Below are 227,625 nucleotides of genomic sequence, written 5' to 3'. Positions count from 1 at the left end.
GAACACGTCGTGCACCGACACCACCGCCGCGTTGACGACCCCGCGGTCCGGGTCCTCCTCGTAGACGAGCCGGAAGATGATCCCCGAGGCGACCAGCGAGATCGCGAGCGGCATGAACATCACGAGCCGGAACGCCGTGGCCCATCGGATCTTCTCGGTGAGGACGGCGAGGATCAGCCCGATCGTGGTCACCAGCGTCGGGGCGACGAGGACCCAGATCACGCTGTTGCGCAGGGCGACGAGCGTGCGGTCGTCGGTGAACGCGGTGACGTAGTTCTCGACGCCGACGAACTCGGTGCCACGGGCGTCGAAGAAGCTCCGCACCAGCGAGTACGCCGTCGGGTAGACGAGGAAGACGATCACGAGCAGCAGCGCGGGCGTCAGGAACAGCGCGGCGATGCGAGGGCTGCCGCCCGACAGCGGGCCCGTCGGTTCGGCCGTCACGAGTCTCCCCGCTCGTAGGCGGCGGTGGCCTCGGCCTCGAGCTCGGCGAGGACCCGGTCGATCTGCGCCGGGTCGGCGAGGTGGTCCTGCATCGCCCGCCAGAAGCCGTCGCCACGGGTGGCGCCGAACGCGCTCGGCATCAGGTCGGACATGTCGAAGCGCAGGTTCTCGGCGCCCACCAGCTCCTCGGCGATCTGCCGGGTGCTGTCGTCGGGGTACTGCCCCAGCTCGACCTCCCGGTTCGGCGAGACGAACCCGCCTTGGGCCGCCCAGATCGACGCCGCCTCCGAGCCGGCCAGGAACTGCATGAGCGCCCGCGTGCCCGGCTCGTCGGTGAGGGCCACGAGCGTGTCGCCGCCGCTCACCACGGACGACACCGGCCCGATCCGCGGGAAGGGGAACACCCGCGCGTCGACGCCCACCGTGGCCGACGTGCTCTCCGCGATCACGCCCGCCACGAAGTCGGCCTCGAACACGATCGCGGCCTGCGGGTCCTCTCCGAACACGTCCACGACCGACTCGGTGAACTCGGTCTGCAGCGCGCTCGAGATCCCGCCGGGCAGGTACTCCGGCCGGAACACGCGGCCCAGCGTCTGCAGGGCCGTGCGCACCGACGGGTCGGTCCACGGGATCTCGTGGCGCGCGAGCCGGTCGTACATCGCTCCGCCCGCGGTCTGGAGGTAGACGTTCTCGAACCAGTCCGTGAGCGTCCAGCCGTCGGCGCCGCCGACCGAGAGCGGGGTGTCCCCGGTGTCGGACAGCTTCCGCAGCGTCTCGACGAACCCGTCCCACGTGCGCGGCGGCACGAAGCCCGGACCGAGCTGGCCGGCGTCGTACCAGATCGTCGACTTGTTCGCGGCCTTGAACACGAACCCGTACAGCCTGCCGTCGACGGTGCCCAGCTCCTTCCAGACCGGCGCGAACTGCGCGTCGATCACGGACTCGGTGCCGGGGTCCAGCGGCACGAGCGACCCGGCGCGGGCCAGCGTGCGCACCAGAGCGGGCTGGGCGATGCCCGCGACGTCCGGGGGCGAGCCGCCCGCCAGCCGCGTGGCGAGCACGGTGGGCACCTCGTCACCGCCCGAGACGTAGGTGACGGACGCGCCGGTGCGCCGCTCGAAGACGTCGAGCACCCGCTCGAACGCCGCCTGTTCCTCGTCCGACCACACGGCGAGGACCTCGATCGCCTGCCCCGACAGCGGGCCGGGGTGGACCGGCGCGGGGTGGGGGCCGCCGCAACCGGTCATGACGAGAGCAGCCGCGACCAGGCCCCACAGACAGCGCATCCGTCACCGCCGGATCGAGCGGCCGGTGTCGATGTCGAAGAAGTGCAGGCCCTCCGTGTCGACGCGCACCGTGATCGGCTGGCCCTCGAAGATGCGGACGCGCGGGCTGAACCGGCCGACGAGCAGGGCGCCGCCACCCGGTGCGCGTACGCGGCCGGACTCCCGGTCGAGTGTCTCGTGCTCCTCGCTGCGGGCCTGCTCGGCGTCGATCGGGAAGTGGACCATCACGTCCGCGCCCATCGCCTCCACCAGGTCCGCCACCGAGTCGAGCGTGCTGCCGTCGGGCCCGTCGACGAGCGCGGCGTCGTCCATGTCCTCGGGCCGGATGCCGAGCACGAGCCGCCGACCGGCATAGCCTGCGAGCGCGGGCCGCCTGCGCAGCACGATCTCCGGCACGGCGAGCCGGTGCCCGCCGAACGACACCGCGGCCCGGCCCGCGTCGTCCAGGTCGAAACCGGCGACCACCATGTTCATCGCGGGAGATCCGATGAAACCGGCCACGGACATGTCCACCGGCTCGTCGTAGAGCTGCTGCGGGGACGCGATCTGCTGCAGCACACCCGCGCGCATGACCGCGACCCGGTCGCCGAGCGTCATCGCCTCGGTCTGGTCGTGCGTGACGTAGACGGTGGTGACGCCCAGGTCGCGCTGGATCCGGGCGATCTGGGCGCGCATCTGCCCGCGGAGCTTCGCGTCGAGGTTCGACAGCGGTTCGTCCATGAGGAACGCGCGCGGCTCGCGCACGATCGCCCTGCCCATCGCCACCCGCTGCCGCTGGCCGCCGGACAGGTGGCGCGGCTTGCGCCGCAGGTGCTCGCCGAGCTCCAGCACCTCGGCCACCTCACGTACGCGGCGCTCGACGACGTCGCGCGGAGTCTTGCGGAGCGTGAGGCCGAACGCGATGTTGTCGAACACCGTGAGGTGCGGGTAGAGCGCGTAGGACTGGAACACCATCGCCACGTCCCGGTCGCGGGCCGGCACCGTGTTCACGACCTCGCCGTCGATGCGCACCTCGCCGTCGCTGATCTTCTCCAGCCCCGCGATCATCCGCAGCGCGGTGGTCTTTCCGCAGCCGGACGGGCCGACCACCACGAGGAACTCCCCGTCCATGACGTCGATCGACAGGTCGGTGACCGCGCGCGTGCCGTCGGGATAGACCTTGCTGACGCGCTCCAGCTCGATCCCCGCCACGATGCTCCCGTCGACGCCGCCGAGGTCGAATCGTAGGCAGGGGGTCGGTAGCAGGTGGTCTACGGTGCGTGCATGGCGCTGGTGTTGCTGGTCGAGGACGACCACGCCGTCCGGAGGGCGATGACGGAAGCGCTGCGCGACGCCGGGCACGTCGTGCAGCCGGTCGGCACCGCGCTCGACGCCCTCGGGACCGTCACCAAGAACGAGATCGACCTCGTCGTGCTGGACCTGGGCCTGCCCGACCTCGACGGGTACGAGGCGCTGCGGATGCTGCGCGGTGTCAGCGAGGTGCCGGTGATCATCGCCACGGCGCGCACCGATGAACCCACGATCGTGCGGCTGCTCAAGGAGGGCGCCGACGACTACATCACCAAGCCGTTCTCCAGTGAGGTCCTGACCGCCCGGGTCGGGGCCGTCCTGCGGCGGTCCAGGGTCGCAGCGCCGGACGACGAACCGATCAAGGTCTGCGACCTGGTCATCGACGAGGTCCGGCGGGAGGTGACCCTTGGCGGGAACCCCGTCGACCTCTCCCGCCGGCTGTTCGACCTGCTCGCCTACCTCGCGGCCCGGTGCGAGAAGGTCGTGTCGAAGGAGGATCTGGCCCGCGAGGTGTGGCACCAGCCCCGGCTGAACCTGGACCAGACCATCGACGTGCACGTGTCCTGGCTGCGGCGCAAGCTCGGTGAGACGGCGGCCGACCCGAGGTACCTGCACACGGTCCGCGGGGTGGGAGTCAAGCTGATCGACCCGTGCGCCACCTCGTCCTCCGCCTGATCCTCGCGACGGCCGCCGCCGCCGTCGCGGCCGTCACCGCCACGGCGCTGGTCGGGCACCTGCTCGACGAGCGCGACCGGTTGCGGGCCGCGTCCGAGGCCGACCTCGCGGCGCTCGTCGGCCTCGCCGAGGTCACCTCCGATCGCGAGGCCCTGCTGCGCGGGATCGGGCGCACGCCCGCGGGACGGGAGGGCAGGCTCGCCGTGCACGTCGCGGGTGCGACGGTCGGCTCGTCCCGGCTCGGCCCCGGGGCGGTCGCGCCGGCCGAGGTGGCGGTCGACGGCGGGACGGTGCTGGTCCGGCCCGCGGGCGCGGCCACCGTCGAGGTGTTCGTGCCCCACCTCGCGCCCGGGACGTCCGAGCTGGGGCTCGCCGCCCTGCTGGTGGGCGCGGGCGCGCTGGCCGCGGGTGCGGGCGCGGTCGTGGCGGCCCGCCGCGTGCGCCCGGTGGTCGCCGAACTGGCCGAGCTCACCGCGGATGCGGCCGCGATCGGGCACGACGACCCGCTACCGGCACCCCGTCCGACGACGGTGCCCGAGACCGCGGCACTCGCCACCGCGCTCGCCGCGCTGACCGCGCGCTTCGCCGAGGCCCGCAGTCGCGAGCGCAAGCTGGCCGCCGACCTCTCGCACCGACTGCGAACCCCGCTCACCGCGCTCGCCCTCGACGCCGGCGGGATCGGCGACGGTCCGGCCGCCGAGCGCGTGAAGCAGACCGTCGCCTCCCTGGAGAGCGACGTCGACGCGCTCATCCGGGCCGCCCCCAGCACCGAGGGGCCCGCCCGCTGCGACGTGGCGGAGGTCGTGCGGCGGCGGATGAGCTTCTGGTCGGCCCTCGCCCAGCACAGCGGCCGCTCGTGCACGGTCACCGCCGAGGCGCCCGCGGTGATCGCGCTCGCCGAGGACGACCTCGCCGCCGTCGTCGACGCGCTGCTCGGCAACGTCTTCCGCTACACCGCTGCCGGCACCGCGTTCGCCGTCACGGTGGTCCGCCACGCCGGGTGGGTCAGCCTCGTGGTGGACGACGCCGGCCTCGGCGTCGCCGACCCGGCCGGCGCGCTGAGCCGCGGGGTGAGCATGGGCGGGGGCACCGGCCTCGGCCTCGCCATCGCCCGCGACGCCGTGGAGGCGACCGGCGGCACGATCCACGTCGAGCGCGCGCGGGCGCTCGGCGGCGCCCGGATCCGGCTGCGCTTCACCGAGGCCCGGGATCAGTGACTCACGGCCTGCTCGACAGCCCGGCGGCCGATCAGACGTGGTCGACCGCCACCATCTCCGCACCCACCCCGATCGGGGTGGCGTCGAACCGATCGGCGAGGTGGGCCGCGATCGTGCGGAACGCGTCGTGGGTGGCGGGCCGGACGCGGTCCATGTCGATCTGCGCGCCGGTGGCCAGGTGCGGGTCGAACGGCACCTCGATCACCGCGCGGCAGCGCGCCTCGAAGTGGCGCCGCACCCGGTCGGTGTCGATGTGCCTGCTGGCCCGGTCGCACGTGAGCACGATCACCGAGTCGGCCACGCGCTCGGCGGGCCCGCGCACGAGGAGCCAGTCGAGCGTCTTGTTCAGCCGGCTCGCTCCGTCGGCGGTGGGAGACCCGACGATCACCAGGCTGTGCGCCAGCGCGAGCGTGCCCCCGACCGCCGAGTGCACGAGTCCGCTGCCGGAGTCGGTGATCACCACGTTGTAGAAGCGGCGCAGCACCTCGCTGACGCGCTCGTACTCGGCCCGGTCGAGCCCTTCGCTCATCGCCGGGTCCTGCTCCGACGCGAGCACCTGCAACCTGCCGGCGAGGCTCGTGAAGCGGGACACGTCGGCGAGGGACGTCAGGGAATCGATCTCCCCGAGCATGTCACGCACCGTCCGCGACGTGTCGCCGGTGAGCCGGTCGGCCAGGGTGCCCGCGTTCTGGCTGGCGTCGAGCGCCACCACGCGGTCGCCCCGGTGCTCGGCCAGCACCAGCCCGACGCACGCCGCCACCGTGGTCTTCCCGACGCCGCCGTTGATCGAGGTGATGGCGATCTGGTGGGCGCTGCCGAGCGGTCGGCGGATCCGCCGCACCTGGTCCCGGTACGCGTGCTCCTCGGGGCCCACGCCGGGGTTCAGCAGCCCGCGGCTGGCGGTGAACACCGCCCCGCGCCAGCCACCCTGCGGACGGTCGACCCGGCGACGGACGATCGTGTCGGCGGTGAGGTCCCCGGCATCGGGGATCTCAGCAGCCCCGAAGTGCCCGTGATCCGGATCTGCGTCCTCCGCGCTCACCAGTCAAACCCCCCGGCCCCGGCCGATCGCCGATGATCTCGGCACGGGATGCAGGCTACCGCGCGCAACTCGCACCGACGATCAGGCGGGCTCGACCTGGAACTCCGCGCCACTCGCGTCCGCCGTGCTCACCGAGATCCGATAGGCGCCGACCGTCTCGGTCGCCCCCGGCGCCACCGTCACGGGCGCCCCGTCCGCTGAGAAGGTCACCCCGGACGCGTCGATCGACTCGATCGCGATCATGGGCCCCTGCCTGCCGCAGGAGAAGGAGGTGCGGCCGTTCGTCGTGATCGTCCGCCCGCCCGCGCCGCGGCTCACGATGGACCCGTTCGTCGAGACCTTGATCTGGCAGGTCCCGGCGGCGGGCCGGCCCGATGAGCGCGACGGCGACGGTGACGCGCCCGCATCCGACGGGGCGTCGGATGCGGGGGACGCCTCGCCCGTGACGCTCGAGGAGCACCCCGCCGTCAGCAGCGCGACCGACGCCACGGCGACGAGCAGGCGCGCAGCCGCGCTCCGGGACTGCGTATACAAGATCTTCACACTGGGCATGGTGCCGTTGCCCCCTCGACGCTGCCACGCGGGTCCGGATCCATGCGGCGGGCGGCCAGTGTCCCGCTACTGACGGCGGGCGGGCGGCGGATTGCCGAAGTCGTCGGCGACGAGGGCGGTGAGCTCGAGGAAGGCGTCCGAGGTGGCCTGCCTGAGCTTGTCGAGCTCGATCCGGCCGCCAGTGGCCAGGTGCGGGTCGCGGGGCACCTGCACGACGGCCCGGCAGCGCGCCGCGAAGTGGGCCACGAGCCGCTCGCCGTCGATCTCCGGGCTCGTGCGGTCCTGCGACAGCACCACGACCGCCCGCTCGACCAGCTCGTGGTGCCCGTGCGCCACCAGCCAGTCCAGCGTCCTGCTGGCCCGGCTCGCGCCGTCGACCGTGTGCGACCCCACTATCACGAGGCCGTTCGCGAGCGCGAGCGTGCCGTCCATCGCCGAGTGCACCATGCCGGTGCCGGAGTCGGTGACGACCACGTTGTAGAAGCGGGACAGCACCGCGCACACGCGCTCGTACTCGGCCCGGTCGAAGGCCTCGCCCCGGGCGGGGTCCTGCTCGGAGGCGAGCACCTGGAGGCGGCCGGACAGTGTGGTGAACCGGGCGATGTCGCTCAGCGAGCCCACGTTGCCGAGCGAGTCGAGCAGGTCGCGGACGGTCGAGTCGGTGCGGCCGGTGAGCCGGTCGGCCAGGGTGCCTGCGTCCGGGTTGGCGTCGAGCGCCACGATCCGGTCGCCGCGGTGCTCGGCGAGCATCAGCCCCAGCATGGCCGTGACCGTGGTCTTGCCGACCCCGCCCTTCATCGACGCAACTGCGATCTGCCGCGGTCCCGGCAGCGGGCAGCGGATGCGCAGCGCCAGCTCCTGCCGGCGCTGCTCGGCAGGGCCGATGCCCGGGTTGACCATCCCGATGCTCGCGACGTGCACGGCACGCCGCCACCCCGAGCCGGGCCTGTCCGACCGCCTGCGCACGATCGTGTACTCGGTGAGCTCGGACGCGGTGTGGGACCGCGGGTCCACCGCCGGCCGGTCCGGCAGCAACGGCGGGACGACCTGTTCGGCGACCGGTGGCGCCACCTGCGCCACCTGCACCGGCTCTGCACGGAACGGCTCCGGCTGCGCCGGTTCGGCGGGTACGGGTTGGGTGGGCGCGGCCGGTTCGGTGGGCGCGGCCTGTGCGACCGGGGCGTCGGCGGGGGGCGGGTCGGGTGTCGGCGGGTTCTGCGGTGTCGGCTCCTGCCGGGCCGTGCCCCCGTCCGGCGGTGCAAACGATCGCTTCGGCATGCGCTACCCGTTCCCCCTGGTCCGACCGCGAACGTACCTATCTTGCCCGGGCGTCCCCCCGCCGGTTCGCGGGCCCGCTCACGCCCCCTCTTCGGCCTCCCTGTCGGCGAAGGCCTGTACGAGCTGGTTCTCGGCGTCACGCAGGTAGACGTCCAGCGCCTCGGCCGCGCCCGGCCCGTCACCGCGCTGGAGCTGCTCCAGGATCTGCCGGTTGCGCGCGAGGTAGGGCTCGTGGAAGCGCCGCGGGTCGGCCATGACGTGGAACACCAGCCGCAGCTCGGCCAGGATGCCGCTCATCAGCTCGTCGGAGCGCGGGCTGCCCGCGAGCGCCACGAGCGCCTGGTGGAACTTGATGTTGGCCGTGCCGAGGGCCTGCCACTCGCGGCTGCTCAGCGCCTCCTCCCCGTCGGCGACGGCGGCGGCGACGGCGTCGAGCCCCGGATGCGGGCCCGTGACGGTGCGGATCACGCCGCACTCGACGAACCGGCGCACCCGGTACAGGTCGACCAGGTCCTCGACCGTGAGCGTCCGCACGAACATGCCGCGGTTGAGCTCGTGGGTGAGCAGGCGTTCGTGCGACAGGAGCCGGAACGCCTCCCGCAGCGTGTTGCGGGAGACGCCGAGGGCGCTGCCGATGGCGTCTTCGGCGAGCCGGGTGCCGGGCGGGAAGTACCCCTCGATGATGCGCGTGCGCAGGATGGCTGCGACCCGCTCGGCTGTGCTCGTCCGCGACAGCAGGGCGCGGTCGGCGGCCAAGGCTTCCGTGGTCAACTCGCCTCCAGCGGTTCGGCAGAACATGGGGTTGTGCCTTTTGAAGGATCGTACAACAATCGAACGACAAACGTGGCTCGGCGTGATCGACCGAAGTCGGTTGATCACGCTGAGCGACTTCATCGGATCAAGGTCGACTCGACATCGTGTCGACACCCGATTGGCAGTACGCTGCCCCACGATCGGGTGAAGGCTCGCCGTGATTCACGGCAGCGCTGAGCTGTCCTTGGGGGGACGACATGACCGACGGGCCACAGCAGTGTGCCCTGCCCGGATGCGATGAGATCGTCGAGCAGCCGGAGGACGGGGGGCCACGGCGCCTGTACTGCTCGCCTGCTCACCGCGCGGCCGCACGCAAGATGCGCCATGCCGCTCGAATCGACGCAACCGCGCCGCAACCCGCGGCGGCGGACGTCACGCAGCCGATCGTGCAAGCACCGAAGGACCAGCCGTCCGAGCAGCCGCTCAGCGAGCAGCCCACCACCGAGCTGCCCTCCCCGCTCGGCCTGCCCCGTCAGGAGGAGCCCGAGCCGGCTCCGGTGCCAGAGCGCGAGTGGAGCCCGGCCGCGGCGTGGACGGTGGCTCCCCCCACGCTGCCGGCCGCGTCGTCCACGCGCACCGTCCGCACCATCACGTCCCAGCGCGTCAAGAAGCAGAAGCCGGCCCGCACCGCCGCCGACCGCAAGAACGCCGTCACCCAGATGCGGCGACGCGCCATCGCGAGCGTGGCCATCGCGAGCCTCGTGGCGGGTGGTGCCAGCTACTTCGTCAACGAGGGCATCATCCCCACCACGCCCACCCCGCTGCCCCCGCAGGCCGCGAACCAGCCGTCGATGGACGCTGACGTGTGGGTCGACAAGGCGGAGGTCGTGCTCGCGTCGCTGAGCAGCCAGCTCGACGCCGTAGCCCAGGCCGAGGCGACCTGGCTCGCCCTTCCCGCCCAGCGCCGCGCGCAGGAACCCGCGGCAGTACAGGCGCTCAAGGAGCGCAAGGCGCTGCTCGAGCAGCAGCGCGCCACCCTGATGTCCCAGCTCGAGGCGTTCAAGGCGTTGCCCGAACGCACCTCGGAGCTGACCTCGGCGCAGGCCCAGCTCGATGCCGTCGAGCGCACGCTCAACGAGAGCACCACCACCGCCGCCTCCCCGGACTACCAGGAGGCGCTGCGGCAGCTCGAGTCCCAGCGCGACATCCGCCGCCAGCAGCGTGACCACGCCGCCCAGGCGCTCACCGACCTGCGCAACGGCGTGGAGCAGGCGCTCAGCGCCCCCCTGCCGGCCGAGAAGGACGAGACGACCCCCATCGTCGAGCGGGTCAAGGCCGTCGCCGAGGGCCGCCCCGACCCGGCCGAGAAGGACGACGACCAGGAGCACAAGGCCGCCGACGACCAGGATCCCGCCGCCACCCAGCGCCGTGAGGACGACGACGAGGAGCGCGGCGACGTCGGCACCACCGCACCGCCCGACCCGGAGCGGCCGAACACCCCGGACATCCTCGCCGACGGTGGCGGCAACCCGGGCTCCGACAGCGGCTCGGACGAGGCGAACGGCGGCGACAAGCCCGACGGCCCCGTCCAGTCCGTCGCCAGCGCGCTGGGCAGTGCGCTCGGCCAGGGTGACACCACCAACCGCGACGAGAGCGCGAACAAGCGCGAGACCCGCGACAACGACGGCAGCGCCGACGGCACCAACGGCAGCACCAACGGCAACGCCGACGACAGCGCCGGCAACGACGACCGCGGCGACAACGGCGGCGGGCTCGGCAGCGTCGTGCGCGGTGTGACCGGCGGGCTGCTCGGCGGCGCCGACCGGGACGACGACAAGGACGACGACCGCGGCGAGAGCCGTGGCCGCAACGACGACCGCGACGACCGGGGCGACGACGACCGCGACGACCGCTCGGGCTGGTTGTCCGACCGTGGCGACCGCGACGACGACAACGACGACGACCGTTCGAGCTGGTTGTCCGACCGCGACGACCGCGACGACGACCGCGGCGATGACGACGACCGCAGCAGCCGGCGCGAGCGCGACGACGATGACGACGACGACGACCGCGGCGGACTCCGTGGCATCACCGACGGAATTCTCGGCGGCGACGATCGGGACGACGACCGCGACGACCGCGACAAGGACGACTCCGAAGAGCGCGCCGACGAGGACAACGACCGCAAGAAGCCCAGCGGCAAGGCCGAACGCGAGCGCAACCGCGACAAGGACCGCGACGACCGCGGCTCCGAAGAGCGCGCCGACGACGACAACGACCGCAAGAAGCCCAGCGGCAAGGCCGAACGCGAACGCAACCGCGACAAGGACCGCGACGACCGCGACGACCGCGACGACCGCGAGGAGCGCGGCGACAAGGACGACGACAAGGGCGACCGCGACGAGGACCGCGGCGACAAGGACGACGACAGGGGCGACCGGGGCGACTCCGACCGGGGCGACTCGGACGACGACAAGGGCGACTCCGACAAGGGCGACTCCGACAAGGGCGACTCCGACAAGGGCGACTCCGACAAGGGCGACTCCGACGACGGCGGGGACGACGACGGCGGCAAGTCCGACAAGGGGTCGGACGACGGCGACTCGGGCTCTGACGACGGCGACTCCGGCGGCGGGGACGACGACTGACCTTCCCGGCGACGCGCGAGCCCCGCTGCACCTGGTGCGGCGGGGCTCGTGTCGTTCGACCCTCTGACGGCTCGATCAATGCGAGCCGACCTTCGCGCCCGCGCTCGAGCGCGCTTGATCAGGCAGGCGGTGGGGTGGGCGGGCGGCCGCCGAAACCGTCGGCGAGCAGGGCCGCCAGGGCGAGAAAGGCGTCGTGGGTGGCCGGCCGCAGCCGCTCGAGCTCGATCCGGCTGCCGGAGGCGAGGTGCGGGTCGTGCGGGATCTCCACGACGCCGCGGCAGCGGTCCTCGAAGTGCCCGCGCACGCGCTTGGGGTCCACCTCGGAGCTCGTGCGGTCGCAGGAGAGCACGACGACGGCGTGGGCGACCTGAGCCTCGTAGCCGTGCGCCACGAGCCAGTCGAGGGTCTTGCTGGCCCGGCTGGCGCCGTCGACGGTGGGGGCACCGACCACCACGAGGCTGTCGGCCAGCGCGAGCGTGCCCTCCATCGCGGAGTGCACCAGGCCGGTGCCGGAGTCGGTGATGATGACGTTGTAGAAGCGGGTGAGCACGGAGCACACCCGCTCGTACCCCGCGCGGTCGAACGCTTCGCTCATCGCCGGGTCCTGCTCGGACGCGAGGACCTGCAGCCGGCCGGCGAGGCTCGTGTAGCGGGCCACGTCGGCGAGCGAGTACGCCGACTCGAGGTTCTCCAGCATGTGCCGCACGGTGACCGACGTGTCGCCGGTGAGCCGGTCGGCGAGCGTGCCCGCGTCCGGGTTGGCGTCCAGTGCGATCACCCGGTCGCCGCGGTGCTCCGCGAGCACGAGCCCGAGGCAGGCCGACACCGTGGTCTTGCCGACGCCACCCTTGATCGAACTCACGGCGATCTGGTGCGTGCCCGGGACCGGGCGGCGGATACGCCGCAGCCGGTCGCGGCGGGCCCGCTCGGGCGCACCGAGGCCCGGGTTCACCAGACCGCCGGTGAGGCGGTACAGCAGGCCGCGCCAGCCGTGTTCGGGGCGCTCACCGCGGAAGCGGACGATCGCGTCCTCGGTGAGCTCGCTTGATCTGCCCTCGAGGATCTCGCCGGTCTCGCTCACGCAACCTCCTCGCTGACGCTCGTCGGCCGCGTTCGCGACGCTGCTGTGTCGACCGGTTCGCTCGCGAGCTCGCTCACGTGGTGAAACGATCGGCCATCAGGGCGGCGAGCTCGTAGGCCGCGTCGCGGGTGGCCGGGCGCAGGTGGGCGAGCTCGACGCGACCGCCCGTGGCCAGGTGCGGATCGTGCGGGATCTCCACGACCGCCCGGCTGCGGGCCGCGAAGTGCTTGCGGATCCGCTCCTGGTCGACCTCGGCGCTCGTGCGGTCGCACGACAGCACCACGACGGCCTCGGTGGCGAGCGCGGAGTGGCCGTGGGCGAGCAGCCAGTCGAGGGTCTTGCTGGCCCGGCCCGCGCCGTCGACGGTGGGAGCGCCCACCACGATGAGGCTGTCGGCGAGCTTGAGCGTGCCCTCCATCGCCGAGTGCACGAGACCGGTGCCCGAGTCGGTGATGATGATGTTGAAGAAGCGGTCCAGCAACGCGCAGATCTGCTGGTACTCCTCGCGGCTGAACGCGTCGCTGGAGGCAGGGTCCTGCTCGGAGGCCAGCACCTGCAGCCGCCCGGCGAGGCTCGTGTAGCGCGAGACCTCGGTCCAGGAGTGGATCCGGTCGAGGTCGCGCAGCAGCTCCCGCACCGTGACCGAGGACTCCCCGGTGAGCCGGTCGGCGAGCGTGCCGGCATCGGGGTTGGCGTCGAGCACGATCACGCGGTCGCCCCGGTTCTCGGCCATGACGAGCCCGAGCAGGGTGGACACCGTGGTCTTGCCGACCCCGCCCTTGATGGAGCTCACCGCGATGCGGTGCGACTGGATCAGGGGCCGCCGGATCCGGTGCAGCAGGCCACGCCAGCGCACCTCGGCCGCGCTCGGGCCCGGGTTGATCACACCGCCGGTGGCCCGCAGCAACGCACGGCGCCACCCCATCGATGGCTCGTCGGGCCGGGCCCGGAGGATCGCATCGGCGTCGAGCGCCGTCGCGCTGCCGCCGGAGTCCTCCTGCGAAGGACCGAGCGGAGACGCGGACCCCGTCGAACTCACTGCACCCCCTGGATGTTCGGGTCCCCACTCGGTGTGCCGCAGCGATTGCGGTTCGAGCCGATGACCGTACCGCTCCCACCAGATCGAGGGGTCTGGTTCGACCCGACGGCGCACCACGGGGTGAGCGTAACGCGCGCGGTAGCCGACGTCCCCCGATGGTGATCGATCAGAAACCGGACGGGGACTCAGTCGATGAGATCCATGCCGGTACCGGAGGAGCGCCCGTTCAGGCCAACTCCGGCTGCGCCGTTCTGCGGAGCGCCGCGCCAGAGGTTGCTGCGGCCGCGAGTGATCGTGCGCAGCGCCTTGCCGAGGGCGTCCTCGAACTCGGCGAGCTTCGCGTCGACGTAGCCGTCGCACTCCTGGCGCAGCCGGTCGGCCTCGACCTCGGCGGAGTCGACGACCCGGGCCGCCTCGGCGTGCGCCGCGCGGACGACCTCGGTCTGCGACACCAGCCGCGCCTGCTCGGCCTGCCCGTCTGCGATGTACCGGTCGTGCGCCGCCCGGCCGGCGTGGGCGATCCGGTCGGCCTCCGCCTTGGCCCGGTCGGTCAGCTCGGTGAACTGGCGGCGCCCCTCGGCCACCGCGCGCTCGGCCTCGTGGCGGGCGCGGGCCACCGTCTGCTCGGCCTCGGCCCGCGCCTCGGCGACCAACCGCTCCGCCTCCGCACGCGCGTCCGACACGAGCTGCTCGGCCTCCGCCTGGGCGGTGCCGCGCGTCTGCTCGGCCTCCTGCGTGGCGTCGTCGACGATCTCGTCGCGGCGATCCAGGACGTCCTGTGCGTCGTCGAGCTCGCCCGGCAGCGCCTCGCGCACGTCGTCGAGCAGGTCGAGCACCTCACCGCGCGGCACGACGCAGTTGGAGGTCATCGGGACACCCCGAGCCTCCTCGACGACCGTGACCAGCGCGTCGAGCGATTCGAAGACCCGGTACACACTGCGCATCCTCTCACCGGCCTTCGCCCGAACCGCGTATTGCGCGTGGCCCGCGCGTGTCAAGTTCCGAACGAGTGATACGGGATGCTCGCTCGTGGGGCGTGGGCCTTCGGTGGCGCCGCGCATCGTGCGGGGCCGCCCCTCAGAGCTCAAGGGCGCCTACGGCGTCGCTCCGCGATCGCTACGCGACCCTTGACCTCCGAGCCTCTGCGACCCCTCCGGGCAGCACAACACGGGCAGGCCACGGGCCTGCCCTTCGGGCGCGCGGCACCACCGAAGGCGGTCCCACGGGAATGATCGAGGCGTCGGCGCCCCCACGGCGGAATCCGGCCGTGAACGCGCCGAAACACCGATCATGAGGCCCCCGCACCCTGATGATCGGCGATCTGGCGCACCCACGGCTGCCCGGCCCGCCGTGAGCGCACCGAATCGGCGACCTTCCCCCCGATGAGGACCAACCACAGCCGGACACCGGGGCCTGATCGGCGATCAAGGCGAAATGGTGGCTAGTTGATCTTCCAATGCCGCGACGTTAAGCCGGGGGGCTGATCGTCAAGGGTCTTGGTCGGTCGGGGTGTTGAGGGCGTAGGTGCTGGTGGCGACCCGGGTGAAGAAGCCGTGGCGGGTCCATTCGGCGAGTTGGGTGAGCAGGTTGCGGGGTGGGCGTCCGAGTGCGGTGGCCAGTTCGTGTCCGGTCCAGCCGCGGTGGGGGTCGGTGTTCATCAGGGCGATGACTTGGGTGCGGGTGGTGGGTGGTGGGGCCGGTTTGGTGGGTGGTGGGGCGGTCAGGGGTGGGGTCCGGATGGTGATGTCGATGGCGGTGATCGCGGTGGGGATGTCGGGGCGGGGGTCGGTGGGGTCGCGGTAGGCGTAGCGGGAGGTCCCGCATTTGACGGTGCGGGCGCTGTAGCGGGGGCGGCGGTCGGGCAGCAGGGTGGACAGGACGGCCTGGCCGATCTCGCCGATGTGGCCGGTTGGTCCGCAGATGCCGTGGGCTCCGGTGAGTTGGGTGCGGGCGGTTTCCAGGGCGGTGGTGAAGCAGGCCCGGTCTGGGTCGGTGCCGGGGCGGGTCTCGATGGCCTCGACCATGGCCATGCGCAGGAGTTGGTAGAGCGTGAGCAGGGCCCAGGTTTCTTGTTCCAGGCCGGGGCGGTCACCGGAGCGCAGGACGTGCCCGGCCAGCAGGGTGTGGCGCAGCGCCAGGTAGGCGGATTCGATCTCCCACCGTTCGTGGTAGAGCCGGATCAGCGCCTCGGCGGGGTAGCGGCGGTGGTCGGTCAGGGTGGTGATCAGCCGGTAGCGGTCACCGACCCGGCTGCCATCAGCACCGGACATCCTCAGGTGGGCATCGATGACCCGCAGTTGGCGTCCGCGCTGGCGCCTGCCGATGCGGGTCAGGTAGGAGCCGTCGGACAGATGCGCCAGCACACCCGGGACGCGGGTGGCTTTGGTGCGGACCAGCAGGTGCGCCCCGGTGGCGGCGGCCTCGTGCAGGAAGGCGTTGGTGTCGAAGGCCCGGTCGGCCAGCACCAGCATGCCCGGGCCCAGGTGCCCGAGCAGGCGCCGGGCCAGGGCGACCTCGCCGCCGCCGCGGTGGCGGGCCGAGCCGAGCGCGGCGCCGAGCAGGCCGCGGGTACCGGTCTCGACCAGGCCCATCAGCCGCAGCGTCGGGTAGCCGGCAAAGCCGGTCTTGTGCAGGATCCGGCCCAGCCAGGACCGGTTGCGGTCGGTGTCGGGGACCTTCAACGAGTGGCAGCCGTCGAAGGCGACCGTGCGGAGCCCGGCGAAACACACCCCCGGGGTGCGTGGCTGCCCGAGCGGCCCGGCCACCACCTCGAACAGGGCCTGCACCGGGGCCGGGCCCAACCGGCGCCGCAGATCCCGCAACGCCTTCTCCGACGGGCGCGCCACCGCCAGCCCGGCCAATCCGGCCAGCCCGCCGGTCAGCTTCGCCCACACCTGGGCGTAGCCCAACCGCGGGAACAACCCCAGCGCCAGCACGAAATACACCCCGACCCGCGAGGGCAGAACCCGCAGCCGCCGCTGCACCGTCCCGGTCTGCGCCAGCACGTCATCGACCAGCTCGAACGGCAGATACGGGGTCAACTCACCGAGATGACCCGGGGCGAACACGCCCGCGGCCACGGTGACGGTGCGGGTGAACGTGGTCGTGGCAGACTGCGCAGGCAACGGGACCTCAGGTAGACCGGGAAGATCGTGATGGGTTGCCCCGACCTACCAGAGGTCCCGTTACCTATCTCCCCGACACGCCGCCCCACAGCCTTGACTTGATCGTCTCACCCTTAACGTCGCGGCATTGGTTGATCTTCAACAGCGACCATCAGCCCTTGATCGCGGCCATCAGCCCTTGATCACGCCCGAGACCGCCTCCTGACGGCGCCGCGCGCCCACCGGGCAGGCCCCCGGCCTGCCCGCGTAGTGCTGCCCGGAGGGGCCGCAGAGGCTCGGAGGTCAAGGGTCGCGCAGCGATCGCGGAGCGACGCCGCAGAAGCTTCTATGTCAAGCGGTCGCTGGGAGTTGGCGGCGGTGGTCGGTGAGCAGGGCGTGGTAGACGACGTCGGCGAGGTGGCGTTTGAGGGCGCGCAGCGCCGCCTTGCCGGTGGCGTTGGGTCGGCGCTGGGTCCAGCGTTCGCGCCAGGCCCGCGCCTCGGGTTTGTGGCTGAGCTGGGCGATGACGATGCGATGCAGGCAGGCGTTGAGTTGCCGGTTGCCGCCGCGGTTGAGCCGCACCTGGGGCCGGTTACTACTCCAGACCGGGATCGGGGCGGCACCGGCGTGCATGGCAAACGCCGCCGCGGACCGGAACCGGGAGATCCCAGCAACCTCACCGATGATCTTCGCGGCGGTGACCACGTTGACCCCGACGATGGCCAGCAGGGTCGGGGCCAGCGGGACGACCAGCTCGCCCAGCTGCTTGTCCAACCGGCGGATCTGTTCGCGCAGCCGACGGATCTCGCCGACCAGCTCCAGCGCCAGGTCGCGGCGCACGCTCGCCGGCAGCGCCTCCAGCCCGGCGGTCAGCCGGTCCAGCTGACGGGCACTGTTCAACCGCCCGGCGCCGGGGTCCAGGTCGTGCAGGTGCCAGCGCAGCTGGTTGATCGTCTGGGTGCGCCACTTGACCAGCTGCTCGCGCCGGTCGGTCAGCAGCCGCAGATCAGCGGCCACCTCATCCAGGTGCGCGGCCGGCAAGTCCGGCTCGCGCAGCGCGGCGCGGGCGATGGCCAGCGCGTCGATCGAGTCGGACTTGCCGCGCGTGCGCGCGCTGGCCCGGCTCTGGGCCATCAGCTTGGGCGGCACCCACACCACGCTCGCGCCGTGCCCGATCAGGGTGCGCACCAGCCGCCCGGCCACCCCGCGGCCGTCCTCGACCGCCCACCGCCGGTCCGGCCCAAACCCGCCCGCCCACGCCCACAACCGCAACCACCCCTCCGGGGTGGAGGCGACCGTCACCTGGCCCAGCTTGCGCCCCACCTCGTCGACGGCGACCGCGGTGTGGGTCCGCTTGTGCGGATCGATCCCAATGACCACCATGAACGTCCGGGTGTCCTTCCTTCCAGATCAGGAGACAGGCATCCGGATCGGGTCGGCTGGTCGGACACACCTCAGTCGAGGGGATGGCGTCTAGCCCACGCTTCTATCAAGTCAGGCCAGCCGGCCCGAACCCTGACCACGCTCGACAGTTCTGCGGCAAGCCAACCAACGGTGGCAGCGCCCTTGAGAGTCACCACGTGATCAGGGCCGGACCCTAACCGCTGCCGATCAACAGCAGCAGCCCTCAGCCTGACACTGAGGCGCCCTTGACCTGGGAGGGGCCTGCTACTCGGAGGCCTGCTACTCGGAGGCCTGCTACTCGGAGGCCCGCCACCCGGAGGCCCGCCACTCGGAGGCCCGCCGCCCCCGAGGCCCGAGGCCAGGACACCCACCCGGGACGGGGCGCTACCCGCGCTCGGCGATCCGCTCCAGCAGCTGCCGGTGGACCGTCTCCGGCAGCAGGTGCGCGACGTCGCCTCCGTACGTCGCCACCTCCTTGACCAGCGAGCTCGACACGAACCCGTACTCCGGGCTCGTCGACATGAACAGCGTGTCGACCCCGGAGAGCCGCTGGTTCATCTGGGCCATCTGCAGCTCGTAGTCGAAGTCGGTGACCACCCGCAGGCCCTTGACGATCGCCTGGATCTCGTGGGCGCGGCAGTAGTCGACCAGCAGCCCGTGGAACGAGTCGACCCGGACGTTCGGGTACGGCGCGGTGATCTCGGCGAGCAGCGCCATGCGCTCGTCCACGCTGAACATGCCCTTCTTGGACTTGTTCACGAGCACGGCGACGACGACCTCGTCGAACAACGCCGCGGTGCGGCTGATGACGTCGAGGTGCCCGTTGGTGGGCGGGTCGAACGATCCTGGACAGACGGCGCGCGTCACGAGCGGGGACGCTACCGCTCCGGCTCGTGAACGGCCGTGTGCAGGGTCGTGTCGCCGTACCGGCGCTCCCGCCCGGCCCGCAGCGCGGGCGGCCACGGGAACGGCCCGTCGCGTCCGGCCCGCTCCACCACGACGACGGCGTCGGCGGCGAGCCAGCCGTGCGCCGCGGCGGCCGCGAGCCACCCCGCCACCTCCGTGGCAGGCACGTCGTAGGGCGGGTCGACGAGCACCACGTCGTACGCCCGCTCGGCGGGCGATGCGAGCACGGTGGCGGCCGGCGCCACCCGGACCTGCGCTCCCGCCAGCCCGAGCTCGGCGGTGTTGCGCCGCAGCACCCCTGCCGCCCGCCGGTCGGACTCGACGAAGAGCGCGTGCACCGCACCGCGCGACAGCGCCTCCAGCCCGAGCGCCCCTGAACCGGCGCAGAGGTCGAGCACCGCGGCGCCGCCGAGGCCGGGGTCGGCGTCGAGCGCCGAGAACAGCGCCTCCCGCACCCGGTCCGAGGTCGGCCGGGTGCCCTTGGGCGGCACGAGGATCCGGCGCCCGCCCGCGACACCCGCGATGATCCGGGTCATTCCAGGACCAGCAGCAGGTCACCGCCCTCGACCTGCTGCACCTTGCCGATCGCGAGCCGGCCGACCGTGCCGGCCTGGTGCGTGGTGATCGAGGCCTCCATCTTCATCGCCTCGATGGTGGCGACGGTCTGGCCGGCCTCCACCCGGTCGCCCTCGCCGACCTGCAGCGTCACGACGCCTGCGAACGGCGCGGCCACGTGCTTCGGATCGGAGCGGTCGGCCTTCTCCGCGGCCTTGACGTCGGTGGCGATCGACCTGTCCCGCACCGACACCGGCCGGAGCTGGCCGTTCAGCGTGGTGACCACGTTGCGGTAGCCGCGCTCGTCGGGCTCGGAGATCGCCTCCAGCTCGATGATCAGCGTGACGCCCTGCTCCAGGCGCGCGGTGTGCTCGACGTCGGGTTCGAGGCCGTAGAGGAAGTCCCTCGTCGAGAGCACCGACGTGTCGCCGTAGGCCTCGCGGTGGGCGAGGAACTCCGTGGTCGGCCCGGGGAACAGCAGCCGGTTCAGGGTGCCCCGGCGGTCGTCCTTCAGCGCGGCGCGGTCCTCGTCTGACAGCTCGGCGGGCTCGCGTTCCGCGGAACGCCCTTCGAGGGCCCGGCTGCGGAACGGCTCGGGCCAGCCTCCCGGCGGGTCGCCCAGCTCACCGCGCAGGAACCCGATCACCGAGTCGGGCACGTCGAACTGGGCCGGGTCGGCCTCGAAGTCCTTGGGCTCCACGCCTGCGCCGACGAGGTGCAGCGCGAGGTCGCCGACCACCTTGGACGACGGCGTGACCTTCACCAGCCTGCCGAGCATCCGGTCGGCGGCGGCGTAGCAGTCCTCGATCAGCTCGAACCGGTCGCCGAGCCCGAGCGCGATCGCCTGCTGGCGCAGGTTGGACAGCTGCCCGCCGGGGATCTCGTGGTGGTAGACCCGCCCGGTGGGAGAGGGCAGCGCCGCCTCGAACGGCGCGTACACCTTCCGCACGGCCTCCCAGTACGGCTCCAGGTCGCCGACCGCCTCCAGCGAGAGGCCGGTGGGGCGCTCGGTGTGGTCGGTGGCCGCGACCAGCGCCGACAGCGACGGCTGGCTCGTCGTGCCGGCCATGGACGCGACGGCCGCGTCGACGGCGTCCACGCCCGCGTCGATCGCCGTGACGAGCGTGGCGAGCTGGCCACCCGCCGTGTCGTGGGTGTGCAGGTGCACCGGCAGGTCGAACCGCTCCCGCAGCGCCGTGACGAGCGTGCGGGCCGCGGGCGGGCGCAGCAGCCCGGCCATGTCCTTGATCGCGAGGACGTGGGCGCCCGCCTCGACGATCTGCTCGGCGAGCCGCAGGTAGTAGTCGAGGGTGTAGAGCTTCTCCACCGGATCGGAGAGGTCGGCGGTGTAGCAGAGCGCCACCTCGGCCACCGCGGTGCCGGTGGCGCGCACGGCGTCGATGGCCGGGCGCATCTGCTCCACGTCGTTGAGCGCGTCGAAGATCCGGAAGATGTCCATCCCGGTGCGCGCGGCCTCCTCGACGAAGGCGTCCGTCACCTCCGTCGGGTACGGCGTGTAACCCACCGTGTTGCGCCCGCGCAGCAGCATCTGCGTGCAGATGTTCGGCACCGCTTCCCTGAGCGCGGCGAGCCGCTCCCACGGGTCCTCGGCGAGGAACCGCAGCGCCACGTCGTAGGTGGCGCCGCCCCAGCATTCGAGGGACAGCAGCTGCGGCGCCATCCGCGCCACGTGCGGCGCGACGGCGAGCAGGTCGCGGGTGCGCACCCGCGTGGCGAGCAGCGACTGGTGGGCGTCGCGGAACGTCGTGTCGCTGACCGGTACGGAGGTCTGCTCACGCAGCCACCGTGCGAACCCCTCGGGACCCCGCTCACGCAGCAGCTGGCGAGAACCGTCGGGAGCCGCGGCGTCGAGGTCGCAGCGGGGCAGCTTGTCCACCGGATCGACGACCTGCGGCCGCGGCCCGTTCGGCTTGTTGACGGTGACGTCGGCGAGGTAGTTCAGCACCCGCGTGCCGCGGTCGGCCGGCTTGCGCGCCGCGAGCAGCTGCGGGCGCTGGTCGATGAAGCTGGTGGTGACCCGGCCGTCCGCGAAGTCCGGGTCGTCGAGCACGGCCGCGAGGAACGGCAGGTTCGTCGACACACCCCGGATCCGGAACTCCGCGATCGCCCGCCGCGCCCGGCGCACGGCGTTCGGGAAGTCGTGGCCGTAGCAGGTGAGCTTCACCAGCATCGAGTCGAAGTGGGCGCTGACCTCGGCGCCGGTGTGCGTCGTGCCGCCGTCGAGCCGGACGCCGGGGCCGCCGGGCGAGCGGTAGGCGCTGATCGTGCCGGTGTCGGGCCGGAACCCGTTCTGCGGGTCCTCGGTGGTGACGCGGCACTGCAGGGCGGCGCCGTTCAGCGTGACGTCCTCCTGGTTCAGCCGCAGCTCGGGCAGCGTCATCCCGGACGCGATCCGCAGCTGGGCGATCACCAGGTCCCGGTCGGTGACCTGCTCGGTGACCGTGTGCTCCACCTGGATGCGCGGGTTCATCTCGATGAACACGTGGTTGCCGCGCTCGTCCAGCAGGAACTCGACGGTGCCCGCGTTGACGTAGCCGATGTGGCGGGCGAACGCGACGGCGTCGTTGCAGATCCGCTCGCGCAGCTCCGGGTCGAGGTTCGGCGCGGGCGCGATCTCGATCACCTTCTGGTGGCGCCGCTGCACCGAGCAGTCGCGCTCGTAGAGGTGCACGACGTTGCCGCGGCCGTCGGCGAGGATCTGCACCTCGATGTGGCGCGGGTTCACCACCGCCTGCTCGAGGAACACCGTGGCGTCACCGAACGCCGACTCGGCCTCCCGCATCGCGGCCTCGACCGCCTCGCGCAACGTGTGCGGCTCCTCGACGCGGCGCATCCCGCGCCCGCCCCCGCCGGCCACCGCCTTCACGAAGATCGGGAAGCCGATCTCCTCGGCCGCCGCGAGCAGGGTGTCGACGTCGTCGGACGGCTGGGACGAGCGCAGCACCGCCACGCCGGCCTCGCGGGCCGCCGCGACGGCGCGCGCCTTGTTGCCCGTGAGGTGCAGCACATCGGTGGGCGGGCCGACGAACGTGATGCCCTCCCGCTCGCACGCCTCGGCCAGGTCCGGGTTCTCCGACAGGAAGCCGTACCCGGGGTAGATCGCATCGGCCCCGGCCCGCTTCGCGGCCTTGATGATCTCTTCGACCGACAGGTAGGCCCGCACGGGGTGGCCCGGCTCGCCGATCTGGTAGGACTCGTCGGCCTTGGCCCGGTGCAGCGAGTTGCGGTCCTCGTACGGGAACACCGCCACCGTGGACACACCCAGCTCGTAGGCGGCCCGGAACGCGCGGATGGCGATCTCGCCGCGGTTCGCGACCAGTACCTTGCGGAACATCGCGTTCGTCACCAGGGAACCGTACCGTCGGGCACTCGATCGGACCCGTGCGAAGAATGCCACTCCTGCGGTACCAAGGAGGGGAAGTCGACCGAGCCGAGGGGTGCCGCATGCGTCCTGACCCGGCGGCCCCGCACGGCGCCGCGTTCGCCGAAGGCCGACGCCTGCGGGAGTCGGCCCAGCGCCGCAGGGCGCGGCACGAGGCCCGGATGGAGGCCCACCTGGCCCGCATCGAGATGCACAGAGCTCGCCACGTGCGCCGCATGGCCAGGCGCAGGGCCCACCGGCCACCCGTCGCCGTCGCGCTGGTGGTCCTGCTGGTCGGCACGGCGATCGCGGGTGGCACCGCGCTCACCATCGTCTCGGTCATCGCCATGGTGCTCGCCGTCGCGGCGGTCACGGGGCCGGCGCTGATCGTCGCAGGCACGGCGATCGCCATCACCCGCCGCGGCAGGCGCCGCCGCGCCGTCGCCGCCGGCACGGCGCCCATTCCGCGCCGGCCGGCCGCACCGCCGCGGCCCGAGGCCGTGTGGGCCAAGGCACGTGAACGCTTCACCGCGCTGCGGGCGGAGTACGCCGCGTTCGAGTGCGACCCGATGGAGGTGCTGCGCCGGCCCGCGCTCGCCGACGTGTCCGTGGCCAGCACGGCGCGGTTCGTCGACGCGTTCGCCGAGGCGCAGGCGCTGGAGACCGACTCGTTCCCGCCCGCAGCGCACGCCACGTCGTTCGTGTCGGCCGTCGACCGCGCCGAGCGGGCTTGGCGGGCCGCGGTCGACGCGGCCGACCGGATCCGGCTGTCCGGCCTGTCCCCCGCCGAGCGCGCCACCGTCGAGCGCGTGATCAAGCTCCTCACCACGGCCCGCGACTCCGACAGCGACCCCGAACGCCTCGCCGCGTACGCCCGCGCCCGCAGCGAGCTCGCCAAGCTCGACCACGCGGGCGTGATCCACCTGCCGCGCACCGCTGCGGCCGCCCTCGACGAGGCCGCCCGCGGGCAACTCCCGGCCTAGGGACGAGCAAGTCCGCGCGGCGTGCGCGGTCACGACGTCCGGCTAGAGCCTCATGAAGATGCGGATCGTCGTGCCCCGCTCGGAGCGGTGGATCCGCACGAGGTCGGTGAGGTGGTTCACCAGCAGCAGCCCGCGCCCGCGCGACTGCTCGGGAGGGGCCGGCCGTCGCCCTGCCAGTGGATCCTCCAGCCGACCGGAGTCGGATGCCTCACCCACGAGGTGCCCGTCCTCCACCCACACCCGCAACGCACATCGGCTGCGGGCGTGCTCGATGCTGTTGGTGACCAGCTCGTTCACGGCGAACTCGAAGTCGTCGGCCCGGTCCGGGTCCAGGCCCGCGCGCCGTGCCTCGGCCATCGCGAACGCCCTGGCCTGTGACAGCGTCCCGGCGTCGACGAGCAGCGTGGCCACCCCCGGCGGCGCGTGCAGGGCCTCGTTGTAGCCGGCCAGCACCTCGTCGGGCGCGTACCGGCCGCTGAAGCGCTGCCCGCCGGGCCCGATCAGGGTCGGGTGGGTGCGCTCGGCGTCGTCCAGCACGTCCCGGGACAGGCCGGCGACGTCGTACGGGCAGAGGATCTCGACGCTCCGGCCGGCGAACGCGTGATTGATCAACGCCTCGTGCTGGACGCAGGCCGGGTACTCCACCTCGGAGCGTCCCGGCCAGATCGGCTCGCCGATGATCCGCACGAACCCGGCGTCGCGGTGCTCGTCGGCGAACGCGAAGAGGACGCCCGGCAGGATCCGGCCGGGATTCCTTCCCGCCCGGGTCATGTCGATCAGCCTCACCTGGGTGGCGGAATCGCCCAGTCCGGCGCGCAGCGCCTCCAGGTTGGCGCCCGGCACGGCGACGGCCACCGGATCACCGGCCGCGAGGCCCGCCTCGATGAACGGCAGAGTGCCGGCGAGGTACTCGTCCATCCCGCGGTAGAACAGCGCCGGGTGCCGGAACTGCTGCTCGGGCTCGGCGGGCGACAGCGACGAGGCCAGCGCGCTCACGGCTGCTTCCTCTCGACGACCGGTAGGCCGGATACCCCGTCCGACCGGTACGAACCGCACCCTCGCATCGACACCACTCTAGGCATGGATGCGTGCCGCGGGACACCGGGAGTCCGTCGTCGGCGACCTGATGAGCCGTGGTCCCGACGTCGCGGTGGAGCGCGGCGTCAGACCTTGTCGAGGTAGGCGGCGCGCTCCTCGTCGCCCACGGTCTCGCCGACGAGGGCGGCCAGGCCGGGGTGGCGGCGCAGGCCGGGGTCGTCGGCCACGATGTGGCCTGCGTACACCTGCGCCTTGGAGATGACCTCCTCGTGGCGCAGGAGCGACAGCAGGCGCAAGCCCGAACGGCGGCCGGACTGCAGGGCGCCCAGCACGTCGCCCTCGCGGCGCAGCTCGAGGTCGAGGCGGGCGAGCTCGAAGCCGTCGGTGGTGCCTGCGACGGCGTCGAGGCGCTCGCGGGCGCTGGTGCCTGCGGGCATGTCGGTGACCAGCAGGCACACCCCCGGCGCCGACCCGCGCCCGACCCGGCCGCGCAGCTGGTGCAGCTGGGAGAGCCCGAACCGGTCGGCGTCCAGGATGATCATCCCGGTGGCGTTGGGCACGTCGACGCCGACCTCGATGACGGTGGTGGCGACCAGGACGTCGAGCTCGGCCCGCTCGAAGGCCCGCATCACGGCGTCCTTCTCGTCGGGCGGCAGCTTGCCGTGCAGCACGCCGATCCGCAGCCCGTGCAGGGCACCGTCGGCGAGCTTGGGTGCCACCTCCAGCACGGCGAGCGGCGGGCGCTTGGCCTGGCCGTCATCGGAGTCGGCCCCGATGTCCGGATCCTCCGTGTCGACGAGCTCCGGCTCGGCGTCGGCACCGCCCACCCGCGGGCAGACGACGTACACCTGGTGCCCGGCCGCGACCTCCTCGTGCACCCGCCGCCACACCCGTTCGAACCAGCTCGGCTTCTCCGCGAGCGGGACGACGGTGGTGGAGATCGGCGAACGGCCGCGGGGCAGCTCGCGCAGCGCCGAGACCTCCAGGTCGCCGTACACCGTCATCGCGACGGTGCGCGGGATCGGTGTGGCCGTCATGACCAGCATGTGCGGGGCCAGGTCGCCGCGGTTGCGCAGGGCGTCGCGCTGCTCCACCCCGAACCGGTGCTGCTCGTCGACCACGACGAGCCCGAGGTCGGCGAACCCCACGTGCTCCTGGATGAGCGCGTGGGTGCCGACGACGATGCCGGCCGCGCCGGACTGCGCGTCGAGCAGCGCCTTGCGGCGCGCCTTCGCACCCAGCGAGCCGGTGAGCAGGGTGATGCTGGTGGCCTGCTCGGACGCACCCAACTCACCTGCATTGGCGAGCGGACCGAGCAGCGCGCGCAGCGATCGGGCGTGCTGGGCGGCCAGCACCTCGGTGGGGGCGAGCAGCGCCGCCTGCCGGCCGCTGTCGACAACCTGCAGCATCGCCCGCAGGGCGACAACGGTCTTGCCTGCGCCGACGTCACCCTGCACGAGCCGGTTCATCGGGTGCTCGCGGGCCAGGTCGGCGGAGATCTCGGTGCCGACGGCGTGCTGCCCGGCGGTGAGCGCGAACGGCAGCTGGGCGTCGAACGCGTCGAGCAGCCCGCCCGGCTTCGGCGGGCAGGCGGCGGCCGGGCGCTGCGCGGTGTTGTGGCGGCGCAGCGCGAGCGCGAGCTGCACGCCCATGGCCTCGTCCCACACGAGACGGTGGCGGGCGGCGTGGATGTCGGCCTCGGACTCCGGCACGTGGATGCGCCGCAGCGCCCGCCCGAGCTCGGTGAGCTTCTCCCGGCCCTTCACCAGCTCCGGCAACGGGTCGGTGGGGTCGTCGAGCAGGTCGAGGACCTGCCGGACGCAGCGCGCCACCTGCTGCGAGGTGATCTTGCCGGAGGCCGGGTAGACCGACAGGAACGGGCGGATCTCGTCGGCCTCGTCGAGCGGCTCGAACTGCGGGTGGGTGAGCTGCAGCTTGTGGTTGAACACCCCGACCTTGCCGGAGAACACCGCACGCACACCCGGCTTGATGATGTGCTGCACCTTGTGGCCGTTGAAGAAGGTGCAGTCGATCGTGGCGCCCTTCTCGTCGCGGATGACGACGTTCAGCAGCTTGCCCCGCCGCGACCGCATGTCCCGCAGCACCGACTTCTCCACCTGTGCCACCAGCGTGGCCTGCTCGCCGATCTCCAGCCCGGCGATGTCGGTGAGCTTGCCGCGGTCGACGTAGCGGCGCGGGTAGTGGCGCACGAGCTCGCCGACGGTGGCGATGTCGAGCGACTCCAGCGCCGCAGCGGTGCGCTTGCCGACGAGCGGCTCCAGCGCGCTCGCCATGTCGATCCCGGTCATTCCACCCCCAGCACGAGCGGGTAGTCGGTCTGCCCGCCACGGTGCACGACGACGTCGACCTCGGGGTGGGTGCGGCGCAGGTCGGCCGCGAGCCCCACTCCCAGTGAGGGATCGGCGCCCTCGCCCAGCAGCACGGTGACGATCTCACCACCCGCGGTGAGCATGCGGTGAGCCAACCACAGCGCCCCGACAGCCAGGTCGGGGGCGATCAGCACGACCTCGCCGTCGGTGATCCCCAGCACCTCGCCCGGCTCGCACCGCCCCACCCACGTGAGCGCCTCGGACTCGGCGACGACCAGGCCTCCGGTGCGGGTTCCGGCCGCGGCCTCGGCCATCGCGACGACGTCGTCACCCGCACGGCGCTCCGGGTCGTGCACGGCGAGCGCGGACAGGCCCTGCAGCACCGACGCCGTGGGCAGCACGAGCACCTCCTGCCCGTCCCGGCGGGCCACGGCCGCGGCGCACTCGGCCACCGGAGCGAGCTCCGCGTCGTCGGGCAGCAGCACGACGTGCCGGGCACGGGTGCCGGCGAGCGCCGCCACGATCTCGCCCTCGTCCACACCGCGGGCCGGCTCGTGCTCCAGCACCACCGCGCCCGCCGACCGGGCCAGCTCCGCCACCTCCGGCCCGGTGACGATCATCAGGACCGCCCGCTCGCGCGCGAACCGGTCCGGCGCATCGGCCGGGGCGTCCTGGTCGGCGAACCGCACGACGGTGATCCGGTGCGGCCGGCCGGCGTCGATGCCGGCCTCGATCGCCGCGCCGATGTCGGTGCAGTGCACGTGGACGTTCCACAGTCCGTCGGCGTCGCAGGCCACCGCGACGCAGTCACCGATCGCGGTGAGCCGCGCACGCAGCTCGTCGACGCGCGCGTCGTCGGTGCCGTCCAGCAGGTACATGACCTCGTAGTCGTGCTCGTCCGACCCTGCCTCCCGCTCCGCCACCAGCACCTCCCGACCGCGCGCCACCGGGACGTGCGTCCGGGGCAGCTCACCCCCGCTCCGCCCGGTGACGAGGGCGGCGAGGGCGTCCAGCACGAGGTAGAGGCCCAGCCCTCCGGCATCCACCACCCCGGCCCGCGCCAGCTCCGGCAACTGCCCGGTGGTGGCCTGCACGGCCGCGCCTGCCGCCTCGGCAGCCGCGACCGCCACGTCGTCGAGCCGGTCGGAGCCCACCTCGGCGGCCGCGCCCGCCGCCGCGGCGAGCACGGACAGCACCGTGCCCTCCTTGGGCCGGCTCACCGCCGCGGTGGCGAGCCGGTGGGCCCGCTGCAATGCGTCGGCCAGCACGGCGCCCGCCGGTCGCTTGGCCGGCGCCACGGCCTCCGCGACCCCCCGCAGCACCTGGGAGAGGATCACCCCGGAGTTGCCGCGGGCCCCGACGAGCGCGCCACGCGCCAGCGCGGCCGCGACGACGGCCACCCCGCGGCCCGCCCCGTTCTCCCGCACGACCCGTCGCACGGCGTCGGCCGCCGCGCGCATGGTGAGCAGCAGGTTCGTGCCCGTGTCACCATCGGGCACCGGGAAGACGTTGATCCGGTCGATTTCAGCGCAATGCCGCTCGAGCGCGGTGGTTGCCGCCCGCGTCCAGCCCGTGAGCAGCGCGGTGTCGAGGGTCGGGGGCACGTGCGCGAGCCTAGGCCGTCTCTGGTGGGCCTGGGCCGCGCTCTTGGCGCCCAAGCCCATCGACCCAGACCCACCAGAAACGGCCCAGCGGTAGGGGCCGTGCACGACGCCGCGACGGCGCAGGTACTCTGGTTCTTCGCGACCGGGGCAACCCCGGCTTACCCTCACCGTCTACCCGAGGAGTGTCCGACGTGGCTGCCGTCTGTGACGTCTGTGGAAAGGGTCCGGGCTTCGGCATGTCCGTCTCGCACTCGCACCGCCGCACCCACCGCCGCTGGAACCCGAACATCCAGACCGTGCGCGCCAGCGCCGGTGGGGGCAACCGCCGCCGCCTCAACGTGTGCACCTCCTGCCTGAAGGCCGGCAAGGTCGCCCGCGCCTGAGCGCTCAGCACTGCACGAACGGCACTCTCGTCCGATAGCTCTGGACGAGGGTGCCGTTCGCGTTTGCGGCACCGCCTCGCGGAGCGAGCGGCCGTAATTCTGTCGGCCCGTTGACGGAAAAAATGGCCCCGGCTAGGCATATCCCATGTCGAGGAGGACCGGGCTCCACGCGCTCACGAGGAGCATGCACGAGAAGCGCGTGCTGACCGCGCTCCGCACCGGGGGCGCGATGAGCCGAGCCGCGCTCGCCGAGCGCGTCGGTCTCTCGCGCACGACCGTTTCCGAGATCACGGGCGACCTGCTGGCGAGGGGCGCGATCATCGTCGCCGAGACCGATGCCGCGGTGCGCGTCGGAAGCGGCAGGCCGGCCGAGCGGCTCTGCCTCGATCCGTCGTCGGGACAGTTCCTCGGCGTCGACTTCGGGCACCGGCGCGTGCAGGTCGCGGTGGCCGACGCCGCGCACGAGATCATCGCGGGTGGCGTCAGCCGCTACGCCGACGGCACGCCGTGGGACGAGCGGCTCGAGATCGCGTTCGCGCTGACCGAGCGGCTCGCCCGCGAGACGGGAACGCACCTCGGCGCCCTCCAGGCCGTCGGGATCGGCGTTCCCGGGCCCTACATCGGCAACCAGCCCGGCGTGCCCGAGATCAGCTGGAACCGCCGGCTCGCCCCCAAGGGCATCGACACGGCCTTCGCCGAGCGGTTCGGCGCCGCGGTGATCGTGGACAACAACACGCGGTTCGCGGCGCTGGCCGAAGCGATCTCGCACGAGACCGCCGTCAGCGACCTCGTCTACGTGCGGCTCTCGGACGGCGTCGGCGGCGGCCTCGTCGTCGCAGGCCGGCTCGTGACGGGCGGCCGCGGGTTCGCCGGTGAGCTCGGCCACGTCACGGCGGACCCGAACGGCACGAACTGCCGGTGCGGGAAGCGCGGGTGCCTCGAGACCGTCGCCTCCACCCCGGCGATCCTGCGCGCGTGCCGCGAGCGGGGCGCCGCCGTGGGGTCGCTCGACGACCTCGCGGAGAGGGTCGCCGGGCGCGACCCGGCGGTCGAGGCCGTGCTCCGCGATGTCGGCGCGACCCTCGGCCGGGTCCTCGGCGCGACGGCCATGGTGCTCAACCCCGACGAGGTCGTCATCGGCGGCGAGATCGTGCACGTCGCACCGGTGATCGTCGAGCAGGCGGCGGCCACGCTGCGCTTCGAGCTCTTCTCGATCCCCGCCTCCGAGCCGGTCGTGGTCCGGGCCGGGCAACTGCGCGACAGCGACGGGGCCGTCGGTGCGATCGCCGCGCTGTTCCACCAGTCGCCGCTGCTCGCCGGATACGCCGAAGCCACGACGCCGGCCGGTTCCGGGCCCAGCCACCGAAGGAGCACATCGTGACGTCCTCGCCCGTCGAGGCAGCGACCACGGCGGCGTCGGCCCCGCCGGCCGCTGCGGCGCCGGGAGCACCACACCGACGCAAGCTCTCCCGGCGCTCCACGCTCGTCCTGCTGAACGCGGTGTCCATCGTCGGCGGCATCGCCGGCTGGTGGCTCCTGGCCCTGAACGGCTTCCAGTTCCCGACGCCGCCCGAGGTCGTCGCGAAGGCCATCCAGCTCGCGGCCAACGGAACCCTGCAGGAGGACGTCCTCGCGAGCTTGGTCCGCGTGCTCGTGGGCTTCCTCATCGGCTCGGCCGCCGCGATCCCCGTCGGCTTCCTCATGGGGTGGTACACCGTGGCCCGCGGGCTCTTCGAGCCCTGGATCCAGTTCTTCCGCACGATCCCGCCGCTCGCGCTGCTGCCGCTCGTGCTGGTGCTGCTCGGCATCGGCGAGGTCCCGAAGGTGTTCGTCATCTTCCTCGCCGCGTTCCTGGCGTGCGTGATCTCGACCTACCAGGGCGTCGTGAGCGTGGACCGCACGCTCATCAACGCCGCGCGGGTCCTCGGCGCGAAGGACGCGACGATCTTCGCGAAGGTCGTCGTCCCCGCGTCGACGCCGTTCATCCTCGTCGGCATGCGGGTGGGCCTCGGGTCGGCGTGGGCCACCCTGGTGGCCGCCGAGCTGCTGGCCGCTCCCGCCGGTCTGGGCTACCGCATGCAGCAGGCCCAGCTCTACTACGACCTCGCGACGATCTTCGTCAGCATCGTCGTCATCGGCGTTCTCGGCCTGGTGATGGACCGGCTGCTGCTCCTCGCCGAGACCAGGCTCACCGGATGGCAGGAACGACGATGACCACGACGACCAGCGCGAAGATCTCCGTGCAGGAGGTCCGCAAGACCTTCCCCCTGAAGAACGAGGAGTTCGTCGCGCTCGACGGGGTCTCGCTCGACATCGCCGACAACGAGTTCGTCACCGTCGTCGGGCCGTCCGGGTGCGGCAAGTCGACGCTCATGAACATCCTCGCCGGGCTAGAGACCCCGACGTCGGGTCGCGCGCTCGTCGACGGCAAGGACGTCGTCGGCCCGGGTCCCGAGCGCGGCGTCATCTTCCAGCAGTACGCGCTCTTCCCCTGGCTCACCGTCCGGAAGAACGTCGAGTTCGGGCTGAAGGTCGCGGGCCTCGGCGCATCCGAGCGGCGCGAGCGCGCGGACTACTTCATCCGCATCGTCGGCCTCGAGCAGTTCGCCGACGCCCTGCCGAAGATGCTCTCGGGCGGGATGAAGCAGCGGTGCGCCATCGCGAGGGCGTACGCGGTGAACCCGTCGATCCTGCTCATGGACGAACCCTTCGGCGCGCTGGACGCGCTCACCCGCGTGACGTTGCAGGAGCAGCTGCTCGACACGTGGAGCCGGGAGAAGCGCACGGTCCTGTTCATCACCCACGACGTCGACGAGGCCGTCTTCCTCGCGAACCGCGTCGTCGTGATGGCGGCGCGGCCCGGCCGGATCTACGACGTGATCGACGTCGACCTGCCGTACCCGCGCACCGAGGAAGCCCGCCTGAGCCCGGAGTTCGCCCAGCTCCGCAACCGCGTGTGGCACTCGGTCTACCACCAGGCTCCCGGCATCGCCGCCGGACGTTGAGAGGAACGGCAATGCGGATCACCAGACGCTCCATGGGTGTCGCCGCGGCAGGCGCGGCCCTCGCCGTGCTCGCCGCCGGCTGCGCAGGCACGGACACCCCCGCAAGCCCGGACGGGGTGCAGCCCGTCGACGTCGCCTTCGGCTACATCCCCGACTTCAACGGCACGAGCCTGCTCGCGATCGCCGAGGACCAGGGGCTGTGGGTGAAGCACGGGGTGAACATCGCGACGACGTCGTTCACGAACGGGCCGCTGCAGATCCAGGCGCTCGGCACCGGCGACCTGGACTTCGGCTACATCGGCCCGGGCGCGATCTGGCTGCCGGCGTCCGGCCAGGCCAAGATCGTCGCCGTCAACACGCTCGGCCGGGCCGACCGCGTCGTCGCCCAGCCGGGCATCGGCTCGATCGCGGACCTGCGGGGCCGGACTGTCGCCGTCCCGGAGGGCACGTCCGGCGACATGATCCTCACGCTCGCGCTCCAGAAGGCCGGGATGACGAAAGCGGACGTGCAGCTCGTGGCGATGGAGCCTGCCGCGATCATCACCGCGCTGTCGTCGAAGCAGGTCGACGCCGCCGGCATCTGGTACCCGGCTCTGGCGACGGTGAAGCAGCGGGTGCCCGACCTCGTCGAGCTGGCGACGAACCAGGACTTCGAGGAGACCGTCGCGTTCCCGACGGCGTTCGTGGCGGGCAACGACGTCGTCGCGGGCGAGCCGGAGAAGGTGGAGCGCGTGCTCAAGGTGCTGCGGGAGGCGATCGCCTTCCGCGCCGCGAACCCGGCCGAGGCGGTCCGGCTCACCGCGGACTTCAACGCCCTCGACCCCGCCCAGGTGCAGGCCGACGCCGCCAACGTGCAGGTCCTATCCCTCGACGAGCTCGACCGGCTGACCCGGGACGGCACGATCAACACGTGGTTCGCCGGCCTGGGTGAGTACTTCGTCGGCGCGGGCAAGCTGCAGGCACCCGTGGACCCGGCGCAGTACTACACGGGCGACCTCTTCCTGCAGGCCAGCGAATGAGCTCGCGGAACATCCTCTTCCTGATGACCGACCAGCACCGGGTGGACACGCTCGGGGCCTACGGCAACCCGCACGCGCCCACGCCGGTGCTCGACGGGCTCGCCCGCTCGGGCACCCGGTTCGACCGCTGGTACACGCCGACCGCGATCTGCACACCGGCGCGCGCGAGCCTGCTCACCGGCCAGGCCCCGTTCCGGCACCAGGTGCTCGCGAACCACGAACGCAACGTGGGCTACCGCGAGGACCTGGCCGACGGGACGTTCACGTTCGTGGAGGCCCTCCGGGAGCGCGGCTACAACACCGGCCTCGTGGGCAAGTGGCACGCGGGCACGGACAAGAACGCCGCCTCCTTCGGATTCGACGGACCCGACCTGCCGGGCTGGCACAACCCCGTCGACAACGAGGACTACCTCGAGTACCTGCGGGAGCGCGGGCTCCCGCCGTACGAGATCAGCGACCGGATCCGGGGCACGCTGCCCAACGGCGGGCCGGGAAACCTCCTCGCCGCCCGGCTCCACCAGCCGGTGGAGGCAACGTTCGAGCACTACCTCGCCACCCGCACCATCGAGCTGCTGGAACGCTACGCTGCCGCCCCCGACACCCCGTTCTTCCTGGAGCTCAGCTTCTTCGGCCCGCACCTTCCGTACATCGTGCCCGACTCCTACTTCGACATGTTCGACCCCGAACTGGTCGAGCTGCCGAAGTCGATCGCGGAGACCTTCGAGGGCAAGCCGCCCGTGCAGCGCAACTACAGCGCCCACTGGACGTTCGACACCATGCCGATCGAGGTGACGCGCAAGCTCATCGCGGTGTACTGGGGTTACGTCTCGCTGATCGACGAGCAGATCGGTCGCGTGCTGGGCGCGCTCGAGCGGCTCGGGCTCGTCGACGGCACAGCGGTGTTCTTCACCTGCGACCACGGGGAGTTCACCGGCTCGCACCGGCTGCACGACAAGGGCCCCGCGATGTACGAGGACATCTACCGCACGCCCGGGATCGTGCGGATCCCCGGCGCACCCTCGGGTCAGGTGCGCAGCGAGTTCGTGAGCCTGCTCGACTGCACGGCGACGATCCTGGAGCTCGCCGGCATCGACCCGGCACCGGCCGTCGACTCACGCAGCCTCGTACCGCTTGTCGAGGGCCGCCAGGTGGAATGGGCTCCCGACATCGTCTGCGAGTTCCACGGGCACCACTTCCCGTACCCGCAGCGGATGCTGCGCGAGGACCGCTACAAGCTGGTGGTCAACCCGGACTCCACGAACGAGCTCTACGACCTCGAGAACGATCCGGACGAGCTGCTGAACGTCTACCACCACCCGGAGATGGCGCCGGTGCGGACGCGGCTGATGCGGCGCCTCTACGGTCAGCTGCGCGACCGCGGCGACAACTTCTACCACTGGATGACGACGATGTACGACGTCGGGGACGTCGACCACGACCCGACCCAGTCCGGCCTCGACGAGACGACGTACCGGTCCGCCGAGGACGAGGCGCACGTGGCCTGACGTGGGGGATGCCGCCCCGGCCCGGACGCGGTGACCAAGGACAGATGGTCGCTCCCGGAGATCGATGGCGACCATCTCCCCTTGATCGACTAGCCGTCGGTGTGCTCGATCCGCAGCGAGTACACGACGACCTCCCCCAGCGCGTCGGGATCGTCGCCGCGTTCCGGGTTGGACTGGGTGTAGGCGCCGACCTTCCAGTACCAGCTGCTCCCGCTGCGCTCGATCTCCGCGCGCTGCTCGCCGTCGTAGAAGACCGTGATGCGGCCGTCGGCGGCCACGATCCGCAGGTCGTACGGGGTTCCGAGCCGGTAGTCCTGATCGATGACGACCTGCTCCGCCCCGTCGGCGTACTGCGCCACGAGCGTGGAGCCCTCCAGCCGGATCTGCATCACGTCATCGCCGCCGTCGTGGATCTGGGTGGCCGACACCTCCGGCTTCACCGACGGCACCTTCGTGATCGCCTGCCTGCTCTCCAGCGTGTGCACGCCCTTCGTGTTCGACCAGGCCGCCTTCTCCTCCCCGCGCATCTCACGCAGCTCCGAGCGCGAGTACTTGCTGTTCTTCGTGGTCACACCGCCCGCGGGGGCGCGGAACACCACCCCGGTCCCGTCCGGGGTCAGGTCGAACCAGTCGCTGCGGTAGTCCAGCAGTTCGGGCTGGTCGATGGAGTCCGGGTCGCCCTCCGGGCCGACAGGCAGTGTGAGGAACCAGTTCGCGAGATCGAGGAGATCGCCCGGCTTCGTCGCGGCGCCCTGCGCGCGGGGCGGCTCGGCCTCGGGGATCACCGGCAGCGGGCACGACGGCGGCCCGGGGAGCGCCAGGCCGGGCGCGGCGGCCACGACGAGCGTGCACGGGTCGAGCGACGCACGGTGCGGCGCCGGGACGGGCTGGACGGTCAGCACGGCGGCCACGGCCACCGCAACGGGTGCGATCAGATCCGGCATCGCGACTACCCCCCGTGGCGGGGGCGGACGCGGAGCAGGGCGGCCTCGGGCATGGTTCTCCCGTCGGGGGTGCGCGCAGGATGGACCTGCGCAGGGGCGGGGGACGAGCGGATGGCCAGGCCGCTCGCGGCGACGACGGGTCGCGTCGTCGTGCAGATCGATCGTAAGAGCGGCTCCGCGTCGGCGGGCGGGATCGCGCCCAGCGTGCCCCGATGGGGGTGATTCCCACCCACGAGGGTGATCACCGGTCATTGGCTCGCCGCCACGGCCGGTGAGGGCCTCGACGTGCGAGGCACCGTGCACCGGGCCCTCCTCGTCCGACGCCGTTCAGCTCGCGAGGTCGTCGAGGTCACCCGACGGCAGCGCGATCCAGCCTTCCGTCACCGCGGCACCGCGGTCCCCGCTCTCGGGCTCCACGATCGCCCCGCAGGCTGCCGCCCGGGCGAGCAGCGCGGCCACGACGGCGTCGAAGACGTGGTCGCTGAGCCGGCAGGCTCGCTCGTGATCGCCGAGCTCCAGCCACGGCGCGGCCCGGAGCAGCGCGTCGACCAGCGCACCGAGTGCGCTGTGGTTCGCGCGTCCCTTGTACCGGTTGTGCGGCAGCCTCCACCGCTTCAACCCGGCGGCGGGATAGACCTCGACGATCAGGCCGCCGCCGTCCCGTCGGACGTCGTGTCCGCACCCTGCCAGCCGGCCCTGCAGCCGCGCGGCCCGGATGGCGGTGAGGCCGATGCGGTCGGTGGCAACGCTCAGGGGCGTCAGGCCGGTGACGGCGCGCACGTGTTCGTCGGTACGGCGGTAGGCCAGCGAGCGCCACTCCGGGACGGCCTCGGGCGCGAGCGCCCCGTGCGACCGGACGAACCGGACGAACGGCTCCGGCCATCCCAGCGGGCAGTCGATCCCGACCTTGTCCGCACGCGCCGACCACTTCAGCACCGCGTCGTCGTCAGCGGGGATCTCGACGTCGACCACCCGTGCGGTCCCGGCGTCCCAGTCCAGGACCGCGACCGCCGTGTGCTTCGCCTGGGCCGCGAGATCGACGCCGACCGTCCGCACGACGCTCAGGCTGCCGTCACGGCAGCTTCCAGTCGACCGGTTCCCCGCCCAGCTCCTCGAGCAGGGCGTTGGCCCGGCTGAAGGGGCGGGAGCCGAAGAAGCCGCGGTCGGCCGACATCGGGCTCGGGTGGGCCGACTCGATGCACGGCACGTCCTCGAGCAGGGGGGCGAGGTTGCGGGCGTCGCGACCCCAGAGGATCGCGACGAGCGGTTCGCCGTCCCGGGCCACGAGGGCGCGGATCGCCTGCTCGGTGACCTTCTCCCAGCCCTTGTCGCGGTGGGAGCCGGGGTTGCCCGGCTCGACGGTGAGGACCCTGTTGAGCAGCAGCACGCCCTGGTCGGCCCACGGCGTCAGGTCACCGGTCGACGGGGTGGGGTGCCCGAGGTCCTCGGTGTACTCGCGGAAGATGTTCGCGAGCGAGCGCGGCACGGGGCGCGTCTGCGGCGACACCGAGAACGACAGCCCGATCGCGTGCCCCGGCGTCGGGTACGGGTCCTGACCCACGATCAGCACCCGCACCCCGTCGAACGGCTGCTGGAACGCGCGCAGGACGTTGGCCCCTGCGGGCAGGTAGCGGCGGCCCGCGGCGAGCTCGGCGCGCAGGAACGCCCCCATGTCGGCGATCACCGGGGCCACCGGGGCCAGCGCCGCGGCCCATCCGGCCTCGACGACCTCCTCGAGCGGTCGAGCCGACATCAGGCGATCCTCCTCAGCTCGGCGCGGAACCTCTTGCCACGCCGGACGTAGCTCTGCACCGCGTGGTCGAAGTAGCCCTCGGGCACCTCGTGACCCTCCCGCACCCGCGCCGGAACCCCCATCGCCATGCGCCGGTCCGGGATCTCCGTCTTCGGCGAGACCACGGCCCCGGCCGCGACCACCGCACCGGCACCGACCCGGGCGCCGTTGAGCACGACCGAACCCGACGAGATGAGTGCGCGGTCGCCGATCACCGCGCCCTCGATGTGCACGTTGTGCCCGATGGTGACCTCGTTCCCGATGATCGTCGGCTCGTGCGGCGTGCAGTGGATGATCGACCCGTCCTGCACGCTGGTGCGCGTGCCCACCTCGATGCGGCCGTCGTCGCCCCGCAGCACGGCGGTGGGCCAGACCGATGCCTCCGGCCCGATAGTGACGTTGCCGATCACGACGGCGTCCGGGTGGACGTAGGCATCGGGATGGATGTCCGGTTCGACGTCGCCTAGTGCGTAGAGGGGCACCCGCGGGAGCCTAGCGATGGCTAGGACGAACGCTCCTCGGGCATCTTCCCGGCCAGCTCGTCGACGACCAGCAGCTCGGGGCTCACGCTGCCGCCGCGGTAGGCGGAGCGCCCGAGCAACTGTGCGATCACCGGTGCCGTGATCACCTGGAACAGCCCGACCAGCAGCAACGTCACCGCGCTCTCCAGTTCCACGCGCAGCGCGGTGCCGGCGAGGATCAGGAGCAACCCCAGCGTCTGGGGCTTGGTGGCGGCCTGCATGCGGCTCGGCAGGTCCGGCAGGCGCACCAGCCCGAGCCCTCCGAGCACGCACGAGAGGGCGCCCAGGAGCAGCAACACCGCGGACATCGCGTCGAGGATCACCGGTGCCCCTTCCGACGCTCGGCGAGCCGGGTCGCCGCGGCCGACCCGACGAACCCGATCAGCGCCACGGCGGCGAGCAGCGGGATGTTGGACCCGTCGCGGTAGATCGCGATGTACACCGCCGCCGCGGCCACGATCAGGATCACGAACACGTCGAGCGCCGCGATCCGGTCCAGGGTGTCCGGCCCGCGCAGCAACCGGACGAGCGTGAGCGCACCGGCGGCGCACAGCAGCGCCAGCACGACGACGAAGACGACCGTCACGACATCCTCCCCAGCAGGCGCTCCGCTTCCGCGTGTTCGTCCGGGGAGCCCAATGCGGCCAGCACCCGGCGCTGCATGTCCACCACGCGCCGCCGGGCCCGCTCCACCCCGGCGTGGTCGCGGGGGCCGAGCGCGTAGACGTACCAGACGTCGTGGGCGTGGTCGATCTGCAGCGCCATCGTGCCCGGGGAGAGCGAGATCGCGTTGGCCATGACGGTGACCACGAGGTCCGACGACGAGATCAGCGGCACCGCCATGATCGCTCCGCGGGCGCGGGGGCCACGGCGCAGCACCTGCCAGCTCACCTCGGCGCCGGACACGACGAGGTCCCAGAGCAGGAACAGGAGCAGCGTGAGCAGCCGGAGCGGGCGCACCGGCAGCCGGTCGATGGCCGGCGGCAGCCTGAACAGCGCGGTGACCAGCACCGCCACGAGTACGCCTCCCACGACCGACACCGGCGTGAAGGTGCCCCACAGCAGCACCCACACGAGGGTCAGCCACAGCACGGACGGCAGGCGGGCGCTCATGGCCCGTCCCCCAGCACGGCGGCGCGGTAAGGCCCGCGGTCGAGCAGGTCGACGCCGGCTCGCTCGGTCATGCCCGCGAGCGGTCCCGCGAAGGCCGCGATCGCGAGGCTCACCGCGATGAGCCCGGCCGTGGCCGCGTACATCGGCACGGACGTGCGGGCCGTGCCGACGAGCACCTCGTCGGTGGGGTCGGAGTCGGGGACCGGTGGCTGCGGCTCGCCCCAGAACACCCGCACCCACACCCGCACCAGCGCGTAGAGGGTGAGCAGGCTCGCGACGACCACCACGCCGGCCACCGCCTGCTCCGCGGGCCCGCTCCCCGCGCCGGCCTGCAGCAGCGCGAGCTTGGCGACGAACCCGGCCGTCGGCGGCACCCCGGCGAGGGTCAGTGCGGGGATGGCGAACAGGATCGCGAGGCCGGGCGAGGTGCGCAGCAACCCGCCCATCCGGTCGAGCGCGACGGTGCCGGTGCGGCGCGTGATGAGCCCGCTCACCAGGAAGAGCGTGGCGAGCACCGTGATGTGGTGCGCGGCGTACAGGGCCGCCCCGGAGACACCGGCGGCGTCGAACACCGCGAGCCCGTAGAGCAGGAACCCGATGTGGCTGACCAGCAGGAACGACAGCAGCCGGTTGAGGTCGTTCTGCGCGAGCGCACCCAGCACGCCCACGAGCATCGTGGCGACCGCCAGCACGAGCATGAGCGTCCACGGCTCCTCGCGCGGGAAGATCAGCGTCTGCGTGCGCAGCAGCGCGTAGAAGCTGACCTTCGTGAGCAGCCCCGCGAAGAGCGCCGCCACCGGGCCGGGCGCGTTCGGGTAGCTGTCGGGCAGCCAGAAGTGCAGCGGCACGATCGCCGCCTTGATCCCGAAGACGACCAGCAGCATCATCGCCAGCACCGTCTGCAGCCCGGGTGGCAGCTCCCCCACCCGGCCGGCGAGGTCGGCGAGGTTCACGGTGCCGGTGGCGGCGTAGACCATCGCCACGGCCGTGAGGAACAGCAGCGACGACAGCAGGCTCACCGTCACGTACGTCATGCCGGCCCGGATCCGGTTGGCGCCGGTGCGGCGGGTGATCAGCACGTAGGACGCGGTGAGCATCAGCTCGAACGCCACGAACAGCGTGAACAGGTCGCCGGTGAGGTACGCGAGCGAGACGCCGGCGCACAGCATCAGGTACATCGGGTGGAACGTGGTGCTGGCGGTGGCGCTGCCGTAGTCGGCGATGCGCTGGTCGATGGCGTAGACGAGCACGGCGAGGGTCACCAGCGTGGACACGAGCAGCAGCAGCGCCGAGAGCCGGTCGGCCACCAACGCGATCCCCACGGGCGCGGGCCAGCCGCCGAGCTCGGCGACGATGGGGCCCTGCTGGTCGGTGGCCACCAGCAACGCGCCCGCGAGCGCCGCGACGGCCGCGAGGACGACGATCCCGACGACGCGCTGCAGCGTGGCCGACCGGCTGCCCACGATCGAGAGAGCCGCGCCGAGCATCGGCAGCAACACGGGAAGGGTCAGGAGGTTGCTCACAGCCCCTCCCGCCTCGCCTCGGCCTCGACCTGGTCGTCGGTGCGCTCGGCGGGCGCGAGGGGATCCGCCTCGTCCTCCCCGTCGTCCTCCCCGTCGTCCTCCAGCGGCGCGGACGGCGTCTTCTGCCGCGCGATCCGCCGGTCCTCGACGTCGTCCTGCACCTCGTCGTGGCCGACCAGGACGTAGGAGCGGTAGCCGAGCGCGAGCAGGAACGTCGTGAGCGCGAACGTGATCACGATCGCGGTGAGGGCGAGCGCCTGCGGCAGCGGGTCGGTGAACTCCTCCGGCGACACCGCGCCGAGGATCGGCGCCCGGCCGGGCGGCCCGCCCGCCAGCTGGAGGAGCAGGTTGGTGCCGTGGCCCAGCACGACCACGCCGATCAGCACGCGCATGAGCGAGCGCGACAGCAGCAGCGTGAAGCCGGTGCCGTAGAGCACGCCGACGGTGCCGGCCATCACGAGGTTGACGGTCGTCATCGGGGCTCCCCCGCATCGCGCATGTCGCGCTCGATCCCGGCGCCGAGCGAGCGCAGCAGGTCCAGCACGACACCGACGATCAGCAGGTACACGCCGACGTCGAGGAACACGCTGGTCTGGGTCTCGACGTGCCCGATGAGCGGCACGTCGAGCGCGAGCTTCGTGGTGGCGAGCACCGGCGCGCCGACGACGGTGGGCGCCAGTGCGGTCAGCAGGGCGACGGCGAGTCCCAGCCCGATGAGCACCGGCGGGCGGACGCGCACGGCCGCGTCGCTGCCGCCCGCGATGTAGCGCAGGACGAACGCGAGGCCGGCCACCAACCCGGCCGCGAACCCGCCGCCGGGCCCGTAGTGCCCGACGAGCAGCAGGTACACCGAGAACACCAGGACCGTCGGGAACAGCGCCCGCGTGGTCATCTCCAGCAGCAGAGTGCGCTGTCGGTAGCCGCGGCAGTCGCCGGAGAGCATCCAGGCCTGCCGTGGCCGGTCCCACTCCTCGAAGGGCTTGTCGTCGGGGGGCGTCATCCGAGCACGTCCTCCTCGTGCTGGGGCGTGCTCTGGCCGCTCTCCACCGGCGCTCCGCGGCTGCGGCGGTCGTAACGGGTGGCCAGCACGAGGCTCGCGACCCCGGCCGCCGCGACGAACAGCACGCCGATCTCGCCGACGGTGTCCAATGCCCTGAAGTCGACGAGGATCGCGCTGATCACGTTGCTGGCACCGGCCTCGGGCGTCAGCCGGGCGAGCTCGGCGCTCGTGGTGGCCGGGCCGGTGCGTGCGGCGGACAGCACGAGCGCGAAGACCGCGACCGCGAACCCCGCGACGGCCCCGAGCATCGCCTTGGGCACGCGGATCCGCCGCGACGGGCGGGTCTCGGTGAAGTGCGCGGGCAGGCGGCGCAGCACGAACACGAACGCGACGAGGGAGAGCGTCTCGACGAGGAACTGGGCGAGTGCGAGGTCCGGCGCGCCGTCGACGATGAACAGGCCGCCGACGCCGTAGCCGATCACCCCGACGAGGAGGACGGCGGTGAACCGGCGCCGGGCCCGGGTGACGGCGAGCGCCGCGATCACCACCACGATCGCGAGCGGCACCTGGATCGCCTCGTGGTAGAGCGGCGCGGCGGTGGGCCACGCGCCCGCGATCACCATGGCCACGCCCGGGAGCAGCACGAACGTCACCAGGATCGTGGCCAGGTAGGCGGGCAGCGAGCCGATCTGCAGCCGTCCGGTGACACCGACCGCCACCCGGCCGATGCCCGCGATCGTCCTCTCGTAGGCGCGTTGGGCGTCGAGCGGGCTGCGGTCGGCGAGCGGGGCGAGCCGGTCCCGCGCCGCGTGCAGGGCGAGGCCGCCCGCCAGGGCGACCGCGGAGAACAGCAGCGGGACACCGAACCCGTGCCAGAGCGCGAGGTGGTAGGCCGGATCGCCGGGCAGCGCGGCGGCATAGCTCGCCGCCTCGGCGTCGACGACGGGCGTCGCGATCCCGAGCACCGGCCCCGCGGCCGCGCACAGCCACACCGGGATCGTCAGCGCCGGGCCGAGGCCGTGCGTCTCCGTGGCGTCCCGGCCGGGCTTCCGGGCGAACGCGCCCCACAGGAACCGCGCGCTGTAGGCCACCGTGAGCACCGAGCCGAGCAACAGCCCGGCCGCGACGGCCCAGTTCTCGACCGTGCCGTGCAGGAACGCCTCGAAGGCCGCCTCCTTGCCGACGAACCCGATCAGCGGTGGCAGCCCCGCCATCGATGCGGCCGCGAGCACCGCGGCGACCGCCAGGCCGGGCAGGGCGCGGCCGACGCCGGACAGCTCCCGCACGTCGCGCGTGCCCGTGGCGTGGTCGACCGCGCCGACGGTGAGGAACAGGGTGGCCTTGAACATGCCGTGCGCGAGCAGCATCGCGATGCCGGCCATCGCGGCCACCCGCCCACCCGCGCCGAACAGCACCATCAGGAACCCGAGCTGGCTCACCGTGCCGAACGCGAGCAGCCGCTTGAGGTCGGTGGCCGAGAGCGCGCGCCAGCCGCCGACGAGCATGGTGCCCACCCCGGCGACCAGCACCGGCACCGTCCAGACGGCGAGGTCGGAGAACGCGGGCGAGAGCCGTGCCACGAGGTAGACGCCCGCCTTCACCATCGACGCCGCGTGCAGGTACGCGCTCACCGGCGTGGGCGCCACCATCGCGGCGGGCAGCCACGGGTGGAACGGCAGCTGCGCCGACTTCGTGAACGCCCCGAGCAGGATCAGCAGCAGCGCCGCGGTGACCAGCCCGCCGCGGGGCGGGTCGGCGAGGATCTCCGAGATCCGGTACGTGCCCGCCGCCTCGCCCAGCAGCACGAAACCGAGCAGCATCGCCAGGCCGCCGAAGACCGTGACGAGCAGCGCCTGCACCGCCGCCCTGCGCTCCTCGCGCCGCTCGCCACCCTGCCCGACCAGCAGGAACGACGCGATCGACGTGAGCTCCCAGAACACGTAGAGCGTGAGCAGGTCGTCGGCGAGTACGAGGCCGAGCATCGCGCCCGCGAACGCCAGCAACAGCGCCGCAGAGCGGGTGGCGTCCGGGGAACCGGCACCGAAGTATCCGGTGCAGTAGGCGAGGATCACCGCGCCGATCCCCGAGACCAGCACGATCATCGCGAGCCCGAGCGCGTCGAGCCGGAACGACAGCTCCAGGCCGAGCGCGGGCGACCAGGCCGTGGTCTCGTCGAGGCCGCCGCCGAGAGCCGCACCCGCGTTCGCAAGCGCCCACAGCAGCGTGGCCGCGGGCAGCACGGCCGCCACGCCGAACGCCGCCCGGGTGCTGCGCGCCGACACCAGCGGCAGCAGGCCTGCGACCACGAGGTGCGCGGCCACGAGTGCGAGCACGCGGTCTCCTCCCGGTCGGCCACACCGAGACCCGCTCGGCGTCGTCGGTTCGCTGCGCAAGTTCCGCACAGCGTCGTCGGTTCGCTGCCCGAGCTCCGCGCAGCGATCTCTGTTCGCTGCGCCAGCTCCGTTCAGCGGACGGGCCAGGCGTGCCCTCGCGCAGGAGGTACCCGGAACGGCCCGATCGTCGTCCCCAGCCCCGCGAAAATATCCGGTGCACGCCGTCGAAGCGGACAAACCGGGCCGGGACCGCCGAGGACCACCCTACCGATCACCCCGGTCCACACCGCTCCGCCGGCCCGTGGGTCGTCTCACAGATGCGTCAGACCTGCAGCAGGAAGCGATCGAGCACCCGCGCGCCGAACTCCAGACCGCTGATCGGCACGCGCTCGTCCACGGCGTGCGCCATCGCCCGGTGGTCGTAGCCGTCCCCGTCCGGGGCAGGCCCCAGCGGCGCGAAGCCGTAGCACGGGATCCCGAGCGCCGAGAACGCCTTCGCGTCGGTGCCACCGCCGAGGCAGTACGGCACGACCACGGCGTGCGGGTCCCCCGCCTGCAGCGCGTCGGCCATCGCCGCGAACCACGGCGAGTCGAACGGCGCCTGCACCGGATCGGCCTGCACGACCACCTCGTGCCGCACCCGCGGGCCGAGCAGCTCGCGCAACGCCGCGTTCACCTCGTCCAGCCCGCCGGGCAGCACCCGGGTGTCCACCATCGCCTCGGCCACGGGCGGGATCACGTTCACGGCGCCGCCAGCGGCCAGCACGGTGGGCGTCATCGTGTGGCGCACCACCCCGGCCGCCAGCCGGCCGGCGTGGCCCACGCGCGCGATCGTCGCGTCCACGCCCGCCTCGGAGTCCAGCTCAGCGGGCACGCCCAACGCCTCCGCCGTGCGCACCAGGTACTCGCGGACGGTCGGCGTGAGCCGCACCGGGAACCGGTGCGCGGCCACCCGGGCCAGCGCTTCGACCAGCGCGACGACGGCGTTGTCCGGGTTCGGCCGCGAGCCGTGCCCGCCCCGGCCCGTCGCGGTGAGCCGCAGGTGCAGGGTGCCGCGCTCGGCGGTGCCGACCGGGTAGAACCGCACCCCGCCCGCCGGGTGCGGGAACCCGCCACCCTCACCGATGGCGGCCGCGCACCCGTCGAACAGCGCCCGGTGCTCGCGCACCAGCCACTCGGCCCCGTAGGCGCCCCCGGTCTCCTCGTCGGCGACGAACGCGACCACCACGTCCCGCCGCGGACGCACCCCGCGGGCCCGCCACGACCGCAGCACCGCCAGCACGCTCGCGCAGGCGTCCTTCATGTCCACCGCGCCGCGGCCCCACACGTACCCGTCCTGGACGGCCCCGGAGAATGGCGGCACCGTCCAACCGGCCGGGTCGGCGGGCACGACGTCGAGGTGTCCGTGCACCAGCAGCGCGCCGAGCCCGGGATCGCGACCGGCCACGCGCGCCACCACGCTCGTGCGCCGCGGGGCCGATTCGAGCAGCACCGGATCGAGCCCGGCCTCGTCGGCGAGCACCCGGGCGACGAGCTCGGCCGCCTCCCGCTCGCCCACCGCGTCGCCTCGGGCCTGGTTCGTGGTGTCGATGGCCACGAGCGCGGAGCACAGCTCTGCCACCCCGTGAGCCGGATCGATCACCTGCATGATCAGCCAGGCTAGCCGCCACCCGGGCCCTGAGTCAGCCCCTCGCGCCTCGCCTGAGGGGTGGACGGCGGGCCCAGGTGGCCCACCGCCAGAGCCACTCGAGAGGGCCATGGCGGAAGTGGCGCAGCCAGAGCGCCGACCACAGCCACTGGACGGCGAGGACGGGGCAGGCGATCAGCACAACGGTGGTGGCCGACAACGTGTCGGACGATCCGCCGATGACGCGGGCGATGACCAGGACGAGGACCGTGGCGGTCAGGTAGTTGGTCAGCGTCATCCGTCCCAGCGGTGTGAAGAGCGCCTGCAACACCGGCCGGAGCGGCGTCCTGAGCAGGACCAGGAGGATGCACGCGTACACGCCCGCGAACAGCAGTCCGGGCAGGGCGATGTTGATGTCCGCCCCGCCGGACCGTGCCATGAGGACAGGCACCCCCGCCGCTGCGCAGGCCAGGCCCAGCCCGCGCGGCACCAGCGTGGACTCCTCGATCCGAGCGATCACGCCGTACCGGGTCAGCGTGGCGCCGAGCAGGAACAACCCGGGCGCGAGCGACGGGCCACTGGTGCCCTGGACCAGCGGCGTCACGACGAGAGCAGGTGCTGCTCTCCCCCGAGCACGAGTACACGAAGCTGCTGCTCTCGGCCCTCCCCGCGAGCCCGGTCTCCAGTGCCCCCCACGGGGGCACTAGACCACGGTGAGTGTGGCCGCGTCGGCGTCCAGCTCGACCTCGGCCCCGAGCGGCACCGTGAGCTGGCCTCGGCAGTGCCCGAACCCGAAGTCGGCCACCATCGGCACGCCCAGCGGGACCAGCCGGTCCACGAGCACGTCCAGCACCGCCTCCGGCGGCCCGCAGTCCTGCCACGACCCGAGCACGATCCCCGCGGCCTCGTCGAACCAGCCCGCTCGCAGCAGGTGGGTGAGGAAGTGGTCGATCCGGTACGGCGCCTCGGTCACGTCCTCCAGCAGCACGATCGCCCCGTCCGGCGGGGGCGGCACGGCGTCGACGCCGACCGTGGAGACCACCAGGCTGAGCGTGCCCCCCGCGGTGGTGCCGGTCGCGCGCCCGGGGACCAGCGTCCACGCCTCCGGCGCGCCGCGCAGCACCGCCGGAGGGTCGAACAGCGCCCGGCGCAGGTACTGCATCGCCTGCGGGTCGTGCACGGCGTCGGTGGCGACCATGGCACCGAACAGCGTCACGACGCCGCACCGCGGGCCGAGCACGGCGTGCAGCGCCGTGATGTCGCTGGCCCCGGCGAACAGCCGGGGCGGCGCGGCGGTCAGCGCGTCCCAGTCCAGCAGGTCGAGGACCCGCAGCGCGCCGTAACCGCCGCGCCCGCAGAGCACGGCCGCCACATCCGGGTCGCACCATGCGGTCTGCAGCTGCGCCGCCCGAGCGGCGTCATCGGCGGCGAGGTAGGGCAGCCGGGGATGCCGGCCCGCCTCCACCGGATCGACGCGCAGGTCCCACGAGCGCAGCAGGTCGAGCCCCGCGGTGAGCAGGTGCGGCGGGGGCGGCCCGGCCGGGTGCACGACCGCCACCCGGTCGCCCGGACGCAGCGGCCGCGGCCGGACCCGGGTCACCGAGGACCCCCGTGCGCAGCCTCACAGCCGGTTCCTGGAACGATCCAGAAGCCGAAGGCGATGTACTTGGTGCAAACCGCAACCGAGACCTCCGAGGAGGACGGCATGACCATGCGCTTCACCGGCGCCGTCCGGCGGGCCCTGCGCGCACTCGACGCGTGGACCCTGGACGTGTTCAACCCGCGCTACCCGACACCGCGCGACTGACGCCCACCCCGCCGGGGCGGGGCGCTACCTGCGCTCCCCCGGCGGGAGCAGCGGGCGCAACCGCACCCACAGCACGAACAGGATCGCGACCACGATCATCGCGAGGCCCGACCACAGGTTGATGTCGATCCCGCCCGCCTTGGCGAGCTGGGCCTCGTCCTCGAAGAACAGGCCCATCACCGTCAGGATGATCCCGTAGACGCCGAACAGCACGGCGATGACGGTGCGCAGGTCGAACAGCTGCGAGGCTGCGCTCTCCGAGATGGCGTGGTGGTGGGTTTCCTCGGGTTCGGTCACGACGATCCCCTCTCGGCTCACGCGAAGATCAGGTACAGGACGAGCGTGAGCGCGAGGACGATCGCGCCCATCACCACAGGCGACTGCCACCACGCGCCCTCTTCGTCGTGCATCGTGGCAGGCACCTCCTCGATCGCCGCGAGGCGAGGCCCCGCGGCCGCGCTCGCGGCTGCCTCCCCCGCCGCGGACGGCGCGACGCGCACCTTTCCGCGGCTCTCCCGCGGAGTCAGCGCCCACACCAGTCCGACGAGCTCGGAGTCGGGTTTGGGCGTGGTGAACCGCGTGACGATCGCGGCGACCGCGATGCCGACCACGAACGCCGCGCTCGCCCCGATGAACGACCCGGCCTGCGAGGACACCGGGATCGTCCCGACGCGCACCAGCGCGTCGACGAGCACCGCGGCGACCGTGCCCGAGATCAGCCCGGTCCAGCCCGCCGTCCCGGTCATCCGCTTCCAGAACAGCCCCAGGATGAAGATCGCGAACAGCGGGGCGTTGAAGAAGCTGAACAACGCCTGGATGTAGTCCATCAGGTTCTCGAAGCTGCCCGCGATGAACGCCGTGCCGATCGCCAGCAGGCAACCGACCACCGTGACCGTGCGCCCCACCCGCAGGTAGTACTCGTCCGGCCGGCCCGGCCGGATCCAGTCCTGCCACAGGTCGTAGGTGAACACCGTGTTGAGCGAGCTGACGTTGGCCGCCATGCCCGCCATGAACGAGGCCAGCAGCCCGGCCAGCGCCACCCCGAGGATCCCGTTGGGCAGCACCTCGTTCATCAACAGCGACAGCGCGTTGTTGTAGGTGACGTCGGTCTGGCCGCCTTCCTTGAGTGTGGTCAGCTGCGGGACCAGCACGCCGGCGATCATCCCGGGGATGATGATGACCAGCGGGATCAGCGCCTTGGGGAACGCGGCGATGATCGGGGTGCGGCGAGCCGCCGACATGTTCCGGGCCGAGAGCGCGCGCTGCACCTCCGCGAAGTTCGTCGTCCAGTAACCGAACGAGAGCACGAACCCGAGCCCGAAGACGATGCCGAGGACCGACAGGAACGGGCTGGCGATCTCGGTGAGCGTCGTACCCGGCCAGGCCGACAGCTGCTCGGGGCCCGGTGGGAGCGCGACCACCTGCTCACGCAGACCGTCCCACCCGCCGACGCGGGCCAGCCCGGCGACCGTGAGCGGGATCAGGAGGGCCAGGATGACGAAGAACTGGAGGACCTCGTTGTAGATCGCCGCGTTCAGCCCGCCGAGGAAGGTGTAGCTCAGCACGACGAGTGCGGCCACGGGAACCGCGAGCGCAAGCGACCAACCCAGCAACGCCTCGAGGATCAGGCCGAGCGCGTACAGGTTCACCCCGGCGATGAGCACGGCCGCCAGCGCGAACGTGATGCCGTTGACCCGCTGCGTCGTCGCGTTGAACCGCATCAGCAGGAACTCCGGAACGCTGCGGGCCCTGCTGCCGTAGTAGAACGGCATCATCACGATGCCGAGGAACACCATCGCCGGGATGGCGCCGATCCAGTAGTAGTGCACGGTCGGCACGCCGTACTGGGCGCCGTTGGCCATCATCCCGATCAGCTCGATCGCGCCGAGGTTCGCCGAGATGAACGCCAGGCCCGTGACCCACGCCGGCAACGACCGCCCCGACAGCAGGAAGTCCAGGCTGGACGCGATGGAGCGGCGGGCGAGCACCCCGATGCCGAGCACCAGCACGAAGTAGAAGACGACGAACACGTAGTCGATCCACGTCGTGTCCAGCCGCAGGTCCGTCTGCGCGAGCACCACAGATCCAGGTCCCACCACCGGCCCCCTCTCTCACTCCGGCCATCACGCTCTGCGGATGATTCGCCGCTCTGCGCGATCCCGCCACCCGAAGCGCCGCCACGTCCGTGGTATCCGGCTGCGCGGAGGAACGACTTGCCTCCGTACGCGCGCCGTGCCACCGTCTCGACGGCGTCCGACAACGGTGTCGGCGCCCTCGCGCCCGCGTGCCGTGCGATGCCGCCGGTGATCATGTGGCGGCTGCTGCGCCGTCGAGGGAATGGGAGCACCCGATGCTGCGCAGGTTGGGAGTGACGGCGGCGGCGGTCCTGCTCGCCGGCTGCGCCACCGCGCCGGTGGGACCCGATGAGGACGAGGCCGTCGGCCCGGTCACGCTGCGGTTCCTGAGCCTGGCGTCCCATGAGGCGGGCGTGGCCGCGACCGAGCGCATCGTCGCCGCGTGGAACGCCGCGCACCCCGACGTGCAGGTGCAGCTCGCCGAGGGCACCTGGGACTCGGTGCGCGACCAGCTCGCCACGCAGTTCCAGGGCGGCACGGCCCCGGACGTCATCCACGCCGAGTCGACCGACGTCACCGGCTTCGCCCGGCAGGGCCACCTCGCCGACCTCGGTCCGCACCTGTCGGAGGAGACGAGGGCGAGCGTGCCGCAGGGTGTCTGGGATGCCGTCACGGTGGACGGGACGGTGGTCGCGGCGCCGACGCTGCTGCAGTCGTACGTCGTGTTCGCGAACACCACCTTGCTCGAGCAGGCAGGCGTGGCCATCCCGACGAGCCCCACGTGGACGTGGGACGAGCTCGCCGACGCGGCCCGGCGGACCACCACCGCGGACCGTCCCGGGCTGGGCTGGGGCCTGCAGCAGCCGGCGGCCACCGTGATGAGCCTGGGACTGGGCTTCGGCGGCACGTTCTTCACCGGCAGCGGCCGTGCGGCGGCCGTGCGGGTCGGGGACGCCGAGCTGGAGGTGCCCCGCCGGATCCACGACATGGCCTACGTCGACCGCTCGCTGGACCCGGCCTCGCTCACGCAGAGCGGCTCCGACGTGATCACCGGTCTCCTCGCGGGCCGCTACGCGATGGTCGTCGCCGGCAGCTACGTGGCACAGCAGCTCGCCGAGTCCGCGCCGCCCGGCTTCGCGTGGCGCGTGCTGCCCGCGCTCGCCGGCACCTCACCGAACCAGGCGGCGAACCCGCAGACCCTCTCCGTGCCCGCCGACAGCCCGCACGTCGAGCAGGCCGCGGACTTCATCGAGTTCGTGATGCGGGCGGAGAACCTCGCGTCGCTGGCGCAGGGCGAGTGGCTGGTCCCCGCGTCCGGGCCCGCCCGCGACGCCCTGCACACGGCCACCGGCGGCCGGGACGGGTGGGAGGCCACCCTCGCGGGCGCGCAGTACCTCACGCCCGCCCCGTTCCGGTCGGTGACCGGCTACCCGCAGTGGGAGGACCAGATCGCCACCCCGGCCCTGCAGCGCTACCTGGCCGACCAGATCGACCTGGCGACCGTGCAGCGCGAGCTCACGGACGGCTGGACCCAGGTGTCCGGCGGCTGACGGCCATGGGGGACGCGGGCTTGCTGAAGTAGCGGCTCATGGGCGAGCCGGTGTAGGAGCCGAACGGGGGCATCGGCACGTAGCCCGCGCTGGTGTACAGGGCGATCGCCTCGGGCTGCTCGGTGCCGGTCTCCAGCACGATGCGCCGCAGCCCGGCCGCGGCGGCGGTGCGCTCCAGCTCCGCGAGCACCGCGCGGGCGTACCCCCTCCCGCGGTGCGCAGGGGCCACGTACATGCGCTTGATCTCGGCGTCGCCGTCGCGCAGCGCTCCGCCCGCGTGCCGCGCCCGCCACCCGCCGCACGCCACCGGCTCGCCGCCCGCGTACCCGACGAGGAAGAGACCGCCCGGCGCGTCGAACTCGCGCGGGTCGACGAGCGTGGCGTCCTCGCCGCCGTAGCGCTCGACGTAGACCTGCTGGATCTCGGCGATCAGGCGCACTGCGTCGGGGTGGTCGAAGGGCGTGGGGCGCAGCTCGAGCACGATCCGAGCGTACGGATCACTCGCCGGTGCTCCCGTCCGACGAGCATGCGGACGCGTCGAGGTCACGGGCCGGCCCCGCGCCACCCCTCGCGACGAGGGCGAGGCTGGTCGCCGCGAGCAGCGCCACCCCGACCAGCAGGACCGGGTACCCGGCCACGCCCGTGAGCGCGGCCAGCAGGACGGGCAGCGCGAAACCGACGTAGGTGAGCGCGTAGAAGACGGCGGTGAGCCCGCCCAGCCGGCCCGGCTCCGCCATGCGCTGCACCTCGATCAGGCCGGCGACGAGGCAGAGCCCGTAGCTCGCCCCGAGCACGACCGCTGCCGCCACCGCGAGCACCGCTGAACCGATCGCGGCCGCGGCCGCGGCGACGAGGAGGCCGGCGACCAGCGCGGCGAGGCCGAGCCGGGACCCGGTCACCGGGGACGTCCGCCGGGCCCACGACTGCACGGCGATGCCTGCGCCGAGCGTCACGGTGGTGAGCAGCGTGGCGTAGACGAGCCCGAAGCCGGCCAGGCGCGGGCCCAGCGCCGCGGGCTGCACGGCGAACGACAGGGCCGGCGCACCGAACACCCACGGCGCCATCGGCGCGACGACCCGGCGGAACCGCCGCGGCAGGTGCACCCGCAGGCCGGACCGGGATGCGCCCGCGGGCCGCGTCTCCGGCAGCCCCGCGACAGCGGCCACGACGGCCACCGTCAACGCGATGTGCACCAGGTACGGCAGCTCCATCGGCGCCGGCGCCCACTGCGCGAGCACCCCCGCCACCAGCGGCCCGATGCCGAACCCGGCCGACAGCCCGAGCGCGGCCCGGCGCGCGCCCGCCCCGGCGTCCGCGCCCGGGTCCCACGGCGCCTGCGACAGCTCCTTCGCCCACGTCGTGCCGACGGCCATCGCGATCCCGGTGACCACCCCGAACAGGAACCGGCCGGTGTAGAGCGCCACCTCGGACACCGCCGCGACGCCACCGAGCGCGAGCACGCCACTGGCCGGCGCGGACACCACGAGCGCCGGCAGCAGCAGCCTGCGCCGCCCCCAGCGGTCGGACGCCGGGCCACCCAGCAACAGACCCGGCGCGAGCCCGGCGGCGTAGACGCCGAAGAACGCCGCGACCGTGACGGCCGAGTAGTGCGCCTGCTCCCGGTACATCACCATCAACGAGCTGAACTGGTTGGCCCCGTACCCGATGGCGAACAGCGCGGCCGCCGCCCGCAGCCAGTGCCGCGGTGCGCGGCTGCGACGAGCGGCGCTGTCGTGCCACTGATGACGGCCCGCGTGCTTCGCGGCGCGCGCAGTCATCAGACAAGCATGGCGTCGGATCGGTTCCGAGGAGCGTGCCGCTCGTCGGTCACGCTGTCGATGCCTGGGCCACTGACGATGCCTGTGCCTTGGCCTTGCGTCGCCACGTCGTCAGCACCCGCTCCGTGTAGCCGTTCGGTTCCGTCCGGCCGGTGAAGACCAGCTCCAGCGCCGCCTGGAACGACGGGCTCGCGTCGAGGTCCTTCGCCATCGGGGCGTAGCCGGGCTCGCGGGCGTTCTGCTCGTCGACGAGCGCGGCCATCCGCGCGAACGTCTCGCGCACCGTCTGCTCGTCGACGAGTCCGTGGTGCAGCCAGTTCGCGATGAGCTGGCTGGAGATCCGCAGGGTGGCGCGGTCCTCCATCAGGCCGACACCCTCGAGGTCGGGCACGGTGGAGCAGCCGATGCCAAGGCCCACCCAGCGCACCACGTAGCCGAGGATCGACTGGGCGTTGGTCTCCAGCTCGTGCCGCTTCTCCTCGTCGGTGAGCTCGCCCGTGAGCAGCGGCACCTCCAGCAGCTGCCGGCGGTGGGTCTCGCGGCCCGCGAGCTCGCGCTGACGGGCGGCCACGTCGATGCGCAGGTAGTGCAGCGCGTGCAGGGTGGCGGCGGTGGGCGAGGGCACCCACGCGGTGTTGGCGCCCGCCCCGGGGTGGGCGCCCTTGGTGGCGAGCAGCTCGGCCATCGCGGCCGGCTTGGCGAACATGCCCTTGCCGATCTGCGCCTGCCCGACGAACCCGGCGCGCAGCGCCACGTCCACGTTGCGGTCCTCGTAGCCCAGCAGCCACGCCGTGGACTTCATGTCGTTCTTACGCACGACCGGACCTGCGAGGAAGTCGGAGTGGATCTCGTCGCCGGTTCGGTCGAGGAAGCCGGTGTTGACGAAGATCACGCGGTCCTGAGCGGCGGCGATGCACGCGTCGAGCGTGAGCGAGGTGCGCTTCTCCTCGTCCATGATCCCGATCTTCAGCGTGCGGGGCTCGAGCCCGAGCGCCTCCTCGACGGCGGCGAAGAGCTCGACGGTGAGCGCCACCTCGTCGGGGCCGTGCTGCTTGGGCTTGACGATGTAGACGCTGCCCGCGCGGGAGTTGGAGTAGCGGCCGAGCCCGCGCAGGTCGTGCAGGGCCGCGACCGCGGACACGAGCGCGTCGAGCACGCCCTCCGCGACCGGCTGCGCAGCATCGATGTCCGCTCCGCCTGCGCTCCGCGGCGCGACGCGCACGGCGTCGGTGAACATGTGGTGGCCGCAGTTGCGCACCAGCAGCAGCGACCGCCCGGGGAGGGTGAGCGGGGAACCGTCGGGAGCGGTGTAGTGGCGGTCGCCGTTCACCCGCCGCTCGATCGTCTCGCCGCCCTTCTCGAACGTCGAGACGAGCTCGCCGGTCATCAGGCCGAGCCAGGTGCGGTAGGCGAGCGCCTTGTCCTCGCCGTCGACGGTGGCGACGGAGTCCTCGAGGTCGACGATCGTGGTGACGGCGGCCTCGACGGCGACGTCCGCCACATCTGCGTGGTGCTGGCGCCCCACCTGGTGCTCGGGGTCGATCGTGAGCTCGACGTGCAGGTTGTGGTGGCGCAGCAGGATCGCCGCGACGGCCCCCGCGGAGCCGCCGCCGCCGTCGGAGCCGCTGCGGTGGCCTGCGAACTGCGCGGGGTCGGCGAGGCCGGTCTCCCCGGTGCCGGTCGCGACGACGAGCCGCCCGTTCTCCACCCGGTAGGCGGTGGCGTCGGCGTGGCTGCCCTGGGTCAGCGGGAAGAACTCGTCGAGCAGCCGGTCGGCCTCCGCGATCACCTGCGCGCCGCGCTTCTCGTCGTAGCCGCGGGCGAGCTCGTGGTCGAGCGGGAGGGCGTCGGTGCCGTAGAGCGCGTCGTAGAGCGATCCCCAGCGCGCGTTGGCGGCGTTCAGGGCGTAGCGGGGCACGGTGGCCGGCACCACCAGCTGCGAGCCCGCGATCTCGGCGATCTCCGGGTCGACGCGGTCGACCTGCACCTTCGGTGAGGCCGGCGGCACGAGGTAGCCGATCTCGGTGAGGAACGCCTCGTAGGACGCGGGGTCTCCTCCGCCGTGCTCGGCGTGCCAGGCGTCGAGCTTCGCCTGCAGCTCGTCCCGCCGCCGCAGCAGCTGCTTGATCCGCCCGTCGAACCGCTCGTGCAGGTCGGCGAGGGTGGACCAGAACCGCTCCGGGTCCAGGTCGAGGCCCGTCAGCAGCTCGTCGGCCACGAACGCCCGCAGCGCGGGGTCGATCTGCAGTGGCGCACTCATGTCTCACCCTCCGGTCGGCAGCCAGCGCACGGCGGGTACCCGCCCGGTCACTTTTTTACCAGACGGACTTGAACTTCCGCATCGCGGAAGTAAGACTCAGCGCGTGACGACGGCTGTGGGCACGGGGTCCACCGAGGCGGGGCCGACGGCGCCGGTCAGCGCCAGCCCCACGACGACGGCGGCCACGAGCACGAGGGCCATCTGCAGCTTCCGGCGGGGACCCACCGCTTCGACCTCCCGAACGTTCTCCGTTGGCGGGCGACCGGTCCGGACACCATCGAGGACCGGGCGATCCCGGGATCGCGGACGTAGTCTCCATGGCAGGTGCGGACCCGCGGCGAAGGGGGCCCTTCCATGAGTGTCGACAGCGGTCTCGGAAGCAGGGTCAAGAGGGCGTTCGAGACGGCGCTCGCGCCGGAGGACGTGATCGGCGACCCGATCCGGTGTCGCTCGTACGAGTGCGACGGGCTCACCGGCTACCGGGTGGTCCCGGAGCTGGTGCTGCTGCCCCGCGACGCGGCGCAGGTGGCCGCCGCGGTGCGGGTGTGTGCCGAGCACGGCGTGCCTTTCGTCGCGCGCGGGGCGGGCACGGGCCTGTCCGGCGGCGCGCTCCCGGTGGCAGGCGGCGTGGTGATCAGCCTCGCGCGGCTCAAGCGGGTGCTGGAGGTCGACCCGGTGGACCGCCGCGCGGTCGTCGAGCCGGGCGTCACCAACCTGGAGATCACCGCGGCCGCGGCACCGCACGGGCTGTACTACGCCCCCGACCCCTCCAGCCAGCAGGTCTGCACGATCGGCGGCAACGTCGCGGAGAACTCGGGCGGCGCCCACTGCCTCAAGTACGGCTTCACCACCAACCACGTGCTGTCCTGCGAGGTCGTGCTGCCGGACGGCTCGCTGGTGACGCTGGGCTCCGACACCGGCGAGCAGGCCGGGCCGGACCTGCGCGGGGTGTTCCTCGGCTCCGAGGGCACCCTCGGCATCACCACGAAGATCACGGTGCGGCTGCTGCGCACGCCCGAGTCGGTACGCACGCTGCTCGCCGACTTCCCGTCCATCGCGGCGGCGGGCGACGTGGTGTCCGACATCGTCGCCGCGGGCATCGTCCCGGCCGCCGTCGAGATGATGGACACGCTCGCCATCGAGGCGGCCGAGGAGGCGGTGCACGCCGGCTACACGGTGGGCGTGCCGGCCGCGCTCGTCGTCGAGCTGGACGGCCCGGCCGAGGAGTGCGACGTGCAGTTCGAGCAGGTCAAGCAGATCTGCGACCGGCACGGTTGCACTCGGCTGCACATCGCGGGTTCGCCGGAGGAGCGGGCGGCGATCTGGCGGGGCCGCAAGGCCGCCTTCGCCGCGGTCGGGCGCATCTCCCCCGACTACTTCGTGCAGGACGGTGTGGTGCCGCGCACCCGGCTCGCCGAGGTGCTCGACCGCATCGCCGGCATGGGAGCCGAGGCCGGGCTGCGGGTGGCCAACGTCTTCCACGCGGGCGACGGCAACCTCCACCCGCTCGTGCTCTACAGCGCCGCGGCAGGCGAGACCGAGCGCGCCGAGAAGCTGTCGGGCGAGATCGCGGAGCTGTGCGTGGAGCTGGGCGGCTCGCTGTCGGGCGAGCACGGCATCGGCGCCGACAAGGCGTGCTCGATGCCGAAGATGTTCTCCCGGGACGACCTCGAGGTCATGCGCCGCGTGCGCAGCGCATGGGATCCCCAGGGGTTGTGCAACCCCGGCAAGGTGCTGCCCACCCCGCGGCTGTGCGGCGAACGTCCGGGCAGGTACCGGCCCCACCCACTGGAGGAAGCGGGAGTGATCGAGCGCCTGTGAGCACCACGACCACGATCCGCCCGACCGACCTGCGGTCCCTGCGGGACGCCGTGCTCGACACCGCGGGCACCATCGGGATCGCAGGCGCAGGCACGGCCGCCGACTGGGCCGGCCCGCTCGCCCCCGTCGACGCGGTGCTCGACACCACCGGCCTCACCGGGGTGATCACCCACAACCCCGGGGACATGACCGTCTCGGTCCGGTCGGGCACCCCGCTGCGGCAGCTCCAGGACGAGCTCGCCCCGCACGGCCAGCACGTCTCGTTCGACGCCGCGCGCATCGCGGACGGTGCCACGGTCGGCGGGCTCGTCGCCACCGCCGACGCCGGTCCCGCGGCGCTGGTGTTCGGTTCCCTGCGCGACCTCGTCATCGGCGTGACGATCGTCCTCGCCGACGGCACCGTGGCCCGCAGCGGCGGGCACGTCATCAAGAACGTCGCCGGCTACGACCTGACGAAGCTGCTGCACGGCTCGCACGGCACCCTCGGCGTGCTCGCCGAGGTCGTCCTGCGGCTGCACCCGGTGCCCGAGCGCGCCGCCACCCTCGCGATCCACTGCTCGTTGGAGGAGGCCGCCGAGCACGCCGCCACCGTCCTCGGCGGGCCCTACGAGCCCGCTGCCATGGAGTGGACATCGGACGGTGTGCTCCTGATCCGCTTGGAAGGCACCGCGGACGCGCTGGACGCCCGCGTGCAACGCCTCCGCACGGCGCTGGGCACCGGGGAGCTCCTCGATCTCCAGGCCCATTCCGACCAGGGCGCCGATCGGGATCGAACGGAGCAGGGACTGCCCGAGAACCTGGGTACGGGACCCGAGCCCGGCGACGTGCCTCCCGCGGAACGCGCCGCCCCGCCTTCCGACGAACGGCCCGTTCGTCGGATAGGTACCGACGAGAGTGCCGTTCGTCGGGATGAGCCGTGGGAGCGGTACGCCTCCCTCGTGCGGGGGGCGCCCGAGTTCGCCACGCTGCGGATCGGGGTGCGGCCCTCGCTCCTGCCCGCAGTGCTCGCCGACCTGCCCACCGAAAGCGTCACCGCGGGGCTCGGGACCGGGGTCGCAACCGTCGCGCTGCCCCCGGCGGCCGTCGCGGCGGCGCACGCGCGCGTGCACGCCGCGGGCGGCACCTCCGTGCTGCGCTCCCGCCCCGCGGGGGCGGAGGTCCCCGCATGGGGGCCGCCGCCGTCCGCGATCGCCGTCCTGCGCGCCGTCAAGGCCGAGCTCGACCCGCAGGGCCGCTTCGGCCCGGGCCGCTTCGATCCCTGGATGTGACATGACCACCCCCGCCGGCTCCGCCCACACCAACCTCCCGCAGACCGGTCCGAGCAGCTTCGACGATCGGCGCCCTCCGGAGCGGGACCTGCTCGACGACTGCGTGCACTGCGGCTTCTGCCTGCCGACCTGCCCCACCTACCAGCTGTGGGGCGAGGAGATGGACTCCCCGCGCGGCCGCATCTACCTCATGGACCTCGCCGAGAAGGGCGAGATCGGCCTGGAGGGGCCGTTCACCGAGCACATCGACCGGTGCCTGGGCTGCATGGCGTGCGTGACGGCGTGCCCGTCGGGCGTGCAGTACGACCGGCTGCTGGAGTCGGTGCGCCCGCAGATCGAGCGCAACGTGCCGCGCGAGCGCTCCGACGCCTGGTTCCGGAACGCGATCTTCGCCCTGTTCCCGTACAAGCGACGGCTGCGCGCCGCCGCCGTGCCGGGGGCGCTCTACCAGCGGCTGCGCCGGGTCCCCGCCGTCGCGAAGCTCGCCTCGAAGCTCCCGGGACGGCTGGGGGCGATGGAGTCCCTGCTGCCGCCGGTGTCGGTCCGGGAGGCGTTCGCCCGGCTGCCGGTCCACACCCCCGCGGTCGGCGAGCGCCGCGCCCGGGTGGCGCTGCTGTCGGGCTGCGTGCAGGACGTGTTCTTCCACCGGGTCAACACCGCGACCGTCCGCGTGCTGGCGGCGGAGGGCTGCGACGTCCTCGTGCCGCGCGACCAGCAGTGCTGCGGTGCGCTGGAGCTGCACGCAGGCCGCGAGGACAGCGCCCTGGCCAGGGCGAAGCGCGAGATCGCCGTCTACGAGAAACTGGACGTCGATCACGTCGTCACGAACGTCGCAGGCTGCGGCTCGTCGATGAAGGAGTACGGCCACCTGCTCGCCGACGACCCCGAGTGGGCCGAGCGGGCGAAGGCGTTCAGCGCCCGGGTGCGCGACGTGCACGAGGTTCTCGCCGAGCTCGGTCCGCGGGCGGAGCGGCACCCGTTCCGCGGCCGGGTGGCCTACCACGACGCCTGCCACCTCGGGCACGCACAGCAGGTGCGCAGCCAGCCGCGCGAGGTGCTGCGCTCGATCCCCGAGCTGGAGCTGGTGGACCTGCCCGAGGCCGCGCTGTGCTGCGGCTCGGCAGGCATCTACAACATGATCATGCCGGAGGCGGCGTCCGATCTCGGCGCGCGCAAGGCCGCCAACGTCCGCTCGGTGGAGCCCGACCTGGTCGTCACCGCCAACCCGGGCTGCCTGCTGCAGATCGGCAAGCACCTCGGCGAGGACATCCCGCTGCTGCACCCGGTGCAGCTGCTCGACGCGTCGATCCGGGGAGTGCCGGCGCCGCGCAGCTGACCGGGTGACCCGCTGCCCCGCGCGAGCGGTCAGCGGCCGATCGCGTCCAGCTCCGCGAGGTCCTCGTCGGACAGCGGGAGCCCCGCGCGGGCGACGTTCTCCCGCAGGTGCGCCACCGACGACGTGCCGGGGATCAGCAGGATGTTCGGCGACCGGCGCAGCAGCCAGGCCAGGGCGACGGACATCGGCGTCGTGCCGAGCCGGGTGGCCACGGCCGAGAGCGCCGAGGACTGCAACGGGCTGAAGCCGCCGAGCGGGAAGTACGGCACGTAGGCGATGCCCTGCTCGGCGAGCTGGTCGATCAGCTCGTCGTCCTCGCGGTGGGCGAGGTTGTAGTGGTTCTGCACGCACACGATCGGCGCGATCGTCTGCGCCTCGGCGACCTGCTCCGCCGTCGCGTTGCTCACCCCGAGGTTCCGGATGAGGCCCTGCTGCCGGAGATGGACGAGCGCCTCGAACGGCTCGGCGATCGAGCCCGCCTCGCGGCCCGCGGCGCTGCCCAACCGGAGATTGACCACGTCGAGCACGTCGAGGCCGAGGTGCTCGAGGTTGTCGTGCACGGCGCGGCGCAGATCCTCCGGCTTCCGCGCGACGGGCCAGCCGCCGTGCTCGTCGCGCACCGCGCCGACCTTCGTCACGATGTGCAGCGAGTCCACGTAGGGGTGCAGTGCCTCCCGGATCAGCTGGTTGGTGACGGCCGGGCCGTAGGCGTCGGCGGTGTCGATGTGGGTGATGCCGAGGCGGACGACCTCGCGCAGGACGGCCAGCGCGCCGTCGTGGTCGGCCGGCGGTCCCATGACGCCCGGGCCGGCGAGCTGCATGGCGCCGTACCCGAACCGGGTGACCGTCAGGTCGCCCATCGTCCAGGTGCCGCCGGAGAGGGAAGTGGTGCGAGTGCCCATGCCGCAACCGTGCGCGGCGCCGGCCCGTCCACCCAGATCCCTGCGGTTACCGGTAGCGACAGGGACAGGGACGGCCCGCTGCCCGCGGCTACCGTGGTGGTGTGCACGAGGAGAACCGGCTCGGTACCTACCTGCGGGCCCGCCGGGAGCTGGTGACACCCGAGAGCGTCGGCCTGCCGGTCCACGGGATGCGGCGGGTGCCGGGGCTGCGCCGTGAGGAGGTGGCCATGCTCGCCGGCATCAGCTCGGAGTACTACCTGCGGCTCGAGCAGGGCCGCGACCGCAACCCGTCGCCGCAGGTACTGGAGGCGCTCGCCCGGGTGCTCCGGCTCGACGCCACCGCCACGGCGTACCTGCACGAGCTGGCCGCGCCACGGCCCCGCACCCGTCCCCGCCGGTCCCGGCGACGGGCCGTGCCGCCGGAGACCGCACAGTTGCTCGAGGTGATCGGGCTGCCGGCGGTCGTGGTGGACGGGTACTTCGACGTGCTCGCGGCCAACGCGCTCGCGACCGCGCTGGCCCCGAGCCTGCGGGTGGGCGAGAACCGGCTCAGGTCGCTCTTCCTCGACCCGGCCGAGCAGCTGCTGCACCCGGACTGGGCGCGTTGCGCGCCCCAGCTGGTCGCCACCTTCCGCAACCGGCTCGGGTCCGACGTCGACGACCCCCGCGTCGTGCAGCTCGTCGGCGAGCTGTCCCTGGCGAGCGAGGAGTTCCGCAGGGCGTGGGCCCGCCACGACGTGAAGCCGCCGCGCGGAAAGGCGGTCCGGATCGACCACCCGCAGGTCGGCGAGATGCGCCTGTGGACGTCCAAGCTGGAGGCCGACGGCGCCGACGGCGTGATGGTCATCGTCTACCACGCCGAGCCGGGCACCGCGGACGCCGAGCGGCTCGCCCTGCTCACCTCGCTGGTCGCGGAGCCGGCGCAGCGGCCGCACACATCGGTCGACGTCGGCTCGCACTGACCGCCGCGATCGGTGACGGCACGTGCCCGCGCGGGTACTGGTGTCCGATCCGTTCACGACCCGGCAGGGCTTGCCCGGTCATCCTCGGGATCTCACATCCCGGAGGTGTCCAATGCGAATCGGAATGGGCCTGCCCGCCGCCGTCCCCGAGGCCGACGTCACCGCGCTCGGTGAGTGGGCCGCCACCGCCGAGCGGCTCGGGTTCTGCTCGCTCGGCGTGATCGACCGGCTCGTCTACGACAACCTCGACCCGCTGGTCGCGCTCGCGGCCGCCGCTGCCCGCACCGAGCGGGTCGAACTGCTCACCACCGTTCTGAACGTGCCCTACCGGCAGAACGCGGTGGTGCTCGCCAAGCAGCTCGCGTCGGTCGACCGGCTGTCCGGCGGGCGGCTGACCGCGGGCCTCGCCCTCGGCGGCTGGCCGGAGGACTACCGGGCGAGCGAGGTGCCCCAGCGCGGGCTCGGTGCGGCGATGGACGCCATGGTCGCGACGATGCAGGCCGCGTGGGACGGCAAGCTGGCCGGCGCGAGCGGGCCGATGCCTGCGCTCCCGCCCGACCGGCCCGGCCTGCTCTTCGGCGGGCTGGTGCCGGCGGCCTTCACCCGGGCCGCCACCGCCGGGCAGGGCTGGATCGCGCCGTCGTTCGGGATCGAGCAGGTGATCGACGGCGTCGCATCGATGCGGAAGGCATGGGACCGCATCGGGCGCGCCGGGCGGCCGCGCGTCGTGACCGTGCGCTACTTCTGCTTCGGCCCCGACGCCGACGAGCACGCCGAGCACTACCTGCGGCACTACTACCTCGACTACGTCGACCTCGTGAAGGCCGACACGCCCACCACGCCCGAGCACCTCGACGCCGAGCTGCGCAGGCTGCGCGACGCGGGCGCCGACGACGTGGTGCTGATGCCCTGCACCGACGACGTCGCCCAGGTCGGCATCGCCGCCGCCGTGCTCGACGGCCTCGGAATCACCGCGGACCCGGAGCGGACGCTGCGTTGACCTCGAGCGTCACGCTGCCCGGTACGGCGGCGCAGGCCTCGCGCAGGCGGGCGGCCAGCTCGTCGCGGCTCGCGGGGCCCGGCCGGAACGTCCACTCCTCCAGTGCGCAGTGGAAGGCCGCCACCAGCACGTCGACGGCCAACCGGACGCGCAGGTCTCGCTCGGCGAAGCCGAAGCGCTCCCGGAGGACCGCGATCGCGGCGCGCGTGGTGCGGTCGCAGAACTGGAGCCCGTGGGCCCGCATCGAGGGGGTGGCCTCGGCCAGCCGGCAGCTGACCTCGACGCGCTCCACCCACCCCTCCTCGGGCATGGCGGCCAGCGCCGCGAGCAGCGTGTGCTCGAGCACCTCCAGGAGCGTGCCGCCCACGGGCGTGCCGGTCTCCAGCTCGACGAGGAAGGCGCCCCACAGGTCCTGCGTGGGCGCCATCGCGACGTCTTCCTTGCTGGTGAAGTAGCGGAAGAACGTGCGCTTTGAGACCTCCACCTCGCTGCAGAGGTCGTCGAGCGTGGTGGCGTCGAAACCGGGATCGGTGAACCGGCGCAGCGCCGTGTCGACGAGCGCCTGGCGCGTGCGGAGCTTCTTGCGCTCCCGCAGGGAGACGGTGTCCATCACCACTCACTGTATCCCGGGCGCGAACGCCACTTGTAGCATTACGCCACTCAGTGGCAGATGCTTCTCAGTGAAGGTGTGTGGACATGCGTGCCCTTCTCGTCGACCGATCCGCCCCCGGTGGCCTGCGCCTCGGTGATGCGCCCGAGCCCGAACCCGCGCCGCACCAGGCGCTGGTCCGCGTGACGGCGACATCCCTCAACTACGGCGAGGTGAAGTTCGGGCCCGAGAACGCGCCGGAGGGCACCGTGCTCGGCTGGGACGCGGCCGGCGTCGTCGAGCGGGCTGCCGCCGACGGCTCCGGCCCGGCGGCGGGCACGCCGGTGGTCACCCTCGCCCCGGACGGGGCTTGGGCCGAGCTGCGCGCCGTCGACACCGACCTGATCGGCGCCGTGCCGGCCGGTGCCGACCTCGGCGCGATCAGCACCGTCCCGGTGGCCGGTGCGAGCGCGCTCCGCGCGCTCCACCGCGCGGGTCCGCTGCTCGGCAGGCGCGTGCTCATCACCGGTGCGACCGGCGGCGTCGGCCGGTACGCCGTGCAGCTCGCCCACCTCGGGGGCGCGTACGTCGTCGCCACCACGGGCGACCCGCAGCGCCACGGCGACGGCCTCCGCGCGCTGGGCGCCGACGAGGTGGTGGCCGATCCCGGCGACTTCGCCGGCCACCTGGACGGCGTCGTCGACATGGTGGGCGGCCCGCAGCTGGTGTCCGCCTACGAGCGGCTCGCGGCGGGCGGCACCCTCGTCTCCGTCGGGCACGCGACCGCCGAGGGCGAGCACTTCCCGTTCGGCGCGTTCTTCGGCAACGAGGGCCGCCACGACCGGTCGATCGTCACGTTCTACCTGCTGGAGTGCACCGGCGTCGGCCCCGACCTCAGCTGGCTGGCCGGTGCCGTCGCGACCGGGCGGCTCGACGCGCAGATCTCCTGGCGCGGTAGCTGGAAGGACGTCGCCGACGCGACCGGCGCACTGCTGGAGCGGCGGCTGCACGGCAAGGCGGTACTCGACATCGCCTGAGCCCGTGTGCGGGTCAGCCCTTCACCGCCCCCTGCGTGAACCCGGCGATGAACCGGTCGAGGAACAGGTTGAACACCAGCGCGATGGGCACGGCGACGAGCACGGCGGCGGCCTGGAGCGACTGCCAGAAGAACACGTCGCCGCGGACGAGCTCGGTGGGCACCCCGGTGCTGATGACCTTCTCCGCGCTGGGCGAGATGAACGCGAGGGCGTAGATGAACTCGCTGGCCGTGAGCGTGAACGCGAACACGACCACGGCGACGAGCCCGGGGAACAGCAGCGGCGCGACCACCCGCACCATGGCCCCGACGCGGCTGTAGCCGTCGACCATCGCCTGCTCCTCGATGTCCTTCGGGATGGTCTTGAGGAACCCGATGAGCAGCCACACCGACACCGGCACCGTGATCGTCGGGTAGATCACCACGAGCGACCAGGTGGAGTCCTGCAGCCCGAGTGCGACCACCAGTCGCGACAGCGACAGGAACAGCAGGGTGGGCGGCACGAGGTAGACGAAGAAGATCGCGATGCCCATCCGGCCGGACCACGGCCGGTCCAGGCGGGCCAGGCTGTAGGCGGCCGGGAGCGACAGCACCAGCGTGATCAGCACGACCAGCACGCCCACCCACAGCGTGTTCCAGGCGAACGTCGCGAACCCGGTCCGGTTGAACAGCAGGTCGATGTGGTCGTTCGTCGGCGTCTCGTTGAAGACGAACGGGTTGTTGCGCCGCCGGTAGAGGTCGCTGTCCTGCTTGAACGTGGTGATGGCCGCCCACACGAACGGGCCGGCCGCGGCCAGCGCGGACAGCACGGCGATGACGTACAGCGCGATGCGACCGGCCAGGTGGCGCCGCGCGTAGCGCCGCCGGTCGGCGTCGGTGACGACCAGGCCGTCCATCACCCGATCTCCATCCGCCGGACGGCCCGCAGGATCGCGATCGCCGCCGCCAGGAGCAGCGGGAACAGGAACAGCGCGATCGCCGCGCCCTGCCCGATGTCGCTACCCTCGATACCGCGGAAGAACGCCCAGCTGGCGAGCACCTGGGTCTCGTTCGTCGGGCCGCCGCGGGTCAGCACGTAGACCACCGTCATGTCGGTGAAGGTGAAGATCGCACCGAACAGCGCCGAGATCGCGATGACGGGCGCGGTGAGCGGGATCGTGATCTCGAACATCCGCCGCCAGTAACCCGCGCCGTCCACCAGCGCCTGCTCCTGCACGTCCTTCGGGATGGACAGCAGCCCGGCCATCATGATCACCGCGGCGAGCGGGACGAGCCGCCACACGTGCACGGTGATCACCGACGCCATCGCGAGGTGCGGGACGCCCAGCCAGAACATGTTGGTCTGGATCAAACCGGCCGTCCGGAGCACCCAGTCGATCGGCGAGAACACCGAGTCGAGCATCCACAGCCAGGTGATCGTCGACAGCGCCACCGGCGTGGTCCAGGGCAGCAGCACGAGGAAGCGCACCAGCCACCGCCCCTTGAAGTCCGCGATCAGGACGTTCGCCAGCACCTTGCCGAACACGACGATCAAGAGCATCGACACCGCGGTGAAGACGAACGTGTTCCGCAGCGAACGCCAGAACACCGGGTCGGCGAAGATCCGCTCGAAGTTCTGCAGACCCACCCAGTCGAAGCTCGGGTCGCCGCCGGTCACGTCGGACAGGCTGAAGGCGATGGCCAGCACGAACGGCAGCCCGACCAGCGCGAGGATGTAGACGACGGCGGGTGAGACGAAGAGCCACGCCAGCGCGCCGTCCCGGTCGGCGAGACGGCGGCGCGCGAGCTGCACCGAGGCCCGCGCCGGTGCCTGCTCCACCCGCTCCGCGCTGGGCGCTCCCATCAGAACCCCAGCCGGATCGGCGCGGTCCGGTTCCCGCTCGCGGTCTCGAAGAAGCGCAGCCGGCCGGCGGGCACCGCGAAGTCGTGCCGCTCGCCGACCTCGATGGGCGTCTCGACGGTGGCCGGCAGCCGGGCGATCACCCGGCACGGACCCTCACCGAGGTCGACGGTGCCGTAGATGTGCCGGTCGCCGGACAGGTACTCCATCCGTTGCACCTCCAGCGTCGCGGTGACCCGCTCGCCGGGCACGTTCTCCACCGGGAGCAGGTGCTCGGGCCGGAAGCCGACCAGTACGTCGCCGCGCGGCACGAGGTTCATCGGCGGCGACCCGATGAACGTGGCGACGAACGTGTCGGCCGGGTCGTCGTAGATCTCGACCGGCTCGCCGACCTGGCGCACCCGCCCCTGCGACATCACCGCGATCCGGTCCCCGAGCCCCATCGCCTCGCTCTGGTCGTGGGTGACGTAGATCGTGGTCGTCCCGATCTCCTGCTGGAACCGCTTCAGCTCGTCACGCGCGCTCGCCCGCAGCTTCGCGTCGAGGTTCGACAGCGGCTCGTCGAGCAGGAACACCGTGGGGTCCCGGACGATCGCGCGGGCCAGCGCCACCCGCTGCCGCTCGCCCCCGGAGAGCTGGCGCGGCCTGCGGTCGAGCAGGTGCTCGATCCCGAGCATCCCCGCGGCCGTGCGCGCCTTGCGCTCGCGCTCCTCGGGAGGGATCCGGGCCGCCTTCAGCGGGAACACGATGTTGGCGAGCACCGTCTTGTGCGGGTAGAGCGCGTAGCTCTGGAATACCATGGCGATCCGCCGCGCCCGCGGCGGCAGCCCGGTGACCACCTGCCCGCCGATCAGGACGTCACCGCTGGTCGGCTCTTCCAGCCCGGCGATCGTGCGCAGCAGCGTGGTCTTCCCGCACCCGGAGGGCCCGAGCAGCACCAGGTACTCGCCCTCACTCGTCGCGAGGTCGATCCCGTCGATGGCGTGAACCCCGTCGAAGTGCTTGTGCAGGTCCTTGACCTCGACGGTGTTCATCGCGCCTCCGCGCAGAGGAGTACGTCGGCGGTGTGCACGGATCAGGTCCCGCCCGTCCCGATCAGGCCGCGGGCCCGCCAGTTGTCGAAGATCGGCCGGATCTGCGCCTCCGCGTCGGCGACGGCCTGCTGCGCCGACACCTCGCCACGGGCCGCCCTGGCGAACATGTTCGGGATGATGAACGTCGCGAACACCTCGCCTTCCGCGGTGTTGGACGGGCCGGGGTAACCGACGTTCGTGCTCCAGTCGACCGCGTCCGCCAGCAGCGCGAGCTTGTCCGGGGGCTGCGCACCGTACGGGTCGTCCTTCAGCCACGCGTCGAGGTCGGGCACGACGTCCGGATAGGCCGGGAAGTCGTAGAGCCGCGACTGCCACGCGACGAGACCGAGGTTGTCGGTGTAGTGCAGCAGGAACTCCTTCGCCGCGTCCGGGTTGGCGGCGTAGGTCGGGACGATCCAGTTGTACATGACGTGGCTGGCGGCGCGGGCGTCCGCGGGACCGCGCAGCGGCGGCGTGAACCCGATGTCGTTTGCGACCTCGGGATCGGTCTCCTGCGAGGTCCGCCACGCAGAGATCGAGTTGAGGATGAACGACAGCTGGCCCGCGGCAAGGCCCTGGTTGTTGGACGCGGCGTTCCACGAGAACACCTCGGGCGTCATCGCGTCGCGGTAGAGCCGGCTCATGTAGTCGACCGCCTCGACGGTCTCCGGCGAGTTGAGCACCACCTGCTCGGTCGCGTCCTGGATCGACGCACCGTACGACCACAGGAGCGCCCGTCCGGCCATGTTCGAGTCGATCTCCTGCGACATCCCGATCCCGACCTGGATGCCCTGGCTGTTCTTGATCTCGGCGCCGCCGCGCAGCAGGTCGTCCCACGTGCTCGGGCCGGTAGGCAGGCCGACCGGCGTCCACAGGCTGCTGCGGTAGTCGCCGGGGTCGGGCACCCAGCTCGGCGTGAACGCGAAGAACTTGCGGGTGGTGGGGTTGAAGCTGGACTTGCGACACAGGTCCAGCTGGGTGCCGTGCCGGTTGTCGGCCTCGGTGACGACGTCGGTCAGGTCGAGCACGCTCGGCTCGTACTGCGGCACCGGGGCGATGTGCAGGATGAGGTCGTGGCCCTGCCCGGCCTGGATCTCGGCCTGCGTGCGGGCCGGCAGCTCGGCGTAGTTGATGTGGTCGACGGTGACCTCGACGCCGACCCGGCTGCCCCACTCCCGCGCCCACGGGTCGAACCACATGTCGTGGGCGGGGACGAAGTGGCTCCACATGAGGATCGACAGGGCACCGGAGAGCGGGGACGCCGGTTCGCTGAACGTGCCCTGCGGGGCGGCCCTGGTGGGTTCGACGACCCCGCCGGGTGGCTCCTCGCCTCCCCCGCCGCACGCCGCCAGCGTGCCGCCGAGCGCTGCCAAGCCGGTGGCCTGCAGGAATCGTCGCCTGTCGAACTCCGTGGTCCACATGGTGGCTCCCTCGAGGCGTCGTCGACTCGATCGAAAGAGGGTATGACCGTCAGGCGAAGATCGGGACGAAAGGGACGAGATCGTTACCCCGCGAACGTCGGTCCTCGGCCCTGGTACGCGTCCACCACGGCCGGGTCCCACGCGCCCGCGCCCCCGGAGGCGCGGACGCTGCTCACCGACGCGGCGCCGCCGTCGACGGCGAGGACCTCGCCGTTGACGTAGCTCGCGGCGTCGCTGAGCAGGTAGGCCACCGCGTTCGCCACCTCGTCGGGGGTGCCGGTGCGCCGCTGCGGCACGGTCCGGCCCCTCTGGAGCAGGTCGTCGGAGGCGAGCCCGGTGGGCACCAGGCCGGGTGCGACGGCGTTGACGCGCACACCGATCGGGCCGCCGTACATCGCGCCACCGCGCACCGCGCCGAGCAGGCCGTGCTTGGAGATCTGGTACGGCAGCAGGTCGTGGCTCCCGCGCAGGCTCGCGATGGACGCGGTGATGACGACCGCCCCGCCCGTGTCCTGCCGACGGTACTGGCGGAACGCGGCGCGCAGGCCGAGGAACGGCCCGCGCAGGTTCACCGCCAGTACCCGGTCGAAGTCGGCCACGTCCAGGTCCGGGAGCGGGTCGGCCGGGCCCGCGATGCCGGCGTTGAGGTGGTGCAGGTGCACGGCGCCGAAAGCCTCGACGGCCGCTTCGAGGTACCGGTCGACGTCCTCCTCCCGCGAGACGTCCGCGGTCACGGCGATCGCGCGGCCGGGCAGGTCGTCCGCCGTCCGCTCCGCTGCGCAGGCGTCGATGTCGACGACCACGACGTCCGCCCCGGCGGCGGAGAGCAGGTGGGCGGTCGCCGCGCCGATCCCGCTCCCGGCGCCGGTCACGACGGCGACCCGATCCCGGAAATCGATCACTGTGTCCTCCTAGGCGGGGTCGAGGGCAACCGTCCGCTGCGCGGCGGGCGCCGGGCGGTTCTGCCAGATGGAGAAGAGCACCGCGAGGATCGCGGCGCCGAAGATGCTCGCGCTGAGCACGAACACGGCCGCGGTGAAGTTGCCGGTGGCCTCCCGGATGAGCCCGGTGACCTGCGGCCCGATGTAGCCGCCGATGTTGCCGAACCCGTTGATCGCGCCGATGCCGCCCGCCAGCGCGGCACCGGTGAGGAACGTCGACGGGATCGCGAGCTGGATCGGGATGCAGGTGTAGAGGCCGATCCCGGCGATGCAGAACCCGACGATCGCGATCAGCGGCGTGCTCATCGAGAACCCGGCGATCAGGAACCCGACGCCCGCGGTCGCGGCGGCGGCCGCGTAGTGGCGCACCCGCTCGCCGGTGCGGTCGGAGTGCCGCGACCACCACAGCATCGGTCCGAGCGCGAGCAGCGGCGGCAGCGCGGCCACCCAGCCGATCACGACGGTGCCCATCCCGAACTGCTGCAGCATCTGCGGCACGAAGAACTGGAACCCGAAGAGGCTGAACGCGAACAGGATGTACATGACGACCAGGTAGGCCACTCGCGGGTTCAGCACGCCGCGCAGGAACGGGTGGGCGGCGCGACCGCCGAGCGCGGCGTCGTCCTCGGCGAGCCGGGTGGTCAGCCATCGCTTCTCCTCGGCATCGAGGAAGCCCGCCTCCTCCGGGCCGTTTCGGATGACCTTGTAGAACACGAAGCCGAGCACGACCGCGGGCAGCCCGGTGACCAGGAACATCCACCGCCAGCCCGGCATGCCGAGCAGACCGTCCATGGTCGTCATGATGATCGCCGACAGCGGGGTGCCGAAGCCCGAGAGCAGCACGGCGATCACCATCAGCGAGATCGCGCCCGCGCGCTTCGACGCCGGGAACCACAGCCCGACCAGCACGATCATCGCAGGCGCGAAGCCCGCCTCGGCCGCCCCCAGCAGCAGCCGCAGCAGTATCAGGCTGGCCTCGCCCTGCGCGGCGGCGGTCAGCATCGTCACCAGCCCCCAGCTGATGATGATCCGGGTGACCCACACCCGGACGCCGACCCGCGACACGACGTAGTTGCTCGGAACCTCGAGCAGCGAGTACGTCCAGAAGAACACGCCGGCGATCAGCCCGAACACGGCCGGGCCGATGCCGAGGTCCTCGTTCATCGTCAGCGCGGCGACCGAGATGTTGAGGCGGTCGAGGTAGAGCGCGAAGTAGCAGCAGCACAGCAGCGGGATGAACCGCCACTTGATCTTACGAAGGGTCCTGATCTCGATTTCGGTGGGCGACGTCATCGTCGGTTCACCTTCCTCAGCGTGCGGACAGCACCTGGGTGATGTGGTCGGTGGAGGTCGGAACGGAGATCCCGGTCACGAACACGGCCGCGATCCCGGCGGGCAGGCGTGACAGCGGCGGGAGGTCGTCGATCCGGCGGGCGTGCAGCGCGAGCGTTCCGCCGCCGGATTCCGCGAGCTGCGCGAACGTGGCGAGCTGCTCGGTCTCGGACTCCGCGCGGAGCACCGGCGTGAGCAGGGCGAGCGTGAGGTCGGCGCCGGCCTCGCGGTAGCGCGCGATGCGGCGGACGGTGCCGGGCCGGTCGAGAGCGATCCCGTCGGTCCGGGCGACGAACGCCGGCCCGGTACGCCGGACCTCGGCGATCTCGGCGGCGAACGCGTCGGCGGGGCGCAGGCTCCCGTCCGGGAGGGAGTCGCCCACGATCACCCCCGCCGCCCCGGCGGCGGCCATGTCGGCGCAGGTGCCGACCGTGTCGCCGAAGCCGTCCTCGCCGTCCACGATCACGGGCACCGGCGACGCGCGGCACACCAGCTCGACGTAGCGCAGGTACGTCCGCGCCTCACGGCGTGGCACGGAGTGCTCGTCGAACAGCGCGCGCCCCACCGCGCTCCCGGCGAGGAACACCGCTGCGGCACCGGCCTCGGCAGCCAGGCGTGCGCTCAACGGGTCGTGGCAGCCGGGTACGACGACCCGGTCACCCGTGAGCGCGCTGCGTAGGCCGGACCGCGGGTCAGTGCGCCCGGTAGGACGCATAGCGCCGCCAGGCGTCGGAGATCGCCTGCTTCAACGAACCCGCGGCATTGCTCAGGTAGCTCTCGTCGATCTCCGCGAGCACGGGCGAGATGTCGGCCGAGAGGTCGACACCCAGCAGGAGGTCGGCCACCCACGACCGGACCACGGAGCTGACGGCCGTCGAGTCGACGTCGATCACCGTGCCGGTCTCACGGTCGACGCGCAGGCTCACCGCGAGCAGGTCGGCGGCCCCGTGCGCCCCCGACGTGCGGGGCACCTTGGCGTATCCGACGACGATCAGGCTGGCTCGCGGGCCCATGCGGGCAGCATCGCACCACGGGCGGGCGAGTTCGAGATCCGCAGCGCTCACCATTGCGGCTCACTCCGCCTGCTTCTCGGCGATGCGCGGGTCGAAGTCGGAGTCCTCGGGAAGGAACCGGTTCACCGGCGTCCCGGTCGGGGCAGGCACCTCCTGCTCACCGAACAGGCCGACCGCGATACCCGCGATCGTGGGGTCGGCCTGCATCCCGGGCGCGTGGACCTCGACCATCGTGCAGGGCGCCTGCGACTTGTTCCACGCCCAGTGCACGGCTCCCGCGGGGACCCGCAGGAAATCGCCCGCATGCAGGTGGAAGGCGCGGTCCTCGATGAAGACCCACACCTCGCCCGCCTGCAGCCAGTTCAGCTGCTCGCAGTCGTGGGTGTGGGGCTTGGAGTGGTAGCCCGGCGGGCGCGTGGCGATCATCAGCGACGCCTCGTCGCCGTAGACGGCCGTGGTGGTCAGGGTCATGTCGGCGACGCGGGCCTGCTCTTCGGGCACGTCCGCAGCGGAAATGTGCAACGACATGTGTTGCTCCCTCGGCGAGACACATGGCGGCGCGACGGCGCGACACCTGCCAAGGGAGCGGCCCGACCGGTGATGACGGTGACGACGGCAGCGGTGCCGCTCACCCGACATCGTCGAGATCCACTGTTGGTCAGGTCACCGTACGGTCGTCGCGCCGCCCGCACAAGTGTCGTCGAGCACCGGCCCGGACGGCGACGGCGGCGAGCAGGAACAGCGCCGCCGCCAGCCACAGGACGCCCACCAGCGCGGTGCGGTCGACGACGAGGCCGCCGACCAGGGCGCCGAGCCCGATCGCGAGGTTGAACACCGCCACCCACAGCGCCGTGGCCGCCTCGACCGCGCGCGGCGCCGCCGCGATCATCCAGCTCTGCAGGCTCACGGACACGCCGCCGTAGGCGAGGCCCCACAGCAGCAGGAGCGCGATGCCGCCGACCACCCCCGGGTCGAACAGCGCGTGGAACGCCAGCACGAGGGCGAGCGCGAGGACGATGCCCAGAACGGTCCGGTACAGCCGGCGCGCCACCGCCGCGCCCGCGGCGAAGTTGCCGATGATGCCGGCGGCGCCGAACCCGAGCAGCAGCGGTCCGACGAGCGCCTCGGGCAGTCCCGCCCGCTGTTGCAGGACCGGGCTCACGAACGTGTAGGCGGCGAAGTGCCCGGTGACGACCAGCAGCGTCACCAGGATGCCGGTCGCCACACCCGGGTCGCGCAGCTGGGCGAGCAGCGCGCTCGGGCGCAGCGGCCGGTCGGCCACCAGCCGCGGCAGGAGCGCGAACAGCGCGACCAGCACGACGGCGGCGAGCGCCCCGAGGGCGCCGAAGGCGATCCGCCAGCCCGCGAAGCCGCCGAGCAGCGTGCCGATCGGGACGCCCAGCACGTTGGCGGCCGCCACTCCACCGAAGATCAGCGCGGTCGCGCGCGGGACGTCCCGCTCGGGGACCAGCCGCGTGGCGAGCCCGCCCGCGACGGCCCAGAAGCCGCCGATCGCGATCCCGACCAGCACCCGCGAACCGAGCAGCACCGGGTAGGTCGGCGCGAGCGCCGACAGCGCGTTCGCCAGCGTCATGAGCGCCATCAGCGCCCCGAGCAGCACCCTGCGGTCGAGGCGCCCCACGAGGACCGGCACCAGCGGCGCGGACACCGCCGCGACGATCCCCGGGACCGTCACCATCAGCCCGGCCACGCCGTCGGTCACCCGCAGGTCCGCGCCGACCGACGTCAGCAGCCCTACAGGCAACTGTTCGGCCGTGACCAGCAGGAACGTCCCGATCGCGACCGCCGCCACCGCGACCCAGCTCCGCAGCCCGGCCCGCTCGGCAGTTCTCACCACCCGTCCCACCTCCGTTTTGAAGCGATCGTTCCCATACCTGCCGGGACAGTAATACGGGAGCGATCGCTCCACAACTGGTACCCTCGGCTCCGTGCCGCGGCCCAGGGAGTTCGACGAGGACGACGTCGTCACGCGCGCCACCGACCTGTTCTGGCGGCGCGGCTACCACGCCACGTCGGTCCGCGACCTGGGCGAGGCGCTCGGCCTCTCGGCGAGCAGCCTGTACCGCACCTTCGGCGACAAGCACGCGCTGTTCCTGCGCGCCCTCGACCACTACCGGGCCACGGACTCCGCCGAGGCGCGCGAGAACCTGCTGCGGCCCGGGCCGGCGCGGGAGGTGCTGCGCGACTGGCTGATCCGGATGGTCGACCTGCCCGAGGAGGGCGCGGCCGCCAGAGGCTGCTTCGTGGTCAACACCGCCACGGAGCTGGGCGCCGACGACCCCGCCGTCGACGAGCGCACGCAGGCCGCATTCGGCGTCACCCGGGAGACGCTGCAGGAGGTTCTCCGACGCGGGCGCCGCGACGGCGAGCTGCGCGCCGACCTCGACGTCGCCGCCGCCGCCGAGACCCTGTTCACCCTCGTGCTCGGGCTCCGGGTGCGCGCGCGGGCCGGGCACGGCCGGGCCGAGCTCGAATGCGCGATCGACACGACGGTCCGATCGCTGCTGTGAACGACGGGCACCGACCTCGGCGGGTCAGTCCGACCAGGGCGTGACGGGACGAGGGCGCTTCACCCCGTCCACCGTCACGTCCACGCGCTCGTCGAAGAAGCACACCAACCCGGCGAGCTCCCCGGCGTCCGGCAGGGGCGCCTCGTAGCTCCACGCGAGGTCCGTGCCGCCACGGGCGAGGTAGGACGCCACGCCCTTGTAGGCGCACGCCGTCCGCGTCGAACTCGGCTCCAGCAGGTCGAGCCGCACGTCGTCCCGGGCCAGGTAGGTGCGCATCGGCAGGGACGTCTCGAACACCAGTACCGGCCGGGTGGACTCGGCGAGCACCTGTCCGTCCCGCTCCACCCGTACGTGCCGCGAGCCGTGCCGGACGTCGACCCGGTGGAACGGATCGCGTGGGTGGGACACGATCGCGTCGTCCTCCTCGAGCCAGTCGAACGCGTCGAAGTCGAGCAGGACGAACCCGTCGAGGTCCGGGTCGGCCGGCCGGAAGCCCGCGCCGACGCGGTCGCCCCCGGGTGTGCGCACGGTCAGCGGCTCACCGGGGGTGGTGTGCGCGCCGAACGCCGTGGAGGGCGTGAGCACCGTGGGCAGGCCCTCCCGCAGCCGTTCGGGTCTGCGCGGCACGTCCTCGACGGGAGCCGCTACGAGCTCACCGCGGACGTCGGCCACCGGCACGGCGTACGTCGGGACCACACGGCGTGGCTCCCAGACGATCATCGCGTGGGTCGTGTCGACCACCGTGCCGCCGTCGACCAGCGCCCGGATCCGCTTCCCGGTCGGCTCGAAGCGCAGCTCGTCGAGCAGGCGCATGAACTGCGGGAACATCTGCACGGCCATCGCCCCACCGTGGCCCGGTGCCTGCCGCCGGTCAACGTCGGTGTTCGCTCCGCGAGCTCCGCTCAGCGACCGAAGTGGTCCCACCCGCTCGCACCGCCGTCGTAGACCCGGCCGTCCACCAGTACCTCCGGCTCGCCCTCGGCGACCGTTCCGATCGCGGTCCAGCCCTCGGGGACTTCGCCGGGGAAGGTCGCGGCGAGGGCGTGGTCCTCACCTCCGGTGAGCAGCCAGTGCATCGGGTCGATGCCGAGCGCCGCACCGACGTCGACCAGCCGCTCGGGCACCGTCAGCGCCGCGGTGCGCACGTCGATCCGCACGCCGGACGCCCGCGCGACGTGACCGAGGTCGGCCAGCAGCCCGTCCGAGACATCGATCATGGAGGTGGCGCCGGCGTCGGCTGCCTGCGGTCCCGCCGCGTACGGCGGCTCGGGCACCCGGTGCGCCGACACGACGGCCACCGGGGAGCGGAAGCCGCGTGCCAGCACCGCCCACCCGGCCGCCGCCCAGCCGATGCGCCCGGCCAGCGCGAGCGTGTCGCCGGGACGCGCCCCGGCCCGCGTCACGGCCTCCCGTCCTTCGAGGGAACCGAGCGCGGTGACCGAGACGACGAGCGTCGGCGAGGACACCACGTCGCCGCCGATCACCCCCGCGCCGACCGACTGCGCCTCCGCCCACAGGCCGTCGGTCAGGGCGCCCAGCGTCTCGATCGGGCTGTCGGGCGGGCAGGCGAGGCCGACGAGCAGGCCGGTCGGCACCGCGCCCATCGCGGCGACGTCGGCGAGGTTGGCCGCCGCCGCCTTGCGCCCGATCTGCTCGGGACTGGACCAGTCGAGCCGGAAGTGCACCCCCGCCACGAGCACGTCCGTGCTCGCGACGACGCGACCGTCGGAGGCGGCGAGCACGGCGGCGTCGTCGCCCGGCCCGAGCAGCGTCGCGGCCGACGGTCTGCGGCCCTTGGTGAGCCGTTCGATCAGTCCGAACTCGCCGATCGCTGCGAGTGTGTTCTCCGCCTCCGCTTCGCCCGTCGGGGACGGTTGCGATGTGGGCACAGGCGTCACCTCCGGTACGTTCGGCTTCCGACTCTCCTACGTCCGATGATCGAACTGGAAGGGGCTCGCCGTGGTGCAGGCTTACATCCTGGTACAGACGGAGGTCGGCAAGGCCGCCGCCGTGGCCGCGGAGATCGCCACGATCACCGGCGTCGTCTCGGCGGAGGACGTCACCGGGCCCTACGACGTGATCGTGCGCGCCGAGGCCGAGGACGTCGACCAGCTCGGCCAGCTCGTCGTCGCGCAGGTGCAGGGCGTGGGCGGGATCACCCGCACGCTGACCTGCCCGGTGGTGCACCTCTCCTGAGGTGATCGCTCGTGGGCACCCGGCTCTCCCCACCCGTGGCGATCGCCATCGCGCTACCGCTGCTGCTGGCACTCGCGGTGGCGGCGATCGGGATCACCGCACAGGTGCGCGGGATCGGGGAGCCTCCCCCACCTGACACCGGCCCGCTCGCCGTCGCGCCGGTCGACTCACCGCACGCGTCCGGCCCGGAGTGCGCGGCCGTGCTGGCCGCGCTCCCCGCCGAGCTGGACGGCCCCGACGGCCCGATGCCGCCCCGTCCGATCGCCGAGGCCGCCGGCCTGCCCGGAGTGCGCGCCTGGGCCGCGTCGCCCCGTCCGGTCGTGTTCCGCTGCGGGCTCCCGCGCCCGGCCGAGCTGACGCCCACCTCGGCGTTGCTCGAGGTGAACGGCGTGCGCTGGCTGCAGCTCGACGACGGGCTCCCCCAACCCGTCCAGGTGAGCTACATCGCCGTGGACCGGCCGGTCTACATCGCACTCACCACTCCGGTCGACGCAGGCAGCGCGCCTCTGCAGCAGCTGTCCGACGTGATTCGCGAGACGCTGCCCGCCACCGCCGTGGCAGTGCGCTAACAAAGCGCCCCGGCCAGACCACATACGATTCCGTGCATGGTGACGATGTCCCGGGCGACCGAGGACTACCTCAAGGCGATCTACCACCTCGCCCATCGGGGCGAGCCGGTCACCACAGGGCAGCTGGCCAACGAGCTCGGCGTGTCCGCACCGTCGGTCTCGGCCATGGTCAAACGGCTGGAGGATGGCAGCCTGCTCACCCGCCCGGACAGCCGCACGCTCCAGCTCACCGCGTCGGGCGAGCGTGCCGCGCTGCGTGTCGTACGCCGCCATCGGCTGCTGGAGACGTTCCTCGCCCGCGTGCTCGACGTGCCGTGGGACGAGGTGCACGCCGAGGCCGAACTGCTGGAGCACGCGCTCTCGGACCGGCTCGAGGAACGCATCGACGCCGCGCTGGGCCACCCCACCCACGATCCGCACGGCGACCCCATCCCGCCCCGCGACGGCCCGCACGAGGAGGGCTGGGGCGAGCCCCTCGACGCCGCGCCCGCCGGCAGCCGGTTTCACGTCGACCGCGTGTCCGACCGCGACAGCGCCGCCCTGCGCTACCTCGGTGAGCTGGGCATCTACCCCGGTGTCGTGCTCACGGTCGAGGAGCAGGCCCCGTTCGGCGGGCCCCGCTGGGTGCGCGTCGGCGAGGCTCGGCACGCGCTGGGCCCCGCCCTGACGCGACTCGTGCACGGCCACGCGGAGCCCGGCTAGGCACCCCCTTGGACGCCCGCCAGCTCGAGTACTTCCTCGCGATCGTCGAGAACGACGGGTTCGGGCGTGCGGCGCAGAAGCTGCACATCGCCCAACCGTCGCTGTCCCAGGCGATCGCCGGGCTCGAGCGCGAGCTGGGCGTGCCGCTGTTCCACCGGATCGGGCGTGGTGTGGTCCTCAGCGATGCTGGCACCGAGCTGATCGAGCCCGCTCGTCAGGTGCTGCGGGACCTGCACACCGCCCGGTCCACGATGGACTCGCTCAAGGGTCTCCGCAGGGGCCGGGTCGAGCTCGTCACCATGCCCTCGCCCGGCATCGAGCCCCTCGGCACCTTGACCAGGGAGTTCCTGCGCCGCCACCCCGGCGTCACCGTCAGCGCCGCGGCTGCGTTCACACCCGACGAGGTCGTCGAGAAGGTCCGGCAGGGAGCCGGTGAGCTCGGCCTCGTCGGTGCTCCCGGCCCCCTGCTCCCGCCCGGTCTCGACGTCCTCCCCCTGGAGGACCAGCCGTTCGTCCTCGTCGGGCGTCCCGGCCCCGGCTTCCCCGACGGCGACCCCGTCCCGCGCGCTGCGCTCGCCGGCTCCCGCCTGATCGTCTCCCCCGCCGGGAGCCAGATGCGCCAGGTGGTCGACGACATCCTCGCCGCCGGGGCCGACGTGGAGATCGCCGCCGAGGTCGCCCACCGCACCTCGATCCTGCCGCTGGTGATGCACGGCGTGGGGATGGCCGTCCTGCCCGCCGCGTGGGCCCCGCTGGCCCGGCGGGCCGGTGCCCGCGCCGTTCGGCTCGATCCGCCGGCCCACCTGCACGTCGCCCTGCTCAGCCGCGCGGCGCCCATGACGCCTGCCGCGCGGGCGTTCCTCGCCGCGGCTCGCTCGTACACGCCGGTCGAGCTGGACTGATAGGCCTGACCTATCGCCGGGATCGGTAGCGCATCTTGGACGCGGGACGAGGTCGGGAGCTTCACTCGGAGGAGTCGCACAACCCGAGGGAGTGACCCCGATGTCCGCACCGGCCGAACGACGCACCTTCCGCATCGCCGCCATCCCGGCCGACGGCGTCGGCGTCGAGGTCGTCGCCGCGGGCCGGGCCGTCCTCGACGCCCTCGCCTCCGCGTCCGGCGGCGCCTTCGCGTTCGACTGGACCGAGTTCCCGTGGGGCTGCGGCTACTACGAGAAGACCGGCCGCATGATGGACGATGACGGCCTCGAGGCGCTCCGGGACTTCGACGCCATCTACTTCGGCGCCGTCGGCTGGCCCACGGTGCCCGATCACGTCAGCCTGTGGGGCCTGCGGCTGCGGATCTGCCAGAACTTCGACCAGTGGGCCAACGTCCGCCCGGTGCACTTCCACCCCGGCGTCGTCCCCCCGCTGCGCAAGGCCGACCACACCGAGCTGGACTGGGTGGTCGTCCGGGAGAACAGCGAGGGCGAGTACGCCGGCTTCGGCGGGCGCAACCTCGCAGGCCGCGGCCCCGGCAACGAGGTCGCCCTGCAGACCGCGCTCTTCACCGAGAAGGGCTGCGAGCGGATCATGCGGTTCGCCTTCGACCTCGCCCGCACGCGGACGCGCAGGAAGGTCTCCTCGGTCACCAAGAGCAACGCCCAGCAGTACGGCATGGTGCTGTGGGACGAGGTCTTCGCCCGGGTCGCGCGGGACTACCCCGACGTCGAGACGGAGAGCGTGCTCGTCGACGCCATGTCGGCCAAGTTCGTCCTCAGGCCCGAGGACCTCTCCGTCGTCGTCGCGTCCAACCTCAACGCCGACATCCTGTCCGACCTGGGCTCTGCCCTCGCCGGGAGCCTCGGCCTCGCGGCCAGCGCCAACCTCAACCCCGAGCGCCGCTTCCCGTCGATGTTCGAGCCCGTGCACGGCTCCGCCCCCGACATCGCAGGACAGGGCCTGGCCAACCCGATCGGCGCCATCGGCAGCGCCGCCCTCATGCTCGACCACCTCGGCCTGCCCGAGGAGGCCGAGCGCCTGCGCAAGGCGATCGACGCCACCACCGGCGCCGGCGTGCTCACCCGCGACGTCGGCGGCAGCGCCACCACCGATCAGGTGGTCGCGGGCGTGATCGAGCGGCTGGGACTCTAGCGATCCTTGGTCGCTAGCGGAGGCCGGTGCCGCGGGCCAGCGCCGTCTCGACCAGCCTCGTCAGGAGGGTCTCGAAATCGATGCCGGTCACCGCCCAGGCGCGGGGGTACATCGAGATCGGGGTGAAACCGGGCATCGTGTTGACCTCGTTGAGCGTCAGCTCACCCTCCGGCCCGACGAAGAAGTCGACACGCGCGAGGCCCTGCCCGTCGACGGCGTGGAACGCATCGACGGCCATTGCGCGCAGCCGCTCCGCGACCGCGTCGTCGAGCTTCGCGGGGATGTCGAACTCGCAGACGTCGTCGAGGTACTTGGCCTCGAAGTCGTAGAACTCGGGCTTGCGCCCGTCCGGTCCGGTGCCCACGATCCGGATCTCCGCCGGGACGCTGGCGCGCACGCTGCCGTCGGGGAACTCCAGCACGGCGCACTCGATCTCGCGCCCGGCGATCGCGGCCTCCACCAGCACCTTCGGGTCGTGCTCGCGGGCGGTGGCGATGGCGGCGTCGAGGTCGGCCCAGTCGGTGACCCGGGTGATCCCCACCGACGAGCCGGCTCGGGCCGGCTTGACGAAGACCGGCAGCCCGAGCCGCTCGCGCTCGTCGAGGGTGAGCGTGTCCCTGCCGCGGCGCAGCACGACCAGGTCGCCCACCGGGATCCCCTCGGCCGCGAGGAGCTTCTTCGCGTACTCCTTGTCCATGGACGCCGCGCTCGCGAGCACGCCGGCCCCGACGTAGGGCACGCCGGCCATCTCCAGCAGGCCCTGGATCGTGCCGTCCTCGCCGAACGGGCCGTGCAGAACGGGGAACACGACGTCGACGCCGGAGAACACCTCGCCCGCCCGGTCGGGGTCGAGGACGACCAGCCCGCCGCGCGTGGGGTCGCCGGGCAGCGCGAGCGCGGTACCCCCCGCCTCGACCGACGGCAGGGCGCGGTCGGAGATCACCAGCTTCCCCGGGTCGGAGGTGCCCAGCACCCAGGCGCCCTCGGGGGTGATGCCGACCGGGACGATCTCGAAACGATCGCGGTCGAGGTGCGACATCACGGCCCCTGCGGAGACGCAGGAGATCGCGTGCTCGCTGCTGCGGCCCCCGAACACCACGGCCACCCGCACCTTGTCCCGGCTCATGGCGATGGAGAGTAGGCCGACCCGGCCCATCGGACCGACCGGGGCACCGATTGGTGGTGGTTAGCCAATGCCTTAGCTAAGCTGGGGCCATGGTCGAGGTCGGGGTCCACGAGGCCAAGACGACGCTGTCCGACCTCCTGCGCCGAGTCGCGGAAGGCGAGGAGGTCGTGATCACTCGCAGCGGGGAGCCGGTCGCCCGGCTCGTACCGGTGCAACGGCGGGCTCGCCGCACGTTCGGCGCCGACCGCGGCCTGTTCGAGGTTCCCGAAGACTTCGACGACCCGCTGCCGGACGAGGTGCAGAGGGCGTTCGAGGGGTGAGGTACCTCCTCGATACGCACGTCTGGCTCTGGCTCCAGACACAGCCCGAGCGTGTGTCGGAGGACGTCCGAGACCGGCTGGCCGACGGCGCCGCGCAGCTGCTGCTGTCCGCGGCGAGCTCGTGGGAGATCGCGATCAAACACGCGCTGGGCAAGCTGCCGCTTCCCGAACCACCGAAGACGTACGTCCCCTCACGCATGCGGCACGACAGCGTCGACGGTCTCCCCGTCACGCACGCCCACGCGCTGCACGTCGCCACCCTCCCTCGACACCACGACGACCCGTTCGACCGCCTCATCGTGGCCCAGTCGCAGCTCGAGGACATCCCGCTGGTGACCGCCGACCCGCACATCACGCGCTACGACGTCTCGGTCGTGCCTGCGGTCTGACCTCACGCGCCGAACCGCTCCTCCAGCGACCGGATCTCGGGCAGGCCGATCAGGTCGGTGAACTCGTCGAACGACGGCACGCCCGGCAGCGCGCCGGCGGGGGTGCCGTCGGCCCTGAGGGCCGCGAGCAGGGCCCGGATACCGGTCGTGGCGGCGAGCAGCGTGCCGATGGGGAACAGGACCAGCGAGAAACCGAGCTCGGCGATCCGGTCCAGCGGCAGCGGGGGCGTGCGCCCGCCCTCGGCCCAGTTGAACACCAGCGGGGCGACTCCTGCGAGCTCCCGCGCGACGCGGGCGATGTCGTCCTCGCTGGTGGGGGCTTCGACGAAGAGCAGGTCGGCACCGGCGTCGGCGTAGGCGCGGGCGCGCTCCAGCGCGGCGTCGAGCCCCTCGACGGCGGCGGCGTCGGTGCGGGCGATCACCAGGAAGTCGGGGTCCCGGCGGGCCGCGACGGCGGCGCGGATCTTGCCGGCCATCTCGTCGGTGCCGATCACGGCCTTGCCGCTCATGTGCCCGCACTTCTTCGGCATCACCTGGTCCTCGAGGTGCACGCCCGCCACGCCGGCCTGCTCGTAGGACTGCACGGTGCGCACGACGTTGATCGCATTGCCGTAGCCGGTGTCGGCATCGGCGATCACGGGGACGTCGACGGCGGCGACGATCCGCCGCGCGTTGTCGACCATCTCGGCGCCGCCGAGCAGCCCGACGTCCGGCCGGCCGAGCAGCGAGGCCGTGGTGCCGAACCCGGTCATGTAGACCACGTCGAAGCCGGCCTGCTCGACGAGGCGCGCCGAGAGCGCGTCGTAGGCGCCCGGCGCCACCACCGGGTCCGGCGCGGCGAGCAGTTCCCGCAGCCGGGCACGGGGCGCAGGGCCGGACCGCAGCAGATCACCCACGTGATCCCCCTTTGTATGCATTCACAGCGAAGTTACGGCAGAACCGTTGCCCAGCGGAACCTCCGGTCCTAGATTGCACACAATCTGTGGAGCGGAGTGACGTGTGACACGAACGGTGACCTCCACCGAGCGCGCGCTGGCCGCGCTGCGGGAGCTGATCCTGCACGGACAGTTCGCGGCGGGTGCCCGCCTCGGCGAGGTCGAGCTCGCCGAGCGGCTGGGGGTGAGCCGCACGCCCGTCCGGGAGGCGCTCACGCGGCTCGCCGCCGAAGGGCTGGTCGAGCTCGTGCCCAACCGCGGGGCCCGCGTCGCGAGCTGGAGCGTCGCCGAGCTGGAGGGCGTGTTCGACCTGCGCTCCGCCCTGGAACCACGGCTCACCGGGTACGCCGTCCCGCGCGCCCGGCCCGACGACGTCGCCGTTCTCGACGAGCTCGCGGCGCAGATGCTCGCCGTCGGCCTGCCGGGCGCGGACCAGGACCTGGACGCCCTCGTCCCGCTCAACCGCCAGTTCCACGGGCGCCTGGTCGTGATGGCCGGCCAGCCCGCGCTCGCCACGGCCCTGGCCGGGGCCATCCACGCCCCGATCCAGCTGCGCAACTTCCACGCCTACGACGAGGCCTCGCTGCGCCGCAGCCTGGCCCACCACGTCGAGATCGTCGCCGCGGTCCGGGCCGGGGACCCGATCTGGGCGCAGGCCGTCATGACCGCCCACATCCACAACGCCCGCGCCGTGATGCTGCGGGCCGCCCGCGAGCAGGAGGCGACATGAGTTACCGGCTCGGTGTCGACGTCGGAGGCACGTTCACGGACGTGCTGCTGGTCCAGGAGGCCACCGGCGCCACCTGGCGGGCGAAGACCGCTTCCACTCCCGCCGACCAGTCCGTCGGCGTCCTCACCGGGATCGGCAAGGTGTGCGCCGAGGCAGGCATCGAGCTCTCGGACGTGGCGCAGGTGCTGCACGGCACGACGGTCGCCACCAACGCGATCCTCGAGGGCAAGGGCGCCACCGTCGGGCTCGTCACCACCAGGGGCTTCCGGCAGGTCCTGCAGATCGCCCGCTCTTTCGTCCCCGGCGGGCTGGCCGGGTGGATCATCTGGCCGAAGCCGGAACCCCTCGCGGCGCTGGAGAACACGGTCGAGGTCGACGAGCGCATCGCCTCGAACGGGCGGGTGATCCGCCCGCTCGACGAGGCGGACGTCCGCGCCCGGCTCGCGACGCTCACCGGGATCGACGCGCTCGCCGTCTCGTTGATCAACTCGTTCGCCGATCCCGCCCACGAGCGCCGGATCGCCGAGATCGCGGCCGAGGTGCTGCCGGGGGTGCCGGTGTCGCTCTCCTCCGACGTGCTGCCCGAGCTGCGCGAGTACGAGCGCACCGTCACGACGGTCGCGAACGGGTACGTGCAGCCGCAGGTGAAGCGCTACGTCGAGACGCTCGCCGGGAAGCTCGCCGACGGCGGCGTCGCCGGCGAGCTGGCGATCCTGCGCAGCGACGGCGGGCTGTCCTCGGCGGACGCCGCGGTCGGCGCGCCCGTGACGATGCTGCTGTCCGGCCCGGCGGGCGGCGTCACCGGCGCGGTGTGGATCGCCGAGCAGTGCGGGATCCCCGACCTGATCACGTTCGACATGGGCGGCACCTCCACCGACGTCGCCCTCGTGCAGGGCCTCACGCCGCGGATCGGGCGCGAGACGAAGGTCGGCGACCTGACCGTGCGCGCCTCCAGCGTCGACGTGCGCACCGTCGGTGCGGGCGGCGGTTCGATCGCGCACGTGCCGCAGCTGACGAAGGCGCTGCGGGTCGGCCCGCAGTCCGCGGGCGCCGACCCGGGCCCCACCGCGTACGGCAAGGGCGGCACCGAGCCGACGGTCACGGACGCGAACGTCGTGCTCGGCTACCTGCCCCCGACGCTGGCCGGCGGCGAGATCACCCTCGACGTCGACGCCGCGCGGGCCGCGGTGGGCAAGGTCGCCGAGGCGATGGGGCTGCCCACCCCGGAGGCGGCCGCGGCGGGGATCGTCGACATCGTCAACGAGAACATGCTCGGCGGCCTGCGGCTGGTGTCGGTGCAGCAGGGGTTCGACCCGCGCGACTTCGCGCTCGTCGCCTTCGGCGGCGCCGGTCCCCTGCACGCGAACGCGCTCGGGAAGCTGACGGGCGCGTGGCCGGTGATCGTGCCGCCCTCGCCGGGGGTGCTCTGCGCGCTCGGCGACGCCACCACGTCGGCGCGCAGCGAGTCGGCCCGCACCGTGCTGCGCCGCTTCGCCGACCTCACCCCGACGGACCTCGCGGCGATCCTGCGCGAGCTGGCGGCCGAGGCAGGGGCCCGGCTGGCCGCGCAGGGCGTCCCGGAGGCCGACCAGACCACCGCCTACCAGGTCGACGTGCGCTACCACGGCCAGGGCTTCGAGATCCCGGTCGACGTCACCGACCTCGACGGGGACGCGCTGGCCACGTTGGCGGCGGCGTTCGACGCCGAGCACGAACGCCTCTTCTCGTTCCTGCTCACCGCCGACCACGAGCTGGTCAACGCGCGGGCGACGGTGTCCGGGCCGCGCCCCCAGGTGGCCGCCACCCACCTGCCGGAGGGCGACGGTGACCCGGCCGCGGCGCTCGTCGACACCCACCCCGTGCACGTGTCCCGGGAGTGGGTGGACGCGCGCGTCTACGACCGCACGAAGCTGCGCGCGGGCGACGTCGTCGCCGGCCCCGCGATCGTCACCGAGATGGACTCGACCACCCTCGTGCTGCCCGGCCACGCGGCCACGGTGCATCCGTCCGGCAGCCTGCTGATCCGTCCTGAGGAGGGCTGATGGCCCGCATCGTCGAGACCGCCACCGGCGAGGTGGAGCCCGTCGAGGTCGACCCGGTGACGCTCGACCTCATCGAGAACGGGCTGCGCAACGCCCGCTACGAGATGGACGAGGTGCTGTTCCGCACCGCGCTCTCGCCCGGCATCCGGGAGCAGCACGACGAGTTCCCGCTGATCGGCGACCCGAGCGGGAAGATGGTCGTCGGCCAGTTCGGGCTGTCGGTGCCCGACTTCCTCGACGGGTTCGAGGGCTCGATCGAAGAGGGCGACGTCCTGCTGACGTCGGACCCGTACGCGTGCGGCGCCGCGATCAGCCACGCCAACGACTGGCTGCTCGTGATGCCGATCTACCACGGGGGCCGGGTGGTCGGCTGGGCGTCGATGTTCGGGCACATGTCCGACGTCGGCGGCAAGACGCCCTGCTCGATGCCCACCGACGCGCGCACGATCTACGAGGAGGGCGTGGTGATCCCCCCCTTCAAGCTCTACGCGAGGGGCGTGCTCAACGAGGACGCCCTCAAGATCATCCTCAACCAGGTCCGGATGCCCGACTGGAACCGCGCCGACCTGAACGGGCTGGTCGCCGCGTGCCGCACGGCGGGCAGGCGGGTGGTGGAGATGTGCGAGCGATTCGGCACCGCGACGTACCTGTCGGCACTCGACGCCCTGCTGCAGCGCAACCACGACGCGATGAAGGTGCTGCTGCACACGGTCTTCGAGGAGGGCCGCACGCTCAGCTTCACCGACTACATCTGCGACGACGGCGTCGGCAACGGCCCGTACGAGCTGAAGATGTCGCTCACCCGCACCGGCGACAAGGTCCACATCGACTTCACCGGGTCGAGCCCCCAGGCTGCGGGCCCGATCAACTACTACATCAACGAGAACCTCACCCGGATGTTCTTCGGGATCTACATGATCACCGTCGCCGACCCGCAGATCCTGTGGAACGACGGGTTCTACCCGCTGATCGACGTCACGATCCCGGACGGCTCGTACTGGAAGCCGAAGCACCCCGCGTCGCTGAACGGGCGCAACCACGGCGTCGGGCGGGTGTTCGACCTGTTCGGCGGGCTGCTCGGGCAGACCAACCCGGCGTTGCTCAACGCGGCGGGCTTCTCCTCGTCGCCGCACTTCATGTACTCGGGGCACTACTCGTCCGGCGAGCGGAAGGGCGAGTGGTTCCAGCTCTACTCGATCGGCTTCGGCGGCATCCCCGGCCGCCCGCTCGGCGACGGTCCGGACGGTCACTCGCTGTGGCCCAGCTTCGTCAACATCCCGTGCGAGTACCTGGAGTCCTACTACCCGCTGCGGATCGAGAAGTGGGAGACGGTGGCCGACACCGGCGGCGCGGGGCTGCACCGCGGCGGCAACGGCGTCGACGTCGCGTACGTGTTCGAGGAGCCGGGCACGATCGCGATCCACGACGACCGCTGGCTCACCTACCCCTGGGGCGTGAACGGCGGGCACCCGGGCGCCCGCGGCCGGAAGTGGATCGAGCGGGCGGACGGCACCCGCCAGGTGCTGCCCAGCAAGTGCCACGACGTCCCGGTCTCCCCCGGCGACGTGCTGCACTTCGTCACCTGGGGCGGCGGCGGGTGGGGCGATCCCCTCGAGCGCGACCCCGCCCTCGTCGAGCTGGAGGTCCGGCGCGGGCTCGTCACGGTCGAGGGCGCGCGCCGGTACGGCGTGGTCCTCGGCGATCCCGCGGCGACGGAGACGCTGCGCGCCGAGATGCGCGCGGCCCGGCCCGCGGAGCTGCCCGTGTTCGACATGGGCCCGCCGCTCGAGGAGATCCTGGAGAGGTGCCAGGAGGAGACCGGCCTGCCCGCCCCGAAGCGCCCGGTCTGGACGGACGCGTGACGCGCGCCGGTTGCGGTCCTCGCAGGGTCCCCGGGCTGTGCGATGGCCACGAGCTGCGCGCGGACGGGAGGTACCTGCCATGACCGGGCCGCACGGCAGCGCGTTCTCCGGACGCGTCGGGTGGGGCGTCCGGCCAGCGGTCGTGGTCGTGGACCTCGTCCGCGCCTACACCGAGCCGGACGGGCCGTTCGCCCTTCCCGAACCCGGACCGGCCGTCGCCGCGACGGCGCAACTGGTGGACGCGGCGCGTGCCGCGGGGCACCCGGTCGTCTGGACCGTGGTGCGTTACTCCCGCGGCCTCGCCGACGGCGGCCTCTTCGTGCACAAGGTGCCCGCGCTCGCGGCCTTCGCCGAGGACGCCGACGGCGGCTGGGGGGAGCTCGCGTTGAAGCCGGCCTCGGGCGAGCCGGTGGTGGTCAAGCAGTACGCCTCGGCGTTCTTCGGCACGTCGCTCGCCGCCACCCTGTACGCACAGGGCGTGGACACGCTGGTCGTCACCGGCGTCTCGACCTCCGGCTGCGTGCGCGCGACGGCGATGGACGCGCTGAACCACGGCTTCCGCCCGCAGGTCGTGCGCCAGGCGTGCGCGGACCGGTCACCGCAGCTGCACGACAACAACCTCACGGATCTGGATGCGAAGTACGCGGACGTGGTCGACCTCCCCGAGGCGCTGACGCATCTCGGCGGCTGATCAGCTCGCGCGGGCCGGGCCGCAGAGGCGGTCGGGGTGGTCGGTCGTGAAACCGTCGACCGCCAGCTCCACCGCCGTCGCGAGGACCCGCTCGTCCGGCACCGGCCACGCCGTCACGTCGAACCCGCGGTCGTGCAGGTCGGCCACCACCTCGGCGGTGAGCCCGGCGATGCCGCAGAGCGCCGTGCCTGCGTCGGCGGCCGTGATACGGGCGACGATCTCGGCGTAGGCCGGTGTGCGGCCGAGGATCAGCCCGGTCTCGACGTAGGGCAGCTCCCGCCGGACGGCCAGCAGGACCTCCTCGTGCGACGACGTGACGAGGGTGCGGAGCGCCAGTTCGGGGTCTGCCCGCAGCGACTCGGCCAGCAGCGGCACGGCGTCGGCGGCCTTGATCTCGGCCTGGAACCGGACGTCCACGGCCGCGACGGTCTCGGCCCAGGTCGGGATCTGCTCGCCGAGCCCCGCGTCGAGCGCGCGGACCTCGTCGAACGTCAGCTCCGCGACGGCGCCCGTGCCGTCGGTCGTGCGGTCGACCGTGGCGTCGTGCAGCACGACGAGCCGTCCGTCTGCGGTGACGCGCAGGTCGAGCTCGATCTCGTCGCAGCCCTCCCGCACGGCCCTGCGGAACGACCGAAGGGTGTTCTCCGGCTCGCTGCCCATCGCTCCCCGGTGGCCGGTGACGATCACGGGTGCACCTTCTCCTCGTACTGGCGCCGCACCTCGCCGGCGATCGACTCGAGCCGGCGCGCCACGGACCGGAAGACGTCCCTCGGGGCGGCGTTGTCGGCGTAGATCTGCTGCAGCCCGGTGTAGATGGCCACGTTCGCGTTGCGGCCGTAGAGCCGGATCGCGTCCTGCTGGCGGGCCCGGGGCAGCTGCCGGATCGCCACGCCGTAGTTGGGCTCCTTCGCGATCAGGTCGACGAGCGCCTGCTCCCGTTGCGCGGCGGTGACGACGGGCAGGTAGCCGGTCTCGATCGTCCAGTGCGCCGCGATCTCCGGCCGGGCGAGGTGGGCGAGGAACACCGCCGCGGCCTGCTTGCGCTCCGCGGTGGCGTTGCGCATCATTCCGATCCCGCCGCCACCGGTCGCGATGCCGGCCGCCACCTCCGACGGCACGAATCCCGCTCCCACCGAGAAGGACGCCTTCTCCATGATGGTGCGCAGGCCACCGGTGCTGTCCTGCAGCATCGCGGTGAGCCCGCCCGCGAAGTCGGTCGAGGCGCTGCTGGCCATGTAGCCGTAGCCGTCCTCGTGGATGAGCCGCCGCTGCCACTCCCCGGCCGCGACCGCTCCGTCCTCGTCGATCGTGACGTCGAGGCCGTTCGAGTAGGCGCCGCCGAACTGCCAGACGTTGCCCTGGAACTGCCAGTCCCCGTCGATCTTGGCGAACGCCAGGCTGCGCAGCGACCGCCCAGCCGACTGCACGCCGGCCAGCGCGGGCGCCCACTCGCGCAGCTCGCTCCACGTCTCCGGCGCCCGGTCGGGCAGGCCGGCTCGGGAGAACGCGTCGCGGTTGTAGTAGAGCATCGGGGTGCTGCGCGCGAACGGGATCCACCAGCTGCGGCCCTGCAGCACGCCCTCGGTGAAGAGCTTCGGCTCGTACACGCTCACGTCGAACCCGGGCCGGAAGTAGCCGTCGAACGGCTCCAGCGCGCCGCCCAGGAAGAACCGCTCCCACGTGACGTCGGAGAAGATCGCGATGTCCGGCACCTGCCCGGCGATCAGCGACGCCGCCACCTTCTGCGCGGTGTCGTCGTAGCTGCCCTGGTACTGCGCCTCGACGTACACGTCGTCCTGCGAGACGTTGAACCGCGTGACGAGCTCGCCGAGCACCTTGCCGTTGCGGCCGCTGTAGGAGTGCCAGAACACCACCCGGACGCGGCCGGCGTACTGCGCGGGGACCGTGCCGGCGGGCTGCCCGTATTCGGCGTCCGGCGAGCGGAAGCCGCAGCCCGCCACGAGCCCGGCCGCACCGAGCAGCCCGAGGAAGGAACGCCGCGACCGTGCTGCCGTGGTCATCCCTTCACCGCCCCGGCCGTGATGCCGCCGACGATCCAGCGCTGCGCCACGAAGAAGATCACGAGCATCGGCACGAGGACGATCAGCGTGCCCGCCATGATCGTGCCCCAGTTGGAGAGGCCCTCCTGGTCCTTGAGGATCAGCAGGCCGACCGGCAGCGTGCGCATCTCCTCGGTGTTGGTGACGATCAGCGGCCACACGAAGTTGTTCCACTCCTCCACGGCGGTGATCACCACGACCGTCACGAGCATGGGGCGCGACATCGGCAGCACCACCTGCCAGAGCGTGCGCAGGTGCCCCGCGCCGTCGACGGACGCGGCGTCCGTGACCTCGCGGGGAAGCGTGCGGAAGTGCTGGCGCATCAGGAACGTGGCGAACGCCGACCCGATGCCGGGGATGATCAGACCGGCGTAGGTGTTGATCCAGCCGAGCGTGGCCATGGTGAGGTAGTTCGGAAGCAGCGTGACGTGGCCGGGCACCATCATCGCGCCGAGGATCAGGAGGAACAGCGTGTTCTTGAACGGGAACCGCAGGTACGCGAAGGCGTACGCGGTGAGCACCGCGTTGGCCACCTTGAGCGCCGTGCCGGCCACCGTGGCGATCGTGGAGTTGAGGAAGAAGCGGTCGAAGGGCGCCGCTTCCCACGCCAGACCGAAGTTCTCCCAGGTCAGCGCGCTCGGCCACCAGGCGGGCGGGAACTGGTAGATCTCGTCCGGCGCCTTCAGCGCGGTCGTCAGGAGCCAGTAGAGCGGCCCGACGAACAGCGCGGCCACGCCGAGCAGCAGGACGTACTGCACCGCTCGTACCGGCCGGGGCGTGCGCTGCGGGCGCGCCGGAGCCGCCCTCTGCGGGGTGATCGCCGCCATCAGACGTGCATCCGCCTCTCCATGATCCGGGCCTGCACCGCCGTGACGATCAGCAGGAGCACGAACATGATGATCGACAGCGTGGCCGCTCGACCGGCGTCGAACGCCTCGAAGCCCTCGCTGTAGATGGCCCAGCTGAGCGTGGTGGTGGCGTCTCCCGGGCCGCCGCCGGTCATCACGGCGATCACGTCGAACGCCTGGAACGTGCCGATCACCGTGGTGATGAGCAGGAAGAACGTGATCGGCCGCAGCTGCGGGAGCGTGACCCGGCGGAACCGCGTCCAGCTGCCCGCACCGTCGAGCACCGCGGCCTCGTCGAGCTCGCGGGGCAGGCTCTGCATGCCGGTCAGGTAGATCAGCGCGGCGAAGCCGACGTTCTTCCAGAGGTAGACGATCACCAGGCCGAACAACGCCCCGTCGGAGGAGTTCACGAGGTCCGGCGCGGTGATCCCGAGCGGGTCGAGCACCGCGCGCACCAGCCCGTAGCCGGGGTCGAAGATGAACAGCCACAACGTCGCGACCGCGGCTCCCGAGAGGACGTGCGGCGCGAACGAGAGCGTGCGCACGAGCCCGCGGCCGGCGAGGGGCTGGTCGAGCAGCACCGCGAGCGCCAGCCCGATCACCAGGCTGCCGGCCACGGTCAGCCCGGTGAAGGCCACCGTGACCCACAGCGTCTGGTGGAACGCGGGGTCGGTGAGCGTGCGTGTGTAGTTGGCCAGCCCGACGAACGTCGGCCGGACCGCGATCATGTTCCAGTCGGTGAGGCTGAGGTAGGCGTTGTAGACGATCGGCCAGTACGCGAAGACCGCGATCACGATCAGGTTCGGCGCCACCATCAGCGCGAACAACCCGTACTCCCGCAGCGGGCGCCGCCGCGCGCTCGGGGCCTGCTGCACGGGCACGTCCGGGCGGGACCGGACCGGCTGCCCGACAGCGGTCATGCCCGCCTCCTCGTCGTGGTGGGCGTCACGGCGGGGAAGTTATCACCAGATCATGGGTTCGAACAGTGTGGGACTGTGATGTTCGGCGTTAGTTCACAGACGTGACCCCGCGCATCGCCGCGACCAACTGCTCCGCGCAGCCCTGCTGGCGGAGCCCGGACGGGAGCGGACGGGCGTCAGGCCTCGGCCCGCGAGCGCGTGCCGTGCAGGATCGTGGACACCCGCTGCCTGCTCACGCGGAACAGCTCGCCGATCTTCGTGATGCTGACGTTCTCGCGCTGCAGCGCGAGGGCCTCCTCGCGGCGGAACCGGCTGCCCAGCTCCCCGAGGTCGTCCAGCACCTGCGTGATCGTCTCGATGACGAGAGGCGGCTCCTCCGTCGAGACGATCTCGTACCAGGACGCGCCCGCGGTGCGCCGCTCGATCAGCTCTTCCGCACGCGTGGACGCCGCCCCCAGAGCGGCGATGGTGCGCTCCAGGCCCGCTCTGAGCTCCACCAGCGCCTGGACCGCCGGGTCATCGTCATCTCGCCCCATACTCAACGACCTTTCTGCCCGATTCCCCCACGATCATGCCCCCGCGGCCGGATTTCGTCCGGTGCCGCGCTTCGGGCCGACGGGCGGGAACCGGATGCGCGCCTCGCGGCGGCCCTCACACCTCCACGACCTCCACCCTCGCCCCCTGGTCGCGGAGGGCGGCGACCTGCTCGGCGGGCGCCTGGTCGTCCACCAGGACGAGGTCGAAGTCGGTGAGCGGGGCGAGCCGGTGCAGCGCCGTGCGCCGGAGCTTGGCGTTGTCGATCAGGAGCACCCGCGTGCGCGCCGCACGCAGCATCGCGCGCTTGACCAGCACGATCTCCTGCTCCTGGTGGTAGGCGTGCGTCGGGGACACCGCGGACACGCTGCAGAACAGCAGGTCCGTCTGCAGCGCCTCGACGGCCTCGGCGCACGGCACACCGCCGAACGAGTCGTGGGTGGGCGAGTAGATGCCGCCGAGCACGATCAGCCGGACGTCGGGCATCGCGGTGAGCAGCGAGACCGCCGGCACGAAGTTGGTCGCGACGGTGAGCGGCGCGACGTCCTCCAGCAGGCGGACCAAAGCCAGAGCGCTGGTGGAGTCGTCCAGCATCACCGACATCCCCGGCTCCACCATCGCCCGGGCCCGCCGGGCGAGCGCCTGCTTCTGCGCCTGCGCCGTGTTGAGGCGGTAGGCCACGTTGCTCTCGAACACGCTGGTCGGCTGCGCGCTGACCCCGCCCCGGTACTTGCGAACGACACCCTGGTGCTCCAGGGCGTCCAGGTCCCTGTGCACCGTCATGAGGCTGACCCCGAACGCCTCGACCAGCTCGTGGGCGGTGGCGGTGCCGTGCTGGACGACGTACGCCGCAATCTCGGCCTGCCGGCGAGCCGGGCGGCGGGCTGGCGCGTCCGATCCACCGTCGGAGCTACTCGCACTCATGAGGAGATTGTCCGGCCGCCGCGGTGCCCGCACGCCACCACCACCCCCGAGAAAACATCGTCTCTTACATGGACAACGTTGATGCCCTTCTCTACGGTGTCCACGCTAGAGACAACGTTCAGCGGAGCATGCGGAGTGGTTTGGATGTCAGAGGTCGAAGGGGACACGGCACCCGGGTACGAACGGGTGCGGGAGGCGTTCGCGGCGAACCTGGCCGGCGAGCAGGAGATCGGCGCCGGGGTCTGCGCGTACGTGCACGGCCGGCCCGTCGTGGACCTGTGGGGCGGCATCGCCGATCCCCAGATCGGCCGTCGCTGGGAGCGCGACACCCTGCAGGTCGTCTACTCCACCACCAAGGCCGTGACGGCGACGTGCGCGCTCCTGCTCGCCCAGCGCGGACAACTGGACCTCGATGCACCGGTCGCCGAGTACTGGCCGGAGTTCGCGGCAGCCGGGAAGGAACGCATCCCGGTCCGGTGGCTGCTCACCCACCAGGCCGGGCTGCCCACCCTCGACCACCCGATCAGCCGTGCCGACGCGATCGCCTGGTACCCCGTGGTGGATGCGCTGGCCGCCCAGCGTCCCGCGTGGGAGCCGGGCACCGCGCACGGCTACCACGGACTCACGTTCGGCTGGCTGGTCGGCGAGGTCGTACGCCGTGTCAGCCGCCGCAGCATCGGCACCTACCTCGCGGAGGAGATCGCCGCGCCGCTCGGGTCGGACCTGTGGATCGGCCTCCCGAAGACCGAGCACCACCGCGTCAGCCGGATCGTCGCCCCGCCGCTCGATCTCGACGCGCTCAGCCGGATCGACGTGGACTCGTTCCCGGAACCCGTTCGCGACGTGATGGCCGCATACGCCGACCCGACGTCGCTGACGGTGCGGTCACTGCTGACGCTCGTCACGCCGCCGCTGGACCACAACGACCCCGACGAGCAGTCCGCGGAGATTCCGTCGACGGGCGGCATCTGCACGGCCCGCGCCCTGGCGCGCTTCTACGCCGCGCTCATCGGGGAGGTCGACGGGCATCGCATCCTGAGCGCCGACACCGTGGCCGCGGCGACCGCGGAACGGGCGAGCGGCGTCGACCGCGTCCTGCGCATCCCGGTCCGGATCGGCACCGGGTTCGGCCTGCCGACACCCGACGCCTTCTGGTACGGCCCGACCGCCTTCGGGTTCGGCGGGCTCGGGGGTTCGCTGGGCTTCGCCGATCCGGCGACGGGACTCGCGTTCGCCTACGTCATGAACCACGTGCAGGAAGGGGTCCCGGACCGCAGGGCCGCCACGCTCCTCGAGGCCGTCCGGAGCGCGATGGCCTCCTGAGCGCCGCTCACCAGGCGCGCAGAAGGGCCTCCGCCCCCTCTGCCAGCTCCCGCACGACGTCGGCGGCCGGGCGCACGGCGGTGACGTGTTCCACGCCGCTGCCGGCGTACAGCGCCATGGCATGGATCTGGCCGTGGACGTCCTTGTGCGGCGGCATCCCCGCGCGCGGCGGGAGTGGCTGGTCGCCGTCGCCGGTCGAGACCGTGCCGACCGCCTCCCCGTCGACCGCCGCCACGGCCGTGATCGCCGAGCGCAGCACCCGCGCGCGCGGGAGGGTGGCGCACATCGGGCAGTCCGCGAAGCCGTCCGTGATCTCGGTGCTCTCCGGGCCGGCGGCGAGCAGCGCCAGCACGTACTCGGGATGCGTCCCCGACTCCGACGTCGCGAGGAACCGGGTGCCGATCCGGGCGCCCGCCGCGCCGGCCGCGAGCACAGCGGCCAGCGCCCGGGACTCGGCGATGCCGCCCGCGGCGAGCACCGGCACGTCCACCGCGCGCACGACGGCGGCGAGCAGCGGCAGCAGCGGGGTGTCCCCGCGCACGTGCCCACCGGCCTCCCGGCCCTGCACCGTCACGACGTCCGCCCCGGCCTCGGCCGCGAGCACGGCGTCGGGCAGCGATCCGACCTGCCAGTTCACCAGCGCACCGCCCTCGTGCGCGGCGTCGACCAGCTTCGCGTGCGGGGTGTTCCAGAAGAAGTCGACCATCCGCACCCTGGCACCCGCGACGGCGACGGCGGCCGGGTCGACGTGCTCGGTGATGAAGTTGACCGCGAGCGCCCCCGCGCTCCCGTCCACCCATGCGTCGAGCTGGGCGGCGAGCGCCCGGGGTTCCGCTCCGATCGGCGCACTGACCGTGCCGACCCCGCCGGCCCGTGCCACCGCGAGCGCCAGACCGGGCGGAGCGAGAAGGCCCATCGGTGCCTGCTGGAGCGGGACATCGCAGCCGACGAGCTCGGTGAACCTCGTGCTCAGCATCGTCCAAGGATGGCGCGGAGCGGGCCCGAGGTCGAGTTGTCCACAACCTCTCCCGAACGCCCACGGGATCATGGACCGCTGCGCCACGCTCCGCCCATGACGATCCCCGACCCCGCCAACGCCCCGCTCCTGCTCACCGACGCCGACGTGCTCGAACGCGTGCAACAGCTGGTCGGCCCGGCCACGGTCGCCCGGCAGCTGTGGATCATGTTCGTCGACGGCGACGGCCGCCAGGCACCGGTGATCCTTCCGATCTCGGACGTTCCGCTGCACCCCGAGGCGCGCGTCGTCGACAACCTGGCCGCCGTGATGGCGGGCATGTGCGAGGACCTCAGCACCGATGTGGGCAGCGGCAGCGTCGTCCTCGCGCTGGAACGCATCGGCCGCGACGCCGTGTTGGCAGGCGACCGGCGGTGGGCGGCGGCGTTGCGGGAGGCGTGCGACCGCGCGGGCGCGCCCCTGCGCGGCGTCTACCTCAGCACGAGCGGTGGAGTGCACCCCATCGTGTCGGTGTAGCGGTGCAGACTGGGCCGGTGACCGCTCCGGATCTCGGCCCCGTCCGCACCATCGTCGCCCGCGACAACGGGCTCGCGAGCGTCAGCATCGTGCGTGCCGACGGCACGCCGCACGCCTCACTGGTCAACGCCGGGGTGCTCGACCACCCGACGACCGGTCGGCCGGTCGTCGGGTACGTCACCTACGGGCCGGTCAAGCTGCGCAACCTGCGCGAGCGCCCGGCCACGTCCATCCTCTGGCGAGCGGGATGGGAGTGGGTCGGCGTCGAGGGCACGAGCGAGCTGATCGGTCCCGACGACCCCGCCGACGGTATCGACGCCGAAGGCCTGCGGTTGCTGCTGCGGGCGGTGTTCACCGGCGCGGGCGGCACCCACGACGACTGGGACACCTACGACCGCGTCATGCGCGAGGAGGGCCGGGTGGCCGTGCTCGTCGAGCCCACGCGCGTGTACGGCACCTACTCCTGAGAGATCGCACGACCTCCGCCGGGCTGGGCTGCGAGCTCTCGGATCCGCGCCGCGTGGGCGAGTTGCATGGCCCGGCCCCGCTCCAGGAAGTCGGCGATCAGCTCCAGCTCGGCCGCACTCCAGCAGTGCATCTGCGCCGCCCCGGCCTCCCCGACCGGCCCGTAGATCCGCTCGGCCAGCTCGCGCGCTGACGCGGTGGGCGCGACGACGGCGCGCCTGCGGTCCTCCGGGTCCGGCTCGCGGGTGAGGTACCCACGCGCGACGAGCCGCTGGATGGCGGTCGTGGCGGCCGCGGGGCTCAGGTGCACCGCGGCGGCGACCTGCCCCGCGGTCAGCGGCCCGTCCATCACGACGCCGAGGATCCGCAGGTCGGTGCGGTTGATGCCGAACACGTCGGCGGCCGCGGCGTCCACGGCGTCCGCGGCACCGCCGAACTCGGCCGCCGCCCTTGCCGCCCGTTCCACCGCTGATTGCTTCGACACTCGAAAGAGTCTAGCGTGAGGGCGAATCATTTCGACGATCGAAGGGATTGCGGTGGCAACGCACACGCTCCCCCGCTGGCTCCCGACCGTGAACCGCCTGGTCAGGCTCCTGCAGCGGCTGGGATTGCAGCTCGGCACGATCCACGTGCTCACCGTGCCGGGCCGCGCCTCGGGCGCCCCACGACCGACGCCGGTCTCGCCGCTGACGGTCGACGGCCGCCGGTACGTGATCGCGGCGCTGCCGCAGTCGGACTGGGCCCGCAACGTCCGCGCCGCGGGCACGGGCGAGCTGGCCTACGGGCGGCGCAGGCAACGCGTCGCGCTGTCCGAGGTCACCGACCCCAAGCTGCGCCGCACCGTCGTGCACGCCTTCCCCACCGAGGTGCCGCACGGCGTCCCGTTCTTCGTGCGCCTCGGGCTCGTGAAGGTCGGCGATCCCGACGAGTTCGCCGGGATCGCCGACCGGGTGGCGGTCTTCGAACTGCGGATCCCCTGACCCCCCGGAGCAGGTGCCATAGCGGGCTGCATTTCCGGTGCCACAGCGCCCGGCGCCGGCGACGACTGACGCTGCTCAGCTGTTCGGCCGCCCGCGGAACGCGTCCGCGGGCGGCCGAACGGCGATCGATGGTTCAGCGGCGGCCGAGCAGCGAATTGCGCCGGCTGTAGAAGAAGTAGATGAGCAGCCCGAGCAGGAACCAGCCTGCGAATCGCAGATAGGTGAGCGGCTCGAGGAAGCTGATCAGCCAGATCGAGAACACCACGCCGATCGCGGGCACCACGGGCATCCCCGGGCAGCGGAACGACCGCGGCAGGTCGGGCCGGCGGTAGCGCAGCACGATCACCGAGATGCACACGACGATGAACGCGAGCAGGATGCCGATGTTCGTCAACTCGGCGGCGTCGCCGATGGGCAGGAACCCGGCAATCACAGCCGCGACGGCCCCGAGGGTCCACGTGATCCGCGTGGGCTGGCGGTGAACGGGGTCCGTTGCGGACATCCACTGTGGTAGCAGCCCGTCACGGCTCATCGCGTACCCGACGCGCGCAGCACCCATGAGGAACGTGAACAACACCGTCAGGATGCCGAGGATCGCTCCCCCGGCGATGATCGCCCCGAGGAGCGGCAGTCCGACATCGGCGAACGCTACCGAGAACGGTGCGTCGGTGTTGATGTCCGCGTAGTTGACCATCCCGGTGAGCACCAGACAGGCGAGCACGTAGAGCACCATCGAGATCGCCAGCGAGTAGATGATCGCTTTCGGCATGTGCTTCTGCGAGTCCTTCGACTCCTCGGCCGCCGTGCTCATCGCGTCGTAGCCGAAGACGGCGAAGAAGACGACCGCGGCACCGGCGAACGCGCCCGTCAGCCCGAACGGGGCGAACGGGTCGTAGTTCTCCGTGTTGATGTGGAAGACACCGACGCAGATGACCAGCAGGACGACGGCCACCTTGAGGTAGACGAGGGACGTCTCGAAACGGGCAGCGCTACGCATCCCGCGGGTCAGCACGAATGCGATCAGCAGACAGAGCAGCGCGGCGAACAGGTCCACGACGTACGTTCCCGGCGCCACTCCGTCGGGCTCCGTCCCCGGCGCACCCAGCATCCAGGCCGGCAGCGACACGCCGAGGTAGCTCAGCAGCTCACCCAGGTAGCCGGATATCCCGATCGCGACGACGGAGACGATCGCGGTGTACTCCAGCAGCAGGTCCCAGCCGATGAACCACGCGGCGAACTCCCCGAGCACCACGTAGCCGTACGTGTAGGCCGAGCCCGCCCTCGGAATGAGCCCGGCGAACTCGGCGTAGGAGAACGCCGCCGCGGCACTTGCGACACCGGCGACGAGGAAGGAGATGACGACGGCCGGACCGGCCTTCTCGTTGGCGACGACGCCGGCGAGCGAGAAGATGCCCGCCCCGATGATGCCGCCGATTCCGATCGCAGTGAGCTGCCACAGCCCGAGCGTCCGTTGCAGACCGCTCGGTTCCTCGTCGATCTGTTCGATCGGCTTTCGCCGCAGCAACGCGTTCATCGGTGCGGACAAGGTCTCCTCCTCAGCCTCGCGTCAGCATTGACCGTGCGAAGAACGCCACGTTCGCCGGACGCTCTGCGAGCCGGCGCATGAAGTACCCGAACCACTCGGTGCCGTAGGGCAGGTAGACGCGCACCCGCAGCCCGCGTGCGGCCAGGTCGGTCTGGGCGCGGGGGCGGACGCCGTACAGCATCTGGAGCTCGTAGTCGTCGACGGAGCGCTCGTACCGCTGCGCGAGGTGGCGGGCGATCGCCACCAGCCGCGGATCGTGCGTCGCCACCATCGGCAGGCCCTCGCCCGCCATCAGGATCTTGAGGCACCGGACGTACGACAGGTCGACGTCGGCGGCGCTCCGGTAGGCCACCGACTCCGGCTCGTCGTAGGCGCCCTTGCACAGCCGCACGCGGGAGCCCGCGCCGGCCAGGTCACGGCAGTCCGCCTCGGTGCGACGCAGCTGCGACTGCAGCACCGCTCCCACCCACGGGAAGTCCAGCCGCAGGTCGCCGACGGTGGTCAGGGTGGCGTCGGTCGTGGTGTGGTCCTCCATGTCGACCGTGACGGTGGTGCCCACCGCGGCCGCGGCCTCGCACACGTGCCGTGCCGAATCCAGCGCGATCTTCTCGCCGTCCCGGGGGAGCCGCTGCCCGAAGGCCGACAGCTTCACCGACACCTCGACCCGGTCGGCGAGCCCCTCGGCGCCCAGGCGTTGCAGCAGCATCCGGTACGCCGCGACGTTCGCGTCGGCCCGGGCACGGTCGGTGGTGTCCTCGCCGAGATGGTCGATCGTGACGTACCGGTCTGCTGTGATCGTGCGTGCCGCGGCGATCGCCGCGTCGACGGTCGTGCCGGCGACGAAGCGATCGACCAGCGGATCGAACGGCCCGGCCTCGACGGCGGCGCGCACAGCGCCCGACCGGGCCGCTGCCAGCAGGGTGCTGCGAAGCATGCCGAGGACCGTAGATCGTGAGGGACCTCGCAGGCTCGTCGGAGCGGCTAAGGTTCGCCCACTCCCTTCGTCCGATCCGACGAGCACCGCGAGGAGGCCGGGCATGGACACCACACTCCGCCGACTCCTCGCCGCGATCGGGGAACCGCTGGTGGAGGTGGCCACCGCGCCGGCAGGGCTGGACGTACCGCTCACCGGGCTCGCGATCGTCGACCCGGACGACGAGCCCGACCGCTACCCCGGCCAGCTGGTGCTGGTGATCGGGGTCCGGGGGCGGGCCGCGACGGCCGCCCTGCGCGCTGCGGCCCGGCGGGGCGCAGCGGCCGTGGCGGTGAAGGCGGGCGGCCCGGCGGACGTGCTGCGGGCGGCCGCCACGGAGGCCGGCGCGGCACTGCTGCTCGTGCGGCCGGACGTGCGTTGGGAGCGGCTCGAGTCGCTCGCACGCGACGTCCTGCACGACGGCGGGGCCGCGGGGGACGACGGGTCGGGCGACCTGTACTCGCTCGCCCAGACGGTCGCGCTGCTCACGCGCGGGGTCGTCAGCATCGAGGACACCGCGAGCCGGGTGCTCGCCTACTCCCGCTCCGACGCCGACGCGGCGCAGGTCGACGAGCTGCGCAGGCTGTCGATCCTCGGCCGCCAGGGCCCCGCGGACTACCTGCGGATGCTGCGCGAGTGGGGCGTGTTCGACCGGCTGCGCGACAGCGAGGAGGTCGTGCAGGTCGACGAGCACGCGGAGCTGGGCATCCGCCGCAGGCTCGCGATCGGCATCCACGCAGGCCCCCGTCAGCTCGGCACGATCTGGGTGCAGGAGGGCGCGGAACCGTTCGCCGAGCGCGCGGCGGAGGTGCTGGTCGGTGCGGCCCGGGTGGCGGCGGGCCACATCGTGCGCCGCCGCAGCCAGCAGGCACCGGGTGGGCGGTGGGAGCGGGACCTGGTCGCCGGCCTGCTCGACGGGCGGGCGAGCCCGGATCTCGTGGCCGGGACGTTCGGCCTGAACGAGGACGCGAGTGCGCTGGTCGTCGCGTTCGCGGCCCGCGGCGGCGACCCGGCCTCCCAGGAGCTGGTCGTCGCCGAGCTCGTCGAGGTGGTCTCCGTGCACGCGGCGGCGCATCGGCGGGCCGCGCTCTGCGCCGCGGTCGGGGCGCGCGTGTACGCGGTCCTGCCCGACGTCCACGGGACGGACGGGGCGGCGACCCTGTCCGCCGACGTCGTGGCCGCCGCCCGGCGTCGCGGCGACATCCGGGTCCAGGCCGGCATCGGGTCCCCGGCCGCGCAGCTCGCGGGCGTGCCGGGCTCGCGGCGCGAGGCCGACCGGGTGCTCGACGCGATGGGCGAGTCCCAGGACGTGGCAGTGTTCGGCGAGATCCGTGCCGAGGTCCTGCTCACCCAGACGCTCGGGCTCCTGGCGGCCAACCCCGACCTGCGCGACCCGGGCGTGGCCCGGCTCGTGGAGTACGACCGGGAGCACCGCACCGACCTCGTCGGCTCGGTGGTGGCGTGGCTGGACGCGATGGGCGACGTCCGCGCCGCGGCCGAGCGGCTCACCGTCCACCCCAACACCCTGCGCTACCGCGTGCGCAGGGCCACGGCGATAGCCGGCCTGCGCCTGGACGACCCGCGCGCCCGACTGGTGCACCACCTGCAGTTGCTGGCCGCGGGCCGCAACCGCCCCTGACCCTCGAAGTCGCCCCTTGACAGGGCCGTCGCGCACCGCAACACTGAACTACATGGTTCAGTGTTCGGACGGACTCGACGACTCCTTCCACGCACTGTCCGACCGGACCCGTCGCGGGATCCTCGAGCGCCTCGGCAGGCGGGAGGCGTCCATCAGTGAGCTCGCCGAGCACTTCGGCATGACGCTCACGGGGATGAAGAAGCACGTCAGCGTGCTCGAGGAGGCGGGTCTGGTCACCACGGAGAAGGTCGGCAGGGTCCGGATTTGTCGGATCGGCCCCCGCCGGCTGGAGGACGAGACCGCGTGGATCGCGCGGTACAGGGAAATGCTCGAGGCACGTCTCGACCGGCTGGGCGAGTTCCTCGAGCGGACGAAGGGAGAGCAGTGATGGGCGAGGCGACGATCACGACACCGGCGGAGCGGGAGATCCACATCGAGCGGGTCTTCGACGCCCCTCTCGCCAGGGTGTGGCAGGCATACACCGACCCCGAACTGATCGCGCAGTGGTGGGGCGGGGGCGACGAGAAGGTGATCGTCGAGCGCATGGAGGTCGAACGCGGCGGGCACTGGAGGTTCGTCGTGCACGGGCCGGAGGGCACCGACGGGTTCGAGGGCCGCTATCGCGAGGTCACCCCGCAGGAGCGCGTCGTGCAGACGTTCGAGTGGGACGGCATGCCCGGCCACGTCGCGGTCGAGACGGCGACCTTCACCGACCTCGGCGACGGGCGCACGAAGGTCACGACCACCTCGCTGTTCCACACCGCCGAGGAGCGCGACGGCATGCTGAGCTCCGGCATGGAGATCGGGCTCAACGCGAGCTACGCCGCGCTCGACGCGCTGCTTGCCCGGCAGTCCTGAGCAGCCGCCGCAGGCTCGTCCGGCCGGACAACACCGGGGGGAAATCGTTGTCACGGCGGACGAGCCTGCGGCGGCCCCTTCTTCCTAGGGTTCACAACACCGCCGACCCCGGGGAGTCCTCTGCCATGGACGCGATCACCACCACTCCGATCCCGCGGAACGAGCCCGTGCGCGACTACGCACCCGGTTCACCGGAACGCGCGAGCCTGCAGGCCGCGCTCGCCGAGCTGGGCGGGATGCAGCACGAGCTGACCGTCACCATCGACGGCCGCCGGCACATGGCGGGCGGCACGCCCTTCGACGTCGTCGCCCCGCACGACCACGCGCACGTGCTGGGGAGGTCCGCGAACGCAGGCCACGGCGAGGCGAAGGCGGCCGTCGAGGCGGCGCTGCGGGCCGCGCCGGCGTGGCGGGCGCTCCCGTTCGAGGCGCGGGCGTCGGTGCTGCTGCGCGCCGCCGACCTGCTGTCGGGCCCGTGGCGGGACCGGGTGAACGCCGCCACGATGCTCGGCCAGAGCAAGACCTGCTACCAGGCCGAGATCGACTCCGCCTGCGAGCTCGCCGACTTCTGGCGCTTCAACGTGGCGTTCGCCCGCCAGATCCTGGAGAACCAGCCGAACAGCGGCGCAGGCGCGTGGAACCGGATGGACTACCGGCCGCTCGAGGGGTTCGTCTACGCGATCACGCCGTTCAACTTCACGGCCATCGCCGGGAACCTCCCCACCGCGCCCGCCCTCATGGGCAACGCGGTGATCTGGAAGCCGTCACCCACGCAGACGCTCGCCGCCTTCTACACGATGCGGCTGCTGGAGGAGGCAGGCCTCCCGCCCGGTGTGATCAACATGCTGACCGGTGACGGCCGCGAGATCTCCGAGGTGCTGCTCGCCGACCGGGCGCTGGCCGGCATCCACTTCACCGGCTCGTCGGCCACGTTCCAGCACCTGTGGCAGCAGGTCGGGGCGAACATCTCGGGCTATGCCACCTACCCCCGGCTCGTCGGCGAGACCGGCGGCAAGGACTTCGTGGTGGCGCACCCGTCCGCCGACGTCGACGTGCTGCGCACCGCGCTCGTCCGCGGCGCGTTCGAGTACCAGGGCCAGAAGTGCTCGGCGGCGTCGCGGGCGTTCGTGCCGCGCTCGTTGTGGGCACGGCTGCGAGACGACCTCGTCGAGGAGGTGAACGGCCTGCCGATGGGCGACGTCGAGGACTTCGGCAACTTCCTCGGCGCCGTCATCGACCGCCGGGCCTACGACAAGGTGTCGGCCGCGATCGAGCGCGCCCACTCCGACCCGGGCCTCGAGGTGATCGCGGGCGGCACGACCGACGACAGCACCGGCTTCTTCGTGCGGCCCACGGTCGTCGTCGGCGGCGACCCCGGCCACGAGCTCTTCTCCACCGAGTACTTCGGCCCCCTGCTCGCCGTCAACGTGTACGAGGACGGCGAGTTCGAGAAGGTCCTGCAGCACGTCGACCAGGGCGCCCCGTACGGGCTCACCGGCTCGATCATCGCCCGGGACCGGACGGCGATCGCCACCGCCTCGGAGGCACTGCGGTTCGCGGCCGGCAACTTCTACGTCAACGACAAGCCGACCGGTGCGGTCGTCGGGCAGCAGCCGTTCGGCGGCGGCCGGGCGTCGGGCACCAACGACAAGGCGGGCTCGATCTACAACCTGCTCCGCTGGGTCAGCCCGCGCACGATCAAGGAGACCTTCGTGCCTGCGACCACGAGCCGCTACCCCCACCAGGGCTAGGAGCGGGACTTCGTGGCAGTCCGAATGGCTGGCCGATGTGTCGACCAAGGGCAGATGGTCGTTAGTCGATCTTCGATGGCGACCGTCCGCCCTTGATCACCCTCGGTACCCGACCAGGACTCAGCGGGCGTTCGCCTCGATCCGCTCCAGGATCCAGCCGATCCCGGGGTTCTCGGGCGTCCCGTCGGCCGCGCCGGGCCCGGTCTCGAAGTCGTTGTTCCACTCGTCGGCCGTACCCGGCTCGCCCAGGTGGTCGGGTGTCCCCACCCGGGACGCGCCCTGGAACCAGCCCGCGGCGTGGACCATGAGGTGGACCTGCCTGCCCGGGTCCTGGCCCACGTAGTCGATCAGGCGGCGGTAGGAGTCCTTCCCCGCGCTCGCGCCGCCGCTCGCGCTCCGGTAGTCCTCCTCGCGCCACGCGCCGAAGACGCGTCGCCACTCCGGGAAGTCGACGTAGTAGCCCGGAGGGGCCTGCACGGACCTCGTCTCGTCGTCCACGAAGCCCTGGCCGCTGCCGCCGAACGACTCGACGTTGATGATCGGCTTGCTGGTGTGGTCCTTCAGCGTCTCGAACGCGTCGATCGCCTCGTCGCCGGTGGCCCCGGCGTCGTGCATGACCACGTCGACGTCGTCCAGGTCGGCGATGTCCGCACTCTCGTCGGTCTCCACCGTGCCGGTTCCGACGAGACGGCCCGGGGCGGCCTCCTTCACCGCGCGCAGGTACTCCTCCAGGCTGTCCTCGGACTCGGTCGAGTTCAAGTCGTCCGGCTCGTTGAAGACGTTGAAGATGACGTTCGAGTAGTCCCTCAGGGCGGTGGCGGCGGACCGCGCGGCGGCGGTCAGCGTCTCGGGCGTGTCGTCCTCCACGGCCGACCGGTAGAACAGCCCGACGATCACCACCATCCCGCGTGCGTCGGCCGCCTCGATGATCCGCCTCGTCCGCTCGATGACCTCCGTACCGGTGGTCGAGCCGTTCGCGGAATGGTCCGCGTCGTCGTCGAACCCGACGATCGAGGTGACCTCGCTCGCGTTGCCGTCGACGGCGGTGCCGTCGCGGGTGAACACGTGCGCGTACCCGCCGCTCGAGCCCTGCAGCCACAGGATGAAGCTGTTCACGCCGTGGTCGTGCCACGTGTCGAGCTGGGAGACGAGCTCGTCGGTCCAGTCGTCGCGCATCGCCGCGCTGGCCACCCGGAACCCGAACAGGGTGGACGGGGTGCCGTTCACCATGACCTGGCTGCCCTGCACCGAGACGGTGGTCTGCGACCGGCTCGGCGCGGGCTCAGCCCGTCCCGTTCGTTCCGCCGGTGCGCATGCGGCGATCAGCAGGACCAGCACGCTGCCGAGAACGGCACTCAGTACGGCACGAGGCGTCACGACCGGACGGTAGCCAGCACGCGCACGACGTCGAGCAGCGACCGGTCGTCGCCGACGTTGCCGGGGAACACGACGTACGGGATGCCGGTGGCGGGGCCGCCGACCGGCTCCCACAGCGACACGATGCCCGGCAGCATCGGGCCGCGGACGATCGCGTGGCGGATCTCCAGGCCCTCGCTCGCGACGTCGGACGAGGTGATCCCGCCCTTGGCGACCACGAACCGGGGCCGCCGCTGCGCGAGCGTCTCCCGCACGGCGTGGACCAGGCCGGCCGAGACGGTGCGGGCGATCCGCAGGCTCTCGGCCGCCGAGTCCGCCCGCACCAGCGTCCGGCTCGTGTGCAGGACGACGTCGCCCTCCGCGAGACCCGCCACCACGTCCGCGACGACCGGTTCGAGCGAGGCGAAGCCGGTCCCCGCGCTCGACGTCGTGGCGCCCAGCAGCTCGTCGACCCGCAGCTCCACCACCCGCGCGGACGGATGCCCGTCGAGCAGCACGTCGAACTGGCGGGTGGTCAGCCCCACGTGCGAACCGATGACGACGAGCCCGCCGCCCGCCTCGGGCGCATGCCCGGCGAACGCCTCCTCGGCGGTGAGGGGCGCGCGGACCTCCTGACCGATCCGGCCCCGGACGAACGGCGGACCCACCCGGTACAGCAGGGTCTTGCCCCGCCGCTCCGCCTCCGCCAGCCCGATGGCGAGCGCCCGCAGATCGTTCTCGGTGACGATGTCGGCCACGACCGGCCTACCGCCCGTCGCGCCGGCGAGCACGTCCGCCACCGCGCCGGAGCGGATCACGGCGAGGTCGAGCACGAGCACGTCCCGCGCCGGGTACCGGCCGCCGGACTTCTCCTCGACGTACTCGGCCAGCCGCGACTTCGTGTACCCGAACGTCGCGTCCTGCGCGAACTCGGTCTCGGCCACGGGCGTGAGCCCGCCGGTGCCGTCGCGCATGTAGTGGGTGCCCCCGATCGTCACCCGCCCGGCGTCCGGGAACGCGGGCACGATGACCACGGCATCGGTGCGCACGCCGGCCGCCTGCGCCAGCTCGTCGGCGATCACCTCCGGTTCGAGGGGGAAGTGCCCGCGCAGCGTGGAGTCGCTGCGGCTGACGAACCCGAGCGGCACGCCGTCGGCCGCGGCGAGGGCGTTGCGCACGACCTCGCGGTTGCGCCTCTCGGCCTGCTCCGGATCCAGGCTGCGGGTGTTGGTCAGCACGTACACGGCGGGGGCACGCTGCGCGAAGGCCCACTCGAAGTCCTCGCTCGCCCATCGGGTGAGCACCGGCAGATCGGCCACGGATTGGGTGCCGGTCGGGTCGTCGTCGAGGACGACCAGCGTGCGTCCCGACGCCGCGACGGCCGCCGCCACCTCGCTCGCCGGGATCTCCACCTGGGGCGGGTAGCTCGCCAGCAGCTCGGACTCCAGCACGCTCATGAGATCTGGAGCCCGCCGTTGATGTCGTACGTGGCGGCGGTGATCCAGCCCGCGTCGTCGCCGAGCAGGAACGCGATGAGCGCCGCGACCTCCTCGCGGGTGCCCACCCGGCCGATCAGGGTGTCGGCGGACATCGCGGCCTTGCGCTCGTCGGTGAGCATGCCGCCCATGATGTCGGTGTCGACCGGCCCGGGCGCCACCGCGTTGACGGTGATGCCGTACTCCCCCACCTCGCGGGCGAGCGCGCGGGTGAAGCCGATGATCGCGGCCTTCGACGCGCTGTAGGCGACCTTCGAGTAGGTGCCGCCGCCGCGCTGGGCCGAGACCGACGAGAGGCTGACGACGCGGCCCCGCCTGCGCTCGATCATGCCGCGCATCACCCGCTGGGTCACGATGAACGTGCCGCGCATGTTGACCGCGAAGACGCGGTCCCAGCCCTCCACCGTCTCGTTCATGAACGGGACGGGCGAGGCGATCCCGGCGACGTTGGCCAGCGCGACGATCGGTGGCAGGCCGGCCTCCACCTCCGCGATCGCGGCGTCGACGGCGGCCTGGTCGGAGACGTCCACGCCGAGACCGAGCGCCGGAACGTCGTGGGCCGCACCGATCTCGGCGGCCGCCGACCGCGCCTCGTCGCCGTCGATGTCCAGCACCGCGATCGCCCAGCCCTCGCCGGCCAGCCGGTCGGCGAGGGCGCGGCCGATGCCGCGCCGGGAGGCCGCACCCGTCAGGACTGCGGTGCGTCCGCTCTCGGTCATGCCGTCTCCTCCGAATAGGTTTCGATCACGCGCGAGTCGTCCCGCGCGGCGAGGCCTGCGTCAGCGGCTTGCAGGTAGCGGGCCCGCGCCACGTCGAGCAGCGGGGTGCGGGCGCCCACAACGGCCGCGGCGTCGGCCACGAGGCCGCTGTCCTTCACGAAGATCGAGATCGCGCTGGCGACGTCGACGTCGGTGCCCTGCAGCATGCGCGGCCCGCGGTCGGACAGCATGAACGATCCGGCGGCGCCCTGCTCCACGAACGAGAGGACCTGGGCCCGGTCCAGGCCGAGCGCGCCGGCCAGTGCGAGCGCCTCGGCGGCGGCCACGATGTGGACGGCGCAGAGGTGCTGGTTGACGACCTTGACCGCCTGGCCGTCGCCGACCTCGTCGCCCACCTCGCGGACGGTGCCGAGTGCCTCGAGCACGGGACGCGCCGCGGCGACGTCCGCGGCCGGGCCCGAGGCGAAGAGCGTGAGCTCCCCCGTGGCGGCGCGCGCCACCCCGCCGGTCACCGGTACGTCGATGACGGCTGCGCCCGCCGCCGTCAGCCGCTCGGCCTGGGCGCGCACCGACTCCGGCCCCACGGTGCTCATCACGATCCAGCACTGCCCGGCGACGTCGCCCGCAACCGCATCGGTGACGAGGGCGTCGAGCTGGTCGGGCGTCGCGACCATCGCGACCACGAACTCCGCGCGCGGCGCCTCGCCGAAGCCGCCCACGGCCGGCACGCCGGCAGCGGCCGCCCGCTCGAGCGCCGCGGGGAGCGTGTCGACGCCCGTCGTGTCGTGGCCTGCGTCCACCAGCCTGCGGGCCATCGGAAGCCCGATGGCCCCGATCCCGACGAAGGTGACTGTTGGCATGAAGGACCTCCTAGTGGCTGGTGGCGCTGCGCCATACGACGAAGTGGTGGCGCATCGCGGCGGCCGCGGCGGCCCCGTCCCGCGCGGCGAGCGCCTCGACGACCTCGTAGTGGACGGCGTCGGACGGCCGCGGCGCGCCGTCGGCGGACGGCTCGCGTTCCGCGGCGAGCCGCCTGCGGTCGACGACCGCGCCACGCAGGACGTGCGCGAGGCCGTCCCGCATCAGGGTGAAGATCGGGTTGTCCACCACGGTGAACAGGCGGCGGTGGAACTCCAGGTCGGCCTCCAGCGCGCGGTCCTGGTCGCCTGCGTCGGCCGCCCGCACCATCTCGTCGACGAGCGCGCGCAGCTCGGCCACGTCGTCGTCGGTGGCGCGCTCCGCCGCGGCCTCGGCCACGGAGATCTCCAGCATCTCCCGGGCCGCGCTGAACTGCCCGTGCGTCAGCTGGCCGAGCTGGCGCGAGAGGTCGAAGTAGAGCCGCAGGAAGCCGGCGTCCGGGACCTGCAGGTAGGACCCCCGGCCCTGCGTCCGGTCGAGGAAGCCCAGCAGCTCCAACACGGACAGCTGTTCCCGCAGCGAACCCCGGCTGATCTCCAGGCTCGCCCCGAGCTCACGCTCCGTCGGCAGCCTGAGCCGGCCGGTGCCCGGCTCGGGTACCGCCCGCTCGGCGAGGCTGCGGACCAGGAACGACAGGTCCATCGCCTCACCTTCTCGCTGATTGGTTCAACCAATGTAGGCCAGCCACACGATTGGTTCAACCTTTCCAGTCGAGCTGGTGCTCCGGCACCCCGACGCTCCTCCCGTACGCGACGACGTGCGCCCGCGCGGGCTCGTCCCCGCGCCGGTACCGGAACGACCGCCCGGCGAAGACCACGACGTGGTCGCCGCCGATCGAGAAGTCCGCGTACCAGCCGCCCTCCACGAGCAGGGCCGCGGCCAGGGCATCGGCGAGCTCGCCCGCCTGCTCGTCGGGCGCCTCGACGTCGAGGAGCGTCCACACCGGCGGCTGGCCGGGCGCAGCGGATGCCGACACGTCCTCCCGCCACATCCGGACGACCCGCAGGTCGGGCACCTCCAGCGCGGCGCCGGGGCGGAGACTCTCGGCCAGGATTCGTCCACACAGCACCACCCGATCATGGCGTGGCCAGCGCCTCCGCCACCACCGGCAATGCGCGCTCCAGATCGGCACGGCTCGGGCCGGCGTACCCGAGCACGATCCCCGCCCCGGCCGGCGTTCCGGCGTAGTGGCGGGCGAGCCCGTCGAGCCGGACACCCCGTGCCGCTGCCGCGGCCACGGCCGCTCGCTCGGTGGCGGCATCGGCCAGCGGCACCACCACGTGCGCGCCGGCGGCGTCACCCACCACCGCGAGCCCGGCGGCCCGCACGGCGGCGGCGACGGCGCTGCGCCGTCCGGCCAGCTCGCGCCGCAGCCGCCGCAGGTGCCGCGCCAGGTCGCCGTGGACGCCGAAGGCCGCGAAGACCCGCTGACCCGCTCGCGCCGGGCGGCCGCCGCTGCGCTCGCGGGCGGCCAGCACCGCCTCCCGCACCGCGGGCGGGGCGACGAGCCACCCGGCGCCGAGTGTCGGGGTGAGCAGCTTGCTCGCCGTGCCGAGGTGGACCACGACATCGGGCCCGAGCGCGGCGAGCAGCGGCAGCGGCGCGACGTCGTAGCGCAGCTCGCCGTCGTAGTCGTCCTCCAGCACGAGGAACCCCTCGGCGCGCGCCCGCTCCACCAGCGCCACCCGCCGGGCGGCCGAGAGCCGCGAGCCCGTGGGGTACTGGTGCGCAGGCGTGCAGTAGACGGCTGCGAGGCCGGGCGGGAGCGCGTCCACCACGAGGCCGGCGTCGTCCACCGGAACGCTCGTGACGTCGAGGCCCGCGTCGCGCAGCGCGGTGACGGCCCGCTGGTAGCCCGGCTCCTCCACAGCCACCCGGGCGCCCGCGGGGAACGTGCGCGCGAGCTCGCCGACCGCCGACGTGCTGCCACCGGTCGCGAGCACGTCGGCCGGGTCGGCCGGCAGGCCACGGTGGCGCAGCAGGTGCTCGACCACGACCGTCCGGAACTCCTCCAGCCCCACGAAGTCCGGCCCGAGATCGGGCAACGGGTCGGCGGCCGCCCGCCAGGCACGCCGCCACGCAGCCCGGTCGAGCGCGGCGATGCAGGGCGTGCCCGCCGTCAGGTCGACGAGGGCGGACTCGGTTCGCGGAGCGGGCGCCGCCGGGGCCCGCACGCGCGCAGGCGGTCCGGCGGGCGCCCCCACCACGTACGTGCCCGACCCACGCCGCCCCTGAGCCCAGCCCTCGGCGAGCAGCTGGTCGTAGGCCGCGGCGGTCACCGTGCGGCTCACGCCGAGCGTCGCCGCGAGCGCACGGGTCGACGGGAGGCGGTCGCCCGCGCGGAGCGTGCCGTCGGCGGTGGCGGCGCGCAGCGCGTCGGCGAGCTGGACGGCGAGCGGGCGCGCAGCGGCACGGTCCAGCGGCAACGGCGGCAGGTCCACGAGTGGCCTTCCGAAGTCGGACGGAAGTGGCCCTGCCACGATGCCACCTCTCGGCCGACGATGGGGGTGTGAGCCTCTCGACGACCGCCCGCACCACCTTGTCCCGCCTGCGCGAGCGCGCCCGCACCGACCGCGCCGACCTGCACGCCGTGCTCGACGCGGGGCTCGTCTGCCACGTCGGTCTCATCCGGGACGGCGCCCCCGTCGTGCTGCCCACCGGCTACGGGCGCATCGACGACACCGTCTACGTGCACGGCTCCACCGGAGCGGGCTGGCTCCGGATCGCCGACGGCGCCCCGGTCTGCCTGACCGTCACCCACGTCGACGGGATCGTCTACGCGCGCTCGGTGTTCCACCACTCGATGAACTACCGCAGCGCGGTGGTGCACGGTCCCGCGAGGCTCGTCACCGATCCGGCCGAGGAGCTGGCCGGCCTGCGCGCCATCGTGGAGCAGCTCTCGCCGGGTTCGTGGGAGCACGCCCGCGAACCGGACCGCCGCGAGCTCGCGGCCACCGCCGTGTTCGCCATCGACCTCGCGGAGGCGAGCGTGAAGGTGCGCACCGGCCCACCGAGCGACGACGAGCCCGACATCGCCGCCGGCGGCCGGTGGGCCGGCGTGCTCCCGGTACGCACGGTCTTCGGCGGGCCCGAGCCCGACCCGACGCTCCCGCCCGGTTCCTCGGTGCCCGCCCACGTGGCCGACCGCCTGCCGGGGTAAACCGCTGGCCCGAGCAGGGCACGGCGGCGGATCGTGTCCGCATGTCCAGGACCGAGGTGCGTCGTGATGACGGAGAGCTGATCGGGTTCGTCGAGCCCGCGCCCGACGGTGGTGGCTGGCGCGCGCTGGCGGTGTTCGGCGCCGAGCTCGCCACCGCGCCGGACCGCGACTCCGCGATCGCCGAGGTCCGGGCGGCCGGGTTGGGGGTGCTCGCCGAGCGCTGGTGGTACCGCGACGGGGAGGAGTGGCTGCCCGCCGCGATCCTGGAGGCCGCGCCCGGGCGGGTGGTGGCCGTCGTCGGTGACGCCGCCCAGTTCGTGGGCGTGATCGGCAATCCCGACGTGGCGATCCCGCTCACGCTCACCGGCCCGGACGCGGCGGCGCTGCGGAGGCGCGCCGTCTGAAACAGACCACCGGACCGGGTGACGTAACCTCGGCCCGCGTGAACGCTCCCTACCCGGACGCCGAGCGCCTCGATCTGGTCGAGGAGCTGCACGGCCACCGTGTCGCCGACCCGTACCGGTGGCTCGAGGATCCGGACGACCCGCGCACGCGGGCGTGGTCGGCTGCGCAGGACGTGCTGACCAGGGAGCACCTCGACGGGCTCGCGGGCCGGGACGGGCTCGCCACCCGGCTCAGCGAACTCATGTCGGCCGGGTCGGTGTCGGCTCCGCTGTGGCGGGCCGGTCGCCGGTTCGGCACCCGCCGCGAGCCCGGGCAGGAGCACGCCGTGCTGCACGTCCGGGAGGCCGACGGCAGCGAGCGGGTGCTGCTGGACCCGGTGGCGCTCGACCCCACCGGACGCACGACGCTCGACGGCTGGGTCCCGGACCTCGAGGGCAGGCTGCTGGCCTACCAGCTCTCCAGCGGGGGCGACGAGCACTCGGTGCTGCACGTGCTCGACGTCACGACGGGCGAGGACGTGGAGCCGCCGATCGACCGCTGCCGCTACTCCGACGTCGCCTGGCTGCCCGGCGGCGAGGAGTTCGTGTTCGTGCGGATGGTGGCCGAGGACGAGGTGCCCGAAGGGGAGCAGGCGTTCCACCGCCGGATCTGGCGCCACCGGGTGGGCACGCCCACCACGGACGACGAGTTGATCGACGGTCCCGGGCTCTACGACGAGCACACCTACTACGGCGTGCACGTCTCCCGGGACGGCGGCTGGCTGGTCGTCACCGGCAACATCGGCACGGCCCGCCGCGACAGCGTGTGGATCGCCGAGCTGAGCGGCGCCGAGAAGACACCTCCCCTCACGCCGCTGCTCACCCAGGCCGACGACGTGCAGTGCCACGCGTGGGTCGACCGGGACGGGTTGCTGTACCTGCACACCACCGACGGTGCACCGCGCTGGCGGCTGGCCGTCGCCGACCCGCGCACGCCTGCACGCGAGCACTGGCGCGAGCTGGTGCCCGAGGACCCGGGCTCGGTGTTGCAGGCCGTGCGCCGCCTGGAACGGCCGGACGGGGCGCCGCTGCTCGCGCTCGCCCGCACCCGGCACGCGGTGGCCGAGGTCGCGCTCCACGACGCCGCCGACGGCCGCCTGCACGACACCGTCCCGCTGCCCGGCACCGGCTCGCTCACCGGCTTCTCGGTGGCCGACCGGGACACCCCCGCCGAGGCGGGCCGGCTCTGGCTCGGCTGGACCGACCTGGTCACGCCCCCGGAGGTGCACCGCTTCGACCTCGCCACCGGGGAGACCGTGCGGGAGGAGGCGGCGCCGGGCGCCGTCGACGTGCCCGCCGTGCGCACCGAGCACCGCGAGTTCACCTCGGCCGACGGCACGACCGTGCGGATGTTCGTCATCTGTCCGCCCGACGCGTCCGGCCCCCGGCCCGCCCTCGTCACCGGCTACGGCGGCTTCGGCATCAGCCGCGAGCCCGCCTACACCGCGTCGGCGCTGTCCTGGGTCGAGGCAGGCGGCACGTTCGCGCTGGTGTCCCTGCGCGGCGGCGGCGAGGAGGGCGAGGAGTGGCACCTCGCCGGGAACCGCGCCAACAAGCAGAACGTCTTCGACGACCTGCACGCCGCGGCCACCGCCCTGATCGACGCGGGTGACACCACTGCCGACCGGCTCGCGATCATGGGCGGGTCCAACGGCGGCCTGCTAGTCGGTGCCGCGCTCACCCAGCGCCCCGACCTGTACCGGGCCGTCGTCTGCTCGGCGCCGCTGCTGGACATGGTGCGCTACGAGGAGTTCTCCCTCGGCCGCACGTGGAACGACGAGTACGGCACCGCCGCCGACCCCGAGGAGCTCGGCTGGCTGCTGAACTATTCGCCCTACCACCACGTCCACGAAGATGTGGCGTATCCGGCCGTGCTCTTCACCGTGTTCGACTCCGACACACGGGTCGACCCGCTGCACGCCCGCAAGATGTGCGCCGCGCTGCAGCACGCCACGACCGGCGACCCGCACACCCGTCCGATCCTGATCCGCCGCGAGACCGACGTGGGCCACGGCGCCCGTGCGGTCTCCCGCAGCGTTGCGCTGGCGGTCGACCAGCTGTCCTTCGTCGCCGCACACACCGGTCTGGAGCTGTCGTGACCCCCGCTCCCCTGCCCCCCGTTCCCCTACCCGCCGTTCCCCTACCCGCCGTTCCCCTACCCGCAGCAGCCTTCCCCGCAGCCGCCGTACCCGACCAACCCACCTGCGCTGCCGACGCAGGCAGCTGGTGCGCGGAGTTCTACAAGGTGACCAACAGCGACTTCCTCGCCCGTTCCGCCGACACGATCGTGTCCACGACGTTCAACGTGGCGCTGATCGTCGTTCTCTGCGTGGTGGCCAGGTACATGCTCCACCGCGCGATCAACCGCATCGTCGAGGGCGCCACCAACTCGCGGATCTCCCGGCTCGTCGGGCGCGCGCCGCGGCTGCGCGGCAACGGTGGCGGCAACGGCGCGACGACCCCGCGCCGCGCCCAGCGCGCCCGCACCATCGGCTCGGTGCTGCGCTCGATCAGCTCGGTCGTCATCCTCACGGTCGGCGCGATCATGGTGCTCGCCGAGTTCGGCGTGGCGCTCGCCCCGATCCTCGCCTCGGCCGGGATCGTGGGCGTCGCGGTCGGCTTCGGCGCCCAGAACCTCGTGCGCGACTTCCTCTCGGGCATGTTCATGCTGATGGAGGACCAGTACGGCGTCGGCGACATCATCGACGCCGGCGAGGCGAGCGGCGTCGTGGAGGCCGTCGGGCTGCGGATCACCACGTTGCGGGACCACCAGGGCACGGTCTGGTACGTCCGCAACGGCGAGATCCTGCGCGTGGGCAACAAGAGCCAGGGCTACGCCGTCGCGGTCATCGACCTGCCGCTCGCCCACGCCGCCGACATCCCCAGCGCGAGCGCCCTCGCCGAGCGTGCCGCCACCGAGCGCGTCGCCGAGAAGGACGTCACCGACTCGGTGCTGGAGCCGCCCGAGATGCTCGGCGTCGAGCGGGTCGGGCCGGAAGGGGTCACGCTGCGCCTGACCGTCAAGGTCAAGCCGGGTGAGCAGTTCGCCGTCCAGCGTGCACTCAACGCCGCCATCGCCGACGCGTTCGAGGACGCGGGCGTCCCGCGGCCCTCGGTCTTCCCGGGGGCGGAGCCCCGCCCCTCGATACCCTAGCCGGCGCGGGAGGGGATGATGGGACCGTGACCGATCCTCAGAACTTCTACGCCGAGGTCGGCGGAGCCCCGGTCTTCGAGAAGCTCGTCCGGCGGTTCTACGAGCAGGTCGCCGAGGACGAGGTGCTCCGCCCCCTCTACCCGGAGGAAGACCTCGGCCCGGCCGAGGAGCGGCTACGGATGTTCCTCGAGCAGTACTGGGGCGGCCCGCGCACCTATTCGGACCAGCGCGGCCATCCCCGGCTCCGGATGCGGCACGCGCCGTTCAAGGTCGGGCCCATCGAGCGGGACGCCTGGCTGCGGTGCATGCGGGTGGCGGTCGACGACGCCGGCCTCGACCCCGCCCACCGCGACCAGCTGTGGCAGTACCTGACGTACGCGGCGGCCAGTATGGTGAACAGCCCCTTCTGAGTCCACCAACTGCTCGAACTACTACCCGGTGTGACGGAGAGCCCTCGCTCCGTCCCCTTTCGCTTGGCAAGATCTGGCCCGTGCAGTGGTGGCGGGACGCCGTGGTGTACCAGATCTACGTCCGTTCGTTCTCGGACGCGGACGGCGACGGCGTCGGTGACCTCGACGGCATCCGGGCCCGGCTGGGCTACCTCGAGCTGCTCGGGGTGGACGCGATCTGGCTCACCCCGTTCTTCACCTCGCCCATGGCCGACCACGGCTACGACGTGGCCGACCCGCGCGAGGTCGACCCGGTGTTCGGCGACCTCGCCGCGTTCGACCGTCTCGTCGCCGACGCCCACGAGCACGGCCTGCGCGTCACGATCGACCTCGTCCCGAACCACACCTCCAGCGAGCACGAGTGGTTCCGCGCGGCGCTGGACGCCGCACCGGGCAGCCCCGAGCGGGCCCGCTACCACTTCCGCCGCGGCCGCGGCGGAGGCGGCGACGACCCGCCGAACAACTGGCAGAGCGTCTTCGGCGGGCCCGCGTGGACGCGGGTGCAGGACCCGGACGGCAGCCCCGGCGAGTGGTACCTGCACCTGTTCGCCCCCGGGCAGCCGGACCTGAACTGGACGAACCCCGAGGTGTGGGCCGACCTGGAGAAGACGCTGCGGTTCTGGCTGGACCGCGACGTCGACGGGTTCCGGATCGACGTCGCCCACGGCATGAGCAAACCGCCCGATCTCCCGGACGCGCGGGAGGAACGCGGCGCCGTCCCTGACGGCGAGCGGTGGGCCGCCTCGGTGGTGGAGCCGGACCCGCGCTTCGACCACGACGACGTCCACGGCGTGCACCGGATGATCCGCGCCGTGCTCGACCACTATCCGGGCCGGCTCGTCGTGGGCGAGGTGTGGGTGGGCGACGGCGACCGGTTCTCCCGCTACATGCGCTCCGACGAGCTGCACCTGGGCTTCAACTTCCGGCTCGTGCGCGCGCCGTTCGAGGCGGCCGCCCTCAGGACGGCGATCGAGCAGTCGCTCGCGGCCGTCGCCGACGTGGGCGCGCCTGCGGCGTGGACGCTGTCCAACCACGACGTCTCCCGGCCCGTCACGCGCTACGGCGGTGGCACCGTCGGCCTCGCGCGGGCCCGGGCGATGGCACTCGTGGAGCTGGCGCTGCCGGGGGTCGTCTACCTCTACAACGGCGAGGAGCTCGGCCTCCCCGATGTCGAACTGCCCGACGACGTGCTGCAGGACCCGATCTGGGAGCTCTCCGGCCGCACCCGACGCGGCCGCGACCGCTGCCGGGTGCCGATGCCATGGGAGGGCAGCGCGCCGGGCTACGGGTTCACCTCGGGCGACCCGTGGCTGCCGATGCCGCCCGACTACGGGAAGCTCGTCGCCGCCGAGCAGCTGGAGGACACCGGCTCCATGCTGTCGCTGGTACGGCGCGCGATCGAGCTCCGCAACACCCACCCCGGCTTCGAGGGCGACGAGCTGGAATGGTTCGGCGCCCCCGAGGGCTGCTTCGCGTTTCGCCGGGCAGGCACCACGCTGGTCTGCGCGCTGAACACCTCCGCGGAGGTGGTCCCGCTCCCGCCCGGCGAGGTCATCCTGGCCAGCGGCCCCCTCACCGACGGCATGCTCCCGCCGGACACCGCCGCCTGGCTCGCCTGAGGCCGTGCCCGGACGCCCGACACACCGCGCCGAACGCCCGACACACCGTGCTGAACGCAAGACTCGCCCGCACGTGTCTGCCAACGCCGCGCGAGTCCGACATCCCGACACGGCGAGTCCGACATCCCGACACGGCGAGTCCGACATCCGGGCACGGCGAGTCCGACGTCCGGGCACGGCGAGTCGGGCATCTGGGCGCGGCGAGTCGCGCGCCGCGGCTCAGCCGACGAGCAGCGGGAGGGCCGTGACGCGCCTGCGCACGACCGCGCCGTAGCGCGCGTCGAGCCGCATCCACGTGCCGGTGGCCGACACGCGTACCACGCCGGCGTCCGGCCCGGTGTCGCCGAGGAATCCCATTCCGGACAGCGCGAACAGGCAGCGCAACGGCACCTTCACCGCCGGCCGGGCTCCGGCCGAGACCGTGAGCACCGTCTGGTCCAGCAGCGACGCCGGCGGGCCCATGGGCCCCGCGTTCTCCCGCGCGACGGCGAGCCCGCGCTCGGTGAGCCGCTCCAGCTCCGCGGCCGGCACGTCGTCGACCGGCTGCCAGCCCACCGCGGGCGGCAGCTCGCCGTGCCACAAGCCGCCCGCGCCCGGGTCGACCGTCTCCGCCCGCTCGACGGTGAGCGCGGTGAGGAGGCCCGTGGCGGGCACCGTGACGTCGGCAGGCTCCAGCGCGCCGTGCACGCTGCGGGTGGCGAGCACGTCGAACGGCGTCGCCGCCCAGGTCGTCACCGTCCCGTCGCGCGCCTGCAGCCGCACGAGCGCGGCCTGGTCGAGCCGCACCACCCGCGCGACGAACGCCCCGAGGTCGCCACGCTCGTCGGGGTCCGGCACTGTCAGCCGCGTCATGCCACCCACCTCCCCAGGAACTCCCGCTCCTCGGCCGTGAGCCGCCGCGGCCGCTGAGCGGCCAGGTCGAACGTCGCCAGCCGAGTCTCCGCCGTGACGGCGACGGTGTCGCCCTCGCCCGGCCCGTCGTGCATGACGTACCGGATGCGGAACGCCGCCGCCCGCATGTCGTCCACCGTCATCGCCACCCGCAACCGCCGGGACCGGTAGGAGATCTGCCGTTTGTAGTCCACCGACAGCCCCGTGACGAGCAGGCCGGCGGCGAACCCGGGCACACCCTCCTCCGCCGCCTCGTCGAAGACGAGCTGGATCCGGGCCTCCTCCAGCAACGTCACGGTGACCGCGTGGTTGACGTGCTGGAAGACGTCCTGGTCGGTCCAGCGCACGGCGACGTGAGCGATGAAGGGAGCCACCCCTCCACCTTCTCAACCGGCGCCGGGAACCCCTTCAGCGGGCCAGCCCACGCAGCTGGCGCGAGACCACCGACAGCGTGGCCAGGTCGAGCTGCCCCGCCTTGCCCACCTCCTGCAGGGCCGCGCGGGCACGCACGAGCCGCGACGCGTTCGCCTTCTCCCACAGGGCGATGGACTTCTCCACCGACGTCCCCGGGCCGGCCTCGCGCAGCGCGTCGAGCGTGATCGCCCGCAGCGACGCGTACAGGTCGTCGCGCAGGGCGAGCCGGGCGAGCGCGTGCCACCGGTCGCCCCGCTCCAGTGCGGTGACCGACGTGAGCGCCGTGTCGACGCCCAGGTGCTCGGACAGCCCGTAGTAGAGCGCCGCGACCTCCTGCGGCTCCCGCGCCTCCCGGTCGCGCTCCGACAGCTCCGTGAGCTCGACGACGTCGAGCAGCCCGTAGCGGTACACGAGCGCAGCGCACTGCATCGCGGTCCCGGGCTCGATGCCGGCCGCCCTCAGCTCGGCCGCCTTCATCTCGACGCCCGCCAGCTCCCGGCCACGCAGGAACTGCGGCAGCGCCGCACTCAGCTCGCGCACCGTGGACGCGAACCGGCTCACCTCCGCCCCCACCGCGAGCGGCTGCGGACGGTTGGTCAGGAACCAGCGCGAGGCGCGGTCCAGCAGGCGCCGGGTCTCCAGCACGAGCCGGTCCGACACGGCCGTCGGGATCCGCGGCGACCGCAGCTCCTCCCACAACGCCCGCAGGTCGAACACCGCGGTGGTGACGGCGTAGGCCCGCAGCGCGTCGGCCGGGCCTGCCGAGAGCTCCTCGCCCAGCCGGAACGCGTACGTCATCCCGGCGCCGTCGACCATCTCGTTGACCAGCAGCGTCGTGACGATCTCGCGCCGCAGGGGGTGCTGGCGGACAGCGGCGCCGAACCGTTCCCGCACCGCGCGCGGGAAGTACTCCGGCAGCCGCGCCGCGAACGCGGCGACGTCGGGCAGGTCGGTGGCGAGCATCTGCGCGGTCAGGTCGAGCTTGGTGTGGGCCAGCAACGTGGCCAGCTCGGGACTGGTGAGGCCGCTGCCTGCGGCTTCCAGCGCGCTGAAGCCTTCGCTGTCGGGCAGTACCTCGAGCTCGCGGTCGAGCCCGCGCCGCGCCTCGAGGTCGGAGGTGAGCCGCGCGTGCACGCTGACCATCTCCGCCGAGTGGGCCCGCGCGATGCCCAGGACCCCGTTCTGGTCGCGGTTGTCCTCGAGGACGAGCTGCCCCACCTCGTCGGTCATCTCCAGCAGGACCGCGTCGCGGGCCTCCCGGTCGAGCTCGCCCGAGGCCACGAGGCGATCCAGCAGGATCTTGATGTTGACCTCGTGGTCGGAGCAGTCGACGCCCGCCGAGTTGTCGATCGCGTCTGTGTTGATCTTCCCGCCCCGCCGCGCGAACTCGATACGCCCGCGCTGGGTCAGCCCCAGGTTGCCCCCCTCGCCGACGACCTTGACCCGCAGTTCGGAGGCGTCGGCCCGCACGGCGTCGTTGGCCTTGTCCCCCGCGTCGGCGTGCGACTCGTCCGACGCCTTCACGTAGGTGCCGATACCGCCGTTCCAGAGGAGGTCGGCCGGCGCACGCAGGATCGCCGCGATCAGCTCGGGCGGGCTCAGCCGGTCGACGCCCTCGGCGATGCCGAGCGCGGCGCGGATCTCCGGCCCGATGGGCACCGACTTCGCCGTGCGGGGCCACACCCCGCCGCCCGTGCTGATCATCGACCGGTCGTAGTCGTCCCACGACGAGCGCGGCAGTGCGAACAGCCGCTCCCGCTCGGCGTAGCTCGCCGCCGGGTCCGGGTCCGGGTCGACGAAGACGTGCCGGTGGTCGAACGCGGCGAGCAGCCGGATGTGGCGTGAGAGCAGCATGCCGTTGCCGAACACGTCACCGGACATGTCCCCGACGCCGACAACGGTGAACCCCTCCGTCTGGGTGTCGACGCCCAGCTCCCGGAAGTGCCGCTTCACGCTCTCCCAGGCGCCCTTGGCGGTGATGCCCATCGCCTTGTGGTCGTAGCCGACCGATCCGCCGGAGGCGAACGCGTCACCCAGCCAGAACCCGTACGACGCGGCGACGTCGTTGGCCACGTCGGAGAACTTCGCCGTGCCCTTGTCGGCGGCGACGACGAGGTACGAGTCGTCCCCGTCGTGGCGCACCACGTCCGGTGGCGGGACGGTCTCGGTGACCCCGTCCGCTCGTACGACGAGGTTGTCCGTGACGTCCAGGAGGCCGGAGATGAACGTCCGGTAGCAGAACTCGACCTCCTCCGGCCCGGCGTCGTCGCGCCGGACGATGAAGCCGCCCTTCGCCCCGACCGGGACGATCACCGCGTTCTTCACGGCCTGCGCCTTGACCAGGCCCAGGATCTCGGTGCGGTAGTCCTGCGGCCGGTCCGAGTACCGCAGGCCCCCGCGGGCCACCGGCCCGAACCGCAGGTGCACACCCTCCACCCGCGGCGAGTACACGAAGATCTCGAACCTCGGCCGCGGGGCCGGCATCCCGGGCACCTCGCCGGGGTTCAGCTTGAACGAGAAGAACGCGCGGTCGCGGAACCAGTTGGTCCGCAGCGTCGCGGTGATCATCGCGAGGTAGCCGCGCAGGATGCGGTCGGCGTCCAGCCCGGTGACGGCATCGATGAGCCCGCGCACGTCGGCGAGGGCGGCGAGCACCTCCCGATCCCGCTCATCGAGCCCGGGTGCGAACCGCGCGCGGAACAGCGCCATGAGCGCACGGGCGACCGCCGGGTACGCGAGCAGCGTGTTGGCCATGTAATTCGGCCCGTACGGGCTCCCGAGCTGGCGCGCGTAGCGGGCGTACGCCCGCAGCACGGCGGCCTCGCGCCACGGCAGCCCGGCCCGCAGCACCAGCGCGGAGAACCGATCGGACTCGGCGTCGCCCGCCCACGCCGCGCGGAACGCCGTGCAGAACGCCTTCACCACCGCGGGGTCGTCGAACGCCGCCCTGGTCGGCTCGTCGACCTGCAGCCCGAAGTCGTAGAGGAAGCACCGCAACCCGTCGGGGCGCGCGAACTCCGACGGGCGCTCGTCGAGCACGTCGACGCCGAGCTGCTGCAGCAGCGGCAACACGGCGGTGAGCGACGCAGGCGCGCCCGCGAGGTAGAGGGTGAACCGCGGCTCGCCGTCGACGGTGAGGTACATGCGGGTGTCGAACGCACCCGGCTCCGACAGGGCCGCGATCCGGCGCAGGTCCTCGACGGCGTGCTGCGGGGCGACGGCGGCCTTGTACGGCTCCGGCACGCCGGGCAGGAGCGCGGCCACCCCGGCGGTGTCGGGCTGCGAGAGCAGGCGGTCGTCCCAGGTGCGGACCGCCTCGGTGAGCTCGTCCTGCAGCGCCGCAACGTCGACGTCACCGAAGCCGACGGCGTCGGGCTCGGTCAGGACCGTGAAATGCACCATCGCGAGGCTCGACTCCGACAGGCGCACCGTGAACTCGACGTGCCGGCCTCCCAGCCGGCGCTGCAGCACGTCGGACATCCGGATCCGGGCGTCCGTGGCGTAGCGGTCCCGCGGCACGTACACGAGGCACGAGATGAACCGCCGGTACGGGTCGGGGCGCATGAAAAGCCGCACGGCCCGGCGGCCGGCCACCGCGAGCACACCGACCGCGGTGTCGTGCAGCCGCTGCTCGCCCACCGCGAACAGCTCCTCCCGCGGCAGGCCGGAGATCACCTCGAGCATCCGCTGCCCCGAGTACGACTCCAGTGGGAAGCCCGCCCGGTGGATCGCGTCGCGCACCCGCCGCTCGACCACCGGGATGTCCAGCACGCTCTCGTACAGCGCCGGCACGGTGAGCAGGCCGAGGAAACGGTGCTCGCCGACGAGCAGGCCGCCGGCGTCGAAGGTCCGGATCGCGAGGTAGTACGGGTGCACGGGGCGCAACGGGCTCGGCGCGCTGGCCCGGGTCATCACCAGGAGCTCGACCTGGCCCTCGGCCTTCTCGACCTTCGGCGCGAACTTGCCGGCGATCGTCGAGCCCTTGCGGAGCACGCCGAGGCCCGACTCCGGTTCGACGCGCAGCTCGCCGTCGCCGACGCGGAAGTGCTGGTAGCCGAGGAACGTGAAGTGGCCGTCGGCGAGCCAGCGCAGCAGCTCCGCGACGTCGGCCGGGTCGGTGCCGTCGGGCACCGGGGACCGGCGCGGCAGCTCCTCGGCCACCTGTAGCGCCCGCTGCACCATCGGGTCGGCATCCTCGACGACCTCGCGGACGTCGCGCAGCGCACGCGCCAACGCCTGCTCCAGCTCGGCCCGGTCGACGTCACCGGGCAGCAGGTCGAGGTGGATCCACGACTCGACGAGCGCGTCGGCGGGCGGTGCCGCCGGGTCGGCCTCGGTGAGCACCTGCGTGAGCGCACCGGTGGGGCCGCGCCGCACGACGACGATCGGATGGATCACCCGCTGAACGTCGCCGCCCGCCCGGGCCACGGCCGCCAGCAACGACTCGACGAGGAACGGCATGTCGTCGGTGACGATCTCGACGACCGATCCCGCGTCCGCTCCCTCCTGGGGATCCCGCACGCGGATCAGCGGCTCCCTGGCAGCCCGCACGCGGGCGAGCTGCAGGTGGCCGCGGGCCGCGCCCAGCAGCAGCGGCAGGTGGTCACCACGCTGCAGATCAGGGGCGTGCCGCGCGTACAGCGCCCCCAGGTCGGCAAGTTCAGGGTCGATCGGCTCGGGATCGGTAGCGGGCGTCTCCGCCTGCTCCCGGGTCCGGCTCGTCACATTCAGCTCCGGGTCTCGCCGACGGCGTACTCGCTGCGCCGTCGTGGGGCGCCCGCGGGGCAGCGGGCTCGCCAGCCACCCTAGCCCTGCTCGCCCCGCTCGAATCCGGCTCGTCGAGGGCAGGGCCCGCGGCCGCAACCCCACGCTTGCAAGCCTCCGCATACCGGCGGTTGCACGGGTCAGATCCCGCGGTACGCCGCCAGCGCGCCGGCGAGGAGGTCGGCGATCCCGAGCCCTTCGGTCGACTCCGTCCGGTCCGCCTGGCCCCGCTCCGATGCCGTGGCCTGCTCATCGCTCTTCTCGACAACTCCGGTGGCGCTGTCTGCGTCGCGCTTCGCGCGCCGCCCCGCCCCGCCGGCCTCGCGACCGGCACCGTTCGCCACCCCGTTGCCGGTCGACCCGTTCCCGACCGCCCCGTTCCCGAGCGAGCCGTTGCCGTGCGAGCCGTTGCCGTGCGAGCCGTTGCCGTGCGAGCCGTTGCCGGCCGATCCGTTCCCGTGCGAACCGTTCCCGGCCGGTCCCGTGCTCGACGGCCCCTCACCGCTGCGGCGGCGGGAACCTCCTCGGGCCTCGGCGGACTTCGTCGGCACCTGCCTGCCGGGCACCTGATCCTGGTCGTCGGCACGGCGCCGACGACCAGGCGCACCGGCATCGGCGCGCGCCGACCCGGCCGATGCCGCCCGGTCGGCACCGTGGCGGTTCGGGCTCTCGGCGTCGCCGGAGAAGGGCCAGCGTGGCGACTCACCGGCGGTGGCCGCCTCGACACCCTGATCCGCGTCCGGTCCCTGGGCTCCGCGCGGTCCGCGCTCCTGCCGGCCCGCCTGCGCCGCCGCCCGGTACTGCTGACCGCGTGCCTCGGACATGGTCGTGGTGAGGTCGTCCCACGGGTCGCCGGCCGGGTTTCCGCGGCGCTGCTCGTCGGCCGTGTCGCGCGGGACGGCCGGGGTGAGCGGCTGCAGGATCTGCGCTCCCACCGGGCCGTCCGAGTCGTGCACCGCCACGCGCAGCTGCGCGCCGGGAAGCTCCTCCGCGGCCACGAACCCGTCCAGCAGGCCGGGCAACGTGCGATGCATCCAATCGGTGGCATCGGCGCGGGCCCAGCCCGCACGTGTGACGACGAGCGCGTCCGAGTCGCCGAACCGGGATCGGGCTCCCTCCGGGAGCCGATCAGCGAGCAGGTCGGCGACGGACCGCACCACCGCCGCCGCCCGCGGTCCCGCGAAGCGTCGCCCGTCCCGCGCGATGTCGACGACCACGGCGGACCCGTCGCCGCCGTCGGACGGCAACGTCTCGACCCGAGGCGTCTCGACCCGAGGCGTCTCGAGCCGAGGTGGCCCGCCGACCCCGATGCCGCTGAGTGCCCGGTCGAGCTCGGCGAGCGCGGCCTGCAACCAGCCGTCGGAGTCGTCGGAGCCGCCGCCGGCCGGAGCCGGGGCGACGACCGGTTCCACTTCGGTGGGCTCGTCCGAGCCGGACTCGTCCGAGCGAGGCGTCGACGGCTCGGCGGCCGCCGGTTCCTCGGCGCGGCGCCGCGCACCGCCGCCGGCGCGTCTGCCTCCGGCCCGGCCGCCCTCGTCACCACCGGCATCGTCGGGGTCTCCCGGCCGGCCGTGGCGCCCGCGCGCGGGGCGCTCGTCGGCCACGTCCGCGCGCTCGTCATCGGGACGCGAACGCCGCCGCGAGCGGCCGGGCCGCTCCTGCCCTCCCGGGTCGTCGTTCAACCGGGCGCTCTCGGAGCGCCCCGCCGGAGCCGACGCGGTGTCGTCCCGCTCCTCACGGGCACGGTGCGACCGTCGGCGGCCCGTGTGGGCTGACCGGCCTCCGCGGCGCGCCCGTGGCTGCTCCTCGCCCGCCCGGTCCGCGTCGAGTGCCGGCACCCAGCCCGACGAGATGGCCGGCTCGTCGGAGCGGTGCGCCGGCGCACCGACGGACTTCCCGTTGCGATGGGCCGAACCGTTCTCCGACGGCCCTGCCGAACTGGCCCGCAGACTCCGGATGAGCAGGTCACCGATCGGGGATTCACCGGCCCCGCCACTCCACGGGACGGCGTCCCACGCGGCCGGTCGCTCCTCGGCGGCGGCCGGCTCGGCCTCGGCGACGGGCGAGGGCTCGGCGACGGGCGAGGGCTCGGCGACGGGCGAGGGCTCGGCGGGCAGCCGCTCGAGCCGCGACTTCCCGTGCTCCTGGCCTTCCGCCCGGTTCGCCTTGAGCTTCCGGTCGCCACGTGTGATCGCAGGCAACACCGTCGTCGCATCGGCGCTGATCGGCTCGTCGGCACGGGTGCCGGCAGCGGCTCCCGCCCGTTCCCGGCGTCGCTTCGACTGCTCGGGCTCGACCGCCAGCTCGGCCAGGGCCGCCAGGAAACGCCGAGACCGGGCGCGGTCGCGGCGCTCGGCCCCGACCGCGAGCTGCAGCTCCTCCAGCGCGACGTCGAGCCGCTCCGCCCGCTCGTGCAACGCACCGAGCGCCGTGCGGCAGACCGCCTCGAGGTCCGGCACGTCGCTGCCTGCGGCGTCCGCGGCCGCTTGTGCGAGCAGCTGCCCGGTATCCGCGCGGGTGTCCTGCGCTGCGAGCACCCTGGTGACCGTGAGCCTCAGAAGCGCCAGCTGGCGGGTGGGACGCCCCTGCTCCGACAGCCGGGGCAGCAGCGCGCCACAGCCGTCCCGCGCATCGGTGACCCGCCCGGCGTCCAGCAGCGCGGAGATCCACTCCGCGGCGAGCGCCGCCGCCAGGTGGCCCGACGGGGTGCCCGCGCCTACGCGGGCCCGCTCCAACCGGGCGAGCCCCTCGGCCGCGTGGTCGACGGCCGACGCGGGCCGCCCGGCACGCCGCTCCACGACCGCCCTCACCAGCGCCACCGACGCGCCGCCGAGATGGGCCGCAGCGCCGCCGACCGTGTCCCACGCGGCGTCGGCGGAGTCGAGCACCGCCGCCACCCCGTCGGGCGCGTCCTCGACGGCGCACCGGGCGTGGGCGCAGAGCAGGTCGGCCGTCAGCTCGGGGTCGAGGTCGTCGGCCTGCACGCCGGCGATGAGCCGGCGGGCGAACTCGACCTCACCCGCGCCCGCCGCCACCATCGCCAGCTCGATCCGGAGGCGGTGGGCCGCGGCGCCGGTGAGCGCGTCGCTCCCCCAGCGGCCCAAGCCTGCGAGCACGCGGCAGGCGGTCTCACGCCCGTCGCCGGTGGCGGCGCGGGCGTGCACGGCCCAACCCGCCGCGGCCAGCCAACGATCCTGCCGGCCGGTGGCAGACGCCTCCTCGAGCACGTGGTCGGCCAGCTCGGCCGTGAGATCGGGACGGGCCCACCGAAGTGCCGCAGCCGCCTCGACGAGGTCTGCGTCCACCCGTGGTACCGCTCCGATCCCTCTGCCTTCGGCACGCGTCGACCCCACGTGACCTCCTGAAGTGCCGGGATCCACCTCCCGGGCCGGCAAACGATCACCAGCCGGGGGATGCATAGCTCTCAGTCGCGAGTCAGCTTACGGTGCGTCACTCGGTGCGGTCGCGCGGCCTCCGCACCCATACGTTCGATCTTGTTGCGCTCGTACGCCTCGAAGTTGCCCTCGAACCAGAACCACGAGGCCGGGTTCTCGTCGGTGCCCTCCCACGCCAGGATGTGCGTGACGACGCGGTCGAGGAACCAGCGGTCGTGCGAGATCACCACGGCGCACCCTGGGAACTGCTCCAGCGCGTTCTCCAGCGACCCCAGCGTCTCCACGTCGAGGTCGTTGGTGGGCTCGTCGAGCAGGATCAGGTTGCCGCCCTGCTTGAGCGTGAGGGCGAGGTTCAGGCGGTTGCGCTCGCCGCCGGACAGGACGCCCGCCGGCTTCTGCTGGTCCGGCCCCTTGAACCCGAACGCCGCCACGTAGGCGCGCGAGGGCATCTCCACGTTGCCGACCTTGATGTGGTCGAGCCCGTCGGAGACGACCTCCCAGACGTTCTTCTTCGGGTCGATCCCGGCCCGGTTCTGGTCGACGTAGGACAGCCGGACGGTGTCGCCGATCCGGACCGTGCCGGAGTCCGGTTCCTCCAACCCGACGATCGTCTTGAACAGCGTGGTCTTGCCCACACCGTTCGGGCCGATCACGCCGACGATCCCGTTGCGCGGCAGCGAGAACGACAGGTCCTTGATCAGGACCCGGCCGTCGAAGCCCTTGTCGAGGTGATCGACCTCGACGACCACGTTGCCCAGCCGCGGCCCCGGCGGGATCTGGATCTCCTCGAAGTCGAGCTTGCGGTACTGCGCGGCCTCGGCGGCCATCTCCTCGTAGCGCTGCAGGCGGGCCCGGCTCTTCGCCTGCCGCGCCTTCGCGCCCGACCGGACCCACGCCAGCTCGGAGACCAGCCGCTTCTGCAGCTTGGCGTCCTTGCGCCCCGTGACGGCGAGTCGCTCGGCCTTCTTCTCCAGGTAGGTGGAGTAGTTGCCCTCGTAGCCGATGGCCCGGCCACGGTCGAGCTCCATGATCCACTCGGCGACGTTGTCGAGGAAGTACCGGTCGTGGGTGACCGCGAGGATGGCGCCGGGGTAGCTCGCGAGGTGCTGCTCCAGCCACAGCACGCTCTCCGCGTCGAGGTGGTTGGTCGGCTCGTCGAGCAGCAGCAGGTCGGGCTTGCTCAGCAGCAGCTTGCACAGCGCGACCCGGCGCCGTTCCCCACCGGACAGCTGGGTGACCGGCGCATCCGGCGGCGGGCACCGCAGAGCGTCCATCGCCTGCTCGAGCTGGGAGTCGAGCTCCCACGCGTCGTTGTGGTCGAGGATCTCCTGGAGCCGGCCCATCTCCTCCATCAGCTCGTCGGAGTAGTCGGTGGCCATCTCCTCGGCGATCTGGTTATAGCGATCGAGCTGCTGCTTGATCTCGCCGAGGCCCTCCTCCACGTTGCCGAGGACCGTCTTCTCCTCGTTCAGCGGCGGCTCCTGCTGGAGGATGCCGACCGTGGCGCCGGGGGCCAGGATGGCGTCGCCGTTGTTCGGCTGCTCGAGGCCCGCCATGATCTTGAGCACGGTCGACTTCCCGGCGCCGTTGGGTCCGACGACGCCGATCTTCGCTCCGGGCAGGAAGTTCAGAGTGACGTTGTCGAGGATGACCTTGTCGCCATGGGCCTTGCGGACCCTTTGCATGCTGTAGATGAACTCCGCCACGTGTCGATGGTAGTTGCGGCCGGTCAGGCCCTGACGGCGCCCTCACCGGCGAGCACGCTCACCCGACGATCGCCGTCTGCGCCTGCGGGAGCACCGCCGCCAGTGCGCGGCGGCTCGCCCGACGGGTCCGTGACTGCGCCGGACGGCGCCTCCGCGCCCGGCGGGGCGTCGGCCGCTGCCCCTCTGGTGCGCGTGACGACGGCGGTGGACCACCGGAGATCCGGCCCCACCGCCCCCGCACTGATCTCCAGCCGTCGCTCGACACGGCCGTCCCGCTCGAAGCTCGGATTGACCAGCTTGCCGTGCACGATCACCGGATCCCCGATCCGGAGCGACAGGATCACGTTCTCGGCCAGCTGCCGCCAGCAGGTGACGGTCAGGTAGACCGGTTCCGCCTCGTTCCACTCCTCCGCCGCGCGGTTGAAGTACCGCTCCGTACTGGCGATCCGGAACCGCACACCTGTGCCGTTCTTCGACGCGAGCCGCTCCGGCTTCGTCGCGATCCGCCCCGGCACCGTGACGTAAATCGTGCTCATCGTCCCTGCTCCTCGCTCGTGTCCGGCGGCCCGTCGGGCCACGTACTTCGAGCGTGCGCCGCATGCGGCCGGAAAACGAGACCGAAGCCGGAACTGTGGATGGCCGAGGTACGACGTGGACAACTCGCGCCTGAATGGCCGGCGTTGTCGGATCCCCGTGCAATGATGGGCAGAAAAAAGTGGGCCCCCGCCTGACGGCGGGGGCCCACAACACGTTGAATGTCGGCGGCGACCTACTCTCCCACACCCTAACGAGTGCAGTACCATCGGCGCTGGAGGGCTTAGCTTCCGGGTTCGGGATGGGACCGGGCGTTCCCCCTCCGCCAAAACCACCGACAACACTATCAAATTGTAAAACCCCAAAACGGGTTGCAATGTGGATGCGATTATGTGCTCAGGGTCGCACAGTGGATGCAAACAACTCGTCATGAACAAGCCCTCGGCCTATTAGTACCAGTCAACTCCACCCATTGCTGGGCTTCCATCTCTGGCCTATCAACCCAGTGGTCTGCTGGGGGCCTTAACCACGCAAGGTGGTGGGAGACCTCATCTTGGAACGAGCTTCCCGCTTAGATGCCTTCAGCGGTTATCCCTTCCGAACATAGCCAACCAGCCGTGCTCCTGGCGGAACAACTGGCACACCAGAGGTTCGTCCGTCCCGGTCCTCTCGTACTAGGGACAGCCTTCCTCAAGTCTCCTGCGCGCGCGGCGGATAGGGACCGAACTGTCTCACGACGTTCTAAACCCAGCTCGCGTACCGCTTTAATGGGCGAACAGCCCAACCCTTGGGACCTACTCCAGCCCCAGGATGCGACGAGCCGACATCGAGGTGCCAAACCATGCCGTCGATATGGACTCTTGGGCAAGATCAGCCTGTTATCCCCGGGGTACCTTTTATCCGTTGAGCGACACCCCTTCCACCAGGAGGTGCCGGATCACTAGTCCCGACTTTCGTCCCTGCTCGACCTGTCAGTCTCACAGTCAAGCTCCCTTGTGCACTTACACTCAACACCTGATTGCCAACCAGGCTGAGGGAACCTTTGGGCGCCTCCGTTACACTTTGGGAGGCAACCGCCCCAGTTAAACTACCCACCAGGCACTGTCCCTGAACCAGATCATGGCCCGAGGTTGAGACACCCAATTCGACCAGAGTGGTATTTCAACAACGACTCCACCATCACTGGCGTGACAGCTTCACAGTCTCCCACCTATCCTACACAAGCCGAACCGAGCACCAATACCAAGCTGTAGTAAAGGTCCCGGGGTCTTTCCGTCCTGCCGCGCGTAACGAGCATCTTTACTCGTAGTGCAATTTCGCCGAGTCTGTGGTCGAGACAGCGCCCAAGTCGTTACGCCATTCGTGCAGGTCGGAACTTACCCGACAAGGAATTTCGCTACCTTAGGATGGTTATAGTTACCACCGCCGTTTACTGGCGCTTAAATTCTCCGCTTCGCCCCCGAAGGGACTAACAGGTCCTCTTAACGTTCCAGCACCGGGCAGGCGTCAGTCCGTATACATCGTCTTGCGACTTCGCACGGACCTGTGTTTTTAGTAAACAGTCGCTTGGGCCTGGTCTCTGCGGCCGGCTGCCCCTAGCCCGAAAAGGGCTTCAGAGCCTCCGGCCCCCCTTCTCCCGAAGTTACGGGGGCATTTTGCCGAGTTCCTTAACCACAGTTCACTCGATCGCCTTGGTATTCTCTACCTGACCACCTGTGTCGGTTTAGGGTACGGGCCGCAACAGCACTCGCTAGAGGCTTTTCTCGGCAGCATGGGATCATCCTACTTCGCCTCAATCGGCTACGCATCACCTCTCACCCTTGATGACATGCGGATTTACCTACATGTCGGGCTACAGGCTTACACCAGGACTACCACCGCCTGGCGGGACTACCCTCCTGCGTCACCCCATCGCTTGCCTACTACCGGATCGGGTCCCACGCTCCCCCAACAAGCCAGCCCGAAGGCCAGCAAGCGGGTTCGGATGGTTAGCATCACCGGCCTCAGCACGGACGCACTGTCACGGGCACGGGAATATCAACCCGTTGTCCATCGACTACGCCTGTCGGCCTCGCCTTAGGTCCCGGCTCACCCTGGGCGGATTAACCTGGCCCAGGAACCCTTGGTCATTCGGCGGCAGAGGTTCTCACTCTGCATTCGCTACTCATGCCTGCATTCTCACTCCCACACCCTCCACCCCTAGGTCACCCCGAGGCTTCACTGGATGCAGGACGCTCCCCTACCCAACACCACGACTACACAACCCCCCCGAAGAGGAGAAGCGGATCTATTGTGGCATTGCCACGGCTTCGGCGGTGTGCTTGAGCCCCGCTACATTGTCGGCGCAGGACCACTTGACCAGTGAGCTATTACGCACTCTTTAAAGGGTGGCTGCTTCTAAGCCAACCTCCTGGTTGTCTGGGCGATCCCACATCCTTTCCCACTTAGCACACGCTTAGGGGCCTTAGCCGGTGATCTGGGCTGTTTCCCTCTCGACTACGAAGCTTATCCCCCGCAGTCTCACTGCCGCGCTAGAAATACCGGCATTCGGAGTTTGGCTGAGTTCAGTAAGCTTGTCGGCCCCCTAGCCCATCCAGTGCTCTACCTCCGGCATCCACCACGCAACGCTGCACCTAAATGCATTTCGGGGAGAACCAGCTATCACGGAGTTTGATTGGCCTTTCACCCCTACCCACAGCTCATCCCCCAGGTTTTCAACCCTGGTGGGTTCGGGCCTCCACGACGTCTTACCGTCGCTTCACCCTGGCCATGGGTAGATCACTCCGCTTCGGGTCTACACCCCGCGACTACACGCCCTATTCAGACTCGCTTTCGCTACGGCTACCCCACACGGGTTAACCTCGCCACGAAGCATAACTCGCAGGCTCATTCTTCAAAAGGCACGCCATCACTTCGAAAAGCTCTGACGGCTTGTAGGCACACGGTTTCAGGTACTATTTCACTCCCCTCCCGGGGTACTTTTCATCTTTCCCTCACGGTACTAGTCCGCTATCGGTCATCAGGGAGTATTTAGGCTTACCGGGTGGTCCCGGCAGATTCACAGCAAATTCCACGAGCTCGCTGCTACTCGGGAACAACGTCCATAGCGCGTGCGGAGTTTTCGCGTACGGGGCTCTCACCCACTACGGCGACCCTTTCCAGAAGTCTTCCACTAACACCACACCACACCATCTGGAGCTCGGCAGAACCCCAACGACGAAATCCCACAACACCCCAGCCGCAACGCCTGCCGGCTTGACACGACCAAGGTTTAGCCTCATCCGCTTTCGCTCGCCACTACTCACGGAATCACGGTTGTTTTCTCTTCCTGTGGGTACTGAGATGTTTCACTTCCCCACGTTCCCCCTCATACCCTATGTATTCAGGCATGAGTGACACCCCATGACGGGTGCCGGGTTTCCCCATTCGGAAATCCTCGGATCACAGCTCGGTTGACAGCTCCCCGAGGCCTATCGCGGCCTCCCACGTCCTTCATCGGCTCCTGATGCCTAGACATCCACCATGTGCCCTTAAACACTTATTCACAACAAGATGCTCGCATCCACTATGCAACACTCAACACACAACCACACCCCAACCCACCACGACCACCACCACCCCGACAAAGCAGAGCGTTAGACGATCCAGGCCAGGGGCCAGAAGAAACACCCCAAACAAGGTGTCCCCTCAGGACCCAACAGCGTGCCGAACCCCCGAACCGAAATCCGGAAAACCATGAACCAGACTCTATGTTCCACCCAGCCACACCCACACCACCCCGAAAAAGGCGGCACGAGCATGGAATCAAGGAAAAGGAGAACCAACCCCAACCGAAACCAGAGCTGGCCAACCCCACCACACGGTGAGACTCCTTAGAAAGGAGGTGATCCAGCCGCACCTTCCGGTACGGCTACCTTGTTACGACTTCGTCCCAATCGCCGGTCCCACCTTCGACGACTCCCTCCCACAAGGGGTTAGGCCATCGGCTTCGGGTGTTACCAACTTTCATGACGTGACGGGCGGTGTGTACAAGGCCCGGGAACGTATTCACCGCAGCGTTGCTGATCTGCGATTACTAGCGACTCCAACTTCACGGGGTCGAGTTGCAGACCCCGATCCGAACTGAGACCTACTTTAAGGGATTCGCTCCACCTCGCGGTCTCGCAGCCCTCTGTATAGGCCATTGTAGCATGTGTGAAGCCCTGGACATAAGGGGCATGATGACTTGACGTCATCCCCACCTTCCTCCGAGTTGACCCCGGCAGTCTCCCATGAGTCCCCGGCATAACCCGCTGGCAACATGGAACGAGGGTTGCGCTCGTTGCGGGACTTAACCCAACATCTCACGACACGAGCTGACGACAGCCATGCACCACCTGCACACCAGCCACAAGGGAACGCCTATCTCTAGACGCGTCTAGTGCATGTCAAACCCAGGTAAGGTTCTTCGCGTTGCATCGAATTAATCCACATGCTCCGCCGCTTGTGCGGGCCCCCGTCAATTCCTTTGAGTTTTAGCCTTGCGGCCGTACTCCCCAGGCGGGGCACTTAATGCGTTAGCTGCGGCACAGAGACCGTGGAATGGCCCCCACACCTAGTGCCCACCGTTTACGGCGTGGACTACCAGGGTATCTAATCCTGTTCGCTCCCCACGCTTTCGCTCCTCAGCGTCAGTATCGGCCCAGAGACCCGCCTTCGCCACCGGTGTTCCTCCTGATATCTGCGCATTTCACCGCTACACCAGGAATTCCAGTCTCCCCTGCCGAACTCAAGTGATGCCCGTATCGACCGCACGCTCAGGGTTGAGCCCCAAGTTTTCACGACCGACGTGACACACCGCCTACGAGCTCTTTACGCCCAATAATTCCGGACAACGCTCGCACCCTACGTATTACCGCGGCTGCTGGCACGTAGTTGGCCGGTGCTTCTTCTACCGGTACCGTCAGTCACCCTTCGTCCCGGTCGAAAGAGGTTTACAACCCGAAGGCCGTCATCCCCCACGCGGCGTCGCTGCGTCAGGCTTTCGCCCATTGCGCAATATTCCCCACTGCTGCCTCCCGTAGGAGTCTGGGCCGTATCTCAGTCCCAGTGTGGCCGGTCGCCCTCTCAGGCCGGCTACCCGTCGTCGCCTTGGTAGGCCATCACCCCACCAACAAGCTGATAGGCCGCGGGCCCATCCCCAGCCGAAAAAACTTTCCACCCACTGTCATGCAACAGCAGGTCATATCCGGTATTAGACCCAGTTTCCCGGGCTTATCCCAGAGCTGAGGGCAGGTCACCCACGTGTTACTCACCCGTTCGCCGCTCGTGTACCCCCGAAAGGGCCTTACCGCTCGACTTGCATGTGTTAAGCACGCCGCCAGCGTTCGTCCTGAGCCAGGATCAAACTCTCCAACAAAATCTGGCTCTAGCAAAACCTGCGACGGGGTCGCAGGTAAAACAAACTGGCATAAAACCAATTCATGATAAAGCTCGACACACTGTTGAGTTCTCAAGAGACACCCGCACACCATCGTCCGCCGTTAGGCGTCCTTCCGGGGCTGTTCCCCCACTGTACACCTCCCGATCCGAGTGGATCCGGGGGGTCCCTGTGAGGGGGGCGGTCGGCGGGCCCTGCTGACCGGGGCTCTGAGGCCTTCGTTCTGTCCGGTGTCCCGCTGACGAAGAGAAAGTTACGCGAGGGCTTCCGGGCCAGTCAAATCGCCCCCCTCATAACGCGCTGACCAGCCGAAACCGGCCTCCAGACGTCACTCACCGTGCCTGTTGGCCCCGCCGCGCACGACGAACGGTCAGGCGTCGCGAGCGCCTCCGGACGCCTCCGGCGGGCCTTCCGCGTCGCGTCGACCTGCGGAAACGGCATCGGAGGATGCCTTGAGAGGGGATCCGGTCTCGTTTCGTCGCACCGGCGGCGCCTCTTTCGTGTGACCTGGCTCATGAGCGTTTTCGTCGCTGTGCGCGACGAGCGGCGGTCCACCCGTCGCCAGGCGGCGGAGCATCGCGTTGTAGGCCTCGCGGTCCACGTCTCCGTGCAGGTCTGCTTGTCGATCAGCGCGTCGCGCCGACCGTTCGTCCTGGCGCGACCACTGGATGAGCAACGCGATCACCACGATGAGCAGCGGGATCTCCCCCGCGGCCCAGGCGAGACCGCCGCCGAGCCGCTGGTCGGCCAGCACATCGGGCACCCAGGGCAGGGCGAGGCTGCGGTAGTAGTCCCCGCCCAGCGCCGTGTTGCCGCTCATCACCGCCACGCCGAAGAACGCGTGGAACGGCACGGAGGCGAACACGAGCCCCATCCGGGCCGCGGGCGGCAGCCGTCGCGGCGCGGGGTCGACACCGACGATCGGCCAGAAGAACAGCGCCCCCACCAGCAGGAAGTGCAGGTTCATGACCTTGTGTGCCCAGTGCTCGGGCAGGGCCGCCGGGAAGAGAGCCGAGAAGTACAGCGCGTAGTAGCTGCCGACGAAGAGCACCAGCGCCACCAGCGGATGCGTGAGCAGGCGCGCGACGGGCGAGTGCACGGCTGCCAGCAGCCACTCCCGCGGTCCGGGTGGCCTCGTGCGGCCGGCAGGCGGCAGCGCCCGCAGCGCCAACGTCACCGGCGCCCCGAGCACCAGCAGGATCGGGACCAGCATCCCGAGGATCATGTGCTGGCCCATGTGGACGCTGAACATGGCGGGCCCGTAGCGGCCGAGGCCCGAGCTGGTGGCGAGGAGCAGCGCCGCGCACCCGGTCAGCCACGCCACCGTGCGACCGGTGACCCAGCGGTCGCCGCGGCGGTGCAGCCTCCGCACCCCCAGCAGGTAGGCGGCGGCGAGCACCAGCGCGGCGGTCCCGAAGACCAGGTCGAACCGCCAGTCGAGGGCCAGCCTGGCGAACGTCGGCGGCCCGGCGAGGTCGTAGCCGATCACGACCTCGACGCGCGATGGCGGCGCGGCACCGGTGTCCGGGGGCGCGGTGCGGCCGAGCGCCACGGCGAGGCCGATCGTCGCGAGCATCAGGAGCACCTCGACCCCGCCGAGCCGCATCAGCGCGCCCGGCTCGCCGCGCGCGGCGGGGGCGACCGACGATCGCCGGTGCAGCACCCCCAACAGACCGAGCCCGAGCAGCGCGCCGGCCTTGACCAGCACCAACGTGCCGTAGGTCGATCCGACGAGCGCGCCGAGCGGGATCCGGACGAGAGCGTTGATCACTCCGGTGGCTGCGACGACGAGCCAGCAGGCCAGAGCCAGCCGCGAGTACCGCGGGACCGCGGTGGCCAGCGCCTCGAGCCGGTCGGGGCCGCGCGCCGCCGCGAGCAGCAGCACGGCGACGAGCCCGCCCACCCACAGGGACGCCGCGAGCACGTGCAGCACCAGGCTGTCGGAGGCGACGTCGTGGGCGCCCCCGGTGGAGGAGTGCCCCGTGAACGTCACGGGCAGCGGCCCGAGCAGGGCGATGCCGAAGAGGACCGCGGTCCACCCCCACGTCAGGACGGTGCGGCAGCCGACGAGCACGAGCACCGCCACGAGCGCCGTGACGGCCCAGGTGGTGGCCGGCTCCAGCCGCGGCAGGAGATCGAGCATCGTGGCCGGGTCGAGGAGCTGGTCGACCGGGCGCCCGAGCGCATCGGCCATGCTCAGCGGCACCATCAGCGCCGCGGCCGCGGTCCAGCCCGCCGCGGTCCATGACGCCGCTCGCAAGGCGCGGTAGCCGGCGACGTCCAGGTAGCCCGAGCGCTGCGGGGGCACGAGGAACGCCGCGAGCAGCACCGCCCCGATCGTCAGCACCATGCAGATCTCGGAGACCGCCCGCATCGCCGGCAGCCCGACGATCGTGAGCGTGCCCGGATCCGGCAGGCCCAGCGCCGCCGCGGGCCGGGCCCCGGACAGCGCGGTGAGGCCGGCCGCGACGAGCACGGCGATCATCGCGCCGACGCCGACGAGGCCCGCCACCTCGACGGCCGGCCTGGTGGACGGCTGTGGACTGGCGGGCTCGACGTGCGCCATGCACCCCAGGCTATGCCGTGACCGATACTGCGCTCCGTGGAGACACCCCCGGACGACGTCGCGGGGCGGCTGCTGCGCACCGCCACCGACCGCACCGGCGCCGGGCCCATCGCGTGGGCGGCGAGCCCACTCGCGAACGCCGCCCGGGTGCTGGACCTCTGCTGCGGATCCGGCCCGCTGGCCGGTGAGTTCGCAGGTCGCTGGGTCGGTGTCGATCCGGCACCCCGGCCGGGTGGCCCGCCGGTGGTCGCAGGGCTCGCCAACGCCCTGCCGCTGCGCGACAACGCGGTCGACGGCGCGGTCCTGCTGCTCACCCTTCCGCGCCTGTCCGACCTCGACGACGTCTTCGCCGAGCTGCGGCGCGTGCTCCGGCCGGCCGGCACGCTGGTCGTCGTGGTGCCGTCGGCGAGCCCGCGCTCGCTCACGGAGCTGCGGACGGCCGCGGTGCACCGCTCGGGCTGGACGAACCGGTCCGCGCTCGACCGGGCCGGCTGGCTGCTGGCGGCGGCAGACTTCGCGGTGCTGGGCGACGATCGCGGCGCGTTCACGCTCCCGCTGCCCGACGCGAACGCGGCGCGCGCGCTGGTGACCGACCTGCCTCGGGCGGGGTGGTGGCCGCCCGACCTGCCCCCGGACACCAGGGAGAGGGTGGCGGCCGGCCTCGCACGGCGAGCCGGTCCCGGCCGCGTGCTCCCCGTCCCGCTGCGCAGGCTCGTGGCCCGCCGCTAGGTCATCGAATGCACTGCGCCCTGATGCACTGCGCCCTGATGCACTGCGCCCGAATGCACGACTCGCCGGGCCGGAACGGCGGACTCGCGCATCCGGATCGCGACTCGCGCGTGGGCGTCAGGACTGGGTCGTGGCGGCCGCGCCGACGACGACCGGGGTGTCGTCCTCGGGTTCGGCGTCGTCCACGAGGTCGGCCACGATGCAGGTGATGTTGTCCGGACCGCCGCCTGCGTTGGAACGGGCGATGAGCTCCGCCACGGCCGCCGCGGGCTCGGCGACGGTGCCGAGGATCTCCTGCAGCTGCGGGTCCTCGAGGACGGCGGTGACCCCGTCGGAGCAGATGAGGTAGCGATCGCCTGGCTGCGCCTCGACGTGGAACAGGTCCGGCTCGGGTGTGCTGCCGTCCTGGAGGGTCTTGACCAGCCACGACCGGCGGGGGTGCGACGCCGCCTCCGCCTCGGAGATGCGTCCCTCGTCGACGAGGGACTGGACGAGCGTGTGATCGCGCGTGAGCCGGTGCAGCTCACCGTCGCGCAGCAGGTAGGCGCGCGAGTCGCCCAGGTGCAGGACCCCGATCCGGGTGCCGTCGACCAGGAACGCGACGACCGTGGTGCCCGTGCCGCGCAGGTCCGGGTTCTGCTGGGCGAGCCCGGTGAGCCGGGCCGCCGCGTCGTCGATCGTCTCGCGCAGGGCGGCGAGCAGGTCGATCTCGGCGAGGGCGACGCCGCGCAGCCGCGCGTCCAGGTCCATCACGGCAGAGATCGCGACCGCGCTCGCGACCTCGCCGTGGGCGTGCCCGCCCATCCCGTCCGCCACGGCCAGTATCCGCGGGCTCGTGACGGCCGAGTCCTGGTTGTTCTCCCTGCGGCGGCCCACGTCGGAGCCGACCGCGGAGCGCAGCGTCGGTGGCATGGGGCCACCCTCTCATGCTGTGAACCCGCTTCACAAGCTAGGGGGACGTGAACTACCTTCAGCGACATGGCCGCGGACCCGACCGTCAGCACGGGCGACATCGCCCGGCTCGGCCGTGTCGGCCGCGCCGCGGTCAGCAACTGGCGCCGCCGCCACGACGACTTCCCGGCGCCGGTGTCGGGCACGGCGTCCAACCCGCGGTTCGCGCTCTCCGAGGTCGAGGAGTGGCTGCGGCGCAACGGCAAGCGCTACCGGCTCTCGGCCGCCGACCGCGCGTGGCAGCGGCTGCTCTCCGACGGTGCCGACTTCCTGCTGCCGGAGCGCCTCGCCGCGGCCGGCACGTACCTGCTCGGCCGCCACTACCCCGGACTGGCCCACCTGCTGCCGGGCGAGCCGCCACCGCCCCTCGAGGATCCCGAGCTCGCCGCCCTGCTCGACGACGTCGCGGCCCGGAGCGGCCCCGCCGCGGCGTACGAGGATCTCTGCGGCCGTTACCGGCGGCCGGCGGGCGAGGTGCCGGATGCGCTCGCGGCGGCCATGGCGCGCATCGCGCTGCCCGACGGGGGGAGCGTGCTCGACCCGGCCTGCGGTACCGGTGCACTGCTGCTCGTCACCGGTGCCGACGCGGCGCGCGGGCAGGAGTCCGATCCCGCAACGGCCCGCATCGCGGCCGCCCGGCTGCTGCTCGCCGGATCGCGCCCCGCTTCCGCCGCCCGGGCGCCCGTCGCGGTCGCCGACGCCCTGCGCCACGACGCCTTCGCGGGCGAGGAGTTCGACGCGGTGGTGTCCGCCCCGACGGTCGTGGATCGCACCTGGCCGCAGGAGGCGCTGACCGGCGACACCCGGTTCGCCCACGGCCTGCCCCCACGCACGGAGCCGGAGCTGGCGTGGGCGCAGCACGGCCTGGCGCACGTGCGCCCCGGAAGGAGTGTGGTGCTGCGGTTCCCGGCCGCGGTCGCGTCCCGTCGGCCGGGCCGGCGGATCCGCGCCAACCTCCTGCGCGCGGGTGCGCTGCGGGCGGTGCTCACCGTCGAGGACGAGACGCGCCCCGCTGACGTCTGGGTGCTGCGCAGGCCGGCGCCGGGCGACCAGATCCCGTCGCGCGTCCTGCTGGCGCGCGGACATGCGGACGCGGTTGCGGAGCTGTGGGAGGCGTTCGCGGCCGGTCGCGCGGTCGGAGATGGGGCACGGGCCGTGCCGGTCGTCGATCTGCTCGACGACGACGTCGATGTCAGCCCCGAGCACCACCTGCAGCGCCGCGCGTCCGCCGAGACCGGCCGCCGGGTGGCCGAGCTGCTCGCCACCGGGTCCACCCAGCTGCCCGCGCTCCGGGTGGTCGACGACGCGCGCGAGCGGCCGACGGCCACCATCGCCGAGCTGGCCCGCCGGGGCGTGCTGACCGTCCGCCACGCCCCGCGCGACGTCGGGACGGCCGATCCGGGCGACGGCGCCGTCCCCGTGCTCACCGTGGCGGACCTGGCCACCGGGACCACCCCCAGCGGCCGCGCCGCGCCGGCTGCGGCGCGCATCCGGGTGCGCGCGGGCGACGTCGTCGGCGCGCCGATGGGCCGGGCCCGGGTCGCCGACCGGCCTGCGGTGCTCGGCCCGGCGCTCACCGTCTACCGGGTGGACCCCGACCAGCTCGATCCCGAGTACCTCGCCGGCATCCTGCGTTCCATGCCGCCCCCCAACGGCTCGTCGAGCCGGTACGGCCACCGGGTGCGTGTCCCGCTGCTGCCGATCGGCGAGCAGCGGGCGCTCGGCGCTGCGTTCCGCGCCCTGCTCGACGCCGCCGACACCGCGCGAAACGCGGCTGAGCGCGCCGACACCCTCCTGCGGCTGGGCGGCGAAGGGCTGGTGGAGGGCTGGCTGCGACCCGGTTAGGGCCCGAACTCGGTGGGGTCGGTCATCACCTCGACGAGCGTCGGGTGGTCGGCCCTCCGGCTCGCCTCCAGGCTCTCCCGCAGCTCGCTGAGCGTGTCGACGCGCCGGCCGGGCACGCCGAAGGCGCTGCTGACCTCGGCGATGCGCGGGCCGGCGATGTCGACGCCCGGGTAGTGCTGCCGCTCGACCGCCTCGCCGCCGAAGCGGCGCAGCGCCGCGCCGACCGCGGCGTAGGACTGGTTGTTCATGACGACGTAGGTGACGGGCAGGTCGCTGCGCGCCGCCGACCAGAGCGCCGGCATGCCGAACTGGAACACGCCGTCCCCGAGTACCGCCGCGACCCGCCGATCGGGCAGGCCCATCGCGATGCCGAGCGCCGCACCCATGCCCCAGCCGAGCGACCCCGACGACGAGACGAAGTAGTCGTCGCCGCTGTGCTGGTGGGCCCGCTGCTGCAGGATGCCCCCTGCCGTCGTGGCGTCGCCGACGATGACCGCGCCGCGCAACGACTCGGTGACGACGTCGACGACGTCGGCGGGCCGCAGCGCAGCTCCGGGAACCGACGGCCGACGCGGGGGCGTCGGCAGGGCGGGGGGAACCGCACGGGGCGGGGCGGCGGGCAGGGCTGCGGACAGGGCCTCGATCACCAGTCCCTGGTCGCCGACCAGCGCGGCGTCGACGCCGTACGTCATCCCGATGTACTTCGGGTCGGTGTGGCTGTGGACGATCGGCACGCCCGCCGGGAGCGGCGGGACGCGGGCCGGCTCGAACTCGTGGAACAGACGGGCCCCGAGGAACACGAGCAGGTCGGCCTCCCGCACCAGGGGGTGTCCCACCTCGTACTGCCCCCGGAAGTGCGGGTGATCGGTGGGGAATCCCGGCCGCTCGAAGCCGCGCCGGTCCTCGTGCAGGACGGGCGCTCCGAGCTGCTCGCTCAGGCGCACCAGCCGGTCGAGCGCGCCCGCCCGCGCGACCTCGCTGCCGGCCACGAGCACGGGACGCCCGGCGGCGGCGAGGAGGTCCACCGCGGTCCGGACGGCGCTCGCGGACGGCGCCGCGCGCGGGTCGAAGCGGAAGGGGGCGACGTCCGGCACCGGCACCTCGGCAGTGCTCTCCAGCAGGTCCTGGGCGAGCCCGACCCACACCGGCCCAGCGGGCTCCGTCACCGCGGTGCGGAAGGCGCGGTTGACGTCCTCTCCGATCGCCTCGGTCGTGAGCGACTGCCAGTCCGATTTCACGTACTGGTGCACGAGGTCCCGCATCCGCGCAGCGGTGGTGAAACCCTGCCTGGCCTGGATCGAGGACGCCTTGATCCCGTTGAGCACGACGACCGGCGAGTAGGCCAGCTGTGCCGCGTACAGGTTGCTCAGCCCGTTGGTCAGCCCGACGTTCGCGTGCAGGTACGCGACGCTCGGCCGCCGCGTTGCCCTGGCGAGCCCGTCGGCCATCGACACGGCGACGCCTTCATGGGTGGTGAGCACCAGCTCGACGTCCTTGCGGACCACCAGCGCGTCGAGGACGGCCGCCTCGGTGCTGCCGGGGCATGTGAAGAGGCGGTCGGCGCCCCAGTCGCGGATCACGTCGAGCAGTGCCTCGACGGCTGGTCGGGACATCGGCACTCCTCAGGCTCTGGTGACGAGCTCCATCAGGTGTCCGCGGAGGCGGCCGAACGTGTCGCTCGAGCGGGTGCCGACCTGGGTACGCGGGTGTTCGAGCGGCACGTCGAGGATCTCGGTGACGCGGCTCGGGGCACGGCCGAGGACGACCACCCGGTCGGCGAGGTAGACCGCCTCGTCGATGTCGTGGGTGACGAGCACGACGGTGATGCCGAGCTCGCGCCGCACCTGCAGGATCAGGTCCTCCAGGTCGAACCGTGTCTGGGCGTCGACCGAGGCGAACGGCTCGTCCATGAGCAGCAGGTCCGGCTGGTGCGCGAGTGCGCGCGCGATCGCCACCCTCTGCTGCATGCCTCCGGAGAGCTGCCAGGGGTAGCTGCGCCCCACGTCGCCCAGCCCCACGGCGCCGAGCACCTCGCGGATCCGGGCCTCGCGCCGCGGCTTGGGGACGCCGGCCACCTTGAGCGGCACGGCGACGTTGCGGTGCACCGAGAGCCAGGGGAAGAGGGAACGGCTGTAGTCCTGGAAGACCACGCTGAGCCGGTCCGGGACCGCGGTCAGCGGTGCCCCTTCGAACAGCACCTCGCCGGACGTGGGGGTGAGCAGGCCGCTGAGACAGCGCAGGAGGGTGGTCTTGCCGCAACCGCTCGGCCCCACCACGCAGACGAACTCGCCCTTGGCGACGTCGAAGGTCACGTCGGCGATGGCGGACCGCTCGTTCCGCTGCCCGGCGTTGTAGGTCTTCGCGAGCGCGCGGACCGACAGCACCGGTTCGCCCGCCGAACCCGACGGCTGGCTGTGGATCACCTCGGACTGCGACACGGAGCTCACCCCTTCCGCTCGACGGCGCGCGCGCCGAGGTACCACGCCAGCACGACGCGCTCGACGGCGATGAACAGGAACGTCAGGGCGCTCCCGACGAGGGCGAGGACGATGATCCCGGTCCACATCTCGGTCATGGCGAACCGCTGCTGGGCCTCCAGGATGAAGAACCCGATCCCCGACCGGGAGGCGACGAGCTCGCTGACCACCATCATGATCACCGAGATCTGCAGGCTGTGCCGCAGACCGGCCATGATCTGCGGCATCGCACCGGGCAGCACGACGGTGCGGACCGTCCGGGCCGAGGACATGTGCATGACCTTCGCCGTGTCGAGCATGACGGGGTCGATGCCGCGCATGCCGTCGAGGGTGTTGAGCAGCGTCGGCCAGATCGCGGCCAGGACGATGACCGCGATCTTCATCGGCGACCCGATGCCCATCACGGCCACGATCGCCGGCAGCATCGCCGCCGTCGGGATCACGTAGACGAAGTACAGGACCGGGGATACGGCGTGCCCGACGCGGTGGAACTTCCACAGCAGTGCGCCGATCCCGATGCCCAGCAGCCCGGCGGCCGGGTAGCCGATCGCGAAGTGCCCGAGGCTCGACCAGAGCTCGCGGCGGGCGTCTCCGACGATCCAGAGGTCGTAGAGCTGCGTCAGGATCTTCTGCAGCGGCGGGAAGAACGTCGAGGTGCTGTCGGCGGACAGCACCCACCACATCGCCAGGATGGTGGCGAAGAACCACAGCCGCCAGATCCCGGCCACCGTCACGCCGTCCTCGCCGCGACGTTGCGCCGGCTCTCGTGCCAGTGCAGCAGGCGTTGCTCCAGGTAGGCGAACGCGCTCGTGACGGCGACCCCGGCCGCTCCGGTGACGAGGATGTAGGCGTAGGTGGCCGGCAGCCGGTCCGGTCCGGCGTTGACCGACGTCAGGATGGACAGACCGAGGCCCTCGGCGCCGCCGATGAGCTCCGCGATGATCGTCAGGATCAGGCCGACGGCGGCGGCGACGCGCACCCCGGTCGCGACGAACGGGGCCGCGCTGGGCAGCGTCACCGTCCAGAACTTGCGCAAACCGCGCAGCCGCAGCACCACCGCCGTGTCGCGCACCACCGGGTCGACGGCGCGGACGCCGTAGATGGTCTGGATGGTCAGCGGCCAGAACACCCCGAAGGCGACGAGGAAGACCTTCATCTCCAGGGTGGCGCCCCACACGACGATGGCCAGCGGCAGGATCGCGATGACCGGGACGGTCTTCAGGAACTCGATCACCGGGATGACGCTGAGGTAGGCGAATCGGTTGAGGCCGAGCAGCGTGCCCACCGTGATCGCCAGCGTGCCGCCGATGAGCAGGCCGAGCGACCAGCCGCGCATGGTCTCCCCCACCGCGCTCCAGAGGTCGGCGTCCTGCAGTTGGCGGGCCAGCTCGGCCACGGTGGCGGTCATGCTCGGGAACGAGCTCGGGTCGAGCGCTCCGGAGGCGCTGACGTACTCCCAGCCGCCGAGCACCGCGAGGACGACCGCGACCCTGGCCGTGACCTTGAACCAGGTGGTGTCGCGGACGGTCACGAGGACCCCCCGCCGGGCCGCCAGACGAGGTCGGCGGGGTTCACGGTGGTGGGGATCGAACCCTGCTGGGCCATCAGGTCCTGGATGGCGGCGATCGAGTCGAGGTTGATCTCCGGCACGTAGTTGGTCGGGATGATCTGCGCCTTGGCCTGCTCGGGCGTGAGGTCGAGGTGCTCGACGAGCGTGGCGAGGGCCTCGTCCTCGTGGTCCTTGGCGTAGAGGATCGCCTCCTGCATGGCGTCGTGGAAGCCCTGGGCCACCTCGGCGTTCCCGGCCAGGTACTGGGCCGTGGCCGCGTAGCAGTAGACGGTGCCGGTCGGGAACAGGTCCGAGCTCGGGTGGGCCAGCGCGACGGCACCGGCGGCGAGGGCCGTCTCGAGGTACGGCGAGGTGATCACGGCGGCGTCGACCCGCCCATCGGAGAGCGCCTGCGGCATCTGCGGGAACGGCATCGCGATGTACTCGGTGCCCGTCGCGCCCGCGTCCTCGATCATCTTCTTCGCACCGATGAGGTTGATGCTGGCCAGCTGCACGACGGCGACGGACTTGCCGGAGAGGTCGTCGAGGGAGTCGATGCCGCTGCCCGCGGCGGCGACGAGCGCACTGGCGTCGCGATCAGGGCTGATCTGACCGTCGACCGGCGCGACGCACTTGATCGGCGTCCCCTCCCGGTTCGCGTTGATGAGGACCGGCGTGGTGACGAAACCGAAGTCGGCCTGCCCGGCCACCAGCGAGGCGACGACGGGGACCGGCGAGGCCGCGTTCTGCAGCTCCACGGTGATCCCGCGCTTGTCGAACATGCCCTTCTCCATCCCGAGGAAGAGCACGGCGTTCGGGGTGAACGGGACGATGTTGACGGTGATGTCGGTCCGGCCCGGTTCCGAGCCACCGCCACCGCCACACGCGGCGGTGACGGCCATGACGGCCGCCAGCGCAACCGCCGTCATGCCCTTGCGCATTCGGGCCTCCAGGAAGCGTCGTTGCCGTACCCGGGCAGCCAGGACACTAGGGCGGCCTCACGATGATGTCCACGTATGCGGACTTGTTCCGGAGGTAATTCCGCAGCGTCGAATACTCACTGCGGCGAGCGCAGTCGCTCCCGTACGAGCTCGGCACCCCGCTGTACGAACGGCGCGAAGGCGCGGATGCCATCGGGGGTGCCGATCCGGCTGCTCGGCGCGGCCACCCCCAGCCCGGCGAGCGGCTGGCCGACGGTGTCGCGCAGCGCGACGGCGACCGCGCACACGCCGTCGCTGCTCTCCTCCCAGTTCAGCGCGTAGCCGCGGACCCGGATCTCGGCCAGCTCGGCGCGCAGCGCCGCGGTCTCGGTGACGGCGGCGGCCGTCGTGGCGGGCGGCAGCTCGGGGCCGGGGTAGCGCCGGTCGAGCTCGGCGTCGGGCAGACCCGCGAGGATCGCTTTGCCCACCGCGGACGCGTGCGCCGGGCGCACCACCCCGGTGCGGTTGCCGACCCGCACGGAGCGAGGGCTCTCCGCGCAGTCGACGAACCGGATCATCGCGCCTTCGAGGACGGCGAGACTCGCCGTCTCCTGCGTCTCCTCGCGAAGCTGTTCGAGCACCGGGCGGGCCACCCGGACGATGTCGATGCGGCTGACCGCCGCCAGCCCGATCTCGTAGAGCGCGGGCCCCGGGCGATACGCGCCATTGGGCCGGTCCTGCATCACGAAGCCGCGACGGCGCAGCGCGGTGAGCAGCCGGTGGGCTGTGGACCGGGCCACCCCGAGCAGGTCGGCGGCCTCCGCGACCCGCAGCGCCTGCCGGTCACCGACCAGCTGCAGCAACCACAGGGCGTTGTCCACCGACGTGGTGGTTGCACCCTCGGGCCGCGATTCATTCGACATGGCGGAACTCTAGCTCATCTTCTACGCAGTGAACGGAATCCCTGGCTAGGGTCTCCGCATGTCCTCGGTGCGCGCGGAACGGCCCGTCGCCGTCGTCGGCGGCGGACCGGTCGGCATGACGGCCGCCGCGACGCTCGCGCGCGCCGGTCTGCCCGTCGTGCTCGTCGAGCAGAACGACGAGCCGCGGCCGGACTGGCGGGCCAGCACGTTCCACGCGGCCACGCTCGAGGTGCTCGAGACGATCGACATCACCGCGCAGATGCACGCCGAGGGGCTCGTGGTCCCGACCTACCAGTTCCGGGACCGCCGCGACGGGCTGATCGCCGAGTTCGACTTCCGCCTGCTGGCCGACGCCACCCGGTTCCCCTACCGGTTGCAGCTCAACCAGCAGCACCTCGTGCGCATGCTCCACGAGCGGCTGCAGGGCGACCCGAACGTGCGGCTGCGTCTGGGCACCCGGCTCACGGACCTGCGGATCGAGCCGTCCGGTCCCGTGCTCGCCCTCGAAGGCCCGGACGGAGCCTGCGAGCTGGCCGCCTCGTACGTCATCGGGGCCGACGGTCCGCGCAGCACCGTGCGGGGAGCCCTCGGAGTCGCCTTCGACGGCTACACCTATCCGGAGCGGTTCGCGATCACCAGCACCCCGGTCGACCTGCAGGGGATCCTCCCCGGTCTCGGGCACGTCAACTACGTCGCCGATCCCGAGCAGTGGCTGTTCATCCTGCGCACGCCGGAGTCGTGGCGAGTGGTGTGGCCGGTCCCGGAGGGCGTGAGCGACGAGGACGCCACGAGCCCCGAGCGGCTGCAGCGCCTGCTGCAGGGGATCGCGCCGTACGCGCCGGGCTACCCCGTCATCGACCACCAGGTCTACGGCGTGCACCAGCGCGTCGCCGCAACGTTCCGGGCCGGTCCGGTGCTGCTGGCGGGCGACGCAGCGCACATCAACTCGCCGATCGGCGGCGTGGGCCTCAACTCCGGGATCCACGACGCGATGGACGCGGCCCGCCGGCTCACCCGGATCATCCGCGACGGAGCGGAGCAGGAACCCGAGCTCGACGCCTACGACCGGGTCCGTCGCACCGTTGCCGTCGAATACGTTCAGGCCGACACCCAGCGCAACACCGACCGGCTGCGGGAGCGCGACGAAGCGGTCCGCCGCAGGCACCAGGACGACATGCGCGCGATCGCGGCCGACCCCGACAAGGCGCGCGCATACATCCGGCGGGTCTCCCTGCTGGAGAGCGTGGAGCGGTTCGGCATCGGCCGTCCGCCCGAGGAGCTGGACCTGGAGGGCGTGGGGTGATGCGGCGCCGCCGACCGCTCCCGGCGCAGGAGCTGCGACACCTTCAGCCCGGTCGGCCCGTGGATCGTCACAGGCGTCGTCGTCGGTGATGACGCCGCTGCCGGGCGACCTGCTGTTCACCGGCGCGCCGGCCGGGGTCGGCCCGATCGCGTCCGGCGATGAGCCGGAGATGCCGATCAGCCGGATCGGGTCGATGGACGTCCACGTCGTGTGATCCCTCCGCCCCGGCCCGTGGGAGGCTGGCCGCGACCCGGGTGGTGGAGGAGGGACCCGTGCTCATCGCGGACCGCTACGAGATCGACGACCTCCCGGTGGGGCGTGGCGGGATGGGTGCGGTCCACCACGGGCTCGACACCCATCTCGGGCGGCGGGTCGCCGTCAAGTTCCTGCACCTGCCCGGCGGGTCGGACGAGCAGCGGGAGCGGTTCGTGCGCGAGGCGCGGATCCTCGCCCGGCTCGAGCACCCGGGCGCCCCGATCCTCTACGACCTGGGGATGCACGAGCAGCGGCTGTTCCAGGTGATGCAGTTCGTCGACGGCGTGACCGTCGCCGACGTCGTGGCCGAGCACGGCCCGCTCCCACCCGGGTGGGTGGCCGCGATCGGGGCGCAGGCCGCCGCCGTGCTGGCCGCCGCGCACGGCCTCGAGATCGTGCACCGCGACCTCACCCCGTCCAACCTCATGCTCCGCCCGGACGGCAGCGTCGTCGTGCTCGACTTCGGCCTCGCCGTACTCGCAGGCGCGGTGCGCTTCACACGGATGGGCCAGATCTTCGGCACGCCGTCCTACATGGCGCCCGAGCAGGTGCAGCACGGCGCGGCCGACGCGCGTAGCGACCTGTACGCGCTGGGCTGCGTGCTGCACGAGCTGCTCACAGGCACGCAGCTGTTCGGAGGACAGACGGCGTACGCGATCTTCGAACGGCAGGTGCGCGAGGCGCCGGGTCCCCTGCCGGGCGCTCCCCCGGCGCTCGCGCGGGTGGTGCTCGACCTGCTCGCCAAGGATCCGGCCGACCGGCCCGCCGACGCCGCCGTGCTCCACGACCGGCTCGCCCCGCTCGCCGTCGACCTCCCGCCGCTGCCGGGCTTCCTCTCCCCCGGGCCGGGGCCGGGGCGGCGCTACGCCTGCGTCTGGGGCCGGACGGGCTAGGAGGGTCCTGAACAACTCCGGCCGTAGCGAGCGGCGTCCAGGTGGTGCCATCGCAAGGCGGACGATCGGGCCGATACCGCTGTTGCATCGGTGCGATCGTCCAACGCGGCGAGGGCGCCGAGCAGCGCGTCGCCGGTGGGCGCCGCATCGGCGACCGTGAGGCGGGCCCTCGCCCCGTCGCCGTCCGCCGTGATCCGCTCGCGGGTGACCAGGTCCAGCAGCAACGCCCCGCCGATCGCACGGTCGAGGGAGGTGCTGTCGACGACCGCGCGGCCCGTCTCCGGGTTGAGGAGCAGGAGGACGAGGTCCTCGGTGAGGGGCATGCGTTTCTCCTTCGCGGGTGGCCGGACCGCCAGCAGCACGGTGGCCTCGAGCTCGGCTGCGGCCACGTCCGGATCGAGGTCGGCGCGAGGACGCCGAAACCGGGGATCCAGGACGTGACGGTCGGCCGTCGGTCAGGAGCCGGTGTAGAGGATCGCATCCACCTCGATGTCGAACCCGCTGAGGGCAACGGGGATCGTGGTGCGCACCGGCGCGTTCTCCGTGCCGAAGAACTCCGCGAAGAGCGTGTTCATCGCCGCGAAGTCGCCGAAGTCGCGCAGGTAGACACCCACGCGGACGGCGTCGGAGAGCGACGCGCCCGCCGCCTCCGCGGTCTTCTGCAGGTTGGTGAACACCTGGCGGGCCTGCTCCTCGAACGTTCCCCGGACGGGCGTGCCGTCGGGCAGGGTCGGGACGGCGCCTGCGAGGTAGACGTGGTCGCCCGCGACGACGGCCTGGGAGTACGGCCCTCCGGGTGGGGCCGCCTCGGGGGTGCTGACAGCGCGCTTGGCCATGGGTCCTCCGATTCAGAAGTAGGTGCGCACCGCGCCGACCACGGCGTCGGCGTCGTCGAGAACCGGCACGAGCGGCCACTTCTCGAGGGCGGTGCACGGGTGGGACAGACCGAAGGCGACGACGTCGCCCACGGCGAGCTCGCCCTCGTGCCGGACGAAGGCGTGCTGGTCGTTGAGCTTCTCGACGCGCGAGCCGGGCAAGGGGCCCGCCCCGCCGCGGAGCGGGATCGGCAGATCGACGTCGTACGAGGCGTCGCGCTTGCCGAACCCGCAGATCGCGAGGCCGGGCTCCGGGGTGGAGAGCACGTACGCCCACAGCTCCATCGCCGGCACGAGTGCGAACGGCGAGGCCCGGGCGAGGAGCCCGTGGTCGTGGGTGAGGTAGCCGCCGGAGCGGACCACCTTGCGCACCGGGCGCGACAGCCGCGGGAGCTCCTGCCAGGCCGCGACCACCCGGTCGGGGTAGGCCGACCCGCCTGCCGTCAGCACGAGCTCGTCGCGCGGCCCGGCCAACCCGTCGACGTCGGCGAGCAGGGCGGCGAGGTCGGCGGCGAACCGGTCGACCTGCGCGACGGACCGTTCCGCGCGGTCCTGCGGGTAGACGCCCTCGAAGCACTCGACCCCGGCCAGCTCCAGACCGGGCGCGGCGGCGACCCGACGGGCGACGGCGAGCGCCTCGTCGCGGGTACGGGCACCGGCCCGGCCTCCCGGCACGCCGAGTTCGACGAGCACGGGCAGCGTCCGGGGCGCGTCGGCGAGCACCGCGGACATCCGGTCCACACCGGCGGCGCTGTCCGCGAGGACGTACACCTCGAAGCCCGGATCCGATGCGGCCAGCCAGCGCAGCCCCACCGGGTCGACCACCTCGTTGGCGAGCACCACGCGGGGCACGCCCCAGCCGTGCATGATCCGGGTCTGCGCCACCGTCGCGGCGGTGATGGCCCACGCCCCGGCGTCGAGCTGGCCGGCGACGAGCTGCGGGCTCATCGTCGTCTTGCCGTGGGGTGCGTGATCGACGCCGGCGTCGGCGCACCAGCGTGCGAACAGCGCCGTGTTGTGGTCGAGCGCCGACCGCCGCAGCGTCAACGTCGGGAGCAGCAGGTCGGTGACGTGCCAGCCCCTGTCGCCGATCACTCCGACGGTGCCGTCGTGGTCGGGCAGGTTGCGGAAGTGCGGGCCCAGCGGTTCGGCGGCGCTGCGGGCGAGCGCGGAGAGGGTCATCGCGGTCCAGTCCTCACGGGGGCGGTCTCCCGGCACAGCAATGTGGTGACGAACGTGATCAGGCCGACCGCCATCCAGTAGAGCGAGACCGGCCACGTCGCCCCGCCCGCCCATGCGACCAGGCCGGTGGCGACGAACGGCGCCAGCCCACCCGCGATCATCGCGGAGAACTGGTAGCCGATCGAGATGCCGGAGTAGCGCACCTTCGTGCCGAACAACTCCGAGAAGAACGCCGGTTGCGTGGCGAACAGGGCACCGTTGGCGATCGCGTAGCCGAGCACCCACGCGATCAGGATCAGCGGCACGTTCTTCGTCTGCACGAGCGCGAAGAACGGGAACGCGAGCGCGACGTGCAGGCCGGCGCCGAACAGGTAGACCGGCTTGCGGCCGATGCGGTCGGACAGCGCGCCGTACAACGGCGTGACGACGAACTGCACGGCGGCGGCGAGCATGTTGGCGAGCAGGCCGAGGCTCGCGGCGAGGCCGAGGTTGCTCGTGGCGTACGAGAGCGCGAACACCGACACCAGGTAGCCGCAGACGTTCTCGGCGACGCGCATCCCGATCACCAGCAGGATCGAGCGCCACTCGGTGCGCACCGCGTCGACCACCGGGCGGTCCGCGATCTGTTCGGCCTTCTTGACCCGCTCGAACTCCGGCGACTCCGGGATGCGGAGCCGGATGAAGATCCCGACGAAGATCAGCAGGAACGACACGAGGAACGGCACCCGCCAGCCCCACGACAGGAACTGCTCGTCCCCGAGCGCCTCCGACATCCCGTACATCAGGCCGGTGGCGAGGATCAGCGCGGCCGAGGAGGCCATCTGCGGCCACGCGCCGTAGAAGCCGCGCCTGCGTGGCGGGGCGTGCTCGGTGAGCATCAGCACCGCGCCGCCCCACTCACCGCCTGCCGCGACGCCCTGCAGCAGCCGCAGCACGACGAGCAGCACGGGGGCCCACACCCCGATCGCCGCGTACGTCGGCAGGATGCCGATCAGGAACGTCGCGATGCCCATCAGGAAGAGCGTGGCGACGAGCGCCGACTTGCGGCCGACCCGGTCGCCGAGGTGGCCGAAGATCACGCCACCGATCGGGCGCGCGCCGAACCCCACGGCGAACGTCGCGAAGGCGGCGAGGGTGCCGACCAGCGGGTCGCCGCCGGGGAAGAAGACCTGGCCGAACACGAGTGCGGCTGCCTGGCCGTACAGGAAGAAGTCGTACCACTCGATCATCGCGCCGATGAAGCTGGAGAAGCCGACGCGGCGCAGGGTCCCGAAGTCGGTCTCCACGGTCTGGGCCATCCCCGGGAGTTTGAAAGCATGTTTGACAACAAGTCAAGGGACTGAACAGAATTTCTCGATGAGCACACCGGACGAGCTGCTACCGACGCTGGCGCCGATCATGAAGGCGATCGCGGCGGCCGTCGGCCCGCACTGCGAGGTGGTGCTGCACGACCTGTCGAAGCGCGAGATGGAACGCACGATCGTCGCGATCGAGAACGGGCACGTCACCGGCCGCACGGTCGGCGGGCCGTCCACCAACCGCGGCCTAGAACTGCTCCGCCGCGAGGCCGAGGACCACGACGAGTACGGGTACAAGGGCCGCACCGGTGACGGCCGCGAGCTGCGCTCGTCCTCGGTCTACTTCCGCGACGGCGACGGGCACGTGATCGCCGCGCTCTGCATCAACGTCGACCTCACGCCGCTGCAGGCGGCGCGCGCGGCGCTCGACGCCACACTGCGCCCGGCCGTCGAGGACGCCCCCGCCCGCGACGAGGAGGTCTTCGCCTCCGACATCAGCGAGGTGCTCGACCGGCTGATCGACGGCGCGATCGAGCAGACCGGCAAGACCGTCGCCCTCATGGACCGCGACGACCGCCTCTCCGTACTGAAGTTCCTCGACGAGCGGGGCGCGTTCTTCGTCAAGCGCGCGGTCGACCGGGTGGCCCGCCGGCTCAACATCTCCCGCGTGACGGCCTACAACTACCTGGAGCAGATCCGCGGGACACCGTGATGTGTCTGTATGTGTGTACGGCCCGGCTGAACGTGTACGTCGCCGACGAGCTCGCCGAGCGCGCGAGAGCCGCGGACTCGAACCCGTCGGCCCTCACCCAGCCCGCCATCACGCACGAGCCGCAGCGACGGGCCACGGATGCGTCGCTCACGAGCTGCTGTCAGGCGCATGGTCCCGTTGGGCCGACCTGCCGCTGACCGACGCCCCGTACGTCGAGCTCGCCAGCCGCTTGCGCGTCCCGCTCCTCACCACCGATCAACGCCTGGCCCGCGTCAAGGGCTGCAGAGGCCGTTTCCGCGAAGGTGCCGGGTCAGGACTGAGCGCTCGCCTTCCGCACCGCCTCGGCCACGGACGGGGCGACCTGGGCGTCGAAGACGGACGGGACGATGAAGTCGGCCGCGAGCTGGTCGGGGCTGACGCAGTTGGCGATCGCGGCGGCCGCGGCGAGCATCGCCCGATCGGTGACCTGGTGCGTTCCGGAGTCGAGCATCCCGCGGAAGAATCCGGGGAACGCGAGCACGTTGTTGATCTGGTTCGGGAAGTCCGAGCGTCCCGTGGCGACGATCGCGGCGTGCTGCGCGGCCGCGAACGGGTCCACCTCGGGGACGGGGTTGGCCAGGGCGAACACGATCGCGTCCGGAGCCATCGTCGCGATGTGATCCCCGGTCAGCAGGTCGGGAGCCGACACCCCGATGAAGACGTCGGCGCCGCGCAGCGCGTCGACGAGGCTCCCCTGCACGCCGCGCGGGTTGGTGTGCTCCACGATCCACTTGCGGAACTCGTCCGTGCCCGCGTCCTCGGGGCGCAGCACCCCCCGGCGTCCGCACGCCACGATGTCCCCGAATCCCTGGCTGCGCAGGAGCCGGACGATCGCGTGCCCGGCCGCGCCGACCCCGCTCAGCACCACCCGCACCTGCTGGGGCACCTTTCCCACGATCCGCAAGGCGTTGGTGAGCGCCGCCAGCACCACGATGGCGGTGCCGTGCTGGTCGTCGTGGAACACCGGGATGTCGAGGAGCTCCCGCAGCCTGCGTTCGATCTCGAAGCACCGCGGGGCCGCGATGTCCTCCAGGTTGATCCCGCCGTAGACCGACGCCAGGTTGCGCACGATCTCGACGATCGTGTCGACGTCCTGGCTCTCGATGCACACCGGCCACGCGTCGACGCCCGCGAACTGCTTGAACAGCGCCGCCTTGCCCTCCATCACCGGCAGCGCCGCGGCAGGCCCGATGTTGCCCAGGCCGAGCACCGCCGACCCGTCCGTGACCACGGCGACCGTGTTGCGCTTGATGGTCAGCCTTCGGACGTCCTCCGGGTTGTCCGCGATGGCCCGGCAGACCCGGGCGACACCGGGTGTGTAGGCGCGGGAGAGGTCGTCGCGGTGCTTCAGCGGCACCTTGGGCGTCACCTCGATCTTGCCGCCGAGGTGCAGCAGGAACGTCCGGTCGCTCACCTTGTGGATCGCGACGCCGGGCAGCGCGGAGATCGCGTCGCAGATCCGCTCGCCGTGCGCACCGTCGATCGCGTCGCAGCTCACGTCCACCACGAGCTCCGTGGCGGTGGACCCCCCGACGTCCAGCGCGGTCAACGACCCACCCGCGGCCGAGACCGCCGACGCGATGTCGGCGGCACCACCCGACCCCTTCTTCACGTGCGCGCGGACGGTGATCGAGTAGCCGGGGCTCGTCGCAGCCATGCGGCAACTCTTCTCCGGCTCACGGCGACGGGCCACCCCGTAGTTCCGTACCGTGGACAACAGATGCGGGAAATGATCGCCCGGGCCTGGCCCTCGGCGAGAGAGCCGCTAGGCTCGGGATGCGGTTTCCGGCGGAGCCGCCTACGCCCTCGTAGCTCAGCTGGATAGAGCAAGAGCCTTCTAATCTCTAGGTCGCAGGTTCGAGTCCTGCCGGGGGCACAAACATGCTGGTCGCCGCTTCGGCCCTGTCGACCAGCACGATCAGGCCCGCGCTTTGGATCCCAAGAGTTCGAGCGCAGCCGCTGCATTGGCGCCGATGTCCTTGCGGGACATGTTCGATTTGGTGTGCGGCTGCACGGCCAGCCCTGACCGCACCGCAGTGCGCGGCGCAGTCCAGCCGGCAGGGGCCGTCTCGGGACGGCTCCTCCTGCGTAGTCGGCCACCCCACTACGTAGTCGGAGGGACGTGTCTTCCACCGACGCGAATCGGATGCCGCCGGAGCGAACCTCGTGGGAGGACGATCCCCTTCCCCACAGGAGCAACCATGGATTACCGGCCGCTGGGCCGCACCGGCATCTCGGTCAGCGAGCTGTGCCTCGGCGCGATGATGTTCGGCGCCGCGGGCAACCCCGACCACGACGAGTCGATCCGGATCATCCACCGGGCGCTGGACGCCGGGATCAACTTCCTCGACACCGCCGACATGTACTCGTACGGCGAATCGGAGGAGATCCTCGGCAAGGCGCTGACCGGCGGGCGGCGCGACGACGTCGTACTCGCCACCAAGGTCGGCCTGCCGTGGGACGACCGGCCCAACCACGGCGGCGCATCCCGCCGCTGGATCATGCGGTCCGTCGAGAACTCCCTGCGGCGGCTGGGCACCGACTGGATCGACCTGTACCAGATCCACCGCCTCGACCCGACAACGGACATCGACGAGACGCTCGGCGCCCTCTCCGACCTCCAGTCCCAGGGCAAGATCCGCGCCTTCGGCGCTTCCACGGTGCCCGCGTCCGAGATCGTCGAGGCCCAGTGGGTGGCGGAGCGACGCGGCCGGGAACGTTTCCGCACCGAGCAGCCCCCGTACAACCTCCTGACCCGCGAGATCGAATGGGACGTCCTGCCCACCGCCCAGCGCTACGGCATGGGCGTGCTGACCTACAGCCCGCTGGCGATGGGCTGGCTCACCGGCCGCTACCGCGCCGGCAGGGAAGCGCCGGACACCGGACGCTCGCACATCTTCCCCGGCCGCTTCGACCCCACGCTGCCGGCCAACCGGCGCAAGCTCGACGCGGTCGAGGCACTCGCCGTGCTCGCCGAGGAGACCGGCCTGACCCTGATCGAGATGGCGATCGCGTTCGTGGTCCGCCACCCCGCGGTGACCTCCGCGATCATCGGCCCGCGCACCATGGAGCACCTCGAGTCCCAGCTCCCGGCGGCAGGCGTCGCGCTGTCCGTCGAGGTGCTGGACCGCATCGACGAGATCGTCCCGCCCGGCGCCACCCTCAACCCGGAGGCGGACAACATGTCGTTCTCCGCTGCGCTGAAGCCGGCCAACCGGCGACGCTGACGCCCACGGATACCGTCCAGAACCGGACGGGTCGGCGGCGCAACCTGCGCCGCCGACCCGTCCTTCGTCGTTCCTCGCGCCGGCGCTGCCGCGGGCGCTCCCCGTTCTCCGACCGCACGGCCGGCACCGCTACCGACTCGCGCGACGGCACTGCGTAGCCGAACCCACGTGTTCTCCACCGACGCGGTCCGCGTGCCGCCGCCGCGAACCTTGCGGCATGACGAGCGAAGCGAGCGAACGCCCCGCGGCGGTGGTTCCGGTCGGGGCCGATCCGACCGCGGGCGAGCGCATGACCTCCCGGGAGCGGCTGCGGCTGGTGCTCGTTCTCGGGTTCCTCACCGCGAGCGGGCCGCTCACGGTCGACCTGTACCTCCCGGCGCTCCCGGCCATCACCGGCGAGCTGATGACCACTGCCGCCGCAGTGCAGCTCACGCTGACCGGGATGCTGGCGGGGCTGGCGCTGGGGCAGCTGTTCGTCGGCCCGGTCGCGGACGCGGTCGGGCGCCGCACTCCCCTGCTGGCCGGCATCGCCCTGCACATCGTGGCGTCCGTGCTCTGCGTGGTCGCGCCGAACATCGCCGTCCTCGGCGTGCTGCGCGTGCTGCAGGGCCTGGGCTGCGCCGCGGCGACGGTCGTCGCCATGGCGATCGTGCGTGACCTGTTCGTCGGCCACGCCGCCGCGCGGCTCCTGTCCCGCCTGATGCTGGTGATGGGCGCCGCCCCGATCCTGGCGCCGACGGTGGGCGGGCTGGTGCTCGGCGTGACGTCGTGGCGTGGCATCTTCGCGCTGCTCGCGGTGTACGGGGTGGCGATCCTGCTCGTCACCGCGCGGCTGCTGCCCGAGACGCTGCCGGTGACCGCCCGCCGGGGTGGTGGCGTCCGCGGCACTGTCCGCGACTACGGGCGGCTGCTGACCGACCGCGTCTACGTCGGGCTGATCCTCGTCACCGGGCTTTCCCTGTCCGCCAACTTCGCGTACATCGCCGGGTCGTCGTTCGTGTTCCAGGAGCAGTACGGCCTGACCGAGCAGCAGTTCGGCCTGGTCTTCGGCGCGGGCGCGATCGGTCTGGTCGGCGCCACCCAGGTCAACGTCCGGCTCCTGCGCCGGTTCGGCCCCGCGCAGATCCTGACCGGTGCCGTGGCCGGTGGCGCGATCGCCGGCCTGCTGGTGCTGCTGTGCGCCGCCACCGGCTTCGGCGGCATGCCCGCCCTCGTGGTCGCGCTGTGGTTCGTGCTGGCCGCGGCCGGTCTCGCGGTGCCGAACGCACCGGCGCTGGCGCTGTCCCGCCACGGCGAGGCCGCGGGCACCGCCGCGGCACTGCTCGGCGCCGTGCAGTTCGGCGTCGGCGCGATCGCCGCCCCGCTGGTCGGCGTGCTGGGCGCGGGCGCGGTCGCGATGGGGCTGGTGATCACCGGTGCACTGCTGGCGGCCAACGCCGTCCTGCTGCTCGTGGTGCGCCCCTGGCGGCCCACCCCCTCCGCCCGGCCCGCGGCGGCGGACGCGCATTGACCAGCGGTGACCGGCTGATGACCATCGGCGCTTCCGCGACGATCAAGGTCTCCGCGCCCGGCGGTAGGCTCCGCGAGGGAGGACCACGTGCTGCTCTTGGGCCGGAGCGCCGAGTGCGCCACCGTCGATCAGATGCTCGCCCGGGCACGGGACGGCCGCAGCGGCGCGCTGGTCGTGCGCGGCGAGGCGGGCATCGGCAAGACGGCGCTCCTCGAACACGCCCGCGATGCCGCGTCCGGGTTCAGGGTGCGGCAGGTGGCCGGTGTCGAGGCCGAGATGCCGTTCGCGTTCGCGGCTCTGCACCAGCTGTGCGCGCCCCTCCTCGACCGGCTCGCCACCCTGCCCGGCCCGCAGCAGACCGCGCTCGGCGTGGCACTCGGGCAGATCGGCGGCGACCCCCCGGACCGGTTCCTGGTCGGGCTGGCCACCCTCGGCCTGCTCGCCGAAGCCGCCGCCGAGCAACCCCTGTTGTGCCTGATCGACGACGTCCAATGGCTGGACCCGGCCTCCGCGCAGACCCTCGGCTTCGTCGCGCGCCGCGTCGAGGCCGAGCACCTGGCGCTGATCTTCGCCCGGCGCGACCCCGCGCCCGGCACCGGCAACACCGAGGCGTTCACCGGCCTGCCGCAGCTGCGCCCGAACCGGCTCGGCGACGCCGACGCGCGGACGCTGCTCGCCGAGGCGGTCCACGCCCCGCTCGACGCGCGGGTGCACGACCGGATCCTCGCCGAGGCCCGCGGCAACCCCCTCGCCCTGCGGGAACTCGCCCGCAGCACCCGGCCGGCGCGGACGGCGGCACTGGCAGGCGGCTTCGGGCTGCCCGACGCGCTGACCGTCCCGGACCGGGTCGAGGAGAGCTTCCGGCAGCGGTCCGAGAGCCTGCCCACCGCCACCCGGCTGCTGCTGCTGACCGCCGCCGCCGACCCGACCGGTGACACCGCGCTGCTGTTGCGCGCCGCCGCCCACCTCGGCATCGGCGCCGACGCCGCCGCGCCCGCCGAGGAGGCCGGCCTGCTCGAGATCGGCACCCAGGTCCGGTTCCCGCACCCGCTGGCCCGCTCGGCCGTCTACCGGGCCGCGGCGCCACCCGACCGGCGCCGGGCCCACCACGCGCTGGCCGCGGTGACCGACCCGCAGACCGACCCCGACCGGCGGGCCTGGCACCACGCGCAGAGCGTGCTCGGCACCGACGAGACGGCCGCCGTGGAACTGGAACGCTCGGCGGACCGGGCACGGACCCGCGGCGGGCTCTCCTCGGCGGCCGCCTTCCTGGAACGGGCGGCCGCCCTCTCCCCCGAGCCGGCCGGCCGGGCCCGCCGGGCCCTGGCCGCCGCGTCCGCCAAGCACGAGGCAGGTGACCCCGAGGCCGCGTCGGGCCTGCTGACGGTCGCGGCAGCAGGCCCTCCGGACGCGCTGCACGCGGCACGGGTCGATCTGCTGCGCGCCCAGGTCGCGTTCCACCTCACGCGGGGGAACGACGCGCCGGGGATGCTGCTGACGGCCGCCGCGGGGCTCGCCCCGCTCGACGCCGCGCTGTCCCGCGAGGCCTACCTCCAGGCGCTCGAAGCGTCGATCATCGCCGGTGCCCGGACCTGCGGCCGCGGGATCGGCGAGGTGGCCGAGGCCGCCCGGACGGCGCCCGCCCCACCGGCCCCGCCCCGGCCGGTGGACGTCCTGCTCGACGGCCTGGTGACCTACTACCTCCACGGGTACGAGACGGGCGTGCCCGGCTTCCGGCGGACGCTGGAGACGTTTCTCGGCCTGCCGCCGAGCGCAGGCGACCTCCGCTGGCTGTGGCTGGGCTGCCACACCGCGATGGCGCTCTGGGACGACGCGGCGGGCGCGACACTCGCCGGTCGCCACCTCCGGCTGGCCCGCGACGCGGGGGCGCTGGCCACGCTGCCGTTCGCGCTCACCTTCCACGCGACCCTGCTGGCGCACGCCGGCGAGCTCACCCGGGTCTCCGAGCTGATCGCGGAGACCGACGCGATCACGCGAGCGACCGGAGCCGCACCGCTGCCCTACGCCCGGCTCATGCTCGCGGCCTGGCGTGGCAGGCGCGCCGAGGCCTCCACGCTCCACACGGCCGCGGTCCAGGACGCGAACGAGCGAGGCGAGGGCACCGCGATCACCGTCGCGGACTCCAACCTGGCGGTCCTCCACAACGGGTTGGGCGGCTACGCCGCCGCGCTCGACGCCGCGGAGCGGGTGTGGGAGTCCGGAGAGCTGGTGCACAGCACCATGGCTCTGCCCGAGCTGATCGAGGCGGCCGTCCGCTCCGGCGCGCCGGAACGCGCCTCGGCCGCGCTGGCCGAGCTCCGCCCGCGGGCCCGCGCGTGCGGTACCCCATGGGCGCTCGGTCTCGAGGCCCGTTCCCGTGCGCTGACCAGCGCCGGACCGGCCGCCGAGGCGGGCTACCGCGAGGCGATCGAGCACCTCGGCGGCTGCCGGATGGCGGCCCACCTCGCCCGCGCCCACCTGGTCTACGGCGAGTGGCTGCGCCGCGAAGGTCGCCGCCGCGACTCTCGCGAACAGCTCCGGATCGCCCATGACCAGCTCACGGCGAGCGGCGCGGACGGGTTCGCCGCCCGCGCCGCTCGCGAGTTGCGCGCCACCGGCGACCAGCCGCGCGAACGGTCCGACCGGCCCGCGACCGGGCTCACCGAGCACGAGCTGCACATCGCCCGCCTGGTCGCCACCGGCGCCACCTCCAAGGAGATCGGCGCCCAGCTGTTCCTCAGCCCGCGGACGATCGAGACCCACCTGCGCAACATCTTCCGCAAGCTCGGCATCACCTCCCGCCACGAACTGCGGACCATGCAGCTCTCCTGACCACATCGACGTACACAGATGACGCCGGATCACACCAACGCCCCGAGCTGCGGTCTCTACGCTGCTCGAGCCTCACCGAGCTCGACCGTGACCGTGACGCGGCTGCGCTCGTCGCGCTCGGCGACGGCGTGTCCGGTCCGGCCGCTGCCGTCGAGCTCGATCGTGATCGGGCCACCGGGGTGGAGGAAGTTGCGCCACCAGGTCTTGGCGTCCGGGAATCGCACGCCGATGGTGACGATCTCGCCGCGGCGCTTGTATCCGACGGGAATGGTGAAGGTGCGGCCGGAACGCCGTCCCGTGTACGTCACGACGGTGATGCGCCTGCTGACGAGCCCGCCCCAACGAGGAGAGGTTCGCAGCCCACTCACCCAGGCGTTGAAGCGATCGATGTGGGGTCCCTTGAAGATCACGACACCAACGTAGCCGCGCAAGTGGAGCAACCCGTCCACTTGGCCGTGAAGTGAGAGTGATGAGCACCGATCCGTCTCGCATGCGTTCCGATGCGCGGGAGATCAGGTGTTCCACCGGCGCTGACCCCGCCGGAACGACGTCAGCGTCCACGGCCCCGCTCGGCGAGCACGGCCGCGGCGTAGATCGTGCACGGCCAGGTGTGGAAGCCGCGCTGCGCGCCGAGGACACAGACCCGGCAGTGGCCGTTCCCGTCGTCGACGTGCCGGGCGAGCAGGTCCATCACCGCGGCGGGCCGGTCGGCGATCAGCTGGGCGATCAGTTCGGACACCTCGCCCGACCAGTTGCGAACCATGCCTGATCTCCCCTCGTGCGGCCATGGAACATGCGGACAGCGTCGCCACCCTCCGTACCGTTACATGTGCATTCCGTACTGGAACCGCAGCCGAACTGCCGCGGTTGGGTGCGCCCTCAGCGGGTATGAGCTCTGCGATGAACGGCAGACACCGAAGCCTGGTGCACGCCGCGATCGCGATCCTGGTCGCGATCGCGGCGGCCGGCTGCGCCGGTGGATCGCGCAGCGGGTCGGACCAACCGAGCCTGCCGGGCATGGAGAGCAACACCGCACAGCCCGCGCAGAAGGAGTCGATCAACGAGTCCTCGGAGGACGACGTCGCTGCCGCACTGCGCCGCAGCGACGTCGACGATCCCCAGGGCTGGGCGCGGATCCTCATCGGCGACCGCCCGTACCCGCCCGGGCAGCCAGGCCAGGAGCGGATCCGCCAGGTGCTCGTGGATCACCAGGCGGATCCCGGCGAGGTGGACAAGATCCTCGCCGCGGTCGAGCCCTGAGGCGGGCAGACCTAACCCTTCCCACCTTCTGGCGCGTTCCCGATACGTCCTCCGGCGGGTTCCCGGGCTGCGCGGCGGGGTCCGTTAGGGCCTGTCCCGGCGGGAAGCACAGGTCTACCTTCGGCCCCCTCGATGGGGACGGTGGAACGCAATGGTGCGTTACGAGTACCGGTGCCCGGCCTGCGGGCCGTGGTCCGTCGCGCTGCCGATGGGGGCGGCCGAGGCGCACCGCAGTTGTCCCACCTGCGGAGATCCCTCCCCGCGGCGCTGGTCGGCGCCCCTGCTGAACCGCATGGACCCGGCCGTCGCCCGTGAACGCCTGCGCGAGGAGGCGAGCCGGGACGTCCCGGAGGTCGTCACGTCGGTGCCGCAGGCCGCCCGTCGGCGCGCCCGGCGCGATCCCCGCCAGGCACGCCTGCCTCGCCCCTGAACCAGACCGCCGGTGCCACCGAGGAGGGCCGAACCATGGGTCTTGTCGGTCTCCTGTACGTCGGAGCCGTCCTGTTCATCAACGGGCTGCTGCTGCTCGGGGTCGTCGAGGGCAGAGCGGCTGCGCCGATCAACCTGTTCGTCGGGGCGCTGCAGGTCGTCACGCCCACGTACCTGATCTTCACGGCGAACAACGACCCGGCCGTGATCCTCGCGGCGTCGGGGCTGTACCTGTTCGGGTTCACCTACCTCTACGTGGGCATCAACCTGCTCGCCGGGCTCGACACCACCGGCGTCGGCTGGTTCTCGCTGTTCGTCGCGGTGATGACCATCGGCTACTCGTACGCGAACTTCGTGATCCTCGACGACCGCCCGTTCGGTGTCATCTGGCTCTACTGGGGGTTCCTCTGGGCGCTGTTCTTCGTCCTGCTCGGCCTCAAGCACGAGTGGCTCGCGCGCTACACCGGATGGGTCACGATCATCCAGGCGTGGGTGACGGCCGCGATCCCGGCGTTCCTGCTGCTCACCGACCTCTGGCGCTACGAGGACGCGATCGCGATCGGCCTGGCCGTCGGCGGGGTCGTCGTGTTCGGGGCCCTCTACGCCTACATCCACCCACGAGCGCCGCGAGCTCCGGCCGCGACACCCGCCCCGACCGCCCATCCGGCGCCGGGTTGATCGACAGGTATCGACGAAGGAGGATCTGCGATGCCCGATGTGGTGTTCAGCGTCGATCAGGCGAAGTCGATGCGTGATCAGTCGGTTCCCGGGCACAACCGGTGGCATCCGGACGTGCCCGTCGCGGTGATGGTCCGCCCCGGGCAGCAGATCCGGGTGGAGTGCCGCGAATGGACCGACGCGCAGATCGGCAACAACGACTCCGCGAACGACGTGCGCGACGTCGACCTGACGCGCGCGCACATGTTGAGCGGCCCGATCGGGGTGGAGGGTGCCGAGCCGGGCGACCTGCTCGTCGTCGACATCCTCGACCTGGGCCCCGTGCAGGCCCCGCAGGAGTACGGCGACGCACCCGGCCAAGGCTGGGGCTACACCGGCATCTTCGCGAAGGCCAATGGCGGTGGCTTCCTGACCGATTACTTCCCCGACGCCTACAAGGCGATCTGGGACTTCGCCGGCCAGGTCGCCACGTCGCGGCACCTCCCGGGGGTTCGCTACACGGGCATCACCCACCCCGGGCTGTTCGGCACGGCGCCGTCGGCCGAGCTGCTGGATCGGTGGAACCGCCGGGAGCGGGCGCTGATCGACACCGACCCGGACCGCGTGCCGCCGCTCGCGCTACCCCCGCTCGAGCAGAACGCGCTCGGCGGGACGGCGTCGGGCTCGGAGGCGGAGGCGATCGCCCGCGACGGAGCACGCACCGTGCCGGCACGGGAGAACGGCGGGAACCACGACATCAAGAACTTCACCCGCGGCTCGCGCGTCTTCTACCCCGTGCACGTGAACGACGCCAAGCTCTCCGGCGGCGACCTGCACTTCAGCCAGGGCGACGGGGAGATCACGTTCTGCGGCGCCATCGAGATGGGCGGCTTCATCGACTTCCACGTCGACCTGATCAAGGGCGGGATGGAGGCCTACGGCGTGACGACCAACCCGGTGTTCATGCCGGGGAACGTGGAGCCGCGGTACTCGGAGTTCATGACCTTCATCGGGGTGTCGGTGGACCGCGAGACCGACGAGAACTTCTACCTCGACGCCACCGTGGCCTACCGGCGCGCCTGCCTGAACGCGGTGGAGTACCTGACGAAGTTCGGCTACTCCGGCGAGCAGGCGTACCTGCTGCTCGGCTCCGCGCCGATCGAGGGCCGGGTCAGCGGGATCGTCGACATCCCGAACGCCTGCTGCTCGCTGTACCTGCCGACCGCGATCTTCGACTTCGACGTGAAGCCGTCGGCGGCCGGACCGGCCCACCAGGATCGGGGTCAGTGCGCTGTGACGTCCTGACCCCGGCCCGGCGGCGCCGCCTGATCCGCGGGTCAGGCGGCGCCGTCGGCCGGAGGGTGATCCGCGGGGATGGTGGGCCGCGCGGTGACCGTGACGGCGCCGCCGCAGTTCCAGCACGTGGGCTCGGCGGCGACGTCCCGCCCTTCGACGTCGCAGTCGCCGCAGAACCAGTGGGCCATGACCTGAACGTTCCTCACGGGGCGCCTCCATCACGCTCCGGGCGCCACGCCGTTCCGTTCACGTGGTGTCGCCGCTCGTCTCTGCCTGGTCACGTGCAGACACGCTCGGAAGGTTACGTTCGGTTCACCGATCGCACATGTCGTGACCGTCGAGCGTCCAGCCGGCCCAGGGCAGCATCGATCACCAGGAACGCGAGGAGGCTGATCCCGAGCAGCGGCGCGAACCAGCCGAGCAGGACGGCCAGCAGGACCGCCACGGCCACGACCGGCCATGCCGCGTTCCGGAGCCTGCCGCGCGGGACGAGCCGCCATGCCCCGCCGCGGGTGGGCCTGCGTTGCCACCACATGCGGTAGCCGAGCAGGATCAGGGTGATCAGCCCGAGGCCGAAGGCGACCAGCACGAGCTGGTTGGCCACGCCGAAGAGCACGCCCATGTGCGCGTCGATGCCCCAGCGGGCGAGCTTGGCCACGAGCGGGTAGTCCGCGAAGCGCACCTGGTCCACCACGGTGCCGGTGTCGCCGTCGATCGCGACGGCGTCGACCTCGGTCGGCCAGCCCCGTCCGATCTCGGTGACCGTCCAGGCCGCGCCGTGCTCGGCCGGGCGGGCGATCTCGATCATCCCGGCGTCGATGCCGGCGACCCGGGCGGCACCGAGGACCGCGTCGAACCGCGCGGGATCGACCGCGACGTCGGCGGCCGGGCCGCCGCCGTGACCGGCGTGCCCGCCGACGTCGAGCGACGGGGTGCTCCAGCCCAGCGCGGCGCGCAGCGACGAGATGTTCTCGCCCGCGTACGCCGACCAGGTCAGCCCGGTCGCGGAGAGGAACAGCGCGCCGAGCAGCAGCCAGACGCCGAGCGAACCGTGGCGGGTCAGGATGCGCCCGCGGCCGCGCGCGCCCGGTTCCGGCCGAACCAGATCGCGGACGGCCGCCCGTCGCGCCCGCCACCGCGCAACCCACAGCGCCAGCCCGCCCAGCGCGACCACCCACAGCCAGGACGCGGCCAGCTCGCTGTAGAGCCGGCCCGGCTCGCCGAGCAGGAGGTTGCGGTGCAGCTGGTCGATCGTCATGCGGAACGGCAGCACGCCGCTGGTGCCGTAGGTGACCAGCGAGCCCATCACCTCGCCGGTGCCGGGGTCCACGAACACGGTGCGGCGCTCGGACTCGCCCAGGCTCTCGTCGTCGAACAGCACCCGAGTCGTCGCGCCGGGCTCGGGGGCGGGCCGCACGGCGGCGAGGTCGCCGGTGGGATTCGTGGCCACCGCAGCGCGCACCTGGTCGGCCAGTGGGAGCTGCTGCGCTGTCGGCGGCACGCGCAGCTGCTCGTCGTAGAGCCAGTCCTCGAGCTGTGGTGTCAGCACGTAGAGCAGCCCGGTGGCCACGGCCACGAGGATGAACGGGCCGACGAGCAGGCCGGCGTAGAAGTGCAGGCGCAGCACGAGGCCGCGCCAGCCGGACCGGCTGCGAGTGGGTGGACTCGTCGTGGAATTCGGGATCACGGACATGGGGTCTCCGGGGTTCGAGGGCAGCGGGGACGGCACGGTGCGGCGGGCACGACGGCGCGGGAATGCGCAGATGGGTCGGGCCCGGCCGCGTCGGCCGGTGAAGCGGCGGTCAGCAGACCGCGGGAGGCCCCCGGTGCACGATCGAATGCCGCAGCCGTGCGGTCAGGACGGCGGGGACGGGCGCGCCGGTCGGGCGCCGTCGCGCCGGTCGCCGGGCCGTGCGCCACTCCCCCAGCAGCCGGGTGAGGAGTCGCCGCAGCGCGGCGACCGCGCGGCGCGCAGCCGCCACTGCCCTGCGCTCACCGCAGCGCAGCCACGCCCCCGCGACGGCCGCGCCCAGCACGTGGGCGAGCAGGACCAGCTCCGGCCCGAGCACGCCGTGGCCCGCGTGGACGGCCGGGTCCGCCGCGGTGCCGACGAACAGGGCGTGCCCACCGAGCTGCGCGACGAGCTGGGCCGCGGCCAGCCGCTCCCAGCCGCGCTCGTCGCGGGTCAACCACCACGAGGCAACGGCCGTCAGGGCCAGCGCCAGCAGGAGGCCGGGCAGCGGGGGCGCGGCGCCGGTGCCGATCAGGTGGCCGCCGCTCGTGGTGACGACGGCGGCGGCGACGGCGCCTGCGGTGCGGCCCACCCGGCCGCGCAGGAGCACGTGGGGGCGGTCACCGCCCTCGCGCTCTCGCCGCCTCCGCATGGAGCGACACCGTACCCAGTCGGGTGACGGCCCGACGCACGGTCAGGGAACGTCCCGGTCTCCGACCCCTGCCGGCGTCGCGATCGCGGCCGTGAGCCAGGACCGCCACGCCTCGGGGCTGCGCAGCGCGGCGTCCGGGATCCCCGCGTCCGCCAGCGCGCCCGGGTGGAGCAGCTCGTAGCGCTGGTTGTAGGCCGTGGCCCGGTCCGCGGGCAGCAGCAGCCACGGAGCCAGCGCGTACTCGATCCGGAACTCCACCACCCAGTCCGAGTAGCGCGGGATCAGCTCCCCTCGGACGAGGCCCCGCGCGAGAAGCCCGCGCCACAGCGCTGCCGTCTCGCGAGCGCCCTCCGGACCGTGCTCGGTGGGCGTGACGGCCGTGGTCTCGATCCGTCGCGGCAGCGACAGCATCGTCGTCACCGAGAACATCCACGGCAGCCCCAGGACGCGGCACAGGTGGGCCCGGCGCGACCCCGCGCTGACCGTGTACAGCGGCCCGGCCGGGCCGGGGATCCGCAGCAGCTGCACCGCGCCCGACTCGCTGTGTGCGCCGAAGTGGCGGGTGAGGTAGGCCGGCACGTCGGCGTACCCGACGGCGAGCAGCTCGGCCGTGCGGTCCGGGATCCAGCGACCCGCCTGTTCGGGGTCGTCGCGGTCGAACCGGCCCCACACCTCGTCGGGGGTGTGCACGACCGCTCGGGTCCGCACCCATTCGACAGCCCTGGTGCACGCCCAGGAATCGCTGGGCGCGAACAGGTCCGGGAGCTGCGGTTCCTCGGCCTGCAGCCGGTCGGCGCGCGCGGCGACCTCCTCCCGGAGCCGGTCCTGCTGGAAGCTGCGGCGCAGGCTGTCGATCTCGGCCACGATCTCGGCGATCACGTCCCGTCGCGCCATGAACGCCGCGGCGGCCTGCTCCTCGGTCACCCGGGGCATCGCCGCGGACGTGAACGTGCACAGCCGCGTACTCGGGGACGGGGGCGCGCCTCGCCACCCGACCTCGGCCGCCCTCGGCCGCGCGCTCCACCGCCCCAGCTCGTCGGCCACGATCGAGGGGTGGGCGACCCAGCCGCGCACGCCGGGACGATCCCCGTCCCCGTCCGGGACGGGTTCCGCGTCGAACCGGCCGGACGGGTCCCACCGCACCGACCACCGGACGGTGTCGCTCCCGCTCGCCGCCTCCACGGCCGCCGCGCGGCGGGCCATGTCGGCGGTCATGACGTGCACCTGCCCGAGGTCGCGGGCGGCCCGCAGCTGGGCGAGGGTGAGCCGAGCGGGCCCTTCGCCCTCGTGCTCGGGCAGCACCATCGTGTCGACCTCGGCCCGCCGGGGATCGTCCTGCAGGTACTGCTGACGCAGGAGGTTCCCGGCCTCCTTCATGGTCGCGGCCAGATGCAGACCGGGCCTGCGCAGCTCCGAGACGTCCACGTACGGGTCGGCGTCGTCGACGACGCGGCGGACGAGGGCCTTCTGCAGCTGGTCGGCCTGCCACAGCAGGGCCGTGACGTCGTTCCACGCGGCCGGGGGCGCGGTGCCGTCCGTGCTGCCGACGGCGCGGATGGCGAGCGTCAGCCGGTCCCACACCGGGAGCCGGGGCAGCCACCTCGTGGCCAGCGTGAACACGACCGCGGTCGACCAGCGCGCGAGGTGGGCCACTCTCCGCTGTTTCCCGGACCGCAGCGTCCGGCAGGGTTGCCGTGGGTCGGCGTGGCAACGGTCGCACGGCCAGTCGTGGACGGCGATCCCGCTGAGCGGATGGGCGCCGCTCGCCTTTGTTTGCAAGGTGCTCTTCCATCATCCGATCGAGGTGGGTGAGATCCTTGCGCAAGGCCATTCAGCGGCGTACGGGGGCCCGTTCGGCGGTGTCGATGGGCACCGGCCCGTCACACCGGGATGGGCAGCCCCACCAGCAACGGCAAGGCGACGCCCCCCGCCACTCCGAGCCCCACCGCGAGGCCGGCACACGCGTACGCGGTGCCGGCCGACCAGGTGCCGGCCGGTCGCAGCGCGGCCGCCTCGGAATCGGTCCCGCGGAACGTGGGCGCGATCCAGCGCAGGTAGTAGAAGACGCTCGCGACCGTGTTGACGATCGCGAGAACCGCGAGCCACGCGAACCCACCGTCGACGGCCGCGGTGAACACCGCGAGCTTCCCGACGAACACCGCGGTGGGCGGCGTCCCGATCAGCCCGAGGAGGCAGACGGCGAGCGCGACGGCCAAGCCCGGGTGCTGCCGGGCCATCCCGCGATAGTCCTCGATCGTCCGCGCCTGCGGGAACTCGGCCACCACGGCGAACGCACCGAGGTTCGTGACGGCGTACCCGGCGACGTAGTAGAGCAGCGCGGGCTGGGCGAGATCCGCCCGGCCCGCGACCGCCACGGCGATCAGCAGGTAGCCGACCTGGCTGATCGTCGAGTACGCGAGCAGCCGCTGCACCGTGGTCTGGAAGAACGCGGCGAGGTTGCCCAGCGTCATCGAGGCGGCGGCCAGTACCGCGACGAGCAGCGGCCAGTCGAGGGCGTCGGCCGGAACCGCGACCGTCAGCAGGCGGTACAGCGCGACCAGACCGCCGATCTTGGGGATCGTGGTGACGATCGCGGCCACGGCGGGCGGGGTGCCGTCTGTGACGTCCGGGACCCAGAAGTGCCCCGGCACGCCGCCGACCTTGAACAGCAGCCCGGCGAGCACGGCGACGAGGCCCACCCCGGCCGCTGCCACCGGCGCGGCGGCCAATCCCTCGCGGAGCGGTCCGTATCCGGTGGCGCGGCCGACGCCGTAGAGGATCGCGGTGCCGGTGAGCATCGCGACGCCGAGGAACGCCCCCGACAGGTAGTACTTCATCGCGGCCTCGGTGCCGAGCGAGCTCTTGTCCCAGCCCGCGAGGGCGTAGAACGGCACGCTCGCCAGCAGGAACGCCGCGAGCAGCAGCAGGAGGTCGTTCGCGCCGCCGAGCACGATCGTGCCCAACGCGCCGAGCTGCAGCAGCACCACGAACTCGGTCTCGCGCCGGTGCCCGGCCGTCGCGTCGACCGACAGCGCCAGCGCCACGAGCACCGCGACCAGCACGATCGCGCGCGTGGCGTGCGTGGGCGTATCGACGGCGTAGCTGGTGCCGAACACGAGCTCGTCGGGCCGGGCGGCCGCGACGGCGGTGGCGACCAGCCCGGCGAGGGCGGCGGCCGCGGCGAGCAGTCGCACCAGCCACTGCCGGTCCCGGGGCAGCCACGCGCCCAGCAGCAGCCCGACGACGGCGGCACCGAGCAGGAACAGCTCCGGCAGCAGCGCCGCCGGATTCTCGTTCATGCCGTTCACCGGGCGACCAGCTCCACGAGCGCGCGGGACGCCGGTTCGATCACGTCGAGCAGGAACCGGGGCAGCACCCCGATCACGGTGGCCAGCGCCAGCAGCGGGACGATCGCGACCGTCTCGCTGGGGTGCAGGTCGGCGAACGGCCGTGGCGTGCCCGGCGCGTCCGGCAGGCGTTCCGGGCCGAGGAACACCCGCTGCAGCGCGCGGAGGAACAGCGCCGCCGTGACGAGGATGCCGAGGACGGCGAGCGCGGTCGCGACCGGCGCGGACGCCAGCGCGCCGGTGAAGATCTGGAACTCGGCGATGAACCCGGCGAAGCCGGGCAGACCCAGCGACGCGAACGCTGCCACGGCGAACACGCCCGCGAACAGCGGCGTCCGCGCCGCGAGCCCGGAGTAGGCGGCCATGTCGTAGGTGCGGCCGCGGTCGTAGAGCACGCCGGTGAGCAGGAACAGCGCCCCGGTGATCAGGCCGTGGGCCACCATCTGGGTCACCGCGCCGGTCGTGGCCAGCTGCCGGGCCTGCTCGTCGCTGCCTGCCAGTATCCCGGCCGCGCCCACGCCGAGGACCACGTAACCCATGTGGTTCACCGACGTGTAGGCGATCATCCGCTTGACGTCGCTCTGGGCCAGCGCGACCAGGGCCCCGTAGAGCACCGACACGACGCCGACGACGACCGCGACCACGGCGTACTGGCGCCACGTGTCGGGCAGGATCGGCATCGCGATGCGCAGGAAGCCGTACGTGCCCATCTTCAGCAGGATCCCGGCGAGGATCGCCGAGCCGGTGGCCGGCGCCTCGGTGTGAGCGGGCGGGAGCCAGGTGTGGAACGGCACCGTCGGCGTCTTCACCGCGAGGCCGATCCCGATCGCGAGCAGCGCCAGCGCGGCCGCCGGCCCGCCGCCTGCGAGCGGATCGGCCGCGACCAGCTCGACGATGTCGAACGTGTGCGGCTCCGCGGCGAGGTACAGCACGATGAACCCGAGCAGCAGGGCCAGCGACCCGAGGAACGTGTAGAGGAAGAACTTCAGCGCCGCCGCGCGGGCCCGCTCGCCGTGCCCCCACCCGGCGATCAGGAAGTACATGAACACGATCGACAGGTCGAAGAACAGGAAGAACAGGATCAGGTCCAGGGCGACGAAGAGCCCGAGCGACACCGTCTGCAGGGCGAGGAACAGCGCGACGTAGCTCTTCACCCGGCGGGTCTCCCGCAGCGCGAACACCGCGCACCCGGCGAAGAGCACAGCGGTGAGCGCGACGAGCGGAAGCGAGATCCCGTCGACCCCCACGTGGTAAGAGATGCCGACGGTCGGCATCCAGGCCACCCGCTCCTCGAACCGGAACCCGCTGCCCGGCGTGAGCCACACCGCCACGACCAGCGCGAGGTCGACGGCGCTGACCCCCACCCAGGCGCCGGTGAACACCCGCCGCGGCGCGGTGGCCGGCACCAGCAGCAGCACCGCCGCCACCACCGCGGGCAGGAACACGATCAGCGAGAGCACTGCGTTCACCCCATGACGATCACGACGAGGGCCAGCACCGCGAGCGCGGCGGCCGCCTGGGCGTAGTACTGGTGGACCTGCCCGGTCTGCGGGCGGCGGGCGAGCCTGCCGAGGGCGCGGGCCCCGTCCGCGATCCCGCGCACCGCGCCGTCGACGGCCCCCTCGCCCCGCCGGTCCAGCGCCTGCGCCACGGCCACGGTTCCCCGGGCCACCGCGGTCACGGAGCTGTCCAGGCCGTCGTCGAAGCGGGCGAGCAGCCGGGCGAGGCCGAGAACCGGCCGCACGACCACCGCGTGCGAGAGGCGCTCGATCCCGAGCCACGAGGCGAGCACGGGCGGGGCCCCGATCCGCCCCGCGACCCGCCAAGTCACCGCGACGGCGACGACCGCGAGCGCTCCGGACAGGACGAGCTCCCAGGGTGCGGAAGCGAGGGTGAGAAGGGGAATCCCGAGCAGGGCGGCGAGCAGCGCGAGCACTCCGAGCGGCAACACCCCGTTCCGACGAACGGCGCGTTCGTCGGTACCTATCCGACGAACGCGCCGTTCGTCGGAAGGGGGCGGTTGCCAGACCCACCACACCGCCTTCGCGCTGTAGATCGCCGAGACCAGCGCTGCGACCAGGCCGACGACGTAGAGGGCGGTGCTCCGGTCCAGCGCAGCGGCCAGGACCAGGTCCTTCGTCACCCACAGGGAGAGCGGCGGGAGGCCGGCCAGTGAGGCCGCGCCGACGGTGAACGTCACGCCGACCAGGGGGTAGCGCCGCGCTGCGCCGCGGAGCTCGCCGAGCTGCTTCGTCCCGAGCAGGACGAGCCAGGCACCCGCTCCGAGGAAGAGCAGGCTCTTGGTGGCGGCGTGCGCCACCAGCTGCAGCGCCCCGCCCGCGACGCCGCCGACGCCCGCGGCGAGCACCATGAACCCGATCTGCGCGCACGTCGAGGCCGCGAGCAGCTGCTTGAGATCGGACTGCGCGACCGCGACCAGCCCCATCAGCAGGGCCGTCGCCGCACCGACCCACGCCACCAGCGGCGCGGCCCACCCGGCCGTCTCGAGCAGCGGAGCGAGCCGCAGCAGCAGGTACGCCCCGGCCGCCACCATCGTGGCCGAGTGCAGGAGCGCCGAGACCGGGCTCGGGCCGCGCATCGCCTGCGACAGCCAGAAGCTGAACGGCAGTTGCGCCGACTTCCCCAGCGCCGCGACGACCAGCCCGGCGGCGACGACGTGCAGCCACGGCTCGCGCGCGACCGGAAGCTCGGCGAGCGCGAGCGATCCGACGCCGCCCGCCAGCGCGGCTCCGGCGGCGACGTAGAGCCCGGCATCGGCGAGTCGGGTGGTGAGGAAGGCCGTGTGCGCCGCGCGCACCGACTCCGGTTCCCGCCACCGGTGGGCGATGAGCGCCCAGCTCATCGCGCCCATGACCTCCCAGGCCATGAGCAGCGCTGCGAGGGTGGTCGCGGTGACCGTCACGAGCATCGCCCCGGCGAACAGCAGCATGCACCCGACGAACCGCGCGGTCCGCAGCTCCGCCTCGCCCGCGGCGTGGGCGAGCACGGCCAGCGTCGCACCGGCGACGGTGACGACCATCAGCGCCGAGAGCCCGTCGACGGCGAGCCCGGCGCGGACCCCGGCCACGAGCGGTGCGTCGACGGCGGGGCGGGTGAGCGCCGCGGTGATCGCGAGAGCCAGCACGGCGACCGCGACCAGCACCCCGGCCGCCGGCGCGGCCCGGTCGGCGCGGCGACCCGCGAGCGCGAGCCCGGCGCCCGCGAGCAGCGGCACCGCGACCAGCCACCACAGCATCGCGTCAGCCCTTCAGATCGGCGGCGTCGTCGGTCATGTCCACCTGCCGGGCCCGGTAGATGGCCGTGACGACGGCGAACCCGACCGCCATCTCGACCGCCATCACGGTGATGATCACGACGATGAGCACCTGGCCGTCGGTGCCGCCCGGCGAGACGAAGTACCAGAACGCCGCCGCCGCGACGATCACGCCGTTCAGCATCAGCTCGAGGCCCATCATCAGCATCACGATCGACTGCTGGGACAGCGCCCCGTAGAGCCCGATCGCGAACAGCCCGGCGGCGAGCAGCAGGAACAACTGCAGGGTCATCGCTCGCCGCCGTAGCGGCCGCGGTCGGTGGACAGCACCACGGTGGCGACGATCGTGGCGAACAGGCCCACGCCGAGCGTCATCATCGTGAGCATCTGCCCGCCCATCAGGGCCTCGCCGAGCGCGAACGTCGGGTCGGGCGCGGGCTCGCCCTCGCGGGTCGGCCAGTCGACGAGCAGGATCCCGGCCGCCAGCACGACGAACGTGCCGATCGCTATCACCGCGGACCCGGCCTTGTTGTGCACCATCGTCATCGGCATCAACCCGGCCGGGTTCATCATGAACATGATCATGAAGACGGCCATGATCACCATTTCGATGACCATCATGAGCGCGATGACGACGCCGAGGTAGCCCAGCCCGAGCAGCAGCACGAGCCCCGCCACGGCGAGGAACGACGCGAGCAGCGCGAACGTCACCTGCGCCATCGAGTCCAGCCGGAACACCAGGTACCCGAACACCAGCGCGGCCGCGGCGAGCACCCAGAACAGGACGATCTCGAGCATCAGGCCCCTCCGAGCACGACCAGCGCCACGGCCAGGGCCTGCGCGATCGTCAGCGGGATCAGCACGACCCAGGCGAACTCGACGTAGCGGTCCATCCGCACGGTCGGGAACCGGTGGCGCAGCCACAGCAGCAGCGCCAGCACCGCGGCGGTCTTGACCGCCACCCAGACCCACGCCGGCAGCAGCGGGCCCGCTCCCCCACCGAGGAAGAGCGGCACGGCCATCGCGGCCGCGGTGACGAGCAGCAGCCACCGGCCGCCCGCGAACACCAGCCGGTCGACGCCCGAGAGCTCCGCCGCCGCGCCGCCGGCGACGTCCCGGTCGACGGGCGCGTCGAAGGGGCCCCAGAACGCCATCGCGGCCGCCGACATCAGGTACACCACGAACGCGACCGGCATGATCACGACGAACCAGAGGTCGCGCTGGGCGTCGACGATCGTGGTGAGGCGCAGGCTCTCCGCGCCCAGCGCGGCGGTGATGATCGCGAACATGTGCGGCAGCTCGTAGGCAAGCCCCTGCGCGACGAACCGGTAGCCGCCCACCAGCCCCAGCGCGCTGTTGGAGCCCCACCCGACCATCCACACCGCGGCCCAGGCCAGCACCTCCATCGCGTTGAACCAGACGACGCCGACCGAGAGATCGGCCACCGGCCGCTCCCCCAGCGGCAGCACCGCGGCGGCCAGCAGCGCGGCCACCGGCAGCACACCGGCACCGATGCGCCCCAGCACCACGTCCCCTGCGACCGTGCGGCGGCGCTGCCCGACGAGCAGCCGGGCGACCTCGCGCCCCGGCACGGCGAGGGCCGCGCGCTCGCCCGCGAACGCCGCGTCCCCGACCAGCGCCAACCACGTGACGAACCCGAGGAGCACCGGCAACAACAGCGCCGACCACCACGGGAGCGCGGCCGGATCCGGAACGACCGGCATCTCACCCATGCCCGGCCCCCGTCCCGGCCGCTGCGCGGTCGATGTCGGGATCGAGGACGGCCACGATCAGCCGGGCCGCCGCGAGCTCGGCGCCGACGAGCAGGTCAGCAAGGTCGCCCGGCTCCGGCGGAACCGGGGTCCGGCCACCGCGCCACGGTGCGGGAGAGGCGCCGGGCCGCGAATCGACCGGCAGCGCCGCCTCGATCGCCGCCAGCTTCGTCGCGAGCAGCGCCGCAACATCGGCGGGGCCTGCGGGGATCCCGCGGATCAGCCGGCGCAGCGTGCGGGACCGCCTGATCCGACGTAGCAGGCCGGCCACCCCGGCGGAGACCCGCTCACCGGCCAGGAACGCATCGCGCAGCCGGCGCGCCTCGCCGGCCGCGCTCGGCCAACCGGCAACGCCCAGGAACCGCGCCAGGCCGTCCAGCTCCCGCGCCGCGGCACTCGGCCACCCGAACGGCACCGCGTGCCCGGCATCCAGGACCTCGGCGGCGGCCTCCTGGATCACGTCGCCCTGCAGCGTCACCCGAACCACCAGCCCGGCGGGCCAGTCCGGGAGCAGCGGGCCGAGCGGGATGTGCAGCCGGTCCAGTGTCAGCCCGTCCCGGTCGGGCCCCAGCTCGGCCATCGGCAGTCCGGCGACCGTCCCGCCGTGGCCGTGGTGGTGCCCGCCGCCGTGGCCGGCATGGTCGCCACCGGCCTCGCCCCCGTGCTCCGCATGGTCGTGGTGCTCCGGGTGGCCCGCGTGATCGCCGTGCTCGGCAGGTCCGTCGTGTGTCCCGTGACCGCCGTGCACCGCGTGCCCTCCGTGGTGGCCCTCGTTCCCACCGACGACCTCCGTGCGCTGGTGCTCGACGTCGGCCAGGAGGGCGGACGCCGCGTCCAGGCGTTCGTCGACGTCCGCAGGTGGCTGCACCTCGATGCGGGCCCGTGGCCCGGGGACCTGCTCCCACACGGCGTCGACCACCGCCGCGAGCCCGGGCCCTGGCGTGCCGGCGACGGCCAGTACGTCGGCGTCGGCCGGACCCGTCGCGATCGGCCACCCGCGCCGGGCGAGGGCGGCCTCGAGCGCGAGCCGGCTACCGGTGGCGCCCGGCACGGCCACCACGAGCACGTGCGGGCGGCGGGCGGCGATCCGGAGCAGGAGCGCGGTCAGGTCCACCGCAGCGCTCCCTCGCGCCACGCGTAGAGCACCCCGGCGAGCAGGATCGCGAGGAACAGGAACATCTCGATCACCGCGGCCGCCCCCACCCGGGACACGACGAGCGTCCACGGGTACATGAAGAGCATCTCCATGTCGAAGGCCAGGAACACCATGGTCACCGGGTACCAGCGCACGTGGAACCGCGAGACGGCGTGCTCCCGAGGGGGCAGGCCGCCTGCGAAGGCCCCGACCCCGTCGGCCGGGGGCCGGACCGCCACCAGCGCGGAGAGCGCGTAGCACGCCAGCACCAGGCCACCGCCGACGGCGAGCACCACGAGCAGCGGGCCGAACTCCGCCACGACCATCCCTCCTCGGTACCCGTATGGGGTGTCGGATACTCGCCGATGCGCGTCGCGGTGTCCAGGCCCGTGCGCTCTGCGTCACCCGCCCGGATAGGGGGGCATAGTATTTGCGCAGGGCCCGAGGAGGACGGATGCACGGCTACACCCAGGACAAGGACGCCTACCTCAAGCGCCTGCGGCGGATCGAAGGTCAGGTCCGCGGCATCGCGAAGATGATCGAGAACGACAAGTACTGCATCGACGTGCTGACGCAGGTCTCGGCCGCCACGAAGGCCCTCGAAGCGGTGGCTCTCGGCCTGCTCGAGGAGCACCTGCGCCACTGCGTCGCCCAGGCCGCGGCCACGGGCGGCGAGGTCGCGGAGCAGAAGGTCGCCGAGGCGAGCGCCGCGATCGCCCGTCTCGTCAAGTCCTGACGGCCCGCCGGTACGGGTAGCCCCAAGGGGTATCTCCCGAAACCTCCGCCGCCGGACCCCGCGTGACCACCATCACAGCCGAACCGACTTGATAGGATACCCCCCTACGGTATCGTCATCGGCGTTCGGAGAGGAGCACGGCATGAACGGCTACGCCCACGACAAGGACGCCTACCTCAAGCGGATGCGCCGCATCGAGGGGCAGGTCCGCGGCATCGCCAAGATGATCGAGACCGACCAGTACTGCATCGACGTGCTCACCCAGGTCTCCGCCGCCACCAAGGCCCTCGAGGCCGTGGCGCTCGGCCTGCTCGACGAGCACCTGAAGCACTGCGTCACCCAGGCCGCCGCCGAGGGCGGTGCGGTGGCCGACGAGAAGGTCGCAGAAGCCAGCGCCGCCATCGCGCGGCTCGTCAAGTCCTGAAACCCCGAGGAGGAACAGCTGATGAGCGAGAGCACCTACACCGTCACCGGCATGACCTGCGGCCACTGCGTCGCCTCGGTCACCGAGGAGATCAGCGAGATCGACGGTGTCACCGACGTCGCGGTGGACCTGCCCACCGGCGCCGTCACGGTCACCAGCAGCAAGCCGCTCGAAAGCGCGGACGTCCGCGCCGCCGTCGAGGAAGCCGGGTACCAGCTCGCCGGCTGACCGCCGGCCGGAGATCAGGAACTGACATGAACACAATCGCGAAGCTCTCCGCCTACGGTGCGGCGCTCGTCCTGTTCGTCGCAGGTGCGTACGCCGTCGGCACCGCTGTCGGTCCCCTTCGCCCCGTCGCCCCGAGCGGCGACGTGGCACCGTCCGGCGTTGAGGCCGCCGGGCACGGGGACGCACACAGCGGCACCGTCGCGGAGGCCGCAGCAGACCAGCCTGCCGGGCTGGCGTCGAGCAGGGGCGGTTACACCCTCACGCCCACCGACCCGACGCCCGAGGCGGGATCCTTCTCCTTCCAGATCATCGGTCCCGACGGGGCGCCGGTCACCGCGTTCGACGTGGAGCACGACAAGCGGATGCACCTGATCGTCGTGCGCCGCGACACTACCGGTTTCCAGCACGTCCACCCCGAGATGGCGCCCGACGGCACGTGGAGCGTCCCGCTGACGTTCCCGGCAGGCGGCTCGTACCGCGCCTTCGCCGACTTCGCCCCGACGGGCGGCGAGGGAACCACGCTCGGCGTCGACCTCGCCGTGCCCGGCACGTTCGAGCCCGTGGAGCAGGCACCGAGCCGCACGGCACAGGTCGACGGGTACACCGTCGAGCTCACCGGCGAGCTCGTGCCCGGTCAGGCCTCCCCGGTCACCCTGACGGTGAGCAAGGACGGGCGACCGGTCACCGATCTGCAGCCCTACCTCGCCGCGTACGGCCACCTGGTGGCGCTGCGGGAGGGCGACCTCGCCTACCTTCACGTGCACCCCGACGGCGAGCCCGGCGACGGGCGCACCCCCGCCGGCCCGCAGATCGAGTTCGTCGCCGAGGTGCCGAGCGCGGGTAGCTACCGGCTGTTCCTCGATTTCCAGCACGACGGCGTGGTGCGCACGGCAGAGTTCACGGTGCCCACCGGCCCGGCAGTCCCGGACGCGAACGCGGCCCCGGCCCACGCCGACGACGGCCACGGTCACTGATCGCCAGGAAGGAGTTGGACGATGAGTACCGCTTCCCCCACCACCGTCGAACTGGCGATCGGCGGCATGACGTGCGCGTCGTGCGCCAACCGGATCGAGCGCAAGCTCAACAAGCTCGACGGCGTGACCGCCACCGTCAACTACGCCACCGAGAAGGCGCGGGTCGAGGCCCCGGGCGGCGTCGACCCCGCGGTGCTGGTGGCCCAGGTCGAGGCGGCCGGCTACACCGCCGAGCTGCCCCGGCCGGCCGCAACTCCCGGCGAGGAGACAGCGCCCGAGGACGACCCCACCAGCCCGCTGCGGAACCGGCTGGTCACCAGCGCGGTCCTCGCGGTGCCGGTCATCGCGCTCGCGATGGTCCCCGCATGGCAGTTCACGTACTGGCAGTGGATCTCCCTCGCGCTCGCCGGGCCGGTCGTCACGTGGGCGGCGTGGCCGTTCCACCGGGCGGCGTGGGCGAACCTGCGCCACGCCACCGCAACGATGGACACGCTGATCTCGATGGGCGTGCTCGCGGCCTTCGCCTGGTCGCTGTACGCCCTGCTGTTCGGCACGGCCGGGGTGCCCGGCATGACGCACCCCTTCGAGCTGACGATCTCGCCCAGCGACGGCGCCGGAAACATCTACCTGGAGGTGGCGGCCGGCGTCACCACGTTCATCCTCGCCGGCCGCTACTTCGAAGCCCGCTCGAAGCGCCGTGCCGGGGCGGCCCTGCGGGCGCTGCTCGAGCTGGGGGCGAAGGACGTCGCCGTGCTGCGGGACGGCGCCGAGCTGCGCATCCCGATCGAGCAGCTGGCCGTGGGCGACCGGTTCGTCGTGCGGCCGGGTGAGAAGGTCGCCACCGACGGCGTGGTCGACGAGGGCACCTCGGCGGTGGACGCCTCGATGCTGACCGGCGAGTCGGTGCCGGTCGAGGTCGGGCCCGGCGACGCGGTCGTCGGTGCCACCGTCAACGCGGGCGGGCGGCTCGTCGTGCGCGCCACCCGGGTCGGCTCGGACACCCAGCTCGCGCAGATGGCGACGCTGGTGGAGGACGCCCAGAACGGCAAGGCAGCCGTGCAGCGCCTCGCCGACCGCATCTCCGGGGTGTTCGTGCCGATCGTGATCGCACTCGCCGCCGCCACCCTCGGGTTCTGGCTCGGCACGGGCGCCGGTGCGGCGGCGGCGTTCACGGCCGCGGTCGCGGTGCTGATCATCGCCTGCCCCTGTGCGCTGGGGCTCGCGACGCCCACCGCGCTGCTGGTCGGCACCGGCCGGGGTGCCCAGCTGGGCATCCTGATCAAGGGTCCCGAGGTGCTGGAGTCCACGCGCCGGATCGACACCGTCGTGCTGGACAAGACGGGCACCGTCACCACCGGCCGGATGGAGCTCGTCGCCGTGCACCCCGGTGACGGCGTCGACGAGGACGAGGTCCTGCGGCTCGCCGGCGCGCTGGAGGACGCATCCGAGCACCCGATCGCCGCGGCGATCGCCTGGGGTGCCCGCGACCGCGTCGGAGCGCTCCCGGCCGTCGAGGGGTTCGCAGCCGTCGAGGGCCTGGGGGTGCAGGGGATCGTCGACGGGCACGCCGTGCTCGTCGGCCGACCGGCGCTGCTGGAGGAGTGGAGCCAGCCGCTCGGCCCCGGCCTCGCCGCGCACCTCGCGGCGGCGCAGTCCGACGGGCGCACGGCGGTCGCCGTGGCGTGGGACGGCGCGGCTCGCGCGGTCCTGGTGGTGTCCGACACGGTGAAGCCCACGTCGGCAGAGGCCATCGCACAGCTGCGAGGGCTCGGGCTCACCCCCGTGCTGCTCACCGGCGACAACGAGGCCGCAGCGCATGCCGTGGCCGCCGAGGTCGGCATCAGCGAGGTCGTGGCCGAGGTCCTGCCGGCCGACAAGGTCGACGTGGTCAAGCGGCTGCAGGACGAGGGCAAGGTCGTCGCCATGGTCGGCGACGGGGTCAACGACGCCGCCGCACTCGCCCAGGCCGACCTGGGGCTGGCCATGGGCACCGGCACCGACGTGGCGATCGAGGCGAGCGACATCACCCTGGTCCGGGGCGACCTGCGGGCCGCGGCCGACGCGATCCGGCTCTCCCGCCGGACGCTCGCCACGATCAAGGGCAACCTGTTCTGGGCGTTCGCCTACAACGTGGCCGCCCTTCCGCTGGCGGCGGCCGGCCTGCTCAACCCGATGATCGCCGGGGCGGCGATGGCCTTCAGCTCGGCGTTCGTCGTGGCGAACAGTCTGCGGCTGCGCCGGTTCCGCTGATCGTGACGGGGTCGGCCCGGTGCACCCGGGCCGGCCCCGTCGCGGCATCATGGGGTGCGGTGAACACCGGGACGGGAGCAATCGCGGCGGGCATCGTCCGCCTCGTCCTGCTCGCCATGGCCGCCACCGGCTTCCTCGCCATGCACGGCGTGGCGGCCACGGACCCGGTGGCGGGGCACATCAGCCCACTCGACTCCCACTCCGTGACGGCGCCGGCCGAGAGCGCCATGGCGATGCCCGACGTCGGCCCGGAGACGGTCGCCTCGTCCGGCAACCCGCGCCACCACCACGACGACATGGCGGCTTGCGCGTTCATCCTGCTCACGGTGCTCGCCGGCATCGTGCTGCACGCGCTCGGCGTCGCAGCGGGCGGCAGGACTCGCGGCGTCTCGGCCCTGATCCGGTCGAGGTGGTCGCCACCGCGCGCCCCACCCCAGCCCCTGTTCCTCTCCCTCTGCGTGTTCCGGCTGTAGAGAGCGCTCGCCCCGCGTTCCTCACCGACCCTTCTTCCGCAGAGGAAACACGCATGTCCACCATTCGCAGGTCCAACCGTGCCGCCGTGGCCGGCGCGGCGCTCGTCCTGTCCGTCACGCTGTCCGCCTGTGGTGGGGGCAGCCCCACGCCCGCCGCCGCTCCTGCCACCATCCAGCCGCCGGTCACCGCCCCGTCCGGTGCCGGGGCGCAGCACAACGACACCGACATCCGCTTCGCCCAGATGATGATCCCCCATCACCAGCAGGCACTGGCGATGGCGGAGATGGCGCTGCAGCGGGCGGAGAGCCCAGAGGTGAAGGCGCTCGCCGAGCAGATCCGGGCGGCGCAGGACCCGGAGATCGCCACCCTGAACGGCTTCCTCTCGGCCTGGGGCACCCCGCCCGTGGAAGGTGGGATGGACCACTCGGGGATGGACCACTCCAACGGGATGATGGCCCAGGCCGACATGGACTCGCTCGGGGCCGCAACCGGCGCGACGTTCGACGGGACGTTCCTCGAGATGATGATCGCGCACCACGAGGGCGCCGTCGCCGAGTCGGAGCGCGAGGTGGCAGGCGGCGCGAACGCGGAGGCCAAGCAGCTCGCCACCCAGATCATCAGCGGGCAGACCGCCGAGATCGAACGGATGCGGCAGCTCCTCGGCTAGCCCACCTCGAGGATCGACCGCAGGGTGGCGCCCAGCACGTCGGGCGCCACCCGTGCGTCGAGCCGGCTGCCGCTGACCTCGTCGGCCGCGGCGTGCACCGTGGCGTAGAAGGCCGCCACCAGCCACGGCTCGGGCAGGTCCGCGCGGAACACGCCGTCGTCCTTCCCCCGTGCGATCAGGCGCTCGACGTGGTGGGCGACCCGGTCGTGCTGCTCGCGCAGGGCCTCGGGGCCGAGCTCGGCGAGCGCAACGGACCGCACGGTGCGTTGACGGTCCAGGATCTGCCAGGACGTGCGGACCAGCCGGTCCAGCGCGACCTGCGGCGGGTCGTCGTCGAGGCGGAGACCGGTCAGTACCTGATCGGTCTCCGCCATCACCTGGCGGACGACGGCGTCGAGGAGGACCTCGCGGGACGCGAAGTGCGCGTAGAGCGTGACCCGGCCCACGCCGGCGGCCACCGCGACCTCGCCCATCGACGGCAGCGTTCCGCGGGACAGCAGGTCACGGGCCGCCGCCACGATCGCCGCCACGTTGCGCTCCGCGTCGGCCCGGCGCCGCCGCGGCTTCTCGCTGATCGGGTCCCCAGCCACCAGCTCAGTGTCCCTGAGCCACCCCGTGTCCGTGCCCGGCCACGGCGTGCGGCTTCCCGCCGGGCACGAGCCCCAGCGCGACCACGCCCGCGACGGCGGCGACCACGGAGCACACCACGTAACCGCTGGTGAACCCGCTCGTACCGGAGCCCGAGATGCTCACCGCGGCGACGGTCGAGACGAGCGCGACGCCGATGCTCCCGCCGAGCTCGTGGAACGTGTTGACCACACCGGAGGCGACACCCGCCTCGTCGGGCGGCACGTTCGCGAGCGTCGTCGTCGTGGCCGCGACGAACACCGGCCCGATCCCGAAGGCTGCCAGCACGAACCCGGGTAGCACGGCGGCGATCACTCCGTCGACGGCCGGGGCCTGCGTCAGCACGGCCGCTCCCAGCGCCGTGAGCAGCAACCCACCCACCGCGACGGCGCGGCCACCGACCCGCCCGACCAGGTGCGCCCCGAGCTGCGCACCCGCGGTGATCGCGAGCGCAACCGGGAGGAACAGCAGGCCGGTGGCCAGCGCGTCCAGGCCGCGGACGTGCTGCAGGTAGAGCGAGGTGAGGAAGAACAGCCCCAGCATCAGCCCGGTGGCCACCAGCATGAGCAGCGTGCCGGAGACCACCGGCCTGCGGGCGAGTGTCTGCGGTCGCATCAACGGCGTCGCGACCCGGGACTCGATCCCGCCGAACACGGCGTAGCCGATGACCGCCGCGAGCAGCGCACCCACCGTGACCGGAGCAGCCCACCCGGCCTCGCCCGCGTGCACGACGCCGTAGATCAACAGGGCCGTGGCCGCCGTGACCGCGAGGGCACCCGGCACGTCGACCGGCTGCCGAGCTCCGACCGTGCCGTCCGGCCGGACGAGGCCGGGGATCAGGGCCAGCACCACGACGCCGACCGGCACGTTGACCCAGAACACCCACTGCCACCCCGGACCGGCCGTCAGCAGGCCGCTCAGCAGCACGCCGGCCGCGGCCCCCGCGCCGCCGATCGCCGCCCACACGCCCAGTGCGCGGCTGCGGTCGTTCCCGCGGAACGAAGTGGTGATGATCGCGAGCGCCGCGGGTGACAGCAGCGCCGCACCGACGCCCTGCGCGGCCCGCGCCCCGATGAGAACGCCCCCCGACGTGGCCAGGCCGCACACCAGGGACGCCGCCGTGAAGACGGTCAGCCCGACGAGCAGGGTGCGCCGCGCGCCCAGGACGTCGGCGAGGCGGCCACCCAGGATCATCAGGCCGCCGAAGACGAGGGTGTACGTGGTCACCACCCAGGTCAGCGCCTCGCGGCCCAGCGCGAGGTCGACCCCGATGCTCGGCAGCGCGACCTGCACGACGGTGATGTCGACGATCAGCATGAACTGGGCGAAAGCGAGCAAGGCGAGCATCAACCGGCCTCGGGTCATCGCCGAACCTCCTGTAAGTCGAACACTGGTGTACGGTTTAGAGCATGCGCCAGAACGACGGTCAGGGCAACCTCTCCCCCGTGAGCACGCGAACCGCGGTGATGCCACGCGCCGGGCACTGATCATCGCTGGATAGGGCTATCATCGCCGAGTGGCGATCGATTGTTGCGATCAGGATCTGACCCCCGCGGTCGCGCTGTTCCGCTCGCTCGGCGACCCGGCGCGGCTCGCGATCGTCCGACGGCTGGCGCACGGGGAGGCCCGCGTGGTCGACCTGACCCGGGCGCTCGGGCTGGCACAGTCGACGGTGTCCAAGCACGTGGCTTGCCTGCGCGACTGCGGGCTGGTCGACTTCCGCGTCGAGGGCCGCCAGTCGTTCTACTCGCTCACCCGCCCCGAGCTGATCGATCTCCTGCGCAGCGCGGAACTGCTGCTCTCCGAGACCGGCTCGGCGGTGGCGCTCTGCCCCGTCTACGGGACGCCGGCCGAGGTGGCGTCGTGAGCATCGCCGTCGATCGTCGAGCCGTGCTGCGGCGCCGCATCCGGCTGCTCGTCGCGGCGACGATCACCTACAACGTCATCGAGGCGGTCGTGGCGATCACCGCGGGCACGATCGCCTCGTCGATCGCGCTGATCGGGTTCGGCCTGGACTCGGTGATCGAGGTCAGTTCAGCCGCCGCGGTCGCCTGGCAGTTCGCCGGCCCGGACCACGAGCGACGGGAGAAGGTCGCGCTGCGGGTCATCGCGGGGTCGTTCTTCGTCCTCGCCGCCTACGTCACGGTCGAGGCGCTGCGCACGCTCGTCGGCGGGCACGAACCCGAGCGGTCGGACGTCGGGATCGCGCTGGTCGCCGTCAGCGTCGTGATCATGCCCTTCCTGTCATGGGCCCAGCGGCGCGCCGGGCGCGAGCTGGGCTCGGCCAGCGCGGTGGCCGACTCGAAGCAGACCCTGCTGTGCACCTACCTCTCGGCCGCGGTCCTGGTCGGACTCGTGCTGAACGCCACGCTCGGCTGGTGGTGGGCCGACCCCGTGGTCGCGCTCGGGCTGGCCGCCGTCGCCGTGCGGGAGGGCCGCGAGGCCCTGCGCGGCGAGACCTGCTGCCCACCCGTTCGGCTCGACGACGAGGACGGATGTGACTGCTGCGCCGAGGAGGACGAGGCCACGTCATGAGAGGACCGGAGGCAGAGCGCCTGCGCCGCTACTGGGACAAGCACGCCGGCTCCTACGACAGGCAGATGGCGTTCCTCGACCGCAAGGTGTTCGGTGACAGCAGGCAGTGGGTGTGCCACGGGGCGGTCGGGGACGTGCTCGAGGTGGGCATCGGCACGGGCCTCAACCTCGACAGTTACCCCGCGGACGTCTCGATCACCGGCGTCGACCTCAGCCCCGAGATGCTCGAACACGCCCGGCGCCGCGCCGCCACGAGCGGCCGCACGGTCTCCCTGCAGGTCGGCGACGCGCACCGGCTGGAGTTCCCCGACGCCGCCTTCGACACGGTGGTGTGCACGTTCGCGCTGTGCGCCATCCCCGACGACCGCCGCGCCATCGCCGAGATGTGGCGAGTGCTGCGGCCCGGCGGGCGGCTGCGCCTGGCCGATCACGTCGTCAGCACGTCCGCGCCGGCGCGGCTGCTCCAGCGGATGCTCGAGCTGGTGACGATCCCGACCGGCGGGGAGCACTTCCGCCGCCGGCCGGTCCTCCACGTGCGCGACCAGGGATTCGTGATCGAGCAGCAGGAGCGGTTCAGGCTGGGGATCGTCGAGCGCGTCGTCGCCGGCAAGCCCGGCGCCTAGTGCCCTATACCCCTATAGGGCATGATGTGGGTATGGACTCGACCGCACCCCTCCGAATCCGCGATGCCTGGTCGACGGACGGGCCGGAGTTGACCCGGATGGTGCGCGGCTCCGGCGCCTACGACGGCGAGTACCGCGTGATGGTCGCGCCGCAGCTCATCGACGACGCCTACCTGGCCGCGAACCCGACGCGGGTGTGCGTCGACGACCAGGGCGGGATCGTCGGGTTCGCCAGCCTGCTGGTGCCGGGCCGCGGGGTGGCGGGCGAGGCGGAGCTCGACTTCATGTTCGTGGCCGACGACCGGCAGGGTCACGGCATCGGCCGCGCCTTGATGGACGACGTCGTCGCGATCAGCAGGGAGATGGGCGTCGAGCGTCTCCACATCGTGTCGCACCCGCCGTCGGAGGGCTTCTACCGATCGGTCGGCGCGGTCCGGGTGGGTGAGATCCCGCCTACCGGCCGGATCACCTGGCCCCGCCCGCTGCTGCGCCTCGACATCGCCGTCAACGGGACCGGGCGCTGAGCCGCTCGGCCGGCGTCATCCACGGGACCGCGGGTGCGGCGGGCCGCCCTCACCGCGGTAGCTCAGCCCTGCCGGTTCCACGGTTCGCCGGAACACTTGCATCCGGTACCCAGGTACGGATTTAGCGTGGGTGCACGGCCCAATCGGCGGGCCCCGGCAGGAGGTGGGTGCGATGAGCGCGAGCGATGGTTGGGTGGCGGTCGACGCCTGCACGCTGCCGACCGAGGAGCAGCCCCTGCGGGCGGCCGAGTTCGACGCCGTGTTCGCCACCGCCCTGAACAGGGTGGAGCGACCGGCGCCCGAGCGGCTCCGGTTGATCCTCGACGGTAGCGCCGTGACGGCATCGGCGGTGCGAGATCTGGTCGCCCGCGAGTCCTCCTGCTGCTCGTTCTTCGGCTTCCGGCTCACGGCGTCGACGGACGACCTGGTGCTGGACGTGCAGGTGCCGGCAGCCCGGATCGCCGTGCTGGACGGCCTCGCCCGCCGGGCCGAGGGCGCCCGTGCGCCGAGGGAGTCCGCATGAGCACGACCCTGCGCTCGGGGCAGCTCGCGAGGGAGGCAGGCGTGAACGTGCAGACGCTGCGCTACTACGAGCGCCGCGGCCTGCTCCCCACGCCGCGGCGCAGCCTGGGCGGGCACCGGGAGTACGACTCGCAGGCGGTCACGGCGCTGCGGGTCATCCGCGGGCTGGCCCGACTGGGGTTCACGCTCACCGAGATCGGCGAGCTGATCGAGGTCGGCTCCCACCGCGGCCCGCGCCCGGGATTGCGCGCAGCGGCGACCGCCAAGCTGGCCGAGGTCGACGCGAAGATCGACCACCTGACGCAGGTCCGCGCCACGCTCACCGCCGTGCTCGCCGCGGACTGCAGCGACCTCGCCGAATGCTCGTGCGACCCGGCCTGCCCCATCCCCTTCGCGGAACTCGACGGCGCGGCCAGCGCGTGAGTGGCTGCACGCGGGCGTCGTCAGCGGGATCTTCCCGGCACGGGCGTGTGGGTTTCGTACATGCGCACCGCGACCCCGATCCCGGACGCGGTGGTCAGCGCGGCGACGGCCCAGACGGCGGCGGTGAGGCCGTAGGCGTCGGCGATCAGCCCGGCCACCAGAGCCCCGACGACGAACCCCCCGTCACGCCACAGGCGGTAGACCCCCACCGCGCGGGCCCGCCACGCGGGGTGGGCGACGTCGCCGATCGTGGCAAGCAGGGTCGGGTAGACCAGGGCGGTGCCCGCTCCGAGCAGGACGACCGCGACGGCCCACACGGGGAAGGAGTCGCCGATCGCGACGAGGGCGAGGGCGGCGGCCTGCAGGAACTGCCCGGTGACGATGAGCGGTTTGCGGCCGGTCCGGTCCGACAGCGCGCCGGTGGCGAGCTGGCCGAATCCCCACACGGCCGGGTAGAGCGCCGCGAGCACACCGATCTGCGCGACCGGCAGCCCGGCGCGGGCGAACAGCAGCGGGAGCAGCCCCCACGCCACGCCGTCCATCAGGTTGTTGACCATGCCGGCGTGGCTCGCCGCGGACAGCGCCGGTTCGCGGTAGCTGACCTGGGCGAGGATCTGCCGGCTCGGCAGGCCGGCGTGCAGGTGCGCGTGCCGCCCGTCCGCGCGTCCGACGTGGTTCGCCGCCTCGAGACGGGCGTGGTCGCGGGTCTCCCGCACGAGCAGCGTGGACAGGCCGAGCCCGAGCGCGGCGAAGGCGACGCCGAGGAAGAACGGCTCGGGCCGCAGTCCGGCCCGGGCGGCGATGTAACCGGTGGCCAGCGCGGTCGCCGCGACGGCGACGTACCCGGCTGCCTCGTTGAGGCCCATCGCCAGCCCACGCCGGGCCGGCCCGACGAGGTCGATCTTCATGACCACGGTGGTGGACCAGGTCAGGCCTTGGTTGAGCCCGAGCAGGACGTTGGCCGCGATCACCCAGCCCCAGCTGGGCGCCCACATCAGCAGCAGCGGCACGGGAAGTGCGATCAGCCAGCCGCCGACCAGCACGGGTTTGCGGCCGAAGCGATCGGACAGAGCGCCGGCCGCGTAGTTCGCGACGGCCTTCGTGGCGCCGAACGCCAGGATGAAGGTCAGCACGCCGCTGTAGCGGGTGAGCCCGAACTCGGTCTCCGCCAGCAGGGGCAGCACCGTCCGTTCCTGCCCGTACATGCCGCCCACCAGGGCGTTGACGGCGACCAGCAGCACGAACTGGGCGAGGTTCTCCCGCAGCCCCAACCGCGGAGGCCGCCCGGTCACGACCCCGTTTCCAGCTCCCTACCGGTGGCCTCGGCCCAGTCGGCGGGGCCGCCGACGAGGACGGCCAGGTCGTGGTGCCCGGCGCGTTCGAGAATGCTTGCCGCTCCCGCGGCGCGTTCCCCGTGCCCACAGGTCACCAGCGTGGGCGTGTCGATCAGGTCCCCCGCGTCCCGCGCGAGTGCGCCGAGCTCGACGTGCAGGGCGCCCGGCAGGTGGCCTGCGGCGAACTCGGCGTCCTGGCGGACGTCGAGCACCCGCCGGTTCGCGTCGATCTCCCCGGGGCGCACCAGCCCGACGCTCGCCGTGGGCAGCCCGGCCGCGGTCCAGGCGGCGAGCCCCTCGTGCAGCTCCCCGACCAGCCGCTCGACCCCGATATTCACCGCCCGCCACACCAGGTCGGCGGGATCCTGATCGTCGCCCCGCACGACGACCACGGGGACGTCGGCGGGGACGAGCCAGCCCAGCCAGGTGGCGAACTGGGCGCGCAGCGGGATCGAGATCGAGCCGGGGATGTGTGCGCGGGCGTAGTCGGACACCGGACGGACATCGACGATGAACGCGCCGTCGGCGCACTGCCGCCGCACCTCCGGCACGGGGAGCGCGGTGAGCCGTCCCGTCGCGGCGGTGTCGAGCACGGACGGCCCTCGGCGGTTGATCTCGGCCAGCCTCGCGAAGTAGTGCGGGTAGCTGCCCGGCGAACCCAGTAGCCGCTCGACGAAGCGGTCCTCGTCGTCAATGGCGAGCAGTGGGTTCGTGGCCAGCTCCCGGCCGATGGTCGACGTCCGCTCGGCCCCGGGTGGGGCCGAGCAGAACGAGCCCGCCCCGTGGGTCGGCCACACCGCCGTGTCCGCCTGCAGTCGCGAGAGCCGTCGCAGGGACGCGAACTGCGATCGCGCCAGGTCTTCCGCGCGCTCCGGTCCGAGCAGGTCGGTTCGCGCGGCCGACCCGACGATCAGCGACCCGCCGGTGAACACGCCCACCGGTCGGGCACCGTCGGACAGCAGGAACGACAGGTGCTCGTCGGTGTGGCCCGGGGTGGCGAGCGCGGTCAGCCACAGTCCGCCGAGATCGACCTCGGCCCCGTCGTCGAGCCCGACGTGCGCGAACTCCCGGCACCCGGCAGCGGATGCCACTACGGACGCACCGTCGTCATGAGCGAGCTGCACGGCGCCGGAGAGGAAGTCCGCGTGCAGGTGGGTGTCGGCGACGAACCTGATCCGCAGCCCCGCCTCGTGGGCCGCGGCGCGCACCCCCCGCAGGTCCCGCGGGGGGTCGACCACCAGCGCCCCGCCGTCGCCGAGATCGACCAGGTAGCAGGAGTTGCCCAGCCCTTCGTCGACGATCGCCGTCGGTCCGACGGTGCTGGCGGATCCGGCCGTCGTGGTGTCGCTCATGCCGCCCTCCCGCGCTGCAGGGCATGGCGCGCTCACCCGCGCCTTCCCAGTGCCCCCGCCGGAAGTCCGCCGAATGATTCGGCGGCCCAAGCCCACGACCGGCCGACGGCCCGAGTACGCCCGGTACGAGCGCCGCCGACCGGCGCACCCAGCGAGAACTTGAATCCACCGACTAACCCAACGGACTTCCGGCGGGGGCACTAGACTATTCCACGGATCATTGGAGGAGTCCATGGGCGACGCCGGGCGCAAGTCGGAGCTGTTCGACCAGCTGGCCCGGGTGGGCAAGGCGATGGGCAGCGGGAAACGGCTGGAGCTGCTCGACCTGCTCGCACAGGCGCCGCGCGGCGTGGCCGCTCTCGCCTCGGCGGCGGGGCTCGGGCTGACCACCACGTCGGCGCACCTGCAGACGTTGAAGCGGGCCGGGCTGGTGGCGACCAGCCGGGATGGCACCACGATCCGGTACCGGCTCGCGGACACCGACGTGGCCGCGTTGTTCGCGCACCTGCGTTCCGTCGCCGCGGCGCGCCTGCCCGACGTCGAGGCGGCGCGGACGCGATACCTCGGCATCGACGACGGGGAGGACACCGAACACGTCGATCGCGAGGAGCTGCTGCGCCGGGTCGAGGCAGGCGAGGTCGTGGTCCTGGATGTACGGCCCTGGCAGGAGTTCGCCGCCGGGCACATTCCGGGTGCGGTGTCGATCCCCGTCGACGAGCTGCCCGTCCGGCTGTCCGAGCTGCCGGCCGATGTCGAGGTCGTCGCCTATTGCCGCGGCGCGTACTGCGTGCTCGCCCACGACGCCGTGCGCCTGCTCGAGGCCGAGGGCAGGCGCGCGGTCCGCCTGGCCGACGGGATGCTCGAGTGGCGGCTCGCGGGCCTGCCCGTCGCCGGGGCGGCGTAGGGCCAGGATGTCGAAACGGCGGCGCTCCCGAACGTCGATGGGGTGTCCCGGAGGAGGGAGCGAGATGAAGTACGTGCTGATGTTCGCCGAGCCCCCGCAATACGCCGAGTACCTGGCCGCCATGAGCGACGAGGAGCGCCAGGCGGCCTACGACGAGGTGGGGCGCTGGTTCGCCGAGAACGCCGCGCGGATCACCCACCACGTCCACCTGCTGCCCGCGCACACCGCCACCACCATGCGCAAGGTCGACGGTCACGCGGAGGTGACCGACGGGCCGTTCGTCGAGGGCAAGGAGATCGTCACCGGGTTCGTCGAGGCCGAGGTGGCCGACCTGGACGAGGCGCTGGCGATGGCCCGCTCCTGGCCCGGGTGCCCGGTCATCGAGATCCGGCCGGCGGATGTGTGACGACGTCGGTCGTCCGCACGACGAGCTGGCCCGCGTGGTGCGGGATCACGCCGGCAGGCTCGCCGCGTCGCTGGTGCACCTGCTCGGGGACTTCTCCGCCGCGGAGGACCTCGTGCAGGACGCGATCGAGACCGCGCTGCGGCGGTGGCCCGTCGAGGGCGTCCCGGACCGGCCGGACGCGTGGCTCTTCACCGTCGCCCGCAACCGCGGGCTCGACGTGCTGCGCCGCCAGGCCCGCTACCGGGAGAAGCTCACGCAGCTGCAGTGGCCGGCCCGGGAGGAGCCGGACGACCGGCTGCGGCTGCTGTTCACCTGCTGCCACCCCGCGCTCCCCCGTCAGGCGCAGGTCGCGCTCACCCTGCGCACGATCTGCGGGCTGACGACGCCCCAGATCGCCGCGGCGTTCCTGGTGCCGGAGAGCACGGTGGCGCAGCGGATCACCCGGGCCAAACGCAAGATCACCGACGCGGCCATCCCGTACCGCATCCCGCCGGACGCGGAGCTGCCGGAGCGGCTGAACGAGGTCCTCACGGTCGTCTACCTGCTCTACAACGAGGGATACCTGTCCTCGACGGGTGACGGGGCCTGGTCGCGGCGGCTGGCCGAGGACGCCGAGTGGCTGGCGTCCTCGCTCGTCTGGACCCTGCCCCGCGAACCCGAGGTCATCGGGCTGCTCGCGCTGATCCGGCTCCACCAGGCCCGCGCCTGCGCCCGGTTCGACGCGGGAGGGCGCATCGTGCTGCTGCCCGACCAGGATCGGAGCCGGTGGGACCACGCCGCCATCGCCGAGGCGGGCCAGCTCATCGCCCGCGCCGCCGCGTCCGGCCGCCCCGGGCCGTACCAGCTGCAGGCCGCGATCGTCGCCTGCCACGCGGAGGCCCCGCGGTGGGAGGACACCGACTGGGCGCAGATCGTCGTCCTCTACGACATGTTGCTCGCCGTGGCCCCGTCACCGGTGACCCGGCTGAACCGCGCGATCGCCCTGCGCTACCACGCCGGCCCCGAGGCGGCGATGAAGGAGGTGGACGCGCTCGCCGAGCACCTCGACCGGTACCCACTCCTGCACGCCACCCGCGCGGAGCTGCTCAGGGCGCTCGGTGCGCCCGAGGAGGCGCGGGAGGCCGACCGCCGCGCGCTCGACCTCACCGCGAACCCCGCTCAGCGCGCCATCATCGAGGACCGCATCAGCTGGACGTGCTGAGTGATGGTGAGCTCGCACGCTCGCTCACGTCCTGCCACGGCGCCCGCCCCAGGAAGGCCAGCATCCTGGTCTGCTCGTCGCTGCCCGCGGGCGGCGCGAGCTCGGGCCCGAAGAAGCCGGGGCGACGGACCACGTTGGAGCGTGCCCAGTCGAACGCGACCGTGACGAGCTCCGGGTCGAGCCGCACGTCCGTGCCGAGCCCGTGCCCGATGTCCCAGGTGTGCGTCACGAGGTCGGTGATCACCAGCGTCACGATCGCGCCGAGCGGGACCTCGCCCAAGCCCGTGATCGACGTCGTGCGGGCCAGCGCGTCGGGGGTCAAGGTCGCCACCGACTCGGCACGCGCGGACCGCCAGACCGGGACCGGGTCGGACCCGGCCAGGTCACCCGGACGTGGCGCACCCGGCGCCCCGCGCCTGTCCGCGTAGTCCGCCCCGGTCGCCCAGGCCTGCATCTGGCGCTGCCCCCAGATGGCGTGCCCCGCGACGTCCCGCACCGTCCACTCGGTGCAGGCCGACGGGGCGTCCCACTGGTCCGGCCGCACCGCGGCCAACACCGTCTCGAAAGCGTCCTGCGCGCGCCCGTACTGCTGCATCGCGTCCATGGCCGTCCTTCCGCTCGAGGAACTCATGCCCTGGAGACGAACCGGCGGTGCCCGAATCCGACAGCGGCACAGAACTGCCTTCAAGTACGCTATTGTTCTCTCAACAAGGCCATTTGAGGGAACGTGAGATGACAAAGCTGTACTCCGTCGAGGAGGTCGCGGCGCTGCTCGGGCTCCACGTGAAGACCGTGCGGAGCTACGTGCGCGACGGCCGCCTCGACGCCGTCCGCGTCGGCCGGCAGTACCGGATCGACGCCGGCGCCCTGGAGGCGTTCACCGGGCGGGCCGTGACGCCGCCGCGGAGAGGGGCGGCGGTCGAGGTGTCGAGCATCGTCCAGATCGACGACGCCGACCGCGCACTGGTGGATCGCGTCAGCACGCTCGTCACGAGCAGCGCGGGGGGCGGCGTTCACGACGACGGGCGGTTGCGCGTCGAGATGGCCTACGACGAGGGGAAGTCGCGAATGAAGATCATCGTTCTCGGCGGGCCGGAGAGCACCGCTGAGCTGCTCCGGCTCGTCGGCGCGCTGTTGGAGGACCGGTCGTGACAGCCATCTACACATCTGCCGACGGCGCCCGCGCCATCGAGCAGCGGTACCGGGAGTTGCTCGCGGCCTGGCCGGTGCCCGCCGAGCACCTGCGCGTCCCCACGCGCGAGGGCGAGACGTTCGTCGTCGTGTCGGGCCCGCCGGGCGCCCCGGCGCTGGTGCTCCTGCACGGCTCGGGGTCGAACGCCCTGATGTGGGCCGGCGACGTGGCGGCGTGGTCCGAGCGCTTCCGGGTGTACGCGGTGGACCTCATCGGTGAGCCCGGCCTCAGCGCCCCGGCTCGCCCTCCTCTGCCGTCCGGGGCCTACCCGCTCTGGTTCGGCGACGTCCTCGACGCCCTCGGCGTCGCGCACGGTTCCGTCGTAGCGGTCTCGCTGGGCGGGTGGCTGGCGCTGGACTTCGCCACTAGACACCCGGAGCGCGTGGACCGCTTGGCCCTGCTGACCCCGGCCGGCGTGGCCAGACCGAAGGTCGCCGGGCTGCTCGGCGCCGTGCTCGTGAAGCCGTTCGGCGAGTGGGGGGAGCAGAAGTCGATGGAGCTGTTCCTGGGGCCGGAGGTGCGCAGGCAGCGCGGATCGGCCGAGTTCGTCCGGCTCCTGTCCCGGCACTACCGCTACCGGCGCGAGCCCGTACCTGTGGTCGACGACGCCGCACTGCGCCGCGCGACCATGCCCGTACTGGCGGTCCTCGGCGCCCGCGACGCGTTCATCGACACGCCCCGCACGGCCGCGCGGCTCTCGCGGCTCGTGCCCTCGGCCACGGTCCGGGTCCTCCCCGGTATCGGGCACCTCCTGCCGGCGCAGACCGCAGCGGTGAAGGAGTTCCTCACCGCGCGGTGACGCGCGGCCGAACGCGCAGGTGGGCCCGCTCCCCCTGTGCACCGAACAACACCAGGAGCTCCACCGGGCCGGGGCCTGCGGAGGAGAGCCAGTGCGGGACGTGCGTGTCGAACTCCGCGGCCTCGCCCGGGCCGAGCACGAGGTCGTTGTCGCCGAGCAGGAGCCGGAGGCTGCCGTCGAGGACGTAGAGCCACTCGTACCCCTCGTGGGCCTTCGGGTCGGGGTCGTCCGTGCGAGCCGGGATGATCATCTTGAAGGCCCGCACCCCGCCGGCGCGCCTGCTCAGCGGGATGTGGGTCATCCCGTGCCGGCGCACCGGACGGAAGTGCACGCGCGGGTCGCCGGTCTGCGGCGCCCCGACGAGCTCGTCGAGGGGCACGCCGTACACGCGCGCGAGCGGCAGGAGCAGCTCCAGGTTCGGCCTGCGTCCCCCGCTCTCGAGCCGGGACAGCGTGCTCGCCGAGATCCCGGTCGTCGCCGCCACGTCGGTGATCGTCAGGCCGCGGCGCTTGCGGATGGCCCGCAACCGCGGCCCGACCGCGCCGAGCACCGCATCCAGTTCGTCGTCCACCGTCCCATCGTGCCGAAGCAGCACGACAGCGTGCTACAACCGCAACGCCGCATCGCGGGCCAGCCGATCCGCTCGGCGGGTGGTCTCCGGCAGGCGGTGGCGGGCGAGCCGCAGCACCTGGTCGCACGCGGCGTCGAGCCCGATGCGGTGGCCCACCGACACGAACACCGGCTGCACACCGTGCTGCGTGCGCAGCGCCCTCCCGACCACCTCGTCGCCGTCGACCTGCGGAGTCCACGAGCCGCGCGCAGGCTTCGGCATCTCGAACGGCATCGGCGGCGACTTCGCCACGCCGATGGTCGACACGCCGGTGAGCAGCCCGACGTGGCAGGCGAGGCCGAAGCGGCGCGGGTGCGCGACGCCCGCGCCGTCGCACACGATCAGGTCGGGGACGCGCTCCAGCGCCTCCAGCGCCGCGCTGACGGCGGGCAGCTCGCGCAGGGCGAGGAAGCCGGGCTCGTAAGGGTGGCCGGCGCGGCCACACGCCGTGCGGGTCTCGACCGGTCGCAGGCTGACGGCGTCCAGCACGACGACCGCGGCCACGACGTCGTCGGTGCCGTCGCGGTGCGCCACGTCGATGCCGGCCACCGTGCGCAGATCCGAGGGGCCGGGGCCGGTGGTGTCGACGAGCGGGCGCAGCCGCTCCTGCTCCGCCGCGGCCTCGTCGGGAGTCGCCGGCATCGGTCCGAGTGGATGCAGCTGCACGGGGGCGGACGCTATCGGCTTCTCGGCCCGAAAGGGGGGCTTTCCTTACCGCGGAGCCATCCGGTATGGCGCTACCGTCCGCCCCCGTGACCAGCCTGCGGATCGGGTGCTCGGTGCTGCAGGCATGGGTCACCGCCGCCGTCGGGCTGCTGCTCGTGGTGGACCTCGTCGCGCTGGCCGGGTCGCTGGTCCTGGCCGTGATCCCGCAGACCGCGCCGTTCGAGACCGGCTGGTTCGGCCCTCGTCCGCCGCTCGCACAGGTCGGCCTCGGCGTCACCGCGTTGCTGTTCCTCCCGGTGCTCGCCCGGCTGGCCGCCACGCTCACCCGACGTCCCGCGGTCGGTGCGCTGCTCGACGCGCAGCGGAGGCGGATCGAACGCGACCTGCACGACGGCGCGCAGCTGCGGCTCACCGCCGTCACGATGGCGCTGGGGGTCGCACGCGTCGAGGAGGACGCGCCTGCCGTGCGAGCCCAGCTCGATCGCGCGTACGACCAGGCCCGGCTGGCGCTCGCCGAGCTGCGGGAGCTGGTGCACGGTCTGCACCCGCGCGAGGGCCTGGGTCCGGCGCTCGCCGCGCTGGCCGAGCGGTCCGCCGTCCCCCTCGACGTCGCAGTCGCCCTGCGCGCCCGGCCGCCCGCGGAGGTCGAGGCGGCGGCGTGGTTCGTCGCCACGGAGGCGGTCGCGAACGTCGCCAAGCACAGCGGGGCCGGTCGGGCCTGGGTGCGGTGCACGCAGCGGGCGGGTGTGCTGCACGTCGAGGTGGGCGACGACGGACGCGGCGGCGCCGACCCGCACGGGGGAACGGGGCTGTCCGGCCTGGCGGAGCGGGTGGCGCTGCTCGGCGGCCGGCTGCGCGTGCACAGCCCGCAGGGCGGGCCCACCGTGCTCACCGCGGAGCTGCCGTGCGCGCGGTGATCGCCGAGGACTCGGTGCTGCTGCGCGACGGGCTCGCCCACATCCTGCGGCGGTCCGGTTGGGAGGTGGCCGCCGAGGTCGGCGACGCGGACGCGTTGATCGCCGCGGTCGAGCGCGAAGCCCCGGACCTCGCGGTCACCGACGTGCGGATGCCGCCCCGGTTCACCGACGAGGGCCTCGTCGCCGCGCTCGAGCTGCGCAGGCGCAGGCCCGGCTTCCCGGTGCTCGTGCTCTCTCACCACGTCGAGCAGGGCTGCGCCGCGGAGCTGGTCCGCAGCGGGCGCGGCATCGGCTACCTGCTCAAGGACCGGGTCGGCGACGTGGCGGAGTTCGCGTCGGCGGTGAGGGAGGTGGCGGGTGGTGGCACCGTGCTCGACCCGGAGGTCGTACGCCGGCTGCTCACCCGCTCGCCGGTCGCCGCGCTCACCCCGCGGGAGCGCGAGGTGCTGGCGCTCATCGCGCAGGGACGGTCGAACGCGGCCGTCGCGCGCCGGCTCGTCGTCACCGAGGCCGCGGTGGCCAAGCACGTCAACTCGATCCTGACGAAGCTCGACCTGCCGCCCGCACCGGACGACCACCGCCGGGTGCTGGCGGTGCTCGCGTTCCTCGGGGTTCAGCGGAACGCGGCCGGCTCGAGGTGAATCGCAGCCGGGGGCACTCCCAGCCTGCGGAACCCGGCGGCCAGGCCGGTCGTCATGGACTCCGGCCCGCACAGGTGGACGTCGACGTCCGCCGGCCGGCCCACGGTGGCCGGATCCGCCCGGCGGTCGGACGGCCCGACTCCGAGGTGACGACGAGGTGCACGCGCACCCCCGGGTGGCTCTCGAGCTCGCTCCGGAACAGGGCGTCCTCGCGGTGGCGCACGACGTAGAAGAGGTCAACAGGACGGTCGGGCCCGCCCGCGCGCAACCGGCTGAGGAACGGCGTGATCCCGATGCCTCCCGCCACCCAGATCTGGCGCGCCCGCCCGCCGGCGTGACCCAGCATCCCGTAGCCGCCCTCCACGGTGGCCCGCCTGCCGGGTCCGAGCTCGCGGTGCACCCGGGCGGTGAAGCGCCCGGCCGCCCGGATCGTGAGCCGCAGCGTCTCGTCGGCGGGGGCGCTGGTCACCGTGAACGGGTGCGGTTCGCGCAGACCGCGCTGGTGGAACGTCACGAAGGCGAACTGGCCGGGGCGGAACGCGAGCCTGCGCGTCCCGCGCGGGGACAGGACGACCTCCACCGTCGCCGGGTCGAGCCTGCGTACCGCGCGCACCACGTAGGCGCGCCGGGGCCGGACGAACCGGGCGAGCAGGAGGGTGTGGAGGTAGGCGACCGGCGCGGCGGTGCGTCCGGTACATCCGGTCCAGCCCACCGAAGAAGCGCTCGAGCCACCGCGCCCGGGTGGCCAGCACGAGGGCGACCGCGAAGAGCAGCACCGCGGTGGAGCCTGCGGCCTCCCCCACCACCTGACGGCCGTCGCCGGGCGGTGGCGACGCCGCCCAGAGCACGCCGTTCAGCACCGGCAGCGCGACGGTGGCGCCCGGCCCGATCCGGTCGATCCTCATCGCCGGACCGCGACGGCGAGCCCGACCGACACGGCGCCGGTGCCGATGTGCACCAGTGCGTCGGTGTGGTCGAGCAGCCCGAACCGCGCGACGAGCCCGAGCACCACCCACGACAGGCCGAGCACCGCGACGACCCGGGGCGCCGGCCGGCGTGCGCCCCACTGCACGAACGCCGCCCCGGAGACGAGGTGCAATGCACCGTGGACGTACTCGGGTTGCGCGAAGGGCGCGAGGTCCGGGATCGGGACCATGCGCAACACACCCACGACGACGAACCCGACGCCGAGCACGAGCGACCAGATCCGCAGCACCAGCAGCACGGGTCGACCTCACCGCGTCGACGCCGCCGTTTCACCGGTGCAGGCATCCGGGACGAGGGTGGTGCCAGGTTTACGGCCGATCGGCGGCCGCAGCGAGGCGCACCGCCAGCTCCCGGACGTGCGCGACGAGCTCAGGGGGCTCGTGCACCTCGAACGGGAAGCCGAAGAGCCCGACGTGGAGGGCGAGCTCGTCGAGGGAGTCCGAGCCCGCGTGCAGCGTGCAGGACCGCTCGTCGATCGCCTGCAAGGTGCCGACCGTCGGCGCGATGCGGTCGGCGGCAACCGTGATCGGGACGTGCAGCGTGAAGCGGGCCCGGTAGCGGTAGGCGCGCGTGGTGATTCCGCGCCCGACGTGTCCGGGAAGATCCTCGGGCAGCTCGCGCGGGACGAACCGGGGACCGGTCGGGATGCGCGGGCGCATGCGGTCGACCCGGAACGTGCGCCAGTCGCCGCGGTCGAGGTCCCACGCGAGCAGGTACCAGCGCCGCCCTGCGTGCACGAGCCGGTGGGGCTCGGTGCGCCGCAGTGTCTCGCCGCCGTCCTGGTTGCGGTAGTCGAACCGCAGCTGTTCGTGCGCCCGGGCCGCGGCCGCCACGGCCATCAGCACGTCGGGGTCCACGGTCGCGGCACCCGGCGGGATGGTCACGGTCACGGCGCTCAGCCCTTCGACGCGGTGCCGGAGCCGGGACGGCAGCACGGTCTCGAGCTTGGTCAGTGCCCGGAGCGAGGACTCCTCGATGCCGGCCACGCCGCCGCTCGCCGCGGTCCGCATCCCGACCGCGACGGCCACCGCCTCCTCGTCGTCGAGCAGTAGCGGGGGCAGCGTGCTGCCCGCCCCGAGGCGGTAGCCGGCCAGCCCGCGTGCGGCGTGCACCGGGTAGCCGAGCGCGCGCAGCTTGTCGACGTCGCGCCGCACGGTGCGCACGTCGACGTCGAGGCGTTCGGCGAGCTCGGCCCCCGCCCACTCGCGCGGCATCTGCAGGAGCGACAGGAGGCGGAGCAGGCGCGCGGAGGTCTCCAACATGCGAGGAAGTATCCCTTCCGGTTAGGACCGGAGCTGTCCTAACCGGGCTCTAGTGTCGATCCCATGACCTTCGGCGACGAGATCAGCCCCTTCCGCATCGACGTCCCGCAGGCAGCTCTGGACGAGCTCGCCGCGAAGCTCGACGCCACCCGCTGGCCGGCCCCGCTCCCCGGCGACGGTTGGGACACCGGCGTGCCGACGGCGTGGCTGCGCGCACTGGCGGACCACTGGCGCTCCGGTTACGACTGGCGCGCGGCCGAGAAGGAGCTGAACGCGATCCCGCAGTTCAGCACCACGATCGACGGGCAGAACATCCACTTCCTGCACGTGCGGTCGGCCGAGCCCGACGCGCTGCCGCTGGTCCTCACCCACGGCTGGCCCGGGTCGATCGTGGAGTTCCTCGACCTGATCGGCCCGCTCACCGACCCCGTGTCGCACGGCGGCGACCCGGCCGACGCGTTCCACGTGGTGATCCCGGCGCTGCCCGGGTTCGGGTTCTCCGGCCCGGTGACGGACACCGGCTGGACCACGAACCGCATCGCACGGGCGTGGGCGGAGCTCATGCGCAGGCTGGGGTACGAGCGGTTCGCGGCGCAGGGCGGGGACATCGGGTCCGGGGTGTCCGCCGAGCTCGGCCGGGTCGCGCCGGACCGGGTGATCGGCGTGCACGTCAACGGCAGCGCCGACAACCTGCCCCCGCTCCCGATGCCCGACGAGGAGCGCGCCTCGCTCACCGACCTCGAGCGCGACCGTGTGGCCAGGGTGGAGGCGTTCATGCGGGAGGAGTTCGGCTACATCGCGATCCAGTCGACGCGCCCGCAGACCATGGGCTACGGGCTGGTCGACTCCCCCGTCGCATTGCTGGCGTGGATCATGGACAAGTTCCGCGAGTGGACCCACCCGCGGCACGTCCTGCCCGACGAGATCGTCGACCGGGACCGGCTGCTCACCAACGTGATGCTCTACTGGCTCACCGGCACCGCGGGCTCGGCCGCCTACGTCGGTTACGCGCAGGGTGGGGACTGGGAGCCGAGGGCGAACTCCGGGGTGCCGACCGGTGTGATCGTGTTCGCCCACGACATCGGCATCCGCCGGTACTCGGAGCAGTCGGCCACGATCGTGCGCTGGACCGACGTCGACCGCGGCGGGCACTTCGCCGCGCTCGAGGAGCCGGAACTGCTCGTCGCGGACGTGCGGGACTTCTTCCGGTCGCTGCGCTGACGGGGCGAGAACGTCCGTTGTGACCGATCCGGATCAATCGGGTACACCTGCAGGGTGAGCGAGCGGGAGGACAAGGTCCTGGTACCGGCGCTGGTCGGCCTGGACGTGAGCGACGCGCACGAGCTCGCGTTCGAGGCGCGGGTCGTCGTGGTCGCGGCCGACCCCGACGAGCCCCTCCCGGCCACCGGCGTCATCATCGCGCAGGCGCCCGCCGCAGGCACGAGGGTCGCTCCGGCCCACCCGGTCGCCGTCGCCGTCGAGACGGGAGGCGGCGGGGGCGGTGGCGGGGGCCGCCGACTCACGACACCCCCGCCCGGGCCGCGCGATCCGTCCGGCATGAAGACGCCCGTGTGACCGGAGCACGCTCGACCAGCCCGACCAGCCCTGGGCACCGCTGGAGGACCAGATCGACCGGTTCCTCACCGAGCTCGTCGGCACCGGATCGCCGGGCTGTTAAGGTCGGTCTCGTGGCAGGCGCAGGGGACGACGACATCTCCGGGTGATCCCGGAGCACATCGCCGATTCCCCGTTCACCCTCATCGCTCGTGAAGGCTGCCGCATGTCGATCGTCTGTTCCCACCTGTCCTTCTCCTGGCCCGACGACACGCCGGTGTTCCAGGACCTGTCCTTCACCGCCGGCGGCGGCCGTACGGGCCTCGTCGCGCCGAACGGCGCCGGGAAGAGCACGCTGCTCAAGCTGATCGCCGGGCAGCTGCGGCCCACCGGCGGGTCGGTCACCGTCGATGGCGCACTCGGGTACCTCCCGCAGGAGCTGCCGTTCGCCGCCGATCTGACCGTGGCCGAGGTGCTCGGGATCGCTCCCGTGCTTGCGGCGCTGCACGCCGTCGAGGCCGGCGACGCGAGCGAGGAGCACTTCACGACGATCGGTGCTGACTGGGACGTCGAGGAGCGCACCCGCGCCCAGCTCGACCGGCTCGGGCTCGGCGACGTCGCGCTCGACAGGCGGCTCGGCACCCTCAGCGGCGGCCAGGTCGTCTCCCTCGGACTGGCCGGTCAGCTGCTGAAGCGGCCCGACGTCCTGCTGCTCGACGAGCCGACCAACAACCTCGACCTCGACGCCCGCAGCGCCCTCTACGACGTGCTCGACGACTGGGGCGGATGCCTGCTGCTGGTCAGCCACGACCGCGCCCTGCTCGACCGGATGGACCGCATCGCCGAGCTCGACCGGGGCGACGTCCGCTTCTTCGGCGGCAACTTCACCGCGTACACCGAGGCCGTGACCGCGGAGCAGGAGGTCGCCGAGCGGAACGTGCGCAACGCCGAGCAGGAGGTCAAACGCGAGAAGCGGGAGATGCAGCAGGCCCGGGAGCGGGCCGCGCGCCGGGCGAGCACCGCCGCGCGCAACATCAAGGACGCGGGCCTGCCCAAGATCCTCGCCGGAGCGCGGCAGCGGCGTGCTCAGGAGTCGGCGGGCAAGGCGGACGGCACCCACTCCGCGCGCGTCGGGGCGGCCCGCGCCCGGCTCGACGAGGCGAGCCAAGCGCTGCGCGACGAGCAGAAGATCGTGCTGGAGCTGCCCGACACCCGCGTGCCTGCCGGGCGCACCGTGTTCGTCGGCGAGGGCATCCGCGTGCGGGACCTCTTCGCGGGGAGCGGCGTCGACCTCGACATCCGTGGCCCCGAGCGCATCGCACTGACCGGCCCCAACGGGGCGGGCAAGTCCACGCTGCTGCGGGTGATCCAGGGCGAGCTGCTCCCCGACGCCGGCACGACCACCCGCGCCGACGGCCGCATCGCCTACCTGTCCCAGCGACTGGACCTGCTGGACCCGGACCGCACCGTCGTGGAGAGCCTGACCGCTGCCGCCCCGGCGATGCCCCCGTCGCGGCGGATGCACCTGCTCGCCCGGTTCCTCTTCCGCGGCGCGCGCATCCACCTGCCGATCGGTGCGCTGTCGGGCGGCGAGCGCCTGCGCGCCACCCTCGCCTGCGTCCTCTTCGCCGAGCCGGCACCCCAGCTCCTCCTCCTGGACGAACCGACGAACAACCTCGACCTGGTCAGCGTCGGTCAGCTGGAGGGCGCGCTCGCCGCGTACGAGGGCGCGTTCGTCGTGGTGAGCCACGACGAGCGCTTCCTCGCGGAGATCGGGGTGAACCGCCGGCTGCGGCTCGCGGACGGCCGGCTGCGCGAGACGGCTCCACCCGACGGCGCCTGACCCACGAAGCGTCCGGATTCCGCGAGTCGCGGTCCGGGTGCGGGTGCGAGTCGCGGCGTCAGGTGGCAGGGCCCGCCGCCCCGGCCGCCTCCGTCTCCCCCCGGTGCGTCGCGACCGCGCGCTGCACCTCCTCCTGCACGAGGTCGGCGTTCAGCGCGATGGCGGCGGCCGATCCCATCCCGGCCGCCGTCACGACCTGGGCGCGGGGATCCACGACGTTTCCGGCAGCCCACACACCGGGAACGCTCGTGCGGCCGGTCGGGTCGGTGCGGACCCGGCCGTCCGCATCCGTCGCGCAGCCCAGCCCGGCCAGCAGCTCGTCACGGGGGACGAACCGCGGCCCGACGAAGAGCGCCGCCCGCGGGACGACCCGCTCCCCGGCCAGCTCGACCCCTCTCAGGGCGTCACCGTCCACCACGAGTCCGGTGACCTCGCCGTCGGCGATGTGCACTCCGCGCGCGACGAGCTGCTCGCGCTCGTCGGCCGAGAGCGCGGTCCGGTGCGGGAAGAACACCACGTCGCCCGACCATTGCGGCAGCAGGAGCCCGAGGTGCAGCGTGCCCAGGACGCCGAGGGGCCGGTCGCGCACCTCGTAGCCGTGGCAGAACGGGCAGTGCAGCACGTCGCGGGCCCACCGCTCCCACAGGCCGGGGATGTCGGGGAGCTCGTCGCGCAGGCCGGTGGCCACGAGCACGCGGCGGGCGCGGAGCGCACGGCCGCCGGCCAGGTGCACGGTGAAACCCTCGTCGATCCGCGCGACCCGGTCCGCGACGAGCTCCCCGCCGTAGGCCGCGACCTCGGCCCGCCCCACCTCCAGCAGCTGGGCCGGGGGCATGCCGTCACGGGAGAGGAAGCCGTGCATGTGGGCGGCCGGTGCGTTGCGCGGGTCCCCCGCGTCGACAACGGCCACCCGCCTGCGGGCCCGCGCCAGCACCAGGGCCGCGTTCAGCCCGGCCGCGCCGCCACCCACCACCACCACGTCGAACTGCTCGTCCATGCCCGCAGAATCCGCCCGCCGGCCCGGCTTCGGCAACAATCGTTGCCGAATCCGGGACGGAGGCCTTCGATGGTCCCGTGCAGGACTCACCGACGATCAGCAGCGCGCTCGCCGAGGTCGGGCCTCGGGTGCGAAGGATGCGCACGCAGCGCGACATCACCCTCACCGCGCTCGCCGAGGCCACCGGCATCTCCAAGAGCACGCTCTCGCGGCTCGAGTCCGGTGGACGACGACCGAGCCTCGAGCTCCTGCTGCCGATCGCGGTGGCGCTGCAGGTGCCGGTCGACGAGCTGATCGGCACGCTGCGGGTCGCCGACCCGCGGGTGCACACCAGCCCTCGCCGCGTGGACGGGCGCACGGTGCTCCCGCTGACCCGCCACCCCGGCCCGCTGCAGGCGTTCAAGCTGACCATCCCGGCGACGCAGACCGAACCGCGGCTCGTGACGCACGACGGGTACGAGTGGCTCTACGTCATGTCCGGCCGGCTGCGGCTCCGGCTGGCCGAGCACGACCTCGTCCTCGGCCCCGGCGAGGCGGCCGAGTTCGACACCCGCGTGCCGCACTGGTTCGGCAGCGCGGGCGGCGGCCCCGTCGAGATCCTCAGCCTCTTCGGCCGCCAGGGCGAGCGCATGCACGTCCGCGCCCGCTCCCGCCGGTGAGGCGCGCCAGATCCCCGGAACCCGCGGTCCGTCCGGTGGCGTTCGAGGTGGGCACTACGCCGCCGTCCAGCCGCCGTCGACGGCCAGCACGTGGCCGGTCACGTAGCTCGCGGCGTCCGAGGCTAGGAACAGCAGCGGGCCGTCGATCTCGGAGAGATCGGGGGTGCGCCCGAGCAGCGTTCGTTGCTCGATCTGCACCCGCTGGGCCGGGTTCCTCAGCCCGCCGGTCAGCTCCGTGGGGAAGAACCCGGGAGCGAGGGCGTTCACCCGCACGCCCCCCACTGCGCCGCCAGGTGGCGGGTGAAGTTCACCAACCCGCCCTTGGACGCGTTGTAGGCGGCCATCGGCGCACGGGACCCGATCAGGCCGTAGATGGACGCGACGTTGATGACGGTCGAGCCCGTGCCCGCGAACAGCAGTGGTGCGGCCAGCCGGCAGAGGTCGATCGCCGCGAGGAGGTTCAGGTCGATCACGTCCGAGATGTCGGCGAGCGACTGGTCCTGCAACGCACCGCGGTCGCAGCTGCCCGCGTTGTTGACCAGGATGTCGAGTCCACCGGCGGCGGCCGCGAGGTCGACCGCCGCCGCGCGGACGACCGGATCGCGGATGTCGCCTGCCGTGGCGACGACGCCCGGGCCGAGCTCGTCGGCCAGCTCGCGCAACCGATCCTCGCGGCGAGCGATCAGGACGAGGCCGGCCCCAGCCGTGTGCAGGACCGCCGCGATCCGGGCGCCGAGGCCGGAGGAGGCGCCCGTGACCAGAGCGACCCGTCCGTCGAGCCGAAACCGGTCACGCGTGTCACGCACGGGCTTCGTAGACGATGTTGAACGGCGTCTGTGCCGCCCGGCGGAAGGTGCGGAACCCCGCCGCCTCCACGATCGACCGGACGGGGGCTTCGCCTGCCTGGTTGCCGAGCGCGTCGTCGGCGCCTTCGGAGATCGCGTGCGGTACGCACAGGAAGGTCGAGAACGAGTAGTACACCCGGCCCACCGGGTTCAGGTTCTCCGCCACCGAGTCTTCCGCGAAGGGCTCCACGATCAGCCAGATGCCGTCCTCGGCGAGGGCGTCACGGATGTGGCGCGCCGCGCCCACGGGGTCACCCATGTCGTGCAGGCAGTCGAACGTCGTCACCAGCCCGTAGCCCGTTCCGGGGAAGTCCTGCGCGCGGGCCACCGCGAAGTCGCAGCGCTCGGCGAGGCCCGCCTCGGCGGCCGCCTCGCGCGCGAGCTCGATCGAAGCCGGGTGCGCGTCGAACCCGCGCACGGTCGACGCGGGGTAGGTGCCGGCCAGGATGCGCGTCGACGGCCCGAGCCCGCACCCGACGTCGGCCACGCGGAGACCGGCCTCCAGCTGCTGCGGGAGTCCCGGGATCGCCGGGATCCACGAGGTCACGAGGTTCGCGACGTAGCCGGGGCGGAAGAAGCGCTCGCAGCCGGTGAAGACGTCCGGATGGTGGTCTCCCCAGGCGACACCCCGGCCGGTCCGGAACGCGTCCAGGATCGCCGGCTCGTCGGCCAGACAGGCCACGGCGAGCTGGAACGCACCGGGCAGCACCAGCCCGGCCGGGTCGGCGAAGGCCAGCGCCTGCGCCTCGGTCAGGGAGTACTGGCCCGTGCTCTCGTCGAAACGGATGTAGCCCCCGGCAGCCTGCCCGGGCAGCCACTCCCGGACGTACCGCTCGGCGGTGTCGGTGTAGACCGCCAGTTCGCGCGGGGTGAGAGGGCCTGCTTCTGCCAGGGCGCGATAGAAGCCGAGCTTGTCCCCGATCAGCACGTTGCCAGCCGAGATGGTCGCGCCGAGGTCGGTGACGAATCGGCCGAGCAGCTCGTCGATCTGCTCTTCGGTCACGGTGGTCATGCGGTTGCCTCCAGGTGGACGGGTGATGCGGCCCAGACTGGATGCGCGAGCTTGGGGACACGCTGGCAGAACCTTGGGGCAACCTTGGCGGCCCCGGCTCCTAGCCGAGCAGCTGGAGGTAGCCGTCCTGCACGGCCTGGCACGGGTCGACGCCGAGTTGCTCACGCAACTCGGTGCGGAGGCGCTGGTACACCGCGATCGCCTCGGCGACGTTGCCCCTCGCCGCGAGCACCTCCATCAGCAGCAGGTGCCCGGTCTCGCGCAGCGGTGCGGCGTCCACGAGCTCCCGCGCCGCCCGCTCCGCTCCGGGGAGCTCCGTGCCACCCAGCCGCAGACACGCCGTGGCGTAGCACTCCAGGGCGCGGACGTGCACGTCGGCGAGCTTGCCGCGCCACGTCTCGGTCCACGGCGCGTCGGTTTCCGGCAGGAACCGTCGACGGGCCACCAGCTGGGCGGTCAACGCCGGCGTCCAGGCCCGCCGCCAGTCCTGCAACGCGATCGCCGACTCGGCCGAGTGCAGCGCCGCCACCGCGTCCTCGACGTCGACCCGCGCCGGTTCCGGCAGCGCCAAGGACAGCTCCGTGCGGCCCGTGAGCACGCCGTGGCCGACCGCCGCACGCATCTTCGAGACGAGAACGCTCAGTGCGCCGCCTGCGCCTGCGGGTGCGGAGCTGCCCCAGAGGACGTCGACGAGCCGGTCACGGGACACCGGTTGAAGCCGGAACAGGGTCAGGTAGGCGAACAGGAGCCGGCCCTGCTTGCCCGGGAGGCGCCGGTCGACGCGCTGCCCGTCGATCTCCACGGCAAACGCCCCGCACAGCTGAACCCTCGTGGAGGGGACGGGGCTCGACATGGTTCCTCGCACGGTGACGACAGATCCTGCAGAGTAGTTCGAAGGGGGCTTCATGACTCGGCAGATCCGATGCGAGTGCGGGTACACCGCGCGCGGTGAGAGCGACGACGTGGTGATCTCGCTGATCCAGGCCCACCTCGTCACCGACCATCCCGACCTGGCCGGTACCGAGACGGCGGACGACATCCGCCACTGGATCGAGCTGCTCCCCGACTGACTTCCGTCTTCAGCCCGGTTCGGGGGCTGCCGCGTCGACCGCGACCGGCGAGTGCCTCAGCGGGCGCGCGGTGAACACCATGTCCCGGGTGACGTCGCCGAACCGCGTGCTCAGCATGTCGATCGGGTAGCTCTGGCGCAGCACCCACGGCGCTGCCTCTCCCTGCTTCGGCAGCACGCCCGCGGCCCGCTCGACGTAGCCGGAGGTGAGGGCGAGCAGCGGCCGGGCGGACACGCCACCGTCGAACTCCGGGGTGGCCGAGCGGTAGCCGTGGGCGTCCATGTGGGCGAGGAGCCGGCAGACGTAGCGCGCGGTCAGGTCGGCCCGCAGGGTCCACGACGCGTTGACGTAGCCGATGCAGATCGCGAGGTTGGGCACCCCGGAGAGCAGGCAGCCGCGGTAGACGACCGTGCGGCCCGGGTCGACCTCCGTGCCGTCCACCGTGATCCGCATGCCGCCGCCGACCTGCAGCTGCAGCCCCGTCGCCGTGACGACGACGTCGGCCGGCAGCTCCCGGCCGGAGGTGAGCCGGATCCCGCCCTCGGTGAAGGTGGCGATCGTGTCGGTGACGACCTCCGCGCGGCCTGCGCGCATCGCCCGGAACAGGTCGCCGTCGGGCACGACGCACAGTCGCTGGTCCCACGGCTGGTACCGGGGCGTGAAGTCGCGGTCGATCACGCAGCGGTCGGGGATCTGCCGCTCGAGCCCCGCCCGCAGGAGCCGCTTCGCCACGGCGGGAGCACGCCGTGCGACCTGGTAGAACGCCGAGGTCACGAGCACGTTCTTCCAGCGGATCAGCCGGTGTGCCCATCGGGGGAGCCGGTCGACGAGCCGGTCGGTGCCGGGGAGCGCGATGACGTAGCTCGGCGAGCGCTGCAGCATCGTGACCTGCGCCCCGCGCTCGGCGAGCGCCGGGACCAGCGTGACGGCGGTGGCCCCGCTGCCGATCACGACCACCTGCTTGCCCGCGCAGTCGAGGTCCTCCGGCCAGTGCTGCGGGTGCACCACCGTGCCCCGGTAGGCGTCGATCCCGGGGAACTCCGGGAGGTAGCCGCGGTCGTAGCGGTAGTAGCCGGTGCCGAGGAAGAGGAAGTCGCACGTGTAGTGCTCGGTGGTGCCGTCGGCGACCTGCACCTCGACCGTCCACCGCTGGTCGGGGCTCGACCACGACACCGCCGTGACCCGCCTGCCGAAGCGGATGCGCCGGTCGATGCCGCACTCCTCCGCGGTCTCCTTCAGGTAGCGCAGGATCGACTCGCCGTCGGCGATCGCCGCGGCCGCCCTCCACGGGCGGAACGGGAACCCGAGCGTGAACATGTCGGAGTCCGAGCGGATCCCCGGGAAGCGGAAGAGATCCCAGGTGCCGCCGATCGAGTCGCGCGCCTCGAGGATCGTGTAGGTGCGCCGCGGGTGCTCGGTCTGCAGGCGGTAGGCGGCGTCGATGCCGGAGATGCCGGCGCCGACGACGAGGACGTCCAGATGTTCCACAGGCGTACCCCCTGAACGGATCAGCCTTTCTCGCATCATGCCCCACGCCGGCGCCGCGCGACGATCGCGACGACGAGCCCGATCACGACCAGCGCGGCGGCCCCGATCGCCACCCAGCCGGCCGGCGCGATCACGGTCCTGGCGGCCGGGGCCTGCACGTTCTGCACCTCCACCGGAGCCCGCTCGCCGAACGGCGCGTTCGCCTGCGCGTACCGCGGGCCGGGCTCCTCGTCACCCGAGACGGTGACGTCGAGCGTGATCGGCACGGGGCCGGCCGCCTCGGGATCCTCCGCGGTGGGACCGAGCTGCACCGCGATGTAGTAGGTGCCCGCGACGCTCTGCGTACGCACGCTGATGTCGTCCGCCGTGCGGTTGTTGTAGCGCACCGGTGCCGTGGTGATCGCGGGGTCGGTGGTGGGCAGCACGAGCTCGGATCCGGTGTAGACCAGATTGGCGGTTGCGATCTCCTCGCGGGAGGGCGCGTAGACCGTGGTCGAGGCGGGTGACAGGTTGCGCAGGCCGGTGCCCGGGGTCTCACCGAACCGGACGCGGTAGGCCAGGCCCTGACCCCAGTCCAGCTGCACGCGGTAGAACACGAACTCCCCGCGCTGCACCGTGTCGGTGTAGCTCCCCGAGCCGTCGAGGGCGCCGGCCACGTTGAACGAGCCGCCGCCGACGACGGGCCGGGCCGGCCCCTGCGGCCGGCCGAACACGGGCTCCGGGAGCACGGCGACCGGGCCGGCGTCGGCCACCGGCGGCTCCACGCCCACGAGCAGCTCCACGGGCAGCCGCTCCGGCACACCTGCCGACACCCGATCCCAGGTGAGCGCGAACGTGTAGCGGCCGCCACCCCGGCACCGGTCGGTGCTTCCGCTGCCCGTCTTCGGCTCGGTCGCGCCCGTCCAGGTCGTGGCGACGGTCAGTGCCTCGCCGGAGCTGGAGTCGGCGGCCTGCTCGGACGTGAACTCGTGGCAGTCCTCTCCCCGCTCGCCGTAGGTCCGCAGCTGCAGGGAGTTGAAGTCGTCGAGGATGCCGATGCCGGACAGGCGCGGGAAGGAGACGGTGGCGCTGAAGTACGCCGTCGCTCCCTCCGGGACGTCCACCGCGTAGTAGCGCTGCTCGTGCTGACCGATCGTGTCCAGGTGCTGGCCGGGCGCGGCGACGGGCGCGGCCTCCACGGTGGCGGCACCGGCGATCGGCGTGCCGGCCGGCTGGTAGTTGCGCAGCGCCGACCCCGCCACGCGTGGGAGCACCCGCTGCAACGCGGAGGCGTCGGGGGCGTCGGTGTACGTACCGCCCGTGGCCTGGGCGATGCAGCTGAGCTGGGCGCGGGCCTCGGCGTCGACGCCGAACCCGACGGCGTGCACGACGAGGTCCACACCCTGTCCGGCGAGCGTACGCACCACGTCGCACGGCTGCGGGGGCGAGCAGGTGTCGACCCCGTCGGAGACGAGGACGATCGAGCGGGGCCCCTCCTGCGGCAGCTGCTCCGCCGCCACCTGCAGCGCCCGCCCGATCGGCGTGTACCCGCGCGGGGTGAGCCGGTCGACGGCGGCGCCGAGGCCGGCCCGGTCGAGCGGGCCCACCGGGCTCACCACCGTGACGTCCTGGCAGCCCTGCGCGCGCTCGGCGTCCGAGTTGCCGGTCGCCGTGCCGTAGGCGGCGAGCCCGACGGGCGCGCCGTCCGGTGCGGCGTCGAGGAAGGTGTGCACGGCGCTCCGCGCTGCGTCCATCTTCGTGCCGCCGGTCGGGTCGGCACCGGTCATGGACCCGGACGCGTCGAGCACGACCATCGTCGGCGCCAGCTCCGTGCCCGGCGCCTGCGCCTCCGCCACACCCGGCGCCCCCCAGACGCCCATCAGGACACCGAGCGTGCACAGGATCCGGCTCATCAGGCGACCACTCACGACGGCGGAGTCTTACATGCGCCGGCTCCGCACTGCCGACCCCTTCCGACGAGCGGCGCGCTCGTCGGTACCTATCCGACGAACGCGCCGTTCGTCGGGATGAAGCGCTCCGGGGCGTACGGACGCAGGTCGATACGGGTTGCCTCGCCCAGCACCGCGTCCGCCACCAGTGCCCCGGCCAGCGGGGCCAGGGTCAGGCCGACCGGGCCGAAACCGGTGGCCAGGACGAGGTGGGGATGGCCGGGGAGCGGGCCGAGCACGGGCAGGCCGTCCGGCGTGGCCGGCCGGAATCCGACGCGGGTCTCCAACAGGGTCGCGTCGTGCAGCCCGGGCGCGACCGCCAGTGCCCGCTCCAGCACCTCGAGCTGCCCGGCCGCGGTCACCCGGTGGTCGAACCCGGAACCGGTCTCCCTCGTGGCCCCTGCCACCACTCGCCCGCCCGGGAACGCCAGCAGGTAGTGGCCGCTGCCCAGCGGCGACACCACCGGCCACCGGGCGGTCTCCCCGGCGACCTCGAAGTGCGTGATCTGCCCGCGCTGCGGGGCGACGGGCAACTGCGCCCCGAGCGCGGCGAGCAGCTCGCCGCTCCAAGCCCCTGCCGCGACGATCACGGCGTCGGCACCGAACGGCTCCCCGTCCACGCGCAGGCCGTCGACGGTCAGCGCGGCGGTGCCGGTGCGCAGCTCCGCCCCGCGCCGCCGCGCGGCGTCCAACAGGCTCGCGCGCAGCTGCCGCCCGTCCACCCGGGCTCCCCCGCCGACGTGCACGGCCGCCAGCCCCGGGTCCAGCGGCGGGAACAGCGCGCGGGCCTGCGCGGGGTCGAGGAGCGACACCTCACCTGCGGCCGGATGCTCGGCCGCCCGTGCCGCGACGCGCCGCTGGATCTCCCGCAGCGCACCCTCGTCCCGGCCGACGACGAGGCCGCCGACCACGGAGTAGGACGTCGGCTCGTCGGTGTCCTCGGCCAACGCGGCCACGAGCTCGGGATAGTAGGCCGCCGCGGCGCCCGCGAGGGCGAAGAGCGCCTCGTCCGCGGTGGCCCACGGCGAGACGATCCCGGCGCCCGCAGCCGTCGCGACCCCGGGCCGCGCGTCGTCGACCACCACGACCTCGACGCCGCGCCGCGCGAACTGGTGGGCGGCGGCAGCCCCCGCGATGCCAGACCCGACCACGACCACGCGCACCTGAAGATCGTCTCACGCCCGGGGCCGGAGCACTGCCGCGATGAGCGGGGCCGCCGGCGCGGGAGCAGCGGCCGCCGCCGGGCCATCCGCGAGCACGCCCCGAGACGTCCGTCACAAAGCGCCGTCGTAGATACCCCCGAGGGGTGTATATCTCTCTCCCATCGATACCCCCGGTGGGTATCAAGAAGGAAGGAGAACGGTGATGTCACGTCACCCCCGGCGGTGGTGGGCTCTCGGCCTCATCGCCCTCGCCCAGTTCATGGTGATCATGGATACGTCGATCATCGGGGTCGCGCTACCGCACATGCAGGCCGACCTCGGGTTCTCCCAGGCCGACCTGTCCTGGGTGTTCAACGCCTACGTCGTCGCGTTCGGCGGCCTGCTGCTGCTCGGCGGGCGGCTGTCGGACCTCTTCGGGGCGCGGCGCGTCTTCGCGGCCGGCTGGGCCCTGTTGCTGGCCGGTTCGGTGCTCGCCGCGGTGGCCGGAACGGCCTGGGTCGAGCTGGCCGGGCGGGCGGTGCAGGGCGTGGGCGCGGCGCTCATCGCCCCGGCCGCGCTGACCCTGCTCATGATCCTCTTCGGTGGCTCGTCCCGTGAGCTGACGACCGCCCTCGCGCTCTACGGCGCTGCGGCACCGGCCGGCGGCACGGCAGGCGTGTTCCTCGGCGGCGTGATCACCGAGTGGCTGTCGTGGCCGTTCATCTTCTGGCTCTACGTGCCGATCGCGGCCGCGACGCTGGCGCTGGTCCCGGTCCTGCTGCCCGCGGCGCCGCCGTCCTCGGGCCGGGTCGACCTCGTCGGCGCGCTGACCGTCACCGCAGGCCTCGGCCTCGGCGTGTTCGGCCTGGTGCGGGCGCCCGAGGCAGGCTGGTCGGCGGGCTCGACGATCGGAGCGCTCGCCGCAGCAGCGGTGCTCCTCATCGCGTTCCTGCTGATCCAGGCGCGCAGCAGCGCACCTCTCGTACGGCTGGGCATCTTCCGCACGCCCGATCTGGGTGCTGCGAACGTCGCGCAGCTGCTGCTCGGGGCGGCGTGGATCCCCATGTGGTTCTTCCTGAACCTGTACCTGCAGCAGGTGCTCGGGTTCGGGGCGTTCGCGTCCGGGGCCGCGCTGCTGCCGATGACGATCGGGATCATGGTGCTGATGGTCGGGGTCGTGCCGCGGCTGGTGGCACGGTTCGGCCCGAAGTCGCTGACCGTGGCCGGGCTGCTCGTGCTCGCCACCGGCCTGGTCTGGATGGCGGCCGTCGATCCTGCCGGCTCGTTCCTGGCCGACGTGCTCGGACCGTCGCTCGTCGCCGCGGCCGGGATGGCCCTGGCATTCATCCCGTCACTCGGGACGGCGATCTCCTCGGCCCGGCCCGAGGAAGGGGGCCTCGCCTCCGGGATCGTCAACACCGGCTACCAGATCGGGTCCGCGCTCGGCCTGGCCGCGATGACGGCTGTGGCGAGCGCCGCGGGCGCCGCCCGGGTCGGTGACCCGGCCGCTCTCACCAGCGGCTTCTCCGCGGCGTTCCTCGGAGCCGCCGCGATCGCCGCCGCGGGCGGGCTGCTCGCCGCCGTCACGCTCCGCGGACGCCGTCCGGCTGCCGCGCCGGCCACGGGAACGACCGGGTCGGACGCCGCGTCCGAGCGCGTGGCCGGATGACCCGCTGTCCCAGGGCGGTACCCCGCGTGCACCGCGGGGTACCGCCCTCTCTCCGTCCTCGGCCTCAGTCGGGCGTCGCGACGGCCCCGGCGAACTGGCTCTCGTAGAGCGCGGCGTAGGCCCCGCCCGCGGCCACCAGCTCGTGGTGGGCGCCCTGCTCGACGATCCGGCCGGACTCCATCACGAGGATCAGGTCGGCGTCCCGGATCGTCGACAGGCGGTGGGCGATCACGAAGCTGGTGCGGTCGGTGCGCAGGGCGGCCATCGCGCGCTGCAGGAGCAGCTCGGTGCGGGTGTCCACCGAGCTGGTGGCCTCGTCGAGGATGAGCAGCGTCGGGTCGGCGAGGAACGCCCGCGCGATCGTGATCAGTTGCTTCTCCCCCGCGCTGACGTTCGAACCCGCGTCGTCGATGACGGTGTCGTAGCCGTCGGGGAGGCTGCGCACGAACCGGTCGACGTAGGTGGCCCTGGCCGCGGCCACGATCTGCTCCTCGGTGGCCGCCGGGTTGCCGTAGGCGATGTTGTCGCGGATCGTGCCGCCGAAGAGCCACGTGTCCTGCAGGACCATGCCGATGCCCGAACGCAGGGCGGCCCGGTCCATGGCCGCGATGTCGGCGCCGTCGAGCGTGATGCGGCCGGCGTCGAGCTCGTAGAACCGCATGATCAGGTTCACGAGCGTGGTCTTGCCGGCCCCGGTCGGACCGACGATCGCGATCGTCTGCCCCGGCTCGGCGGTGAGCGAGAGGTGCTCGATCAGCGGCTGGTCCGGCCGGTAGCGGAACGAGACGTCCTCGAACACGACCCGGCCGCTGCGCGTCGTCGGCACGGCGGGCCGCGCCGGATCGGGCACCTGCTCCTCGGCGTCGAGCAGCTCGAACACCCGCTCCGCCGACGCGACGCCCGACTGCAGCAGGTTGATCATCGACGACACCTGGGTGAGCGGCTGGGTGAACTGGCGGGAGTACTGGACGAACGCCTGCACCTCGCCGAGGGTCAGCGCGCCCGACGCCACCCGCAGGCCCCCCACCACGGCCACGAGCACGTAGTTCAGGTTCCCGATGAACATCATCGACGGCATGATGATCCCGGAGATGAACTGCGCCCGGTAGCTGGCGCCGTAGAGGTGCTCGTTCTTCTCGGCGAACGCCGCCTCCACCTCGCCGCGGCGGCCGAACACGCGCACCAGCTCGTGGCCGGTGAAGGCCTCCTCGATGTGCGCGTTGAGCGCACCCGTGTGCCGCCACTGCGCCACGAACTGCTTCTGCGAGCGCGCCATGATCGCCCGCGAGACGAGCAACGACAGCGGGATCGACACGATCGCCACCAGCGCGAGCAGCGGGGAGATCACGAGCATCACCAGCAACACGCCGACGATGGTGAGCAGCGAGGTGAGCAGCTGCGACAGCGTCTGCTGCAGGCTCTGCGCCACGTTGTCGATGTCGTTGGTGACCCGGCTGAGCAGCTCGCCGCGCGGCTGCCGGTCGAAGTAGCGCAGCGGAAGCCGGTTGATCTTGTCCTCGACGTCGCGGCGCAACGCGAAGATCGTGCGCTGGACGACGCCGTTGAGCAGGTGGCCCTGCAGCCAACCGAAGAGCGACGCCGCCACGTAGATCACCACGACGCCCATCAGCACCTGGCCGAGCAGGGCGAAGTCGATGCCCTGCCCCGGCACGACACCGGCTCCTTCGAGCACGTTCGCGTACGCGTCGTTGCCCGCCTCCCGCTCGGCGGCCGCCGCGGCCGCCACGGATGTGCCCGGATCGAGATCGCGGCCGATCACCCCGGCGAAGATGACGTCGGTGGCGTGGCCGAGCACGAGTGGCCCGACCGAGGAGAGCGCCACGCTGAGCACGCCGAGGGCCACGACCGCGGCCAGACCGAGCCGCTCCGGGGCGAGCCTGTGCAGCAGCCTGCGCGCCGAGGGGCCGAAGGCGAGCGACTTCTCCGCCGGCATGCCCATCCCGGCCCACGGCGGCCCGCCGCGGCGCTGGGCCGACATCTCGCGCGCGGCGCGGTTCGTCTCGGCCGCGGGGTTGGGCCGGGTCATGCGACTTCCTCCGGGGTGAACTGGGACGAGACGATCTCGGCGTACGTCGGGCAGCCGGCGAGCAGCTCGTGGTGGCTGCCGATCCCGACCACGACGCCGTCGTCGAGCACGACGATCTGGTCGGCGTCGCGGATGCTCGCCACCCGCTGGGCCACGACGACCACGGTCGCGGTGGCGGTGACCGGCCGCAGCGCCGCGCGCAGCCGCGCGTCGGTGGCCAGGTCGAGGGCGGAGAACGAGTCGTCGAACAGGTAGATCTGGGGCCGCCGCACGAGCACGCGGGCGATCGACAGGCGCTGGCGCTGGCCGCCGGAGATGTTGGTGCCGCCCTGGGCGATGGGGGTGTCGAGGCCGTCGGGCGTGGCGCGCACGAAGTCGGCGGCCTGGGCCACCTCCAGCGCGGTCCACAGCTCCTCGTCGGTGGCGTCCGGGTTGCCGTAGCGCAGGTTGCTCGCCACCGTGCCGGAGAACAGGTACGGCTTCTGCGGCACGATGCCGACCCGGCTCCACAGGTACTCCGGGTCGAGGTCGCGCACGTCGGCCCCGTCCACGAGCACGGCACCGCTCGTGACGTCGAACAGCCGGGGCACGAGCCCGAGCAGCGTGGTCTTGCCTGCGCCGGTGCTGCCGACGATCGCCGTGGTGGTGCCCGGGTTCGCGGTGAACGTGACGTCGTGCAGCACCGGGGCGTCGGCGCCCGGGTAGGCGAACCCGGCGCCCCGCAGCTCGAGCGCACCGGTGGGTGCGGCCGGGGTGACCGGCCGGTCCGGCAGGGCCACCGAGGACTCCGTGTCGAGCACCTCGGTGATCCGTTCCGCGCAGACGGCGGCGCGCGGGATCATCATCGTCATGAAGGTGGCCATCATGACCGCCATCAGGATCTGGATGAGGTAGGCCAGGAACGCGGTCAGCGCGCCGATCTGCATCTGGCCCGCGTCGATCCGGCCCGCGCCGAACCACAGCACCGCCACGCTCGACAGGTTGAGCACGAGCATCACGGTCGGGAAGATCAGCGCCTGCAGCCGGCCCACGTACGTGGCGACGTCGGTGAGCGCGGCGTTCGCGGTCTCGAAGCGGGCCGTCTCCTGCGGCTCGCGCACGAATGCCCGCACCACCCGGATGCCGGTGATCTGCTCGCGCAGCACGCGGTTCACCTCGTCGATGCGGGTCTGCATCGCGCGGAAGCCCGGCATCATCCGCAGGATCAACGCGCCGATCGCGACCACCAGCACCGGCACGCAGACCAGCATCAGCCAGGACAGGTGCGAGTCCTCCCGCAGCGCCATCGCCACGCCGCCGAAGCACATGATCGGCGCCGCGACCATCATCGTGCAGGTCATCAGCACGAGCATCTGCACCTGCTGCACGTCGTTGGTGCCGCGGGTGATCAGCGACGGGGCCCCGAAGTGGTTGACCTCGCGGACGGAGAACTCACCGACCCGGTGGAACAGCGCCGCCCGCACGTCACGCCCGAAGCCCATCGCCGTGCGCGCCCCGAAATAGACCGCCGCGACCGAGCAGACGATCTGCACGAACGTGACCACGAGCATCCAGCCGCCGACGGACATGATGTAGGCGGTGTCGCCGCGCGCGATGCCGCGGTCGATGATGCCGGCGTTGAGGCTCGGCAGGTAGAGCGAGGCGATCGTGCCCGCGAGCTGCAGCGCGACCACCGCGAGCAGCGGTCTGGAGTACGGGCGCAGGTGGGTGCGCAGCAATCGGATCAGCATGCACGGTCCTCGGTCGTGGTGGGGGTGAACCGGGGGGCGGAAGCCGGCGGAGCCTGCGGAGCCGGCGGGGTGGGTAGGTACAGCCCGTCGAGCAGGATCGTGACGATCTGTTCGGGGGTCAGCGGGCGTCCGTCGGAGATCATCGGGTGGGTGCCGGAGAAGACGAGCAGCCTCAGCACGTGGGCGAGCTCCGTGGCCGGCACCCGCAGCCGCCGCTCGTCGGCGCCGACGATGTCGACCACCGCGGCCCGGAACGCGTCGTTGATCGCGGCGGGTGGCTGCGGCCGGTGCTCCTCCGGGTCCGGCGGCCGGATCCAGCCGAGCGCGTCGAGCAGGCCGAACACCTGCGACAGCCGCCGCTGCAGCACGTCGGTGGCCCTCGTGAGGCGCTCGCGCAGCGGGAGCCCGCGGTCGACGGCGGCGAGCTCGCGCAGGGTCGGCTCGGGGTCGAAGACCTCGGCGACGACGGCCTGCACCACCGAGTCCTTGTCCGGGAAGACGCGGAAGATGGTGCCCTCCGCGATGCCGGCGGCCTCGGCGATCTGGCGCGTGGTCACCCCGGCGCCGTGCCGCATGACGAGCGGCCGCGCGGCGTCGACGATCGCCGCGCGGCGATCGTCGGGTGCCATGCGCGGGGCTCGGCGGTGGGAGGAGGCCACGGCGCCAGAGTAAATGAGCGCGCACTCACTACCCAACGGGATTACCGAGGAGGGTCGCCGGCGGGCCCGCTGCATGAGTCATGCTGGGGCCGTGACGATCGATCAGGTGCACCTCATCTCCGCGGACGTGCTGGAAGCGACCGTGCGCGCGATCTTCGCCGCGGCCGGCTGCGGCCAGGAGGAGGCGGGGCTCATCGCCCGCGAGCTCGTCGGGGCGAACCTCGCTGGCCACGACAGCCACGGCGTCGTGCGCGTGCCGCTGTACGTCGACTGGATGCGCGAGGGCTGGGTCCGGGCCGGGCAGCAGGCAGAGGTCGTCACCGACGGCGGCGGGTTCGTGGTGCTCGACGGCCGGCAGGGCTTCGGCCAGACGATCGCAGCACAGGCCGTGGCGCTCGGCATCGAGCGGGCCGCCGCGAACGGAACCTGCATCGTTGCGCTGCGCAACTCCGGCCACGTCGGCCGCGTCGGCGCCTACGCCGAGACCGCTCTCGCCGCCGGCCTGATCTCGATCCACTTCGTCAACGTCGCCAAGTCACCGCTGGTCGCCCCGTTCGGGGCGGTGGAGCGGAGGTTCTCGACCGCGCCGTTCGCCGTCGGGATCCCGCTGCCGGAGCGTCCGGTCGTGCTGGACTTCGCCACGTCGCTCGTCGCCGAGGGGAAGGTGCAGGTGGCCTCGTATGGCGGGAGGCCGCTGCCCCCGGACGCGTTGATCGGTCCGGAGGGCGTGCCGTCGGGCGACCCGCGCCTGCTCTACGGCGACTACGGGCCCACCGACCTGCGCCACCCGGGCGGGGGTGTGGGCGCCATCCGCGCGTTCGGCGAGCACAAGGGGTCGGGCCTCGCGCTGATGTGCGAGCTGCTCGCGGGCGCCTTCACCGGCGGCGGCTGCGCAGGCCCGATCGACGGCCCGCGCAAGGGCATCTCCAACGGGATGTTGTCGATCTACCTCTCCCCCGCCCACTTCGGCACGCAGGCCGAGTTCGAGCGGATCGCCCGCGACTACCTGGACTGGGTGCTGGGCGCGCGCCCCGTCGACCCGGCCGCACCGGTGCTCGCCCCCGGCGACCCGGAGGCGGCCAACCGCGAGGAACGGCTGGCGAAGGGCATCCCCCTCCCGGTGAACACGTGGGGGGCGATCGTCCGCACGGCGGAGGGCCTCGGAGTCACCGCCTGAGCCGTCAGGACACCGCGGTGTTCATCTCCGCGACCAACTGCTCCGCCGCCTGGCCCGGCGGGAGCTGGCCGAAGAGCACGGCGTCGTTCAGCCGGGTGACGATGCCGAGCGTCTCGGTGGAGCCGCTCGGGCCGATCACGAAGTGCCCGTCGACGAGGCCGCTCATCCGGTCGACGAAGGCGAACTCCGCCTTGCGGCTCTCGTCGAGGCCGCCCTCCAGGTGGGCGCGGATCTCCGGGTTCGCCGGGATGCCCCGGTCGGCCTTGATGAAGTCGGCGGCCCGCGGGTCGGAGACCAGGAAGTCGATCAGGCGGGCCGCCTCCTCGGGGTGCTCGCTGCGCCGGCTGATCGTGTACAGCTGGGAGGCCTGCAGCCACATCCCGGGCCCTTGTGCGGTGGTCTCCCCCGGCGCCCGCAGCATGATCAGGTCCGCTCCGGAGGCCTGCCGGTACGCCGAGAGCAGGTTCGACCAGCCGAACCTCATGGCCGCCCTGCCCTGGCCGATCAGCGTCTGCTCCGGCGCCGGCTGCCCGGCGAGCTCGGCGGTGATGCTCGCGGGCGGCGTCGCGCCGCTCGTCATGAGCCCCGTGGTCAGCTCCCACCAGCGCTGCGCGATCGCCGGCTGCAGCGCGATCGTGCCCTCGGCGGTGTAGAGGCCCTCGCCGGTGAGCTGGTTGGCGTACAGGTCGAGGACGTCGGGACTCGTCGGGTCTTCCACGCCGAACGTGCCCTCCGGGCCGCGCGCGGAGATCTCCGTGGCGATCCGGGCGAAGTCCTCCCAGCTCCAGGTGTTGTCGTCGGGCAGCGGCACGCCCGCCGCCTCGAAGATCGCCGGGTTCACGACCACGCCGTAGGTGTTCACGCCCGTCGGCACCGCGTACTGGGTGCCCTCGAAGTTGCCGCCCGCCATCGCGTGCTCGTCGAGCGCGGACAGGTCGAGGTGACCGGACACCTGCGCGAGGTCGAGGAGCACACCGCGATCGGCGTACTCCCGCGGGTAGGCGCCGCCCATCGTGATCACGTCCGGCTCGTCGTTCCCGGCGACGGACGTGGCGAGCCGGTCGAAGTAGGAGGTGAAGTCGATCGACTCGGTCTCGACCGTGATGCCGGGGTTGGCGGCCTCGAAAGCGTCGACGGCCTGGTTGGTGATCCGCGCGCGCTCGTCGTTGCCCCACCAGGAGAACCGGATCGTCACCGGTCCGTCCTCGTCGGAGCCCGCGCCGCACCCCGCGGCCACGAGCGCCGCTCCGAGCGCGGCCGCCACCAGCCGGATTCGCATGTCCTCGTCCCCTCGCCCCGTCGTCGCGGCGTTTACACCGGTGTAAGAACAGCACACGGGCGGGTGGTGGTCAACGCCGCGTCCGGCGCCTCAGCCGGCTGTGGACTCGCGCACGTGCAGCCGGAACCCGGCCACCACCGACGCCCCGGGCCCGGGACCGGTAGTCGTGAGGTGCTCCACCAGGAGCGCGACGGCGCTGCCGGCGATCTCCGCTTTCCCCGGCTCGACGGTGGTGAGGCTCGGGCGGGAGAAGCGGCCGTCCTCGATGTCGTCGAAGCCGGCCACCGCGACGTCCTGCGGCACCCGCAGCCCGCGCTCGTACAGCACGCGCATGGCGCCGAGCGCGAGCACGTCGTTGAGGCCGAAGACGGCGTCGAACTCCACGCCGCGGTCCAGCACCTGGCGCATGGCGGCGGCGCCCGCGGCGCGGGTCCACTCGAGGGCCTCCCCGACGAGCGCGGGATCGTGCGTGACGCCTGCGGCGGCGAGGGTGTCGAGGAGCCCCCGGGTGCGCAGCGAGCCCGCGCTCGGCCCCGGCTCGTCGGACGAGCCGACCACGGCGATCCTGCGCCGCCCGACGGAGAGGAGGTGCCCGGCGACGGCCCGCGCCGCCTCGGCGTTGGCCATCGCGACGTGCGGCACGCCCGCGTGCAGCGCGCGCTCGCCGAGCAGGACCATCGGGTAGTCCACGTCGAGCTGTGCCCCGTCGGCCGCGCGCAGCCCGATCGGCGAGAAGATCAGCCCGTCCGTCATGCGCCGCCGGTCGCTGGTCAGCACCGCGAGCTCGCGCTCCCGCACGCCACCGGTCTGCTCGATCAGCACGGTGTACCCGCGCTCGGCGGCCGCGGCGATCACGGCGTCGGCCAGCTCGGCGAAGTAGGGCAACCGCAGCTCCGGCACCGCGAGCGCGAGCATCCCGGTGCGGCCGAGGCTCAGGTTGCGAGCGGAGAAGTTCATCCGGTAGCCGAGCTCCGCGATCGCCGCCAGCACGCGGGCCCTGGTCCGCTCGCTCACGTACGGGAAGTCGTTGACGACGTTCGAGACCGTCTTGACCGACACCCCCGCCAGCCGGGCGACGTCGCGCATGGTCGCGGACATCGCTGCACCTCCGAGACGGCGAACCGGGTGGGCCCACTATCCCACCGGGCTTGCGATCACCCGGTCGTGTGGCTACGGTCACCCGCGTCATTGTCGATGCGTATCGACTCCCGACGGAGGGGGTGCCGTGGTCACCAGCCGGGACGTCGCCCGGGTCGCGGGTGTATCGCAGAGCACCGTCTCCTACGTGATGAGCGGCCGCCGATCGATCTCGGCCGAGACCCGCAAGCGCGTGCTCGACGCGATCGAGCAGCTCACCTATCAACCCAACGCGGGCGCCCGTGCGCTCGCCAGCCAGCGCACGCAGGTGATCGGCCTCGTCGTCCCGTTCGGGCCGGGCGCCGACACCGCAGGCCTCCTGCCCTTCATCGAGACGATCGCGAGCTGCGCGCGAGCGGAGGACCACGACGTCCTGCTCGTGACCACCGACGAGGGCGCGGCCGGGCTCACCCGGCTCGCGGGCCGTGCGCTCTGCGACGCGATCGTGCTCATGGACGTCGAGGCCGACGACGCCCGCATCCCGGTGGCCGCTGCGCTCAAGGTGCCGGTGATCCTCATCGGCGTCCCGGACGACAGCGCGGGCCTGCACTGCGTCGACATGGACTTCACGCTGGCCGGCACGCTCGCCGTCGACGAGATCGCCGCCCTCGGGCACGACCGCGTCGTGCTCATCGGGCACGCGGCCGACGTGATCGAGCGCGACATCAACTTCGTGCGCCGCTTCCAGCGCGGTGCCGCCGCCGCGGCCGCGCGGCACGGGATCGGCTACTCGGTGGTGGCCCCCGTCCCGCCGGGCACCGCGGGTGCCCGCGAGGCCGTCGAGCGCGCGCTCGACGGCGGTGGCCGCCCGGGCGTCGTCGTGCCGAACTCCCAGGCCGTCGCCCCGGTGCTGCACGCCCTGATCGAGCGGGGCGTCGTCCCGGGCCGGGACACCTCGCTGATCGGGCTGTGCACCGACGCGGCGGCCGAGGCCACCACCCCCGCCGTCACGAACGTGTCGCTGGAGCCGCGGGACGTCTCGCGGCGAGCGATGGAGATCCTGTTCCGCCTGCTCGACCGCGGCGGGGAGCCCCCCGCGCAGCTCGTCGAGCTGATCCGGCCCCGGCTCACGCGCCGGGAGACCACCCTTCCCGCCCCCTGACCCGGCCGCGCACCCACCGCGGCCGCCGCACGCCCGTAATCGATACGTATCGACCGAGAGGACCGGACATGGCTCGACGAGGAGCATCACTACGGACCGCCCTCCCCGCGCTGGTCGCGGCCGCCGCGCTCGGGCTCACCGCCTGTGGCGGCGGGAGCGGCGGCGGTGGTGGCGGTGACGTCACCTCGCTCCGGGTGCTCGACTACTACAACAACGAGCCCGACAAGAGCGTCTACGCGCGCAAGCTCGACGAGTGCGGCCAGCAGGCAGGCGTGACGATCGAGCGCGAGGTCGTCCCGGGCGACTCGCTGATCCAGAAGGTGCTGCAGCAGGCGTCCTCGCGGACGCTGCCGGACGTCCTCATGCTCGACAACCCCGACCTGCAGCAGATCGCCGCCACCGGCGCGCTCGCCCCGATCAGCGACTTCGGCCTCTCCGCGGACGGTTTCCAGGAGGGCGTACGGAGCGCGTCCACGTTCGAGGGCCAGGTCTACGGGCTGCAGCCGGTGACCAACTCGATCGGGCTGTTCTACAACGTCGACATCCTCAACCAGGCCGGCATCACGCCGCCGAAGACGTGGGACGAGCTCAAAACCGCCGCAGCCGCGCTCACCCAGGGCGACCGGTACGGCATCGCGTTCTCCGCGGTGGCCGACTACGAGGGCGCGTGGCAGTTCCTGCCGTTCATGTGGACCAACGGCGGCGACGAGACCGACATCGCGAGCCCCCAGACCGCCGAGGCGCTGCAGCTGTGGGTCGACCTCGTGAACTCCGGGGCGGCGTCGCGGTCGGTGCTGAACTGGAAGCAGGCCGACGTCAAGGACCAGTTCGCCGCGGGCAATGCGGCGATGATGGTCAACGGGCCGTGGCAGTTCCCCGCACTCGACAAGGTGCAGGGCCTGAACTACGAGGTCGTGCCGATCCCGGTGCCGCGGACCGGTGAGTCCGTGGTGGCCCCGCTGGGCGGCGAGACGTGGACGATCCCGCAGACCGGCGACCCCGCCCGCCAAGCCAAGGCCGCCGAGATCGTCGCCTGCCTGAACACCGACGACAACCAGATCGCGCTGGCGACCGAGCGCACCACCGTGCCGACGAAGACGGCGCTGCGCGACCGGTTCGTCGCGGAGGTGCCGCGGATGGCGGCCTTCACCGAGATCGTCCAGACCGCACGGGCGCGCACCGGCAAGCTCGGCCCCGAGTGGCCCGCCGCCGCCACCCGCATCTACACCGCGATGCAGACCGCCATCACCGGCGGCGCGCCCCCGCTGCAGGCTCTCGAGCAGGCTCAGAATGGCTGATGTGACCCGGTCGGCGGTCGCTGCATCTACCCGCCCCGCCGGCTCCGCAAGCTCCGCCGGCTTCCATCCCCCGGGTGCGCCCGGCCGGCCACTCGCGAGCGACGCCGCGCCGGCTCCCCCACGGGGCACGGCCGGCGGGTGGTGGACCCCGCGCGGGCGGGAACGGATGCTGCAGCTCGCGTTCCTGGTGCCCGCCGTGGCATACCTGCTGCTCTTCTTCGGCTACCCGGTGCTCCAGAACGCCCTGATGGGCTTCCAGGAGTACACGACGCGCAGCTTCTACACCGGTGAGGCGCCGTTCGTCGGGCTGGACAACTACGTCACGGTGCTGTCGTCCGGCCTGTTCGGCACCGCGCTGCTCAACACCGTGCTGTTCACCGTGGGGTCGATCGCGGGCCAGTTCGTGATCGGGCTGGGGATCGCGCTGTACTTCCACCGGCGGTTCCCGCTGTCCGGTGTGCTGCGCTCACTCCTGCTGCTGCCGTGGCTGATCCCGCTGATCGTCTCCGGGGCCGTGTGGCGCTGGATCCTCGACCAGGACAACGGCGCGCTCAACCGGTTCCTCGGGGCCGTGGGCGTCGCCGACAACCCCGGCTGGCTCACCAGCACCTCGCTCGCGCTGATCGCGGTGATCGGGGTGAACATCTGGATCGGGATCCCGTTCAACACGACGATCCTCTACGGCGGCCTGCAGGACATCCCGCAGGACCTGTACGAGGCCGCCGCGCTGGACGGGGCCACCGGCTGGCGGGCGTTCCGGCACGTGACCTGGCCGCTGCTGCGGCCGGTGGTGAACGTCGTGCTGGTGCTCGGGGTCGTCTACACGATCAAGGTGCTGGACATCATCCTGGGACTCACCGACGGCGGCCCGGCCAACGCGACGCAGACGATCGCGACGCAGGCCTACCACCTCTCGTTCCAGGAGTTCCGGTTCGGCGAGGGCGCGGCGATGGGCAACGTGCTCATCATCATCTCGCTGGTGTTCGCACTCCTCTACCTGCGCGCCAACCGGCGCGCACTGGCCCGGTGAGGCGTCGATGAAGACACGTACCGGCGGCTGGGGCCACACCACCATCGGGGTGCTGATCCTCGCCGTGATGCTGTTCCCGCTGTACTGGATGCTGAACGTCTCGCTGCAACCGGCGGGCTCGGCCGTCGGCACGCCGTGGATCCCGCTCGACCTGTCCTTCGACGGCTACGCGACGGCGCTGCGCGAGCAGGGCCGCAACCTGGTCACCAGCCTGATCGTGGCCCTCGGCAGCGTCGTGTTCAGCCTGCTGGTCGCCACGCCCGCGGCGTACGCGCTGGCGCAGTTCCGGGTGCGCGGCGCGGGCGTGGTGCTGTTCGGGATCCTGATCAGCCAGATGATCCCCGGGATCGTCGTCGCCAACGCGCTCTACAGCGCCTACAGCGACCTGGGCCTGCTCAACTCGATCCCCGGGCTGATCCTCGCCGACTCCACGCACGGCATCCCGTTCGCGATCCTGATCATGCGGGCCTACCTGCTGTCGATCCCGAGCGAGGTCATCGAGGCCGCCCGGGTGGACGGGGCGGGCCAGATCCGCGCGTTCGTCTCGATCGTCGTGCCGATGAGCCGCAACGCGCTGGTCACGGCCGCGCTCTTCACGTTCCTGTTCACGTGGAGCGACTTCCTGTTCGCGCTCACGCTCACCACCACCGAGCAGGTGCGGCCGGTGACCCTCGGGATCTTCCAGTACATCGGCACCTACGTGAACGACTGGAGCTCGGTGATGGCCACCGCCGTGCTCGCCTCCCTCCCGGCCGTCGTACTCCTGCTGGTGGCCCAGCGATTCGTCGCCGCGGGCGTCGCCAGCGGCGCGGTGAAATAAAGCGGTGAAATAGTGAGAGGACGCAATCTGTGACACCCGTCCGCGTGATCGTCTGGGGCGAGAACCGCCACGAGAAGATCGAGGAGCACGTCCGCAAGATCTACCCCGACGGCATGCACGAGACGATCGCCGACGGCATCCGGGAGAACCTGGGTGACGGCGCCGTCGTCCGCACCGTCACCCTCGACGACCCCGAGCACGGCCTCACCGAGGAGGTCCTGCAGGACACCGACGTGCTCGTCTGGTGGGGCCACGCCGCGCACGGCGACGTCGCCGACGAGGTCGTGGAGCGCGTGCACCGCCACGTGCTGTCCGGCATGGGCCTCATCGTGCTGCACTCCGGGCACTGGTCGAAGATCTTCATGAAGCTCATGGGCACCAGCTGCACGCTGCGCTGGCGCAGCGAGCACGACCGCGAGCTGATCTGGACCGTCGACCCCACCCACCCGATCGCCGAGGGTGTCCCGCACCCCCTCGAAATCGAGGAGGACGAGATGTACGGGGAGTTCTTCGACATCCCCGCCCCCGACGAGCTGATCTTCATCAGCACCTTCTCCGGCGGGGAGGCGTTCCGCAGCGGCTGCACGTTCCACCGCGGCCACGGCAAGATCTTCTACTTCCGACCAGGCGACCAGGACTACCCGACCTACCACCACAAGGACGTCCGCCGGGTGATCGCCAACGGCGTCAAGTGGGCGCGCACGGTCCGGCCCGAGCGCGCCGCGCCGGTGCTGCTGCGCTACGAGACCGGCGAATTCTTCAAGGGCGCCGGCTACACGGGGCCGCTCGGATGAGTCTCGCCGATCCGCTGCGCGTCGTGCTGGTCGGCGCGGGTCTCATGGGACGCGCCTGGCGCGACGTCATCGAGGCCGCCCCGGACGTCGAGCTCGCCGGGATCGCCGACATCGACCCGGCCACCGCCGAGGCGACCGCGGCGCCGCTCGGCAGGCCGGTGCCCACCGGCACCGACGGCGTGGCACTCGCCGCCGCCACCGGCGCACGCGCCATCGTGAACGCGACCGTGCCCGAGGCACACCACCCGGTCACGACCGCGGCACTGTTCGCCGGGCTCGACGTCCTGGGCGAGAAGCCCGTCGCCCCCACCGTGGCCGAGGCGCTCTCGCTCGCCGCGGCCACCGAGGTGACCGGACGGCTGTTCATGGTGAGCCAGTCGCGGCGGTGGAACCCGCAGCTGTTCGCGCTGCGCGCCATGGCGGAGGACCTCGGCACGCCGGGCTCGCTCACCGCGGAGTTCTTCCGGGAGTCCCACTTCCCCGGGTTCCGGGAGGAGATGGCCCACCCGCTGCTGGTCGACATGGCGATCCACCCGTTCGACTCGGCCCGGTTCGTGCTCGGTGCCGAGCCGGTCGCGGCGTACTGCGAGTCGCACAACCCGCCGTGGAGCTGGTTCGCAGGCCATGCCGCCGCCACCGCGGTGTTCGAGATGACCGGCGGCGTGCGCTACACCTACACGGGCAGCTGGTGCAGTCCCGGCAGGCAGACGTCCTGGAACGGCGAGTGGCGCCTGTCCGGTGAGAAGGGTTCGGCGCACTGGGACGGCGACCACGACCCGGTGCTCGAAGGCGACGTCGACCCGGCGGCACGCCCCGCCGCCCCGTTCTCCGGCATCGAGGGGGCGCTGCTCGTCTTCACCGACGCGCTGCGCACCGGCGTGCCGCCGATGGGCGAGGTGCACGAGAACGTGCTGAGCCTCGCCATGGTCGAGGCCGCGGTGCGCTCGGCGGACACCGGGCAGCGCGTGCTCATCGACGACGTGCTGGCCGAGGCCCACGCCGAGGCCGTCCGCCGGGAGACGCACCCGGACGTCCGGGACGCCCTGGCCGCGTGGCCGTCGGTACGCGAGGTGCTCACCGCGCGCACCTCCTGAACGGCAGCGGGGTGGG

215 protein-coding genes, 1 tRNA gene, 3 rRNA genes and 1 pseudogene (1 of these 220 only partly in view) are annotated in these 227,625 nt (G+C 72.6%); 91 read left to right on the top strand and 129 right to left on the bottom strand.

The window, feature by feature from the left end:
- The 3 genes in view from FHX44_RS26405 to FHX44_RS26395 are tightly spaced (at most 3 nt apart) and all read right to left on the bottom strand, a layout consistent with a single transcriptional unit that may run on beyond the window.
- Positions 1-444 carry the 5' portion of an ABC transporter permease gene (locus FHX44_RS26405; RefSeq protein ID WP_246170597.1) on the bottom strand. It extends 861 nt beyond the left edge of the window, so the window shows 444 of its 1,305 coding nt (coding positions 1-444); its start codon is at positions 442-444; the stop codon falls past the left edge of the window.
- Entirely contained in the window at positions 441-1,730 is a 1,290-nt protein-coding gene (locus tag FHX44_RS26400; RefSeq protein WP_147258272.1) for an ABC transporter substrate-binding protein, read from the bottom strand. The genes FHX44_RS26405 and FHX44_RS26400 overlap by 4 nt, the downstream gene beginning before the upstream one ends.
- A gap of 3 nt (positions 1,731-1,733) precedes the next feature.
- Positions 1,734-2,921: an ABC transporter ATP-binding protein gene (locus FHX44_RS26395; RefSeq protein WP_147258271.1), complete on the bottom strand. Its 1,188-nt coding sequence runs from the start codon at positions 2,919-2,921 to the stop codon at positions 1,734-1,736.
- Between the two features lie 72 nt (positions 2,922-2,993).
- On the opposite strand from FHX44_RS26395, the gene FHX44_RS26390 reads away from it, so the two are divergent.
- Together FHX44_RS26390 and FHX44_RS26385 are read left to right on the top strand one after the other, a co-directional pair.
- Positions 2,994-3,695, top strand: a complete 702-nt coding sequence (locus tag FHX44_RS26390; RefSeq protein ID WP_212612643.1) for a response regulator transcription factor — start codon at positions 2,994-2,996, stop codon at positions 3,693-3,695.
- On the top strand, positions 3,671-4,912 hold the full coding sequence (locus tag FHX44_RS26385; protein WP_147258269.1) for a sensor histidine kinase: 1,242 nt from the start codon (positions 3,671-3,673) through the stop codon (positions 4,910-4,912). Before FHX44_RS26390 ends, FHX44_RS26385 begins: the two co-directional genes overlap by 25 nt.
- Before the next feature lie 31 nt (positions 4,913-4,943).
- On the opposite strand, the gene FHX44_RS26380 is transcribed toward FHX44_RS26385, so the two are convergent.
- Positions 4,944-5,954 carry a MinD/ParA family ATP-binding protein gene (locus tag FHX44_RS26380; RefSeq protein ID WP_147258268.1) on the bottom strand — a complete coding sequence of 337 codons (1,011 nt, stop codon included), beginning with the start codon at positions 5,952-5,954 and terminating at the stop codon, positions 4,944-4,946.
- A gap of 81 nt (positions 5,955-6,035) precedes the next feature.
- Positions 6,036-6,197, bottom strand: coding sequence for a hypothetical protein (locus FHX44_RS42320; protein WP_170309053.1), 162 nt, complete (start codon positions 6,195-6,197; stop codon positions 6,036-6,038).
- On the opposite strand from FHX44_RS42320, the gene FHX44_RS26375 reads away from it, so the two are divergent.
- The gene (locus FHX44_RS26375) at positions 6,196-6,579 is read left to right on the top strand and encodes a hypothetical protein (RefSeq protein ID WP_147258267.1); all 384 of its coding nucleotides are present in this window, start codon (positions 6,196-6,198) and stop codon (positions 6,577-6,579) included. The two genes, FHX44_RS42320 and FHX44_RS26375, sit on opposite strands and share 2 nt — an antisense overlap.
- Here FHX44_RS26375 and FHX44_RS26370 read toward each other — a convergent pair.
- Both FHX44_RS26370 and FHX44_RS26365 read right to left on the bottom strand, forming a co-directional pair.
- A complete protein-coding gene (locus FHX44_RS26370) occupies positions 6,573-7,784 on the bottom strand; it encodes a MinD/ParA family ATP-binding protein (protein WP_246170596.1) in 1,212 nt (403 codons plus the stop codon). The genes FHX44_RS26375 and FHX44_RS26370 overlap by 7 nt on opposite strands.
- A 78-nt stretch (positions 7,785-7,862) precedes the next feature.
- A complete protein-coding gene (locus tag FHX44_RS26365; RefSeq protein ID WP_147258266.1) occupies positions 7,863-8,582 on the bottom strand; it encodes a GntR family transcriptional regulator in 720 nt (239 codons plus the stop codon).
- Positions 8,583-8,983: 401 nt separating this feature from the next.
- Here FHX44_RS26365 and FHX44_RS26360 point away from each other — a divergent pair, with 401 nt between their 5' ends.
- Complete coding sequence (locus tag FHX44_RS26360) at positions 8,984-11,185, top strand: hypothetical protein (protein ID WP_147258265.1); 2,202 nt, start codon at positions 8,984-8,986, stop codon at positions 11,183-11,185.
- A 118-nt stretch (positions 11,186-11,303) separates the two neighbouring features.
- On the opposite strand, the gene FHX44_RS26355 is transcribed toward FHX44_RS26360, so the two are convergent.
- The 8 genes from FHX44_RS26355 to FHX44_RS26320 all read right to left on the bottom strand — a co-directional run bounded on the left by FHX44_RS26355 (position 11,304) and on the right by FHX44_RS26320 (position 22,629).
- Positions 11,304-12,266: a MinD/ParA family ATP-binding protein gene (locus FHX44_RS26355; protein ID WP_147258264.1), complete on the bottom strand. Its 963-nt coding sequence runs from the start codon at positions 12,264-12,266 to the stop codon at positions 11,304-11,306.
- Between the two features lie 73 nt (positions 12,267-12,339).
- Positions 12,340-13,191, bottom strand: coding sequence for a MinD/ParA family ATP-binding protein (locus FHX44_RS26350; RefSeq protein WP_147261472.1), 852 nt, complete (start codon positions 13,189-13,191; stop codon positions 12,340-12,342).
- A gap of 299 nt (positions 13,192-13,490) precedes the next feature.
- A complete protein-coding gene (locus FHX44_RS26345) occupies positions 13,491-14,240 on the bottom strand; it encodes an SPFH domain-containing protein (RefSeq protein WP_147261471.1) in 750 nt (249 codons plus the stop codon).
- 552 nt (positions 14,241-14,792) lie between these two features.
- Positions 14,793-16,430, bottom strand: coding sequence for an IS4 family transposase (locus tag FHX44_RS26340; RefSeq protein ID WP_147258263.1), 1,638 nt, complete (start codon positions 16,428-16,430; stop codon positions 14,793-14,795).
- Between the two features lie 330 nt (positions 16,431-16,760).
- On the bottom strand, positions 16,761-17,792 hold the full coding sequence (locus FHX44_RS26335) for an IS110 family RNA-guided transposase (RefSeq protein ID WP_147258262.1): 1,032 nt from the start codon (positions 17,790-17,792) through the stop codon (positions 16,761-16,763).
- A 405-nt stretch (positions 17,793-18,197) separates the two neighbouring features.
- Complete coding sequence (gene coaD / locus FHX44_RS26330; RefSeq protein WP_147258261.1) at positions 18,198-18,680, bottom strand: pantetheine-phosphate adenylyltransferase; 483 nt, start codon at positions 18,678-18,680, stop codon at positions 18,198-18,200.
- A gap of 11 nt (positions 18,681-18,691) precedes the next feature.
- Complete coding sequence (gene rsmD / locus FHX44_RS26325; protein WP_147258260.1) at positions 18,692-19,255, bottom strand: 16S rRNA (guanine(966)-N(2))-methyltransferase RsmD; 564 nt, start codon at positions 19,253-19,255, stop codon at positions 18,692-18,694.
- On the bottom strand, positions 19,252-22,629 hold the full coding sequence (locus tag FHX44_RS26320) for a pyruvate carboxylase (RefSeq protein ID WP_147261470.1): 3,378 nt from the start codon (positions 22,627-22,629) through the stop codon (positions 19,252-19,254). The genes rsmD and FHX44_RS26320 overlap by 4 nt, the downstream gene beginning before the upstream one ends.
- 110 nt (positions 22,630-22,739) lie before the next feature.
- On the opposite strand from FHX44_RS26320, the gene FHX44_RS26315 reads away from it, so the two are divergent.
- Positions 22,740-23,639: a hypothetical protein gene (locus FHX44_RS26315; RefSeq protein ID WP_147258259.1), complete on the top strand. Its 900-nt coding sequence runs from the start codon at positions 22,740-22,742 to the stop codon at positions 23,637-23,639.
- A gap of 42 nt (positions 23,640-23,681) precedes the next feature.
- Here the strand turns inward: FHX44_RS26315 and FHX44_RS26310 are convergent, their stop codons facing one another.
- The 3 genes from FHX44_RS26310 to FHX44_RS26300 all read right to left on the bottom strand — a co-directional run bounded on the left by FHX44_RS26310 (position 23,682) and on the right by FHX44_RS26300 (position 28,611).
- A complete protein-coding gene (locus FHX44_RS26310; RefSeq protein ID WP_425469198.1) occupies positions 23,682-24,626 on the bottom strand; it encodes an anti-sigma factor RsbA family regulatory protein in 945 nt (314 codons plus the stop codon).
- Positions 24,627-24,802: 176 nt separating this feature from the next.
- A complete protein-coding gene (gene recG / locus FHX44_RS26305) occupies positions 24,803-26,986 on the bottom strand; it encodes an ATP-dependent DNA helicase RecG (protein ID WP_147258258.1) in 2,184 nt (727 codons plus the stop codon).
- Positions 26,983-28,611 carry a DAK2 domain-containing protein gene (locus FHX44_RS26300; RefSeq protein ID WP_147258257.1) on the bottom strand — a complete coding sequence of 543 codons (1,629 nt, stop codon included), beginning with the start codon at positions 28,609-28,611 and terminating at the stop codon, positions 26,983-26,985. The genes recG and FHX44_RS26300 overlap by 4 nt, the downstream gene beginning before the upstream one ends.
- 191 nt (positions 28,612-28,802) lie before the next feature.
- On the opposite strand from FHX44_RS26300, the gene rpmB reads away from it, so the two are divergent.
- From rpmB to FHX44_RS26270, 6 genes are all read left to right on the top strand, one after another.
- Positions 28,803-28,994 carry a 50S ribosomal protein L28 gene (gene rpmB, locus FHX44_RS26295; RefSeq protein ID WP_147258256.1) on the top strand — a complete coding sequence of 64 codons (192 nt, stop codon included), beginning with the start codon at positions 28,803-28,805 and terminating at the stop codon, positions 28,992-28,994.
- 145 nt (positions 28,995-29,139) lie between these two features.
- Positions 29,140-30,375, top strand: a complete 1,236-nt coding sequence (locus FHX44_RS26290; protein WP_147258255.1) for an ROK family transcriptional regulator — start codon at positions 29,140-29,142, stop codon at positions 30,373-30,375.
- A complete protein-coding gene (locus tag FHX44_RS26285; RefSeq protein ID WP_147258254.1) occupies positions 30,372-31,208 on the top strand; it encodes an ABC transporter permease in 837 nt (278 codons plus the stop codon). Before FHX44_RS26290 ends, FHX44_RS26285 begins: the two co-directional genes overlap by 4 nt.
- Positions 31,205-31,999 (top strand): ABC transporter ATP-binding protein, encoded by a 795-nt coding sequence (locus tag FHX44_RS26280; RefSeq protein WP_147258253.1) that lies wholly within the window; start codon positions 31,205-31,207, stop codon positions 31,997-31,999. Before FHX44_RS26285 ends, FHX44_RS26280 begins: the two co-directional genes overlap by 4 nt.
- Before the next feature lie 11 nt (positions 32,000-32,010).
- On the top strand, positions 32,011-33,018 hold the full coding sequence (locus tag FHX44_RS26275) for an aliphatic sulfonate ABC transporter substrate-binding protein (RefSeq protein ID WP_147258252.1): 1,008 nt from the start codon (positions 32,011-32,013) through the stop codon (positions 33,016-33,018).
- Complete coding sequence (locus tag FHX44_RS26270; RefSeq protein WP_147258251.1) at positions 33,015-34,523, top strand: sulfatase family protein; 1,509 nt, start codon at positions 33,015-33,017, stop codon at positions 34,521-34,523. Before FHX44_RS26275 ends, FHX44_RS26270 begins: the two co-directional genes overlap by 4 nt.
- Before the next feature lie 89 nt (positions 34,524-34,612).
- Here the strand turns inward: FHX44_RS26270 and FHX44_RS26265 are convergent, their stop codons facing one another.
- The 16 genes from FHX44_RS26265 to FHX44_RS26190 form a co-directional block, all read right to left on the bottom strand.
- Positions 34,613-35,467 carry a polysaccharide lyase family 7 protein gene (locus tag FHX44_RS26265; RefSeq protein WP_170309051.1) on the bottom strand — a complete coding sequence of 285 codons (855 nt, stop codon included), beginning with the start codon at positions 35,465-35,467 and terminating at the stop codon, positions 34,613-34,615.
- A gap of 327 nt (positions 35,468-35,794) precedes the next feature.
- Positions 35,795-36,523, bottom strand: coding sequence for a DUF429 domain-containing protein (locus FHX44_RS26260; RefSeq protein WP_147258249.1), 729 nt, complete (start codon positions 36,521-36,523; stop codon positions 35,795-35,797).
- A 16-nt stretch (positions 36,524-36,539) separates the two neighbouring features.
- On the bottom strand, positions 36,540-37,220 hold the full coding sequence (locus FHX44_RS26255) for a uracil-DNA glycosylase (RefSeq protein WP_147258248.1): 681 nt from the start codon (positions 37,218-37,220) through the stop codon (positions 36,540-36,542).
- Positions 37,220-37,741, bottom strand: coding sequence for a gamma carbonic anhydrase family protein (locus tag FHX44_RS26250; RefSeq protein ID WP_147258247.1), 522 nt, complete (start codon positions 37,739-37,741; stop codon positions 37,220-37,222). Before FHX44_RS26250 ends, FHX44_RS26255 begins: the two co-directional genes overlap by 1 nt.
- 20 nt (positions 37,742-37,761) lie before the next feature.
- On the bottom strand, positions 37,762-38,103 hold the full coding sequence (gene mnhG / locus FHX44_RS26245; protein ID WP_342792968.1) for a monovalent cation/H(+) antiporter subunit G: 342 nt from the start codon (positions 38,101-38,103) through the stop codon (positions 37,762-37,764).
- Entirely contained in the window at positions 38,100-38,366 is a 267-nt protein-coding gene (locus tag FHX44_RS26240; RefSeq protein ID WP_147258246.1) for an MrpF/PhaF family protein, read from the bottom strand. Before FHX44_RS26240 ends, mnhG begins: the two co-directional genes overlap by 4 nt.
- Positions 38,363-38,893: a Na+/H+ antiporter subunit E gene (locus FHX44_RS26235; RefSeq protein WP_147258245.1), complete on the bottom strand. Its 531-nt coding sequence runs from the start codon at positions 38,891-38,893 to the stop codon at positions 38,363-38,365. Before FHX44_RS26235 ends, FHX44_RS26240 begins: the two co-directional genes overlap by 4 nt.
- The gene (locus FHX44_RS26230) at positions 38,890-40,416 is read right to left on the bottom strand and encodes a Na+/H+ antiporter subunit D (protein WP_147258244.1); all 1,527 of its coding nucleotides are present in this window, start codon (positions 40,414-40,416) and stop codon (positions 38,890-38,892) included. The genes FHX44_RS26235 and FHX44_RS26230 overlap by 4 nt, the downstream gene beginning before the upstream one ends.
- Positions 40,413-40,892, bottom strand: a complete 480-nt coding sequence (locus FHX44_RS26225; protein WP_147258243.1) for a Na(+)/H(+) antiporter subunit C — start codon at positions 40,890-40,892, stop codon at positions 40,413-40,415. Before FHX44_RS26225 ends, FHX44_RS26230 begins: the two co-directional genes overlap by 4 nt.
- On the bottom strand, positions 40,889-41,416 hold the full coding sequence (locus FHX44_RS26220; RefSeq protein ID WP_147258242.1) for an MnhB domain-containing protein: 528 nt from the start codon (positions 41,414-41,416) through the stop codon (positions 40,889-40,891). Before FHX44_RS26220 ends, FHX44_RS26225 begins: the two co-directional genes overlap by 4 nt.
- Positions 41,413-43,749 (bottom strand): hydrogen gas-evolving membrane-bound hydrogenase subunit E, encoded by a 2,337-nt coding sequence (gene mbhE / locus FHX44_RS26215; RefSeq protein ID WP_147258241.1) that lies wholly within the window; start codon positions 43,747-43,749, stop codon positions 41,413-41,415. Before mbhE ends, FHX44_RS26220 begins: the two co-directional genes overlap by 4 nt.
- 322 nt (positions 43,750-44,071) lie before the next feature.
- A complete protein-coding gene (locus FHX44_RS26210) occupies positions 44,072-45,397 on the bottom strand; it encodes a M20/M25/M40 family metallo-hydrolase (RefSeq protein WP_147258240.1) in 1,326 nt (441 codons plus the stop codon).
- 34 nt (positions 45,398-45,431) lie between these two features.
- A complete protein-coding gene (locus FHX44_RS26205) occupies positions 45,432-45,980 on the bottom strand; it encodes a DUF418 domain-containing protein (RefSeq protein WP_147258239.1) in 549 nt (182 codons plus the stop codon).
- A 99-nt stretch (positions 45,981-46,079) separates the two neighbouring features.
- Positions 46,080-46,976, bottom strand: coding sequence for a S66 peptidase family protein (locus FHX44_RS26200; RefSeq protein ID WP_212612642.1), 897 nt, complete (start codon positions 46,974-46,976; stop codon positions 46,080-46,082).
- Positions 46,977-47,207: 231 nt separating this feature from the next.
- Entirely contained in the window at positions 47,208-47,480 is a 273-nt protein-coding gene (locus FHX44_RS26195; RefSeq protein WP_246170594.1) for a hypothetical protein, read from the bottom strand.
- A 17-nt stretch (positions 47,481-47,497) separates the two neighbouring features.
- The gene (locus tag FHX44_RS26190; protein WP_147258238.1) at positions 47,498-49,261 is read right to left on the bottom strand and encodes a sodium:solute symporter family protein; all 1,764 of its coding nucleotides are present in this window, start codon (positions 49,259-49,261) and stop codon (positions 47,498-47,500) included.
- Between the two features lie 272 nt (positions 49,262-49,533).
- Between FHX44_RS26190 and FHX44_RS26185 the strand changes: the two genes are divergently transcribed.
- Positions 49,534-50,808: an ABC transporter substrate-binding protein gene (locus FHX44_RS26185; RefSeq protein ID WP_147258237.1), complete on the top strand. Its 1,275-nt coding sequence runs from the start codon at positions 49,534-49,536 to the stop codon at positions 50,806-50,808.
- Here FHX44_RS26185 and FHX44_RS26180 read toward each other — a convergent pair.
- The 4 genes from FHX44_RS26180 to FHX44_RS43900 form a co-directional block, all read right to left on the bottom strand.
- The gene (locus FHX44_RS26180; RefSeq protein WP_170309050.1) at positions 50,774-51,289 is read right to left on the bottom strand and encodes a GNAT family N-acetyltransferase; all 516 of its coding nucleotides are present in this window, start codon (positions 51,287-51,289) and stop codon (positions 50,774-50,776) included. The two genes, FHX44_RS26185 and FHX44_RS26180, sit on opposite strands and share 35 nt — an antisense overlap.
- 16 nt (positions 51,290-51,305) lie before the next feature.
- Positions 51,306-52,586: an MFS transporter gene (locus FHX44_RS26175; protein ID WP_147258236.1), complete on the bottom strand. Its 1,281-nt coding sequence runs from the start codon at positions 52,584-52,586 to the stop codon at positions 51,306-51,308.
- A 49-nt stretch (positions 52,587-52,635) separates the two neighbouring features.
- Positions 52,636-54,846, bottom strand: coding sequence for a malate synthase G (locus FHX44_RS26170; RefSeq protein WP_147258235.1), 2,211 nt, complete (start codon positions 54,844-54,846; stop codon positions 52,636-52,638).
- Between the two features lie 96 nt (positions 54,847-54,942).
- On the bottom strand, positions 54,943-55,071 hold the full coding sequence (locus FHX44_RS43900; protein ID WP_281287916.1) for a hypothetical protein: 129 nt from the start codon (positions 55,069-55,071) through the stop codon (positions 54,943-54,945).
- Between the two features lie 129 nt (positions 55,072-55,200).
- On the opposite strand from FHX44_RS43900, the gene FHX44_RS26165 reads away from it, so the two are divergent.
- The 3 genes from FHX44_RS26165 to FHX44_RS26155 are packed head-to-tail and all read left to right on the top strand — an operon-like array spanning position 55,201 to position 59,271.
- A complete protein-coding gene (locus tag FHX44_RS26165; protein WP_147258234.1) occupies positions 55,201-56,667 on the top strand; it encodes an FAD-linked oxidase C-terminal domain-containing protein in 1,467 nt (488 codons plus the stop codon).
- The gene (locus FHX44_RS42315; protein ID WP_170308684.1) at positions 56,664-57,935 is read left to right on the top strand and encodes an FAD-binding oxidoreductase; all 1,272 of its coding nucleotides are present in this window, start codon (positions 56,664-56,666) and stop codon (positions 57,933-57,935) included. The genes FHX44_RS26165 and FHX44_RS42315 overlap by 4 nt, the downstream gene beginning before the upstream one ends.
- A 1-nt stretch (position 57,936) precedes the next feature.
- Complete coding sequence (locus FHX44_RS26155) at positions 57,937-59,271, top strand: (Fe-S)-binding protein (RefSeq protein WP_147258233.1); 1,335 nt, start codon at positions 57,937-57,939, stop codon at positions 59,269-59,271.
- Between the two features lie 29 nt (positions 59,272-59,300).
- Here the strand turns inward: FHX44_RS26155 and FHX44_RS26150 are convergent, their stop codons facing one another.
- A complete protein-coding gene (locus FHX44_RS26150) occupies positions 59,301-60,173 on the bottom strand; it encodes an aldo/keto reductase family oxidoreductase (protein ID WP_147258232.1) in 873 nt (290 codons plus the stop codon).
- A 101-nt stretch (positions 60,174-60,274) separates the two neighbouring features.
- Here FHX44_RS26150 and FHX44_RS26145 point away from each other — a divergent pair, with 101 nt between their 5' ends.
- Entirely contained in the window at positions 60,275-61,135 is an 861-nt protein-coding gene (locus FHX44_RS26145; RefSeq protein ID WP_147258231.1) for a helix-turn-helix domain-containing protein, read from the top strand.
- Between the two features lie 112 nt (positions 61,136-61,247).
- Entirely contained in the window at positions 61,248-62,135 is an 888-nt protein-coding gene (locus FHX44_RS26140; protein WP_147258230.1) for an LLM class flavin-dependent oxidoreductase, read from the top strand.
- Here FHX44_RS26140 and FHX44_RS26135 read toward each other — a convergent pair.
- Positions 62,104-62,745, bottom strand: a complete 642-nt coding sequence (locus tag FHX44_RS26135; RefSeq protein WP_147258229.1) for a TetR/AcrR family transcriptional regulator — start codon at positions 62,743-62,745, stop codon at positions 62,104-62,106. The two genes, FHX44_RS26140 and FHX44_RS26135, sit on opposite strands and share 32 nt — an antisense overlap.
- 86 nt (positions 62,746-62,831) lie before the next feature.
- Here FHX44_RS26135 and FHX44_RS26130 point away from each other — a divergent pair, with 86 nt between their 5' ends.
- Positions 62,832-63,761: a zinc-binding dehydrogenase gene (locus FHX44_RS26130; protein ID WP_147258228.1), complete on the top strand. Its 930-nt coding sequence runs from the start codon at positions 62,832-62,834 to the stop codon at positions 63,759-63,761.
- Positions 63,762-63,774: 13 nt separating this feature from the next.
- Here the strand turns inward: FHX44_RS26130 and FHX44_RS26125 are convergent, their stop codons facing one another.
- From FHX44_RS26125 to FHX44_RS26080, 10 genes are all read right to left on the bottom strand, one after another.
- Positions 63,775-64,656, bottom strand: coding sequence for a carbohydrate ABC transporter permease (locus tag FHX44_RS26125; RefSeq protein ID WP_147261464.1), 882 nt, complete (start codon positions 64,654-64,656; stop codon positions 63,775-63,777).
- On the bottom strand, positions 64,656-65,603 hold the full coding sequence (locus FHX44_RS26120) for a carbohydrate ABC transporter permease (protein WP_147258227.1): 948 nt from the start codon (positions 65,601-65,603) through the stop codon (positions 64,656-64,658). The genes FHX44_RS26125 and FHX44_RS26120 overlap by 1 nt, the downstream gene beginning before the upstream one ends.
- Positions 65,603-66,634 carry an ABC transporter ATP-binding protein gene (locus FHX44_RS26115; protein ID WP_147258226.1) on the bottom strand — a complete coding sequence of 344 codons (1,032 nt, stop codon included), beginning with the start codon at positions 66,632-66,634 and terminating at the stop codon, positions 65,603-65,605. Before FHX44_RS26115 ends, FHX44_RS26120 begins: the two co-directional genes overlap by 1 nt.
- Positions 66,635-66,675: 41 nt before the next feature.
- Positions 66,676-68,094 (bottom strand): ABC transporter substrate-binding protein, encoded by a 1,419-nt coding sequence (locus tag FHX44_RS26110; RefSeq protein WP_147258225.1) that lies wholly within the window; start codon positions 68,092-68,094, stop codon positions 66,676-66,678.
- Between the two features lie 83 nt (positions 68,095-68,177).
- Positions 68,178-68,996, bottom strand: coding sequence for an SDR family NAD(P)-dependent oxidoreductase (locus FHX44_RS26105; RefSeq protein ID WP_147258224.1), 819 nt, complete (start codon positions 68,994-68,996; stop codon positions 68,178-68,180).
- Positions 68,997-69,005: 9 nt separating this feature from the next.
- Positions 69,006-70,328 carry an MFS transporter gene (locus FHX44_RS26100; RefSeq protein WP_147258223.1) on the bottom strand — a complete coding sequence of 441 codons (1,323 nt, stop codon included), beginning with the start codon at positions 70,326-70,328 and terminating at the stop codon, positions 69,006-69,008.
- A 16-nt stretch (positions 70,329-70,344) separates the two neighbouring features.
- The gene (locus FHX44_RS26095) at positions 70,345-71,082 is read right to left on the bottom strand and encodes an isocitrate lyase/phosphoenolpyruvate mutase family protein (protein ID WP_147258222.1); all 738 of its coding nucleotides are present in this window, start codon (positions 71,080-71,082) and stop codon (positions 70,345-70,347) included.
- On the bottom strand, positions 71,060-71,380 hold the full coding sequence (locus FHX44_RS26090) for a DUF3870 domain-containing protein (protein ID WP_170309048.1): 321 nt from the start codon (positions 71,378-71,380) through the stop codon (positions 71,060-71,062). Before FHX44_RS26090 ends, FHX44_RS26095 begins: the two co-directional genes overlap by 23 nt.
- 60 nt (positions 71,381-71,440) lie before the next feature.
- Positions 71,441-71,908 carry a cupin domain-containing protein gene (locus tag FHX44_RS26085; protein ID WP_170309047.1) on the bottom strand — a complete coding sequence of 156 codons (468 nt, stop codon included), beginning with the start codon at positions 71,906-71,908 and terminating at the stop codon, positions 71,441-71,443.
- 130 nt (positions 71,909-72,038) lie between these two features.
- A complete protein-coding gene (locus FHX44_RS26080) occupies positions 72,039-73,238 on the bottom strand; it encodes an MFS transporter (RefSeq protein ID WP_246170593.1) in 1,200 nt (399 codons plus the stop codon).
- A 91-nt stretch (positions 73,239-73,329) separates the two neighbouring features.
- On the opposite strand from FHX44_RS26080, the gene FHX44_RS26075 reads away from it, so the two are divergent.
- The gene (locus tag FHX44_RS26075; RefSeq protein WP_147258218.1) at positions 73,330-73,911 is read left to right on the top strand and encodes a TetR/AcrR family transcriptional regulator; all 582 of its coding nucleotides are present in this window, start codon (positions 73,330-73,332) and stop codon (positions 73,909-73,911) included.
- Positions 73,912-73,935: 24 nt separating this feature from the next.
- On the opposite strand, the gene FHX44_RS26070 is transcribed toward FHX44_RS26075, so the two are convergent.
- Complete coding sequence (locus FHX44_RS26070; RefSeq protein ID WP_147258217.1) at positions 73,936-74,751, bottom strand: DUF427 domain-containing protein; 816 nt, start codon at positions 74,749-74,751, stop codon at positions 73,936-73,938.
- A 62-nt stretch (positions 74,752-74,813) separates the two neighbouring features.
- Positions 74,814-75,800 (bottom strand): thiamine-phosphate kinase, encoded by a 987-nt coding sequence (locus FHX44_RS26065; protein WP_147258216.1) that lies wholly within the window; start codon positions 75,798-75,800, stop codon positions 74,814-74,816.
- Positions 75,801-75,870: 70 nt separating this feature from the next.
- On the opposite strand from FHX44_RS26065, the gene FHX44_RS26060 reads away from it, so the two are divergent.
- The 5 genes from FHX44_RS26060 to FHX44_RS26040 all read left to right on the top strand — a co-directional run bounded on the left by FHX44_RS26060 (position 75,871) and on the right by FHX44_RS26040 (position 79,472).
- The gene (locus FHX44_RS26060; RefSeq protein ID WP_147258215.1) at positions 75,871-76,107 is read left to right on the top strand and encodes an Lrp/AsnC ligand binding domain-containing protein; all 237 of its coding nucleotides are present in this window, start codon (positions 75,871-75,873) and stop codon (positions 76,105-76,107) included.
- Positions 76,108-76,118: 11 nt separating this feature from the next.
- Entirely contained in the window at positions 76,119-76,676 is a 558-nt protein-coding gene (locus FHX44_RS26055) for a DUF3515 domain-containing protein (RefSeq protein WP_246170592.1), read from the top strand.
- Between the two features lie 36 nt (positions 76,677-76,712).
- Entirely contained in the window at positions 76,713-77,378 is a 666-nt protein-coding gene (locus tag FHX44_RS26050) for a metal-dependent transcriptional regulator (RefSeq protein WP_147258214.1), read from the top strand.
- Between the two features lie 8 nt (positions 77,379-77,386).
- A complete protein-coding gene (locus FHX44_RS26045; protein WP_147258213.1) occupies positions 77,387-78,280 on the top strand; it encodes a LysR family transcriptional regulator in 894 nt (297 codons plus the stop codon).
- A 100-nt stretch (positions 78,281-78,380) separates the two neighbouring features.
- On the top strand, positions 78,381-79,472 hold the full coding sequence (locus FHX44_RS26040; protein ID WP_147258212.1) for a tartrate dehydrogenase: 1,092 nt from the start codon (positions 78,381-78,383) through the stop codon (positions 79,470-79,472).
- A 13-nt stretch (positions 79,473-79,485) separates the two neighbouring features.
- Here the strand turns inward: FHX44_RS26040 and FHX44_RS26035 are convergent, their stop codons facing one another.
- Entirely contained in the window at positions 79,486-80,598 is a 1,113-nt protein-coding gene (locus tag FHX44_RS26035) for a D-alanine--D-alanine ligase family protein (protein ID WP_147258211.1), read from the bottom strand.
- 89 nt (positions 80,599-80,687) lie between these two features.
- Here FHX44_RS26035 and FHX44_RS26030 point away from each other — a divergent pair, with 89 nt between their 5' ends.
- Both FHX44_RS26030 and FHX44_RS26025 read left to right on the top strand, forming a co-directional pair.
- Positions 80,688-80,918: a type II toxin-antitoxin system Phd/YefM family antitoxin gene (locus FHX44_RS26030; RefSeq protein WP_147258210.1), complete on the top strand. Its 231-nt coding sequence runs from the start codon at positions 80,688-80,690 to the stop codon at positions 80,916-80,918.
- Entirely contained in the window at positions 80,915-81,307 is a 393-nt protein-coding gene (locus tag FHX44_RS26025; RefSeq protein WP_147258209.1) for a type II toxin-antitoxin system VapC family toxin, read from the top strand. The genes FHX44_RS26030 and FHX44_RS26025 overlap by 4 nt, the downstream gene beginning before the upstream one ends.
- Before the next feature lie 2 nt (positions 81,308-81,309).
- On the opposite strand, the gene FHX44_RS26020 is transcribed toward FHX44_RS26025, so the two are convergent.
- Positions 81,310-82,203 carry an isocitrate lyase/PEP mutase family protein gene (locus tag FHX44_RS26020; RefSeq protein WP_246170590.1) on the bottom strand — a complete coding sequence of 298 codons (894 nt, stop codon included), beginning with the start codon at positions 82,201-82,203 and terminating at the stop codon, positions 81,310-81,312.
- Between the two features lie 103 nt (positions 82,204-82,306).
- Between FHX44_RS26020 and FHX44_RS26015 the strand changes: the two genes are divergently transcribed.
- The 4 genes from FHX44_RS26015 (at position 82,307) to FHX44_RS26000 (ending at position 87,567) form a co-directional block, all read left to right on the top strand.
- Entirely contained in the window at positions 82,307-82,972 is a 666-nt protein-coding gene (locus FHX44_RS26015) for a GntR family transcriptional regulator (protein ID WP_147258207.1), read from the top strand.
- Positions 82,969-85,014, top strand: coding sequence for a hydantoinase/oxoprolinase family protein (locus FHX44_RS26010; RefSeq protein ID WP_147258206.1), 2,046 nt, complete (start codon positions 82,969-82,971; stop codon positions 85,012-85,014). Before FHX44_RS26015 ends, FHX44_RS26010 begins: the two co-directional genes overlap by 4 nt.
- Positions 85,014-86,876 carry a hydantoinase B/oxoprolinase family protein gene (locus tag FHX44_RS26005; protein ID WP_147258205.1) on the top strand — a complete coding sequence of 621 codons (1,863 nt, stop codon included), beginning with the start codon at positions 85,014-85,016 and terminating at the stop codon, positions 86,874-86,876. The genes FHX44_RS26010 and FHX44_RS26005 overlap by 1 nt, the downstream gene beginning before the upstream one ends.
- Before the next feature lie 79 nt (positions 86,877-86,955).
- A complete protein-coding gene (locus FHX44_RS26000; RefSeq protein ID WP_147258204.1) occupies positions 86,956-87,567 on the top strand; it encodes an isochorismatase family protein in 612 nt (203 codons plus the stop codon).
- Here the strand turns inward: FHX44_RS26000 and FHX44_RS25995 are convergent, their stop codons facing one another.
- From FHX44_RS25995 to FHX44_RS25970, 6 genes are all read right to left on the bottom strand, one after another.
- Positions 87,568-88,254: a glycerophosphodiester phosphodiesterase gene (locus FHX44_RS25995; protein WP_147258203.1), complete on the bottom strand. Its 687-nt coding sequence runs from the start codon at positions 88,252-88,254 to the stop codon at positions 87,568-87,570.
- A complete protein-coding gene (locus FHX44_RS25990) occupies positions 88,251-89,588 on the bottom strand; it encodes an ABC transporter substrate-binding protein (RefSeq protein WP_147261462.1) in 1,338 nt (445 codons plus the stop codon). Before FHX44_RS25990 ends, FHX44_RS25995 begins: the two co-directional genes overlap by 4 nt.
- Entirely contained in the window at positions 89,585-90,454 is an 870-nt protein-coding gene (locus FHX44_RS25985) for a carbohydrate ABC transporter permease (protein WP_147258202.1), read from the bottom strand. Before FHX44_RS25985 ends, FHX44_RS25990 begins: the two co-directional genes overlap by 4 nt.
- Positions 90,454-91,395, bottom strand: coding sequence for a carbohydrate ABC transporter permease (locus FHX44_RS25980; protein ID WP_147258201.1), 942 nt, complete (start codon positions 91,393-91,395; stop codon positions 90,454-90,456). Before FHX44_RS25980 ends, FHX44_RS25985 begins: the two co-directional genes overlap by 1 nt.
- Positions 91,396-91,571: 176 nt before the next feature.
- A complete protein-coding gene (locus FHX44_RS25975) occupies positions 91,572-91,931 on the bottom strand; it encodes a hypothetical protein (RefSeq protein ID WP_147258200.1) in 360 nt (119 codons plus the stop codon).
- Positions 91,932-92,046: 115 nt separating this feature from the next.
- On the bottom strand, positions 92,047-92,853 hold the full coding sequence (locus FHX44_RS25970) for a DeoR/GlpR family DNA-binding transcription regulator (protein ID WP_147258199.1): 807 nt from the start codon (positions 92,851-92,853) through the stop codon (positions 92,047-92,049).
- A gap of 144 nt (positions 92,854-92,997) precedes the next feature.
- Between FHX44_RS25970 and FHX44_RS25965 the strand changes: the two genes are divergently transcribed.
- Positions 92,998-94,176 carry a serine hydrolase domain-containing protein gene (locus FHX44_RS25965; protein ID WP_147258198.1) on the top strand — a complete coding sequence of 393 codons (1,179 nt, stop codon included), beginning with the start codon at positions 92,998-93,000 and terminating at the stop codon, positions 94,174-94,176.
- A gap of 7 nt (positions 94,177-94,183) precedes the next feature.
- Here the strand turns inward: FHX44_RS25965 and FHX44_RS25960 are convergent, their stop codons facing one another.
- Positions 94,184-95,152 (bottom strand): NAD(P)H-dependent flavin oxidoreductase, encoded by a 969-nt coding sequence (locus FHX44_RS25960; RefSeq protein WP_147258197.1) that lies wholly within the window; start codon positions 95,150-95,152, stop codon positions 94,184-94,186.
- Between the two features lie 96 nt (positions 95,153-95,248).
- Here FHX44_RS25960 and FHX44_RS25955 point away from each other — a divergent pair, with 96 nt between their 5' ends.
- Both FHX44_RS25955 and FHX44_RS25950 read left to right on the top strand, forming a co-directional pair.
- Positions 95,249-95,668: a hypothetical protein gene (locus FHX44_RS25955; RefSeq protein ID WP_147258196.1), complete on the top strand. Its 420-nt coding sequence runs from the start codon at positions 95,249-95,251 to the stop codon at positions 95,666-95,668.
- A 17-nt stretch (positions 95,669-95,685) separates the two neighbouring features.
- A complete protein-coding gene (locus FHX44_RS25950; protein ID WP_147258195.1) occupies positions 95,686-96,135 on the top strand; it encodes a TIGR03618 family F420-dependent PPOX class oxidoreductase in 450 nt (149 codons plus the stop codon).
- Here FHX44_RS25950 and FHX44_RS25945 read toward each other — a convergent pair.
- Complete coding sequence (locus FHX44_RS25945; protein WP_170309046.1) at positions 96,126-96,617, bottom strand: MarR family winged helix-turn-helix transcriptional regulator; 492 nt, start codon at positions 96,615-96,617, stop codon at positions 96,126-96,128. The two genes, FHX44_RS25950 and FHX44_RS25945, sit on opposite strands and share 10 nt — an antisense overlap.
- A 52-nt stretch (positions 96,618-96,669) precedes the next feature.
- Here FHX44_RS25945 and FHX44_RS25940 point away from each other — a divergent pair, with 52 nt between their 5' ends.
- Complete coding sequence (locus FHX44_RS25940) at positions 96,670-97,113, top strand: nitroreductase/quinone reductase family protein (RefSeq protein ID WP_147258193.1); 444 nt, start codon at positions 96,670-96,672, stop codon at positions 97,111-97,113.
- Between the two features lie 133 nt (positions 97,114-97,246).
- Here the strand turns inward: FHX44_RS25940 and FHX44_RS25935 are convergent, their stop codons facing one another.
- Complete coding sequence (locus FHX44_RS25935; RefSeq protein ID WP_147261461.1) at positions 97,247-98,647, bottom strand: amino acid permease; 1,401 nt, start codon at positions 98,645-98,647, stop codon at positions 97,247-97,249.
- 22 nt (positions 98,648-98,669) lie between these two features.
- Entirely contained in the window at positions 98,670-99,593 is a 924-nt protein-coding gene (locus FHX44_RS25930) for a proline dehydrogenase family protein (protein ID WP_147258192.1), read from the bottom strand.
- A 103-nt stretch (positions 99,594-99,696) separates the two neighbouring features.
- On the opposite strand from FHX44_RS25930, the gene FHX44_RS25925 reads away from it, so the two are divergent.
- The 4 genes from FHX44_RS25925 (at position 99,697) to pruA (ending at position 103,880) form a co-directional block, all read left to right on the top strand.
- The gene (locus FHX44_RS25925) at positions 99,697-101,271 is read left to right on the top strand and encodes a PucR family transcriptional regulator (RefSeq protein WP_147258191.1); all 1,575 of its coding nucleotides are present in this window, start codon (positions 99,697-99,699) and stop codon (positions 101,269-101,271) included.
- 52 nt (positions 101,272-101,323) lie between these two features.
- A complete protein-coding gene (locus FHX44_RS25920) occupies positions 101,324-101,659 on the top strand; it encodes an ArsR/SmtB family transcription factor (protein ID WP_147258190.1) in 336 nt (111 codons plus the stop codon).
- Positions 101,659-102,129, top strand: coding sequence for an SRPBCC family protein (locus tag FHX44_RS25915; RefSeq protein WP_147258189.1), 471 nt, complete (start codon positions 101,659-101,661; stop codon positions 102,127-102,129). The genes FHX44_RS25920 and FHX44_RS25915 overlap by 1 nt, the downstream gene beginning before the upstream one ends.
- 125 nt (positions 102,130-102,254) lie before the next feature.
- On the top strand, positions 102,255-103,880 hold the full coding sequence (gene pruA / locus FHX44_RS25910) for an L-glutamate gamma-semialdehyde dehydrogenase (RefSeq protein ID WP_147258188.1): 1,626 nt from the start codon (positions 102,255-102,257) through the stop codon (positions 103,878-103,880).
- A gap of 120 nt (positions 103,881-104,000) precedes the next feature.
- On the opposite strand, the gene FHX44_RS25905 is transcribed toward pruA, so the two are convergent.
- From FHX44_RS25905 to pdxR, 7 genes are read right to left on the bottom strand one after another with little or no spacing between them, the layout of a single operon-like run.
- Positions 104,001-105,257 carry a cellulase family glycosylhydrolase gene (locus tag FHX44_RS25905; protein WP_147258187.1) on the bottom strand — a complete coding sequence of 419 codons (1,257 nt, stop codon included), beginning with the start codon at positions 105,255-105,257 and terminating at the stop codon, positions 104,001-104,003.
- Complete coding sequence (locus FHX44_RS25900; RefSeq protein ID WP_147258186.1) at positions 105,254-106,693, bottom strand: four-carbon acid sugar kinase family protein; 1,440 nt, start codon at positions 106,691-106,693, stop codon at positions 105,254-105,256. The genes FHX44_RS25905 and FHX44_RS25900 overlap by 4 nt, the downstream gene beginning before the upstream one ends.
- The gene (locus tag FHX44_RS25895; protein ID WP_147258185.1) at positions 106,690-107,451 is read right to left on the bottom strand and encodes an SDR family NAD(P)-dependent oxidoreductase; all 762 of its coding nucleotides are present in this window, start codon (positions 107,449-107,451) and stop codon (positions 106,690-106,692) included. The genes FHX44_RS25900 and FHX44_RS25895 overlap by 4 nt, the downstream gene beginning before the upstream one ends.
- Positions 107,448-108,311 carry an NAD(P)-dependent oxidoreductase gene (locus tag FHX44_RS25890; RefSeq protein ID WP_147258184.1) on the bottom strand — a complete coding sequence of 288 codons (864 nt, stop codon included), beginning with the start codon at positions 108,309-108,311 and terminating at the stop codon, positions 107,448-107,450. Before FHX44_RS25890 ends, FHX44_RS25895 begins: the two co-directional genes overlap by 4 nt.
- A gap of 10 nt (positions 108,312-108,321) precedes the next feature.
- A complete protein-coding gene (locus FHX44_RS25885) occupies positions 108,322-109,011 on the bottom strand; it encodes a FadR/GntR family transcriptional regulator (RefSeq protein WP_147258183.1) in 690 nt (229 codons plus the stop codon).
- Positions 109,012-109,066: 55 nt separating this feature from the next.
- A complete protein-coding gene (locus FHX44_RS25880; protein WP_147258182.1) occupies positions 109,067-109,438 on the bottom strand; it encodes a hypothetical protein in 372 nt (123 codons plus the stop codon).
- Positions 109,439-109,445: 7 nt separating this feature from the next.
- Positions 109,446-110,849 (bottom strand): MocR-like pyridoxine biosynthesis transcription factor PdxR, encoded by a 1,404-nt coding sequence (gene pdxR, locus FHX44_RS25875; protein WP_246170589.1) that lies wholly within the window; start codon positions 110,847-110,849, stop codon positions 109,446-109,448.
- 29 nt (positions 110,850-110,878) lie between these two features.
- Between pdxR and FHX44_RS25870 the strand changes: the two genes are divergently transcribed.
- From FHX44_RS25870 to FHX44_RS25845, 6 genes are all read left to right on the top strand, one after another.
- Positions 110,879-111,529, top strand: a complete 651-nt coding sequence (locus tag FHX44_RS25870; RefSeq protein ID WP_147258181.1) for a pyridoxamine 5'-phosphate oxidase family protein — start codon at positions 110,879-110,881, stop codon at positions 111,527-111,529.
- A gap of 41 nt (positions 111,530-111,570) precedes the next feature.
- Positions 111,571-111,933 (top strand): hypothetical protein, encoded by a 363-nt coding sequence (locus FHX44_RS25865; protein WP_147258180.1) that lies wholly within the window; start codon positions 111,571-111,573, stop codon positions 111,931-111,933.
- A gap of 38 nt (positions 111,934-111,971) precedes the next feature.
- Complete coding sequence (locus FHX44_RS25860) at positions 111,972-114,071, top strand: prolyl oligopeptidase family serine peptidase (protein ID WP_147258179.1); 2,100 nt, start codon at positions 111,972-111,974, stop codon at positions 114,069-114,071.
- Positions 114,068-115,126 carry a mechanosensitive ion channel family protein gene (locus FHX44_RS25855; RefSeq protein WP_246170588.1) on the top strand — a complete coding sequence of 353 codons (1,059 nt, stop codon included), beginning with the start codon at positions 114,068-114,070 and terminating at the stop codon, positions 115,124-115,126. Before FHX44_RS25860 ends, FHX44_RS25855 begins: the two co-directional genes overlap by 4 nt.
- Positions 115,127-115,152: 26 nt before the next feature.
- On the top strand, positions 115,153-115,536 hold the full coding sequence (locus tag FHX44_RS25850; protein WP_147258178.1) for a globin: 384 nt from the start codon (positions 115,153-115,155) through the stop codon (positions 115,534-115,536).
- Between the two features lie 80 nt (positions 115,537-115,616).
- Positions 115,617-117,194 carry a glycoside hydrolase family 13 protein gene (locus FHX44_RS25845; protein WP_147258177.1) on the top strand — a complete coding sequence of 526 codons (1,578 nt, stop codon included), beginning with the start codon at positions 115,617-115,619 and terminating at the stop codon, positions 117,192-117,194.
- A 219-nt stretch (positions 117,195-117,413) separates the two neighbouring features.
- On the opposite strand, the gene FHX44_RS25840 is transcribed toward FHX44_RS25845, so the two are convergent.
- From FHX44_RS25840 to FHX44_RS25795, 10 genes are all read right to left on the bottom strand, one after another.
- Complete coding sequence (locus FHX44_RS25840) at positions 117,414-118,046, bottom strand: DUF8185 domain-containing protein (protein ID WP_147258176.1); 633 nt, start codon at positions 118,044-118,046, stop codon at positions 117,414-117,416.
- A complete protein-coding gene (locus FHX44_RS25835) occupies positions 118,043-118,459 on the bottom strand; it encodes an acyl-CoA thioesterase (protein WP_147258175.1) in 417 nt (138 codons plus the stop codon). The genes FHX44_RS25840 and FHX44_RS25835 overlap by 4 nt, the downstream gene beginning before the upstream one ends.
- A 34-nt stretch (positions 118,460-118,493) precedes the next feature.
- Positions 118,494-123,224 (bottom strand): NAD-glutamate dehydrogenase, encoded by a 4,731-nt coding sequence (locus FHX44_RS25830; RefSeq protein WP_246170587.1) that lies wholly within the window; start codon positions 123,222-123,224, stop codon positions 118,494-118,496.
- A 179-nt stretch (positions 123,225-123,403) separates the two neighbouring features.
- Positions 123,404-126,568, bottom strand: coding sequence for a hypothetical protein (locus tag FHX44_RS42310; RefSeq protein ID WP_170308683.1), 3,165 nt, complete (start codon positions 126,566-126,568; stop codon positions 123,404-123,406).
- A 119-nt stretch (positions 126,569-126,687) separates the two neighbouring features.
- Positions 126,688-128,364 (bottom strand): energy-dependent translational throttle protein EttA, encoded by a 1,677-nt coding sequence (gene ettA / locus FHX44_RS25820; protein ID WP_147258173.1) that lies wholly within the window; start codon positions 128,362-128,364, stop codon positions 126,688-126,690.
- Between the two features lie 23 nt (positions 128,365-128,387).
- Positions 128,388-128,900, bottom strand: coding sequence for a single-stranded DNA-binding protein (locus FHX44_RS25815; RefSeq protein ID WP_147258172.1), 513 nt, complete (start codon positions 128,898-128,900; stop codon positions 128,388-128,390).
- Positions 128,901-129,120: 220 nt separating this feature from the next.
- Positions 129,121-129,237, bottom strand: a 5S ribosomal RNA gene (gene rrf / locus FHX44_RS25810).
- A 90-nt stretch (positions 129,238-129,327) separates the two neighbouring features.
- A 23S ribosomal RNA gene (locus FHX44_RS25805) occupies positions 129,328-132,442 on the bottom strand.
- Between the two features lie 332 nt (positions 132,443-132,774).
- Positions 132,775-134,296, bottom strand: a 16S ribosomal RNA gene (locus FHX44_RS25800).
- The 16S, 23S and 5S rRNA genes sit together here, the layout of an rRNA operon.
- A 391-nt stretch (positions 134,297-134,687) precedes the next feature.
- Positions 134,688-136,883 carry a bifunctional copper resistance protein CopD/cytochrome c oxidase assembly protein gene (locus FHX44_RS25795; RefSeq protein WP_147258171.1) on the bottom strand — a complete coding sequence of 732 codons (2,196 nt, stop codon included), beginning with the start codon at positions 136,881-136,883 and terminating at the stop codon, positions 134,688-134,690.
- 36 nt (positions 136,884-136,919) lie between these two features.
- Here FHX44_RS25795 and FHX44_RS25790 point away from each other — a divergent pair, with 36 nt between their 5' ends.
- Entirely contained in the window at positions 136,920-137,612 is a 693-nt protein-coding gene (locus FHX44_RS25790; RefSeq protein ID WP_170309045.1) for a class I SAM-dependent methyltransferase, read from the top strand.
- A 117-nt stretch (positions 137,613-137,729) separates the two neighbouring features.
- Here FHX44_RS25790 and FHX44_RS25785 read toward each other — a convergent pair whose 3' ends face one another.
- Positions 137,730-138,524, bottom strand: coding sequence for a PP2C family protein-serine/threonine phosphatase (locus FHX44_RS25785; RefSeq protein ID WP_147258169.1), 795 nt, complete (start codon positions 138,522-138,524; stop codon positions 137,730-137,732).
- 66 nt (positions 138,525-138,590) lie between these two features.
- Here FHX44_RS25785 and FHX44_RS25780 point away from each other — a divergent pair, with 66 nt between their 5' ends.
- Positions 138,591-140,408 carry an N-6 DNA methylase gene (locus tag FHX44_RS25780; protein ID WP_147258168.1) on the top strand — a complete coding sequence of 606 codons (1,818 nt, stop codon included), beginning with the start codon at positions 138,591-138,593 and terminating at the stop codon, positions 140,406-140,408.
- Here the strand turns inward: FHX44_RS25780 and FHX44_RS25775 are convergent.
- From FHX44_RS25775 to FHX44_RS25750, 6 genes are all read right to left on the bottom strand, one after another.
- Positions 140,405-142,021 (bottom strand): thiamine pyrophosphate-binding protein, encoded by a 1,617-nt coding sequence (locus FHX44_RS25775; protein WP_147258167.1) that lies wholly within the window; start codon positions 142,019-142,021, stop codon positions 140,405-140,407. The two genes, FHX44_RS25780 and FHX44_RS25775, sit on opposite strands and share 4 nt — an antisense overlap.
- Positions 142,022-142,030: 9 nt before the next feature.
- Positions 142,031-142,846, bottom strand: coding sequence for an ABC transporter ATP-binding protein (locus FHX44_RS25770; protein WP_425469154.1), 816 nt, complete (start codon positions 142,844-142,846; stop codon positions 142,031-142,033).
- A 5-nt stretch (positions 142,847-142,851) separates the two neighbouring features.
- Positions 142,852-143,619, bottom strand: coding sequence for an ABC transporter permease (locus tag FHX44_RS42875; RefSeq protein ID WP_147258165.1), 768 nt, complete (start codon positions 143,617-143,619; stop codon positions 142,852-142,854).
- On the bottom strand, positions 143,616-144,416 hold the full coding sequence (locus FHX44_RS25760) for an ABC transporter permease (RefSeq protein WP_147258164.1): 801 nt from the start codon (positions 144,414-144,416) through the stop codon (positions 143,616-143,618). Before FHX44_RS25760 ends, FHX44_RS42875 begins: the two co-directional genes overlap by 4 nt.
- Complete coding sequence (locus FHX44_RS25755; RefSeq protein ID WP_147258163.1) at positions 144,413-145,375, bottom strand: ABC transporter substrate-binding protein; 963 nt, start codon at positions 145,373-145,375, stop codon at positions 144,413-144,415. Before FHX44_RS25755 ends, FHX44_RS25760 begins: the two co-directional genes overlap by 4 nt.
- Positions 145,376-145,491: 116 nt before the next feature.
- On the bottom strand, positions 145,492-146,277 hold the full coding sequence (locus FHX44_RS25750) for an IclR family transcriptional regulator (RefSeq protein WP_147258162.1): 786 nt from the start codon (positions 146,275-146,277) through the stop codon (positions 145,492-145,494).
- Positions 146,278-146,335: 58 nt separating this feature from the next.
- Here FHX44_RS25750 and FHX44_RS25745 point away from each other — a divergent pair, with 58 nt between their 5' ends.
- From FHX44_RS25745 to FHX44_RS25740, 3 genes are all read left to right on the top strand, one after another.
- Positions 146,336-147,580, top strand: coding sequence for an FAD-dependent oxidoreductase (locus tag FHX44_RS25745; protein ID WP_147258161.1), 1,245 nt, complete (start codon positions 146,336-146,338; stop codon positions 147,578-147,580).
- An 88-nt stretch (positions 147,581-147,668) separates the two neighbouring features.
- On the top strand, positions 147,669-147,794 hold the full coding sequence (locus tag FHX44_RS43895) for a hypothetical protein (protein WP_281287915.1): 126 nt from the start codon (positions 147,669-147,671) through the stop codon (positions 147,792-147,794).
- A gap of 58 nt (positions 147,795-147,852) precedes the next feature.
- Positions 147,853-148,728, top strand: a complete 876-nt coding sequence (locus FHX44_RS25740) for a serine/threonine-protein kinase (RefSeq protein ID WP_147258160.1) — start codon at positions 147,853-147,855, stop codon at positions 148,726-148,728.
- On the opposite strand, the gene FHX44_RS25735 is transcribed toward FHX44_RS25740, so the two are convergent.
- The 4 genes from FHX44_RS25735 to FHX44_RS25720 all read right to left on the bottom strand — a co-directional run bounded on the left by FHX44_RS25735 (position 148,725) and on the right by FHX44_RS25720 (position 152,083).
- Positions 148,725-149,117 (bottom strand): GPP34 family phosphoprotein, encoded by a 393-nt coding sequence (locus FHX44_RS25735; protein ID WP_147258159.1) that lies wholly within the window; start codon positions 149,115-149,117, stop codon positions 148,725-148,727. The two genes, FHX44_RS25740 and FHX44_RS25735, sit on opposite strands and share 4 nt — an antisense overlap.
- Before the next feature lie 66 nt (positions 149,118-149,183).
- A complete protein-coding gene (locus FHX44_RS25730) occupies positions 149,184-149,564 on the bottom strand; it encodes a RidA family protein (protein WP_147258158.1) in 381 nt (126 codons plus the stop codon).
- Between the two features lie 12 nt (positions 149,565-149,576).
- On the bottom strand, positions 149,577-150,785 hold the full coding sequence (locus FHX44_RS25725; protein WP_170309044.1) for an alanine racemase: 1,209 nt from the start codon (positions 150,783-150,785) through the stop codon (positions 149,577-149,579).
- A complete protein-coding gene (locus tag FHX44_RS25720; RefSeq protein ID WP_147258156.1) occupies positions 150,782-152,083 on the bottom strand; it encodes an MFS transporter in 1,302 nt (433 codons plus the stop codon). Before FHX44_RS25720 ends, FHX44_RS25725 begins: the two co-directional genes overlap by 4 nt.
- Before the next feature lie 58 nt (positions 152,084-152,141).
- Here FHX44_RS25720 and FHX44_RS25715 point away from each other — a divergent pair, with 58 nt between their 5' ends.
- The gene (locus tag FHX44_RS25715) at positions 152,142-152,795 is read left to right on the top strand and encodes a helix-turn-helix transcriptional regulator (RefSeq protein ID WP_170309043.1); all 654 of its coding nucleotides are present in this window, start codon (positions 152,142-152,144) and stop codon (positions 152,793-152,795) included.
- A gap of 310 nt (positions 152,796-153,105) precedes the next feature.
- Here FHX44_RS25715 and FHX44_RS25700 read toward each other — a convergent pair whose 3' ends face one another.
- Positions 153,106-154,491, bottom strand: a complete 1,386-nt coding sequence (locus FHX44_RS25700; RefSeq protein ID WP_147258154.1) for an NAD-dependent malic enzyme — start codon at positions 154,489-154,491, stop codon at positions 153,106-153,108.
- A 145-nt stretch (positions 154,492-154,636) separates the two neighbouring features.
- Here FHX44_RS25700 and FHX44_RS25695 point away from each other — a divergent pair.
- From FHX44_RS25695 to FHX44_RS25680, 4 genes are all read left to right on the top strand, one after another.
- Positions 154,637-154,710: transfer RNA gene (locus tag FHX44_RS25695), tRNA-Arg, on the top strand.
- A gap of 325 nt (positions 154,711-155,035) precedes the next feature.
- Positions 155,036-156,061 carry an aldo/keto reductase gene (locus FHX44_RS25690; RefSeq protein ID WP_147258153.1) on the top strand — a complete coding sequence of 342 codons (1,026 nt, stop codon included), beginning with the start codon at positions 155,036-155,038 and terminating at the stop codon, positions 156,059-156,061.
- 217 nt (positions 156,062-156,278) lie between these two features.
- The gene (locus FHX44_RS25685; protein ID WP_246170586.1) at positions 156,279-157,571 is read left to right on the top strand and encodes a multidrug effflux MFS transporter; all 1,293 of its coding nucleotides are present in this window, start codon (positions 156,279-156,281) and stop codon (positions 157,569-157,571) included.
- 87 nt (positions 157,572-157,658) lie between these two features.
- Positions 157,659-160,403 (top strand): ATP-binding protein, encoded by a 2,745-nt coding sequence (locus FHX44_RS25680; protein ID WP_281287914.1) that lies wholly within the window; start codon positions 157,659-157,661, stop codon positions 160,401-160,403.
- A 56-nt stretch (positions 160,404-160,459) separates the two neighbouring features.
- On the opposite strand, the gene FHX44_RS25675 is transcribed toward FHX44_RS25680, so the two are convergent.
- Both FHX44_RS25675 and FHX44_RS25670 read right to left on the bottom strand, forming a co-directional pair.
- Entirely contained in the window at positions 160,460-160,813 is a 354-nt protein-coding gene (locus tag FHX44_RS25675; protein ID WP_147258152.1) for a hypothetical protein, read from the bottom strand.
- Between the two features lie 140 nt (positions 160,814-160,953).
- Positions 160,954-161,166 (bottom strand): hypothetical protein, encoded by a 213-nt coding sequence (locus tag FHX44_RS25670; RefSeq protein ID WP_147258151.1) that lies wholly within the window; start codon positions 161,164-161,166, stop codon positions 160,954-160,956.
- A gap of 137 nt (positions 161,167-161,303) precedes the next feature.
- On the opposite strand from FHX44_RS25670, the gene FHX44_RS25665 reads away from it, so the two are divergent.
- From FHX44_RS25665 to fmdA, 4 genes are all read left to right on the top strand, one after another.
- Complete coding sequence (locus FHX44_RS25665) at positions 161,304-161,663, top strand: hypothetical protein (RefSeq protein WP_147258150.1); 360 nt, start codon at positions 161,304-161,306, stop codon at positions 161,661-161,663.
- Positions 161,664-161,814: 151 nt separating this feature from the next.
- The gene (locus tag FHX44_RS25660; protein ID WP_147258149.1) at positions 161,815-162,093 is read left to right on the top strand and encodes a zinc ribbon domain-containing protein; all 279 of its coding nucleotides are present in this window, start codon (positions 161,815-161,817) and stop codon (positions 162,091-162,093) included.
- A 35-nt stretch (positions 162,094-162,128) separates the two neighbouring features.
- Positions 162,129-162,770 (top strand): AmiS/UreI family transporter, encoded by a 642-nt coding sequence (locus tag FHX44_RS25655; RefSeq protein ID WP_147258147.1) that lies wholly within the window; start codon positions 162,129-162,131, stop codon positions 162,768-162,770.
- A gap of 30 nt (positions 162,771-162,800) precedes the next feature.
- On the top strand, positions 162,801-164,054 hold the full coding sequence (fmdA, locus tag FHX44_RS25650; RefSeq protein ID WP_147258145.1) for a formamidase: 1,254 nt from the start codon (positions 162,801-162,803) through the stop codon (positions 164,052-164,054).
- 32 nt (positions 164,055-164,086) lie between these two features.
- Here fmdA and FHX44_RS42305 read toward each other — a convergent pair whose 3' ends face one another.
- From FHX44_RS42305 to FHX44_RS25595, 12 genes are all read right to left on the bottom strand, one after another.
- Positions 164,087-164,251, bottom strand: a complete 165-nt coding sequence (locus FHX44_RS42305; RefSeq protein WP_170309042.1) for a hypothetical protein — start codon at positions 164,249-164,251, stop codon at positions 164,087-164,089.
- 95 nt (positions 164,252-164,346) lie between these two features.
- Positions 164,347-165,738: a PepSY-associated TM helix domain-containing protein gene (locus FHX44_RS25645; RefSeq protein WP_147258143.1), complete on the bottom strand. Its 1,392-nt coding sequence runs from the start codon at positions 165,736-165,738 to the stop codon at positions 164,347-164,349.
- 109 nt (positions 165,739-165,847) lie between these two features.
- Positions 165,848-166,429 (bottom strand): hypothetical protein, encoded by a 582-nt coding sequence (locus FHX44_RS25640; protein ID WP_147258140.1) that lies wholly within the window; start codon positions 166,427-166,429, stop codon positions 165,848-165,850.
- A gap of 42 nt (positions 166,430-166,471) precedes the next feature.
- On the bottom strand, positions 166,472-168,208 hold the full coding sequence (locus FHX44_RS25635; protein ID WP_425469153.1) for a zinc finger domain-containing protein: 1,737 nt from the start codon (positions 168,206-168,208) through the stop codon (positions 166,472-166,474).
- Between the two features lie 101 nt (positions 168,209-168,309).
- Positions 168,310-169,728 carry an NADH-quinone oxidoreductase subunit N gene (locus tag FHX44_RS25630; protein WP_212612641.1) on the bottom strand — a complete coding sequence of 473 codons (1,419 nt, stop codon included), beginning with the start codon at positions 169,726-169,728 and terminating at the stop codon, positions 168,310-168,312.
- A gap of 5 nt (positions 169,729-169,733) precedes the next feature.
- Positions 169,734-171,236, bottom strand: coding sequence for a complex I subunit 4 family protein (locus FHX44_RS25625; RefSeq protein ID WP_212613049.1), 1,503 nt, complete (start codon positions 171,234-171,236; stop codon positions 169,734-169,736).
- A 5-nt stretch (positions 171,237-171,241) separates the two neighbouring features.
- The gene (locus FHX44_RS25620; protein WP_147258134.1) at positions 171,242-173,032 is read right to left on the bottom strand and encodes an NADH-quinone oxidoreductase subunit 5 family protein; all 1,791 of its coding nucleotides are present in this window, start codon (positions 173,030-173,032) and stop codon (positions 171,242-171,244) included.
- 4 nt (positions 173,033-173,036) lie between these two features.
- Entirely contained in the window at positions 173,037-173,342 is a 306-nt protein-coding gene (gene nuoK / locus FHX44_RS25615; protein WP_147258133.1) for an NADH-quinone oxidoreductase subunit NuoK, read from the bottom strand.
- Positions 173,339-173,848: an NADH-quinone oxidoreductase subunit J gene (locus FHX44_RS25610; RefSeq protein WP_147258132.1), complete on the bottom strand. Its 510-nt coding sequence runs from the start codon at positions 173,846-173,848 to the stop codon at positions 173,339-173,341. Before FHX44_RS25610 ends, nuoK begins: the two co-directional genes overlap by 4 nt.
- On the bottom strand, positions 173,848-174,783 hold the full coding sequence (locus FHX44_RS25605) for a complex I subunit 1 family protein (protein ID WP_246170585.1): 936 nt from the start codon (positions 174,781-174,783) through the stop codon (positions 173,848-173,850). The genes FHX44_RS25610 and FHX44_RS25605 overlap by 1 nt, the downstream gene beginning before the upstream one ends.
- The gene (locus FHX44_RS25600; RefSeq protein ID WP_147258130.1) at positions 174,776-175,936 is read right to left on the bottom strand and encodes a hypothetical protein; all 1,161 of its coding nucleotides are present in this window, start codon (positions 175,934-175,936) and stop codon (positions 174,776-174,778) included. The genes FHX44_RS25605 and FHX44_RS25600 overlap by 8 nt, the downstream gene beginning before the upstream one ends.
- A complete protein-coding gene (locus tag FHX44_RS25595) occupies positions 175,927-176,277 on the bottom strand; it encodes an NADH-quinone oxidoreductase subunit A (protein ID WP_246170584.1) in 351 nt (116 codons plus the stop codon). The genes FHX44_RS25600 and FHX44_RS25595 overlap by 10 nt, the downstream gene beginning before the upstream one ends.
- A 134-nt stretch (positions 176,278-176,411) precedes the next feature.
- Here FHX44_RS25595 and FHX44_RS25590 point away from each other — a divergent pair, with 134 nt between their 5' ends.
- From FHX44_RS25590 to FHX44_RS25560, 7 genes are all read left to right on the top strand, one after another.
- Positions 176,412-176,693 (top strand): metal-sensitive transcriptional regulator, encoded by a 282-nt coding sequence (locus FHX44_RS25590; protein ID WP_147258128.1) that lies wholly within the window; start codon positions 176,412-176,414, stop codon positions 176,691-176,693.
- A gap of 142 nt (positions 176,694-176,835) precedes the next feature.
- The gene (locus FHX44_RS25585) at positions 176,836-177,117 is read left to right on the top strand and encodes a metal-sensitive transcriptional regulator (protein WP_147258126.1); all 282 of its coding nucleotides are present in this window, start codon (positions 176,836-176,838) and stop codon (positions 177,115-177,117) included.
- Positions 177,118-177,138: 21 nt separating this feature from the next.
- Positions 177,139-177,345, top strand: a complete 207-nt coding sequence (locus tag FHX44_RS25580; protein WP_147258125.1) for a heavy-metal-associated domain-containing protein — start codon at positions 177,139-177,141, stop codon at positions 177,343-177,345.
- Between the two features lie 26 nt (positions 177,346-177,371).
- Positions 177,372-178,319 carry a hypothetical protein gene (locus FHX44_RS25575; RefSeq protein ID WP_147258123.1) on the top strand — a complete coding sequence of 316 codons (948 nt, stop codon included), beginning with the start codon at positions 177,372-177,374 and terminating at the stop codon, positions 178,317-178,319.
- 21 nt (positions 178,320-178,340) lie between these two features.
- On the top strand, positions 178,341-180,569 hold the full coding sequence (locus FHX44_RS25570; RefSeq protein WP_147258122.1) for a heavy metal translocating P-type ATPase: 2,229 nt from the start codon (positions 178,341-178,343) through the stop codon (positions 180,567-180,569).
- Between the two features lie 59 nt (positions 180,570-180,628).
- Complete coding sequence (locus tag FHX44_RS25565; protein ID WP_147258121.1) at positions 180,629-181,042, top strand: hypothetical protein; 414 nt, start codon at positions 180,629-180,631, stop codon at positions 181,040-181,042.
- 53 nt (positions 181,043-181,095) lie between these two features.
- Positions 181,096-181,710, top strand: coding sequence for a DUF305 domain-containing protein (locus FHX44_RS25560; protein WP_147258120.1), 615 nt, complete (start codon positions 181,096-181,098; stop codon positions 181,708-181,710).
- On the opposite strand, the gene FHX44_RS25555 is transcribed toward FHX44_RS25560, so the two are convergent.
- Together FHX44_RS25555 and FHX44_RS25550 are read right to left on the bottom strand one after the other, a co-directional pair.
- A complete protein-coding gene (locus FHX44_RS25555; protein ID WP_170309041.1) occupies positions 181,707-182,300 on the bottom strand; it encodes a TetR/AcrR family transcriptional regulator in 594 nt (197 codons plus the stop codon). The two genes, FHX44_RS25560 and FHX44_RS25555, sit on opposite strands and share 4 nt — an antisense overlap.
- A 4-nt stretch (positions 182,301-182,304) precedes the next feature.
- Positions 182,305-183,702 (bottom strand): MFS transporter, encoded by a 1,398-nt coding sequence (locus FHX44_RS25550; protein WP_147258118.1) that lies wholly within the window; start codon positions 183,700-183,702, stop codon positions 182,305-182,307.
- Positions 183,703-183,853: 151 nt separating this feature from the next.
- Here FHX44_RS25550 and FHX44_RS25545 point away from each other — a divergent pair, with 151 nt between their 5' ends.
- The 6 genes from FHX44_RS25545 (at position 183,854) to FHX44_RS25520 (ending at position 186,964) form a co-directional block, all read left to right on the top strand.
- Positions 183,854-184,204, top strand: coding sequence for an ArsR/SmtB family transcription factor (locus FHX44_RS25545; RefSeq protein ID WP_147258116.1), 351 nt, complete (start codon positions 183,854-183,856; stop codon positions 184,202-184,204).
- The gene (locus FHX44_RS25540) at positions 184,201-184,872 is read left to right on the top strand and encodes a cation diffusion facilitator family transporter (protein WP_281287913.1); all 672 of its coding nucleotides are present in this window, start codon (positions 184,201-184,203) and stop codon (positions 184,870-184,872) included. Before FHX44_RS25545 ends, FHX44_RS25540 begins: the two co-directional genes overlap by 4 nt.
- Positions 184,869-185,495: a class I SAM-dependent methyltransferase gene (locus FHX44_RS25535; RefSeq protein WP_147258115.1), complete on the top strand. Its 627-nt coding sequence runs from the start codon at positions 184,869-184,871 to the stop codon at positions 185,493-185,495. Before FHX44_RS25540 ends, FHX44_RS25535 begins: the two co-directional genes overlap by 4 nt.
- Before the next feature lie 32 nt (positions 185,496-185,527).
- On the top strand, positions 185,528-186,019 hold the full coding sequence (locus tag FHX44_RS25530; protein WP_147258114.1) for a GNAT family N-acetyltransferase: 492 nt from the start codon (positions 185,528-185,530) through the stop codon (positions 186,017-186,019).
- Positions 186,020-186,191: 172 nt separating this feature from the next.
- On the top strand, positions 186,192-186,542 hold the full coding sequence (locus FHX44_RS25525) for a hypothetical protein (RefSeq protein ID WP_147258113.1): 351 nt from the start codon (positions 186,192-186,194) through the stop codon (positions 186,540-186,542).
- Entirely contained in the window at positions 186,539-186,964 is a 426-nt protein-coding gene (locus FHX44_RS25520; protein WP_147258112.1) for a MerR family transcriptional regulator, read from the top strand. Before FHX44_RS25525 ends, FHX44_RS25520 begins: the two co-directional genes overlap by 4 nt.
- Before the next feature lie 20 nt (positions 186,965-186,984).
- Here FHX44_RS25520 and FHX44_RS25515 read toward each other — a convergent pair whose 3' ends face one another.
- Positions 186,985-188,256, bottom strand: a complete 1,272-nt coding sequence (locus FHX44_RS25515) for an MFS transporter (protein WP_246170583.1) — start codon at positions 188,254-188,256, stop codon at positions 186,985-186,987.
- Positions 188,253-189,650: a rhodanese-like domain-containing protein gene (locus FHX44_RS25510; RefSeq protein WP_147258111.1), complete on the bottom strand. Its 1,398-nt coding sequence runs from the start codon at positions 189,648-189,650 to the stop codon at positions 188,253-188,255. Before FHX44_RS25510 ends, FHX44_RS25515 begins: the two co-directional genes overlap by 4 nt.
- Before the next feature lie 232 nt (positions 189,651-189,882).
- Here FHX44_RS25510 and FHX44_RS25505 point away from each other — a divergent pair, with 232 nt between their 5' ends.
- From FHX44_RS25505 to FHX44_RS25495, 3 genes are all read left to right on the top strand, one after another.
- On the top strand, positions 189,883-190,554 hold the full coding sequence (locus tag FHX44_RS25505; RefSeq protein ID WP_147258110.1) for an ArsR/SmtB family transcription factor: 672 nt from the start codon (positions 189,883-189,885) through the stop codon (positions 190,552-190,554).
- A 64-nt stretch (positions 190,555-190,618) separates the two neighbouring features.
- Entirely contained in the window at positions 190,619-190,960 is a 342-nt protein-coding gene (locus tag FHX44_RS25500; protein ID WP_147258109.1) for a YciI family protein, read from the top strand.
- Positions 190,953-192,161: an RNA polymerase sigma factor gene (locus FHX44_RS25495; RefSeq protein WP_147258108.1), complete on the top strand. Its 1,209-nt coding sequence runs from the start codon at positions 190,953-190,955 to the stop codon at positions 192,159-192,161. Before FHX44_RS25500 ends, FHX44_RS25495 begins: the two co-directional genes overlap by 8 nt.
- Here the strand turns inward: FHX44_RS25495 and FHX44_RS25490 are convergent.
- Positions 192,145-192,765: a TIGR03086 family metal-binding protein gene (locus FHX44_RS25490; protein WP_147258107.1), complete on the bottom strand. Its 621-nt coding sequence runs from the start codon at positions 192,763-192,765 to the stop codon at positions 192,145-192,147. The two genes, FHX44_RS25495 and FHX44_RS25490, sit on opposite strands and share 17 nt — an antisense overlap.
- Before the next feature lie 128 nt (positions 192,766-192,893).
- On the opposite strand from FHX44_RS25490, the gene FHX44_RS25485 reads away from it, so the two are divergent.
- Both FHX44_RS25485 and FHX44_RS25480 read left to right on the top strand, forming a co-directional pair.
- Positions 192,894-193,313: a helix-turn-helix domain-containing protein gene (locus FHX44_RS25485; RefSeq protein WP_147258106.1), complete on the top strand. Its 420-nt coding sequence runs from the start codon at positions 192,894-192,896 to the stop codon at positions 193,311-193,313.
- Entirely contained in the window at positions 193,310-194,152 is an 843-nt protein-coding gene (locus FHX44_RS25480; RefSeq protein ID WP_147258105.1) for an alpha/beta fold hydrolase, read from the top strand. The genes FHX44_RS25485 and FHX44_RS25480 overlap by 4 nt, the downstream gene beginning before the upstream one ends.
- Here FHX44_RS25480 and FHX44_RS25475 read toward each other — a convergent pair.
- Together FHX44_RS25475 and FHX44_RS25470 are read right to left on the bottom strand one after the other, a co-directional pair.
- Positions 194,139-194,723, bottom strand: a complete 585-nt coding sequence (locus FHX44_RS25475; RefSeq protein ID WP_147258104.1) for a helix-turn-helix domain-containing protein — start codon at positions 194,721-194,723, stop codon at positions 194,139-194,141. The two genes, FHX44_RS25480 and FHX44_RS25475, sit on opposite strands and share 14 nt — an antisense overlap.
- Positions 194,724-194,756: 33 nt before the next feature.
- Positions 194,757-195,404, bottom strand: a complete 648-nt coding sequence (locus tag FHX44_RS25470; RefSeq protein WP_147258103.1) for an endonuclease V — start codon at positions 195,402-195,404, stop codon at positions 194,757-194,759.
- 110 nt (positions 195,405-195,514) lie between these two features.
- Between FHX44_RS25470 and FHX44_RS25465 the strand changes: the two genes are divergently transcribed.
- Together FHX44_RS25465 and FHX44_RS25460 are read left to right on the top strand one after the other, a co-directional pair.
- Positions 195,515-196,345 carry a sensor histidine kinase gene (locus FHX44_RS25465; RefSeq protein WP_212612640.1) on the top strand — a complete coding sequence of 277 codons (831 nt, stop codon included), beginning with the start codon at positions 195,515-195,517 and terminating at the stop codon, positions 196,343-196,345.
- Positions 196,333-196,986 (top strand): response regulator transcription factor, encoded by a 654-nt coding sequence (locus tag FHX44_RS25460; protein ID WP_212612639.1) that lies wholly within the window; start codon positions 196,333-196,335, stop codon positions 196,984-196,986. The genes FHX44_RS25465 and FHX44_RS25460 overlap by 13 nt, the downstream gene beginning before the upstream one ends.
- A 52-nt stretch (positions 196,987-197,038) precedes the next feature.
- On the opposite strand, the gene FHX44_RS25455 is transcribed toward FHX44_RS25460, so the two are convergent.
- The 3 genes from FHX44_RS25455 to FHX44_RS25445 form a co-directional block, all read right to left on the bottom strand.
- Positions 197,039-197,698 carry a ferric reductase-like transmembrane domain-containing protein gene (locus FHX44_RS25455; protein ID WP_147258101.1) on the bottom strand — a complete coding sequence of 220 codons (660 nt, stop codon included), beginning with the start codon at positions 197,696-197,698 and terminating at the stop codon, positions 197,039-197,041.
- Between the two features lie 189 nt (positions 197,699-197,887).
- Positions 197,888-198,211, bottom strand: coding sequence for a hypothetical protein (locus FHX44_RS25450; protein WP_147258100.1), 324 nt, complete (start codon positions 198,209-198,211; stop codon positions 197,888-197,890).
- Between the two features lie 70 nt (positions 198,212-198,281).
- Positions 198,282-199,235 (bottom strand): helix-turn-helix transcriptional regulator, encoded by a 954-nt coding sequence (locus tag FHX44_RS25445; protein WP_147258099.1) that lies wholly within the window; start codon positions 199,233-199,235, stop codon positions 198,282-198,284.
- A gap of 63 nt (positions 199,236-199,298) precedes the next feature.
- Here FHX44_RS25445 and FHX44_RS25440 point away from each other — a divergent pair, with 63 nt between their 5' ends.
- The 3 genes from FHX44_RS25440 to FHX44_RS25430 all read left to right on the top strand — a co-directional run bounded on the left by FHX44_RS25440 (position 199,299) and on the right by FHX44_RS25430 (position 202,632).
- Positions 199,299-200,456 carry an epoxide hydrolase family protein gene (locus FHX44_RS25440; protein ID WP_147258098.1) on the top strand — a complete coding sequence of 386 codons (1,158 nt, stop codon included), beginning with the start codon at positions 199,299-199,301 and terminating at the stop codon, positions 200,454-200,456.
- A 54-nt stretch (positions 200,457-200,510) separates the two neighbouring features.
- Complete coding sequence (locus tag FHX44_RS25435; RefSeq protein WP_170309040.1) at positions 200,511-200,810, top strand: PASTA domain-containing protein; 300 nt, start codon at positions 200,511-200,513, stop codon at positions 200,808-200,810.
- Between the two features lie 205 nt (positions 200,811-201,015).
- Complete coding sequence (locus tag FHX44_RS25430; RefSeq protein WP_147258096.1) at positions 201,016-202,632, top strand: ABC-F family ATP-binding cassette domain-containing protein; 1,617 nt, start codon at positions 201,016-201,018, stop codon at positions 202,630-202,632.
- Between the two features lie 58 nt (positions 202,633-202,690).
- Here FHX44_RS25430 and FHX44_RS25425 read toward each other — a convergent pair whose 3' ends face one another.
- Positions 202,691-203,629, bottom strand: a complete 939-nt coding sequence (locus tag FHX44_RS25425; protein ID WP_147258095.1) for an NAD(P)/FAD-dependent oxidoreductase — start codon at positions 203,627-203,629, stop codon at positions 202,691-202,693.
- 95 nt (positions 203,630-203,724) lie between these two features.
- On the opposite strand from FHX44_RS25425, the gene FHX44_RS25420 reads away from it, so the two are divergent.
- The gene (locus FHX44_RS25420) at positions 203,725-204,288 is read left to right on the top strand and encodes a helix-turn-helix domain-containing protein (RefSeq protein WP_212613048.1); all 564 of its coding nucleotides are present in this window, start codon (positions 203,725-203,727) and stop codon (positions 204,286-204,288) included.
- Positions 204,289-204,342: 54 nt separating this feature from the next.
- Here the strand turns inward: FHX44_RS25420 and FHX44_RS25415 are convergent.
- From FHX44_RS25415 to FHX44_RS25405, 3 genes and pseudogenes are all read right to left on the bottom strand, one after another.
- Positions 204,343-205,094 (bottom strand): annotated as a pseudogene (locus tag FHX44_RS25415) (SDR family NAD(P)-dependent oxidoreductase).
- Entirely contained in the window at positions 205,087-206,145 is a 1,059-nt protein-coding gene (locus FHX44_RS25410) for a class I SAM-dependent methyltransferase (RefSeq protein WP_246170582.1), read from the bottom strand. The pseudogene FHX44_RS25415 and the gene FHX44_RS25410 overlap by 8 nt, the downstream one beginning before the upstream one ends.
- Before the next feature lie 100 nt (positions 206,146-206,245).
- Positions 206,246-206,998 (bottom strand): AfsR/SARP family transcriptional regulator, encoded by a 753-nt coding sequence (locus FHX44_RS25405; protein ID WP_147258093.1) that lies wholly within the window; start codon positions 206,996-206,998, stop codon positions 206,246-206,248.
- Positions 206,999-207,050: 52 nt separating this feature from the next.
- On the opposite strand from FHX44_RS25405, the gene FHX44_RS42300 reads away from it, so the two are divergent.
- The gene (locus FHX44_RS42300; RefSeq protein ID WP_170309039.1) at positions 207,051-207,215 is read left to right on the top strand and encodes a hypothetical protein; all 165 of its coding nucleotides are present in this window, start codon (positions 207,051-207,053) and stop codon (positions 207,213-207,215) included.
- A gap of 9 nt (positions 207,216-207,224) precedes the next feature.
- Here the strand turns inward: FHX44_RS42300 and FHX44_RS25400 are convergent, their stop codons facing one another.
- The 3 genes from FHX44_RS25400 to FHX44_RS25390 form a co-directional block, all read right to left on the bottom strand.
- Positions 207,225-208,739: a flavin-containing monooxygenase gene (locus FHX44_RS25400; protein ID WP_147258092.1), complete on the bottom strand. Its 1,515-nt coding sequence runs from the start codon at positions 208,737-208,739 to the stop codon at positions 207,225-207,227.
- Complete coding sequence (locus tag FHX44_RS25395) at positions 208,739-210,595, bottom strand: vWA domain-containing protein (RefSeq protein WP_147258091.1); 1,857 nt, start codon at positions 210,593-210,595, stop codon at positions 208,739-208,741. The genes FHX44_RS25400 and FHX44_RS25395 overlap by 1 nt, the downstream gene beginning before the upstream one ends.
- An 86-nt stretch (positions 210,596-210,681) precedes the next feature.
- Positions 210,682-211,794, bottom strand: coding sequence for an NAD(P)/FAD-dependent oxidoreductase (locus tag FHX44_RS25390; RefSeq protein WP_147258090.1), 1,113 nt, complete (start codon positions 211,792-211,794; stop codon positions 210,682-210,684).
- A gap of 202 nt (positions 211,795-211,996) precedes the next feature.
- On the opposite strand from FHX44_RS25390, the gene FHX44_RS25385 reads away from it, so the two are divergent.
- The gene (locus FHX44_RS25385; protein ID WP_147258089.1) at positions 211,997-213,442 is read left to right on the top strand and encodes an MFS transporter; all 1,446 of its coding nucleotides are present in this window, start codon (positions 211,997-211,999) and stop codon (positions 213,440-213,442) included.
- A 64-nt stretch (positions 213,443-213,506) separates the two neighbouring features.
- Here the strand turns inward: FHX44_RS25385 and FHX44_RS25380 are convergent, their stop codons facing one another.
- The 3 genes from FHX44_RS25380 to FHX44_RS25370 are packed head-to-tail and all read right to left on the bottom strand — an operon-like array spanning position 213,507 to position 217,878.
- The gene (locus FHX44_RS25380) at positions 213,507-215,489 is read right to left on the bottom strand and encodes an ABC transporter ATP-binding protein (protein ID WP_147258088.1); all 1,983 of its coding nucleotides are present in this window, start codon (positions 215,487-215,489) and stop codon (positions 213,507-213,509) included.
- Positions 215,486-217,219, bottom strand: coding sequence for an ABC transporter ATP-binding protein (locus tag FHX44_RS25375; RefSeq protein WP_147258087.1), 1,734 nt, complete (start codon positions 217,217-217,219; stop codon positions 215,486-215,488). The genes FHX44_RS25380 and FHX44_RS25375 overlap by 4 nt, the downstream gene beginning before the upstream one ends.
- A complete protein-coding gene (locus FHX44_RS25370; protein WP_212612638.1) occupies positions 217,213-217,878 on the bottom strand; it encodes a TetR/AcrR family transcriptional regulator in 666 nt (221 codons plus the stop codon). Before FHX44_RS25370 ends, FHX44_RS25375 begins: the two co-directional genes overlap by 7 nt.
- A gap of 91 nt (positions 217,879-217,969) precedes the next feature.
- Here FHX44_RS25370 and FHX44_RS25365 point away from each other — a divergent pair, with 91 nt between their 5' ends.
- Positions 217,970-219,055: a malate/lactate/ureidoglycolate dehydrogenase gene (locus tag FHX44_RS25365; protein WP_246170580.1), complete on the top strand. Its 1,086-nt coding sequence runs from the start codon at positions 217,970-217,972 to the stop codon at positions 219,053-219,055.
- Positions 219,056-219,059: 4 nt separating this feature from the next.
- Here FHX44_RS25365 and FHX44_RS25360 read toward each other — a convergent pair whose 3' ends face one another.
- Together FHX44_RS25360 and FHX44_RS25355 are read right to left on the bottom strand one after the other, a co-directional pair.
- Positions 219,060-220,334 (bottom strand): ABC transporter substrate-binding protein, encoded by a 1,275-nt coding sequence (locus FHX44_RS25360; RefSeq protein WP_147258085.1) that lies wholly within the window; start codon positions 220,332-220,334, stop codon positions 219,060-219,062.
- A gap of 90 nt (positions 220,335-220,424) precedes the next feature.
- Positions 220,425-221,432: a LacI family DNA-binding transcriptional regulator gene (locus FHX44_RS25355; protein ID WP_147258084.1), complete on the bottom strand. Its 1,008-nt coding sequence runs from the start codon at positions 221,430-221,432 to the stop codon at positions 220,425-220,427.
- A 127-nt stretch (positions 221,433-221,559) separates the two neighbouring features.
- Between FHX44_RS25355 and FHX44_RS25350 the strand changes: the two genes are divergently transcribed.
- The 6 genes from FHX44_RS25350 (at position 221,560) to FHX44_RS25325 (ending at position 227,609) form a co-directional block, all read left to right on the top strand.
- Positions 221,560-222,573 (top strand): LacI family DNA-binding transcriptional regulator, encoded by a 1,014-nt coding sequence (locus FHX44_RS25350; protein ID WP_170309038.1) that lies wholly within the window; start codon positions 221,560-221,562, stop codon positions 222,571-222,573.
- Between the two features lie 68 nt (positions 222,574-222,641).
- The gene (locus tag FHX44_RS25345) at positions 222,642-223,871 is read left to right on the top strand and encodes a sugar ABC transporter substrate-binding protein (protein ID WP_147258082.1); all 1,230 of its coding nucleotides are present in this window, start codon (positions 222,642-222,644) and stop codon (positions 223,869-223,871) included.
- Positions 223,872-224,037: 166 nt separating this feature from the next.
- Positions 224,038-224,901, top strand: a complete 864-nt coding sequence (locus FHX44_RS25340; protein ID WP_212612637.1) for a carbohydrate ABC transporter permease — start codon at positions 224,038-224,040, stop codon at positions 224,899-224,901.
- 7 nt (positions 224,902-224,908) lie between these two features.
- The gene (locus FHX44_RS25335) at positions 224,909-225,721 is read left to right on the top strand and encodes a carbohydrate ABC transporter permease (RefSeq protein ID WP_147258080.1); all 813 of its coding nucleotides are present in this window, start codon (positions 224,909-224,911) and stop codon (positions 225,719-225,721) included.
- Between the two features lie 29 nt (positions 225,722-225,750).
- The gene (locus tag FHX44_RS25330; protein ID WP_147258079.1) at positions 225,751-226,515 is read left to right on the top strand and encodes a ThuA domain-containing protein; all 765 of its coding nucleotides are present in this window, start codon (positions 225,751-225,753) and stop codon (positions 226,513-226,515) included.
- Positions 226,512-227,609: a Gfo/Idh/MocA family protein gene (locus tag FHX44_RS25325; protein ID WP_147258078.1), complete on the top strand. Its 1,098-nt coding sequence runs from the start codon at positions 226,512-226,514 to the stop codon at positions 227,607-227,609. Before FHX44_RS25330 ends, FHX44_RS25325 begins: the two co-directional genes overlap by 4 nt.
- The last annotated feature ends 16 nt before the right edge of the window (positions 227,610-227,625 follow it).

It is taken from the genome of Pseudonocardia hierapolitana, assembly GCF_007994075.1.
Lineage (GTDB): Bacteria > Actinomycetota > Actinomycetes > Mycobacteriales > Pseudonocardiaceae > Pseudonocardia > Pseudonocardia hierapolitana.
The sequence above is the reverse complement of the archived record's forward strand: the minus strand, read 5'-3'. Positions and strand labels throughout refer to the sequence as shown.

Excerpts from the sequence above, each read along its gene's own strand:
- FHX44_RS26400 (WP_147258272.1), bottom strand. The coding sequence starts at position 1,730 with ATGCGCTGTCTGTGGGGCCTGGTCGCGGCTGCTCTCGTCATGACCGGT.
- FHX44_RS26390 (WP_212612643.1), top strand. The coding sequence starts at position 2,994 with ATGGCGCTGGTGTTGCTGGTCGAGGACGACCACGCCGTCCGGAGGGCG.
- FHX44_RS26375 (WP_147258267.1), top strand. The coding sequence starts at position 6,196 with ATGGGCCCCTGCCTGCCGCAGGAGAAGGAGGTGCGGCCGTTCGTCGTG.
- FHX44_RS42320 (WP_170309053.1), bottom strand. The coding sequence starts at position 6,197 with ATGATCGCGATCGAGTCGATCGACGCGTCCGGGGTGACCTTCTCAGCG.
- FHX44_RS26370 (WP_246170596.1), bottom strand. The coding sequence starts at position 7,784 with ATGCCGAAGCGATCGTTTGCACCGCCGGACGGGGGCACGGCCCGGCAG.
- FHX44_RS26365 (WP_147258266.1), bottom strand. The coding sequence starts at position 8,582 with ATGTTCTGCCGAACCGCTGGAGGCGAGTTGACCACGGAAGCCTTGGCC.
- FHX44_RS26350 (WP_147261472.1), bottom strand. The coding sequence starts at position 13,191 with ATGGGGTGGCGCCGTGCGTTGCTGCGGGCCACCGGCGGTGTGATCAAC.
- FHX44_RS26335 (WP_147258262.1), bottom strand. The coding sequence starts at position 17,792 with ATGGTGGTCATTGGGATCGATCCGCACAAGCGGACCCACACCGCGGTC.
- rsmD (WP_147258260.1), bottom strand. The coding sequence starts at position 19,255 with ATGACCCGGATCATCGCGGGTGTCGCGGGCGGGCGCCGGATCCTCGTG.
- FHX44_RS26320 (WP_147261470.1), bottom strand. The coding sequence starts at position 22,629 with ATGTTCCGCAAGGTACTGGTCGCGAACCGCGGCGAGATCGCCATCCGC.
- FHX44_RS26315 (WP_147258259.1), top strand. The coding sequence starts at position 22,740 with ATGCGTCCTGACCCGGCGGCCCCGCACGGCGCCGCGTTCGCCGAAGGC.
- recG (WP_147258258.1), bottom strand. The coding sequence starts at position 26,986 with ATGACCGGGATCGACATGGCGAGCGCGCTGGAGCCGCTCGTCGGCAAG.
- FHX44_RS26290 (WP_147258255.1), top strand. The coding sequence starts at position 29,140 with ATGTCGAGGAGGACCGGGCTCCACGCGCTCACGAGGAGCATGCACGAG.
- FHX44_RS26280 (WP_147258253.1), top strand. The coding sequence starts at position 31,205 with ATGACCACGACGACCAGCGCGAAGATCTCCGTGCAGGAGGTCCGCAAG.
- FHX44_RS26275 (WP_147258252.1), top strand. The coding sequence starts at position 32,011 with ATGCGGATCACCAGACGCTCCATGGGTGTCGCCGCGGCAGGCGCGGCC.
- FHX44_RS26270 (WP_147258251.1), top strand. The coding sequence starts at position 33,015 with ATGAGCTCGCGGAACATCCTCTTCCTGATGACCGACCAGCACCGGGTG.
- FHX44_RS26265 (WP_170309051.1), bottom strand. The coding sequence starts at position 35,467 with ATGCCGGATCTGATCGCACCCGTTGCGGTGGCCGTGGCCGCCGTGCTG.
- FHX44_RS26255 (WP_147258248.1), bottom strand. The coding sequence starts at position 37,220 with ATGTCGGCTCGACCGCTCGAGGAGGTCGTCGAGGCCGGATGGGCCGCG.
- FHX44_RS26235 (WP_147258245.1), bottom strand. The coding sequence starts at position 38,893 with ATGAGCGCCCGCCTGCCGTCCGTGCTGTGGCTGACCCTCGTGTGGGTG.
- FHX44_RS26225 (WP_147258243.1), bottom strand. The coding sequence starts at position 40,892 with ATGACGACCGTCAACCTCGTGATGGCCGGCACCGTCGGCGTGCTCTAC.
- FHX44_RS26220 (WP_147258242.1), bottom strand. The coding sequence starts at position 41,416 with ATGACGCCCCCCGACGACAAGCCCTTCGAGGAGTGGGACCGGCCACGG.
- FHX44_RS26210 (WP_147258240.1), bottom strand. The coding sequence starts at position 45,397 with ATGCAGGTGATCGATCCGGCTCACGGGGTGGCAGAGCTGTGCTCCGCG.
- FHX44_RS26185 (WP_147258237.1), top strand. The coding sequence starts at position 49,534 with ATGCTGCGCAGGTTGGGAGTGACGGCGGCGGCGGTCCTGCTCGCCGGC.
- FHX44_RS26175 (WP_147258236.1), bottom strand. The coding sequence starts at position 52,586 with ATGACTGCGCGCGCCGCGAAGCACGCGGGCCGTCATCAGTGGCACGAC.
- FHX44_RS26170 (WP_147258235.1), bottom strand. The coding sequence starts at position 54,846 with ATGAGTGCGCCACTGCAGATCGACCCCGCGCTGCGGGCGTTCGTGGCC.
- FHX44_RS26165 (WP_147258234.1), top strand. The coding sequence starts at position 55,201 with ATGAGTGTCGACAGCGGTCTCGGAAGCAGGGTCAAGAGGGCGTTCGAG.
- FHX44_RS26155 (WP_147258233.1), top strand. The coding sequence starts at position 57,937 with ATGACCACCCCCGCCGGCTCCGCCCACACCAACCTCCCGCAGACCGGT.
- FHX44_RS26150 (WP_147258232.1), bottom strand. The coding sequence starts at position 60,173 with ATGGGCACTCGCACCACTTCCCTCTCCGGCGGCACCTGGACGATGGGC.
- FHX44_RS26140 (WP_147258230.1), top strand. The coding sequence starts at position 61,248 with ATGCGAATCGGAATGGGCCTGCCCGCCGCCGTCCCCGAGGCCGACGTC.
- FHX44_RS26135 (WP_147258229.1), bottom strand. The coding sequence starts at position 62,745 with ATGGACACCGTCTCCCTGCGGGAGCGCAAGAAGCTCCGCACGCGCCAG.
- FHX44_RS26130 (WP_147258228.1), top strand. The coding sequence starts at position 62,832 with ATGCGTGCCCTTCTCGTCGACCGATCCGCCCCCGGTGGCCTGCGCCTC.
- FHX44_RS26125 (WP_147261464.1), bottom strand. The coding sequence starts at position 64,656 with ATGGACGGCCTGGTCGTCACCGACGCCGACCGGCGGCGCTACGCGCGG.
- FHX44_RS26120 (WP_147258227.1), bottom strand. The coding sequence starts at position 65,603 with ATGGGAGCGCCCAGCGCGGAGCGGGTGGAGCAGGCACCGGCGCGGGCC.
- FHX44_RS26115 (WP_147258226.1), bottom strand. The coding sequence starts at position 66,634 with ATGAACACCGTCGAGGTCAAGGACCTGCACAAGCACTTCGACGGGGTT.
- FHX44_RS26110 (WP_147258225.1), bottom strand. The coding sequence starts at position 68,094 with ATGTGGACCACGGAGTTCGACAGGCGACGATTCCTGCAGGCCACCGGC.
- FHX44_RS26100 (WP_147258223.1), bottom strand. The coding sequence starts at position 70,328 with ATGACGTCGCCCACCGAAATCGAGATCAGGACCCTTCGTAAGATCAAG.
- FHX44_RS26095 (WP_147258222.1), bottom strand. The coding sequence starts at position 71,082 with ATGCGTCCTACCGGGCGCACTGACCCGCGGTCCGGCCTACGCAGCGCG.
- FHX44_RS26090 (WP_170309048.1), bottom strand. The coding sequence starts at position 71,380 with ATGGGCCCGCGAGCCAGCCTGATCGTCGTCGGATACGCCAAGGTGCCC.
- FHX44_RS26085 (WP_170309047.1), bottom strand. The coding sequence starts at position 71,908 with ATGTCGTTGCACATTTCCGCTGCGGACGTGCCCGAAGAGCAGGCCCGC.
- FHX44_RS26070 (WP_147258217.1), bottom strand. The coding sequence starts at position 74,751 with ATGGCCGTGCAGATGTTCCCGCAGTTCATGCGCCTGCTCGACGAGCTG.
- FHX44_RS26050 (WP_147258214.1), top strand. The coding sequence starts at position 76,713 with ATGGTGACGATGTCCCGGGCGACCGAGGACTACCTCAAGGCGATCTAC.
- FHX44_RS26040 (WP_147258212.1), top strand. The coding sequence starts at position 78,381 with ATGTCCGCACCGGCCGAACGACGCACCTTCCGCATCGCCGCCATCCCG.
- FHX44_RS26035 (WP_147258211.1), bottom strand. The coding sequence starts at position 80,598 with ATGAGCCGGGACAAGGTGCGGGTGGCCGTGGTGTTCGGGGGCCGCAGC.
- FHX44_RS26030 (WP_147258210.1), top strand. The coding sequence starts at position 80,688 with ATGGTCGAGGTCGGGGTCCACGAGGCCAAGACGACGCTGTCCGACCTC.
- FHX44_RS26010 (WP_147258206.1), top strand. The coding sequence starts at position 82,969 with ATGAGTTACCGGCTCGGTGTCGACGTCGGAGGCACGTTCACGGACGTG.
- FHX44_RS26005 (WP_147258205.1), top strand. The coding sequence starts at position 85,014 with ATGGCCCGCATCGTCGAGACCGCCACCGGCGAGGTGGAGCCCGTCGAG.
- FHX44_RS26000 (WP_147258204.1), top strand. The coding sequence starts at position 86,956 with ATGACCGGGCCGCACGGCAGCGCGTTCTCCGGACGCGTCGGGTGGGGC.
- FHX44_RS25990 (WP_147261462.1), bottom strand. The coding sequence starts at position 89,588 with ATGACCACGGCAGCACGGTCGCGGCGTTCCTTCCTCGGGCTGCTCGGT.
- FHX44_RS25985 (WP_147258202.1), bottom strand. The coding sequence starts at position 90,454 with ATGGCGGCGATCACCCCGCAGAGGGCGGCTCCGGCGCGCCCGCAGCGC.
- FHX44_RS25980 (WP_147258201.1), bottom strand. The coding sequence starts at position 91,395 with ATGACCGCTGTCGGGCAGCCGGTCCGGTCCCGCCCGGACGTGCCCGTG.
- FHX44_RS25975 (WP_147258200.1), bottom strand. The coding sequence starts at position 91,931 with ATGGGGCGAGATGACGATGACCCGGCGGTCCAGGCGCTGGTGGAGCTC.
- FHX44_RS25970 (WP_147258199.1), bottom strand. The coding sequence starts at position 92,853 with ATGAGTGCGAGTAGCTCCGACGGTGGATCGGACGCGCCAGCCCGCCGC.
- FHX44_RS25965 (WP_147258198.1), top strand. The coding sequence starts at position 92,998 with ATGTCAGAGGTCGAAGGGGACACGGCACCCGGGTACGAACGGGTGCGG.
- FHX44_RS25960 (WP_147258197.1), bottom strand. The coding sequence starts at position 95,152 with ATGCTGAGCACGAGGTTCACCGAGCTCGTCGGCTGCGATGTCCCGCTC.
- FHX44_RS25955 (WP_147258196.1), top strand. The coding sequence starts at position 95,249 with ATGACGATCCCCGACCCCGCCAACGCCCCGCTCCTGCTCACCGACGCC.
- FHX44_RS25935 (WP_147261461.1), bottom strand. The coding sequence starts at position 98,647 with ATGAACGCGTTGCTGCGGCGAAAGCCGATCGAACAGATCGACGAGGAA.
- FHX44_RS25930 (WP_147258192.1), bottom strand. The coding sequence starts at position 99,593 with ATGCTTCGCAGCACCCTGCTGGCAGCGGCCCGGTCGGGCGCTGTGCGC.
- FHX44_RS25925 (WP_147258191.1), top strand. The coding sequence starts at position 99,697 with ATGGACACCACACTCCGCCGACTCCTCGCCGCGATCGGGGAACCGCTG.
- FHX44_RS25920 (WP_147258190.1), top strand. The coding sequence starts at position 101,324 with ATGGTTCAGTGTTCGGACGGACTCGACGACTCCTTCCACGCACTGTCC.
- FHX44_RS25915 (WP_147258189.1), top strand. The coding sequence starts at position 101,659 with ATGGGCGAGGCGACGATCACGACACCGGCGGAGCGGGAGATCCACATC.
- pruA (WP_147258188.1), top strand. The coding sequence starts at position 102,255 with ATGGACGCGATCACCACCACTCCGATCCCGCGGAACGAGCCCGTGCGC.
- FHX44_RS25900 (WP_147258186.1), bottom strand. The coding sequence starts at position 106,693 with ATGAGCGTGCTGGAGTCCGAGCTGCTGGCGAGCTACCCGCCCCAGGTG.
- FHX44_RS25895 (WP_147258185.1), bottom strand. The coding sequence starts at position 107,451 with ATGACCGAGAGCGGACGCACCGCAGTCCTGACGGGTGCGGCCTCCCGG.
- FHX44_RS25890 (WP_147258184.1), bottom strand. The coding sequence starts at position 108,311 with ATGCCAACAGTCACCTTCGTCGGGATCGGGGCCATCGGGCTTCCGATG.
- FHX44_RS25885 (WP_147258183.1), bottom strand. The coding sequence starts at position 109,011 with ATGGACCTGTCGTTCCTGGTCCGCAGCCTCGCCGAGCGGGCGGTACCC.
- FHX44_RS25865 (WP_147258180.1), top strand. The coding sequence starts at position 111,571 with ATGTCCAGGACCGAGGTGCGTCGTGATGACGGAGAGCTGATCGGGTTC.
- FHX44_RS25840 (WP_147258176.1), bottom strand. The coding sequence starts at position 118,046 with ATGACGCGGCTGACAGTGCCGGACCCCGACGAGCGTGGCGACCTCGGG.
- FHX44_RS25815 (WP_147258172.1), bottom strand. The coding sequence starts at position 128,900 with ATGAGCACGATTTACGTCACGGTGCCGGGGCGGATCGCGACGAAGCCG.
- FHX44_RS25795 (WP_147258171.1), bottom strand. The coding sequence starts at position 136,883 with ATGGCGCACGTCGAGCCCGCCAGTCCACAGCCGTCCACCAGGCCGGCC.
- FHX44_RS25785 (WP_147258169.1), bottom strand. The coding sequence starts at position 138,524 with ATGCCACCGACGCTGCGCTCCGCGGTCGGCTCCGACGTGGGCCGCCGC.
- FHX44_RS25780 (WP_147258168.1), top strand. The coding sequence starts at position 138,591 with ATGGCCGCGGACCCGACCGTCAGCACGGGCGACATCGCCCGGCTCGGC.
- FHX44_RS25775 (WP_147258167.1), bottom strand. The coding sequence starts at position 142,021 with ATGTCCCGACCAGCCGTCGAGGCACTGCTCGACGTGATCCGCGACTGG.
- FHX44_RS25755 (WP_147258163.1), bottom strand. The coding sequence starts at position 145,375 with ATGCGCAAGGGCATGACGGCGGTTGCGCTGGCGGCCGTCATGGCCGTC.
- FHX44_RS25750 (WP_147258162.1), bottom strand. The coding sequence starts at position 146,277 with ATGTCGAATGAATCGCGGCCCGAGGGTGCAACCACCACGTCGGTGGAC.
- FHX44_RS25745 (WP_147258161.1), top strand. The coding sequence starts at position 146,336 with ATGTCCTCGGTGCGCGCGGAACGGCCCGTCGCCGTCGTCGGCGGCGGA.
- FHX44_RS43895 (WP_281287915.1), top strand. The coding sequence starts at position 147,669 with ATGACGCCGCTGCCGGGCGACCTGCTGTTCACCGGCGCGCCGGCCGGG.
- FHX44_RS25730 (WP_147258158.1), bottom strand. The coding sequence starts at position 149,564 with ATGGCCAAGCGCGCTGTCAGCACCCCCGAGGCGGCCCCACCCGGAGGG.
- FHX44_RS25725 (WP_170309044.1), bottom strand. The coding sequence starts at position 150,785 with ATGACCCTCTCCGCGCTCGCCCGCAGCGCCGCCGAACCGCTGGGCCCG.
- FHX44_RS25720 (WP_147258156.1), bottom strand. The coding sequence starts at position 152,083 with ATGGCCCAGACCGTGGAGACCGACTTCGGGACCCTGCGCCGCGTCGGC.
- FHX44_RS25715 (WP_170309043.1), top strand. The coding sequence starts at position 152,142 with ATGAGCACACCGGACGAGCTGCTACCGACGCTGGCGCCGATCATGAAG.
- FHX44_RS25700 (WP_147258154.1), bottom strand. The coding sequence starts at position 154,491 with ATGGCTGCGACGAGCCCCGGCTACTCGATCACCGTCCGCGCGCACGTG.
- FHX44_RS25690 (WP_147258153.1), top strand. The coding sequence starts at position 155,036 with ATGGATTACCGGCCGCTGGGCCGCACCGGCATCTCGGTCAGCGAGCTG.
- FHX44_RS25685 (WP_246170586.1), top strand. The coding sequence starts at position 156,279 with ATGACGAGCGAAGCGAGCGAACGCCCCGCGGCGGTGGTTCCGGTCGGG.
- FHX44_RS25670 (WP_147258151.1), bottom strand. The coding sequence starts at position 161,166 with ATGGTTCGCAACTGGTCGGGCGAGGTGTCCGAACTGATCGCCCAGCTG.
- FHX44_RS25665 (WP_147258150.1), top strand. The coding sequence starts at position 161,304 with ATGAACGGCAGACACCGAAGCCTGGTGCACGCCGCGATCGCGATCCTG.
- FHX44_RS25660 (WP_147258149.1), top strand. The coding sequence starts at position 161,815 with ATGGTGCGTTACGAGTACCGGTGCCCGGCCTGCGGGCCGTGGTCCGTC.
- FHX44_RS25655 (WP_147258147.1), top strand. The coding sequence starts at position 162,129 with ATGGGTCTTGTCGGTCTCCTGTACGTCGGAGCCGTCCTGTTCATCAAC.
- fmdA (WP_147258145.1), top strand. The coding sequence starts at position 162,801 with ATGCCCGATGTGGTGTTCAGCGTCGATCAGGCGAAGTCGATGCGTGAT.
- FHX44_RS25645 (WP_147258143.1), bottom strand. The coding sequence starts at position 165,738 with ATGTCCGTGATCCCGAATTCCACGACGAGTCCACCCACTCGCAGCCGG.
- FHX44_RS25640 (WP_147258140.1), bottom strand. The coding sequence starts at position 166,429 with ATGCGGAGGCGGCGAGAGCGCGAGGGCGGTGACCGCCCCCACGTGCTC.
- FHX44_RS25630 (WP_212612641.1), bottom strand. The coding sequence starts at position 169,728 with ATGAACGAGAATCCGGCGGCGCTGCTGCCGGAGCTGTTCCTGCTCGGT.
- FHX44_RS25620 (WP_147258134.1), bottom strand. The coding sequence starts at position 173,032 with ATGCTGTGGTGGCTGGTCGCGGTGCCGCTGCTCGCGGGCGCCGGGCTC.
- nuoK (WP_147258133.1), bottom strand. The coding sequence starts at position 173,342 with ATGACCCTGCAGTTGTTCCTGCTGCTCGCCGCCGGGCTGTTCGCGATC.
- FHX44_RS25610 (WP_147258132.1), bottom strand. The coding sequence starts at position 173,848 with ATGCTCGAGATCGTCCTGTTCTGGGTGCTCGCCGCGGCCGCGCTGGTG.
- FHX44_RS25605 (WP_246170585.1), bottom strand. The coding sequence starts at position 174,783 with ATGGGTGAGATGCCGGTCGTTCCGGATCCGGCCGCGCTCCCGTGGTGG.
- FHX44_RS25590 (WP_147258128.1), top strand. The coding sequence starts at position 176,412 with ATGCACGGCTACACCCAGGACAAGGACGCCTACCTCAAGCGCCTGCGG.
- FHX44_RS25585 (WP_147258126.1), top strand. The coding sequence starts at position 176,836 with ATGAACGGCTACGCCCACGACAAGGACGCCTACCTCAAGCGGATGCGC.
- FHX44_RS25580 (WP_147258125.1), top strand. The coding sequence starts at position 177,139 with ATGAGCGAGAGCACCTACACCGTCACCGGCATGACCTGCGGCCACTGC.
- FHX44_RS25575 (WP_147258123.1), top strand. The coding sequence starts at position 177,372 with ATGAACACAATCGCGAAGCTCTCCGCCTACGGTGCGGCGCTCGTCCTG.
- FHX44_RS25570 (WP_147258122.1), top strand. The coding sequence starts at position 178,341 with ATGAGTACCGCTTCCCCCACCACCGTCGAACTGGCGATCGGCGGCATG.
- FHX44_RS25560 (WP_147258120.1), top strand. The coding sequence starts at position 181,096 with ATGTCCACCATTCGCAGGTCCAACCGTGCCGCCGTGGCCGGCGCGGCG.
- FHX44_RS25550 (WP_147258118.1), bottom strand. The coding sequence starts at position 183,702 with ATGACCCGAGGCCGGTTGATGCTCGCCTTGCTCGCTTTCGCCCAGTTC.
- FHX44_RS25535 (WP_147258115.1), top strand. The coding sequence starts at position 184,869 with ATGAGAGGACCGGAGGCAGAGCGCCTGCGCCGCTACTGGGACAAGCAC.
- FHX44_RS25530 (WP_147258114.1), top strand. The coding sequence starts at position 185,528 with ATGGACTCGACCGCACCCCTCCGAATCCGCGATGCCTGGTCGACGGAC.
- FHX44_RS25525 (WP_147258113.1), top strand. The coding sequence starts at position 186,192 with ATGAGCGCGAGCGATGGTTGGGTGGCGGTCGACGCCTGCACGCTGCCG.
- FHX44_RS25520 (WP_147258112.1), top strand. The coding sequence starts at position 186,539 with ATGAGCACGACCCTGCGCTCGGGGCAGCTCGCGAGGGAGGCAGGCGTG.
- FHX44_RS25510 (WP_147258111.1), bottom strand. The coding sequence starts at position 189,650 with ATGAGCGACACCACGACGGCCGGATCCGCCAGCACCGTCGGACCGACG.
- FHX44_RS25505 (WP_147258110.1), top strand. The coding sequence starts at position 189,883 with ATGGGCGACGCCGGGCGCAAGTCGGAGCTGTTCGACCAGCTGGCCCGG.
- FHX44_RS25500 (WP_147258109.1), top strand. The coding sequence starts at position 190,619 with ATGAAGTACGTGCTGATGTTCGCCGAGCCCCCGCAATACGCCGAGTAC.
- FHX44_RS25495 (WP_147258108.1), top strand. The coding sequence starts at position 190,953 with ATGTGTGACGACGTCGGTCGTCCGCACGACGAGCTGGCCCGCGTGGTG.
- FHX44_RS25490 (WP_147258107.1), bottom strand. The coding sequence starts at position 192,765 with ATGGACGCGATGCAGCAGTACGGGCGCGCGCAGGACGCTTTCGAGACG.
- FHX44_RS25485 (WP_147258106.1), top strand. The coding sequence starts at position 192,894 with ATGACAAAGCTGTACTCCGTCGAGGAGGTCGCGGCGCTGCTCGGGCTC.
- FHX44_RS25470 (WP_147258103.1), bottom strand. The coding sequence starts at position 195,404 with ATGCCGGCGACTCCCGACGAGGCCGCGGCGGAGCAGGAGCGGCTGCGC.
- FHX44_RS25445 (WP_147258099.1), bottom strand. The coding sequence starts at position 199,235 with ATGTTGGAGACCTCCGCGCGCCTGCTCCGCCTCCTGTCGCTCCTGCAG.
- FHX44_RS25440 (WP_147258098.1), top strand. The coding sequence starts at position 199,299 with ATGACCTTCGGCGACGAGATCAGCCCCTTCCGCATCGACGTCCCGCAG.
- FHX44_RS25430 (WP_147258096.1), top strand. The coding sequence starts at position 201,016 with ATGTCGATCGTCTGTTCCCACCTGTCCTTCTCCTGGCCCGACGACACG.
- FHX44_RS25425 (WP_147258095.1), bottom strand. The coding sequence starts at position 203,629 with ATGGACGAGCAGTTCGACGTGGTGGTGGTGGGTGGCGGCGCGGCCGGG.
- FHX44_RS25410 (WP_246170582.1), bottom strand. The coding sequence starts at position 206,145 with ATGACCACCGTGACCGAAGAGCAGATCGACGAGCTGCTCGGCCGATTC.
- FHX44_RS25405 (WP_147258093.1), bottom strand. The coding sequence starts at position 206,998 with ATGTCGAGCCCCGTCCCCTCCACGAGGGTTCAGCTGTGCGGGGCGTTT.
- FHX44_RS42300 (WP_170309039.1), top strand. The coding sequence starts at position 207,051 with ATGACTCGGCAGATCCGATGCGAGTGCGGGTACACCGCGCGCGGTGAG.
- FHX44_RS25400 (WP_147258092.1), bottom strand. The coding sequence starts at position 208,739 with ATGCGAGAAAGGCTGATCCGTTCAGGGGGTACGCCTGTGGAACATCTG.
- FHX44_RS25395 (WP_147258091.1), bottom strand. The coding sequence starts at position 210,595 with ATGAGCCGGATCCTGTGCACGCTCGGTGTCCTGATGGGCGTCTGGGGG.
- FHX44_RS25385 (WP_147258089.1), top strand. The coding sequence starts at position 211,997 with ATGTCACGTCACCCCCGGCGGTGGTGGGCTCTCGGCCTCATCGCCCTC.
- FHX44_RS25380 (WP_147258088.1), bottom strand. The coding sequence starts at position 215,489 with ATGACCCGGCCCAACCCCGCGGCCGAGACGAACCGCGCCGCGCGCGAG.
- FHX44_RS25375 (WP_147258087.1), bottom strand. The coding sequence starts at position 217,219 with ATGCTGATCCGATTGCTGCGCACCCACCTGCGCCCGTACTCCAGACCG.
- FHX44_RS25360 (WP_147258085.1), bottom strand. The coding sequence starts at position 220,334 with ATGCGAATCCGGCTGGTGGCGGCCGCGCTCGGAGCGGCGCTCGTGGCC.
- FHX44_RS25355 (WP_147258084.1), bottom strand. The coding sequence starts at position 221,432 with ATGTCCGCGACCATGCGCGACGTCGCCCGGCTGGCGGGGGTGTCGGTC.
- FHX44_RS25345 (WP_147258082.1), top strand. The coding sequence starts at position 222,642 with ATGGCTCGACGAGGAGCATCACTACGGACCGCCCTCCCCGCGCTGGTC.
- FHX44_RS25340 (WP_212612637.1), top strand. The coding sequence starts at position 224,038 with ATGCTGCAGCTCGCGTTCCTGGTGCCCGCCGTGGCATACCTGCTGCTC.
- FHX44_RS25335 (WP_147258080.1), top strand. The coding sequence starts at position 224,909 with ATGAAGACACGTACCGGCGGCTGGGGCCACACCACCATCGGGGTGCTG.
- FHX44_RS25325 (WP_147258078.1), top strand. The coding sequence starts at position 226,512 with ATGAGTCTCGCCGATCCGCTGCGCGTCGTGCTGGTCGGCGCGGGTCTC.